Annotated in this window: 210 protein-coding genes, 2 tRNA genes and 1 pseudogene (1 of these 213 running past the window's edge); 61 read left to right on the plus strand and 152 right to left on the minus strand. The window is 70.8% G+C overall.

Going from position 1 to position 229,880, the window contains the following annotated elements:
- Together RWH44_RS00005 and RWH44_RS00010 are read right to left on the minus strand one after the other, a co-directional pair.
- A partial coding sequence (locus RWH44_RS00005; protein ID WP_316003012.1) for an ArnT family glycosyltransferase occupies positions 1-1,611 on the minus strand: 1,611 nt, incomplete at its 3' end.
- A gap of 161 nt (positions 1,612-1,772) precedes the next feature.
- Positions 1,773-3,500: a cellulase family glycosylhydrolase gene (locus tag RWH44_RS00010; RefSeq protein ID WP_316003013.1), complete on the minus strand. Its 1,728-nt coding sequence runs from the start codon at positions 3,498-3,500 to the stop codon at positions 1,773-1,775.
- 169 nt (positions 3,501-3,669) lie between these two features.
- Between RWH44_RS00010 and RWH44_RS00015 the strand changes: the two genes are divergently transcribed.
- From RWH44_RS00015 to RWH44_RS00030, 4 genes and pseudogenes are all read left to right on the plus strand, one after another.
- Entirely contained in the window at positions 3,670-4,140 is a 471-nt protein-coding gene (locus RWH44_RS00015) for an Lrp/AsnC family transcriptional regulator (protein WP_298875403.1), read from the plus strand.
- A complete protein-coding gene (locus tag RWH44_RS00020) occupies positions 4,137-5,531 on the plus strand; it encodes an aspartate aminotransferase family protein (RefSeq protein ID WP_316003014.1) in 1,395 nt (464 codons plus the stop codon). The genes RWH44_RS00015 and RWH44_RS00020 overlap by 4 nt, the downstream gene beginning before the upstream one ends.
- Before the next feature lie 267 nt (positions 5,532-5,798).
- Positions 5,799-7,154 (plus strand): annotated as a pseudogene (locus RWH44_RS00025) (APC family permease); the annotation flags it as partial.
- 178 nt (positions 7,155-7,332) lie between these two features.
- Positions 7,333-9,357, plus strand: a complete 2,025-nt coding sequence (locus RWH44_RS00030) for a glycosyltransferase family 39 protein (protein WP_316003015.1) — start codon at positions 7,333-7,335, stop codon at positions 9,355-9,357.
- Between the two features lie 49 nt (positions 9,358-9,406).
- Here the strand turns inward: RWH44_RS00030 and RWH44_RS00035 are convergent, their stop codons facing one another.
- Together RWH44_RS00035 and RWH44_RS00040 are read right to left on the minus strand one after the other, a co-directional pair.
- Entirely contained in the window at positions 9,407-10,960 is a 1,554-nt protein-coding gene (locus tag RWH44_RS00035; RefSeq protein WP_316003016.1) for a S8 family peptidase, read from the minus strand.
- 22 nt (positions 10,961-10,982) lie between these two features.
- Positions 10,983-12,350, minus strand: a complete 1,368-nt coding sequence (locus RWH44_RS00040; RefSeq protein ID WP_316003017.1) for a hypothetical protein — start codon at positions 12,348-12,350, stop codon at positions 10,983-10,985.
- A gap of 223 nt (positions 12,351-12,573) precedes the next feature.
- On the opposite strand from RWH44_RS00040, the gene RWH44_RS00045 reads away from it, so the two are divergent.
- From RWH44_RS00045 to RWH44_RS00055, 3 genes are read left to right on the plus strand one after another with little or no spacing between them, the layout of a single operon-like run.
- On the plus strand, positions 12,574-14,055 hold the full coding sequence (locus tag RWH44_RS00045; RefSeq protein ID WP_316003018.1) for a DUF3375 domain-containing protein: 1,482 nt from the start codon (positions 12,574-12,576) through the stop codon (positions 14,053-14,055).
- Positions 14,048-14,788 carry a DUF4194 domain-containing protein gene (locus tag RWH44_RS00050; protein WP_316003019.1) on the plus strand — a complete coding sequence of 247 codons (741 nt, stop codon included), beginning with the start codon at positions 14,048-14,050 and terminating at the stop codon, positions 14,786-14,788. Before RWH44_RS00045 ends, RWH44_RS00050 begins: the two co-directional genes overlap by 8 nt.
- On the plus strand, positions 14,785-18,129 hold the full coding sequence (locus RWH44_RS00055; protein ID WP_316003020.1) for an ATP-binding protein: 3,345 nt from the start codon (positions 14,785-14,787) through the stop codon (positions 18,127-18,129). The genes RWH44_RS00050 and RWH44_RS00055 overlap by 4 nt, the downstream gene beginning before the upstream one ends.
- A 182-nt stretch (positions 18,130-18,311) precedes the next feature.
- Here the strand turns inward: RWH44_RS00055 and RWH44_RS00060 are convergent, their stop codons facing one another.
- Complete coding sequence (locus RWH44_RS00060; protein WP_316003021.1) at positions 18,312-19,076, minus strand: hypothetical protein; 765 nt, start codon at positions 19,074-19,076, stop codon at positions 18,312-18,314.
- A 223-nt stretch (positions 19,077-19,299) separates the two neighbouring features.
- Between RWH44_RS00060 and RWH44_RS00065 the strand changes: the two genes are divergently transcribed.
- Positions 19,300-21,075, plus strand: coding sequence for a Na+/H+ antiporter (locus RWH44_RS00065; RefSeq protein ID WP_316003022.1), 1,776 nt, complete (start codon positions 19,300-19,302; stop codon positions 21,073-21,075).
- A gap of 113 nt (positions 21,076-21,188) precedes the next feature.
- On the opposite strand, the gene RWH44_RS00070 is transcribed toward RWH44_RS00065, so the two are convergent.
- The 3 genes from RWH44_RS00070 to RWH44_RS00080 all read right to left on the minus strand — a co-directional run bounded on the left by RWH44_RS00070 (position 21,189) and on the right by RWH44_RS00080 (position 23,667).
- Positions 21,189-21,674, minus strand: a complete 486-nt coding sequence (locus RWH44_RS00070; protein ID WP_316003023.1) for a hypothetical protein — start codon at positions 21,672-21,674, stop codon at positions 21,189-21,191.
- Between the two features lie 122 nt (positions 21,675-21,796).
- Entirely contained in the window at positions 21,797-22,465 is a 669-nt protein-coding gene (locus RWH44_RS00075) for a response regulator transcription factor (protein WP_316003024.1), read from the minus strand.
- The gene (locus RWH44_RS00080) at positions 22,462-23,667 is read right to left on the minus strand and encodes a sensor histidine kinase (RefSeq protein ID WP_316003025.1); all 1,206 of its coding nucleotides are present in this window, start codon (positions 23,665-23,667) and stop codon (positions 22,462-22,464) included. Before RWH44_RS00080 ends, RWH44_RS00075 begins: the two co-directional genes overlap by 4 nt.
- A gap of 133 nt (positions 23,668-23,800) precedes the next feature.
- On the opposite strand from RWH44_RS00080, the gene RWH44_RS00085 reads away from it, so the two are divergent.
- Positions 23,801-24,508, plus strand: coding sequence for an ABC transporter ATP-binding protein (locus RWH44_RS00085; protein WP_316003026.1), 708 nt, complete (start codon positions 23,801-23,803; stop codon positions 24,506-24,508).
- Positions 24,505-25,806: an ABC transporter permease gene (locus tag RWH44_RS00090; RefSeq protein WP_316003027.1), complete on the plus strand. Its 1,302-nt coding sequence runs from the start codon at positions 24,505-24,507 to the stop codon at positions 25,804-25,806. The genes RWH44_RS00085 and RWH44_RS00090 overlap by 4 nt, the downstream gene beginning before the upstream one ends.
- Positions 25,807-26,213: 407 nt before the next feature.
- On the opposite strand, the gene RWH44_RS00095 is transcribed toward RWH44_RS00090, so the two are convergent.
- Positions 26,214-26,561, minus strand: a complete 348-nt coding sequence (locus RWH44_RS00095; RefSeq protein WP_298875364.1) for a YnfA family protein — start codon at positions 26,559-26,561, stop codon at positions 26,214-26,216.
- Positions 26,562-26,739: 178 nt separating this feature from the next.
- Here RWH44_RS00095 and RWH44_RS00100 point away from each other — a divergent pair, with 178 nt between their 5' ends.
- The 5 genes from RWH44_RS00100 (at position 26,740) to RWH44_RS00120 (ending at position 28,857) form a co-directional block, all read left to right on the plus strand.
- Positions 26,740-26,910: an alternative tryptophan synthase beta-subunit gene (locus RWH44_RS00100; RefSeq protein ID WP_298875362.1), complete on the plus strand. Its 171-nt coding sequence runs from the start codon at positions 26,740-26,742 to the stop codon at positions 26,908-26,910.
- Between the two features lie 102 nt (positions 26,911-27,012).
- Positions 27,013-27,258, plus strand: coding sequence for an alternative tryptophan synthase beta-subunit (locus tag RWH44_RS00105; protein WP_316003028.1), 246 nt, complete (start codon positions 27,013-27,015; stop codon positions 27,256-27,258).
- Between the two features lie 180 nt (positions 27,259-27,438).
- Complete coding sequence (locus tag RWH44_RS00110; RefSeq protein ID WP_298875358.1) at positions 27,439-27,789, plus strand: hypothetical protein; 351 nt, start codon at positions 27,439-27,441, stop codon at positions 27,787-27,789.
- Between the two features lie 117 nt (positions 27,790-27,906).
- Positions 27,907-28,281 carry a hypothetical protein gene (locus tag RWH44_RS00115; protein WP_316003029.1) on the plus strand — a complete coding sequence of 125 codons (375 nt, stop codon included), beginning with the start codon at positions 27,907-27,909 and terminating at the stop codon, positions 28,279-28,281.
- A 216-nt stretch (positions 28,282-28,497) separates the two neighbouring features.
- Positions 28,498-28,857 carry a hypothetical protein gene (locus RWH44_RS00120; RefSeq protein WP_316003030.1) on the plus strand — a complete coding sequence of 120 codons (360 nt, stop codon included), beginning with the start codon at positions 28,498-28,500 and terminating at the stop codon, positions 28,855-28,857.
- Positions 28,858-28,878: 21 nt separating this feature from the next.
- Here RWH44_RS00120 and RWH44_RS00125 read toward each other — a convergent pair whose 3' ends face one another.
- Positions 28,879-29,064, minus strand: a complete 186-nt coding sequence (locus RWH44_RS00125; protein ID WP_298875350.1) for a hypothetical protein — start codon at positions 29,062-29,064, stop codon at positions 28,879-28,881.
- Between the two features lie 259 nt (positions 29,065-29,323).
- On the opposite strand from RWH44_RS00125, the gene RWH44_RS00130 reads away from it, so the two are divergent.
- From RWH44_RS00130 to RWH44_RS00150, 5 genes are all read left to right on the plus strand, one after another.
- Entirely contained in the window at positions 29,324-29,488 is a 165-nt protein-coding gene (locus tag RWH44_RS00130) for a hypothetical protein (RefSeq protein ID WP_316003031.1), read from the plus strand.
- A gap of 81 nt (positions 29,489-29,569) precedes the next feature.
- Positions 29,570-30,028, plus strand: coding sequence for a hypothetical protein (locus RWH44_RS00135; protein ID WP_316003032.1), 459 nt, complete (start codon positions 29,570-29,572; stop codon positions 30,026-30,028).
- 1,380 nt (positions 30,029-31,408) lie between these two features.
- Entirely contained in the window at positions 31,409-31,570 is a 162-nt protein-coding gene (locus RWH44_RS00140; protein ID WP_316003033.1) for a hypothetical protein, read from the plus strand.
- Positions 31,571-31,865: 295 nt separating this feature from the next.
- Positions 31,866-32,564, plus strand: a complete 699-nt coding sequence (locus tag RWH44_RS00145) for a DUF2510 domain-containing protein (RefSeq protein WP_316003034.1) — start codon at positions 31,866-31,868, stop codon at positions 32,562-32,564.
- A gap of 101 nt (positions 32,565-32,665) precedes the next feature.
- Complete coding sequence (locus RWH44_RS00150) at positions 32,666-33,262, plus strand: PASTA domain-containing protein (protein WP_316003035.1); 597 nt, start codon at positions 32,666-32,668, stop codon at positions 33,260-33,262.
- 576 nt (positions 33,263-33,838) lie between these two features.
- Here the strand turns inward: RWH44_RS00150 and RWH44_RS00155 are convergent.
- Both RWH44_RS00155 and RWH44_RS00160 read right to left on the minus strand, forming a co-directional pair.
- Complete coding sequence (locus RWH44_RS00155; RefSeq protein ID WP_316003036.1) at positions 33,839-34,051, minus strand: hypothetical protein; 213 nt, start codon at positions 34,049-34,051, stop codon at positions 33,839-33,841.
- Positions 34,052-34,474: 423 nt separating this feature from the next.
- Positions 34,475-34,927: a hypothetical protein gene (locus RWH44_RS00160; protein ID WP_316003037.1), complete on the minus strand. Its 453-nt coding sequence runs from the start codon at positions 34,925-34,927 to the stop codon at positions 34,475-34,477.
- A 51-nt stretch (positions 34,928-34,978) separates the two neighbouring features.
- On the opposite strand from RWH44_RS00160, the gene RWH44_RS00165 reads away from it, so the two are divergent.
- Entirely contained in the window at positions 34,979-35,233 is a 255-nt protein-coding gene (locus RWH44_RS00165; protein WP_316003038.1) for a hypothetical protein, read from the plus strand.
- 84 nt (positions 35,234-35,317) lie between these two features.
- Here the strand turns inward: RWH44_RS00165 and RWH44_RS00170 are convergent.
- A tRNA-Pro gene (locus RWH44_RS00170) sits at positions 35,318-35,391 on the minus strand.
- Between the two features lie 142 nt (positions 35,392-35,533).
- Here RWH44_RS00170 and RWH44_RS00175 point away from each other — a divergent pair.
- Both RWH44_RS00175 and RWH44_RS00180 read left to right on the plus strand, forming a co-directional pair.
- Positions 35,534-36,112: a GNAT family N-acetyltransferase gene (locus tag RWH44_RS00175; RefSeq protein WP_316003039.1), complete on the plus strand. Its 579-nt coding sequence runs from the start codon at positions 35,534-35,536 to the stop codon at positions 36,110-36,112.
- Between the two features lie 42 nt (positions 36,113-36,154).
- Positions 36,155-36,544, plus strand: a complete 390-nt coding sequence (locus RWH44_RS00180; RefSeq protein ID WP_316003040.1) for an RNA-binding S4 domain-containing protein — start codon at positions 36,155-36,157, stop codon at positions 36,542-36,544.
- A 251-nt stretch (positions 36,545-36,795) separates the two neighbouring features.
- Here the strand turns inward: RWH44_RS00180 and RWH44_RS00185 are convergent, their stop codons facing one another.
- The gene (locus tag RWH44_RS00185) at positions 36,796-37,698 is read right to left on the minus strand and encodes an NUDIX domain-containing protein (protein ID WP_316003041.1); all 903 of its coding nucleotides are present in this window, start codon (positions 37,696-37,698) and stop codon (positions 36,796-36,798) included.
- An 80-nt stretch (positions 37,699-37,778) separates the two neighbouring features.
- On the opposite strand from RWH44_RS00185, the gene RWH44_RS00190 reads away from it, so the two are divergent.
- On the plus strand, positions 37,779-38,192 hold the full coding sequence (locus RWH44_RS00190; protein ID WP_316003042.1) for a GNAT family N-acetyltransferase: 414 nt from the start codon (positions 37,779-37,781) through the stop codon (positions 38,190-38,192).
- 204 nt (positions 38,193-38,396) lie between these two features.
- On the opposite strand, the gene RWH44_RS00195 is transcribed toward RWH44_RS00190, so the two are convergent.
- The 30 genes from RWH44_RS00195 to infC all read right to left on the minus strand — a co-directional run bounded on the left by RWH44_RS00195 (position 38,397) and on the right by infC (position 67,968).
- On the minus strand, positions 38,397-38,843 hold the full coding sequence (locus RWH44_RS00195) for a DUF805 domain-containing protein (RefSeq protein WP_316003043.1): 447 nt from the start codon (positions 38,841-38,843) through the stop codon (positions 38,397-38,399).
- Between the two features lie 116 nt (positions 38,844-38,959).
- A complete protein-coding gene (locus RWH44_RS00200; protein ID WP_316003044.1) occupies positions 38,960-39,397 on the minus strand; it encodes a DUF805 domain-containing protein in 438 nt (145 codons plus the stop codon).
- A 173-nt stretch (positions 39,398-39,570) separates the two neighbouring features.
- Entirely contained in the window at positions 39,571-41,097 is a 1,527-nt protein-coding gene (gene der / locus RWH44_RS00205; RefSeq protein WP_298875298.1) for a ribosome biogenesis GTPase Der, read from the minus strand.
- Positions 41,087-41,821: a (d)CMP kinase gene (gene cmk / locus RWH44_RS00210; RefSeq protein WP_316003045.1), complete on the minus strand. Its 735-nt coding sequence runs from the start codon at positions 41,819-41,821 to the stop codon at positions 41,087-41,089. Before cmk ends, der begins: the two co-directional genes overlap by 11 nt.
- Positions 41,814-42,947: a prephenate dehydrogenase gene (locus RWH44_RS00215; RefSeq protein ID WP_298875294.1), complete on the minus strand. Its 1,134-nt coding sequence runs from the start codon at positions 42,945-42,947 to the stop codon at positions 41,814-41,816. The genes cmk and RWH44_RS00215 overlap by 8 nt, the downstream gene beginning before the upstream one ends.
- Before the next feature lie 53 nt (positions 42,948-43,000).
- A complete protein-coding gene (locus RWH44_RS00220; RefSeq protein WP_316003046.1) occupies positions 43,001-43,792 on the minus strand; it encodes a pseudouridine synthase in 792 nt (263 codons plus the stop codon).
- Complete coding sequence (scpB, locus tag RWH44_RS00225; RefSeq protein ID WP_316003047.1) at positions 43,789-44,415, minus strand: SMC-Scp complex subunit ScpB; 627 nt, start codon at positions 44,413-44,415, stop codon at positions 43,789-43,791. The genes RWH44_RS00220 and scpB overlap by 4 nt, the downstream gene beginning before the upstream one ends.
- Positions 44,405-45,478, minus strand: coding sequence for a segregation and condensation protein A (locus tag RWH44_RS00230; protein ID WP_316003048.1), 1,074 nt, complete (start codon positions 45,476-45,478; stop codon positions 44,405-44,407). Before RWH44_RS00230 ends, scpB begins: the two co-directional genes overlap by 11 nt.
- The gene (locus RWH44_RS00235) at positions 45,462-46,364 is read right to left on the minus strand and encodes a ParA family protein (protein WP_298875289.1); all 903 of its coding nucleotides are present in this window, start codon (positions 46,362-46,364) and stop codon (positions 45,462-45,464) included. The genes RWH44_RS00230 and RWH44_RS00235 overlap by 17 nt, the downstream gene beginning before the upstream one ends.
- Before the next feature lie 307 nt (positions 46,365-46,671).
- Complete coding sequence (locus RWH44_RS00240; protein WP_316003049.1) at positions 46,672-47,472, minus strand: DUF4184 family protein; 801 nt, start codon at positions 47,470-47,472, stop codon at positions 46,672-46,674.
- Between the two features lies 1 nt (position 47,473).
- Positions 47,474-48,787 (minus strand): tyrosine--tRNA ligase, encoded by a 1,314-nt coding sequence (gene tyrS / locus RWH44_RS00245; protein WP_316003050.1) that lies wholly within the window; start codon positions 48,785-48,787, stop codon positions 47,474-47,476.
- Positions 48,788-48,880: 93 nt separating this feature from the next.
- A complete protein-coding gene (locus RWH44_RS00250) occupies positions 48,881-49,588 on the minus strand; it encodes a hypothetical protein (protein ID WP_316003051.1) in 708 nt (235 codons plus the stop codon).
- Positions 49,585-50,232, minus strand: a complete 648-nt coding sequence (locus RWH44_RS00255) for a SatD family protein (RefSeq protein ID WP_298875279.1) — start codon at positions 50,230-50,232, stop codon at positions 49,585-49,587. The genes RWH44_RS00250 and RWH44_RS00255 overlap by 4 nt, the downstream gene beginning before the upstream one ends.
- A 51-nt stretch (positions 50,233-50,283) precedes the next feature.
- Complete coding sequence (gene argH / locus RWH44_RS00260) at positions 50,284-51,714, minus strand: argininosuccinate lyase (RefSeq protein ID WP_316003052.1); 1,431 nt, start codon at positions 51,712-51,714, stop codon at positions 50,284-50,286.
- A 67-nt stretch (positions 51,715-51,781) separates the two neighbouring features.
- The gene (locus RWH44_RS00265; protein WP_316003053.1) at positions 51,782-52,909 is read right to left on the minus strand and encodes a heparan-alpha-glucosaminide N-acetyltransferase domain-containing protein; all 1,128 of its coding nucleotides are present in this window, start codon (positions 52,907-52,909) and stop codon (positions 51,782-51,784) included.
- The gene (argF, locus tag RWH44_RS00270) at positions 52,888-53,811 is read right to left on the minus strand and encodes an ornithine carbamoyltransferase (protein ID WP_298875270.1); all 924 of its coding nucleotides are present in this window, start codon (positions 53,809-53,811) and stop codon (positions 52,888-52,890) included. The genes RWH44_RS00265 and argF overlap by 22 nt, the downstream gene beginning before the upstream one ends.
- Complete coding sequence (locus RWH44_RS00275; protein ID WP_316003608.1) at positions 53,808-54,959, minus strand: acetylornithine transaminase; 1,152 nt, start codon at positions 54,957-54,959, stop codon at positions 53,808-53,810. The genes argF and RWH44_RS00275 overlap by 4 nt, the downstream gene beginning before the upstream one ends.
- A gap of 89 nt (positions 54,960-55,048) precedes the next feature.
- Entirely contained in the window at positions 55,049-55,951 is a 903-nt protein-coding gene (argB, locus tag RWH44_RS00280) for an acetylglutamate kinase (RefSeq protein ID WP_298875267.1), read from the minus strand.
- Positions 55,948-57,105, minus strand: a complete 1,158-nt coding sequence (argJ, locus tag RWH44_RS00285) for a bifunctional glutamate N-acetyltransferase/amino-acid acetyltransferase ArgJ (protein ID WP_316003054.1) — start codon at positions 57,103-57,105, stop codon at positions 55,948-55,950. The genes argB and argJ overlap by 4 nt, the downstream gene beginning before the upstream one ends.
- Complete coding sequence (gene argC / locus RWH44_RS00290) at positions 57,102-58,151, minus strand: N-acetyl-gamma-glutamyl-phosphate reductase (protein WP_316003055.1); 1,050 nt, start codon at positions 58,149-58,151, stop codon at positions 57,102-57,104. Before argC ends, argJ begins: the two co-directional genes overlap by 4 nt.
- A 476-nt stretch (positions 58,152-58,627) precedes the next feature.
- Entirely contained in the window at positions 58,628-61,138 is a 2,511-nt protein-coding gene (gene pheT / locus RWH44_RS00295; protein ID WP_316003056.1) for a phenylalanine--tRNA ligase subunit beta, read from the minus strand.
- Positions 61,138-62,178, minus strand: a complete 1,041-nt coding sequence (pheS, locus tag RWH44_RS00300) for a phenylalanine--tRNA ligase subunit alpha (RefSeq protein WP_316003057.1) — start codon at positions 62,176-62,178, stop codon at positions 61,138-61,140. Before pheS ends, pheT begins: the two co-directional genes overlap by 1 nt.
- A gap of 50 nt (positions 62,179-62,228) precedes the next feature.
- The gene (locus RWH44_RS00305) at positions 62,229-63,140 is read right to left on the minus strand and encodes an amino acid ABC transporter permease (RefSeq protein WP_298875250.1); all 912 of its coding nucleotides are present in this window, start codon (positions 63,138-63,140) and stop codon (positions 62,229-62,231) included.
- Positions 63,137-63,793: an amino acid ABC transporter permease gene (locus RWH44_RS00310; RefSeq protein WP_298875247.1), complete on the minus strand. Its 657-nt coding sequence runs from the start codon at positions 63,791-63,793 to the stop codon at positions 63,137-63,139. Before RWH44_RS00310 ends, RWH44_RS00305 begins: the two co-directional genes overlap by 4 nt.
- Positions 63,794-63,856: 63 nt before the next feature.
- Positions 63,857-64,756: a glutamate ABC transporter substrate-binding protein gene (locus RWH44_RS00315; RefSeq protein WP_298875244.1), complete on the minus strand. Its 900-nt coding sequence runs from the start codon at positions 64,754-64,756 to the stop codon at positions 63,857-63,859.
- A 132-nt stretch (positions 64,757-64,888) separates the two neighbouring features.
- Entirely contained in the window at positions 64,889-65,650 is a 762-nt protein-coding gene (locus tag RWH44_RS00320) for an amino acid ABC transporter ATP-binding protein (RefSeq protein ID WP_437127250.1), read from the minus strand.
- Positions 65,651-65,747: 97 nt separating this feature from the next.
- Complete coding sequence (locus RWH44_RS00325; RefSeq protein ID WP_298875241.1) at positions 65,748-66,545, minus strand: TrmH family RNA methyltransferase; 798 nt, start codon at positions 66,543-66,545, stop codon at positions 65,748-65,750.
- A 102-nt stretch (positions 66,546-66,647) separates the two neighbouring features.
- On the minus strand, positions 66,648-67,031 hold the full coding sequence (gene rplT / locus RWH44_RS00330; protein WP_298875239.1) for a 50S ribosomal protein L20: 384 nt from the start codon (positions 67,029-67,031) through the stop codon (positions 66,648-66,650).
- A 29-nt stretch (positions 67,032-67,060) separates the two neighbouring features.
- A complete protein-coding gene (gene rpmI, locus RWH44_RS00335) occupies positions 67,061-67,255 on the minus strand; it encodes a 50S ribosomal protein L35 (protein ID WP_013583375.1) in 195 nt (64 codons plus the stop codon).
- 47 nt (positions 67,256-67,302) lie between these two features.
- Positions 67,303-67,968, minus strand: coding sequence for a translation initiation factor IF-3 (gene infC, locus RWH44_RS00340; RefSeq protein WP_400368213.1), 666 nt, complete (start codon positions 67,966-67,968; stop codon positions 67,303-67,305).
- 207 nt (positions 67,969-68,175) lie between these two features.
- On the opposite strand from infC, the gene RWH44_RS00345 reads away from it, so the two are divergent.
- Positions 68,176-68,601 (plus strand): DUF1844 domain-containing protein, encoded by a 426-nt coding sequence (locus tag RWH44_RS00345; protein WP_437127251.1) that lies wholly within the window; start codon positions 68,176-68,178, stop codon positions 68,599-68,601.
- 388 nt (positions 68,602-68,989) lie between these two features.
- Here RWH44_RS00345 and RWH44_RS00350 read toward each other — a convergent pair whose 3' ends face one another.
- From RWH44_RS00350 to RWH44_RS00375, 6 genes are all read right to left on the minus strand, one after another.
- On the minus strand, positions 68,990-69,829 hold the full coding sequence (locus RWH44_RS00350; RefSeq protein ID WP_316003058.1) for an SseB family protein: 840 nt from the start codon (positions 69,827-69,829) through the stop codon (positions 68,990-68,992).
- Complete coding sequence (priA, locus tag RWH44_RS00355) at positions 69,813-70,559, minus strand: bifunctional 1-(5-phosphoribosyl)-5-((5-phosphoribosylamino)methylideneamino)imidazole-4-carboxamide isomerase/phosphoribosylanthranilate isomerase PriA (RefSeq protein WP_298875230.1); 747 nt, start codon at positions 70,557-70,559, stop codon at positions 69,813-69,815. Before priA ends, RWH44_RS00350 begins: the two co-directional genes overlap by 17 nt.
- 46 nt (positions 70,560-70,605) lie before the next feature.
- Positions 70,606-71,256: an imidazole glycerol phosphate synthase subunit HisH gene (gene hisH / locus RWH44_RS00360; protein WP_298875228.1), complete on the minus strand. Its 651-nt coding sequence runs from the start codon at positions 71,254-71,256 to the stop codon at positions 70,606-70,608.
- The gene (hisB, locus tag RWH44_RS00365; protein WP_298875225.1) at positions 71,253-71,867 is read right to left on the minus strand and encodes an imidazoleglycerol-phosphate dehydratase HisB; all 615 of its coding nucleotides are present in this window, start codon (positions 71,865-71,867) and stop codon (positions 71,253-71,255) included. The genes hisH and hisB overlap by 4 nt, the downstream gene beginning before the upstream one ends.
- Positions 71,864-72,958 carry a histidinol-phosphate transaminase gene (locus RWH44_RS00370; RefSeq protein ID WP_316003059.1) on the minus strand — a complete coding sequence of 365 codons (1,095 nt, stop codon included), beginning with the start codon at positions 72,956-72,958 and terminating at the stop codon, positions 71,864-71,866. Before RWH44_RS00370 ends, hisB begins: the two co-directional genes overlap by 4 nt.
- A gap of 83 nt (positions 72,959-73,041) precedes the next feature.
- Positions 73,042-73,392, minus strand: a complete 351-nt coding sequence (locus RWH44_RS00375) for a LysM peptidoglycan-binding domain-containing protein (protein WP_298875219.1) — start codon at positions 73,390-73,392, stop codon at positions 73,042-73,044.
- 258 nt (positions 73,393-73,650) lie between these two features.
- Here RWH44_RS00375 and lexA point away from each other — a divergent pair, with 258 nt between their 5' ends.
- Positions 73,651-74,340, plus strand: coding sequence for a transcriptional repressor LexA (lexA, locus tag RWH44_RS00380; protein WP_298875216.1), 690 nt, complete (start codon positions 73,651-73,653; stop codon positions 74,338-74,340).
- 226 nt (positions 74,341-74,566) lie between these two features.
- Entirely contained in the window at positions 74,567-76,453 is a 1,887-nt protein-coding gene (locus RWH44_RS00385) for a S9 family peptidase (protein ID WP_316003060.1), read from the plus strand.
- A 109-nt stretch (positions 76,454-76,562) separates the two neighbouring features.
- Here RWH44_RS00385 and hflX read toward each other — a convergent pair whose 3' ends face one another.
- On the minus strand, positions 76,563-78,080 hold the full coding sequence (gene hflX / locus RWH44_RS00390; protein ID WP_298875208.1) for a GTPase HflX: 1,518 nt from the start codon (positions 78,078-78,080) through the stop codon (positions 76,563-76,565).
- A gap of 97 nt (positions 78,081-78,177) precedes the next feature.
- Here hflX and RWH44_RS00395 point away from each other — a divergent pair, with 97 nt between their 5' ends.
- Positions 78,178-78,822, plus strand: a complete 645-nt coding sequence (locus RWH44_RS00395) for a class I SAM-dependent methyltransferase (RefSeq protein ID WP_316003061.1) — start codon at positions 78,178-78,180, stop codon at positions 78,820-78,822.
- A gap of 111 nt (positions 78,823-78,933) precedes the next feature.
- On the opposite strand, the gene dapF is transcribed toward RWH44_RS00395, so the two are convergent.
- The 4 genes from dapF to miaB form a co-directional block, all read right to left on the minus strand.
- Positions 78,934-79,788, minus strand: a complete 855-nt coding sequence (dapF, locus tag RWH44_RS00400) for a diaminopimelate epimerase (RefSeq protein ID WP_316003062.1) — start codon at positions 79,786-79,788, stop codon at positions 78,934-78,936.
- Positions 79,789-79,894: 106 nt separating this feature from the next.
- On the minus strand, positions 79,895-80,335 hold the full coding sequence (locus RWH44_RS00405; protein WP_316003063.1) for a GNAT family acetyltransferase: 441 nt from the start codon (positions 80,333-80,335) through the stop codon (positions 79,895-79,897).
- Positions 80,332-81,264 (minus strand): tRNA (adenosine(37)-N6)-dimethylallyltransferase MiaA, encoded by a 933-nt coding sequence (gene miaA, locus RWH44_RS00410; RefSeq protein ID WP_316003064.1) that lies wholly within the window; start codon positions 81,262-81,264, stop codon positions 80,332-80,334. The genes RWH44_RS00405 and miaA overlap by 4 nt, the downstream gene beginning before the upstream one ends.
- Entirely contained in the window at positions 81,261-82,808 is a 1,548-nt protein-coding gene (gene miaB / locus RWH44_RS00415; protein ID WP_316003065.1) for a tRNA (N6-isopentenyl adenosine(37)-C2)-methylthiotransferase MiaB, read from the minus strand. The genes miaA and miaB overlap by 4 nt, the downstream gene beginning before the upstream one ends.
- 149 nt (positions 82,809-82,957) lie before the next feature.
- On the opposite strand from miaB, the gene RWH44_RS00420 reads away from it, so the two are divergent.
- The gene (locus tag RWH44_RS00420; RefSeq protein WP_316003066.1) at positions 82,958-85,552 is read left to right on the plus strand and encodes a LuxR C-terminal-related transcriptional regulator; all 2,595 of its coding nucleotides are present in this window, start codon (positions 82,958-82,960) and stop codon (positions 85,550-85,552) included.
- Here the strand turns inward: RWH44_RS00420 and RWH44_RS00425 are convergent.
- From RWH44_RS00425 to dapA, 10 genes are all read right to left on the minus strand, one after another.
- A complete protein-coding gene (locus RWH44_RS00425; RefSeq protein WP_316003067.1) occupies positions 85,536-86,186 on the minus strand; it encodes a regulatory protein RecX in 651 nt (216 codons plus the stop codon). The two genes, RWH44_RS00420 and RWH44_RS00425, sit on opposite strands and share 17 nt — an antisense overlap.
- Positions 86,187-86,569: 383 nt before the next feature.
- On the minus strand, positions 86,570-87,622 hold the full coding sequence (gene recA / locus RWH44_RS00430) for a recombinase RecA (protein ID WP_316003068.1): 1,053 nt from the start codon (positions 87,620-87,622) through the stop codon (positions 86,570-86,572).
- 318 nt (positions 87,623-87,940) lie between these two features.
- A complete protein-coding gene (locus tag RWH44_RS00435) occupies positions 87,941-88,165 on the minus strand; it encodes a DUF3046 domain-containing protein (protein ID WP_076674742.1) in 225 nt (74 codons plus the stop codon).
- Positions 88,166-88,177: 12 nt separating this feature from the next.
- The gene (locus RWH44_RS00440; protein ID WP_298875173.1) at positions 88,178-88,486 is read right to left on the minus strand and encodes a helix-turn-helix domain-containing protein; all 309 of its coding nucleotides are present in this window, start codon (positions 88,484-88,486) and stop codon (positions 88,178-88,180) included.
- 173 nt (positions 88,487-88,659) lie between these two features.
- Entirely contained in the window at positions 88,660-89,187 is a 528-nt protein-coding gene (locus tag RWH44_RS00445; RefSeq protein ID WP_316003069.1) for a CinA family protein, read from the minus strand.
- On the minus strand, positions 89,184-89,771 hold the full coding sequence (pgsA, locus tag RWH44_RS00450; protein ID WP_298875166.1) for a CDP-diacylglycerol--glycerol-3-phosphate 3-phosphatidyltransferase: 588 nt from the start codon (positions 89,769-89,771) through the stop codon (positions 89,184-89,186). Before pgsA ends, RWH44_RS00445 begins: the two co-directional genes overlap by 4 nt.
- On the minus strand, positions 89,771-92,485 hold the full coding sequence (locus tag RWH44_RS00455; protein ID WP_316003070.1) for a DNA translocase FtsK: 2,715 nt from the start codon (positions 92,483-92,485) through the stop codon (positions 89,771-89,773). Before RWH44_RS00455 ends, pgsA begins: the two co-directional genes overlap by 1 nt.
- A gap of 50 nt (positions 92,486-92,535) precedes the next feature.
- On the minus strand, positions 92,536-93,027 hold the full coding sequence (locus tag RWH44_RS00460) for a GNAT family N-acetyltransferase (RefSeq protein WP_316003071.1): 492 nt from the start codon (positions 93,025-93,027) through the stop codon (positions 92,536-92,538).
- A gap of 213 nt (positions 93,028-93,240) precedes the next feature.
- Complete coding sequence (locus RWH44_RS00465) at positions 93,241-94,917, minus strand: ribonuclease J (protein ID WP_298875156.1); 1,677 nt, start codon at positions 94,915-94,917, stop codon at positions 93,241-93,243.
- A 106-nt stretch (positions 94,918-95,023) separates the two neighbouring features.
- A complete protein-coding gene (gene dapA / locus RWH44_RS00470; protein ID WP_058232286.1) occupies positions 95,024-96,001 on the minus strand; it encodes a 4-hydroxy-tetrahydrodipicolinate synthase in 978 nt (325 codons plus the stop codon).
- A 95-nt stretch (positions 96,002-96,096) separates the two neighbouring features.
- Between dapA and RWH44_RS00475 the strand changes: the two genes are divergently transcribed.
- The gene (locus RWH44_RS00475) at positions 96,097-96,633 is read left to right on the plus strand and encodes an NUDIX domain-containing protein (protein WP_316003072.1); all 537 of its coding nucleotides are present in this window, start codon (positions 96,097-96,099) and stop codon (positions 96,631-96,633) included.
- Positions 96,634-96,706: 73 nt separating this feature from the next.
- Here the strand turns inward: RWH44_RS00475 and RWH44_RS00480 are convergent, their stop codons facing one another.
- Genes RWH44_RS00480 through RWH44_RS00490 form a run of 3 tightly spaced genes read right to left on the minus strand, consistent with a single transcriptional unit; the run spans position 96,707 to position 98,770 of the window.
- Entirely contained in the window at positions 96,707-97,465 is a 759-nt protein-coding gene (locus RWH44_RS00480; protein ID WP_316003073.1) for an SDR family NAD(P)-dependent oxidoreductase, read from the minus strand.
- 1 nt (position 97,466) lies between these two features.
- The gene (locus tag RWH44_RS00485; RefSeq protein WP_316003074.1) at positions 97,467-97,964 is read right to left on the minus strand and encodes a dihydrofolate reductase; all 498 of its coding nucleotides are present in this window, start codon (positions 97,962-97,964) and stop codon (positions 97,467-97,469) included.
- On the minus strand, positions 97,961-98,770 hold the full coding sequence (locus tag RWH44_RS00490) for a thymidylate synthase (protein ID WP_437127252.1): 810 nt from the start codon (positions 98,768-98,770) through the stop codon (positions 97,961-97,963). Before RWH44_RS00490 ends, RWH44_RS00485 begins: the two co-directional genes overlap by 4 nt.
- A gap of 201 nt (positions 98,771-98,971) precedes the next feature.
- On the opposite strand from RWH44_RS00490, the gene RWH44_RS00495 reads away from it, so the two are divergent.
- From RWH44_RS00495 to RWH44_RS00510, 4 genes are all read left to right on the plus strand, one after another.
- Positions 98,972-99,409: a TlpA family protein disulfide reductase gene (locus tag RWH44_RS00495; RefSeq protein ID WP_316003075.1), complete on the plus strand. Its 438-nt coding sequence runs from the start codon at positions 98,972-98,974 to the stop codon at positions 99,407-99,409.
- A complete protein-coding gene (locus tag RWH44_RS00500) occupies positions 99,402-99,971 on the plus strand; it encodes a DUF4395 domain-containing protein (protein WP_316003076.1) in 570 nt (189 codons plus the stop codon). The genes RWH44_RS00495 and RWH44_RS00500 overlap by 8 nt, the downstream gene beginning before the upstream one ends.
- A gap of 107 nt (positions 99,972-100,078) precedes the next feature.
- On the plus strand, positions 100,079-100,504 hold the full coding sequence (locus tag RWH44_RS00505) for an OsmC family peroxiredoxin (protein ID WP_298875133.1): 426 nt from the start codon (positions 100,079-100,081) through the stop codon (positions 100,502-100,504).
- Positions 100,497-101,411: a TIGR01777 family oxidoreductase gene (locus RWH44_RS00510; RefSeq protein ID WP_316003077.1), complete on the plus strand. Its 915-nt coding sequence runs from the start codon at positions 100,497-100,499 to the stop codon at positions 101,409-101,411. Before RWH44_RS00505 ends, RWH44_RS00510 begins: the two co-directional genes overlap by 8 nt.
- A 32-nt stretch (positions 101,412-101,443) precedes the next feature.
- On the opposite strand, the gene RWH44_RS00515 is transcribed toward RWH44_RS00510, so the two are convergent.
- The 5 genes from RWH44_RS00515 to RWH44_RS00535 all read right to left on the minus strand — a co-directional run bounded on the left by RWH44_RS00515 (position 101,444) and on the right by RWH44_RS00535 (position 107,053).
- Complete coding sequence (locus tag RWH44_RS00515; protein ID WP_316003078.1) at positions 101,444-101,896, minus strand: hypothetical protein; 453 nt, start codon at positions 101,894-101,896, stop codon at positions 101,444-101,446.
- Entirely contained in the window at positions 101,893-102,705 is an 813-nt protein-coding gene (gene dapB / locus RWH44_RS00520; RefSeq protein WP_316003079.1) for a 4-hydroxy-tetrahydrodipicolinate reductase, read from the minus strand. The genes RWH44_RS00515 and dapB overlap by 4 nt, the downstream gene beginning before the upstream one ends.
- A gap of 108 nt (positions 102,706-102,813) precedes the next feature.
- Complete coding sequence (locus RWH44_RS00525) at positions 102,814-103,416, minus strand: histidine phosphatase family protein (protein WP_298875122.1); 603 nt, start codon at positions 103,414-103,416, stop codon at positions 102,814-102,816.
- A gap of 78 nt (positions 103,417-103,494) precedes the next feature.
- The gene (locus RWH44_RS00530; RefSeq protein ID WP_298875120.1) at positions 103,495-104,520 is read right to left on the minus strand and encodes an aldo/keto reductase; all 1,026 of its coding nucleotides are present in this window, start codon (positions 104,518-104,520) and stop codon (positions 103,495-103,497) included.
- 235 nt (positions 104,521-104,755) lie between these two features.
- Positions 104,756-107,053, minus strand: a complete 2,298-nt coding sequence (locus RWH44_RS00535) for a polyribonucleotide nucleotidyltransferase (protein ID WP_298875118.1) — start codon at positions 107,051-107,053, stop codon at positions 104,756-104,758.
- Between the two features lie 305 nt (positions 107,054-107,358).
- On the opposite strand from RWH44_RS00535, the gene RWH44_RS00540 reads away from it, so the two are divergent.
- The gene (locus RWH44_RS00540) at positions 107,359-108,684 is read left to right on the plus strand and encodes an aggregation-promoting factor C-terminal-like domain-containing protein (RefSeq protein ID WP_316003080.1); all 1,326 of its coding nucleotides are present in this window, start codon (positions 107,359-107,361) and stop codon (positions 108,682-108,684) included.
- A 185-nt stretch (positions 108,685-108,869) separates the two neighbouring features.
- Here RWH44_RS00540 and RWH44_RS00545 read toward each other — a convergent pair whose 3' ends face one another.
- Entirely contained in the window at positions 108,870-110,834 is a 1,965-nt protein-coding gene (locus tag RWH44_RS00545) for a GDSL-type esterase/lipase family protein (RefSeq protein ID WP_316003081.1), read from the minus strand.
- A gap of 133 nt (positions 110,835-110,967) precedes the next feature.
- Between RWH44_RS00545 and RWH44_RS00550 the strand changes: the two genes are divergently transcribed.
- Positions 110,968-111,579, plus strand: coding sequence for a DedA family protein (locus RWH44_RS00550; RefSeq protein WP_316003082.1), 612 nt, complete (start codon positions 110,968-110,970; stop codon positions 111,577-111,579).
- Between the two features lie 184 nt (positions 111,580-111,763).
- On the opposite strand, the gene RWH44_RS00555 is transcribed toward RWH44_RS00550, so the two are convergent.
- Positions 111,764-112,525, minus strand: coding sequence for a fructosamine kinase family protein (locus RWH44_RS00555; RefSeq protein WP_316003083.1), 762 nt, complete (start codon positions 112,523-112,525; stop codon positions 111,764-111,766).
- A gap of 46 nt (positions 112,526-112,571) precedes the next feature.
- Between RWH44_RS00555 and RWH44_RS00560 the strand changes: the two genes are divergently transcribed.
- On the plus strand, positions 112,572-113,354 hold the full coding sequence (locus RWH44_RS00560; RefSeq protein WP_316003084.1) for a DNA/RNA non-specific endonuclease: 783 nt from the start codon (positions 112,572-112,574) through the stop codon (positions 113,352-113,354).
- 76 nt (positions 113,355-113,430) lie between these two features.
- On the opposite strand, the gene RWH44_RS00565 is transcribed toward RWH44_RS00560, so the two are convergent.
- The 3 genes from RWH44_RS00565 to RWH44_RS00575 form a co-directional block, all read right to left on the minus strand.
- Positions 113,431-114,033, minus strand: a complete 603-nt coding sequence (locus RWH44_RS00565; protein ID WP_316003085.1) for a methyltransferase domain-containing protein — start codon at positions 114,031-114,033, stop codon at positions 113,431-113,433.
- A 539-nt stretch (positions 114,034-114,572) separates the two neighbouring features.
- On the minus strand, positions 114,573-115,217 hold the full coding sequence (locus RWH44_RS00570) for a CE1759 family FMN reductase (RefSeq protein ID WP_316003611.1): 645 nt from the start codon (positions 115,215-115,217) through the stop codon (positions 114,573-114,575).
- 1 nt (position 115,218) lies between these two features.
- The gene (locus RWH44_RS00575) at positions 115,219-116,451 is read right to left on the minus strand and encodes an LLM class flavin-dependent oxidoreductase (RefSeq protein ID WP_298875094.1); all 1,233 of its coding nucleotides are present in this window, start codon (positions 116,449-116,451) and stop codon (positions 115,219-115,221) included.
- Positions 116,452-116,588: 137 nt separating this feature from the next.
- Between RWH44_RS00575 and RWH44_RS00580 the strand changes: the two genes are divergently transcribed.
- Positions 116,589-117,710 (plus strand): acyltransferase family protein, encoded by a 1,122-nt coding sequence (locus tag RWH44_RS00580; protein WP_316003086.1) that lies wholly within the window; start codon positions 116,589-116,591, stop codon positions 117,708-117,710.
- A gap of 141 nt (positions 117,711-117,851) precedes the next feature.
- On the opposite strand, the gene efeB is transcribed toward RWH44_RS00580, so the two are convergent.
- From efeB to efeU, 3 genes are read right to left on the minus strand one after another with little or no spacing between them, the layout of a single operon-like run.
- Positions 117,852-119,216 (minus strand): iron uptake transporter deferrochelatase/peroxidase subunit, encoded by a 1,365-nt coding sequence (gene efeB / locus RWH44_RS00585; RefSeq protein WP_437127253.1) that lies wholly within the window; start codon positions 119,214-119,216, stop codon positions 117,852-117,854.
- Positions 119,213-120,442 (minus strand): iron uptake system protein EfeO, encoded by a 1,230-nt coding sequence (efeO, locus tag RWH44_RS00590; protein WP_316003087.1) that lies wholly within the window; start codon positions 120,440-120,442, stop codon positions 119,213-119,215. Before efeO ends, efeB begins: the two co-directional genes overlap by 4 nt.
- Before the next feature lie 59 nt (positions 120,443-120,501).
- A complete protein-coding gene (efeU, locus tag RWH44_RS00595; protein ID WP_316003088.1) occupies positions 120,502-121,479 on the minus strand; it encodes an iron uptake transporter permease EfeU in 978 nt (325 codons plus the stop codon).
- A 203-nt stretch (positions 121,480-121,682) separates the two neighbouring features.
- Between efeU and RWH44_RS00600 the strand changes: the two genes are divergently transcribed.
- Complete coding sequence (locus RWH44_RS00600) at positions 121,683-122,699, plus strand: isopenicillin N synthase family dioxygenase (RefSeq protein ID WP_316003089.1); 1,017 nt, start codon at positions 121,683-121,685, stop codon at positions 122,697-122,699.
- A 469-nt stretch (positions 122,700-123,168) separates the two neighbouring features.
- Here RWH44_RS00600 and rpsO read toward each other — a convergent pair whose 3' ends face one another.
- Positions 123,169-123,438 carry a 30S ribosomal protein S15 gene (gene rpsO, locus RWH44_RS00605; RefSeq protein WP_013583433.1) on the minus strand — a complete coding sequence of 90 codons (270 nt, stop codon included), beginning with the start codon at positions 123,436-123,438 and terminating at the stop codon, positions 123,169-123,171.
- A gap of 201 nt (positions 123,439-123,639) precedes the next feature.
- Here rpsO and RWH44_RS00610 point away from each other — a divergent pair, with 201 nt between their 5' ends.
- The 3 genes from RWH44_RS00610 (at position 123,640) to RWH44_RS00620 (ending at position 126,180) form a co-directional block, all read left to right on the plus strand.
- Positions 123,640-123,861 (plus strand): DUF167 domain-containing protein, encoded by a 222-nt coding sequence (locus tag RWH44_RS00610; RefSeq protein WP_298875081.1) that lies wholly within the window; start codon positions 123,640-123,642, stop codon positions 123,859-123,861.
- A complete protein-coding gene (locus tag RWH44_RS00615; protein ID WP_316003090.1) occupies positions 123,858-125,162 on the plus strand; it encodes an MFS transporter in 1,305 nt (434 codons plus the stop codon). The genes RWH44_RS00610 and RWH44_RS00615 overlap by 4 nt, the downstream gene beginning before the upstream one ends.
- Before the next feature lie 100 nt (positions 125,163-125,262).
- Complete coding sequence (locus RWH44_RS00620; RefSeq protein WP_316003091.1) at positions 125,263-126,180, plus strand: DMT family transporter; 918 nt, start codon at positions 125,263-125,265, stop codon at positions 126,178-126,180.
- 147 nt (positions 126,181-126,327) lie between these two features.
- Here RWH44_RS00620 and RWH44_RS00625 read toward each other — a convergent pair whose 3' ends face one another.
- The 3 genes from RWH44_RS00625 to RWH44_RS00635 all read right to left on the minus strand — a co-directional run bounded on the left by RWH44_RS00625 (position 126,328) and on the right by RWH44_RS00635 (position 128,848).
- Positions 126,328-126,888, minus strand: a complete 561-nt coding sequence (locus RWH44_RS00625) for a YceI family protein (protein WP_298875071.1) — start codon at positions 126,886-126,888, stop codon at positions 126,328-126,330.
- A 150-nt stretch (positions 126,889-127,038) separates the two neighbouring features.
- Positions 127,039-127,404, minus strand: coding sequence for an FKBP-type peptidyl-prolyl cis-trans isomerase (locus RWH44_RS00630; protein WP_013583439.1), 366 nt, complete (start codon positions 127,402-127,404; stop codon positions 127,039-127,041).
- Positions 127,405-127,687: 283 nt separating this feature from the next.
- Complete coding sequence (locus RWH44_RS00635) at positions 127,688-128,848, minus strand: PrsW family intramembrane metalloprotease (RefSeq protein WP_316003092.1); 1,161 nt, start codon at positions 128,846-128,848, stop codon at positions 127,688-127,690.
- An 83-nt stretch (positions 128,849-128,931) separates the two neighbouring features.
- On the opposite strand from RWH44_RS00635, the gene RWH44_RS00640 reads away from it, so the two are divergent.
- On the plus strand, positions 128,932-129,798 hold the full coding sequence (locus tag RWH44_RS00640) for a fumarylacetoacetate hydrolase family protein (protein ID WP_298875065.1): 867 nt from the start codon (positions 128,932-128,934) through the stop codon (positions 129,796-129,798).
- Between the two features lie 71 nt (positions 129,799-129,869).
- Here RWH44_RS00640 and RWH44_RS00645 read toward each other — a convergent pair whose 3' ends face one another.
- The 4 genes from RWH44_RS00645 to RWH44_RS00660 form a co-directional block, all read right to left on the minus strand.
- Entirely contained in the window at positions 129,870-131,333 is a 1,464-nt protein-coding gene (locus RWH44_RS00645) for an aspartate ammonia-lyase (RefSeq protein ID WP_316003093.1), read from the minus strand.
- 115 nt (positions 131,334-131,448) lie between these two features.
- Positions 131,449-132,360, minus strand: coding sequence for a phosphodiesterase (locus RWH44_RS00650; RefSeq protein ID WP_316003094.1), 912 nt, complete (start codon positions 132,358-132,360; stop codon positions 131,449-131,451).
- A 161-nt stretch (positions 132,361-132,521) separates the two neighbouring features.
- Entirely contained in the window at positions 132,522-132,851 is a 330-nt protein-coding gene (locus RWH44_RS00655) for a peptidase (protein WP_298875058.1), read from the minus strand.
- On the minus strand, positions 132,851-134,068 hold the full coding sequence (locus tag RWH44_RS00660; RefSeq protein WP_316003095.1) for an inorganic phosphate transporter: 1,218 nt from the start codon (positions 134,066-134,068) through the stop codon (positions 132,851-132,853). The genes RWH44_RS00655 and RWH44_RS00660 overlap by 1 nt, the downstream gene beginning before the upstream one ends.
- A 210-nt stretch (positions 134,069-134,278) precedes the next feature.
- Here RWH44_RS00660 and RWH44_RS00665 point away from each other — a divergent pair, with 210 nt between their 5' ends.
- Positions 134,279-136,393 (plus strand): S9 family peptidase, encoded by a 2,115-nt coding sequence (locus RWH44_RS00665; RefSeq protein WP_316003096.1) that lies wholly within the window; start codon positions 134,279-134,281, stop codon positions 136,391-136,393.
- A gap of 511 nt (positions 136,394-136,904) precedes the next feature.
- On the opposite strand, the gene RWH44_RS00670 is transcribed toward RWH44_RS00665, so the two are convergent.
- The 4 genes from RWH44_RS00670 to RWH44_RS00685 all read right to left on the minus strand — a co-directional run bounded on the left by RWH44_RS00670 (position 136,905) and on the right by RWH44_RS00685 (position 144,470).
- Complete coding sequence (locus RWH44_RS00670; RefSeq protein ID WP_316003097.1) at positions 136,905-137,819, minus strand: putative endonuclease domain-containing protein; 915 nt, start codon at positions 137,817-137,819, stop codon at positions 136,905-136,907.
- A 452-nt stretch (positions 137,820-138,271) separates the two neighbouring features.
- The gene (locus RWH44_RS00675; RefSeq protein WP_298875050.1) at positions 138,272-139,300 is read right to left on the minus strand and encodes a 6-phosphofructokinase; all 1,029 of its coding nucleotides are present in this window, start codon (positions 139,298-139,300) and stop codon (positions 138,272-138,274) included.
- Positions 139,301-139,605: 305 nt separating this feature from the next.
- Positions 139,606-141,765: a DEAD/DEAH box helicase gene (locus tag RWH44_RS00680; RefSeq protein ID WP_298875047.1), complete on the minus strand. Its 2,160-nt coding sequence runs from the start codon at positions 141,763-141,765 to the stop codon at positions 139,606-139,608.
- A 254-nt stretch (positions 141,766-142,019) separates the two neighbouring features.
- Positions 142,020-144,470, minus strand: coding sequence for a heavy metal translocating P-type ATPase (locus tag RWH44_RS00685; protein WP_316003098.1), 2,451 nt, complete (start codon positions 144,468-144,470; stop codon positions 142,020-142,022).
- A gap of 167 nt (positions 144,471-144,637) precedes the next feature.
- Between RWH44_RS00685 and RWH44_RS00690 the strand changes: the two genes are divergently transcribed.
- Positions 144,638-146,005: an MFS transporter gene (locus RWH44_RS00690; protein WP_316003099.1), complete on the plus strand. Its 1,368-nt coding sequence runs from the start codon at positions 144,638-144,640 to the stop codon at positions 146,003-146,005.
- A gap of 42 nt (positions 146,006-146,047) precedes the next feature.
- Here RWH44_RS00690 and RWH44_RS00695 read toward each other — a convergent pair whose 3' ends face one another.
- The 5 genes from RWH44_RS00695 to RWH44_RS00715 form a co-directional block, all read right to left on the minus strand.
- Positions 146,048-146,992, minus strand: a complete 945-nt coding sequence (locus tag RWH44_RS00695; protein WP_316003100.1) for a bifunctional riboflavin kinase/FAD synthetase — start codon at positions 146,990-146,992, stop codon at positions 146,048-146,050.
- On the minus strand, positions 146,989-147,408 hold the full coding sequence (locus RWH44_RS00700; protein WP_298875035.1) for a hypothetical protein: 420 nt from the start codon (positions 147,406-147,408) through the stop codon (positions 146,989-146,991). Before RWH44_RS00700 ends, RWH44_RS00695 begins: the two co-directional genes overlap by 4 nt.
- A 215-nt stretch (positions 147,409-147,623) precedes the next feature.
- The gene (locus RWH44_RS00705) at positions 147,624-147,992 is read right to left on the minus strand and encodes a hypothetical protein (RefSeq protein ID WP_136587889.1); all 369 of its coding nucleotides are present in this window, start codon (positions 147,990-147,992) and stop codon (positions 147,624-147,626) included.
- Positions 147,989-148,882, minus strand: a complete 894-nt coding sequence (gene truB, locus RWH44_RS00710) for a tRNA pseudouridine(55) synthase TruB (protein WP_316003101.1) — start codon at positions 148,880-148,882, stop codon at positions 147,989-147,991. The genes RWH44_RS00705 and truB overlap by 4 nt, the downstream gene beginning before the upstream one ends.
- Positions 148,882-149,388 carry a nucleoside/nucleotide kinase family protein gene (locus tag RWH44_RS00715; RefSeq protein WP_316003102.1) on the minus strand — a complete coding sequence of 169 codons (507 nt, stop codon included), beginning with the start codon at positions 149,386-149,388 and terminating at the stop codon, positions 148,882-148,884. Before RWH44_RS00715 ends, truB begins: the two co-directional genes overlap by 1 nt.
- A gap of 149 nt (positions 149,389-149,537) precedes the next feature.
- On the opposite strand from RWH44_RS00715, the gene RWH44_RS00720 reads away from it, so the two are divergent.
- Positions 149,538-150,416 (plus strand): HhH-GPD family protein, encoded by an 879-nt coding sequence (locus RWH44_RS00720; RefSeq protein ID WP_316003103.1) that lies wholly within the window; start codon positions 149,538-149,540, stop codon positions 150,414-150,416.
- A gap of 255 nt (positions 150,417-150,671) precedes the next feature.
- Here RWH44_RS00720 and rbfA read toward each other — a convergent pair whose 3' ends face one another.
- The 7 genes from rbfA to RWH44_RS00755 form a co-directional block, all read right to left on the minus strand.
- Positions 150,672-151,151, minus strand: coding sequence for a 30S ribosome-binding factor RbfA (gene rbfA, locus RWH44_RS00725; protein ID WP_316003104.1), 480 nt, complete (start codon positions 151,149-151,151; stop codon positions 150,672-150,674).
- Between the two features lie 216 nt (positions 151,152-151,367).
- Complete coding sequence (infB, locus tag RWH44_RS00730; RefSeq protein WP_316003105.1) at positions 151,368-154,175, minus strand: translation initiation factor IF-2; 2,808 nt, start codon at positions 154,173-154,175, stop codon at positions 151,368-151,370.
- A 93-nt stretch (positions 154,176-154,268) separates the two neighbouring features.
- Complete coding sequence (locus RWH44_RS00735) at positions 154,269-154,520, minus strand: YlxR family protein (RefSeq protein ID WP_298875015.1); 252 nt, start codon at positions 154,518-154,520, stop codon at positions 154,269-154,271.
- A 33-nt stretch (positions 154,521-154,553) separates the two neighbouring features.
- Positions 154,554-155,543 (minus strand): transcription termination factor NusA, encoded by a 990-nt coding sequence (gene nusA, locus RWH44_RS00740; protein ID WP_298875012.1) that lies wholly within the window; start codon positions 155,541-155,543, stop codon positions 154,554-154,556.
- 245 nt (positions 155,544-155,788) lie between these two features.
- Positions 155,789-156,430 (minus strand): HD domain-containing protein, encoded by a 642-nt coding sequence (locus tag RWH44_RS00745; RefSeq protein WP_316003613.1) that lies wholly within the window; start codon positions 156,428-156,430, stop codon positions 155,789-155,791.
- A gap of 250 nt (positions 156,431-156,680) precedes the next feature.
- A complete protein-coding gene (locus tag RWH44_RS00750; RefSeq protein WP_298875006.1) occupies positions 156,681-159,176 on the minus strand; it encodes a glycogen/starch/alpha-glucan phosphorylase in 2,496 nt (831 codons plus the stop codon).
- Positions 159,177-159,270: 94 nt separating this feature from the next.
- Positions 159,271-161,109, minus strand: coding sequence for a lipase family protein (locus RWH44_RS00755; protein ID WP_316003106.1), 1,839 nt, complete (start codon positions 161,107-161,109; stop codon positions 159,271-159,273).
- A gap of 75 nt (positions 161,110-161,184) precedes the next feature.
- On the opposite strand from RWH44_RS00755, the gene RWH44_RS00760 reads away from it, so the two are divergent.
- Positions 161,185-161,994, plus strand: a complete 810-nt coding sequence (locus RWH44_RS00760; protein WP_316003107.1) for a DUF1206 domain-containing protein — start codon at positions 161,185-161,187, stop codon at positions 161,992-161,994.
- A 90-nt stretch (positions 161,995-162,084) separates the two neighbouring features.
- On the opposite strand, the gene RWH44_RS00765 is transcribed toward RWH44_RS00760, so the two are convergent.
- The 4 genes from RWH44_RS00765 to ispG form a co-directional block, all read right to left on the minus strand.
- Positions 162,085-162,906: an aldo/keto reductase gene (locus RWH44_RS00765; RefSeq protein ID WP_316003108.1), complete on the minus strand. Its 822-nt coding sequence runs from the start codon at positions 162,904-162,906 to the stop codon at positions 162,085-162,087.
- A 165-nt stretch (positions 162,907-163,071) separates the two neighbouring features.
- On the minus strand, positions 163,072-164,868 hold the full coding sequence (locus RWH44_RS00770) for a proline--tRNA ligase (protein ID WP_316003109.1): 1,797 nt from the start codon (positions 164,866-164,868) through the stop codon (positions 163,072-163,074).
- Between the two features lie 49 nt (positions 164,869-164,917).
- Positions 164,918-166,102 (minus strand): benzoate/H(+) symporter BenE family transporter, encoded by a 1,185-nt coding sequence (locus RWH44_RS00775; protein WP_316003110.1) that lies wholly within the window; start codon positions 166,100-166,102, stop codon positions 164,918-164,920.
- A gap of 74 nt (positions 166,103-166,176) precedes the next feature.
- Positions 166,177-167,328, minus strand: coding sequence for a flavodoxin-dependent (E)-4-hydroxy-3-methylbut-2-enyl-diphosphate synthase (gene ispG / locus RWH44_RS00780; RefSeq protein ID WP_316003111.1), 1,152 nt, complete (start codon positions 167,326-167,328; stop codon positions 166,177-166,179).
- A gap of 214 nt (positions 167,329-167,542) precedes the next feature.
- Between ispG and RWH44_RS00785 the strand changes: the two genes are divergently transcribed.
- Complete coding sequence (locus RWH44_RS00785; protein WP_316003112.1) at positions 167,543-169,492, plus strand: anthranilate synthase family protein; 1,950 nt, start codon at positions 167,543-167,545, stop codon at positions 169,490-169,492.
- A 199-nt stretch (positions 169,493-169,691) separates the two neighbouring features.
- Here the strand turns inward: RWH44_RS00785 and RWH44_RS00790 are convergent, their stop codons facing one another.
- Positions 169,692-171,008 (minus strand): M50 family metallopeptidase, encoded by a 1,317-nt coding sequence (locus tag RWH44_RS00790; protein ID WP_316003113.1) that lies wholly within the window; start codon positions 171,006-171,008, stop codon positions 169,692-169,694.
- A gap of 87 nt (positions 171,009-171,095) precedes the next feature.
- Between RWH44_RS00790 and RWH44_RS00795 the strand changes: the two genes are divergently transcribed.
- Positions 171,096-172,760 carry a Mur ligase family protein gene (locus tag RWH44_RS00795; RefSeq protein ID WP_316003114.1) on the plus strand — a complete coding sequence of 555 codons (1,665 nt, stop codon included), beginning with the start codon at positions 171,096-171,098 and terminating at the stop codon, positions 172,758-172,760.
- A gap of 265 nt (positions 172,761-173,025) precedes the next feature.
- Here RWH44_RS00795 and dxr read toward each other — a convergent pair whose 3' ends face one another.
- Positions 173,026-174,108, minus strand: coding sequence for a 1-deoxy-D-xylulose-5-phosphate reductoisomerase (gene dxr / locus RWH44_RS00800; protein WP_316003115.1), 1,083 nt, complete (start codon positions 174,106-174,108; stop codon positions 173,026-173,028).
- Positions 174,109-174,179: 71 nt separating this feature from the next.
- Positions 174,180-175,139 (minus strand): FKBP-type peptidyl-prolyl cis-trans isomerase, encoded by a 960-nt coding sequence (locus RWH44_RS00805; protein WP_316003116.1) that lies wholly within the window; start codon positions 175,137-175,139, stop codon positions 174,180-174,182.
- Positions 175,140-175,333: 194 nt separating this feature from the next.
- Between RWH44_RS00805 and RWH44_RS00810 the strand changes: the two genes are divergently transcribed.
- The 4 genes from RWH44_RS00810 (at position 175,334) to dhaM (ending at position 178,517) form a co-directional block, all read left to right on the plus strand.
- Positions 175,334-176,035, plus strand: a complete 702-nt coding sequence (locus RWH44_RS00810) for a lysophospholipid acyltransferase family protein (RefSeq protein WP_298875762.1) — start codon at positions 175,334-175,336, stop codon at positions 176,033-176,035.
- A 105-nt stretch (positions 176,036-176,140) separates the two neighbouring features.
- Positions 176,141-177,136, plus strand: coding sequence for a dihydroxyacetone kinase subunit DhaK (gene dhaK, locus RWH44_RS00815; RefSeq protein WP_316003117.1), 996 nt, complete (start codon positions 176,141-176,143; stop codon positions 177,134-177,136).
- Positions 177,133-177,777: a dihydroxyacetone kinase subunit DhaL gene (gene dhaL, locus RWH44_RS00820; protein ID WP_316003118.1), complete on the plus strand. Its 645-nt coding sequence runs from the start codon at positions 177,133-177,135 to the stop codon at positions 177,775-177,777. Before dhaK ends, dhaL begins: the two co-directional genes overlap by 4 nt.
- Positions 177,774-178,517: a dihydroxyacetone kinase phosphoryl donor subunit DhaM gene (dhaM, locus tag RWH44_RS00825; RefSeq protein ID WP_316003119.1), complete on the plus strand. Its 744-nt coding sequence runs from the start codon at positions 177,774-177,776 to the stop codon at positions 178,515-178,517. Before dhaL ends, dhaM begins: the two co-directional genes overlap by 4 nt.
- Before the next feature lie 37 nt (positions 178,518-178,554).
- Here dhaM and RWH44_RS00830 read toward each other — a convergent pair whose 3' ends face one another.
- The gene (locus RWH44_RS00830) at positions 178,555-179,520 is read right to left on the minus strand and encodes a sugar-binding transcriptional regulator (protein WP_298874964.1); all 966 of its coding nucleotides are present in this window, start codon (positions 179,518-179,520) and stop codon (positions 178,555-178,557) included.
- Between the two features lie 112 nt (positions 179,521-179,632).
- Here RWH44_RS00830 and RWH44_RS00835 point away from each other — a divergent pair, with 112 nt between their 5' ends.
- The 3 genes from RWH44_RS00835 (at position 179,633) to glpK (ending at position 183,838) form a co-directional block, all read left to right on the plus strand.
- A complete protein-coding gene (locus tag RWH44_RS00835; protein ID WP_298874962.1) occupies positions 179,633-181,351 on the plus strand; it encodes a glycerol-3-phosphate dehydrogenase/oxidase in 1,719 nt (572 codons plus the stop codon).
- Between the two features lie 121 nt (positions 181,352-181,472).
- Positions 181,473-182,228, plus strand: a complete 756-nt coding sequence (locus RWH44_RS00840) for an MIP/aquaporin family protein (protein WP_298874959.1) — start codon at positions 181,473-181,475, stop codon at positions 182,226-182,228.
- Between the two features lie 98 nt (positions 182,229-182,326).
- On the plus strand, positions 182,327-183,838 hold the full coding sequence (gene glpK / locus RWH44_RS00845; protein WP_298874957.1) for a glycerol kinase GlpK: 1,512 nt from the start codon (positions 182,327-182,329) through the stop codon (positions 183,836-183,838).
- Between the two features lie 258 nt (positions 183,839-184,096).
- Here the strand turns inward: glpK and RWH44_RS00850 are convergent, their stop codons facing one another.
- Positions 184,097-184,576: a hypothetical protein gene (locus tag RWH44_RS00850; RefSeq protein WP_316003120.1), complete on the minus strand. Its 480-nt coding sequence runs from the start codon at positions 184,574-184,576 to the stop codon at positions 184,097-184,099.
- A 46-nt stretch (positions 184,577-184,622) separates the two neighbouring features.
- Positions 184,623-185,093, minus strand: coding sequence for an OsmC family protein (locus tag RWH44_RS00855; RefSeq protein ID WP_316003121.1), 471 nt, complete (start codon positions 185,091-185,093; stop codon positions 184,623-184,625).
- Positions 185,094-185,229: 136 nt separating this feature from the next.
- Between RWH44_RS00855 and RWH44_RS00860 the strand changes: the two genes are divergently transcribed.
- The gene (locus RWH44_RS00860; protein WP_316003122.1) at positions 185,230-186,213 is read left to right on the plus strand and encodes an asparaginase; all 984 of its coding nucleotides are present in this window, start codon (positions 185,230-185,232) and stop codon (positions 186,211-186,213) included.
- A 79-nt stretch (positions 186,214-186,292) separates the two neighbouring features.
- Here the strand turns inward: RWH44_RS00860 and RWH44_RS00865 are convergent, their stop codons facing one another.
- The 17 genes from RWH44_RS00865 to prmC form a co-directional block, all read right to left on the minus strand.
- Positions 186,293-187,825: an APC family permease gene (locus tag RWH44_RS00865; protein WP_316003123.1), complete on the minus strand. Its 1,533-nt coding sequence runs from the start codon at positions 187,823-187,825 to the stop codon at positions 186,293-186,295.
- A 45-nt stretch (positions 187,826-187,870) separates the two neighbouring features.
- Positions 187,871-188,644, minus strand: coding sequence for a PP2C family protein-serine/threonine phosphatase (locus RWH44_RS00870; protein WP_316003124.1), 774 nt, complete (start codon positions 188,642-188,644; stop codon positions 187,871-187,873).
- Between the two features lie 118 nt (positions 188,645-188,762).
- A complete protein-coding gene (locus tag RWH44_RS00875) occupies positions 188,763-189,743 on the minus strand; it encodes an aldo/keto reductase (protein WP_316003125.1) in 981 nt (326 codons plus the stop codon).
- 76 nt (positions 189,744-189,819) lie between these two features.
- A complete protein-coding gene (locus RWH44_RS00880) occupies positions 189,820-190,509 on the minus strand; it encodes a DUF5684 domain-containing protein (protein WP_316003126.1) in 690 nt (229 codons plus the stop codon).
- A 110-nt stretch (positions 190,510-190,619) separates the two neighbouring features.
- Complete coding sequence (locus tag RWH44_RS00885) at positions 190,620-191,369, minus strand: YaaA family protein (protein ID WP_316003127.1); 750 nt, start codon at positions 191,367-191,369, stop codon at positions 190,620-190,622.
- Between the two features lie 68 nt (positions 191,370-191,437).
- The gene (locus RWH44_RS00890) at positions 191,438-191,698 is read right to left on the minus strand and encodes a F0F1 ATP synthase subunit epsilon (protein WP_058232213.1); all 261 of its coding nucleotides are present in this window, start codon (positions 191,696-191,698) and stop codon (positions 191,438-191,440) included.
- Between the two features lies 1 nt (position 191,699).
- A complete protein-coding gene (gene atpD / locus RWH44_RS00895) occupies positions 191,700-193,148 on the minus strand; it encodes a F0F1 ATP synthase subunit beta (protein WP_316003128.1) in 1,449 nt (482 codons plus the stop codon).
- Between the two features lie 22 nt (positions 193,149-193,170).
- Positions 193,171-194,073 carry a F0F1 ATP synthase subunit gamma gene (locus RWH44_RS00900; protein ID WP_298874924.1) on the minus strand — a complete coding sequence of 301 codons (903 nt, stop codon included), beginning with the start codon at positions 194,071-194,073 and terminating at the stop codon, positions 193,171-193,173.
- Positions 194,074-194,098: 25 nt separating this feature from the next.
- The gene (atpA, locus tag RWH44_RS00905) at positions 194,099-195,730 is read right to left on the minus strand and encodes a F0F1 ATP synthase subunit alpha (RefSeq protein ID WP_058232210.1); all 1,632 of its coding nucleotides are present in this window, start codon (positions 195,728-195,730) and stop codon (positions 194,099-194,101) included.
- A gap of 62 nt (positions 195,731-195,792) precedes the next feature.
- Positions 195,793-196,581: a F0F1 ATP synthase subunit delta gene (locus RWH44_RS00910; protein ID WP_298874919.1), complete on the minus strand. Its 789-nt coding sequence runs from the start codon at positions 196,579-196,581 to the stop codon at positions 195,793-195,795.
- A complete protein-coding gene (locus tag RWH44_RS00915) occupies positions 196,581-197,141 on the minus strand; it encodes a F0F1 ATP synthase subunit B (RefSeq protein ID WP_298874917.1) in 561 nt (186 codons plus the stop codon). The genes RWH44_RS00910 and RWH44_RS00915 overlap by 1 nt, the downstream gene beginning before the upstream one ends.
- 34 nt (positions 197,142-197,175) lie before the next feature.
- Positions 197,176-197,409 (minus strand): F0F1 ATP synthase subunit C, encoded by a 234-nt coding sequence (gene atpE / locus RWH44_RS00920; RefSeq protein ID WP_043360904.1) that lies wholly within the window; start codon positions 197,407-197,409, stop codon positions 197,176-197,178.
- 45 nt (positions 197,410-197,454) lie between these two features.
- Positions 197,455-198,285, minus strand: a complete 831-nt coding sequence (atpB, locus tag RWH44_RS00925; protein ID WP_437127263.1) for a F0F1 ATP synthase subunit A — start codon at positions 198,283-198,285, stop codon at positions 197,455-197,457.
- Positions 198,286-198,497: 212 nt separating this feature from the next.
- Positions 198,498-198,986: a Cg1360 family ATP-synthase-associated protein gene (locus RWH44_RS00930; protein WP_298874913.1), complete on the minus strand. Its 489-nt coding sequence runs from the start codon at positions 198,984-198,986 to the stop codon at positions 198,498-198,500.
- On the minus strand, positions 198,983-200,158 hold the full coding sequence (locus tag RWH44_RS00935; RefSeq protein ID WP_298874910.1) for an MraY family glycosyltransferase: 1,176 nt from the start codon (positions 200,156-200,158) through the stop codon (positions 198,983-198,985). Before RWH44_RS00935 ends, RWH44_RS00930 begins: the two co-directional genes overlap by 4 nt.
- On the minus strand, positions 200,155-200,898 hold the full coding sequence (locus tag RWH44_RS00940; RefSeq protein WP_316003129.1) for an L-threonylcarbamoyladenylate synthase: 744 nt from the start codon (positions 200,896-200,898) through the stop codon (positions 200,155-200,157). Before RWH44_RS00940 ends, RWH44_RS00935 begins: the two co-directional genes overlap by 4 nt.
- 51 nt (positions 200,899-200,949) lie before the next feature.
- Positions 200,950-201,843, minus strand: coding sequence for a peptide chain release factor N(5)-glutamine methyltransferase (prmC, locus tag RWH44_RS00945; protein WP_316003130.1), 894 nt, complete (start codon positions 201,841-201,843; stop codon positions 200,950-200,952).
- Positions 201,844-202,005: 162 nt separating this feature from the next.
- Here prmC and cysK point away from each other — a divergent pair, with 162 nt between their 5' ends.
- The 3 genes from cysK to RWH44_RS00960 are packed head-to-tail and all read left to right on the plus strand — an operon-like array spanning position 202,006 to position 204,966.
- Complete coding sequence (cysK, locus tag RWH44_RS00950) at positions 202,006-202,944, plus strand: cysteine synthase A (protein ID WP_316003131.1); 939 nt, start codon at positions 202,006-202,008, stop codon at positions 202,942-202,944.
- A gap of 1 nt (position 202,945) precedes the next feature.
- Positions 202,946-203,515, plus strand: coding sequence for a serine O-acetyltransferase EpsC (epsC, locus tag RWH44_RS00955; RefSeq protein ID WP_316003132.1), 570 nt, complete (start codon positions 202,946-202,948; stop codon positions 203,513-203,515).
- A 50-nt stretch (positions 203,516-203,565) separates the two neighbouring features.
- Positions 203,566-204,966, plus strand: coding sequence for an amidase (locus tag RWH44_RS00960; protein WP_316003133.1), 1,401 nt, complete (start codon positions 203,566-203,568; stop codon positions 204,964-204,966).
- A 120-nt stretch (positions 204,967-205,086) separates the two neighbouring features.
- Here RWH44_RS00960 and RWH44_RS00965 read toward each other — a convergent pair whose 3' ends face one another.
- The 20 genes from RWH44_RS00965 to RWH44_RS01060 all read right to left on the minus strand — a co-directional run bounded on the left by RWH44_RS00965 (position 205,087) and on the right by RWH44_RS01060 (position 229,606).
- Positions 205,087-205,680 (minus strand): GrpB family protein, encoded by a 594-nt coding sequence (locus RWH44_RS00965; protein WP_316003134.1) that lies wholly within the window; start codon positions 205,678-205,680, stop codon positions 205,087-205,089.
- A 9-nt stretch (positions 205,681-205,689) separates the two neighbouring features.
- A complete protein-coding gene (gene prfA / locus RWH44_RS00970; protein ID WP_316003614.1) occupies positions 205,690-206,766 on the minus strand; it encodes a peptide chain release factor 1 in 1,077 nt (358 codons plus the stop codon).
- 33 nt (positions 206,767-206,799) lie between these two features.
- Positions 206,800-208,956, minus strand: coding sequence for a transcription termination factor Rho (gene rho, locus RWH44_RS00975; protein ID WP_316003135.1), 2,157 nt, complete (start codon positions 208,954-208,956; stop codon positions 206,800-206,802).
- 150 nt (positions 208,957-209,106) lie between these two features.
- Positions 209,107-210,039 (minus strand): homoserine kinase, encoded by a 933-nt coding sequence (gene thrB / locus RWH44_RS00980; RefSeq protein WP_316003136.1) that lies wholly within the window; start codon positions 210,037-210,039, stop codon positions 209,107-209,109.
- Complete coding sequence (thrC, locus tag RWH44_RS00985) at positions 210,036-211,118, minus strand: threonine synthase (RefSeq protein WP_298874887.1); 1,083 nt, start codon at positions 211,116-211,118, stop codon at positions 210,036-210,038. The genes thrB and thrC overlap by 4 nt, the downstream gene beginning before the upstream one ends.
- Position 211,119: 1 nt before the next feature.
- The gene (locus tag RWH44_RS00990) at positions 211,120-212,445 is read right to left on the minus strand and encodes a homoserine dehydrogenase (RefSeq protein WP_316003137.1); all 1,326 of its coding nucleotides are present in this window, start codon (positions 212,443-212,445) and stop codon (positions 211,120-211,122) included.
- Entirely contained in the window at positions 212,442-213,872 is a 1,431-nt protein-coding gene (lysA, locus tag RWH44_RS00995; RefSeq protein ID WP_316003138.1) for a diaminopimelate decarboxylase, read from the minus strand. Before lysA ends, RWH44_RS00990 begins: the two co-directional genes overlap by 4 nt.
- Before the next feature lie 300 nt (positions 213,873-214,172).
- Complete coding sequence (locus RWH44_RS01000; protein ID WP_316003139.1) at positions 214,173-215,240, minus strand: hypothetical protein; 1,068 nt, start codon at positions 215,238-215,240, stop codon at positions 214,173-214,175.
- 228 nt (positions 215,241-215,468) lie between these two features.
- A complete protein-coding gene (locus RWH44_RS01005; protein WP_316003140.1) occupies positions 215,469-219,923 on the minus strand; it encodes an RCC1 domain-containing protein in 4,455 nt (1,484 codons plus the stop codon).
- Between the two features lie 203 nt (positions 219,924-220,126).
- Positions 220,127-222,424, minus strand: a complete 2,298-nt coding sequence (locus RWH44_RS01010; protein WP_316003141.1) for a M60 family metallopeptidase — start codon at positions 222,422-222,424, stop codon at positions 220,127-220,129.
- Positions 222,425-222,713: 289 nt separating this feature from the next.
- Positions 222,714-223,484, minus strand: a complete 771-nt coding sequence (locus RWH44_RS01015; RefSeq protein ID WP_316003142.1) for an LmeA family phospholipid-binding protein — start codon at positions 223,482-223,484, stop codon at positions 222,714-222,716.
- A gap of 2 nt (positions 223,485-223,486) precedes the next feature.
- Positions 223,487-225,151: an arginine--tRNA ligase gene (locus tag RWH44_RS01020; protein WP_316003143.1), complete on the minus strand. Its 1,665-nt coding sequence runs from the start codon at positions 225,149-225,151 to the stop codon at positions 223,487-223,489.
- A 130-nt stretch (positions 225,152-225,281) separates the two neighbouring features.
- Complete coding sequence (locus RWH44_RS01025; RefSeq protein ID WP_298874864.1) at positions 225,282-226,094, minus strand: transglutaminase-like domain-containing protein; 813 nt, start codon at positions 226,092-226,094, stop codon at positions 225,282-225,284.
- Between the two features lie 78 nt (positions 226,095-226,172).
- The gene (locus RWH44_RS01030; protein ID WP_316003144.1) at positions 226,173-226,655 is read right to left on the minus strand and encodes a hypothetical protein; all 483 of its coding nucleotides are present in this window, start codon (positions 226,653-226,655) and stop codon (positions 226,173-226,175) included.
- Positions 226,652-227,800 (minus strand): serine/threonine-protein kinase, encoded by a 1,149-nt coding sequence (locus tag RWH44_RS01035; RefSeq protein WP_316003145.1) that lies wholly within the window; start codon positions 227,798-227,800, stop codon positions 226,652-226,654. The genes RWH44_RS01030 and RWH44_RS01035 overlap by 4 nt, the downstream gene beginning before the upstream one ends.
- Positions 227,801-227,834: 34 nt before the next feature.
- Positions 227,835-228,089 carry a DUF6458 family protein gene (locus tag RWH44_RS01040; RefSeq protein WP_295836307.1) on the minus strand — a complete coding sequence of 85 codons (255 nt, stop codon included), beginning with the start codon at positions 228,087-228,089 and terminating at the stop codon, positions 227,835-227,837.
- 118 nt (positions 228,090-228,207) lie between these two features.
- Positions 228,208-228,462, minus strand: a complete 255-nt coding sequence (locus RWH44_RS01045; protein ID WP_298874857.1) for a hypothetical protein — start codon at positions 228,460-228,462, stop codon at positions 228,208-228,210.
- Positions 228,463-228,715: 253 nt separating this feature from the next.
- Positions 228,716-228,791, minus strand: a tRNA-Arg gene (locus RWH44_RS01050).
- A 114-nt stretch (positions 228,792-228,905) separates the two neighbouring features.
- Entirely contained in the window at positions 228,906-229,076 is a 171-nt protein-coding gene (locus RWH44_RS01055) for a hypothetical protein (protein ID WP_316003146.1), read from the minus strand.
- Positions 229,077-229,156: 80 nt separating this feature from the next.
- On the minus strand, positions 229,157-229,606 hold the full coding sequence (locus RWH44_RS01060; RefSeq protein WP_316003147.1) for a hypothetical protein: 450 nt from the start codon (positions 229,604-229,606) through the stop codon (positions 229,157-229,159).
- A 100-nt stretch (positions 229,607-229,706) separates the two neighbouring features.
- Between RWH44_RS01060 and RWH44_RS01065 the strand changes: the two genes are divergently transcribed.
- On the plus strand, positions 229,707-229,880 hold the start of the coding sequence (locus RWH44_RS01065) for a DUF5684 domain-containing protein (RefSeq protein WP_298874848.1). The gene runs 222 nt beyond the window's last position; the window shows 174 of its 396 coding nt (coding positions 1-174); the start codon lies at positions 229,707-229,709; its stop codon lies beyond the right edge, outside the window.

Genomic DNA, 229,880 nt, shown 5'->3' on the forward strand with positions numbered 1-229,880 from the left:
GGAGCCGCCCGCGGCGGCGCCCGGCCCGGAGCCGCCCGCCGCGCCGCCGCCCTGGGTGCCGCCGCCGGGGATCGTGCCCGCACCCGGCGCCGCCCCACCCGGTGCTCCACCACCCGGCGCCGCAGCTCCCCCGGCGAACGATCCCGCACCGCCCGTTCCGCGGCCGGCACCCGGCATCCCTCCGCCGAAGCCGCCGCCCGACATCTCCGACACGCCGCCGGCGACCGGATTGATCGAGTTGGGATGCGCGATGGTCACCGCCGACCACACCGCCGGGGTCAGCAGCAGGCCGACCAGCATCACGGCCGTGGCGAGGGTGCCCGAGCCTCTGCGCGCGATCAGCAGCACGATGGCCACCGCGGCCGCGACGGCCTGCGCGATCGAGACGGGGATGCTGTATCCGCCCGAGGCGAGCCCGATCCCCAGGGCCGTGACCGCGGCCGTGCCGACGATCGCCACCTGCGGCCACGTGCGCCCGGCGCGGTGCGCGACCGCCAGAGCCGTCGCCACGACGAGGCCGAGCGGCACGGCCAGCGCCGCGGTGTAGAACTGGTGCATCCCGGCCACCGCCGAGAACATCGCGACGAAAGTGGCCGTCCACACCGTCAGCAGCACGGTGAGCGGCCGCGGGAAGCGCAGCATCCACAGCACCGCGATCGCCACGACCGCGGCGGGGATCAGCCACGCGATCTGCCCGGCGAGCTGCGCGTTGAACAGACGCAGCACCCCCGGATCGCCCGAGAACGGCGGAGTGAACGATTCGTAGGCGCTGCTGTCGCTCGTCGCGGTGAACCGGCCCAAGCCGTTGTAGCCGAACACCATCTCCCACGGATCGTTCGACAGCGTGCTGCCGATGTAGGGGCGGCTGCCGGCGGGGATCAGCGCGACGATCGCCACCCACCACAGCGAGGCCGCGAGACTCACCGCCCCGGCGACCAGCAGATGCCCCACGCGGCGCGCCCACGACTGCCGCGTGAAGAGGTACGCGGCGGCGAGGGCGGGCCACACCGCCCACGCCTCGAGCATGTAGAACTGGAACGACAGCCCCACCAGCGCCCCCGCGGCGACCAGCCACCCGAAGCTGCGCTGCTGGACGGCGCGCACGGCGGCGTAGGCGGTGAGCGAGAGGCCGAGGACGAAGAACGCCTCGGGCTGATTCGACCGGGCCACCGCGACCAGGATCGGGGTGACCGCCACGATCGCGCCCGCGATCAATCCGGCACGCTCGCCCGCGAGCCGTCGCGCGGTGACGGCGGTGAGGAGGGCGGCGCCGACGGCGGCGAGGGAGTTCGGCAGGATCACCGCCCACGCCGAGTAGCCGAAGACGCGCACGAACAGCGCCGGGACCCAGAACGAACCGGGGATCTTGTCGAGCGTGACCGTGCCCGCCGGGTCGACGGCTCCGAAGAAGAAGTTCGACCACGATCTGCTCATCGACAGCGCGATCGAGGCGTAGTACTCGCTCGGCGCCCCCGCCCACACCTGCCACCCCGTCAGCACCAGGGCGAGCAGGCCGATCGCGGAGAGCCCCAGCGTCCACCCACCGGGACGTCGGAGCGCGCGCGCAGACGAGACGGCGGGTGTCGGTGCGGGTGTCAGAACGGCGGTCACCCGCGCAGCGTAGACAGCGCCACCCTCGGTCGACCCTCACGCTTGTTATGCGTGAGCGATGGATGCCGGCATCCCGGGCCCTCCGCCACCGTCGGCCCCGGCCGCGTCGTCACGCGCCGGTGAGACGCCCCGCCTCTGCGGCGGGCCGCCGAGCGGGATCCTCAGGATGCCGAGACGCGCAGCGCGGGCGCAGCGGGCGCCTTCGTCGCCGTGGCCTGGAATCCCACCCGCACGGTCTGTCCGGGGGCGAGGGCGGCTGCCCAGTCGCTTCCGGTGCACGTCACGGTGGTACCGCCGACGGTGCACGACATGCCCCAGGCATTGCTCACCGCCGTCGTGCCCGGGGCCTCGAACGACACCGACCAGCTCTTCACGCTCGCGCCGGCGGTGAGCGCGAGCTCGGCGACGTACCCCTCGCCCCACGCGCTCTGCGGCACCCACGCCGCCGAGAGACGGGGAGCGGACGACGGCGAGGCCGAGGGTTTCGGTGAGGCCGTCGCGCTCGGCTTCGGCGACGCCGTGGGGCTCGCGCTCGGCTTCGGCGACGCCGTGGGGCTCGCGCTCGGCTTCGGCGACGCCGACGGGCTCGCAGTCGGCCTCGGCGACGTCGTGGGCTTCGGCGACGTCGTGGGCTTCGGCGACGTCGTGGGCTTCGGCGACGTCGACGCGCTCGGCTTCGGCGAGGCCGTGGGGCTCGTCGTGGGCCGAGGAGCGGGAACGGTCACAGGCGTGAGGATCGGCTGCAGCGCCGCGAGCTTGGCCTTCTGCAGCGTGCGCCAGTCGTCGGCGACCAGGCCGCCGGTGTCTCCGCTGTTCGGGTTGAACGACCAGTACGCGTAGCTGATCTTCGTCTTGGCGAGATAGGCGACGAGCGTGCTCATCCACGCCTTGTCGCTCGCGGTCTCGAGCTTCGTCCCGAATTCGCCCAGCAGCACGGGCGCGATGTTCTTGCGCACGAGGTAGCCCCAGTTGGCATCCCACACCGCTTCGAGGTTCGCGGGGTAGTTCGGTGCCGAGAACCACGACTGCTGGTGCACGGTCGCCGGATAGTCGTGCGGCGAGTACACCACGCGGTTCTTGACCGACAGGGTCACGGGCGCCGCGCCGGCGTCGCGGAGGCCGCCGCCCCACCACGTGCTCGAGCCGTCGTTCTGACGCTCGACGCCCTCGACGATGATCAGCAGGTTGGGGTTGACCGACAGCACGGCATTGCCCGCGCGGGTGGCGGCCGCTCGCCAGTCGCGCGCGGGGTCGCCGCAGTTCCAGCAGGCCGGTCCGTGCGGTTCGTTGTGCAGGTCGACGCCGATCACCGCAGGTTCGTTCCGGTAGCGCTTCGCGAGCATCTTCCAGTCGTCGATCCACCGTTTCTCGCTGTAGGCGCCGGTATACCAGAGCTCGCTCTGCGCCGCGGAGTCGGGGCGGTGACGGTCGAGGATCACCGACAGGCCGTAGGTCTTCGCCCGGGCGATCACGGTGTCCATGAGCTTCAGCGGGCTGAGGGCGACGAGATCGGCGTTGACGGCGCCGTTGATGGAATTCGACGACGAGGCGGCGAGGCACTCGTTCGAGAAGGGGAGGCGGATCGTGTTGAAGCCCATTCCCGCGATCGCTCGCAGACCCTCGTCGAGCGAGATGGACCACAGCCCGTGCGGCGCGCAATTGGAGGTCTCCATGCCGAACCAGGCGACGGCCTTGATCGTGTACGGAGTGCCGGCGGAGGTGACGATGCTCGCCCCGCGCGTGGAGAGCCAGCCGGGCAGGGCCGTCGCCGCGGTCGCGCTCGGCGCGGAGACGGCGCCGGACACGGCGAGCGCGGCGACGGCGACCGCGGCCGCCGAGCGCAGGACGGTGCGGCGCGCAGACGACCACCGTTCGAGCCACCCCGACATCCGCACCTCCGCGGTCATCGTAGCGGCGCCGCGTGTCGGCGCGCGCACCGGAGGTGCCGCCGTGGGGAGCCGCTGAGGCCATTTACGACGGTTTCCGCGCTGTTTCGCCCTCGTAAATGTCGAGATCATCATTGATTCAGCGGATGATCCGCTGATACCGTCGCCCATCATGAGCCCCACCGCCGACCGCAGCACCGTTCTCGATCGCGTCTCCAAAGCGATCGTCGAACAGTTGCAGGAAGACGGCCGTCGCTCCTACGCCGAGATCGGCAAAGCCGTCGGTCTCAGCGAGACCGCGACGCGCCAGCGGGTGCAGAAGCTCCAGGATGCCGGCATCCTGCAGATCGTCGCGGTCACCGATCCGCTGCAGTTGGGCTTCGCGCGACAGGCCATGATCGGCGTCCGCGTCTCGGGTGACACCCGCGTCGCGGCCGCGCAGATGACCGAACTGCCGGGCGTGACCTACGTGGTCTCGACCGCGGGCTCGTTCGACCTGCTCGTCGAGGTGGTCTGCGAGAGCGACGACGACCTCATCGACCTGCTGAACGACCGCATCCGGTCTCTGCCCGACGTCGTCTCGACCGAGACGTTCGTCTATCTCAAGCTCCACCGTCAGCTCTACAACTGGGGAACGCGATGACCCTCATCGAAACCGATCAGCACGCCGACCTGCAATCCAAGGCCCGCGACCACCTCTGGATGCACTTCTCGCGCCAGTCGACCATGACCGACGGCCCGGGCGTCCCGATCATCGTCAAGGGCGAGGGCCACCACATCTTCGATGCCACCGGGAAGCGCTACATCGACGGCCTCGCGGGGCTCTTCGTGGTCAACGCCGGACACGGGCGGCGCCGCATCGCGCAGGCGGCGGCGAAGCAGGCCGAGGAGCTGGCGTTCTTCCCCCTGTGGTCGTACGCCCACCCCGCGGCGATCGAACTCGCCGACCGGCTCGCCGATCTCGCCCCCGGCGATCTGAATCACGTCTTCTTCTCCACCGGCGGAGGCGAAGCCGTCGAGACGGCGTTCAAGCTGGCCAAGCAGTACTGGAAGACGCAGGGCCAGCCCACCAAGCACAAGGTCATCTCCCGGGCGATCGCCTATCACGGCACCACGCAGGGCGCTCTGGCCATCACGGGGCTGCCCGTCATGAAGCACATGTTCGAGCCGGTCACCCCGGGAGGCTTCCGGGTCCCCAACACGAACTACTACCGCGCCGAGGAGAGCGGATTCGGGGGCGGCACCCCCGAGGAGTTCGGGCTGTGGGCCGCCGACCGCATCGAGCAGATGATCCAGTTCGAGGGCCCCGAGACGGTCGCGGCGGTGTTCCTCGAGCCCGTGCAGAACGCCGGCGGCTGCTTCCCCGCACCCGCGGGATACTTCCAGCGCGTGCGCGAGATCTGCGACAAGTACGACGTGCTGCTCGTCTCCGACGAGGTCATCTGCGCCTTTGGCCGTCTCGGCCACTACTTCGGCGCCTCGGCGTACGACTACCAGCCCGACATGATCACCTTCGCCAAGGGCGTGACCAGCGGCTATTCGCCGTTGGGCGGCACGATCATCAGCGACCGCATCTACGAACCCTTCGCGCACGGCGACGCCACCTTCCCCCACGGCTACACCTTCGGCGGACACCCGGTCTCGGCTGCCGTGGCGCTAGAGAACCTCGACGTGTTCGAGGAGGAGCGGCTGCTCGAGAACGTGCGGACGAACTCCCCCGTGTTCCGATCCACCCTCGAGAGTTTGCTCGACCTGCCGATCGTGGGCGACGTCCGCGGCGACGGCTACTTCTTCGGCATCGAACTCGTCAAGGACAAGGCGACGAAGGAGACCTTCGACGACGACGAGTCGGAGCGGCTGCTGCGCGGCTTCCTGTCGAAGGCGCTTTTCGACGCGGGCCTGTACTGCCGCGCCGACGACCGGGGCGACCCCGTCATCCAGCTCGCCCCGCCCCTGACCATCGGCCCGTCCGAATTCACCGAGATCGAGCAGATCCTGCGCTCGACCCTCACCGAAGCCTGGACCCGCCTCTGATCACGGGGGATGCCGACACCACGAGGGTCGGCATCCCTCCCCGCCCGCCGGTCGCCCCGATCGGTCGACGACCCCCATCCGGCATCACCCCGCCGACCTCCCCGCTCCCCACCCCGAGCGGTGCTCCGATCGCTGTACCCCCGACATCAGCCCACGGACGCGACACCCGATCGCGCACCGCACCCTTTAGGAGGAGCCACGAACGAGAACCTCGCCGCCGACGCGGCCACGTCACGCTCGGGAGCCAAACTCGCCCGCACCCTCGGTCTCTGGTCGATCGTCGGCCTGGGCCTCGGGTATATGACCCCGACCGTCGTGTTCGACACCTTCGGCCTCGTCGCCGACAAGACGAACAACGTCGTCCCCGCGGCCTACGCCGTGGCTCTCGTCGTGCTCGTCTTCACCGCCATCAGCTACGGCAAGATGGTGCGCGTCATCCCGAGCGCCGGCTCGGCGTACACCTACGCGCGCGAGTCGATCCACCCCGGGGTCGGATTCGTCGTGGGGTGGACCGCGCTGATCGACTACATGCTCCTGCCGATGGTCAACGCCCTGATCCTGCGCAGCTACATGGAGGCCCTGTTCCCCGACGTGCCCGGCTGGATCTGGGTGGTCGTCTTCACCGCCGGCGTCACCGGCGTCATCTACCTGACGATGCGCGGCACCTCGAACGTCAACATGGTGCTGCTGGTGTTCTCGATCCTCGTGATGACGGTCTTCGTCGTCATGGTCGTCGTGCAGCTGGTCGGCGGCGCGGGAGCCGGCACCGCCGTGTCGCTGGCCCCCTTCGCCCACAGCGACGTGCAGTTCGGCGCCGTGCTGGCGGGGGCGACGGTCGTGTGCTTCTCGTTCATCGGGTTCGACGCGGTGTCGATGTACTCGGAAGAGGCCAAGACCCCGAAGATCATGCCCCGGGCGATCGTGCTGACCCTCATCGTGGGCGGTCTCATCTTCCTCATCGCCTCGTACGTGACGCAGTTGCGCTTCCCCGACGCCACGGCGTTCCCGCAGGAGGCCATCGAAGACAGCACCCTCCCCGAGATCGGCGTGCAGGTCGGCGGGCCGGTGCTGCAGGCCGTGCTCACCGCCGCGGGCTTCGCGGCGACCCTGGCGTCGTGGCTCGCCTCGCACGCCTCGGTGTCGCGCATGCTCATGGTGATGGGCCGCAACAACGTGCTGCCGCGTCGCATCTTCGGTTTCATCAACCCGAAGACCCACACCCCGACGTTCTCGATCGTCATCGTGGGGCTCGTGAGCCTGTTCGCGATCTCGTTCACCCTCGAGCAGATCGCGGCGTACATCAACTACGGCGCCCTGGTCGCGTTCACCTTCGTCAACATCTCGGTGATCGCGTGGTTCGCGGTGCGCAAGGGGCTCCGCAAGACCCCCGGCGACATCGCGCGCTACATCGTCATGCCCGCGATCGGCATGGTGCTGACGGGCCTGCTGTGGGTCAACCTCGACATGCACGCCCTCGTCGGCGGTCTGATCTGGACCGGCCTCGGCGTCGTCTACCTGGTGATCCTCACGCGCGGCTTCCGTCGCCCGATCGCGTCGTTCGACGAGAACCAACCGGTCACCGGCGTCAACAAGGTGGCCCCGGGCCCGCGCTCGGAGGTCTGACTCCGCACCACCCGATCGCTGCGTTTCGGCCGCGGCATCCGACACCGGATGCCGCGGCCGTCGCGTGAACGCCCCCTCCCGCGTTCCGCACACCGGCGCGGGCCACTCGGGTGCAGTCACAGCGGGCTGATAGCGGAGCCATACGCACCGCCGTTGCGCGCGGAGCACTCTTCTCGTCGTGATCTCTCGCGTCGTCCTCGCGCGCTGGTGGCGCGAACCCTGGTGGGCCCGCCTCTCGCTGACGCTCATCGTCGCCGCGTTCGTCGTGCTGACCTGCTGGAACCTCGCGCGCGGCGGCGACTTCTCGTTCTACGAGGCCTCGGCGCGATCGATGGCGTCGTCGTGGCACGCGATGCTGTTCGGCGCGTTCGACCCCGCGGCCACCGTCACCCTCGACAAGCTCAGCGGGTTCGCGGTCCCCCAGGCGCTCGGCATCCGTCTCTTCGGGATGTCGACCTCGGCGATCGCGCTCCCCCAGGTGATCGAGGGCGTCGTGACGATCCTCGCGTGCGCGCTCATCGGGCTGCGCTTCGGCGGGCGAGGGGTGGGGCTGGTGGCCGCGGCGGCCGCGGCCTCGACGCCGATCTTCGTGTCGATGTTCGCTCATCCGATGGAGGACGGGCTGCTCACGATGGCGCTGGCCGTCGCGGTGGTGTGGTGGCAGCGGGCCGTGCTCACCGACCGGTGGTGGCCGTTGCTGCTGTGCGCGCTGTTCATCGGCGTGGGCTTCCAGGCCAAGATGATGTCGGCCTGGTTCGTGCTACCCGCTCTCGCCGTCGGCACCCTTCTCGCCACGGGCGGTCGTCGCCGCGCGCTGGCGCGAGCGGGTGTGATGACGGGGGCCGCGGTGGTCGCCTCCGTCGCCTGGATCACCGCGATCGCGCTCGTCCCCGCCGGCGCACGCCCCTACATCGACGGCTCCACCGACGACGACGTGTTCGCGATGGTGTTCGGCTATAACGGCCTCGACCGCTTCGCTCCGGGCGCCGTGCCCGGCTCGGTCGGCGCGACGGCGTCGACGGGCGGCTGGGGCGCGACGCTGAGCGCGATCGTGCACGCGCTCGCGCAGCACGGCTCCGCCTCGGGCGGGTCGTCGTCGATCACGAAGCTCCTCGAGCTGCCGCTCGTGACGCAGATCGGCTGGCTCTACCCCGCGGCGATCGCCGGCGTCGTGCTGGGCCTGTGGCGATGGGGGCGGCGCATCGGCGGCTCGCCGGTGTTCCGGCGCTCGCGGACCGCGGACCCCGACGGGCCCGGCGCGGTGGCGGACCCCGGCGGTGCGGCCGGAGCCCGCGCCCGATTCGCCCTCGTCGCCGTCGCGGCGGTCTGGCTCGTCACCTCGGCGGCCGTGCTGTCGTTCACGCGGGTTCCGCACACCGCCTACGTCGCTGCGCTGGGCGTACCGCTCGTGCTGCTGACGGCCGTGGCCTGGGGCGAGGGCGTGCGCCTGCTGCGCTCGGCCTCCCGGGGGCGGCGACTCGTGCTCCCCGGCATCGTCATCGTGCAGGCGGTCTGGTGGGCGGTGCTCGGCTCCGAAGCCCGGCTCCCCGTCGTGCTGCTGATCCCGGCGATCGCGGCGGGAGTCGCCGGAGCGGGGATCGGGATCGTCGCGGCGATCTCGGGCGCGCACCTGCGACGCGTCGCCCCCGCCGCTCTCGCCGTGGCCCTGCTGTGCCTGCCGATCGCCACGAGCCTCCAGGTGCTCGACGACGCACGCGACGGCAGCGGAGGCGACGCGTACGTGGGCGTCACCGCGCAGAAAGGCGATCCGAACGAGGCCTTCGCGATCTCGAGTCCGGCCCCGTGGGGCGGCCGAGCGGGATTGACGCCCGCGCTCTCGCAGCTCGTCGACACCGCGCGCGCCCACGGCGGCGGCAGCGACGGGCGTGCACTGATGGTCACCGACTCCTGGGCGATCTCGGCGCAGATCATCGACGCGACGGGCGACGACGTGCTCACCGACGGCGGCTATTCGGGCCACGTCAGCGTTTTCACGGTGAAGGCGCTCGAGCAGATGGTGCATTCCGGTCGGGCGCGTCTGCTGGCCGTCGCCCAGGGCGCTCCTGAGTCTGATCCCGTCCGCCACGTCGCGACGGAACCCGGATGCCGACAGGTGGGTGCGTGGTCCTTCTCCGCGGCGCACGAAGGGGGCGACGTTCAGAAGGTGTCGGGCGTCACCCTCTACGCCTGCGGCGGCGCGTGAGGCGTGCCGGTGCGCGCCGCGAAGAATCGGCGCGGCCGGCTCCCCCGCGTCATGACGGCGCGGTGAACGCGGCCGTCACCGGATCGCTCGTGACGGCGACACCCGTCGGGAGCGTGCCGCTCGCCCCGACGCTCACGGTGTAGGAGTGCCCGGGCAGCACGTCGAGGAAGTCGGTCGACCGGGTCGCACCCGCCACGTCGACGCGGTAGACGCGCCCTGTCGTGGTGTCGGTCACGGTGATCGCGAACGAGGTGAGGGTGCCGATGTCGTTGACGGTCCACGACAGGGTCTCTCCGCCCGTGGCACGGGTGGCCGTGACGGTGAGCACGCGCGGGACACCGCGGATCGCGGCGAAGATGTTCGCGGTGCCGTCGGGGAGGCCGGTGAGGTTCCCGCTCGCACCGGGTGTCGAGGTGAGAGCGGCCTTGACCTGCGCCGGCTTCCAGGTCGGATGCTCCTGCAGCAGGCGAGCGGCGAGACCGGCGACGTGCGGCGTGGCCATCGAGGTGCCGCTGATGGTGTTCGTCGTCGAGCCGATCCAGGTCGAGGTGATGTCGGAGCCCGGCGCGAAGAGCGTCACGCACGAGCCGACGTTGGAGTACCAGGCGATCTTGCGGGGACGCTCGATCGCTCCGACCGTGATCCCGTTCGGTGCGTGCGCCGGTGAGGATGTGCAGGCGTCGACGGCGTCATTGCCCGCCGCGGAGGTCATCACGTACCCCCGGTCCACGCCCCGCTGGATGTATTTGTCGATGGTCGCGTTCACCGACGTGCTCAGACTCATGGTGACGACCGACTTCGTGCCCGAGTGATTGTTGTAGATCCAGATCAGACCGTAGAGGAAACCCAGACCGGTTCCCTTGCCGTCGCAGCCGAGCACTCGCACGGGAACGAGGCGAGTGGCCTTGGCGACACCGTAGGTCGTGCTCCCGACCGTCCCGGCGACGTGCGTGCCGTGGCCGTTGCAGTCCTCGGTGCCGTTGCCATCGTCGACCTCGGTGTGCCCGTTCACGGCATCCACGCGCCCGCCGAAATCGGGGTGCGTCGACTGGATGCCGCTGTCGACGACGTAGACGGTGGTCCCCGCGCCGGTGGTGTCGGACAGGTAGTGCTGGTCCTGCGACGCGTCGGGGCTGTCGACGGCGTCGAGACCCCACGACGGCGTCGGAGTCTGGTCCGCGGTGGTCGTGACCTCTTGGTTGGGCGTGATGGGGCTGTCGGGGAAGGCCGTGCGCACGGCGTCCACCTGGTCGGCCGGGACGGCGACGAGGGTCGTCCCCTCGATCGACTGCGCACCGATGGCCCCGGCCGCCACCGCGCGGAGGTCGGCGAGGCGGTCGTCGGGGATCTCCACGAGCGAATACGTCAGCTCGATGCGGTGCCGCTCCTCAGGACTCGCTCCCGGCGGCACGGGGAGCTGCTCGGCGAAGGTCGGGGCGTCGGGGGCTGCGGGCGTGGACGGCTGCTCCGCGGGCGCGGCGCTCGGTCGCTCGGGCGCGGGAGTCGGCGGGAGGGGCAGCTGGGCGGCGCCGACGAGACCGAGCACGACCGCGACGGCGGCGAGGGAGGCGAGCAGCCAGCGGCGGCGGGGAGGGATCGACATGGGGTGCATCCGTGGGTCGGGGTCAGCAGGTCGGAACGGGGGCGACGACGGGAACGGCCACGCGCGAGCCGCCCGCCGCGACCGGTACCGGCTGCCCGAACCGCCCGACGTCGAACGCGACGGCGCCGACGTCGGCTTGATGGACGGTGCTCGCCGACAGGAAGAGATCGGCCCCGATGGGCACTGCCCCCGGCGGAACCTGCGCGACGGTGCGGACATGCCCCGCGGCCACGTCGAGGAGGGCGGCCGCGCCAGCGGCGGTGCGCAGCGGCAGGAGCCGTTGACCCGAGAAGTACGGGTTCGGCGTCAATGCGCCCCACGCGTCGATCTGAGAGGCGAGGGCCCCCGTCCCGAGGGGGTTGGCCCCGTCGGCGCTGACCCGGTACAGCGTGCCGTCGGCGATGAAGAGGTCGCCGGCGACGGGGGTCGCGCCCGACGGAGGCCCTCCGGCCTGCCCGAACTCGTGCGCGGTGCGCACCTCGTCGGCCGGAGAGCGGTACAGGCGCGGCGAGCCGTCGACCGCGCGGAACGGCAGCTCGAACTGCCCGGTGGGGCCGCTCCCCTGGTCGTGCTCGACGAGCTGTCCGTAGGCGGCGACCCCGGATGCCACGGCCACGCCGCCGCGGTACAGCGTCGTGCCGGACAGGAAGAGGTCGGCCGCCACCGGCGTGGCACCCGCGGGGGTGCCGACGGCCGGAGTCGACGTGTTGCCGACGGTGTCGAACACCACCGCGGAGCCGTCGACGAGCAGCAGCGGCAGGAGGAAGGAGCCGTTCTTCGCGGGACTCTCGACGAGCGACCCCGCCGCGGCGACCTCGCGCTGCACGACGCCCACCCCGTGGCGGTAGAGCACGTGGTCGCGGAGGAACAGGTCGCCCGCCACCGGGGTGGCTCCCGCGGGCACCTCGGTGGCGGCGACGCTGCCGCGCGGGACGAACAGCACGCGACCGTCGGGCGTCGCCGACAGCGCCGCCGTCGCCGATGCCGCACCGGCCGCCGATGCGGTGATCGTGCCGACCGACCCGCCCGACGGAACATGGATGTCGCCGCACGCCGCCGTTCCGTCGGATCCGGTGACGACCGTCGTCGAGGCGGACCCGCCATCGAAGGCGAAGCCGCCGCTCATCTGGAGGGTCACCGCGACCCCCGGAGCGCCGGAGCCCCGTGCATCGGCTCGCACGGTCGCGCCGATGATGCTCGCGCACGCCGGCGCCTGGTAGGCGGTCGCCGAGAACGACAGCGCAGCGCCCGAGGCGGCGACGGCCGGTACGGTGGCGGCGACCGCCACGACCGGCAGGGCCCACGCCGCCGCCCCGATGAGCGCGCGACGCGAGGGAACCGCCCGCAGACGGGTCGGCGACACGAGCGGGGTCTCACGATGGGCGCTCACGGAGGTCCTTCCGGCACGGGGCACGCTCGGGATCGGCGGCAGACAGGTCACCCGGCACTCTGCCCCGCTCCTGGAGTGCCGCGGACCACGCCCTCCGGCCTCCTGCCGAGGTGATCCCGGTGCCGCCCTGCCCGGGCCGCTCCCCCGGCGCGGCGGCTGAGCGCGGTTCACCCGCTCCGTCATCCGCATGGCGGCCCGGGCCCGCGCCGGTAGACTCGAGCCAGTGACCCGCACCCGAGCCGAAGCCGCGTACCTGCGCTCGGCGGCGGCGTTCAAGAACCCCACGCTCGACCTGCTGCATGGGCGCTTCGCCCCCTTCGTCGTCGCCGTGCTGTCGGTGGTGTTCACGCCCGACCGCCCCGCCGTCGCGGTCGCCGACGCGCACGTGGAGGTCGCCGAGGCGATCGAGGAGCTGCGCGCCGCCGGGATCGACGCCGACGACGACCGCCGCATCCCCGCCGGCTCCGCGCGCGAGATCTGCCGCGGCTGGGTGCGCGTGGGCTGGCTGGGCCTGCAGATCGAGGACGACGTCGAGGTGTACCGGCTCTCGGCGCACGCGGTCGGGGCCCTCGAGATCGCGGGCCGCGCCGGCGGAGGACGGGCGCGCGTGTCCCGCTCGCGCGTGCGCACGCTGCTCGACGCGGTCGAGCGACTCGCCCGCGACGCCGAGAGCGACCCCGCGCGGCGCCGCGAGGCGCTCCTCGCCGAACGCGCGGCACTGGATGCCGAGATCGCCGCCCTCGACGAGGGCATCGTCGAGCCGCTCGACGACGATCACCTGCTCGAAGAGGCCGAGAACGTCATCCATCTCGCCCGCGAGCTTCCCGCCGACTTCTCGCGCGTGGCGGAGTCGATCACGGCGATGCAGCGCGACGTCGTGGCGGAGCTGCGCCGCGACGTGCGTCCGACGGGCGACGTGCTGCGCGAATACCTCGAGCGGGGGCGCCAGGTGATGCAGGCGACCCCCGAGGGCCGAGCGTTCCAGGGGGCCCTGCGCCTCATCGGCGATCCCGAGCACATCGACGACCTCACCGAGCAGCTGCACGCCGTGCTCACCCAGCCGTTCTCCCGCCTCATGACCGCCGAGCAGCGTTCGGAGCTGGATGCGATCGCGCGCCGCGTCGAAGCGGGGGTGCAAGAGGTGCTGACCGCCCAACGGAGGGCGTCGCACGTCATCACCGCCCAGGTGCGCACGCACGATCCGATCCGCGACCGCCAGGTCGACGATCTGCTGCGCGGCGTCATGGCGGGGCTGCACCGCTGGAGCCAGACCCGGGCTCCCGGCCGCGTCGAGCCCGTGCGCACCCTCCCGCTCGCCGACATCGGGCACCTGCGCCGCTCGCTCAGCGACGTGCGTCCGCCCGGAGCGCCCGAGCCCCTGGCATCCACCCCCGACGGCGCCGACGTCGAGTTCGACACGGTCGACACGCGCGCGTGGGGCGGCCCGCACTATCCCGAGCTCGAGGCGTACGTCGCGGGGCTCGGCGACTCCTTCGACCTCGCGACGGCCTTCGCGGGCGCCGATGCGCAGACCCGGCGCCCCGTCGACCTCGTCGGCCTGCTCGAGATCGTGCACCGGAGCGGTCTGGTCGAGACCGACGAGGTCTCGATCGTGGAGGCCGTGCGACCCGACGGCACGACCCGGCGCTTCGCGTTCGGCGCGGTGCGCGCCCAGAGCCCCACAGAAACGGATGCCGATGACTGACATCGCCCTGTCCGCCGATGCCGACGCCCCCGGCGACGACACCCCCGCGTTCATCGCCCCGGTCGCGATGGAGAACGACCCCGACGCGCTCTTCGCCGGCGACCGCGGCGTGCTCGACGCCGACGTGCGCCGCGTGCTGGTGCGGATCCTCCAGCGTCGCTTCCTGCTGGCCGAGTCCTCCCCCGCCGAGTGGAAGCTGCTGCTGGAGCACCAGCAGATGATCGAGTCGCGCCTGAACGACCTGTTCGTGCGGCTCGTCGTCGACCACTCGCGGGGCGTCGCCTACAAGGAGCAGGTGCGCAGCGACGAGCTCGACGTGCCGATCCTGCTCAAGGACGAGGCGTACTCGCGTGCGGAAACCCTGGTGCTCGTCTACCTGCGCACGGTCTTCCAGCGCGAGATCACCGCGGGCACCGGCTCGGCCCGCGTCGACGTCGAAGAGGTCGAGCAGACCGTGCTGACCTACTTCTCCGAAAGCGACGGCACGCGCGCGAGCCAGCAGCGCGCCGTGCGCACCGCGATCGCGCGCCTCGACCGCGAGGGCATCATCGAGGAGGAGTCCGAGGGCCGCTACCGCATCGGTCCGCTCATCGAGATCGTCCTGAGCGCCGAGACGCTGCGCGAGCTGCAGCGCTGGCTGGACGAGCAGACGACGGATGCCGGGGCGCCCACCGCGCGTGCAACCGAGGCGGAGCTCGTGGCATCCGGAACGACCGAGGGAGAGCTCGCATGACCATGCTCGAGACCCTCTTCGGGCTCATCCCCGCCGCCTCCCGCGGGCAGCAGTGGGTGGCCGAAGACCTGCAGCTGATCAACTGGGGCGGCTACGACGGGACGCACCGCGTGCGCTTCGCCCCCACCGCGACCCTGCTGTGCGGCGGGTCGGGCTCGGGCAAGTCGACGCTCATGGACGCCTACGTCGCGCTCATGATGCCGCACACGACCCCCTTCAACGGCGCCTCGAACGGTGCGGTCGTGGGGCGGCCCCGCGGGCAGGAGCAGCGCAACATCCTCTCGTACGGACGCGGCAAGCTCGACGAGTCCCGCACCGACGAGGGCACGAAGGTGCGGGTGCTGCGCGGCGACGGTGTCGACACGTGGACCGCGATCGCGATGACCTGGGCCGACCACGACGGCGCCCGCTTCACCGCCGTGCGGGCCTGGTACATCCCGGCGGCGGCGCGCACCCTCGACGACGCGGTCAAGGTGCGCGCGACCGTGCACGGCGCGTTCGACCTGCGCGACCTCGAGAAGGCGGCTCGGAGCCACCTGTCCGACGGCGCCGTGCGGGCCACGGGGCTCGACACCCTCGCCACCGACCGCGAGTTCTCGGCGCGCCTGCACGCGGTGCTCGGGATCGGCGCCGCGGGGTCCGGGGCGAAGGCGATGAGCCTTCTCGCGCGCATCCAGGCCGGTCAGCAGATCACCACCGTCGACGACCTCTACAAGCGCATGGTGCTCGAGGAGCCCGAGACCCTCGCCGTCGCCGACGCCGTCGTGTCGCACTTCGACGGCCTCGAGGGCACGCGCACGCGCATGCTCGAGGCGCGCCAGCAGGTGCGGGCCCTCCAGCCCATCCGCGCGATGAAGACCCGCATCGACGAGGCCGCCGAGCGGCTGCGCCTCATCGACGCTCTCGGGCGCTTCGGCGACCCCGAATCGCGCGCCTCCCTCTGGCGCGCGCAGCGCCGCGTCGACCTGCTCACCGCGGTCGAGACCGAGCTGCGCGAGCGCACGCACGCCACCGACGCCCTCGTGCGCGAGCGGCAGGCGCTGGCGGATGCCGCGGAGGCCGAGCGGGAGGGACTGGGCGACGTGCTCCGCGCGGCCGGAGGCGACCAGCTCGACGCCGCGCAGCGCGAGCTCCGCGCTCTCGAGCGGCGCCTCGCCGGGATGCAGCGCGACCGGGAGCGGTTCGACGCCGCCCTCGCCGTGCTGTCGACCGACGTCTCGTCGGCGAAGCAGTTCACCGCGATCGCCGACGAGGCGCGACGCACGCTGGGCGATGCCGATGCCAAGACCGCCGTACGCGACGCCTTCGTCGCCGCGAGCAGCCGGCACACCGAGCTGCGCCGGCAGCTCTCGGCGCTGGAGGCCGAGCACCGGCGCACCCAGACCCGCGACGACAACATCCCTCCCCGCCTGCACGAGGCGCGCGAGGCCCTCGCGGAGGCCGCGGGACTCACCGCCGCCGAGCTGCCCTTCGTCGCCGAGCTCGTCGACGTGCGCACGGAGTTCGAGCCGTGGCGCGGGGCGTTCACGCTGGCCCTCGGCGGTTTCGCGACGACCCTCCTCGTGGATGCCGCGCACCTGGCATCCTTCCGCTCCGCGATCGACGGCGTGCGCCTGTCGGAGCGCCTGCGGTTCGAGGGCGTGTCGACCGACCTGCCCGAGCGCACGGGACTCGACCCCGCGACGCTCCCCGGACGCCTGGAGTACCGCCGCTCCCCCTTCACCGGATGGCTGCAGGACCGGCTCGAGCAGCAGTTCGCCTTCGTCTGCGTGGATGCCGCAGCCGAGCTGTCGCAGCACCGGATGGCGCTCACGATCTCGGGGCAGACCAGTCAGGGCTCCCGCGGCGCGCACGGCGGATCGGCCCGACAGAGCGTGCTGGGCTTCTCCTCCCGCGTGCGACTGACCGAGCTCGGCGAGCAGATCGTCGCGGTGCGCCGCGACCTCGCCACCGCGAAGTCCGCGGTCGACGACGCCGCCGCGGCCCTCGACGCGTTCGACGAACGGCGCAGCGCCCTCGAGAAGATCGCCGATCTGTCGTGGGACCAGGTCGACACGGCATCCGTCGAGCGCGACCTCGAACGCTGGAACGAGACGATCGTCGAGGTCACTGCCGGCAACCCCCGCATCGCGGAGCTGCAGGAGCAGATCTCCGGCACGCGCGCCCGCGCGGCGCGGTTGCGCGAGGAGATCGGTGCCGCCAAGACCGAGCAGCAGGCGCTCGCCGCGCGCTGGGCCGAGGTCACCGACGAGGTGGATGCCGCGAACGAGCGGCTGGAACGCGCCGACGACGCCGGGATGACGCTCACCGCCGACGAAGCGGCCTACCTCGACGCTCTGTTCGTCGCGCCCGCCGACGACGCCTCTCCCTCGCAGCTGCTCTCGCGCTTCGACGCCGCTCTGGAGTCCGCCTCCAAGCGCCTGCTCGAGGAGCAGCGCTCGGCGCAGGAGACGTGGAGCGACCAGCGCGAGAGCCTGCGCCGCACGCTGACGGCCTTCACCGACCGGTGGCCGAGCCCGAACCTGCTCGCCGACCCCGACGAGTCGCTCGGGGACTTCGAGCGCATCCTCGCCGACCTCGAGGCCAGCGGCCTGCACGAGCTCGAGGCGGAGTGGCGTGACTCGCTGCTGCAGCTGTCGGGGAACGACCTCACGAACCTCGACTCGGCGCTCACGCGGGCGCTGCGCGAGATCCGCGAGCGCATCGCGCCGATCAACGACATCATGCAGGACCTGCCGTTCTACGACGACGAGCACCGCCTGCAGATCGTTCCGCGCGAGAACCAGTCCGAGGTGCGGCGCCGCTTCCGCCGCGAGCTGCGCGACGTGCGCGCGGCGATCGACGCGGCCTCCTCCGACGAGGAGCGCGAGGCCGTCTACGGACGCATGGCGCGGCTCATCGGGCGCATCCGGCCCACCGCGCCCGACTTCGCCGACCTCGTCGACGTGCGCAACCACGTGCGCGTCAGCGCCGAGCGCTTCCGCGCCGACACGGGCGAACACGTCGCGCTGTACGACCACATCGGCGAGAAGTCCGGCGGCGAGTCGCAGGAGCTCATCGCCTTCATCGTCGGCGCGGCCCTGCGCTATCAGCTCGGGGATGCCGGATCGGAGCGTCCCCGCTACGCCCCGGTGTTCCTCGACGAGGCCCTGATCAAGGCCGACGCGCACTTCACCAAGCGAGCGATCGGCGCGTGGCGGGGCCTGGGCTTCCAGCTCGTCATCGGCGCCCCGAACGACAAGTACACCGCCATCGAACCGCACGTCGACGTGGAGTACGACATCCTCAAGGACACCCGCGGGCGCTCGTGGGCGAAGGCGAAGGTGGGCGTCGCGGGCTGACGGTGGTGCACGCGGCCCCGTCCGCGCGCGCATAACCTCAGCGATTCGCACAACCTCCGTTCCATGCGGGCCCACGCGACGGAGGTTGTGCGCGTCACGGAGGTTGTGACGCGGCATCCTGAGCGGAGTCGCGTGCGATCTCCTCGGAAGCGTCCACGCGCTCCCTCACGGGGACGACGCGCTCAGCCCTCGCGAGCCCGAAGCGCGTCGTCGACCCCGCGCAGGACGACGGGTCCGGGGCCGTCCAGCTCGGTGCGCGCCGCGGGGACGTCGCGGAAATAGCGGACCACCGTGGCGACCTGATTCGGATCCGACCCCAGCGCCAGCATGGGCGCCTCGACGCGTGGCCCGGCTCCATCGGCGATGAGGTGAAGCGTGGCGACGGGACCTGCGCCGACCCCCACCTCGGCGAGCTCGTCCCACGTCCAATCGACGCGGCCGCGACCCCGGATGCCGGTGAGTCCTCTGGACGTCAGATGCAGCCCGGCCGGCTGTCGCAGACGCACGGCGCTCATGACGACGACCCCCAGGCCGAGAAGACCGAGAGCATACGGCGCACGGGTGAGCAGGAACGACGGCATGGTCGGCAGGCTCAACGCATCGACGAAGATCTGGGCCACGGCGGGGAGAAGCAGCAGGATCCCCAGCACGAAAGGCACAGCGGTCGCTGCCGGGGCGGGGCGGAACCAGACCCCGGATGCCGACGGGTCGATGCGCAGCAGCCGTTCCTGGATCGTGCCGAAAAGCACGTTCAGGCAGACCGCGGCCCCGAGGATGGTGAGGGTCGATGCTCCCATGACGAGGCGCAGACCGATTCGGTCATCGGCAACCGCCATGAGGGCGGGCACCACCGCGAAGAGGACGACGACGGCGACGAGCCAGGTGGGGCGCCGGCCGTTCGGGAAGACGGGGATACGCGGCTCGGTGGACGGAAGTCTGGGCGACATCGTGCGGAGGGACACGGTCGCGTCTCTCCGTGTGCCTCCCTTTCTCCCGCCGAGCGACATCGTGGATCCCCCTGTCCGAACCGTTCGGATAGCCTACGGCGGCCGGGGAACGCCCGCCCACCGGTTGCGCGCGGACACCCCGTGCACCGAACGCGTCAGGGGTCGGGAATGTCCGAGCCCCTCTCTACGCTGAGTGCTGAGGGCACGGCGAAAGGCGGCACGCATGCAGGGACTCGAGATCACGGTTCTGCTCGGCCTCGCGATGCTCGTGGGCACGGTCCTGGCGCCCCGACTGCGCGTCGCGACACCGCTGGTGCTGCTCGTCATCGGCCTCGCGCTCGGCTTCATCCCCGAGCTCCGTCAGATCGAACTGCCGCCCGAGACGGTGCTGCTGCTGTTCCTTCCGATCATGCTGTTCCGCGAGGCATGGACGACGTCGCTCCGGTCGGTGCGGCGGTCGCTGCGCTACATCATCCCGATGAGCACGCTGCTGGTCGTGGCGTCCGCCTTCGCCGTCGCCGGGGTCGCCACGCTCCTCGGTGTGCCCTGGGAGGCCGCTCTCGTGCTCGGCGCGGCCGTCGCGCCACCCGACGCCACCGCGGTCGCGGCCCTGGGTCGCCTGCTGCCGGCGAAGACCTTCATGAAGCTCAAGGCCGAGAGCCTGACGAACGACGGCACGGCCCTCGTCCTCTACGCGATCGCCGTCGCGCTGCTGCTGGGCGACCAGATCACTCCGCTGCAGATCACCGGCATGGTGCTGCTGTCGTACCTGGGCGGAGCGGCCGCGGGGATCGCGGTGGCCGCAGCGGCGTTCTTCGCCCTGCGACGGATGCAGTCGACCCTGACGATCAACCTCACCTTGGCGCTCGTGCCGTTCGTGTCGTTCCTGATCGCCGAGCTCATCGACGCGTCCGGCGTGCTCGCGGTCGTCTTCGCCGGCCTCATCATGGCCTGGGTGTCGCCGCGGATCACGACCGCGATGTCGCGGAGGGCGGCGGATGCCACCTGGCCCTTCGGCGTCTACCTCCTCAACGGTGCGCTCTTCGTGCTGATCGGCCTCGAGGTGCAGCTCGTGCTGCACGAGATCTCGGGGTCGGAGATCGGCATCCTGCTGCTCGTCACCGTGGCGGCCTGGATCGCCCTCTTCGTGGTGCGGTACCTGTTCCAGTGGATGTTCTCGCCCTTCTCGCGCCCCGCTGCGGGCTCGTCGCGTTCGCTCCGGCATCGGTCGCGGATCGTGAGCACCGTGGCGGGGTTCCGCGGGGCCGTGTCGCTCGCCATCGCCCTGTCGGTGCCGGTCACGACGGCTGCGGGCGACCCCGTGGCGGGCCGCGACGCGATCGTGTTCGTCACGGCGGGCGTCATCTTGCTCACCCTGCTGGTGCAGGGGCCGCTGCTCCCGGCGGTCATCAAGTGGGCGAAGCTCCCCAACGACGACGCGGCGATCGAGGAGTACGAGCTCGCCGAACGCGCGATCTCGGGAGCCGCTCTTGCGGCCCTCGACGACCTCGCGGTCGAACACGGCATCAGCGATCGCGTGCGCGACCGCGCCCGGCGAGAGGGATACGAGCGTCTCGAGCTCGCCAACGCGCGGGCCGTCGCCCGCCAGCGCGCAATCGAGGAGCGCGACCTCGCCGAACTCGACGCCTCGCTCGACGACGACAGCGCCGCGACCGGACCCGTTCCGCCCGACGCTCCCGACACCGACCGGCGTAGCGGCGACCGCGCCGTCGCCGGCGACGACGTCGAGGGCGCGGCCTTCACCGGCCCCCTTCAGATGATCGCGGTCAGCGAAGACATCGACGTCACCCAGCGTTCCCCCCTGCTGCGTCACAAGGAGGCGCAGCGTCTGCGGCTCGCGGTCCTCGACCGCAAGCGCGAGGTGCTGCTCCGGCTGCGCCGCGAGGGCACGATCGACGACCTCGTCGCCCGCAAGATCCTGGCGGGTCTCGATCTCGAGGAGATCCGCACGAGGGGCCTCGAGAAGGCGGGCGACTAGCGCCGGCACCTCGGCTCTGCCACCGGCGGGTCCCGGCGCGAACCGCCGGCCGGAGGCGTTCGCCGCGGAGCGAGCGGCGGGGTCGGCGCGACGGCCGTCCCGAGCCGTGCGGTTCAGCGCCGCGCGACCCCGCCCGGCCGGACCGTCGATGCCGTGCCCTCCCGCGTCAAGAGGGCGTCGCCGCCGCGCTCGCGAGACGCCCGCGCCGCCAGCCCCGCCTCGCTCAGCCGCCGGCGGAGACCGGACGGCAGCGCGGGCAGACTCGCCGCCATCCCCGCGGGTCGGCGCGCCAGGCCGAACAGCAGCACGAGCCCGGGTCCGACCGTCGGCCGCAGTTCGAGGCGGGTCGGCGTCTCGAGCGCCGCCCACCGGATCGCCCGGAGCTCCGAGAGTGCGAGGTCGGCGATGGGCGCGTCATCCGGCATCCGTTCGACTCTGATCCGGTCGACCCCGACGCGCACCACGACCTCGACGGTGCGCGAGCGCGCGCTCAGCACCAGGCCGCCGTAGACGGGGAGGCCGACGAGCCAGCCGAGGACGACGACGATCGCCAACGGGCTCATGGCCATCGCCAGGTCGGGGCCCCGCACACCGGCCACGGCAGTGAGCTCGCCCCGATCGCGAAACGAACCGCAGGCCGCGTCGGGTTCCGCACCCGCGGCCCGCAGCGGCCCCTCCGCTCAGGCCCGGCGACGGTTGCTCACCCCCGCCCGGGTCACCGTCACTCCCCCGGGACCAGGAGTCCGCTCTCGTACGCCGCGATCACCAACTGCGCGCGGTCGTGTGCGCCGAGCTTGAGCATCGAGTTCTTCACGTGCGTCTTCGCCGTATGCGGAGAGATGAACAGGGATGCCGCGATCTCGTCGTTCGATCGACCGCGGGCGATGTGGCGCAGCACCTCCCGCTCCCGTTCGGTCAGCATGTCGAGCGAGGGCGCCTCCCCCGCGACCGGCGCGCCGCGCCGCACGTACTTCTCGATGAGCCCGCGGGTCGCCGTCGGCGACAGGAGCGCGCCGCCCTCGTCGACCGCGAGCACGGCGTGGACGATCTCTTCGGGCTCGGCACCCTTGCCGATGAAGCCGCTGGCTCCCGCGCGCAGGGCGGCGACGACGTAGTCGTCCTCCTCGAACGTGGTGAGGATCAGTACGCGGGTGTCGGCCAGGGTCGGGTCGGTGCAGATGCGGCGGGTGGCTTCGATGCCGTCCATCCGCGGCATCCGGATGTCGCACACGACGACGTCGGGGCGGAGAGTGGCGGCGAGCGCGACCGCCTGCTCGCCGTCGGCGGCGTCGCCGATCACTTCGATGCCGTCGGCCGCGTCGAGGAGGTCGCGCACCGCGGCACGGATGAGCGCCTGGTCGTCGACGACGAGCACGCGTGTCGGGCTCATGCGGATCCTCCGGGTCGGGTGGTCGGGCGGGCGGCGGGCACGGGGAGGCGCGCGGCGAGGCGATAGCCGCCGGGAGCGGGTCCCGCGTCGAGGCGACCCCCCGCCGACTCGACGCGTTCTCGCAGACCGATCAGGCCGAAGCCTGATGGAGAGGGCTCGGCGGCGGTCTCCGCGGGGTGGAAGGGGTTGGTGACGACGACCTCCAGATCGTCGCCGTCGCGACGCAGCAGCACGTGCACGCGACGGGCCGTGCCGTGCTTGAGGGCGTTGGTCAGCCCCTCCTGCACGACGCGGTAGGCCACGATGTCGACGCCGAGGGGCAGGACTTCCGCGGGGTCGCGCTCATCGCGCACGGCCACGTCCCACCCGGCCACGCGTACCGACTCCACGACGGCCCCGAGGCGCGCGAGTCCCGGTTGGTCGCGGGCGTCGACGTCATCGGGGGTGCGCAGGACGGCGAGCATCGAACCGATCTCGGCGAGCACGTCGCGAGAAGCGGTGCGGATCGTGGCGAGGGCCTCGCGCGCTTTCTCCGGGCGGGTGTCGAGCGCCGAGCTGGCCACTCCCGCGTTCAGGCTGATGACCGAGATCTGGTGGGCGACGGCGTCGTGCAGGTCGCGGGCGATGCGCAGGCGCTCCTCGCTCACGCGGCGACGTGCCTCGGCCTCGCGCGTCTGCTCCGCGCGGCGGGCGCGCTCGAGAACGGCGGAGACGTATGCCCGGCGCGAGCGCGAGGCGTCGCCCAGCGCCCCGGCGAGCGCGACGGCGAGACCGACCTGCAGGAACCGTGTGTCGAGCCCCGTCATGAGGGTCACCACGATGCTGGCGCCCACGAGCCCCACGACCCCCGCGATCGCCACCGGCGCGGCTTCCCGGCGCCCGACGCGGTCGGCCATTCCGTAGGCGGCCAGGGCCGTCGCGAGGGCGGCCCCGGGTGCGAGGGTGCCGAGCGCGAGGGCGCTGACGAAGAGCGCGATGCAGGCGACGAAGACGATCCGCGGCCATCGGCGGCGCAGCGGCAGCAGCAGCGCGGGCAGCACGATCAGCACGTGGACGAGCGGACTCGACGGGCGCAGTTCGGGGAACGGGACGGGCGCGAACGACGGCACGACGACGAGGATCGCGATGACCAGGTCGACGAGCCAGGCGCGTCCCGGCGGCACCAGGCGCGGCGGGGTGTCCGTGGCCGGGTCGGGTCGCATCCTCCCAGTCTGGACTGCGCGCTCCCGCGCGGGTATCGCCCGCACGGGGCATTCGAGGAATACCCCCGCGGGGGGAGGCCGGCCCCCCGCCCGAGCGACGCGGAGCCCCGGCCTCGCGGGCGACAGTGAGGTCATGGCATCCGAACCTCCTCCCCCACTGCTCTCCGTCACCGATCTGCACAAGTCGTACGGCCGCGGATCCGCGCGCTTCGATGCGCTGCGCGGCGTGAGCCTCGACATCCACCGCGGCGAGAGCATCGCCATCGTCGGCAAGAGCGGCTCCGGCAAATCGACCCTCATGCATCTGCTGGCCCTCATGGACGCTCCCTCCAGCGGCACCGTGCGTCTGGAGGGGAAGGATGCCGCGACCCTGCGCGGCCGCCACCTCAACCGCACGCGCAACAAGACCTTCGGCTTCGTGTTCCAGCAGTTCTTCCTCACCCCCAGCGCACCGGTGCTGGAGAACGTCATCCTGCCGTTGAAGATCGCCGGTGTCGGACGCGCGGAACGCCGTCGGCGCGGCCTCGCGGCGCTGGCCGAGCTCGACATGCAGGACAAGGCGAAGAACAGGGCCACGGCCCTCTCGGGCGGTCAGAAGCAGCGCGCTGTGATCGCCCGCGCCCTCGTGAACGACCCGCGGGTGATCTTCGCCGACGAGCCCACCGGCAACCTCGACTCCGCGACCGGCGCGGTGGTGGAGGACATCCTCTTCCGCCTCAATCGTGAGCACGGCATCACCCTCATCGTGGTCACGCACGACGACGAGCTGGCGGCGCGGTGCGACCGTCGAGTGCAGATCCGCGACGGCGTGATCGTCGCCGAAGAGCGGAGCGCCGCATGAACACCGTCGATCTGGTCGCCACGGCGGCCGCGAACACGTTCCGCTCCAAGACCCGCACGATCCTCACGGTGCTCGCGATCTTCGTCGGCGCCTTCACGCTGACGCTCACGAACGGTCTCGGAACCGGCATCAACCGCTTCATCGACGACACCGTGTCGTCCATCGGCTCAGCCGACGTGCTCACGGTGACGAAGACGGGCACCGGGGCCGCGGCATCCGGAGATCCGCAGAAGTACGACCCCGACGCCGTCGCGTCGGCGAACACGAACCCCGGACGACCCGGTGCCACCGCGACCGTGTCGGCGCTGACGGATGCCGATATCCAGACGCTCGAAGCCCTCCCGGGGGTCGCGGCGGTGACCCCGACGAAGTCCGTGCAGATCGACTACGTCCAGGTCGACGGCGGTGAGCGCTACGTGGCGAGCGCAGGGTCGCTCATCGGCGGGCAGACCCCGCAGCTGGCGGCGGGCACCGCCCCCGACGCCTCCGCCGAGGCGCTCCAGACGGCGATCCCCGAGTCGCTCGTGACACCCCTCGGCTTCTCCGATGCCGCGGATGCCGTCGGATCGACCCTCACGATCGCCGTCTCCGACCCGGTGCGCACGCAGCACGTGGTCTCGGCGACCATCACGGGTGTGACCGAGGGCGCCTTCGCCTCCGCGACGGCCCTGACCACCAACCCCGCGCTGGAGGACGCGCTGTTCACCGCGCAGAACACGGGAGTGCCGTCCGATCAGCTCGACCGGTACGCGAGCGCGAGCCTGGCCCTGTCGTCGGCGACGGCGCAAGACGTCGACGCCGTCAAGACGGCCCTGACGGATGCCGGATACTCGGGCCAGACCGTCTCGGACCAGCTGGGCACGTTCAAGGCGGTCATCGACGGGATCGTGCTCGTGCTCAACGCCTTCGCGATCATCGCCCTCCTGGCGGCGAGTTTCGGCATCGTCAACACGCTGCTGATGTCGGTGCAGGAGCGCACGCGCGAGATCGGCCTGATGAAGGCGATGGGGATGGGCAGCGGCCGGGTGTTCTCGCTGTTCAGCCTCGAGGCGGTGATGCTGGGGCTGTTGGGCAGCCTGATCGGCGCGGTCGTCGCGATCGGCGTCGGAACGGCCGTCAGCGCGCAGCTCGGGCAATCGCTGTTCAGCGACCTCCCCGGACTGCAGCTGATCGCGTTCGATCCCCTGTCGATCCTCACCACGACGGTGGCGATCATGGGCATCGCGTTCCTCGCGGGCAGCCTGCCCGCCGCGCGGGCGGCGCGGGCCGATCCCGTGGAGTCGCTGCGGTACGAGTGACGGCCGAGCGGGCTCGGGGCCACCGCCCCGGGCCCGCTCAGGCGGTGAGGCCGCGATGCGAGACGAGGCGAGGAACGGGCGGCTCGATCGCCAGGCCGCGGCGCTCGCACGACGAAGGACCGGAGCCGATCGGCATCCGGTCCTGTCGTGAGAGGCCCTCGAGGGCCCGCGGGACGCTCAGTCTCCGCCGTTGATCACCGAAAGATACGACCCGAAGGGGCGCGCGGTCTCGGAGGCGGAGAAGTCGTCGGCGATGCCCTCGTGGGGCGTGTTGTCGAACTGCATGCTTCGAGTGTGCCCGCGCGGGCACGTCACCGCGGGGCGGTTGACAAGTCGCCGATATCTCTTCTAGCTAACTACTCGCCGATCTAACTGATCGATACGCATCTCTTGAACACAGGATGCCGTCACTCCGGCGCCGCGGCAGCGGATGGCGCCACGACGATGATCCCCGCTCCCACCAGCGCGACGGCCGAGCCGACGTAGTCCCACACCGTCGGGCGGAAGCCGTCGACGACGATCCCCCAGGCCAGCGAGCCGGCGACGAACACCCCACCGTAGGCGGCGAGCACGCGCCCGAAATTCGCATCCGGCTGCAAGGCGGCGACGAAACCGTACGCTCCGAGCGCGACGATTCCGAGCAGAGCCAGCCACCAGCCCCGGTTCTCGCGCACCGCCTGCCAGATGAGCCACGCGCCGCCGATCTCGGCGAGCGCGGCGAGGGCGAAGAGCACGACGATGCGGACGGTGACCATCGGGCCATTATCCCTACGAGGCCCCGCGACACGGTGCCGGGTCGCCCCGGGAGACGACGCGGAGACGCCCCGGTTACGGTCATCGACGCACACATTACGGAGAGGGAAAATCTCGGCCGGCGCTTATCTCGAAGGACTAGATTTCCCGCAGGGAGTGATGATGACTCGACCTCGCACCGTGACACACATCTACACACTCGCGGGTGGCTGGCAGAAGGCCCCCCACGAACCCCTCACGCCAGAACGAGCCGCCGCGCTGCGCGAACAGGGGATCACGCTGGTCCGCGCGCGTCGCGGCTTCTTCGACACGCGTGAGATCTCGCTGCGGCAATACCCGCCGACACGCTGACCCTCCGAAGAGGGGACAGACACCTCGACCGACGACGCGTAACGTCGTCCTCCTCCGCTCCAATGGTGCAGCACCCTCGAAAGCCCGTTCTTTGGAGTGGAAATGACTCGCCCTCGCACCGTGACCCACGCCTACCGCATGCCCGGCGGATGGGAAGCACTCGCCCACCGCCCCCTCACCACCGAGACCGCCCACGCGCTGCGTGGCGAGGGCTACACCCTCGTCCGCGCCCGCCGCGGGTGGGGAAGCTCGAGAGAGCTCTCGCTCTCGATGTACACCCAGCAGCCCGCCGTAAACGCGCCCTGGTCCGACGCCGACATCCGGCCGTCGGGGTCGACCGCGGCCTGACCCACCCGCGCTCCGAACCCGTTCCTCCCGCGGAGGAGGCGCGGATGCCGTCGGCGGTCTCGGGCAGGTGCTCGCTCCGCGCGGCGGCCTAGCGCGCGGCATCCATGTGTCGCCCGCGCGGACCGACGGTCGGCCACCTCTGATCTGGGTCGCGTGTCGTGTTCCGGATAGCCTTAGCGCATGACGTGCACTCGCCCTCCCTTCGCCGACATCGCCCAGTGGGTGGACGACTACGAGAAGCACGACCGCGTCGCTCACGCGACCGTCCACGTCCTCCCCCAGGACGACCCGGAGCACAGCGACTCGGGCATCGTCGCCGTCCACCTCAATCACGGTCCGGCGTCCATCTACCTCAATGTGGACTGCGAGCGCACCTGGACCGCGACGCTCACCGAACGCTCCGGCGAGTTCCCGCTCACCGGGACGCACCTGATCGCCCTCGGCGAGGAGCTGCTGACCACGGGCAAGCTTTGTGAATATCTGCAGAAGCGGACGGATGCCGCCACGCGCGGCACGACAGAGAACGTCTGACGCGCCCCGGGCGTCGGCGCATCGATCGGACGCGCTCGTCGACGGTCCGACCGCGAAGCTCGCGACGCCGGGCACAAGGGTCCCCCGCGGCTCGGCGTCGGATGCCAGACTGCCGGTATGGAATCGCTCGAGGACTCACCGCCCCGCCGCTCCCGCGCACAACTCGAGGCCTGGGTCGCGGAGTTCGAGAACGAAGAGCACTGCATCGCCGGCTCGATCTCGATCGCGCCGCAGGAGGACGACGGCCACGACGACACGGGCCTGGTCATCCTGAGGCTGCGCAACGCATCGGCGTCCATCTACATGCGGCCGCGTAGCTACGACGATCCCCTGTGGGAACTCACCCTCAGCGAGCAGCCCCAGAACCTCTCGATGTCGATCCACGACATCACGAGCCTCGCGGCCGAATACGTGATCGCGAGCAACCTCTGCACGTTCCTGCAGTGGAAGTCGCTCGAATGGGACCGCGAGAGCGGGCACCGAGCCGACTGAGGTCCTGCCTGCGCGGAGCGTCGTTCTCGCGCACCGCGAGAGCGGGCACCGAGCCGACTGAGGTTCCGTCCGCGCGGTGCGCCGTTCTCGCGCACCGACGCGCTCAGAGAGCCGGCGATCGCGAGTTGGGCGCCCCAGGGTGGGGCATGAGCGGACGATATACAACCCACCCCCCGAAATCGCCCGCCCCAGCGGTCGAGGCGCACACTGGGGAAGATGCGACAGGTCAGCTATGCGGGTGGACGGTTCGTCACCACCGACGAGATCGCTGACGCGCTGCTCCACCTCGTCGTGGGGATCGCTTCGACAGGCGTCCCCCAGCTCGTGGAAGTTCCCATTGTGGTCGTCGGCGCAGGTCAGGACGTGGCGTGGATGACCGTCGGGCCCTCATCGTCGATCCTCAGCATGCCGTTCTCCTGGATCGACGAGGTTCCCGATTTCTCCGATCAAGTCACCATGATGCGGATGCAGGCGTCGTATCCGAGGAGCACCAACATCACCGCGGGCTCCCCCTCCCAGGCCTGGGAATCGACCCGCGCCGCCCCCTGGGATGACGACGACTACTACGGACTGTGACAGCGCGCCCGACGGCACCGCTCAATTCGTGACGCCGACCGCCTCCAGGTGCAGAGCGGTACGTTCGTGCACCTCGCAGCTCACGTCCACGCCCCCCGGCCAGCAGACCCGGATCACGCTCTTCATGGTGTCGGTTCCCAGCCCGAATCGACGCACCTCGAACTCGACCTCGACCCTGCCCACACCCGGTACGACGAAGGTCTCCATTCGCGCAGAATACGCCTGCGTGTGACGCGCGCACATTCAACGTCGTCTCGACGATGACACGAGCCCAATATGCGAAAAGATTCCCGCGCTTTCCGCTTCGAAAGTCAGGGGCATTGACACGGATTGTTCAAGGTGCATAAATTCTTGAAAACCCCGCTTTTCCGGGGTTTTGAGATTTTTTTGCGCTCTTCGAACGCCACTCAACCGACCTCATTCAAGAAAATGACGGCAAATAAATATTGCGCGTACAGTCGAAGATATGTGGCGCACTCTTGTAATTCTGCTCGTCGTCTGGGCTGTGCTGGCCGTCGTGGGGTTCGCCTTCGAAGGACTCCTGTGGCTCGCCATCATCGGCATCATCCTGTTCGTGGGCACTCTCCTGTTCGGTCTGATCCGATCGCGCTCAGGACGTCGAGCCTCCTGACCCCGCCGCGATCGAGCCCCTCGACGCGAAAACCCACCCGCCCGGCTCATCCCGTGGCACCTATCGAGGAGTCCAGATCCCATGACCACTTCCGCATCGACCACATCAGACCGCTCGGACCCGCTCGGTCTCACGAACGTCCTGCCCGGCTCTCTTCCGCGCACTCTGGGCACTGCCGAAACGCCCGACTCCTATGAAGTCGACGCGGTCTTCTCCCGTCGGCCCTCCCCCGAAGAGGTGGTGGCCATCCACTCCGCCGCGACGAAGCAGGCTCTCGTGAGCGCCGGATATCCCTCCGTGACGCTGCGGGTCTCCGACCGACGCCTCGAAATCCACGGGACGACCCTGGAACAGCTCGAGATGGGTCTGGCCACCCTGCTCGCCGACCAGCTCGCGTTGATCACCTCCCAGATCCGAGACGAGCAGGCCACCGCCCGAAAGCTCATCGAAGAGGCGGCCGGCGCGGAAACCACCAGAGCCGACTCCGTCGCGACCCGCGCAGCGGCCGTCCGATTCCAACGGTCCGACGATCGCGGGTGAGTCCGTCCGCCCCGAGTGCGCAGTGCGTTGGCGTATGCGTCGGGAGTAGACGAGACGGACCCCTGGCTCGGACCCTGATGTCGGATGTCGCTGAGGACGTCGAGCACATGCCAGGTGAGTGCGGTAGGGCTGCCCTGGCCTCATCGCAGGAATGCCTTGGCCGCTTTTCTCGGGTCGTGATGCAAAAAAGTGCTGAACATCGCCTCGGTGACTACCCGACTAAGCCCGGGATTTATTTCCGGGTATCTTCGACGGTTGCGGTTCGAACATCACGACCCCCACGGTTTCCGCTGATAGCCCTTCGCGTGAGACACGGGATTTCACGGGTTGAGCCCGGATAACATCGGCGTCGATTGGCTTATCGTCATTCCCGTGGGGACGAGGAGATATCGCGCACCCGAGCCCGAATGGTGCCACCAGCGATTCGCCGCCAACGATATCTGTCGTCGTGCGAAGACCTGCCAGTGATGGGCCCGGGCAGTCGGCGAAAGCCTCGATACGTTCTCGCCCATGAGCCGGCGTTCACACCGACCGGGCCGAACGACGACGAAGGGCTGGAATCCCTCACGATTCCGGCCCTAATGTCGGGAAGACAGGATTTGAACCTGCGACCCCTCACCGGTCGCGACGCTCAAGGACACGGACGCACATTGGCCCGCAGTTACCCAGGCTGAACAGGCATAATCCGCCACATCGGACCGACATAGGACGACACCGTGACACTCTGACGCGGTCCGACATGTGAGACGAATATGAGACGGTCAGCCCGCGCGGAGGCTGTGTGTCGGCTCCGCGTTCGCAGCGTCCCGAACGCGGCGCAGGCGACGCACGAGCATGGGCCGCGCCTCGAGCGCGGCAGCCGCGGAGGACCGCAGGACATCCATGTCAATCAGTCGCGCTGCAGCCCATGACGGGGCATCCTGCCAGGGTGTGGAACAACGAGAGCGCGCTGCGCCGGGCGGCCTTCGCAATGCTGGGCCTGTGGCTCATCGGCATGGGCATCACCGCCCTCGCAGACGGACCAGCACGTTGGGTCGGGATGACAGCCTGGGGCCTCGGGTTCGTCCTCTTCTTCGTCGCCTTTTGGCGGGCGACCGAGCTGCGCGCGCGAAGCAACCACAGGGCGCTGACACCGAGTCGCGCCCCCGTTCGGAGTAACGAGGGCGATTCACGGCGCGCTGTGGTCCGCCCTATTGAGTGCCGACCACTGCGCCGGTGCCGTCGTCACCATCGTGGTGTTCGTCCTCATCGCCACGTGACACCGTATTAGTCCGCCTGACACACGAAACGCCCCTCGCAGCACACGCAGAGCGGTAGGGGCGTTCTCGTTGTCACGGGTGGTGCGTAGCATTCCTCACGGCCGGGGAAGGGGACCGGTCTATGGGTTCGACGAAGGTCAGCGACGAGATGCTGTCGCGCACGCTCGCATCCGTGCCGCCGATCACGCTGCCGATGCAGGCGTTCGGATCGCAATCAGTCGAGTGGTTCCGGGACAAGCGCGCGGTGTGGGCATGGGTGCAGTGGCCGGACCGCGCCGCCTAACGCGTCGAAGCGTGGGCGATGGGCGCGAACGACCGTATCGTCGTGCTCGAGGTGCCCTGCGAAGGCGGCCACTGGCAGCCTGTGGTGTGGCAAAACGCCGTTACCGTTCGTCGGATGTAGCGCCCCGCGCACCCCGGCTCGATCCGCCCGCACCGCACGCACACTCCACGCTGCCCCGCCGAACCTGACTGCCACCTACGGCCACGACGTCCGGGGGCTCGCGAATGACATTCGCCGAGGCGCGATGACCATAGGCTGACCAGACTGGGGCTCGCCGAGGTGGGCACGCTCCTCGATGGAAGGCAGCACGATGTCGACACCGCCCGGTTGGTACCCCGAGGCATCATCTCCGACCGGCCAGCGCTATTGGGACGGTGCCACGTGGACGACACACACCACCCCCGCAGCGCCGGTCACCGCGCCCCCGCCCCTACCCGTCACGGTGTCGCCCTCCTACGATTCCGTCCCGTTGTTGGAGGCGCCGGACGGGTACACCGCCCTCACTCCTAACGAGCGAAAGGCCCTCCCACGAAACCCGCTCGCCACCACCGGCATGTGGCTGGCGATCGCGTCCGGTGTCATCTCCGTCACCCTGCTCCTGCAGCTCGGTGCTCTCGTGCTGAGCATCATCGGTCTCATTCGCTCGCGCCGAATTCGTGAGGTCACCGGCGTCGCCGTCGGACGCACCAAAGCCATCCTCGGAATCTGCATCTCAGCGCTGGCGACACTTTGGTTCTTCGTCGTGGTCGTGCCCGCCATTGCAACATGGTTCGCTCCCGCGCCGTTCGATGAGGCAGGCACCGAACAGGCCATCCTCACCTGGTCCAATCAGCAAGGTCTCGCGTTCGTCAACATCGACTGCCCGGCCGCGCCATCCATGAACGAAGGCAACACCTTCACCTGCGTAGGGGGTCTCGAGGACGGGGTGCAATACGCCATCGAAGTGAACGTGAAGGAAGCCGGCTACCTGACCTGGCAGCTCGCACGCGGCTGATCGGCCCTCGAGGCGCAGCGCCCTCCCGGTTTCAGCCCCGCGTACGTACCCTCTGGGGTAGCACCTGCGAGCATCGACAGTCGACCCCTACGCTGATGCTCATGCGCTTCACCCGTCCGACTGCCGTAATTGCGGCCGCCCTCATTGCTGTCCTCGCGTTCACTGGCTGCTCATCTGCCAGCAAGACGCGCGCTGGCGCCGACACCTCCACATCCACGAGCGCGCGGGCCGACACCATCGTTCAGGACGTCGTCGGCATGGACGGCGCTCAAGCGAAGGACGCGCTCGAGCTCCTCGGCCTCGAAGTCGAGTACGACGGTGGCGAAGACACCGTCATCATCAAGAAGAACTGGACCGTCACAGAGACCGATCCCGCCGCAGACACCGTCCTCCCCGTCGGCAGCACCGTCACCCTGAAGGTGCGAAAGGTCGACGCGAACGCGACCCTCGACGGCCTCACCAGCGGCGAAGCGATGACCTTCTGCAAGAGACTCGGCGCAGAACAGTACCCCTACGGGTTCGACGTCAAGTCATTCACCGGCGACGGCGACATCGTCGTCGACGACCACAGCGTCCGCGTCAGCATCGACGTCGAGGTCACAAACGAGGCAAACGCGACGAAGCGTGAGCGGATGCGCTGCGAAATTGGCGGCACCCGAGACGAACCGGAAGTTGTCTCCTTCACGGTGGGTGAGTGACCGTGCTGATCGGAACCATCCGCCCCGTCGAAACCCGCACCCTCGAGGTCGAAGCCCACTCCCTCGCCGAAGCGCACGAGCTGCCCGAAGTGTTGAACGGGTGCGCATCGCGGCCACCCTGTGCTCAACATCGACATTCGAGACGAGCACGACGCGCCCCTTCTGGTGGTCAAAGAGGGTGAGCTTCGGGTCTCACCCGCGAACTGGGACGTTGACTTTGTAGGCCCAAGGCTTACGTTGCGATCAGCTCTCCGCAAGACCGTGCTCGACGTCGTTCTCGACGCCCCCGGGGGCACGGTCGAGGTGATCTCCGCAAACTTCTACCTTCACGGCATACAGATGCTTGCCGGCAAACAGGCGCAGGAGGGGGGATTCGAGCTCCCTCACTCGAGGAGCTGGTGGGCGCAGCTCACCCTCGAAGGTGCGGGCATCGCTTTAGGACCGCCTACGCCTCCCGGTTCGTGGTTCCGCGTATCTGGTCGTCCAGCTTTCCTGGGAACTTGAGCTCCATACACGAGCTCGGCCGCGAAACGCCCCGGCGTTCACTCCGAAGAGGAAAACCGGGGGCGTTCCATGTCAGGTCCATCCTGCGCGACGGTGGGCGTGCGCGTCGGTCTCGCGGTAGACCTTCCCGGCGCGGATGTCGGGGATGCGTTCATCCCCCACTTTCGCGTCGATCAGGGTGAGGGTCCGGAGATCTGCGCCGCAGAACAGCATCTCTCCGAGCTCCCGTTCCCGGTCCGTCAGGCCGGGAATGTTCTGCCATGTGATGGGTTTCGGATTGGGCACGACATTGCTTCTTCCTAGCCCCCCGTGGGCGAGTATCCACCGACGTCCCGTTCGGCACAAGGGGTGGATGGACGCACAAAACGCCCCAGCGCATCCTCACGGAGAGGAGCGCTGGGGCGTCATGCTGTGGGGTCAGGCGATGATCGCCTGACGTACCTCGAAGTTGTCGAACGACGCGGACGACGTCGAACCGTTGCGTGGTGATCGGAGACCCACGTACAGAGTCGCCGCGCCGCTGACCGCAGCGAGGAACTCGTCGGACAGGGTGTAGGCGAAAACCGGTCTGCCCGATGACGTCGAGCTCGCCCGCGAGTGGGCGTACGCGGCGAACGCATGGCTGTCCGACGCCGTCGAGCACATCGAGTCGCGGGACGACCTCGACGCGCTGCAGGACACCGTGCCTGCATGACCGGCCAGAATCGCTTATCGACCGGCGGCCCGCTGAACGTTCACTTCGACTTGCTGGCGATAGGTGCTGACCAATTCGGCAGCAGCGAGGTCGCCGCCAGCCCACGCCGACAACACCGACTGAAACGCACGGACTCGCGGGCCGGTGTCTTCGACGCCGACGGAGGCTACGTCAATGAGTTCCGCGACAGCGGACCTTTCCGCCGCCTCCACCTCGAGGAGTACTCGGGCGGCCGCTCTCGACCGGTCGGTGTAGGCCACGCTAAAGGCATCATCGTCATCGAGCGTCATCGCTGCCCCCTGCGCTGCATTCGCGGCAAGCAGGTCAATAACCGCCTCGCGCATACGAGTGTTGCGCGCTCGGCGCTCCAGAGACTTCGACGCCAGGGCCTCTCTCAGCCAAGGGATGAGCGAAGAACCTGACAGAGCGACGACAGCACCCAGCACGACAGCGAGCCCCTGATCCATAGCTCGAACGATAGCGTTCTCGACCGCGCCGCCTGTTGGGGGTCGTGACCGGTGGCCACCCTGACGTACCACGAAGCGGCGCGCAAGGTGCGCCGCTCCGTGCGCACGATCAAGCGGTGGCGACGCGCCGGCATGACCATGACGTGGGAGCAGCGCGACGGCCAGCGGGTACGCGTCGTCGACGAGGATCTCCTGTTTACGACGCTCCGTGACCGCCTCGACGCGTGGCCCTCGCACCAGTACCGACTGCGCCGCCTCCAGGCCGCAGCGGCCGCCCCCGAACCGCGTCGCCCCGATGCCATGTGAGACGCATGTGAGACGCACGCCCGCCCCCGGAAACGACAAGAGGCCCGAACCCCCGCAATCCTGCGGAAGTTCGGGCCTCATCTGTCGGGATGACAGGATTTGAACCTGCGACCCCTTGACCCCCAGTCAAGTGCGCTACCAAGCTGCGCCACATCCCGTTCCCCGCGAGCGGGCAACTCCCCTATATTAGCCCCTCCCCGGCACTGCCGCGAACCAGTGCCCACCCCGGGCGTGTGGCGCCGCAGCCGCCGACGACGGAGCTTCCTTGTCGATGTCGGAACCCCTCGCTAGCGTCGCGACATGACGATCGAGATCCTGCCCGCCACCGGCGACCGCTTCGACGACGCCGAGACGGCGCTCGACAGCGGTGACGGTCCCGGATGCCAATGCCAGTGGTGGCTCCTCACCAACGCGCAGTTCCAAGAGAGTTCGCGTGAGGAGCTCACCGCGCGCTTCCGCTCTGAGATGCAGGAGGAACGACCACCCGGACTCATCGCCTACGTCGACGGCGAACCAGCCGGATGGGTGCGCGTCGGTCCCCGCACCGCACAGGCGCGCCTGCTCCGTACACGCGACGTCAAAACCGCCACCGCCGAACCTCTCGACGCCGAAGACGTCTGGGCGGTGTCGTGCTTCGTCGTGCGCACGAGGCACCGCGGCCGGGGCCTCACCCGCAGACTGCTGGATGCCGCCGTCGCCACCGCACGCGACGCCGGCGCCCGTGTCGTCGAGGCGTATCCCCTCGATCCGACCGTCTCGAAACGCTCGGCCAACCAGCTCTACCGCGGCACGGTCTCGATCTTCGAAGACGCCGGCTTCGACATCGTCGACCGCCCCAAGCCCGACCGGGCTCTGGTCTCCCTCACGCTGCGCGACTGAGCGCCCGTCTTACGATGGAGGTTCGCCGACGAAAGATCTGACATGACGGATGCCACGACCACCGCGCGCGTCGACGCGTGGCTGTGGGCGGTACGCGTCTACAAGACGCGGTCGGCCGCGACCACGGCGTGCCGAGCCGGGCACGTGCGGGTCAACGGCGAACGGGCGAAGGCGGCCCAGCCGGTGCGGCCCGGCGACGAGCTCCGGGTGCGCATCCAGGGGTTCGATCGCATCCTCGTGGTGAAGAAGACCATCGCGAAGCGCGTGGGCGCGGCGCTGGTGGCCGAGTCGGTCGACGATCGCACTCCCCCGCCCCCGTCGAAGGAGAGCATGCCGTTCGTGCCCGTGCGCGACCGCGGCGCAGGACGCCCCACGAAGCGCGACCGCCGCGAGATCGAGAAGCTGCGCGGGCGCGGGCGCGAGATCGACTGAGCGTCGCTGTCACCGCGCGCAGATCCCGGAGCTCGCGGGAGGGGCCGGTGGCTTCGACAGGCTCAGCCACCTCACGCTGCGCCAGGTCGACAGCCCACTGCACGCGGCCGGTGGCTTCGACAGGCTCAGCCACCTCACGCCCCACCACGTCGACAGCCCACTGCACGGGGCCGGTGGCTTCGACAGGCTCAGCCACCTCACGCCCCACCAGGTCCCTGAGCTTGTCGAAGGGACCGACTGCCGCGGCGGCGTCAGCTCAACTGATCCAGCAGCCAGCTCGCGCCGCGCACGGTCGCGCCGAGAGCCTCGACGCGGGCCGAGAGCTCCCGGTCGCCGGTCACCACCACGACGGGCGCGAACGCCCCCGCGAGATCCCGGACGGCCGCGACGATCTCGTCGTCGCCCTCACCCGGGGCCCGGCGCACCTCGAGGGCGGGTGCCGGAGGCTCCGCCGCCTTGGCCTGCCCTTCGAGCACGGCGATCACCCGCGGGAACCAGCGCGTGGCGGAGAGGCCGAGGAGGTCGGCATCCACTCCGCGCTCGACGAGACGAGAGGTCTTCGTCACGAGGCGGGTCGCGGCTCCCGCGCGGTCCTTCCACCAGCCGTCGGGGACCGACCCCATGACGTTGGCCACGTCGACCACGATCGCCGGACGTGCGTCCAGCGCGGTGCGCAGCGCGGGCCACGACGCGGCAAACCCCGGATGGAGGGGAAGCTGGGTCACCCGGTCGACCGCGACCCATTCGAGGGCCACGCTCTCGGGGTCGCTGATGACCGGCGCGAACGGGGTCGTGACGTCGGCGACGAGGGTGGAGTACGACCAGATGCCCAGGTCGAGGACGCTCTCGAACCGCGCGCGCACGGCATCCACCGGTACGCCCGCCTCCTCACCCGACTCGCGCAGGGCGCCGTCGCGCGCGGACTCCCCCTCGTGACGCGCTCCGCCGGGGAGCGCCCACGTGCCGCCGAAGTGGCTCCACGAGACCCGGTGCTGCAGCAGCACTCCGCGCTCGGGGTCGAGGGCGAGCAGTCCCGCGGCGCCGAAGCGTCCCCAGTACTTCTCCCCCGTGGGCGCGACGACCCACGCGTCGCCGGGGTCGCGCGGCCCGTGCGGACGCCGCGGTTCACCCGGGGCGGGAGGCTCGATGGTCATCCCGTCCAGCCTGGCACACCCCTCGCGTGAGGGCGCCGTCGCGCGTCATATGCCGCCGCCGAACGCGCCAGACTTGTCGGGTGGAGTACGAATTCGACGACGACCCGCAGCGCATCGACCGCGACGCGGTGTGGCAGTGGCTGAGCACCGAGGCGTACTGGGCTCGCTGGCGCACGCGCGCCGACGTCGAGGCCCAGCTCGACAGCGCGTGGCGCGTGGTGGCCGCCTACCGCCGCGACACCGGCGAACTCGTCGGCTTCGCGCGGGCGATCTCCGACGGCGTCGCGTTCGGCTACCTCGCCGACGTGTTCGTCATGGACGCGCATCGCGGTCACGGCCTGGGGAAGGGTCTCGTGTCGCTGATGATCGACGAGGGGCCGGGGCCGCACTTCCGCTGGACGCTCTTCACCAGCGATGCGCACGGGCTGTACCGGCGGTTCGGCTTCGCCGAGCCCGACCACACCGCCCTCGTCCGCCCGGCATCCACCGTCTGAGCACCCTCTCGCGGAGCCTCCGGTCCCTGCGTGGCTGCGGGTTCTGGTGTCGCGACGCGTCAGGTCACCCGTGCCGTCCGCCCGGCTCCACTGCGGCACCCGGGTGGACGCCCCTTCACACGCCTAAGCCCCGGCATCCGTGATCCCTGTGGATGGCCGAACGCCCCGACCCTGCGAGGGGGCCGGGGCGTTCGGGCGTCGACGTCAAGCGTCGAAACGTGCCCCCCGGGGATCGCTCGGCAGCACCTCGAAGACGAAGAGGATGATGCCGCCGACGAACGGCACGAAGGCGATGAAGATCCAGAACCCGCTGCGGTTGGTGTCGTGCAGGCGACGGACCACGAGCGCCAGGTGCGGCACGAAGGTGGCGAGACCCCACACGAAGAGCAGGACGAGGAACACCACGCCGAGACCGCTCGGCGGGAGCGGGCTACCGGAGGCGTCGACGCCCCCGCCGCCGCCCGTGATCAGCGCCAGGAGGCTGAGCACGAACGAGACGATCGCGTTCGCGAGGATCCACCACCAGAACTCACTGCGGCTGGCGCGACCGCTGAAGGTCGCGTACTTCTTGAAGAAACGCTGCACGGCGGCGCCGAACGAGGCGCCGTAGAGCGGCTGAGACAGCGGAGCGGTGCTCTGCGTGTACGACATGTGTGTCCCCCTGACACGATGACGGATGATGCCCGAAGCGGCGGCTGATCGGCCCCCGCTCGTGCACTGTATCGACACCGCACGCCCGCCATGGCAGAACGACGCTCCGTGTCGCCTCAGGCGTCGAAGCGCGCGCCTTCGGGCCGCGGCCCCTGCACCGTGAAGACGAATAGGACCAGGATGCCGATCAGGGGCACGATCCCGATGAGAACCCACAGGCCGCTGCGCCCGGTGTCGTGCAGGCGGCGCACCAGCACAGCCAGTGTCGGCACGAGCGTGCCGAGGGCCCAGACGATCCAGATCAGCGACAGGATCACGCCGTGCGGCCCGGTGATGGTCGTGGAGCCGTCGGCCTCGATCCGCACACCGTCGGTCAGGGTCGGCAGCGCGTTCAGCACGGTACCCACGACGGTGCCGGTCAGCACCCACCACCAGTATTCGCTGCGACTCGCGCGCCCCCGGAAGGTCGCGTACTTCGCGAAGAACCGCCGGACCGCCGCTCCGAGGGGTGCGCCGTAGTACGGCTGGTCGAGCGGTGGTGCGATCGCGGTCATGGCGTGCCTCCCGGAAGGATCGTGGATGCCACGGCCCCCGCCGTCGCCCGTGCACTGTATCGACACCCGACGCCCGGCCGCGGGCCCTTGCATCCACGCACGCGACTCGCCACCCCGGACACAACGCGAACGCCCCGGCCCAACGCGGGGACCGGGGCGCGCGACGAGCAGCCTCAGCGCTGGCGCTTCTCGCGGATGCGCATGTTCAGCACGATCGGGGTGCCCTCGAAGCCGTAGATCTCGCGCAGGCGCCGCTGGATGAACCGGCGATAGCCCGGGTCGAGGAACCCGGTCGTGAACAGCACGAATGTCGGCGGACGCGTCGCCGCCTGGGTGCCGAACAGGATGCGCGGCTGCTTCCCGCCGCGCAGCGGGTGCGGGTGCTCGGCGACGAGCTCCGACAGGAAGGCGTTGAACTTGCCGGTGGGGATGCGGGTGTCCCACGACTCCAGCGCCGTCTCCAGAGCCGGGACGAGCTTGTCGAGGTGACGGCCGGTGCGCGCCGAGATGTTCACGCGCGGGGCCCACGCGACGTGCGCGAGGTCCTGCTCGATCTCGCGCTCGAGGTAGCGGCGACGGTCCTGGTTCTCCATGTCGTCGTCGTTGAGGCGGTCCCACTTGTTGAACGCCAGCACGAGCGCACGACCGGACTCGAGCACGAGGTCGATGATGTTCAGGTCCTGCACGCTGATCGGCTGCGACACATCGAGCACGACGACCGCGACCTCGCTCTTCTCCAGCGCGGTCGAGGTGCGCAGCGAGGCGTAGAAGTCGGCGCCCTGCGACAGGTGCACGCGACGACGGATGCCGGCGGTGTCCACCAGCGTCCAGAGCTTGCCGCCGAGCTCGACGACCTCGTCGACGGGGTCGCGGGTGGTCCCCGCGAGCTCGTTGACGACGACGCGCTCCTCGCCGGCGGCCTTGTTCAGCAACGACGACTTGCCGACGTTGGGCCGGCCGAGGATCGCGACGCGGCGCGGTCCGCCGATCTCGTACTTCGCGACCGCCGAGACGTCCGGCAGCACCTTCATGAGCTCGTCGAGCAGGTCGGCGACGCCGCGTCCGTGGATGGCCGACACGGGGTGCGGCTCGCCCAGACCCAGGTTCCACAGGGCCGTGGCCTCGGGCTCCTGTCGGGCGTCGTCGACCTTGTTGGCGATGAGGAAGACGGGCTTCTTGCTCTTGCGCAGCAGCTTCACGACGTGCTCGTCGGTCGAGGTCGCACCCACCGTGGCATCCACCACGAACAGCACGACGTCGGCGAGGTCGATCGCGACCTCGGCTTGAGCGGCGACGGAGCGGTCGATGCCCTTCGCGTCGGGCTCCCACCCGCCGGTGTCGACCAGCGAGAAGCGGCGGTCGAGCCACTCGGCCTTGTACGTGACGCGATCGCGCGTGACACCCGGGGTGTCCTCGACGACGGCCTCACGACGGCCGAGGATGCGGTTCACCAGCGCGGACTTGCCGACGTTGGGGCGACCGACGATCGCGACCACCGGCAGCGCCGGCAGGAACTCGATCTCGCCGTCGCCCGAGGCCAGGCCCGCGAGCAGCTCGGCGTCGTCCTCGTCGAGGTCGAAGTCGGCCAGGCCGGCGCGCAGCGCCTCGGCCCGCTGTTCGGCGAGGACCTCGTCGAGGTTCTGCATCTTCTCGGCGAGCTGATCGGGCCCGCCCTCGTACTCTTCTTCTTCAACGCCCATCGCGGGCTCCCATCGTGTTGTCGACGACGCTCAGTACGGCGTCGACGGTCTGTTCGAAATCGAGGTGGGTCGAGTCGACGACCTCGACGCCGGGGGCGGCGGTGAGGAAGTCGACGACCGTGGAATCGGCGGCGTCGCGCTGGTGGAGCGCGGCGGCCACCTTGGCGGCGTCATGGTCGGTGAGCTCGGCGCTGCGGCGGGCGGCGCGCACCTCCGGAGCCGCCGTGAGCAGGATCCGCACGGGCGCGTCGGGGAACACCACCGTCGTGATGTCGCGCCCCTCGACGACGACGCCCGGCAGAGCAGCGGATGCCACGAGCCGGCGGAACAGCTCGTTCACCGCGTGCCGCACCGAGGCGACGCGGGCCACACCGCTCACGGCATCCGTCACGCGGGGCTCGCGGATCGCGGCCGTGACGTCGACCTCGCCGACGCGCACCCAGCGATCGCGCGCGTCGAGCGAGATCGCGTAGTCGAAGTCGCCGAAGACCTCGAGCACCGCGGTGGCGTCGGAGGTGTCGGCGCCGTGCGCGAGGGCGTGCCAGGCGAGGGCGCGATAGGCGGCGCCGGTGTCGAGGAAGCCGTAGCCGAGCCGCAGGGCCGCGGCCTTCGAGACGCTCGACTTGCCGCTGCCGGCGGGGCCGTCGATCGCGACGACGACGGGCGCGGTGCCCGACGCCGAGGGAGTCGAGCCCGCGGCGGGCTTGGTGAGGGGCTCAGTCATGGGTGGTGCTCGCAATCCGCCATCCGCGCTGCTGGAGCCCGTCCACGGCTCGGCGGACCGCGTCGGGCACGACGCTGATCTCGGCGAGGCCGAAGGGGGCGCCCGGCGAGTGCTCGAGGCGCAGGTCTTCGACGTTGACGTCGAGGTCTCCGAGCTCGCCGAAGAGGCGGCCCAGCTGTCCGGAGGTGTCGTCGACCATGACGACGAAGGTATCGAAGCGTCGGTTCTGGCCGTGCTTGCCGGGCAGGCGTTCGACGCCCTCGTTGCCCCGGCGGATGGTGTCGGCCACGGCGCGGCGGGCACCGGGAACGTCGGGGTCGCGCAGCGCGTCGGCGACGCCGGCGAGATCGGCGGCCAGCCGGTCGAGCACCTCGACCACGGGGGCGGCGTTCGCTCCCAGGATCTGCACCCACAGCTCCGGAGCGGATGCCGCGATGCGCGTCGTGTCGCGCACGCCCTGTCCGGCGAGCCGGAGGGAACCGTCGGGCGCCTCGACGAAGCGTCCGGCCAGCAGGCTCGCGACGAGCTGCGGCACGTGGGACATGAGAGCGACGGACTCGTCGTGTTCTTCCGGGGTCATCTCGATGAGCGTGGCTCCCAGGTCGAGGGCCAGGCCCTCCACCAGCGAGAGGTCGTGCGCCGAGGTCTCACCGTCGCGGCAGACGACCCACGGGCGCCCGACGAAGATGTCGGCGCGCGCCGAGATCGCCCCGCCGCGCTCACGACCGGCCATGGGGTGGGAGCCGATGTAGTGCCGAAGGTCGACCCCGCGCTCGCGCAGCGTGCGCAGCGGCTCGAGCTTGACGCTCGCCACGTCGGTGACCACGGCATCCGGGTACAGGGCCAGCTCGCGCTGGACCACGTCGGCCGTGACGTCAGGCGGGACCGCCACGACGATCAGCGAGGGGGTGTCGTCGGGGCGCTCGGCGCGCCCGGCGCCGTAGTCGATCGCCAGTCGCAGCTGCGAGGGTGACGCGTCGACGAGCACCACGTCGACGCCGCGCGCGGTGAGCGCGTGGCCGATGCTCGCGCCGAGCAGGCCCGAGCCCACGACGCGCACCGTCCCGCTCGTGCGGGTCGCCAAAGGCCCCGCCGCGCGCGCGGACGCCTCGTTCGATTCGCTCATCGGGTCTCCTGCTGCCCTGGGCGACGCTTCCCGCGCCGCGGGCGCCCGGAGGCTCACTCCGCCGGATCGGCCGAAGGATCGCCGTCTTTCCGGGACAGCGTGAGAAGAGCGCCGCGTTCTACTGTAGTCAACTCGCGCGCCTTGCCCACCGGGAGTGTTCCCAGGTGCAGCGGTCCGAACTGCCGACGCACGAGCTCGACCACCGGGTGACCCACCTCGGCCATCATGCGGCGCACGATGCGGTTCTTCCCCGAGTGCAGGGTGAGCTCCACGAGGCTCTCGCCCCGCGAGGAGTCCAGCAGCCGCGCCTTGTCGGCCGCGATGCGTCCGTCTTCGAGCTCGACGCCCTTGATCAGACGCTGGATCGTCTGCGGCAGCACCTGCCCGTCGACCTTGGCGATGTAGACCTTCGTCACCCCGAACGACGGGTGGGCGAGCACGTGGGCGAGGTCGCCGTCGTTGGTCAGCACGAGCAGTCCGCTCGTGTCGGCGTCCAGGCGGCCCACGTTGAACAGGCGCTCGTCCCAGTCGGCGGTGAAGCGACGCAGGTCGGGGCGACCGCGGTCGTCGCTCATCGAGCTGACCACCCCGGTCGGCTTGTTCAGGATGACGTACCGCTTGGACGCATCCAGCTGGATCGCCGTCCCGTCGACGTCGACCAGGTCGGTGTCGGGGTGGATCCGCGACCCGAGCTCGGTCACGGTCTCGCCGTTCACCCGCACGCGTCCCTCGACGATCATCTGCTCGGCCACGCGCCGCGAGGCCACGCCCGCGTTGGCGAGCACCTTCTGCAGGCGTACGCCCTCTTCGCCCCCGGTGGCCGAGCCTGTCGAACCGTCGCTCATTTCAGTACCTCTCCGTCGAATCCGTCTGCGCCGTCGTCGAGCAACGGCGAGATGTGCGGCAGCTCGTCGAGCGAGTTGATGCCGAGGTTGACCAGCAGCTGGTCGGTCGTTCCGTAGTGGATGGCCCCCGTGTCGGGGTCGGTGAACACCTCGGTGATGAGACCCCTCGCCAGGAGGGTTCGCACCACCGAGTCGACGTTCACGGCACGGATGGATGCCACCTGCCCGCGCGTCACGGGCTGCTTGTACGCGATCACGGCCAGGGTCTCGAGCGCGGCCTGCGACAGCCGCGAGGGAGCCTGCGTGTTGACGAACTCGCCCACGACGTCGTCGTACTCCTCGCGGACGTACAGACGCCACCCTCCCCCGACCTCGCGCAGCTCGAAACCGCGGCGGGGGCCCCCGCTCTCGCCGTCGTAGTCGGCGACGAGAGCCTCGACCGCCTGACGCACGGCCGGCACCGGGGCGGCGACCGCGGCGGCCAGGCTCACGAGGCTCTGGGGTTCTTCGAGCACGAGCAGGATCGCCTCGAGGCGGCGGGCGACGGATGCCGGGTCGACGGCGCGGGGCGCGGGTGTCGGCGCCTCCGTGGCGGCGGCGGGCGGCGAGGGGTCAACGGTCATAGTCGGCTCCGAGGGCGGCGAGGTTCTCTTCGGACCACCGTTCGGCGGTCCAGCGCAGGGTCAGCTCCCCCAGCGGCTCGAGCTGCTCGAACGAGAGGGCGGCATGGCGGTAGAGCTCGAGGATCGACAGGAACCGCGCGACGACGACCCCCGTCTCGGTGACCCCGGCGACGAGGTCGCGGAAGTTCAGCGTCCCCGCCGACCGCAGGAGCGTGACCACGATCGCGGCCTGCTCGCGGATGCTGACGAGCGGCGCGTGCAGGTGATCGAGGCCCACGGTCGGGACCTGCTTCGGGGCCATGGCCACGACGGCGAGCGCCGCGAAATCCTCCACGCTGAGCGTCCACTTCAGTTCGGGCACGGCGCTGCGGTACTTCTCGTCGAGGCGCACGGCACGCGTGTGACGCTTGTCCTCGCGCTGCAGGCAGCGGGCGAACCACGCGGACACCTCCTTGAACGCGCGATACTGCAGCAAGCGCGCGAAGAGCAGGTCGCGAGCTTCCAGCAGCGCCACCGACTCGGCATCCACCAGTTCGCCCTGCGGGAGGAGTCCGGCGATCTTCATGTCGAGCAGGGTCGCGGCGACCACGAGGAACTCCGAGGCCTCGTCGAGATCGGCGTCGGGCCCGAGGGCGCGCAGGTAGGCGATGAACTCGTCGGTCACGCGGCTCAGCGCCACCTCGGTCACGTCGAGCTCGGCGCGCGAGATGAGCGTGAGGAGCAGGTCGAAGGGGCCGTCGAAGTCGGGGAGCGAGACGCGGAAGCGGGGTCCGTCCGTGCCGGTCCCTTCGACAAGCTCAGGGACCTGCGTTGCGAGCTCGGGGACCTCGGACCCCAGGTGGCTGAGCCTGTCGAAGCCACCGGACGCATCGGTCCCGGTCCCTTCGACAAGCTCAGGGACCTGCGTTGCGAGCTCAGGGACCTGCGCGGCGGGCTCAGGGACCTGCGTCGCGGGCTCAGGGACCTGCGTCGCGAGGGAGCCTCGCGCGGAGAGGTGGCTGAGCCCGTCGAAGCCACCGGACCCGGCGGGGTCGGCGAGGGTGTCGTCAGGCGACGGCGCCACGGGCGACCAGCTCCCGCGCGAGCCGCAGGTAGGCCTGTGCGGCGGCGTGCTCGGGGGCGAACTCCGTGATGGGCATACCCGACACCGAGGCGTCGGGGAACTTCACCGTGCGGCCGATCACCGTCTCGAGCACGTCGTCGCCGAACGCCTCGACCACGCGCTCGAGCACTTCGCGCGAGTGGAGCGTGCGCGGGTCGTACATCGTGGCGAGCACCCCGTCGAGCTCGATTGCCGGGTTGAGGCGGTCGCGCACCTTGTCGATCGTCTCGACGAGCAGCGCCACACCGCGCAGGGCGAAGAATTCGCACTCGAGCGGGATGAGCACGCCGTGCGCGGCGGTGAGCGCGTTCACGGTGAGCAGGCCCAGCGAGGGCTGGCAGTCGACGAGGATGACGTCGTAGTCGGCGGCGACCTTGCGCAGCACGCGCGCCAGGATCGTCTCGCGCGCGACCTCGTTGACCAGGTGCACCTCGGCCGCCGACAGGTCGATGTTGGCCGGGATGATGTCGAGGCCCTCGACGCGCGTGTGCACGATGATCTCGTGCGGGTCGCGCTTGGTGTCGAGCAGCAGGTCGTAGATCGTCGCCACGTCGTGCGTCTGGATGCCGAGACCCGCCGACAGCGCGCCCTGCGGGTCGAAGTCGATCGCGAGCACGCGCCGACCGTACTTGGCGAGCGAGGCGGCCAGGTTGATGGTCGTCGTGGTCTTGCCGACGCCGCCCTTCTGGTTGCACAGGGCGATGATGCGGGCGGGACCGTGACCGTCGAGCGGCTTCGGGGTGGGGAACCCCTGGTAGGGGCGTCCGGTGGGCCCGAGGATGACCTCGTCCACGCCCGTCTTCGTGCCCTTCGTGCTCGCCGACACCGAGTCTCCCGCCTTCGTCATAACGTCCCCGAGTCTAGCCGCCGCCCGCTCCGCGGCCTGCGTGACCCGCGGGTGCGGGCGAGGTCCGCCTCCCGTGCGCACCCGAACGCCGGCCCCCGGCGTTCTGGTCCGTCGGACGGGGCGCGGACGCGCGACCGGCGTGCGCACAACCTCCGCGATGCGCACGACCTCAGCCCGAAACGACCCGCACCGGCTGACTTTGCGCACATGACCGACTTCGCACACGCGTCAGACCACCGGCTCACACTCCCGAACCCGCCGCGACAAACGCCGCGATGCGCACGACCTCAGCCCGAGACGGCGACCTTCAGCGGGCTTTGCGCGCGTCGCCGACTCTGCGCGCGCGCCGCAGCTGCACGAGAACCGCGAGAGCCAGCGTCACCGCACCCCACGCCGCGGCGACCTTCACCAGCACGCCGTAGATCAGGTGGGTCGGGGTGTAGTCGGCGTCGAAGCCTCCCGCGATCACGATGGCGACGAGGGATGCCACGACCAGCGCCAGAGGGAGCGAGAGCCACCACGCCACGCGCACGGCATCCGGAACAACCCGGTCCACCGGCTGCGGCCGCTGCCGCGACAGCCACCACACCCCGAACACCGCGAGTCCGGCCAGTCCCAGGACACCCGAGCCGTACTGCAGCCACTTCACGCCCGGCAGGGGCCCCCACGGCTGCTCCAGCGCCGGGAACAGCGCGTCGCCCGCTCGCCCCTCGTGCGTGAAGAAGTCCCACGCGATATGAGACGCCACCCCGAGCGCGAGCGACAGCACGAGCCACAGGATGCCGACGACTCCCCCGCTCACGCTCTCGCGCGCCGCGGCGCGGGCTCCGGCATCCCACCCCGCGGGAAGGCGCCGTGCGATGCAGCGCGGCACCAGCTCGCGCGTCGCGGGGCGCAGCACGCACCGCCACACGAGCAGCAGCACGAACGCCACGACCACCGTGAGCGGCAACCACGCGGGATCGTGCGTCATGCCGTAGTCGGGGACCATCCCGCGCAGGAACAGCGGCAGGTCGGGGGTCATCGACCCGATCGCGATCGCCGCCGGAACCAGCCGCGTGCGCAGGAACGGAAGCGCGACGACGGCGTGGCTCGGCGTGAACGGCACGTCAGCTCAGGAACAGGCCGGCGAGGGTCTTCTTGCCGCGGCGCAGCACCGAGACCCCGCCGGGGAGGGTCCCCTCGACGATCGCGTCGTCGGCGGCGACCTTGACACCGTCGAGAGAGACGCCGCCCTGCGCGATCGCACGGCGCGCGTCGCTGAGGCTCGACGACAGGCCGGTGGCCGTGAGCGCTTCGACGACCGAGGAGCCGGGGGCGAGGGTGGCGTGCGGAAGCTCCTGCAGCGCCGTGCGCAGCACCGTGGCATCCAGTCCGGTCAGGTCGCCCTGGCCGAACAGGGCCTCGGTCGCGGCGATCACGTTCTCGGTCGTCTCGGCGCCGTGGACGGTCGTGACGACCTCGCGGGCCAGACGCTTCTGCGCGGCACGGCGGAAGGGCTCGTCCTCGACCAGCCGGGCGTACTCCTCGATCTCGGCGCGAGAGAGGAACGTGAACACCTTGAGACGCTCGACGACGTCGCGGTCGTCGGTGTTGAGCCAGAACTGGTACATGACCCACGGGCTGCACATCTCGGCATCCAGCCAGATCGCGTTGCCCTCGCTCTTGCCGAACTTCGTGCCGTCGCTGTTGGTGATCAGCGGCGTGCCGATCGCGTGCACCGACGCGCCCTCGACCTTGCGCACGAGGTCGGTGCCGCTGGTGAGGTTGCCCCACTGGTCGCTGCCGCCGGTCTGCAGCACGCAGCCGTACTGGCGGTGCAGTTCGAGGTAGTCCAGGCCCTGAAGGATCTGGTAGCTGAATTCGGTGTAGCTGATGCCCGCCTCGGAGTTCAGGCGCGCGCTCACGGCATCCTTCTTCAGCATCGCTCCGACCCGGAAGTGCTTGCCGATCTCCCGCAGGAAGTCGATCGCGCTGAGGGGGGCGGTCCAGTCGAGGTTGTTGACGATGCGCGCGGCGCTGTCGCCCTCGAAGCTCAGGAAGCGCTCCACCTGGGCGCGGAGCTTTCCGACCCACTCCTCGACGGTCTCGCGCGTGTTGAGCGTGCGCTCGGCCGTGGGGCGCGGGTCGCCCACGAGCCCGGTCGACCCGCCGACGAGTCCGAGCGGACGGTGACCGGCCAGCTGGAGACGGCGCATGGTGAGCAGCTGCACGAGGTTGCCCAGGTGCAGGCTCGGCGCGGTCGGGTCGAACCCGCAGTAGAACGTGATCGGATCTCCGCCGAGCAGCTCGCGGAGCTCGCCCTGGTCGGTCGACACGTGCACCAGCCCGCGATAGACCAGCTCGTCCCAGACGTTGTCGAAGGTCGGGTCGTTGGCGGGTGCGAGGGCGCTCACGGGCGCCGCATCGGTGGAGGCAGACACCGGTTCAGGCTACCAGCGGGCTCGAGAGCCTCCGGATGCCGGGGGTGGCACGTCCTCACCACACCGCGGTCCGTCATCCGCGCGAGGAACTGCTCAGCCCGCGTTCACGCCCCACCAGACGAGGAAGGCCGCGGCGAGCGAGGTCACCCAGCTGACCAGGCTGCCGATGAGGAAGTACTCGGCCCGGTCGCCGTCGTCGCGATCACGCGAGATCTCGGGGAATCGCACGATGCCCTTCGCCGCGAGCACGGCGGCCAGCAGGGTGTAGGCGCCGGCCAGGGTGAGCACGAACACGAGGATGCGCTCGAGAGGGCCGATGAGCCGCCCGCCCTTGAGGGTGGGCGCGGACTCCTCGTCACCGGGCGCCCCGCCCATCTCCGAACGCAGGGCGATGCGCACGACGGCGTTGCCCGACTCGAGCAGGAAGACGAGGCAGCCCACCACCAGCAGCACCACGTCGATCGAGACCGCGTCGCCGGGTCGGTAGGCGGCCCAGGCCGCGCCGATGAGTCCCGGGCGCGCGCGGCCGGGGGCGATCACCACGCACGCGGCAGCCGCCAGCGCCAGCAACGCCACCGGCCAGAGACCCGCGCGCGCCGGTCCCTGCTCGGGGATCACCCGGGTCCAGATCGCAGCGACCGCGACCGCCAGCACCCCGGCGATCACGGCGTCGAGACCGGCCGAGACGACGATGAGCAGCACGGCGGCGACGGCGAACGCGATCCACCGGCGGGAACGGATCATCTGCCGCAGCAGATCGACCCCGCCCACCGCGAGCAGCAGGAGTCCCGCGGCGATCACGCGCGCACCCCCGCGACCAGCACGTCGTACCCCTCGACGATCGCGGCCGAACCGGCCGAGGCGAGCGCCTGCGACACCGCGGATTGGCTGATGCCCTCCTGCTCGGCGAGCTCGCGCTGCGACCGGCCGAGACAACGCCCGAAGGTGAGGCGGCGGGCGCGCTCGCTCATCGCGGAGACGGACTGATCACGACTCAAGGCGTAGGCGGTGGCCAGGGCGATGGTCTCGGTCATGGCGGCATCCTCTCCCTCCGCCAGCTCGATCCACGTGCGCGCGAGCGGCGCGGCGCGCTGCTGGAGGCGCTCGACCTGTTCGATCGCGGCCCGGGCCGCCCACCAGGCCGGCCCCTCGGGCAGCTCCCGCCCCTCGAGCGCGATCGGGCGCACCTCGCCGACGCCGACCCCGAAACGGCAGTCGACGCCCTCGGGCAGGGCGAGGCGCAGCAGGAGGAGCGATGCGAGGGCCGTCGACAACGACGGGTACTCCCCCTGCAGCTCGTCGCCGACCACCGCCGTGAGCGGCGCCGTCGCGACCGGCAGCGCATTCTCGACCCCCGCGACGGCGTCGGCGATGGCGCGCTGCGCTCCGGCGCGGTCGGGCAGGCGCCGCGAGGCGACGATATCGGCTATGACGGCGACGCTCATGCGATAAGCCTAACGCTTATAAACCCCGTTTGATAAGCGAAAGACTGATAATCACGCCACGAGGGAACGGGCGGCCGCCTGCGCACGGGTGACCAGCTCTTCGCGTTGCTCACTCACACGAACCGGAGAGGTGCCGCCGACGCCGGTCCGGCTGGCCACCGACCCCTCGATCGTCAGCACCTCGCGTACGGCCGGAGTCAGGGCCGGGGACACCGAGGCCAGCAGTGCGTCATCGGCGTCTTCGAGGCCGATCTCGCGCTCCTCGCACGCGCGGACGAGAGCGCCCGAGATCTCGTGGGCGTCGCGGAAGGCCACGCCCTGACGCACCAGCCATTCGGCGACATCGGTCGCGAGCGAGAACCCCTGCGGGGCGAGCTCGGCCATGCGGTCGGCGTGGAAACGCAGCGTCGCGATCATGCCCGAGAACGCGGGGAGCACGAGCTCGAGGGTGCGCACCGAGTCGAAGACGGGCTCCTTGTCTTCCTGCAGGTCGCGGTTGTAGGCCAGCGGGAGGCCCTTCAGGGTCGCGAGCAGGCCCGACAGGTTGCCGATGAGGCGCCCCGCCTTGCCGCGCGCGAGCTCGGCGATGTCGGGGTTCTTCTTCTGCGGCATGATGCTCGACCCGGTCGAGTACGCGTCGTCGAGCGTGACGAAGCCGAACTCCCGCGTGTTCCACAGGATGACGTCTTCCGACAGGCGCGAGAGGTCGACGCCGATCATCGCGGTGATGAACGCGAACTCGGCCACGACGTCACGCGATGCGGTGCCGTCGAGCGAATTCTCCGACGGGCGCGCGAGACCCAGGCGATCCGCGACGAGCTGCGGGTCGAGGCCCAGGGTCGCTCCGGCGAGCGCCCCTCCGCCGTAGGGAGAGACCGACGCGCGCACCGACCAGTCGCGCAGGCGCTCGATGCCGCGCACGAAGGCCCAGCCGTAGGCCTGCAGGTGGTGGGCGAGAAGCACGGGCTGAGCGTGCTGCAGGTGCGTTCGTCCGGGCATGATCGCCGAGTCGTTGGCCTCGGCCTGCGCGACGAGGGCGTCGATGAGGCGCAGCAGCTCGCGGGTCAGGGTGCGGGAGTGGTCGAGCAGGTAGAGCCGCACGAGGGTGGCGATCTGGTCGTTGCGACTGCGACCGGCGCGCAGCTTGCCGCCCAGGGCGGGTCCGACGGTCTCGATGAGCACCCGCTCGAGCGCGCCATGCACGTCTTCGTCACCGGGCGATGCCACGAGAGAACCGTCTTTCACGCGTGCGGCGAGGGCGTCGAGGCCCTCGTGCATCGCCCGCGCCTCGTCGGCGTCGAGGTACCCCGCCGCTTCGAGGGCCGCGGTGTGGGCGTGCGACCCCTGGATGTCGTAGAGGGCGAGGTCCCAGTCGAAGTGGGTGGAGCGGCTCAGCGCCGCGAGTTCGGGAGACGGTCCGCCCGAGAAACGGGCGCCCCACAGGGCCCCCTCGTTCGTCGCCTGGCCGGTCTCGCTGCTCATCCCCCCAGCCTACCGAGGGCGGCCGACATCCCCCGAGCCGAGCCGCCGTCGCGACGGCGCCGAGGGCTCAGCGCGGCTGCGCCGCCGGGCTCTCGGCATCCCGGCCGACGACCGCCCGAACGACCCGGTCGATGAGGGTCTCGAGCGGCCCCCGCCCGATCACGAGCACCCAGACCGTGCAGAAGACCACGAGACCCGCCACGAGCGGCGCGAACAGCCCCACCTCGCGGATGCCGTACAGATCCGACGTGTCGCCCAGGAGCGCGAGAGCGACGATCGCCCACACCACCAGCTGGAGCACGTACGCGGTGAGCGGCATCGATCCCACGGCGCGCAGCGGCACCGCCACCCACCGCAGCGGCGTGCGGCACAGCAGCAGACACGCGCCGATGACCGCGATCGCGAACCCGCCCGAGCCGATGACCTCCCACAATCCCGCCGAATGGTCCTCGGCGGTCAGAACGGTCGAGAGGTAGGCGCTGCCCTGCACCGCGGGGGCCGTGAGCAGTGCCGCGCCGTACCCGGCGAGCGCGAGGGCCCCGCCCGCGGTGACGAGCAGGCCTTGGTGGGGCAGCGCCCGCAGATCGAGGCGTCCCACCCCCATGCCCGCCAGCAGGAAGGCGATCCAGGTCGTGAACGGGTAGTTCCACCCCACCAGCGCCGCGAGCTCGTCGCCGCCGGGTCCCGCCCAGATCGGCGCCGCGTCGAGGACGGGCTGCACCCACGGCATGACCAGGGCGAAGACCGCGGCCGCCGTGAACAGCCCGCGCGATCGCATGCCGAGGAACGGCAGCGCGAGCACGAACAGCAGCGCGTACGCGGGAAGGATGACGTAGACGGGCACGCCGGTCATGACCAGGAGCAGTCCGATGACCCACAGCATCGCCCCGCGCATCGCCAGGCGCGCGGACGCGCGGGGGCGACGCGAGGGAGGCAGAGGACGCGTCCCACCGGTGACCAGGGCGATCGACACCCCCGCGAGCACCGCGAAGAGGATCGATGACCGGCCGTTGACCAGGGTGATCCACGACGCGGGGTCGGGGGTGAGCACCCGCTCGGTGTCGAGCAGGTGCGCGGCCAGCATGCCCAGCACCGCGAGTCCGCGGGCCAGGTCCACGCCGGCCAGCCGGCCCGGCCCGTCGAAACGGGTCCAGAGCCGGCTGGAACGCGAGGTCAGTCCTGGCGCAGAAGCCACACCAGCAACGCCTTCTGGGCGTGGAGACGGTTCTCGGCCTCGTCCCACACGACGCTCTGCGGGCCGTCGATGACCTCGGCGTCGACCTCGTAGCCGCGGTCGGCGGGCAGGCAGTGGATGAAGATCGCGTCGGCGTCGGCACGGGTCATGAGCTCGCTCGTGACCTTGAAGCCGCCGAGGTCGCGGATGCGCGCGATCTTCTCCTCCTCCTTGCCCATCGACACCCACGTGTCGGTGACGACGACGTCGGCCCCGGATGCCGCGGCCTCGGGGTCGGTGAGCAGCGTCACCGATCCGCCGGTCTCGGCGGCGATGCGCTCGGCATCCGCGATCACATCGGCGCGGGGGGCGTAGTCCTCGGGAGCGGCGACGCGCACGTGCATCCCCGCGGTGACGCCGGCGAGCACGTAGGAGTGCGCCATGTTGCTCCGACCGTCTCCGAAGAACGACAGGGTGAGACCCTTCAGCTCGCCCTTGTGCTCTCGGATGGTGAGCAGGTCGGCGAGCAGCTGACAGGGGTGGAAGTCGTCGCTGAGGGCGTTGACGACCGGCACGCGGGTTCCGCGCGCCATCTCCTCCAGGCCCGCCTGCGCGTACGTGCGCCACACGATCGCGGCGACCTGACGTTCGAGCACGCGAGCGGTGTCGGAGGGGGTCTCCTTGCCGCCGAGCTGACTGTTGGCGGTCGAGATGATCAGCGGCGAGCCGCCCAGGTCGGCGATTCCGACCGCGAACGACACGCGGGTGCGCGTGGAGGACTTGTCGAAGATGACGGCGACCGTTTGCGGACCCTCGAGCGGCTTCTGCGCCCAGCGGTCCTTCTTCAGCTCGATCGCGAGGTCGAGGATCTCGGCCTGCTCGGCCGGAGTGAGGTCGTCGTCGCGCAGCAGGTGGCGGGTCATGCGGGTACTCCTACGATGAGGGCGTCGTCCACGGTGGCGAGCGCGGCGGCGAAGAGGTCGAGGAACTCGGCGACCTCGGCATCCCCGATCGTCAGTGGCGGCGCGATGCGGATCGTGTCGTCGTTCGCGGCGTTCACCACGAGCCCGTGCTGCTGGGCGGCGGCCACGACGGCCTTGGCGACGGGGCTGGTGAGGCCGATCCCGAGGAGGAGACCCTTTCCGCGCACGCCGGCGACGAGCGGCGAGCCGAGCGCGGCGATGCCCTCGCGCAGCTGCGTCTCGCGCCGAGCGGCGTTGTCGACCAGACCGGCCGATTCGATCTCCTGCAGCACGGCTCCCCCGACGGCGGTGCCCAGGGCGTTGCCGCCGAAGGTCGACCCGTGGGTGCCCGGGAAGAAGAGCTCGCTGGCGGCGCCGAAGGTGATCAGCGCCCCGATCGGGAAGCCGCCGCCGATGCCCTTGGCCACCGTGATGGCGTCGGGGACGATTCCGGAGTGCTGGAAGCCGAACCAGGCACCGGTGCGACCCGCGCCGGTCTGGATCTCGTCGACGATGAGCAGGGCGCCGTGGCGCTCGGTGATCTCCCGCGCCGCCTGGAGGTACCCCTCGGGCAGCTCGACGACACCCGCCTCGCCCTGGATGGGCTCGACGAGGAGGGCGGCGACGCGGTCGTCCATCGCGGCCTCGAGGGCCTCCACCGTCGCGTCGATGTGCTCGACGCCGGGAACCATCGGCAGGAAGTCGGCCTGCAGCGCGGGCTTGCCGGTGAGCGCCAGCGCACCCATCGTGCGCCCGTGGAAGCCGCCCTTGAGGGTCAGGATCCGCGTGCGGTCGGTGCCGCGGCCGTGCAGACGAGCGAGCTTGAGGGCTGCCTCGTTGGCTTCGGCTCCGGAGTTGCCGAAGTACACCCGGCCCGACTCCCCCGTGCCGGCGAGGCGCTTGAGCCGCGCGGCCATGGCCAGCTGGGGCGGCGTGGCGAAGTAGTTGGAGACGTGCGACAGGGTCGAGGCCTGCGCGGTGATCGCCTCGACGAACACCGGGTGGGCGTGACCCAGGGCGTTCACGGCGATCCCGGCGAGGAAATCGAGGTACTTCTTGCCGTCGCCGTCCCACACGTACGCGCCTTCACCGCGCACGAACAGCGCCATGCGGTCGCCGAAGCTGCGCACGAGGTCGCGCCCGGCGTCGTCCTGCCAGGCGGCGCGGGGCGTCGCGGGTTCCTGAGTCGTGTCCGCGTTCACGCGACCACCTCCGTTCCGATTCCTTTGTTGGTGAAGAGTTCGACGAGCACCGAGTGCGGGACACGCCCGTCGATGATGGCGGCGGTGGGCACTCCCCCGTCGACCGCGTCGAGGCACGCCTGCATCTTCGGGATCATCCCCGACTCGAGCTTCGGCACCATCGCGCGCAGCTCCGTCGAGGTCAGGTGCGACACCAGCGAGTCGCGGTTGGGCCAGTCGGCGTACAGACCCGGCACATCGGTCAGCACGACGAGCTTCTTCGCGTTGAGCGCGATCGCCAGGGCCGCCGCCGCGGCATCCGCGTTGACGTTCAGCGACGATCCGGGGTGGTCGAGGTCGGGAGCGATGCTCGAGACGATCGGCACGCGTCCGGCGGCGAGGTGGTCGAGCACCGGCTGCGGGTCGACGGTGACGACGTCGCCCACACGCCCGAGGTCGTGCTCGACGCCGTCGACCACGACGCCGCGCCGGCGTCCGCCGAACAAGCCGGCGTCCTCTCCGCTCAGGCCCGTCGCGAGCGGTCCGTGCGCGTTGACCTTCGCGACCAGCTGCGGGTTGATCTGACCGGTCAGCACCATGCGCACCACCCCGATCGCCTCGGTCGAGGTCACGCGGTATCCGCCGCGGAACTCGCTGGGGATGTCGAGGCGGTCGAGCATCGACGAGATCTGCGGACCGCCGCCGTGCACGACGACGGGCTTGACCCCGACGTAGCGCAGGTACGCGATGTCGGCGGCGAACGCGTTCTGCAGCTCGTCGCTGACCATGGCGTTGCCGCCGTACTTCACCACCACGACCTGGTCGCGGTACTTGCGGACCCACGGCAGCGATTCGACGAGCGTGACCGCCCGCTCGCTGGCTTCGGCGGGATCGGTGTCTTGGAGGTCGACGTGGGTCATGAGGAGTAGGCGCTGTTCTCGTGGACGTAATCGTGCGTGAGGTCGTTGGTGCGGATCGTCGCCGCGGCGTCGCCGACGCGGAGATCGACGACGAGGTCGGTGGCGCGCGGCGCGAGGTCGACGTCTTCGCGGGGGCGGTCGGGGCCGCCCGCCGTGCACACGCGCACCCCGTTCATCCACACGTCGACGTCGTAGGGGTCGAAGGCGGCGTCGGTCGTGCCGATCGCGGCGAGCACGCGGCCCCAGTTCGGGTCGTTCCCGAAGATCGCGGCCTTGAAGAGGTTGTTGCGGGCGATCGAGCGGCCCACCTCGACGGCGTCGTCCTCGTTCGCGGCGTTGACGACCCGGATGGTGATGTCGTGACTCGCGCCCTCGGCGTCGCCCTGCAGCTGGGCGGCGAGGTCGTCGCACACCTCGGCGAGAGCGGCGGCGAACTCCTCGGCATCCACCCGGATGCCGCTGGCCCCGCTCGACAGCAGCGTCACCTGGTCGTTGGTCGACATGCAGCCGTCGGAGTCGAGGCGGTCGAAGCTCACGCGCGTCGCCGCGCGCAGCGCCGCGTCGGCCTCGGCGGCGTCGAGCACGACGTCGGTGGTCAGCACGACGAGCATGGTCGCAAGACCCGGGGCGAGCATCCCCGCGCCCTTCGCCATGCCGCCGATGCTCCAGCCCGCGCCGCGGTGCGCGGCGCGCTTCGGCTTCGAGTCGGTGGTCATGATGGCGAGCGAGGCGTCCTCTCCGCCATCGGCCGAGAGCGCGGCGACGCCCTTGTCGACGCCGTCGAGCACCTTGGCGCGGAACACCTCGTCGCCCGTGCCGATCAGGCCGGTGGAACACACGACGACGTCGCCCGCCCCCACGCCCAACAGCTCCGCCGCGCGCTCCGCGGTCTGGTGCGTGGTCTGGAACCCGAACGATCCGGTGAAGCAGTTCGCCCCGCCGGAGTTGAGCACGACCGCCTCGACGACGCCGTCCTTCACGACCTGCTCCGACCACAGGATCGGGTTGGCCTTCGCGCGGTTGGAGGTGAACACGGCCGCGCCCACCTTGAGCGGACCGCGGTTCACGACGACGGCGACGTCTCGCGCGCCGGTGGACTTGAGCCCGACGGCGACGCCCGCCGCTTCGAATCCAGAGGGGACCGTCACACTCACGGGGCGACTCCGTTCACGGGAAGGGCGGTGGTCTCGGCGAGGCCCAGCGCGATGTTGAGGGACTGCACGGCGGCTCCCGCCGTGCCCTTGACGAGATTGTCGACCGCGGCCACGACGGTCACGCGGTTCGCCGCGCGATCGATCGCGAGACCCATCGACGCGATGTTGGCGCCGAGCACATCGGCCGTGCGCGGGAACACGCCCGCGGGCAGCAGTTCGACGAAGGTCTCGTCGGCGTAGGCGCTCTCCCACGCGGCGCGGATCTCGGCATCCGTGGCGCCCTCGATGATCGGCGCGGAGGAGGTGGCCAGGATGCCGCGCGCCATCGGCACGAGCACGGGGGTGAACGACAGGCGGATGCCGTCGCGCGGCGCGCCCGCTGCCGCCAGCGCCTGACGGATCTCGGGGATGTGACGATGTGTACCGCCGACGGCATATGGATTCGCCGTGCCGAGGATCTCGCTGGCGAGGAGGTTCGTCTTGGCGGACTTCCCGGCGCCGCTCGGGCCCACGGCGAGGACCGAGACGATGTCGCCCGGATCGATCACGCCCGCGGCCACCCCCGGCGCGAGCGAGAGCGCGACGGTGGACGCGTTGCAGCCGGGGGCGGCGATCCGCGTGGCCCCGCGGAGGTGCTCGCGCTGCTTCACGCCGTCGACGAGCAGCTCGGGCACGCCGTAGGCCCACGGATCGGGGTGGTCTCCCCCGTAGAACGCCGCCCAGTCCTCCGCCGACGTCAGGCGGTGATCGGCCCCCGCGTCGATGACCAGCGGGGTGTCGGCGAGGGCGTCGGTGTACTGCGCGGACTGCCCGTGCGGCAGGGCGAGCACGACGACGTCGTGACCGGCGAGCACGTCGGGCGTGGTCGGCTGCAGCTCGAGATGCGCGAGCGAGCGCAGGTGCGGTTGATGGGCGACGAGCCGCTGGCCGGCGCTGGAGTGCGCGGTGACCGTGCGGATCTCGACGTCGGGATGGTCGGCGAGGAGGCGGAGGATCTCGCCACCCGCGTAGCCGGAAGCGCCGGAGACGGCGACCGAGAGGGTCATGTATCCACCTTACGAGTCGGGGCTGATGCTGCACGCAGCGTGAAGCGGGGCGGCGACGCCCGTATGCCCGACCGGTGGCGGGTTACGAGGTCGCCGAGAATCGGCGCGCGACCCGACGTCGACGCTCGTCACCGGTGCTCACGAAGAGCTCCTCGGTGCGCGCGACGGTCGACGACATGTGGCGAGGGTATCCGCCGCGGGGCGGACGGGGCAAATCGGGGACTCTGTGGTCCGCCCGGCGGTGCTGACGGGGGCATCGACCGGGCAGCATCTGTCATGTCCCCCAAATGGGGGACAAAAGGGGGATATGCTGTGACCCTGCCCTCATCGCCGGCACTTCCGACTGCCCCCTTTCCGGCGATGAGGGCAGCCCTGCGCCTCCCCGGTCCGCGACCGGGGGAACGATCGGCCCCTCGCCCGGACGCACCGGAGCGCCGCGCGGCGTGAGCCGGGCGGCGCTCCAGGGAGAACGGCCGTCAGTCGCGGATCGCCGCACCGAACCGCTCGGCGGCCACCGCGACGCCGGCGAGCTTGGCATCCGTCGCCTCCGCCGCCGTCAGCGTGCGGTCGGCGGCGCGGAAGCGCAGCGCGAACGTCAGGCTCTTCGTGCCCTCGGCGAGTCCGGGACCGCGGTAGTCGTCGACGAGGCGGGCGCCCTCGAGCAGGGGCGCTCCCCCCTCGATGAGCGCGGCGCGCACCTCTCCCGCCGCGACGTCGAGGGGAACGGTCAACGACACGTCCTGGGTCGCCGCCGGGAATCCCGACAGGGATGCCGCGACCACCCGCGACTGCGCCAGCTCGAGCATCGCGTCGAGGTCGAGCTCGGCCACGAGCACGCGTCCGGGCAGGTCGGCCGCGGCCGACACCGCGGGCAGCAGCTCGCCGACGTAGCCGACGTCCTGCCCCGAGGCGAGAACGCGGGCGGTGCGGCCCGGGTGCAGGGCGGCGCGCTGCGCCTGCACGAGCTCGATGTCGAGCCCCGCGGCCGCGGCGAGCAGGCGCACCGCGTCGACGGCATCCGCGAGGTCGGCGGCCAGGGCGGGCTGCCCGGGCTGCTTGGCGACGGAGTGCCCAGTCAGCAGGATCGCGACGTGGCGGCGCTGCGGCGGGATCGACGCGTCGAGCGCGGCCAGGGTGGCGGCGTCGGGCCGCACGGCGAGCGGCGGCACCGAGGGCGTGCCGTACTGCACGCCGGGCTTCGGGAGGAACACCGTCCCCGCTTCGAAGAGCGCCAGATCGACGATGCCGCGCGAGACGTTGCGGTGCGCCACCTGCAGCAGCGCCGGGATCAGCGAGCGGCGCAGGAACGGCGCGAGGCCGTCGAGCGGATTCGCGAGCTTGACGCTGGGCAGCGGGTCTCCGGAGGGCGAGCCGTGCAGCGCGTTCTGCTCTTCGGTGGTGAACGGGAACGACGGCGTCTCGACGAACCCGGCCGCGGCCAGGGCGTTCGCCACGCGGCGGCGGCCCTGCTGCGCCGAGGTGAGGCCCCGACCCGAGGGGGGCGTGGGGAGCACGGAGGGGATGCGGTCGTACCCCTCGATGCGGGCGACCTCTTCGGCCAGCGTCCACTTGTCGGTCAGATCGTGACGCCACGACGGCGCCGTCACCACCCACCCGCCGTCGCGCTCGTCGACGGTGCATCCGATCAGCCGGAGAGCGGCGACGGTCTCGTCGTCGGTGTAGTCCACCCCGATCAGCCCCGACACGAATCCGGCGGGCAGGGTGAGGGGCTCACGGCGGTGCGTCGAGGCGAGGGAGCCGCCGAGATCGGTGTCGAGCGTGCCGCCCGCGAGCTCCACCATCAGCGAGGCCACGCGCTCGGCCGCCACGTACGGCACCAGCGGGTCGACTCCGCGCTCGAAGCGGCGCGACGCCTCCGACGGCAGCTTGTGGCGGCGCGCGGTGCGCGCGATCGTGACCTGGTCGAAGGTCGCGGCCTCGATGAGGACGTTGCGCGTCGCATCGCTCATCTCGGTCGGTCCGCCGCCCATGACGCCGGCGAGACCGATCGGCCCTGACTCGTCGGTGATGAGCAGATCCTCGGCGTTCAGGGTGCGCACTTGGCCGTCGAGGGTCTCGAGCTTCTCGCCCTGCTCCGCGCGGCGCACGGTGATGCCGCCCTGCAGGCGGTCGAGGTCGTAGCCGTGGATCGGCTGGCCGAGCTCGAGCATGACGTAGTTGGTGATGTCGATGAGCACACCGAGCGAGCGGATGCCGGCCAGCGACAGGCGCGTGATCATCCACGGCGGCGTCGGGCGTGACGGATCGACGTCGCGCACGATCCGCGCGACGAACTCGCTCGCCCCGGCGCGGCCGCGGATGGGCGCGCGGTCGTCGACGGCGATCGGGAAGCCCGAGGGCGTGCGCGAGACGGCCGCGTCGTGGCCCGTGCCGGGATCGCGGAACGCCGCGCCCGTCGCGTGCGAGTACTCGCGCGCCACCCCGCGCAGCGACAGGGCGTAGCCGCGGTCGGGGGTGACGTTGATCTCGACGGCGACGTCGTCGAGGCCGAGCAGCGCGATGGCATCCGTGCCCACCGGGGCATCGATCCCGAGGTCGACCAGACGCAGGATGCCGCCGTGCTCGCTGCCGAGGCCGAGCTCCTTGGCCGAGGCGATCATGCCGTCGGACACGTGGCCGTAGGTCTTGCGCGCCGCGATCGGGAAGGGACCGGGCAGCACCGAACCGGGCAGGGTCACCACGACCTTGTCGCCGGGGAAGAAGTTGCCCGCGCCGCACACGATGCCGCGCACGCCCCCGTGCGCCTCGCCCACGTCGACCTGGCACCAGCGGATCGTCTTGCCGTTGGACTGCGGCTCGGGGGTGAACTCGACGACCTGACCGACGACGATCGGGCCAGACAGCTCGAAGCGGTGCACGTCTTCTTCTTCGAAGCCGACCGACACGAGCGCCGCGAGGACGTCGTCGGGCGTGGCCTCGGCGGGCACGTCGACGTACTCGCGCAACCAGGAGAGCGGGACGCGCATCAGACCACCATTCCGAACTGCTCGCTGAAGCGCACATCGCCCTCGGCCATGTCGCGCATGTCTTGCACGTCGCTGCGGAACATGAGCGTGCGCTCGATGCCCATGCCGAAGGCGAAGCCCGAGTACTCCTCGGGATCGATGCCCGCGGCGCGCAGGACGTTGGGGTTCACCATTCCGCAGCCGCCCCACTCGATCCATCGCGCCCCGCCCTTGAAGGTGGGATGCCACAGGTCGAGCTCGGCGCTCGGCTCGGTGAAGGGGAAGAAGTTGGCGCGGAAGCGCGTCTTGGCCTCGGGTCCGAACAGCACGCGCGCGGCGTGGTCGAGGGTGCCCTTGAGGTGGGCCATGGTGATGCCCTTGTCGACGACGAGCCCCTCGAACTGCGTGAACACCGGCAGGTGCGTCGCGTCGAACTCGTCGGTGCGGTACACCCGACCCGGGCACAGCACGTAGATCGGCAGGTCGCGCTCGAGCATCGACCGCACCTGCACGGGGCTGGTGTGCGTGCGCAGCACGAGGTGGCGGGCCACCGGGTCGACGAAGAAGGTGTCCTGCATCTGTCGGGCCGGGTGGTCGACGTCGAAGTTCAGGGCGTCGAAGTTGAACCACTCGTGCTCGAGCTCCGGCCCCTCGGCGATCTCCCATCCCATGCCGACGAAGATGTCGGACACCTGCTCTTGCAGCAGCGAGATCGGATGCCGCGCCCCGACGCGCGCGCGCTGCGGCAGCGCCGTGACGTCGATGCGTTCGGCCTCGAGCTGCGCAGCCGTCTCGGCCTCGGCCAGCTCGGTCTCACGGGCGGCGAGCGCCTGGTTGACCTGCCCGCGCGCCTGGCCGACGAGCTTGCCGGCCGCGGCCTTCTGGTCGGGGGCCACGTGGCGCATCTGGGCGTTCAGGCGCGCGAGGGGGGATTGCTCCCCGGTGTGCGCGGAACGGGCGGCTTTCAGGTCGGCCGTGGTCGCGGCCGCCGCGATGGCCGCAAGGGCGGCATCCACGGCGGAGGCGACGGCCTCGGGGGTGATCTCGGGTGCGTCGGACACGAGATGAGAGTCTACCGACGGGCGGGGACACTCCCCCGCCCGTCGGCCGTTCAGATGCTGGTCGCGTCGTGCTTGCCGAGCCCGCGCTGGGCCACGATGAGCGAGGTGTCGGTCGTCCCCTGCGCCAGCGGCGGCACCGGACCCGCGACGGCACCGCGCGGCGAACGGCGCAGGCGCTTCTCCACGACGGTCGCCACGAGCGAGAGCAGCAGGCACAGCGCGATGTAGATCGCACCGACCACGATGGTCGCGGGGATGATGGGCGAGCCGACGGTCGGCTGCGCGCCGATGTACTTGGCGTAGAACAGCAACTCGGGGTAGGTAATGATGAACCCGAGCGCGGTGTCTTTGAGCGTGACGACGAGCTGCGCGATGATCACCGGCATCATGGCCCGGATCGCCTGCGGCAGCAGCACGAGGCGCATGACCCCGGCCTTGCGCAGGCCGATCGCGTAGCCGGCTTCGGCCTGACCGCTGGGCAGCGACTCGACACCGGCGCGGATGACCTCCGCGAGCACGGAGCCGTTGTAGCAGACCAGGGCGATCACGACGGCCCAGTACGGCTCCATGCGGATGCCGATGACGGGGAAGCCGTAGTACAGCAGGAACATGAACACCAGCACCGGGATGGCGCGGAACACCTCGATGACCGCCGTGAACGGCCAGCGCACCCAGGCGTGATCGGAGAGGCGCCCGATCGCGAGCACGAAGCCGAGGGCGAGAGCCCCGACGGCGGCCACCACGAAGGCGGCGATCGTGCGGAGAGTGGCCTCGCCGATCTGCACCCACACGTTGGTGTAGGTGAAGGCCGACCACTTCTTGGCCGTGAACTGACCGGTGTCGGCGAGACGCCAGACGAAGAAGCCCAGGATCGCCAGCACGACGAGGACCGTGAGGACGCCGAGGATGCGGTTGCGGATGATGGCCTTCGGGCCGGGGACGTCGTACAGGACGCTGCTCATCGTGCGACCCTCCATCGGTTCTCGAGCGTTCGCTGCAGCCACGACAGCAGCAGCACCAGCGCCACGAAGACGACCATCACCCACAGGATGACGATGAACGCGTTCTCACCGCGCTCGCTGAGGTAGTTGCGCACCGAGCCCAGGTTGATGATCGAGAAGCCGGCGGCCACGGTGGTGTTCTTCAGCAGGGCGATCAGCACGCTCATCATCGGCGGGATGACCGAACGGAACGCCTGCGGCAGGACCACGAGCGTCATCACCTGCCCGAAACCCAGGCCGAGAGCACGAGCGGCTTCGGCCTGGCCCACCGGGACCGTGTTGACGCCGGAGCGGATGGCCTCGGCGACGTAGGTGGCGGTGTAGATGCCGAGCGCGCAGATGCCGAGGGTCAGCGAGACGTCACCGGTGAGCCGCAGGCCCAGCAGCGGAGGCAGGGCGAAGACGAAGGCGAAGAACACCAGGGTCAGCGGGGTGTTGCGGATGACGCTCACGTAGAAAGTGCCCACGCCGCGCGCGATGGGCACCGGGGAGACGCGCATCGCGCCGACGATGATGCCCAGCACCAGCGCGAGGGCTCCGCCGGCGAAGAACAGCACCAGCGTGCCGACGAGCGCCTGGCTCCAGATGTCGAGGTTGTCGGTGATGACACCCATGCGTGGTCCTTAGATCGGAGAACGGGATTCGGGGGCGGCGCGATCGCACCGCCCCCGAACGGATCACTCGTCGGCGGTGGGCTGCTCGCCCTTGATGCCGGAGGGAGCGAGGTTCTTGTCGAACAGGGCCGTCCAGACGTCGCCACCGTCGTTGAAGAGGGTGTTGATGTGGTCCTTCAGGACCGTGTCACCCTTGGGCAGGCCGACGCCGTAGCGCTCCTCGCTGAAGGTGTCTCCGGCGATCTTGAACGCCTCGGGCTCCTGCGCCACGTACCCGGCGAGGATCGCCTGGTCGGTGGTCACCGCGTCGACCGAGCCGGCGCGCAGCTGCTCGAGGCACTGCGTGTAGGTGTCGTACTCGACGGTGTCGCCCGGGGAGTACTCGTCGCGGATGCGCTGCAGCGGGGTCGAGCCGGTCACCGAGCAGACGATCTTGCCGGCGAGGTCGTCGGGACCGCTGATGTCCTCGTTGTCGGCGGCGACGAGCAGGCCCTGACCGGTGATCAGGTAGGGACCGGCGAAGTCGATCGACTCCTTGCGCTTGTCGGTGATCGAGTAGGTGCCGACGTAGTAGTCGATGTTGCCGTTCACGAGCTCCTGCTCGCGGTTGGCCGAGGGGATCGTCTTGTACTCGATCTTGTCGGCGTCGAAGCCGAGGGACGCCGCGATCCACTGAGCGATCTCGACGTCAAAACCGCCGCGCTCGTTGCTGACCGGGTCCTTGAAGCCCAGGCCGGGCTGGTCTTCCTTGACGCCGACGACGACCTTGTCGGCCGAGACCATGCGCTCGTAGGTGGGGCTGCCGTCGAGCGAGACGTCGGAGGCGACCTCCCACAGCTGCGTGGTGTCGGTGCCGTCGCCCTCGGCGGGAGCGGCGCCGGGGGTGCCGCTGTTGCAGGCCGTCAGGGCCAGCAGGCCGGCGGCGACGATGCTCGCGCCGGCGAGAAAACGTGTCTTACGCATGTGATGTCTCCTTGGTTACGTGTGCTGTGCGGATAAGGGTCGATGACGACGGCGCGCGAGAAGGACCGGGGGGAACGGTCGAGATGCGGTCGGCGGGAGAACCTCCTCGTTCATCGCCGTCGAAGAGGAGCGTCAGTGGGTGATGAGCTTCGAGAGGAAGTCCTTCGCCCGGTCGGACTCGGGGTGGGTGAAGAACTGCTCCGGGGCCGCCTGCTCCACGATCTGGCCGTCGGCCATGAAGACGACGCGGTTGGCGGCCTTCCGGGCGAAGCCCATCTCGTGCGTGACGACGATCATCGTCATCCCGTCTGCGGCGAGGCCGACCATCACGTCGAGGACCTCGTTGATCATCTCGGGGTCGAGGGCGGAGGTCGGCTCGTCGAAGAGCATGACCTTCGGCTTCATGGCCAGGGCCCGTGCGATCGCGACACGCTGCTGCTGGCCGCCCGAGAGCTGGGCCGGGAGCTTGTCGGCCTGGTGCCCGACGCCCACGCGGTCCAGGAGAGAGCGCGCCTCCTTCTCGGCATCCGCCTTCTTGAGCTTGCGGACCTTGATCGGCCCGAGGGTGACGTTCTCGAGGATCGTCAGGTGCGCGAAGAGGTTGAACGACTGGAACACCATGCCGACGTCGGCACGCAGCTCGGCCAGGCCCTTCCCCTCTTTGGGAAGCTCCTTGCCGTCGATGGTGATCGAGCCGCTCGTGATGGTCTCGAGACGGTTGATGGTGCGGCAGAGCGTGGACTTCCCCGACCCCGAGGGGCCGATCACCACGACGACCTCGCCGCGGTCGACGGTCAGGTCGATGTCTTTCAGGGCCTGGAACTGGCCGTAGTGCTTCTGCACATCGGACACGACGACCAGGGGCTCGGAACTCGCCGGGGGAACGGATGCCATGCCTTCACCCTATGAGGATGTTGTGCAAGCGACCACATTCCTGAGCGCGCCTTAACCGTTCTGTAACAGCCGGGGTCGCGGCGGGGTGCCGCCTCGATCAGCGCGCCCGCTGGGCGAACGCGGTCTCGTACAGGCAGACGCTGGCCGCGGTCGCGAGGTTCAACGACTCCGCGCGACCGTAGATCGGCAGGCGCAGGGCAAGGTCGGCGTGCGCCAGCGCGTCGCCGTCGAGACCCCGCGCCTCGTTGCCGAACAGCCACGCTGTCGGCTCGGCGAGACGGTCGCGGGATGCCAGGAAGTCATCGCCGTCGACATCGGCCGCGACGACGCGCAGCCCCGCCTCGTGCATGCGGGCGACGACGTCGGCGAGCTCGAGGTCGACGGCCACCGGGACGTGGAACAACGACCCCGTCGTGGAACGGACGACCTTGGGGTTGTAGGGATCGACGGTGCGGCCGGTGAGGATGACGGCGTCGGCGCCGGCGGCGTCGGCGGCGCGGATGATCGTGCCGAGGTTGCCGGGATCGCGCACCTCCTCGCAGATCGCGACGAGGCGGGGGCCGGCCGCGAGCACGTCCTTCAACGCCGTGGGCGACTGGCGGGCGACCGCGACGATGCCCTGGGGCGTGACCGTGTCGGCCATGGCATCCAGCACCGCTTCGGTCGTGTACTGCACCTCGACGTCGGCGCGTTCCGCCGCTTCTCGCACGTCGGGGTGCTTCTCCATGGCGGTGGGCGTCGCGTACAGCTCGAGCACCGTCTCGGGCGCGTAGGCGAGCGCCTCTCGCGCGGCCTGCGGTCCCTCGAGCAGGAACAGACCGGTCTCCTGACGGGCAGCGCGTTTGCTGAGCTTGGCCACGGCGCGCACCCGCGGCGAACGGGGGTTCTCCAGCACGTGACCAGTGTATGGCGCTGGCGGCATGAGGCCCGGGATGCCGCGCGTGGACGACGAAACGGGCGCCCTCCGAGGAGGACGCCCGTTTCGGGAAGACGAGTCTCAGACGGTCTTCGGAGCGTTGACGTCGCTGGGCAGCGCAGCCTTGGCGGTCTGCACGAGCGAGGCGAACACGGCGGGCTCGTTGACCGCGAGCTCGGCGAGCATACGACGGTCGACCTGCACACCCGCGAGGCCGAGGCCCTGGATGAAGCGGTTGTACGTGAGGCCGTTCTGACGCGACGCCGCGTTGATGCGCTGGATCCACAGGCGGCGGAAGTCGCCCTTGCGCTTGCGACGGTCACGGTACGCGTAGACCAGGGAGTGGGTGACCTGCTCCTTGGCCTTGCGGTACAGGCGCGAACGCTGTCCGCGGTAACCGGAGGCGCGCTCGAGGATGACGCGACGCTTCTTGTGGGCGTTTACTGCCCGCTTGACTCTAGCCATTTCTGTTTCTTCCTAACGTGCGTCGGCGCTCAGAGACCGAGGAGCTTCTTGGCGACCTTCGAGTCACCCTTGGCCAGGACCTGCTCCTGGTTCAGGCGGCGGGTGCGCTTCGAGGCCTTGCCTTCGAGGTTGTGGCGCATACCGGCCTGCTGCTTCATGAGCTTGCCGCTACCGGTGAGCTTGAAGCGCTTCTTGGCACCCGAGTGGGTCTTCTGCTTCGGCATCTGTCTTCCTTCGTTGGTGTTCCCGGCGGAGCGGGAGTCTGGGGGCTTTACTCGGCGGGGGCCGAGGTCGGCGTTTCTTCCGAGGCCGAGTCGCCACGGGCTGCGCTGCGCGCCGCCTCGCGGTTCGCCGCGCGCTGCGCGTTCTGCTCGGTCTTGACCTCGGACTTGTTCTTGTGAGGAGCGACGACCATCACCATGTTGCGGCCATCGATCGTGGGGTTCGACTCGACCGTGCCGAACTCGGCGACGTCTTCGGCGAACTTGCGGAGCAGGCGCACACCCTGCTCGGGACGCGACTGCTCACGACCACGGAACAGGATCATGGCCTTCACCTTGTCGCCCGCCTGGAGGAAGCCCTCGGCGCGCTTGAGCTTGGTGATGTAGTCGTGGGCCTCGATCTTCAGACGGAACCGGACCTCTTTCAGGACCGTGTTCGCCTGGTTACGACGCGTTTCCTTGGCCTTCTGAGCGGCCTCGTACTTGAACTTGCCGTAATCCATGATCTTGACCACGGGCGGCTTCGAGCTCGGCGCAACCTCGACCAGGTCGAGGTCCGCTTCCTGGGCCAGGCGCAGCGCAGCTTCGATTCGGACGATGCCGACCTGCTCGCCGTTGGGTCCGACGAGACGGACCTCCGGGACTCGGATGCGCTCGTTGGTGCGGGGATCGCTGATGCGGAACTCCTCTTGTGTGCGGGTGGTGGCCGCCGCGATCCGATCGAATCGCGGGCGAAGAGGAGTACACACGCCACCCGGCACGGTGCTGTCAGCACCGGCTTCTGCACCCAGACGACCCCGTGCGAAACGGAGCGGAGTGCGGGAACCCGGTAGCCTGGAGCGGCAAGCGCGGGTGGGATGTGATCCTCTTTCGTACGGAGTGAAACACTCCGAAGCCCGCCATAGTCTAGCAGAGAGATTCACGTGGACACGATCCCCTCCGACCAGCCCTCCGACGACCAGGCCGCGCACCGTCACGGCGGAGAAGACGAGCGGCTCGCCCGCTGGGAAGAGCAGGAGCGCGCCTCGGCCTCCGCGACGCGCGACATCGCCGACGTCCCCGCCGTCGAGGTGATCACCACCGCCGCCGTCCACCTCATGAGCGCCGCCGCCGTCAAGACGGGTCTGGCCGACAACCCCGCCGAGCAGCTCGACCTCGACGAGGCCCGCAAGCTCATCAACTCCCTCGCGGGCCTCATCACGGCCGGCGCTCCGGAGATCAGCGACATGCACGCCCGTTCGCTGCGCGACGGGCTGCGCTCGTTGCAGCTCGCGTTCCGCGAGGCATCCGTCATCCCCGACCCGATCGGTAAGGGGCCGGGCGAGAAGTGGACGGGTCCGGTTACGTAGGTCGTTCGTTCTGGGGTACCGGGCTCCGTGATGCCCCCTTCCCTAGGCAAGAGCGGGGCCCCTCCCCCGATTGCCCAGGGAAGGGGGCATCACTGCGCCCTGTGCCGCAGGCCGACTCCACCGTGACACCGTGGGGGTATGGATGGGGCCCTTCCCCGATTGCCTCCGAAGAGGGGCACCCCTTCACCTGTGCCGCAGGCCGACTCCACCGTGACACCCGCGGGAGTGTGAACCGCGACTCGGTCTGGACGACGGAGCCGTGGCATCCGGCCCCACCCCGCGCCGGAACAGGGGATGTCAGGAGCACAGGACACACGCGCCGGGCGCGGGCCTGCTCCCGAACGATCGGCTGTCGCGGAGCGGTCGCGTGCGAGGTGCGCGGGGCGGGTCAGGCGTCGGTGCTGCGGTGCAGCTTCACCGTGAGCGAGTCGACCAGCACCGCGATGCGGTCGTCGGCCGACCACCGGCGTGCGAGGCGCGCGAGCACGGCATCCAATTCCTCCTGCTCGAGGCCCGACATCAGCTGGAGGTGCACGACGAGCTCCGGACCGCGCAGACGACCGGTGGGGTCGCCCGACTCGACGGCGAGGTCGAGCACAGCGAGTTCGCCGGAGATGCTCTCCTGCAGGCCGGTGAAGATCGCGGGCGAGATGTGCGCGGGCTCCCACGCCTCCCCCTGCGCGATGGCCCAGACGGCGGGGCGACGGATGACGAACTCCGTCTCCGACGCGGGGTCGATGACGATGAGCTCGGTGTCTTCGGACGCCGCGGCCAAGGCCGTGCGACGGCCGTCCGCGGGGACGGGGCGGGCCGTGGCATCCCAGGTCTGGAGGGAGGTCACCGACGTGAAGACGGGGAGCACCTTGCGACCGTCGGGGGCGGCCACCGTCACGATGGACAGTTCCTGCGTCTTGTCGACCTCGAGGCCGTGCGCCCCGATGCCGTGGTCGCCCTTCTCGGCGACCAGGGGGATCAGCAGTCGGGCGTCTCGATAGGCGTCGACGACCGCACGCGCATCGCCGTCGCCGGCGCGGAACTCCACGAGAGCGGCCAGCAGCGCGGGGTCGGCCGAACCGTCGTCGCCGGAGTGCGGGTTCGACTCGAACCGGCGTCCCTCCCACGGGACACCCGCCGAATCGGCGCGGTGCGCGTGGTCGTGGGGACCACCGGCGTCGGGACCGCCGGAAGAGGGATCGCCGGCGTCGCGACCGTCAGTGTCCGGCGACATCCAGAGCCTCGGCGAGGGTGAACTGCCCCGCATACAGTGCCTTGCCGACGATCGCGCCTTCGACTCCCAGCGGCACGAGCTCGCGCAGGGCGGCGATGTCGTCGAGGCTGGACACGCCGCCCGAGGCGACGATCGGCTTCGGGGTGCGCTGGGTCATCTCGCGCAGCAGTTCGATGTTGGGCCCGCGCAGGGTGCCGTCTTTGGTGACGTCGGTGACGACGTACCGGCTGCAGCCCGCATCCTCCAGGCGCTGCAGGACGGTCCACAGGTCGCCGCCGTCGCGCGTCCAGCCGCGGGCGGCGAGCGTCGTGCCGCGCACGTCGAGACCGACGGCGATCGCCTCGCCGTAGCGGTTGATGACGTCGGCGGCCCACTCGGGGTTCTCGAGCGCAGCCGTGCCGAGGTTGATGCGGCTCGCGCCGCTCTCGAGGGCCGCTTCGAGGGAGCGGTCGTCGCGGATGCCGCCCGACAGCTCGACCTGAACGCCCTTGACCTGCTTGATGACCTTGCGCATGACGTTCGCGTTGCTCCCGCGCCCGAAGGCGGCGTCGAGGTCGACGAGGTGGATCCACTGCGCACCCTGGCGGGCGAAGTCCGCCGCGGCGTCGACGGGGTCGCCGTAGCTGGTCTCGGTGCCGGCCTCCCCCTGGGTCAGGCGGACGGCCTTTCCGTCGGCCACGTCGACCGCGGGAAGAAGGACAAGCTCGGGCGTGGACGCGAAATCGTTCATGGCTCCTCGTGCCGGCAGGCGCCTCTCGCCAGCCCCGGGCACGAGGTCACACAGTAGTCGTGCGCAGCCCGTCGATCCAATTGGCCAGCAGACGGATGCCGGCTTCGCCCGACTTCTCGGGGTGGAACTGCGTCGCCGCCAGCGGGCCGTTCTCCACCGCCGCGATGAACGGGGCACCGTAGGTGCACCACGTCACGGCGGGCTGCGGGAAGGGCGGCGTCACCTCGAGCGACCACTCCTGCGCCGCGTACGAGTGCACGAAGTAGAAGCGCTCCCGCTCGATCCCCTCGAACAGACGCGAGCCCTCGCCCGCGGTGACGGTGTTCCAGCCCATGTGCGGCAGGACGGGCGCCGCGAGCTCGTCGACCGTGCCCGGCCACTCGCCGAGTCCGGGCGTGTCGGTGCCGCGCTCGATCCCGCGCTCGAACATGACCTGCATGCCGACGCAGATGCCGAGGACCGGACGCCCGCCCGCGAGACGGCGATCGATGATCTCCCCACCCCGACTGGCGTTCAACGCCCCCATGACGGCGCTGAACGCCCCCACGCCGGGAACGAGGAGCCCGTCGGCATCCATCAGCAACGACCGGTCGGACGTCAACCGCGCGTCTGCCCCGGCTTCGACCAGAGCCTTGACCGCGGAGTGGACGTTGCCCGAGCCGTAGTCGAGGACGGCGACGACGGGCTTCGCCGTCACAGCGCGCCCTTGGTGCTCGGGATGCCGTCGACGAGCGGGTCGAGGGCCTTCGCCTGGCGGAAGGCGCGCGCGAGCGCCTTGTACTCGGCCTCGGCGATGTGGTGGGGGTCGCGCCCGCCGACCACGCGGACGTGGACGGTGAGACCGGCGTGGATCGAGATGGCCTCGAACGAGTGACGCACGAGCGAGCCGGTGAAGTGCCCGCCGATGAGGTGGTGCTCGAACCCGGCGGGCTCACCGGTGTGCACGAGGTAGGGCCGTCCGCTGATGTCGACGACGGCCTGCGCGAGCGCCTCGTCGAGCGGGACGAGCGCGTCACCGTAGCGCGCGATGCCGGACTTGTCGCCGAGGGCCTGCCGGATGGCCTGGCCGAGCACGATCGAGGTGTCCTCGACCGTGTGGTGGGCGTCGATGTGGGTGTCACCCGTCGCGCGCACGCGCAGGTCGGTGAGCGAGTGCTTCGCGAACGCCGTCAGCATGTGGTCGAAGAACGGCACGCTCGTGGAGATGTCGCTGACGCCGCGACCGTCGAGGTCGAGCTCGAGCTCGACGCGGGATTCGCTCGTCTCGCGGGTGATCGAGGCGGTGCGGGGGGTGGCGGGGGCGGTCATGCTCGGGATCCTATCGAGGCGAGGGCGTCGAGAAAGGCGGTGGTCTCGTCGGCCGTCCCGGCCGAGACGCGGAGGTGGTGTGCGATGCCGACGTCGCGGATCAGCACGCCGCGGTCGTAGAGGGCCTTCCACGTCGCGGCGGGATCGTCGACCCCGCCGAACAGGACGAAGTTGGTCCACGACTCGTGCGCCGTGTAGCCCAGAGCGGAGACGGTCGCCGAGATGCGGTCGCGCTGCGCGACGATCTCGTCGACCATCGACAGCATCGTGTCGGCGTGGGCGAGGGCCGCGGTCGCGGCCGCCTGTGTGAGGGCGCTGAGGTGGTACGGCAGGCGCACCAGACGGAGCGCGTCGACGAACACCGGATCGGCGGCGAGGTACCCCACGCGGGCTCCCGCGAACGCGAACGCCTTGCTCATCGTGCGAGAGACGACCAGGCGCGGGCGACCGGGCAGGAGCGAGATCGCCGAGGGCTCGTCGCGCGGGGCGAACTCCTCGTACGCCTCGTCGACGATGACGACGCCGTCGAAGGCGTCGTAGACGGCCTCGACGACGTCGAGGCGCAGGGGCGTACCCGTGGGGTTGTTGGGGGCGCAGAGGAAGACGATGTCGGGGCGCTGCTCACGGACCTGCGCCGCCGCGGACTCGGCGGAGAGCGTGAAGTCGTGCTCCCGCTCCCCCGCGATCCACCGCGCGCCGGTGGCGCGGGTGAGGATCGGGTACATGGAGTACGTGGGCGCGAAGCCCATGGCGCTGCGGCCGGGCCCTCCGAAAGCCTGGAGGATGTGCTGCAGGACCTCGTTCGATCCGTTGGCCGCCCAGATCTGGTCGGGATTCAGGCCGTGGCCGAGGTACTGCGCGAAAGCCTCGCGGAGGGTGGTGAACTCGCGGTCGGGATACCGGTTGACGTCGCGAAGGGCTCGAGCCACGGCATCCAGGATGTCGTCGGCGACCTCGGACGGAACGGGATGCGTGTTCTCGTTCACGTTCAGTGCAACGGGCAGCGCGGCCTGCGGTGCCCCGTAGGGCGTCATGCCCCGGAGATCGTCGCGAAGCGGGAGGTCGTCGAGGCGTACGTTCACCTCACCCATCGTAGGCGGCGACGACCTCGGCGGCTCACGCTCACGCCTCGGGCCGACGACGCCGACCGCCGACATCGATCGCTTTCGGGCGGTCAGTTCGTCGGCGCGTATTCGGCCGGGATCGCGATGCGCTGACCGGCCGTGACGGACCCGCCCGACAGGGCGTTGAGGCGCGTGATCTGGGCGATCACGTCGCGCGGGTCGGCCGCGGGCGCGAGCTCTTCGGCGATCGACCACAGGGTCTCGCCGCTCATCACGGTGATCTCGGTGAACGACCCCGCGGGTGCTCCCGCCTCGTTCGATGCGAGCGCGGCTCCCCCGCCGACGACGGCGAACCCCAGGGCGATGGCGAGGGGAAGGGCGACCAGGAACGCGAGGACGCGGCGGCCGCGAGCGGTGATGCGCAGGCGGGTGGTCGGTGCGGTGATGGCGATGCTGCTCATGATGTGCTCCTCGGTGGGGAGAGATTCGCACCCCGCCCTCGGCCGGGAGGGCGGGAGTGCGAATCTATATTCCGAATCTATCTTCGATACTTTCGATGTGTCAAGACCGCGGATGTCGCAGACGGATCGAACGCGACACGCGCGCCGTTCCGTGTGTTTCGGCTCGTTGACCGGATACGGTTTCGACACGGAGACCTCATCACCAACCTCCGACATTCGAATTTCCGCCGCATCGACCGCGGCGCGAGGGGAGCACAGATGACCGACGCGACGACCGCCGCCGGCCGCGAACGTCCGCAGACTCGGCGACGCAAGAACCTCAGCGACAAGCAGCTCGCCATCCTCGAGGTCATCCAGCGGTCGATCGCGCGGCACGGCTACCCGCCGAGCATGCGCGAGATCGGCGACGCCGTCGGCTTGAAGTCGCTGTCGAGCGTGACCCACCAGCTCAACCAGCTCGAGCTGAGCGGCTACCTGCGGCGCGATCCCGGCAAGACGCGGGCGATGGAGGTCTTGATCGACCTCCCCGGAGCCGCGGCCGAGAACCCCGCCGACACGGCCCCCGCGCTGGGCGATGCCGCCCTCGTGCCCCTCGTCGGCCGCATCGCCGCGGGCGTGCCCATCACCGCCGATCAGCAGGTGGAGGAGATCTTCCCCCTCCCCCGCCAGCTGGTGGGCAAGGGCGAGCTGTTCATGCTCAAGGTGTCGGGCGACTCGATGATCGACGCCGCGATCTGCGACGGCGATTGGGTGGTCGTGCGCTCCCAGGCCACGGCCGAGAACGGCGAGATCGTCGCCGCGATGCTCGACGGCGAGGCGACCGTGAAGACGTTCCGCCGCCGCGACGGCCACACGTGGCTGCTGCCCCGCAATAGCGCATTCGAGCCGATCCTGGGCGACGAGGCCGTCGTGCTCGGCCGCATCGTCGCCGTGCTGCGCGCGGTCTGATCCGCCGCACCGTCGCACGGGAGGTGCGCCTCGGCTACGGCTACACGTGCGACGACGGCCAACGGCAGGTCATCAGGGACTGGCTGAGCGCTCTCGGCGTGCAGAAGCGGATCGTCGGGGCCTGACCCCGCCCGCGCGACCTCGCGCGGGTGCGGGGTCCGCCTGTCGCACCGCTGCACCGACGCCGCCGCCCGCCGGTGTCGGGGGCTGTCCCTAGGCTGGACTCATGGCTGACACCCTCCCGTACGGTTCCTGGCCCTCGCCCATCACCCCCGAGTCGGTCGCGCAGGCCTCGCCCCGCGTCGACGGGGCCCGACTCGTCGGCGACGAGGTGTGGTGGGGCGAGTCCGTCCCCCACGAGGCCGGCCGCGTCGCGGTGAAGCGTCGCCGCGGCGACGGCTCCGTCGAGACGGTGCTCCCCGCCCCCGCGAACGCGCGATCGGCCGTGCACGAGTACGGCGGCGGCGCCTGGACGGCGTCCGACGACGGGGAGCTCTACTACGTCGAGAAGACCGACCAGCGCGTCTACGCGCTCCGCCCGGGCGAGACCGCACGGCCCCTCACTTCGGCCGACGACGCCGTACGCCACGGCGGCCTGCGCTGGGAGCACGGCGCGCTCCTCGCCGTCCGCGAGACCCACGGCTCGTCGCGCGTGCCCGACCGGGCGATCGTGCGCATCCCGCTCGACGGACCGGCCGAGGTCCTCGCCGAGGGCAGCGACTTCCTCGCCCAACCGGCCCTCTCCCCCGACGGGCGCCGCCTGGCCTGGGTCGCGTGGGATCACCCCGACATGCCGTGGGATGCCACGGTGCTGCGCGTCGTCGACCTCGAGACGGGTTCCGTCCACGACGTCGCGGGCGGCTCGCACCGCGCACCTCTGCAACCCGTGTGGATCGCGGACGACGAGCTGCTCTACGCCGATGACCCGGACGGGCGGTGGAACCTCTTCCGCCGACCGCTCGACGGCGATGCGCAGCCCCTCGCGCCCGCCGACGCCGACACCGGCGGCGGCCTGTGGGTTCTCGGAACCCGGTGGTTCGGGGCGGCCGACGACGGGCGCGTCGTCGCCGTGCGCACGAACGGCGCCGACGAGATCGTCGAGATCGCCCCGAGCGGCATCCGCCCCCTCGACGTCCCGGTCGTGGCCGGCGCCGCCGTCGACGACGTGCGGGGCGCGCGCGTGCTCGTCTCGGGTTCCGATGCCGGCGGACGGTCGGGCCTCTGGCTCGTCGACCTCGATTCCGGCCTGGTCGACCTGGTGACGGGCGGCGCCGCATCGTGGGGTGACGAGTGGATGCCGACCGCCCGCGCGCTCTCCACCGACGGCCCGCACGGCCCGGTGCACGCCTTCGCCTACGCCCCCACCAACCCCGACGTCGCTCCGGTCGCGGGCGAGCGCCCCCCGTACGTCGTGCTCGTCCACGGCGGACCCACCTCGCACGTCGGTCCCGCCCCCTCGGCCAAGACGGCGTTCTTCACCAGCCGCGGAATCGGCGTCCTCGACGTCAACTACGGCGGTTCGACGGGCTACGGTCGCGCCTATCGGGACCGCCTGAAGGGCCAGTGGGGCGTGGTCGACGTCGACGACGTGGCCGCGGCGGCATCCGCCCTGGCCGAGGCGGGACTCGCCGACCCCGATCGTCTCGCCATCGCGGGCGGCTCGGCCGGCGGCTGGACGGTGCTCGCCGCCGTCACCCGCACCGACGTCTTCTCGGCGGGTATCTCGCGCTACGGCGTCGGGGACGCCCGTGCTCTCGCCGAAGACACCCACGATTTCGAGGCGCGCTATCTCGACGGGCTCATCGGCCCCCTGCCCGAGGCCGAGGCGATATACGTCGAGCGCTCACCCCTGGGGCGCCTCGAGCTCTTCCGCGTGCCGCTGCTGATCCTGCAGGGGTCGGAAGACCGCGTGGTCCCCCCGTCGCAAGCGGAGGCCATCCGCGACGCCCTCACGGCGCACGGTGTCCCGCACGCGTACGTCCTGTACGAGGGCGAAGGGCACGGGTTCCGCCGGTCGGAGACGGTGATCGACTCGCTCGAGCGCGAACTCGGTTTCCTCGGCGCGGTGTTCGGCTTCGAGACCCCGGGTGTCCCCGCGCTCGAACTCGACTGACGTCATCCGGAGCCGCGGCGCGCCCCTCTCCCGCGGGAGGAGCAGACGTGCCGCCCCCGGGCAAAGTCATGGGCCCCCGCGCACGCGCGGGGGCCCATGACGGCCCGGCTCAGACCTCGAACGCCGCCAGCTCGGCGGCCAGTCGTGCGCCGACGTGCGCGTGCAGGAACGTCCCGCTCTCACGGTGCTCCTGCGCGACGATGAGGCCGCTCTCGTGCACCGCCGAGACGAGGTCGCCACGGTCGTACGGCACGACCGCCTGCACCTCCACGGCGGGAAGGGGCAGCGCGTCCTCGATGGCGGCACGCAGCTCCTCGATGCCCTCGCCCGTCCGCGACGAGACGAACTTCGCGTTCGGAGCCAGTCCCCGCAGCACGAGCCGGTCGTCCTCGCTCACGAGGTCGGCCTTGTTGAAGACGACGATCTCCTGGCCGAAGTTCGCGTCGACGTCGCCCATCACGTCGCGCACCGTCATGAGCTGCGCGGCCGGATCGGGGTGCGAGGCGTCGACAACGTGCAGGATGACATCGGCGTCACCGACCTCCTCGAGCGTCGACCGGAACGCCTCGACCAGCTGGTGCGGCAGGTTGCGCACGAAGCCCACGGTGTCGGTCAGCGTGTAGACGCGTCCGTCACTGGTCTCGGAGCGGCGGACCGTGGCATCCAGCGTCGCGAACAGGGCGTTCTCGACCAGGACACCGGCACTGGTGAGGCGATTGAGCAGGCTGGACTTGCCGGCGTTCGTGTAGCCCGCGATCGCGACCGAGGGGATCGTGTGACGCTTGCGCTCGGCGCGCTTGGCCTCGCGCGCGGGGGCGAAGTCGCGCAGCTGCTTGCGCAGCAGGGCCATCTTCGTGCGGATGCGACGACGGTCGAGCTCGATCTTCGTCTCACCCGGACCGCGCGAACCCATCCCGGCGCCACCGGCGCCGACCTGTCCACCGGCCTGACGCGACATCGAGTCACCCCATCCACGCAGCCGCGGGAGGAGGTACTCGAGCTGCGCGAGCTCCACCTGCGCCTTGCCCTCGCGACTCTTGGCGTGCTGGCTGAAGATGTCGAGGATCACCGTCGTGCGGTCGATCACCTTCACCTTGACGACGTCTTCGAGCGCGCGCCGCTGGCTGGGGGCGAGCTCGGTGTCGGCGATCACGGTGTCGGCGCCCACTGCGGCGACGATGTCACGCAACTCGGCGGCCTTTCCGCGACCGACGTACGTCGCCGGATCGGGGTGGGGTCGACGCTGCAGCACGCCGTCGAGCACGACCGCGCCGGCCGTCTCGGCCAGAGCCGACAGCTCGCGCAGCGAGTTCTCGGCATCCGTCTGCTCCCCCTGGGGGTGCACGCCGACGAGGACGACGTTCTCGAGGCGCAGCTGGCGGTACTCGACCTCGGTGACGTCTTCGAGCTCGGTCGAGAGCCCGGCGACGCGGCGCAGCGCCGCGCGTTCCTCGCGGTCCCACTGGTCGCCGTCGCTGTCGCCGCCGTACGCGGTGGTGCTGTCCTGCAGGGCCTGAGCGGCACCGAAGACCCGGACCCCGCGGTGCGCATCGGCGCGCGCGAGCACACGGTCGACCGGGTCCACGGCAGACGCGTCGATGCTCGGGGGCGTGGTCTGTTCGGTCATGTGTTCCTTTCGTCGCGGGCCCGGCCCGCGGTGGTACTGATGTTCTGGCACTTTATCCGGCCCGGCGGTCGAAGCCGCGGTCGGATATCCTGGGCGGATGGGGAGCGAGCACTACTTCAGCGCGTCGCCGTCGAGTCCCGAGCAGCTCCGCCGCATCCGCGTGACGTTGGCCGGCCGAGAGCTCGAGCTCGTCACGGCGGGCGGCGTCTTCAGTCCCGATCACGTGGATGCCGGGACCTCGGTGCTGCTCGCCAACACGCCTCCCCCTCCCGCCGGTGGGAACTTCCTCGACCTGGGATGCGGCTGGGGTCCGATCTCGATCTCGCTGGCGCTCGCGTCACCGCACGCGACCGTGTGGGCGGTCGACGTCAACGAACGGGCTCTCGATCTCGTGAGGCGCAATGCCGAGTCGCTCGGCCTCACCAACATCAACGCCGTTCGACCCGAGGATGTTCCCGACGACGTGACGTTCCGCACCATCCGGTCGAACCCGCCGATCCGCGTGGGCAAGAACGAACTTCACGGGATGCTCCAGCACTGGATCCCCCGTCTCGCCGAGCGAAGCGACGGCTGGTTCGTCGTCCAGCGCAACCTCGGATCCGACTCCCTGCAGCGCTGGCTCGCCGCGACGTTCCCCGACGGCTACAGCGTCCAGCGTGCCGCCACCGGACGCGGCTTCCGCGTGCTGCGCGTGCGTCGCCACGGTTCGCCGCCGAGCGAGCTGATCGACGTCATCCGCTGACCCGACGACACCCGTTCGCGGACTCCCGCCGCGTGCGGCGAGAGGGCAGGTCCATCGCCCGCCGAGCGGCATCCGGATGCCACGGGCCGGGGCCGACGAGTCGACGGCTGCTCAGGCGAGAGCGACCTCGCCCGTGAACACCAGCGAGGCGGGGCCGGACAGGAACACGTGCCCGTCGGCCACACGGACCCCCAGCGTCCCGCCCGGGGTGTCGACGACCCAGTGGTCGGGAGCGGCAGCGCCGGCCCAGTGGCGAACGGCGAGCGCCGCGGCGGCGACGCCCGTTCCGCAGCTCAGGGTCTCACCGACGCCGCGCTCGAACACGCGCAGGCGGATCGCCCCGACGCCGTCGCGCACGAGCGGGTCGGCCGGGACGACGAACTCGACGTTGGCGCCGTGCCGCGGCGCGGGGTCGAGCACGGGCTGGAAGGTCAGGTCGAGCCCCTCGAGCTCGGCATCCGACGACAGGGCGACGACCACGTGCGGGTTGCCGACATCGATCCCCACTCCCGGGCGCGCGACGCTCAATCCCTTCGCGCGCACGAGGGTCTCGTCGGCCTCCACGACGTAGGCACCCAGGTCGACCTCGAAGCCGCGGTCGCTGCGCGTGAGGGTCTTCACCCCCGCCCGCGTGCCGATGCGCAATCCGTCGTCGATCGACGCGAGGCCGGTGTCGGTGAGGTACCGGGCGAAGACGCGCGTGCCGTTGCCGCACATCTCGGCCTTGGACCCGTCGGCGTTCCGGTAATCCATGAACCACTCGGCCCCGGATGCCGCAGCCTCGGCGCCCTCGAGGATCGCCGCCGAGCGGACGACGCGCAGCAGTCCGTCGGCGCCGATGCCGAAGTGGCGGTCGCACAGCGCGGCGACCTGCGCGTCGGAGAGATCGATCTCGCCGTCGGGATCGGCGATCACCACGAAGTCGTTGCCGGTGCCGTGACCCTTGGTGAAAGCGAGAGAGGACATGGGACCAGTCTACGGACGACCCGCGGTCGGCCGTCCTGGTGAGAAGGCCCGGCGATCTGCGGCGGGTCGTGAGGCGCGTTGACGCCGGCGAGCGGGCCCGACGGTCTCAGGCGGGTCGACCGGGCCCGTCGACGATCAGCCGCCGGCCGGTCGCCCAGGTCTCGAACGGTTCGTAACCCAGCGCGTCGTAGAAGCCCCGCGCTCCGGTGTTGTCGGGGCGCACCATGAGCTGCACCTTCGGGCAACCCATCGCCTCGAGCAGACGCTCCGCCTCGGCCACGAGCGCACGCCCCACTCCCCGCCCGCGGTGCGAGGCCGCAGCGGCGAGGTAGTAGAGCCACCCGCGATGCCCGTCGTAACCCGCCATCACGCTGCCGACGATCGCCTCGTCGTCGACGGCGACGAGGAAGAGCTCGGGCTGCACGGTGAGCTTCCGACGGATGTCGGCGCGCGGGTCGTTCCACGGGCGGGTCAGTCCCGCCTCCTCCCACAGCGCGACGACCGCGTCCTCGTCGGTGGGCGCGAACGCGCGGATCGCGATGGTCATCGATCGTCCCTCTCCGCCGCGCGCACGAGCTGCGCGGCATCCGTCGTCCGGGCATCGACGATGCGGGCGTCGGCGTAGCGGCGGAACCACGACACCTGCCGGCGCGCGTACCGCCGGGTCAAGGCCTGCGTCTGCGCGATGGCGTCTTCGCGCGTCAGGTCTCCGCGCAGCTGCGCGAGCGCCTGCGCGTACCCGATCGCGCGCGACGCCGTGACGCCCCGCTCGAGCCCCTCGTCGCGGAGCCGCTCCACCTCGTCGACGAGACCCTCGGCCCACATGCCCTCGACGCGCGCGTCCAGCATCGCCACCAGCTGCTCGCGGTCCACGTGCGTCGTCACGATGCGCGTCGACGGATGCCACTGCTCCGGCGCGTGCGGAAGAGCGCCGCCGTGGGTCTCGCCGCCCTGCTCCAACACCTCGAGCGCGCGCACCACGCGTCGGCCGTTGCGCGGGTCGATGCGGGCCGCCGCGTCGCGATCGGCCTCGCGCAGCCGCGCGAACAGCGCGCCGGCCCCCTCGCGCTCGAACTCCGCCTCGAGGCGGGCGCGCAATGCCTCGTCGCGCGGGGGGAAGCGGAAGTCCCACAGCACGCTCGAGACGTACAACCCGGATCCGCCGACGAGGATCGCCTCAGCGCCCCGGCCGTGGATCGCGGAGATCGCCGCGCGGGCGGCATCCTGATACCAGGCCACCGCGGCCTCGTCGGTCACCGCGAGCGCATCGAAGAGGTGGTGCGGGATGCCGCGTCGCTGGGGCACCGGGATCTTCGCGGTGCCGATGTCCATGCCGCGGTACAGCTGCATCGCGTCGGCGTTCACGATCTCCGCCGGGCGCCCCGTGGCCGCGAGAGCCTCGGCGAGGTCGAGGGAGAGTCCGGTCTTGCCGGTGCCGGTGGCTCCGACGACGCTCCAGAGGGCGGGCCTCGTCACACGCCGACGCGGAGCGTGGGGAGTCCGAGCGACACGGCGCGGGGAGCGCCGTCGTCACCCGCGGGGGCGGGCACGCCGCACGACTCGGCCTGCGAGCGGTCCCACGCGTCGCCGGCACGTGTACGTCGGATGCGCAGGGGCGCACCGTCGACGGCGTCGGCGAGCAGGTGGAACGGCGCCGCGTGGGTCACCGTGACCGACACGACATCGCCCGGACGCGGCACGGCCGAGCCCGCCGGCAGCTCGAAGTGCACGAGGCGGTTGTCTTCGGCGCGGCCGGTGAGACGGTGGGTCTCGGCATCCTTCTTGCCCTCGCCGGTGGAGACGAGCACCTCGAGCGTGCGGCCCAGCTGCTTCCGGTTCTCCTCCGCCGAGATCCGGTCCTGCAGCGCGATGAGGCGCTCGAACCGTTCCTGCACGACGGCCTTCGGCACCTGATCGGCCATGGTGGCCGCCGGCGTGCCCTCGCGGATGGAGTACTGGAACGTGAAGGCGCTCGAGAACCGCGACGCCTCGACCACGCGCATCGTCTCTTCGAAGTCCTCGTCGGTCTCACCGGGGAAGCCGACGATGATGTCGGTCGTGATCGCCGCGTCGGGGATCTGCGCGCGGACCCGGTCGAGAATGCCGAGGAACTTCTCGCTGCGGTACGACCTGCGCATCGCCTTGAGGATGCGGTCGGAACCCGACTGCAGCGGCATGTGCAGCTGCGGCATGACGGCCGGGGTCTCCGCCATCGCAGCGATGACGTCGTCGGTGAAGGCGGCCGGGTGGGGGCTCGTGAAGCGGATGCGCTCGAGGCCCTCGATCTCGCCCGCGGCGCGGAGCAGTTTGCCGAACGCGAGTCGGTCGCCGAACTCGACGCCGTACGAGTTGACGTTCTGGCCGAGCAGGGTGACCTCGATCGCGCCGTCGTCGACGAGCAGGCGGATCTCGTTGAGGATGTCGCCGGGACGGCGGTCTTTCTCCTTGCCGCGCAGGCTCGGCACGATGCAGAAGGTGCAGGTGTTGTTGCAGCCGACCGAGATCGAGACCCATCCGCTGTGGACCGAATCGCGCTTGGTGGGCAGCGTCGACGGGAAGATCTCCAGCGACTCGAGGATCTCCAGCTCCGCCTCGCCGTTGTGGCGCGCGCGCTCGAGCATCCCGGGGAGCGAGCCCATGTTGTGGGTGCCGAACACGACGTCGACCCACGGAGCCTTCTGCTGGACCGCGTCCTTGTCCATCTGCGCGAGGCAGCCGCCGACGGCGATCTGCATGCCCGCGTGCGCGTCTTTGCGCGACTTCAGATGGCCCAGCGTGCCGTAGAGCTTGCCCGCCGCGTTGTCGCGCACGGCGCACGTGTTGATGACGACGACGTCGGCCTCGGTGCCCGCCTCGGCGCGCACGTAACCGGCGCTCTCGAGCGACCCGCTCAGACGCTCGGAGTCGTGCACGTTCATCTGGCATCCGAAGGTGCGGACTTCGTAGGTACGCGCGCCGGCGTCGCCCTGGGCGGCGGAGGAGGGCGCGATGAGCGTCGGGGTCGAGACAGGGGTGGTCATGATGCGAGCAATTCTAAAGCCCGCCCCTGGAGACGACGTCGTCGTGCCCCAGGTCACGGTTTGCGGCACCGCCCTGGCGGCACGCATAGGGAATGGATAGTGTGTGCCCACGCTCACCCGTCCGCCTGCGGGTTTCCGGGGGGAGAAGTATGCGGACAACACAGGCGACCTCGTGGTCGCGCGCCCTGATCGGTTCCGACCGGGATGCCATCGAGCTCGCATCCCGTGTGCATTCCGGCGTCTCGATGGTGGTGGCAGGACCTCGCGGCAGCGGTCGCAGCTACGTCATCCGCACCATCTCCGCCGAGGTGGAGAGCCTCGGACGCGAGGTCATCGTCGTCCGGCCGGCGTCGGCGCTGACGTCCGTCCCCTTCGGTGCGCTGACGGCAGCCGGCCACCCCGCCCTGCGGAACCTGATCGAGGGCGCGCCGACACCCATCGACGGCGTGATCGTCATCGACGACGTCGACACCCTCGATCCCGCCTCGGCCCGTGCGATCGCCCACGGGGTGGCGACGCGCCGGGCGACCGCCGTCCTCGGGCTGCGTACCGCCCGCGCGCGGTCGCTGCACCATCCCGACGACGCCGACGAGGTGCGGCGGACGTTCCTCGACCTCTGGATGGACGGATTCGCCCGACGCATCGATCTGTCGGAGCTCACCGACGACGACGCCCGACGCATGATCGCCCTGTTCCCGGACGCCGACCTGTTGGATGTGCCCACGCGCGCGGGTCTCATCTGGCGCGCGGACGGCTCGCGGACGCTGCTGCGGCAGCTCGTCCTGGAAGCGCTCCGAGCCGTCCGCGACGGCCGTGATCCGCTGCGGGCGATCCGCTCGGTCGCCCCCGGCAGCCGACTCGCCGTCGCCCTGGAACGTCACGTGGCGGGTTTCCTGCGACAGGACCTGGAGTGCCTGGCCGGGGTGCGCCGCCTCGCCCACCTCGAATTCGCGGTCGCCACACGCCTCTTCGACCCCGAGGCTGTCGACGCCCTCATCGGCAGCGGCCTCCTCCACGCCGATTCCTCGCCCGAGCGACGTCTCACCGCCAATGACCTCTTCGCACTGGAGGCGCACCGTCAGCTCGGCGACGACACCGTCGACGCGATGATCGATCGCGCCGGGAGGCGCATGCTCGCCGAGGCCGATCACTGGTGGAGTTCGACCATCGCGGTCTCGGTCTCCGAACGATGGCACCGGCTCGGAGCCGACGCATCGGGCGAATCGGCCTACGCTCCGGCCCTCCGTGGGCGCGTGGCGCTCGACGCCGCGCGAGAGGCGAATGATCGCGGCGACAGCGCGCATGCCGCCGCCCACGCCTCGCGCGGCCTCGCCGCCGTGGACGATCCGGCGCTGCGCGTCGAACTCGACCTCGCTCGCCGCTGCGCCGGCGAACCCGACGACATCGTCGCCGACGGATCCGCGCGCCATCGGATCGCGCGCCTGCAGGCCCGCAGAGCCGCCGCCGGGATGCCGTCATCGTCCGATCCGGGGCAGATCTCCGCCGAGCAGGCCGAGGCGGACGCGCACGTGGAACGTCTGCTGGCCGAGGCGACGCGGGCCGGCAACCGTCTCGACGCCGCGAAGGCCTGCGAACTCACCGATCTCGCCGTATCCCTCCCCGGCGCCTCCCCGTTGGGGCGCTTGCGAGCCCTCGTCGCAGCCGGCACGTCGCAGACCATTCGCGGTCGATGGGCGGTCGCGAACACGCACTACCGCGACGCACAGCGGCTCCTGGATGCGATCCCGCGTCCGCAGGGGATCTCCACCCGCGAGCGCCTCTCGGCCCTGATGTTCCTCCTCATCGGGCATCAGATCGCCGGAGCCGACGGCTCCGCGGTCGAGCAGCGTCTGGAACGGGAACTCGGCCCGGCCGCCCGGGAGGGCGGGGTGTCGGAGCTCACCACCGCGGGAATCGCGGCAGCGATCGCTTTCGCCGCCTCGGGTCGGCCGGAACAGTCGCACCGCGAATGGACGTCCGCGATGCAGCGCGACCCGTCCGCGCTGGGCGATCCGGAGACGGCGATGATGGAGCTGAGCGTCGCGGAGGAACTGGCCCTCGCGGAGCGCCTCGATGAGGCGCGGTCGATCCTCGCCCGGGTCGAGACCGACGGGCCGATCCTCGTCCGCCGCAGCCGCCTCTACGTGGAGACGACCGTGCTGGTGGCCGAGCGACTCCTCGACGACGCGCGAGCCGCCGCTCGCGCAACCGCCGACCTGAGCCGCGGCAGCACCTCGGCGGCTTTGCGGATCCGCGACCTCTACCGACTCGTCAGTCTCGACATCGCCGACGCGGACGAGATCGACGAACTCGTGCAGCTGGCGGCCACCACGGATCTCCCCCTCGCCGCAGACGCCGTGCGCCGGGCATCCGCCCGGTCGGCGGGGAGCGAAGAAGATCGCCCCGTCGACGATCTGCGTCTGCACGCCCTGTGGTCAGCGCGCGAGGCCGATCCGACACCGTCCGACCCCGCCCCGTCTGCTGCTGCCGCGACCGCTCCCCTCCCGGAGGACCTCACGGCGCGCGAGCGCGAGATCGCCCTCCTCGCGCACGAGGGACTGACGAATCGGGCGATCGCCACGCGCCTGTTCCTGTCGGTTCGCACCGTGGAATCCCACGTGTATCAAGCCCGGTTGAAAGTCGGGGCGGCATCGAGACGCGAGCTCGCCCGCATGGTGGCGCAGGGCGAGGTGGCGAGTCCTCCCCCGTCGCCTGACGCCGACAGGGTCAGTCGTCGGGCGTGAAACGCACTCCCGACGCCGGTCGGCCGAAGGATCGACTCCGCCCCATGCCCGCCTCGCTGAGCGCCGTCTTCGCTGCCGACAAAGCCACCGACGACGGGTATCCCCGCCGAGCCAGCTGACCGGCCAGCCGCCGGAGGGACGCCTCGTAATCCTTGCCCTCGACGCCGCGCACTTTGGACCGGGCGAACTCGAGGGCACGCTCTGCGTCGTCGTCGGGGAGCTCGGCGAGGGCCGCCTCGGCGATGTCCCGCGGGATTCCGCGCTTGCGCAGCGTCTCGGCGACGGCGCGCCGACCTTCGCCGCGCTTCTCGACCGCCGACATCGCGAGTTGTTCCGCGAACGCCGCATCATCGAGATAGCCCAGATCGACGAAACGCGCGATCAGGTCTTCGACGACGGTCTCGTCCACCCCGTCGACGCCGCGGACGGCCGTCCGCGCTTCGGACAGCGACAGCGAGCGCGAACGGAGTTTGCGGAGCAGAAGGGCTTCCGCGCGGGCAGGCGCGTCGTCGACACCGGCGTCGTCGGAGCGTGAGTCCGTCGGGCGGTCGCCGCGCGGATGGCCCCCGGGGATGTTCCACGCCGACGGGACGGAATCGTGTCCGGACTCCCCCGAGGAGGCGTCGCTTCTCAACGCCCTCAGTCGCGGGCGCGTCACCGGCGCGGGCACGGCGTCATCCGCCGCCCCGGCGCCGACAGAAGCACGGCCGCGCGACGGGTGCGTATCGTCGGAGCCACGGCCGGAACGCGTCGCCGCCGAACCCCCGAAGAGCGGGATGACCGGCGCGAGATCCGCGTCGACGGCGCGCAACGGGGCCGTCCGGGCCGCGCGCGCATCGCCTGCGCCGTTCGAAGCAGCGCTGCCTGTGCGCTCCTCCCCCTCGTCGGCTCTGGACACGTGCCGTCCGCCGGTGTCACGGGCCCGTGGCGATTCCGCGGACTCCGACGCCGAGGGCACCCGTCCGTCGTCGTCGCCTGATCGAGGCGGACGAACGGGGCCCCGTGCGTCGTCGCTCATCAGGCCGGGCGGCGCTGGGTCAGCTCGTCGTCGGCGGGTGCGGCCACCGGAGGTGCTCCACCGATACCGAGCTTGGACTTGATCTTCGACTCGATCTCGGCCGCGACATCGGGGTTCTTGATGAGGAAGTTGCGGGCGTTCTCCTTGCCCTGCCCGAGCTGCTCGCCCTCGTAGGTGTACCACGCGCCGGACTTCTTCACGATGGCGTGCTCGACGCCGAAATCGATCAGGCTGCCCTCTCGCGAAATGCCCACGCCGTAGAGGATGTCGAACTCGGCCTGCTTGAACGGCGGGGCCATCTTGTTCTTGACGACCTTCACGCGGGTGCGGTTACCGACCGCCTCGGTGCCGTCTTTCAACGTTTCGATACGACGGATGTCGAGGCGCACGGAGGCGTAGAACTTCAGCGCCTTTCCACCCGCCGTCGTCTCGGGAGAACCGAAGAAGACACCGATCTTCTCGCGCAGCTGGTTGATGAAGATCGCCGTCGTCTTGGTGGTGTTCAGACCACCCGTCAGCTTGCGGAGCGCCTGCGACATGAGGCGCGCCTGGAGACCGACGTGAGAGTCGCCCATCTCGCCCTTGATCTCGGCCTCGGGCACGAGGGCGGCGACGGAGTCGATGACGACGAGGTCGATCGCCCCGGAACGGATCAGCATGTCGGCGATCTCGAGCGCCTGCTCACCCGTGTCGGGCTGCGACACGAGCAGGGCGTCGATGTCGACGCCGAGCTTCTTGGCGTACTCGGGGTCGAGCGCGTGCTCGGCGTCGATGAATGCGGCGATGCCACCGGCACGCTGCGCATTGGCGATGGCGTGGAGCGTCAGCGTCGTCTTACCCGACGACTCCGGTCCGTAGATCTCGATGATGCGGCCACGAGGCAGGCCGCCGATGCCGAGGGCCACGTCGAGGGCGACGGAGCCGGTGGGGATGGTCTCGATCGGGGCGCGATCGTCGCTGCCCAGTCGCATGACCGAGCCCTTTCCGAACTGCCGGTCGATCTGCGCCAGGGCCGATTCGAGGGCCTTTTCGCGCTCTGCGGGTGAGGGCATGACGTCTTCTTTCTGCTCGCGTTCCGGTCGCCTATAGGCTGTCGCGTCTCCCACCGACGATGGGGGTACCCGACAAGGCGTTCAGAGTGTCGTTCGACGTTCACCACGTTAGAGAGGGCCTCCGACATTGGAGTCGGAAGATGGTCCTTCTGTGGATGAACGGTCCACGAACATCGTTGTGCAGGAGCCTACGCCCGAATCGAACGTAAATTCGATGACACGCCGTGAATTCGACCGCGAGAGCCGAAGACGAAACGACTCGCCGCCCGGATCGCCCGCGTCACGCTCGAGACCGCGCGCGGCGCTCCTCGACCCGCGTCAGGACCGACGCGGTTCGAGGCGGCCGACGCCGTAACGACGGTTCTCGGGCACGTCGGTCTCGGCGCAGAGCGCCAGCCACACCTCGCGGGGGTCGACGCCGGCCGCGAGTGCATCGACGCTCGTGCGTCCACCCACGGCCGACAACACGAGGTCGGTCAGGAGAGACCCGCCACGAGCGCCGAACTCATCGGCGACGGCGCGATCGAATTCACTGCGACGCATGCGGACGCGTCGTCAGCGCAAAGACAGCTCGGGCTCGACCGCGGCGACCAGGTCGTCGGGAACGACGTCGGGGAAGGACTGCAGGCCCTCGAGCACGGACAGCCGATCGCCCACCTGACGCATGATGGTCGAGATGGGCACGTCGAGCGCTTCGGCCACCGACGCGAGGATCTCGCTCGAGGCTTCCTTCTGACCGCGCTCGACCTCGCTGAGATAGCCGAGCGCGACGCTTGCGCGACTGGCGACCTGGCGGAGGGTACGGCCCTTCTGCTGGCGGAGGTCACGCAGGACTTCGCCGATCTCTTGACGAACCAGGATCATTTTGGGGCCCTCCTCACTGCTGATTCCGTCGCTGCCCGGATGAGCAACTGTAGAACACCATCTGTGGTCACCCTAATGCCGCGCGCTGTGCACCGGATGGGAATCGCTGGACGAAACCGGAGTGTGCGATCATTTGTTCCCGCACTCGGCGTCGATGCTCCACGGCCGAGGAATCACAGAGCGGCGAGGACGCGCCGGATGGCCAGATGAGTGGTCTCCCGGCGGATGCGATCGCGATCTCCCGCGATCACGAGCGAGTCGACCCGGGTGCCCAGCGGCGTGGACACCGCGATGTGCACCGTGCCGACGGGCTGCCCGTCTTGCTCGTCGGGACCGGCGACTCCGGTCGTCGCGACACCGACGTCGGCCGGAACGCCGTCCGCTCCCAGGGCATCCCGCACTCCACGCGCCATCTGGCGGGCGACGCGGGGATGGACGGCACCGTGCGCGTCGAGCAGAGTCTGATCGACCCCGAGCACGCTGTGCTTGAGATCGGTCGCGTAGGCGACCACTCCCCCGCGCACCACGCGCGACGCACCCGGAACGTCGACCAGCGAAGCGACGACGAGACCCCCGGTGAGCGACTCCGCGACGGCGATGGTCCACCCCAGTTCGGCGAGCCTGTCCAGCAGCACCGCTGCACTCTCGCGAGGATCGCGGACGAGCGTCTCGTCGAGGTCGTCGGGCACGCCGTCGATCATCGACGGCCCCGACTCCGGCGCGCGGCACGGACTTCGGTCACGACGTAGTCGATGCCGGAAGCGATCGTCAGGATGACGGCGATCGTCATGGTGATGACCGAGACCCACCAGACGGTGCTCTGCCAGGCGCCCGCATCCGACAGACCGGCGAACGGGATGAGGGCGATCGAGAGGGCGACGGCCTGGAAGACGGTCTTGAGCTTGCCCATCCACGCCGCGGCGAGCACGTGGTTGCTCACGACGATGAACCGGTAGATCGTGATGCCGATCTCGCGGACCAGCACGACGATCGTCACCCACCAGGGCAGTTCACCGAGGATCGACAGCCCGACGAACGCCACGCCCGTGAGGGCTTTGTCGGCGATCGGATCGAGGAGCTTGCCGAGGTCGCTGACGATCTCGTACCGCCGGGCGATGTACCCGTCGACGCCGTCCGTGGCGATGGCGACGATGAACAGGACGGCGGCGGTCCAGCGGAGCGCACCGCCCTGACCCTCGTCGGCCAGCAGCAACCACAGGAACACCGGCGCGCACAGGATGCGCACGATCGTGATCGCGTTGGGGAGCTGCGGGTGCACGGCCATCAGTCGCGTCCCGTCAGCTGCCAGGCGTCTTCGGAGCCCTCGTCGTCTTCGACGACGGGGAGCCCTTCGTACTGCGCCTCGATCGGATCCTCGCCGTACCGATCATCGTCGGCCGGGGCCGCCGGCGCCTCGGGCGCCTCGTCACCGCGCAGGCGCGCGAGGACGGCGGGCAGCTGCTCGTTCGTGACCAGGACGTCGCGGGCCTTGGACCCCTCGGAGGGGCCGACGATCTCGCGCGACTCCAGCAGGTCCATGAGGCGACCCGCCTTCGCGAATCCGACGCGGAGCTTGCGCTGCAACATGGAGGTCGATCCGAACTGCGTCGACACCACGAGCTCTGCCGCGGCCAGGAGGAGCTCGAGATCGTCGCCGATGTCGGCGTCGATCTCCTTCTTCTCCGCGGCCGCCTGCACATCGGCGCGGTACTCGGGACGAGCCTGCTGGGTGACGTGCGCGACGACCTTCTCGATCTCCTGCTCGCTCACCCACGCGCCCTGGACGCGCACCGCCTTCGATGCCCCCATGGGCAGGAAGAGGCCGTCGCCCTGGCCGATGAGCCGGTCGGCCCCCGGCTGGTCGAGGATGACGCGGGAGTCCGTGACGCTCGTCACGGCGAAGGCGAGTCGCGACGGGACGTTCGCCTTGATCAGACCCGTCACGACGTCGACCGACGGGCGCTGCGTCGCCAGGACGAGGTGGATGCCGCTCGCGCGGGCGAGCTGGGTGATGCGGACGATCGAGTCCTCCACGTCGCGGGGAGCGACCATCATGAGGTCGGCGAGCTCGTCGACGACCACCAGCAGGTAGGGGTAGGGCTTGAGCACCCGTTCACTGCCGGCCGGCAGCTGAATCTCCCCCGCGACGACGGCCCTGTTGAAGTCGTCGATGTGACGGAACCCGAACGACGCGAGGTCGTCGTAGCGCATGTCCATCTCTTTCACTACCCACTGCAGCGCCTCGGCGGCCTTCTTGGGGTTCGTGATGATCGGGGTGATGAGGTGAGGCACGCCCGCGTAGGACGTGAGCTCGACGCGCTTGGGGTCGATGAGCACCATGCGCACATCGGACGGCTTGGCACGCATCAGCAGGCTGGTGATCATCGAGTTGACGAAGCTCGACTTACCGGACCCCGTCGAACCGGCGACGAGCAGGTGGGGCATCTTCGCCAGGTTGGCGACGACGAAGCCGCCACCGACGTCTTTGCCCACTCCGATGGTCATGGGATGCGTCGACGAGGTCGCGGCATCCGATCGGAGGATGTCGCCGAGGGTCACGATCTCGCGGTCGGCGTTCGGGATCTCGACACCGATCGCGCTCTTCCCGGGGATCGGGGCGAGGATGCGCACCTCGTTGGAGGCGACGGCGTAGGCGATGTTGTTGGTCAGGGCGGTGATGCGCTCGACCTTTACACCGGGCCCGACCTCGATCTCGTACTGCGTCACGGTCGGGCCGCGCGAGAACCCGGTCACGCGCGCGTCGACCTTGAACTGCTCCATCACGCTCTCGATGGCGGCGACCACCGCGTCGTTCGCCGCGGAGCGGGCCTTGGGGGGCGTCCCGGTCGCGAGTGCCGTGACGGCGGGGAGGCGATAGTTCGCGGCGGGCGGGGCGCCCGCGCTGTCGCCGCCGAGCCCCGAGATGCCCGGCAGGTCGTCGTCGCCGCCCAGATCGATCGGCGAGTCGTCGTGCAGGCCTCGGCCCGAGACGGCACCGGCGAGCGCGCTCGCATCGAACACCTCGGTGAGGGCGTCGGGTGCGGGCGGGAGCGGTGGCGGGGTCGGCGCCTTGGTACGAGGGGCGACGGGCTCGGGTTCGACCACCGCCGACTCGAAACCGCCCTGCGTCGTGCCGGGCGAGAGCAGCGTCGTGAGGTCGTCGGAGCCGAGGGAGCCGTCGGTGTCTTCTTCGCGGCCCGACTTGTTGCGTCGCCACCAGGGCAACGACTTCTCCGCGGGCTCGTCGCCGGCGTCGTCGACGGGGAGGACCTTCGTGGTCGCATCGGACTGCTCCGCCCGCTCGACCCCGAACATCCAGGCGTAGAGATCGCCGAGTCGGCGTCCGATGCGGTTGGGGGGCGTTTTGGTGAGGATCAGCACGCTGAGCACGGCCAGGAGCGACAACGCGATGTACGCCCCCACGTCGGTGAGCGCGATGGCCAGGGGTTCCCCCACGATCCAGCCGGCGATACCGCCGGCCGGGCTGATGGCGGGCAGACCGCCCTCGCTGGGGACCGGGCGCCCGCCGGCGACGTGGCAGAACCCGGCGAGCGTCACGATGAACAACCCGAATCCGATGCCGACGCGTCCGTTGTCGTGCACCGAGGCGGGATGCCGGAAGAGCCAGCCCGCCAGCAGGAGGAGCAGGACGGGGAGCACGAAGGCGACGCGGCCGAAGAGGGCGCCGAAGCTGTAGGCGCTGATCAGCGCGGCCGCTTCGGTGCCGATGAAGAACCACTCCACGACCGCGCCGAGGACGGCCAGCACGACCAGGAAGAACGGGAAGCCGTCGCGACGCTGATCGCGTTCGAGGTTCTCGGGGCCGAATGCCCGGAACATGCCACCGACGCCGTGGGCCACCGCCATCCACGCGCGCGCGGGGACGGGAGGCTTCTCGGGCTCGTCGACGTAGCGCTTCGGCGCGGGCGCCGATGCTTTCGATCGCGACGACCCCTTCGCGGGGGCGCGACCGCCGGACGGGGACGAGGTGCGGGCCATGCCTCCACGGTAGGCGCGACCTCCGACATTCGCAGGTACCGACGCGGGGTTCAGCGCAGGCGCTTGACCATGACGTCGCGGCCGATGCCCCGACGCACGACGGCGAAACCCTCGGATCGGTACAGCGACACGGCGAAGTTGTCGCGCTCCACGCTGAGGCTGATGCGGGCGTACCCCTCGCCGCGCGCGTGGTCGACGAGCCGTTGCAGCAGGGCACGCCCCGTTCCGTGCGAGCGCCAGACGGGCCGTACGCCGATGATGAGCTCCGGCACGCCCGTCCCGATCCACCCGAACCCGGGCTCGTCGCGCGGCAGCATGCGGTACCAGGCGGCGCCGACCGCCTCACCCGTCGGCGATTCGGCCACGAAACCCGCATCCCCCGGGCGCTGCCACCCGGCGATGTAACGGCGATGGTCGGGACTGCTCAGCACCTCGTGGCGGGGGCGGGCTCCGCCGGCGCGCCAGTTGGCGGCCTCGACGGTCATGTCGGCGAGGAAGGCGCCGTCGGAACGGACAGCCGCACGGATCGGGAGACCGGGCATGCCCGCATGATAGCGAGCGAGCGACCTCGCCGTGCGATCGTGACGACCGCCCCGGCGCCCCGCGACCGGCATCCACGCCCCGGTGGACGGCACCACCGCGGACGGCACCCCGCCCAGGAGCCCGCACCCGCACCCCGAAGGACCCGCCGCCGCCGAGGGCACCCTGGGAACGGCGGAGCGCCGCCGGGCGATCCCCGCGGCGCTCCCCGATGCTCAGGCCTCGATGACCATCGGCACGATCATGGGCCGACGACGCAGCGACTGGTTGACCCAGCGTCCGATCGTGCGACGCACGACCTGCGACAGGGCGTGGTTGTCGCGCACCCCCGACTTCGCCGCCTCGGCGAGTGCCGCGGCGATCTTCGGCTTAACACTGTCGAAGACCTTGTCGTCCTCCGCGACGCCGCGCGCGTGGATCTCGGGTCCGGACACGATCCTGCCCGTCGCCGAATCGACGACGACGATGACCGAGATGAAGCCCTCCTCGCCGAGGATGCGACGATCCTTGAGGTCGGCATCCGTGATCTCGCCCACCGACGAGCCGTCGACGTACACGAAGCCGATGTCGACCTGGCCGACGACCTCGGCGACGCCGTCGCGCAGATCGACGACCGTGCCGTTCTCGCCGAGGATGGTGTTCTTCTCCGGGATGCCGGTCTCGCGGGCGAGCTTGGCGTTCGCCATGAGGTGGCGGTACTCGCCGTGCACGGGCAGTACGTTCTTCGGCTTCAGGATGTTGTAGCAGTACAGCAACTCGCCCGCCGCGGCGTGGCCCGAGACGTGCACCTTCGCGTTGCCCTTGTGCACCACGGTCGCACCGAGCTTGGTGAGCCCGTCGATCACGCGGTAGATGGCGTTCTCGTTCCCGGGGATCTGGCTGGATGCCAGGATGATCGTGTCGCCCTCGCCCGGCTCGATCGCGTGGTCGAGGTTGGCCATGCGGCTGAGCACGGCCATCGGCTCGCCCTGCGAGCCGGTCGACATGTAGACGATCTTGTCGTCGGGCAGATCGCGCGCCTTCTTGTAGTCGATGAGCACACCGTCGGGCACGTTCAGGTAGCCGAGGTCGGCGGCGATGCCCATGTTGCGCACCATGCTGCGCCCGAGCAGGGCCACGCGGCGACCGTTGGCGTGCGCGGCGTCGAGCACCTGCTGCACGCGGTGCACGTGGCTGGAGAAGCTCGCGACCACGACGCGACGCGGCGCCTTGGCGATCACCTGGTCGAGCACCGGCCCGATGCCCCGCTCGGTGGGCGTGAACCCGGGCACGTCCGCGTTGGTGGAGTCCACCAGGAACAGGTCGACGCCCTCTTCACCGAGCCGCGCGAAGGCGCGGAGGTCGGTGATGCGGCCGTCGAGCGGCAGCTGGTCCATCTTGAAGTCGCCGGTGGCGAGAACCAGACCCGCGGGCGTGCGGATGGCGACGGCGAGGGCATCAGGGATCGAGTGGTTGACCGCGACGAACTCGAGGTCGAAGGGGCCGACCTGCTCGCGCTGGCCCTCCTTCACCGTGAGCGTGTAGGGCCGGATGCGGTGCTCCTTGAGCTTCGCCTCGATGAGGGCGAGCGTGAGACCCGAACCGATGAGGGGGATGTCGCCCTTGAGCTTGAGCAGATACGGGACGGCGCCGATGTGGTCCTCGTGGCCGTGCGTCAGCACGACGCCGACGATGTCGTCGAGCCGGTGTCTGATCGGCTCGAAGTCGGGCAGGATCAGGTCGACGCCGGGCTGGTGCTCCTCGGGGAAGAGGACGCCGCAGTCGACGACGAGCAGCTTGCCGTCGTACTCGAAGACGGTCATGTTGCGACCGACCTCGCCGAGGCCGCCGAGCGGGATGACGCGGAGGGTGCCCGCGGCGAGCGCGGGCGGGTCGAACGGGGTAGTGGGCATGTGAGCCTCCTCGGATGCCGCCTCGCGGCATCCATCTTCGTGTCGGATGCCGTTTCGCGGCATCCTTCTCGTGGCGCCCAGGCCGCGGTTCGGCGGACGCCGATGCTTATCTCGTCGTGCCGTGCACCTTCGGCAGCGCGCCGCCGGCGGCCGCGTTGCGGTCGGGGCGGAAGTTGGAGAAGTCGGCGCCGGCCACGTTCTTCACGAGGGCCAGTTCGTCTTCGATGACGGCGGCTTCCCACTCCTCCGGCCCGACGAGGGGCAGGCGGACGCGGGGGCTGCCGATGCGGCCGAGGCCGTGCAGGATGTACTTCGCCGCGACGGTGCCGGGGACGTGCGTCATGACCGCCCGCACGAGCGGCTCGAGGCCCTTGTGCGCGGCGGTGGCCGACGCCAGATCGCCCGCGTTCACGGCATCCACGATGGTGCGGTAGGGCGCGGCGGCGATGTTCGCCGTCACGCCGATGAGTCCCGAGGCGCCGATCGACAGGTGGGGCAGGACGTTGGCGTCGTCACCGGAGAAGTACATGAGGTCGGTCTGGTTGAGCACGCGGCTGACCTCGCTGAAGTCGCCCTTGGCGTCTTTGATGGCGAGGATGTTGGGGTGCTTCGCGAGGCGCAGGATGGTCTCGTACTTGATGGGCACGCCGGTGCGACCGGGGATGTCGTAGAGGATCACCGGCAGGTCGGTGGCGTCGGCGACGAGACGGAAATGGGTCAGGATGCCGGCCTGCGTGGGCTTGTTGTAGTAGGGCGTGACGATCATGATGCCGTCGGCGCCGGCCTTCTCGCTCGCCTTGTAGAGCTCGATCGCGTGCGCGGTCTCGTTCGAGCCACCGCCCGTGATGATCTTGGCGCGACCGGCGGAGACGCTTTTGCCGACTTCGACGAGCCGGAGCTTCTCGGGGTCGGTCAGGGTCGAGGTCTCGCCCGTGGTGCCCGTGACGACGATGCCGTCGGCTCCCGCGGTGATGACGTCGTCGATGTGCTTCTCGGTGGCGGGCCAATCGACTTCGCCGTCGGCGGTCATCGGAGTGATGAGCGCGACGAGCACCTGACCGAAGGGATTGCCGGAGTGCGTCATGCTCCCAGGTTATCGGTTCGAGGGCCCCCTCCCCCGGCGTCCACCGCGGTCGGTGTGAACAATGCGTGACGGCGGGGGCGTCCTAGGGTGAGCGCATGGCCTGGACGACCCGCGCGACGCGCACCGTGTACGAGAATCCCTGGATCCACGTTCGGGAGGACGAGGTGACCGGGCCGCACGGCGACGGCATCTACGGAGTCGTGCGCATGCAGAACCCCGCGGTCTTCGTCGTCGCTCTCGACGACGACGAGCGCGTCTGCTTCGTGGAGCTCGAGCGGTACACGACCGGGCGTTCGATCGAGATCCCCGCGGGCGGGTCCGACGGGGAGGATCCTCTCGTCGCGGCGCAGCGCGAGCTCCTCGAGGAGGCCGGGGTGACGGCATCCGAGTGGCACGACCTCGGAACGATGAACGCCCTCAACGGCATCGCCGACGCCCCCGAGCACGTCTTCCTCGCCCGCGGCCTGTCGATGACGGATGCCACGCACTCGCAGCACGAGGAGGGGATCGACGCCGTGCGATGGCTCCCGTTCGCCGACGCTCTCGCGTCGATCGCTGCGGGCGGGATCACCGACGGAGAGACGATCGCCGCCCTCGCCTTCGCTGGGATCCGGCTCGGGCGGTTCCGCTGAGGCGGATGCACGTGGAGCCCCCGCGCGGCGTCCTACCCGCGGCGGTCGCGCCGTCGCCTCCGGCCTGGTCGGGTCAGCGCCCGCGCGACGCCGCGCGCACGACGACCGCGTCGGGCAGCAGGCGCGAGCCGGCGACCAGCAGCTTGTACCGCCACGACGGCACCGACACCGAGCGACCCCGCGCGGCGTCGCGCAGACCCTCGCGCACGACGGTGGCCGCGTCGAGCCACAGGCGGTCGGGAACGCCCTCCTGCCCGGGCGGGAGGCCGAGTCGCGCATGGAAGTCGGTGTGCACGAAGCCCGGGCACACGGCCGTCACGGTCACCCCGCGCGGCCCGTACACGACGTTCGCCCACCGGCTGAACGAGATGAGCCACCCCTTCGCGGCGCCGTAGGTCCCCCGCGGGACGAACCCGGCGACGGAGGCGACGTTGACGATGCGGCCGCTCCCCCGCGACAGCATGGGGGTCAGGGCCGCGTGCGTGAGCCGCATCGCGGCCTCCACGTGCAGTCGCAGGTGGCGCACCTCGGCATCGACGTCGTTCTTCTCGAAGGCGAGGTCGAGCCCGAACCCCGCGTTGTTGACGAGCACGTCGATGTCGCCGGCGCCGAGGCGCTCCTCGACGCGGGCGAGGGCGTCGGGCTCGAGGAGGTCGGCGACGACCACCTCGGCCGTGACGCCGTGACGTTCGCGCACCTCGGCGGCGATGGCCTCGAGCGCCGCCGCGTCGCGGGCGACGAGAACGACGTCGGCTCCGCGCGCGGCGAGCTGTCGGACGAACTCGGCTCCGAGGCCCGAGCTCGCGCCCGTGATCACCGCGGTCCGCGCCATGTCAGTCTCCTCGCCGGTACGTCTCGAAGCGGTACCGGATGCCGCTGCGCGACGTGCGCCACCCCTCGACGGGGTCGGCGGCGACCTGCCGCCACCCCCGGGTGGAGGGCGCTCGGGTGTCGCCGTCGACGGCGAGGTCGAGACGCGTCACCTCGAGGACGTCGGCGCGGTCCACCGCCTCGGCGTAGAGCATGCCGCCCCCGATGACCCAGACCTCACCATCGCCGGCCAGCTCGAGAGCCTCGTCGAGCGACCCGGCGCGCTCCGCCCCCTCGGCGGCCCACGCGTCGGATCGCGTCACCACGATGTTCCGCCGCCCCGGGAGCGGACGGAACCGCGGGGGCAGCGACTCCCAGGTGCGCCGGCCCATGATCACGTCGTGCGACCCCGTGATCTCGCGGAAGTGCGCCATGTCTTCGGGCACGTGCCACGGCATCCCGCCGTCCGCCCCGATGACGCCCTCGCGGGCCTCGGCCCAGACCAGACCGACCGAGGTCATACGGCGACGGCCGCGCGGATGGCGGGGTGGTGCTGATAGCCCTCGACGACGATGTCGTCGTAGGTGTAGTCGAAGATCGAGTCGGGGGTGCGAGCGAACCGCAGCACGGGAGCGGGGTACGCCTCTCGCGTGAGCTGCTCGACCACCTGCTCGCGGTGGTTGTCGTAGATGTGGCAGTCGCCGCCGGTCCAGACGAACTCGCCTGGCTCGAGGCCCGTCTGCTGCGCGATCATCATCGTCAGCAGAGCGTAGGACGCGATATTGAAGGGGACGCCGAGGAACATGTCGGCGCTGCGCTGGTAGAGCTGGCACGACAGCTTGCCGTCGGCCACGTAGAACTGGAAGAGCGCGTGGCACGGGGCGAGGGCCATGTCGGGGATGTCGGCCGGGTTCCACGCCGACACGATCAGCCGCCGCGAGTCGGGATCGCGACGGATCTGCTCGACGACCTGGGCGATCTGGTCGATGGTGCCGCCGTCCGCCGTCGGCCAGGAGCGCCACTGCACCCCGTAGACCGGGCCCAGCTCGCCGTCGGCGTCGGCCCACTCGTCCCAGATCGAGACGCCGTTCTGCTGCAGCCACGAGACGTTGGACTCGCCGCGCAGGAACCACAGCAGTTCGTACACGATCGACTTGAGGTGAACGCGCTTGGTCGTCACCAGGGGGAAGCCCTCGGCGAGGTCGAACCGGATCTGCCGGCCGAACACGCTCGTGGTGCCCGTACCGGTGCGATCGGACTTGTGCACGCCCCGCTCGAGGACGTCGCGGAGCAGGTCTTCGTAGGGCGTCGGGGTGTCGGCGATCACGCGCTTCACGATACCCGCGTGGACCCCCGCTCCGCCGCTCGTCCACACTCTCCCCGTAGAGGTCGCCCCCGGGGAGGAGGTCCCCGCTCCTCCCGGGCCGACCGGATGCCGCTGAGCCCCGCCCGTGAGAACGCTGAGCGGGAGCGTCATGCGAGGACTCATCGGCCCGCGGCCCCTCACGGCGCACTACCGTTGACCGTCGTGAACCTGACCATCGCCCTCCTCTCGATCGCGGCTCTCGTCGTGGTGGCGACGGCCGCGGGCCTCCTCCTGCGCCGCCGCGACGGCCGCGCGCGCACCGTCGATTCGGCCGAGGTCGTCGATCCGCGCCGTCTGGGCGCCGACGCTCTGGGCGAGGAAGCGACTCTGCTGCAGTTCAGCACCGAGATGTGCACGCGCTGCCCGGGTGTGCACCGCATGCTCGGCGAGGTCGCCGACAACCGTGACGGCGTGCGTCATCTCGACGTCGACCTCACGCACCGCCCCGACATCGCTCAGCACTTCCGCGTGCTGCAGACGCCCACCACCCTCGTTCTCGATCGCCGTGGCGTCGTGCGCACGCGCTTCGGTGGAACGCCCGGACGTGCAGTCATCGAACTCGAACTGGACACCCTTCAGAAGGAGGCCGCCCGTGCCTGACGTCTCGCGCATCGACGCCCGCGGCCCCCGGTTCGCGGCATCCATCACCGCCGCTCTGCTGCTCGTCGCGACGCTGCTGAGCCTGATCGGCCTCTCGACGCGCACCGAGGTGGCGTTCTCCGCCACCCAGCCGGCATCGGGTCGGACGTTCGTCGGGACGACCTCGGCGCTCGCCCAGGCCTCGCTCGCGGAGCGCGCGGCCGATCCGGGCTTCCTGCTGCTCCTCGTCGTCGCGCTGCTGTTCGTCTGGGGCGTCGTCGCTCCTCGCACCGCGCCGTGGAGCGTGCTCTACCGCCGGGTCGTGCAGCCTCGGCTGGCTCCGCCGACCGACTTCGAGGATCCGCGCCCGCCGCGCTTCGCGCAGGGCGTGGGGCTGTTCGTCTCCGCCGTGGGGCTGCTCCTGCACCTCGCCGGTGTGCCCTGGGCCCTGCCGATCGCGGCAGCGATGGCCTTCGTCGCCGCGTTCCTGAACGCCGTCTTCGGGCTGTGCCTCGGGTGCCAGCTGTACCTCGTCCTCCAGCGCGCGGGGCTGCTCGGCCGCCGCGGGCCCGCCACCGCCTGAGCGGTTCGTGAGACGGGGCTGTCAAGTCCCGCGCGTCGTCGGAACGCCTCGTTAGGCTGGCCGCGTCGCGGTCACCACCGACCGCGCCGGATCAACGGAGGTTCCCCATGGCCGTCACGAGCGAAGCCAACACCGCCTGGAAGGGCAGCCTGTTCGAGGGATCGGGCGAGGTGACGTTCACCTCGTCGGGCATCGGCACGTTCGACGTCAACTGGAAGGCTCGCAGCGAGGGCTCGAGCTCGGTCACCACGCCCGAGGAGCTGCTCGCGGGCGCCCACTCGGCGTGCTTCAGCATGGCGCTGTCGAACGCCCTCGCCGACAACGGCACCCCGCCCACGTCGGTCGACACGACCGCGTCGATCACCTTCAAGCCCGGCACCGGCATCACCGGCAGCCACCTCAACGTCAACGCCGTCGTCCCCGATCTCGACGACGCCACCTTCCAGAAGATCGCCGCCGACGCCAAGGCGAACTGCCCCGTGTCGCAGGCGCTCGCCGGTATCGACATCACCCTCGAGGCGACGCTTGCCTGAGACCCCGGCCCGACGCGTCGTCATCGCCGGCGCGTCGGGCCTCATCGGCTCGGCGCTCGCGGACTCCCTGCGCAACGACGGCGTCGAGGTCGTCTCGCTCGTCCGTCACGCCCCCTCGGCACCGCACGAGCGGCAGTGGCTGCAGGATGCCGCTCCTCTCGACCCCGACGTCATCGCCGGGGCCGACGCGGTGGTGTGCCTCAACGGCGCCTCGATCGGCCACTTCCCGTGGACCCCGTCGTACAAGTCGACGCTGCTGTGGTCGCGGGTGACGCCGACGCGTACGCTGGCCGCCGCCGTCCGCGCTCTCGGCGACGACGCTCCGGCGCTCGTCAACGCGAGCGCGACCGGCTTCTACGGCTCTCAGCCGGGCGTCGAGCTCACCGAGTCCTCACCGCGCGGAAGAGGCCTGCTCGTCGACATCTGCGTGGACTGGGAAGCGGCCGCCCGCGATGCCGGCGACAAAGCCCGCGTCGCCCTCCTGCGCACCGCTCCCGTCGTGCACGAACAGGGCGTGCTCAAACCGCTCCTGCTCCTCACCAAGCTCGGCATCTCGGGGCCCATCGGACGCGGGACCCAGGTGTGGCCGTGGATCTCGCTCGACGACGAGGTGCGTGCGATCCGTCACGTGATCGACTCCCACATCGACGGTCCCGTCAACCTGACCGGTCCGACCCGCGCGACGGCGAACGACCTCGGCTTCGCCCTGGCGCGGCGCATGAACCGTCCCTTTGTTCTGCGCGCGCCGATCTGGGGCGTCAAGCTCGCCCTCGGAACGGATGCCACCGAGGCACTGCTCACCTCCGACGCCGATGTGAAGCCGACGGTCCTGAACGAGACCGGCTTCTCCTTCACCCACCGCACGGTCGAAGACGCGGTCGTGTCGGCCGTGCCCGCAGCCGGCTGACGACGAGGCGGCGGGGCGACGACGGCGCGGAGTCAGCGCCCGCGTCGCTCCGCCGCCTCGAGACGTATCGCGGTGCGCACCGCGTCACGCGCGCGTCGCCGGTCGCCCGCGGCGTCGTAGGCCAGCGCGAGACGGTAACGGGCCCGCCAATCGGCGGGGTCCGCCTCGACCTCGGCCCGATAGCGCGGGAACAGCGCGGCGCCGTCGGCGCGTTCGATGCGACCGCTCGGCCGCACGGGGAGGTCTTCGTCGGGCAGACCGCCCTCGGCGTCGAGTCTCTCGCCGATCTGCTGCGCCCGAACCCCGAACCACAGCTCGCGGCCGATCGCCCAGAGGGCCAGGAGGGGAAGGACGAGCAGCGCGACGCCCATCACGACGCCGACGGCCTCTCCGCTGGAGAGCAGGACGAGCGCCCGCTGCCCGGCGAGAACGACGTAGAGCAGCAGCAGCACCGTCATGACGGCGACGGCGATGCGGACCCTCATGCGCTCGTCGCGCTCGCGACCTGACCCGAGACGTCTCCGTCGGAGACGGGCGCGCCGGTCTCGACCGGCCGCGTGCGCACGCCGATGTCGATGAAGCTGTCGAGACCGATGGTGACGCCCCGTGCCGCGCGCGCCGCCGCGAGGGCGATGCGGATCCCGGGCGCGTACGCCGTGGTCGGGTCGATCGTGTCGTGCACGATGGTCAGCGATTCCCCCGCGCCCGAGAGCACGGTCTCCTGGCGGGCGACGACGCCCGGACGACGCAGCGAGTGGATGGGGACGGATGCCACGCGCTGTCCGCGAGCGCGCTGATCGACGTGCGGCGACTCGACGGGCCCGACTTCGGCGCGGGCCGCGGCGATGAGCTCGGCCGTGCGCACCGCGGTGCCGCTGGGCGAGTCGACCTTCGTGTCGCGGTGGGCCTCGACGATCTCGATCGACGGGAAGAACGGGGCCGCAGCGGCCGCCAGCGCGCTGCCGATCACCGACCCGAGCGAGAAGTTGGGGATGAACACGACGCCCGTGCCGGCCGCCTCGGCGAGCGGACGCACGAGGGCGATGCGCTCGTTGGACCACCCCGACGTGCCGACGAGCACGTTGACGCCCCGATCGATCGCGGCGCGGACGACGTCGATGGACACCGCCGGCGTCGAGGCGTCGACCACGAGGTCGGCCCCGTCGAGCTCGGCGAGGTCGGACTGCGAGCCGAGCACGGCGGCGACCTCGTATCCGTCTTCGGCCTCGACGACCTCGCGGATCACTCCGCCGAGCTTGCCGGTTCCGCCCACGATGGCAACGCGTGTGGTCATGCCACCAGCCTAGGCGTCGGCGGCCCCGCCGGTCCGGCGCCGTCCACAGACGCGCCGCGCGGGCGGCATCCGGATCAGACGGGCAGCGGCATCACGCGGGTAGCGGCATCACACGGGCAGCGGGTCGACCAGTCCGGTGCGCAGCTCGACCGGCAGGTGCGCGAGGTCGTTGTGCGACAACAGCGTCCAGGGGCGACCCTTCTTCTGCGCGATGACCGTGAGTCCGCAGTACGCCTGGTTGATCGTCATCCAGCGCCAGTCGGGAGCCTGCAGCACCTCGCGCACGAACCACGAGATGACGAAGTTGTGGGTGATGACCAGCTCGTGCACCTCCCCCGCCTTGCGGGCGAGGAACTCGGCGGTCGCGTCGGCCATCTGCGCGCGTCCCGCGTCGATCTCGGCCTCGGTCACCGAGCCGAAGAAGGGCTCATAGGCGGCAGGCGTCTCGGGCGTCATCCCGGTCGGGACGCAGTCGAACAGCAGCGCCGACGACTCCGGCGCCACCGACGGAAGGCGGTCGGCGACGGCGCGCGCCGTCTGCGCGGCCCGTTCGAGGGGCGAATGCCACACCGCGTCGAGGGGAAGACCCGACAGACGGTCGGCGAGCAACGCGGCCTGGCGCTGACCCCGCGGCGACAGCGGGCCGTCGGTGAGTCCATGCTCGGCATCCTGGTGCTCGCCATGGCGCACCAGGTAGATGTAGTGCGTCACGTCAGCTCACCCCGTTGTCGATCTGCCGTCCCCCGGCCGGTCCTCCCAGCCTACGTCACGCTCCGCAGGGGGCGGCCCTCACTCGGCCGCGCGGGCGATGTCCGACAGCTGCGAGCGGCTGAGCCGCACGCCCACGGCCCGCATGCACTCCATCACGTGACGCGGGGCGAAGGCGTTGACGATGGGCGCCGTGATGATCTTCTGCGCGAGCAGCCACGCGACCGCCACCGCGGCATCCGGGATGCCGAGTTCGTTGCCGACGGCGTCGAGGGCGCGCAGGACGCGCGAACCGCGCCGGTTCAGGTGGGCCGCGACCTGGAAGCCGCGCACCGACTGCGTCGACTGGCCGCGCGTGCGCGTCTCGCCCGCGAGGAATCCGTGGGCGAGAGGATGCGACGGGGTCACCGCCATGTTCTGGGCCGACGCGATCAGACGCACGTCGCCGTCGAACTCCGAGCGCCGCAGCACGTTGTAGGGCACGTCGAGCACGGTGATCCGGGGGTACCCGGCCGAGGACAGGATGCGCGCCTCCACGAGCTGGGCGGCGGTGTAGCCATGGGCGCCGATCGCGCGCACTTTGCCGGAATCGACGAGCCACTCGCTCGTCGCGAGGGTGTCCTCCAGCATCGCCGTGTCGCCGCGTGCCGCGTCGAGCGAGAGCACGTCGATGCGGTCGGTGCCCAGGCGCGTGAGCGACGCCTCGACCGCGCGGACGAGGTTCACCGAGTCGAGGCCGGGATTGTCGGGGTGCCCGCCGATGCGCACGGTCAGGACCGTGTCGTCGCGCACGCGTCGGGAACGCATCCACGCCCCGATGATGTATTCGCTGCGGCCGGCTGCGTAGCTGTCGGCGGTGTGCACGGCGTTGCCGCCGAGTTCGGCGTACGCGTCGAGGATCTCGTGGCTCGCGGCGGCATCGACGTTCCACCCGAACTCGCCGCCGCCGAGGAAGAGCGGGAAGACGTCGAAACCCGTCTCGCCGAGCGGAACGCGCACGTGCGAGCCGAGGCCCGGTCCCTGGAGCGTGATGGGGGCGGACGGATGCGGGGCGCGATCCCGACGCAGGCGCGGCGAGGCCGTCTCGTCGACGCCCGAGCCGCTCATGGTGGGCTCCCCTCTCGCGCCGGGAATCGGTGCGGATGTGCCGCACACCCTCGCCCCCCGACGTACTTCGAGGGTATGCGTTCCCCCGGACGGGGCCGCAGTTTCACCCGGCACGGCGATAAACATTGCGTAACGCTTGAGCGGGGCGCAGCCCCATCAGCCTCGCAGGCCACTCCTGTCACACGACGGATGCCCGCCCCGCACGAGGCGGGACGGGCATCCGAGGAGGAAAGGATCAGCCTTCGGCGGGAGCCTCGGGGCCCTCGCTCGCGGCGGCCGAGCTCTGCGTGTCCGCGGGCTCGGGCGTGGTCGCCTCCTCGTCGAGCACGGGCTCGAGCGACAGCTTGCCGCGGTCGTCGATCTTCGTGATGCGCACGAGGATCTTGCGACCGACCGAGAGCACGTCTTCGACGTTCTCGACGCGCTTGCCACCGGCGAGCTTGCGGACCTCGCTGACGTGCAGCAGGCCGTCCTTGCCGGGAAGCAGCGAGACGAACGCACCGAAGGTCGCGATCTTGACGACCGTGCCGAGGAACTGCTCGCCGACCTCGGGGTTGGTCGGGTTGGCGATCGCGTTCACCTGGGCGCGGGCGGCCTCGGCCGAGGGGCCGTCGGTCGCACCGATGTAGACGGTGCCGTCGTCCTCGATCGAGATCTGGGCGCCGGTCTCGTCCTGGATGGAGTTGATCGTCTTGCCCTTGGGTCCGATGAGCTCACCGATCTTGTCGACCGGGATCTGCACGCTGATGACGCGAGGCGCGGTGGGCGCCATCTCGTCGGGAGCGTCGATCGCGGCGTTCAGGACGTTGAGGATCGTCAGACGAGCCTCCTTGGCCTGGGTGAGGGCTGCGGCCAGCACCGACGACGGGATGCCGTCGAGCTTCGTGTCGAGCTGGATCGCCGTGATGAACTCCGACGTGCCCGCGACCTTGAAGTCCATGTCGCCGAGGGCGTCTTCGGCGCCGAGGATGTCGGTCAGTGCGGCGTAGCGCGTCTGGCCGTCGACCTCGTCCGTGACCAGGCCCATGGCGATACCGGCGACGGGGGCGCGAAGGGGCACACCCGCGTTCAGCAGCGACAGGGTCGAGGCGCAGACGGAGCCCATCGAGGTGGAGCCGTTGGAGCCGAGGGCCTCGGAGACCTGACGGATCGCGTAGGGGAACTCCTCGCGGCTGGGGAGCACCGGAACGAGCGCGCGCTCGGCCAGGAAGCCGTGACCGATCTCGCGACGCTTCGGGCTGCCGACACGGCCGGTCTCACCGGTCGAGTAGGGCGGGAAGTTGTAGTGGTGCAGGTAGCGCTTGCTCGTGATGGGCGACAGCGAGTCGATCTGCTGCTCCATCTTGAGCATGTTCAGCGTGGTGACGCCCAGGATCTGGGTCTCGCCGCGCTGGAAGATCGCCGAACCGTGCACGCGCGGGATGACCTGCACCTCGGCGTCGAGCGGACGGATGTCGGCCAGGCCGCGGCCGTCCATGCGCACGCCCTCGGCGAGGATGCGACCGCGCACGATCGTCTTGGTGACCGACTTGTAGGCGGCGCTGAACTCCAGCGTCGCGACGGCGGGCAGTTCGCCCGACTCGACGGCGGCGAGCAGCTGCTCCTTGACCGAGGACTTGACCTCGTCATCGGCGTTCTGGCGCTCCTGCTTGTCGGCGATCTGGTACACCGGCACGAGGCGGTCGTACGCGCGGCCGGCGACGAAGTCGTAGGTCTCCTGGCTGTAGGCCGGGAAGACGGGGAACGACTGGATCTCCTTCGAGGCGCTGCGGGCGACCTCGTTCTGCGCGTCGACGAGCTGACGCAGGAAGGGCTTGGCGGCCTCGAGGCCCTCGGCGACGACCTGCTCGTTGGGCTTGGTCGCGCCGCCCTTGATGAGGTTCCAGCTGCCCTCGGTGGCCTCGGCCTCCACCATCATGATGGCGACGTCGCCGTCGTCGAGCACGCGGCCCGCGACGATCAGGTCGAAGACGGCATCCTCGAGCTGCTCGGCCTTGGGGAACGCGACCCACTGGTCGGCGTGCTCGCCCTGACCGGGGATGAGCGCGAGGCGGACACCCGCGATCGGACCCGAGAACGGCAGACCCGAGATCTGGGTCGACATCGACGCGGCGTTGATCGCGAGGGCGTCGTAGAACTCGCCGGGCGCGATCGAGAGCACGGTCACGACGATCTGGACCTCGTTGCGCAGACCCTCGACGAACGAGGGGCGCAGCGGACGGTCGATGAGGCGGCACACGAGGATGGCCTCGGTGGAGGGGCGACCCTCGCGACGGAAGAACGAGCCGGGGATCTTGCCCGCGGCGTACGAGCGCTCCTCGACGTCGACGGTCAGCGGGAAGAAGTCGAAGCCTTCACGCGGGTGCTTGCCGGCGCTGGTGGCCGACAGGAGCATGGTCTCTTCGTCGAGGTAGGCGGCGACAGCGCCCTGGGCCTGCTGAGCGAGGCGACCGGTCTCGAAGCGGACGGTACGGGTGCCGAAACGGCCGTTGTCGAGAACGGCTTCAGCGGCGGTGATTTCTGGACCTTCCAAGAGGTCCCTCCTTCTTTGTTTAGGCTCGCCGCCCCGTGTGGGCGACGAGCTGACATGCGAAGGAGCAGGAACAGGCAGAAAGGGCGCGCCGACGAATCGACCCGGAAATCCCGGCGACTGGCCACCAGTAGACGACCACCCGGCGTTCCGACGGGGAGTCCACCACAGGGGACCAGCGTCTGCCGGCCTGCTCCGTGAGCTCATATGTATTTGAGCGGATGCCAACACGGCATTCGGGCTCCACCCTACCAGCGACGACTCCCCCGGGGTGGTCGCGCCACGCTTTCGTGCTCTAGCGTGACCACATGGGTCTCACGCGTCTCACCAGTCACACGCTCGCGGCGTGCCTGGTCGTGGGCGCCGCCCTCGTGCCGTTCCCGGCGTCCGCCGCCGTCACCTCGGCCGTGGCGAGCCCGCGTTCCGCCGCCGTCGACGAGTCGGCCGTGGCGGCGCTGAAAGACCAACTGGATGCCGCCGAGGCCGAGGCCGCCTCCGCCTCCCGGCGCGCGCTGGATGCATCGGCCGCCGCCGAACGCACGCGTCGGCTCGCGGAGGCGACCGCCGCTCGCGCCCAGACCCTGACCCAGCAGAGCACGGCCGCCGACGCCGCCCTGTCGCAGGCGAGCAGCCGAGCCGGAGCGAGCGCGGCACGGCTCTATCGCACGATCGGTTCGGGCCCCCTGGTGGCGCAGCTGCTCACCGAGGCCGATCCCGATTCGCTGCTGCAGCGGCTCGGTCTGCTCGACCACGTCACCGCGGTCAGCGCGCGCACCGCGGGCGACGCCCGCTCGGCCGCGGATGTCGCGACCTCGCTGCGCACGCAGGCCGAGGTGGCGCGCACCGAGGCGACCCGACTGGCGACCGAGGCGCAGACCACCGCCGCCGCAGCCCGGACCGAGGCGGATGCCGAGGCGGCCGACGTCGCGGCGGCGCAGTCGCGACTGGACGAGCTCTATGCGCAACTCGCGGCCCTGCGCGAGACCACCGCCGCCCAGGAGCGCGCGGCCCGCGAGCGGCAGAAGGCCGCGCGCGACGCCGCCGAAGCCGGCGGCGCGACCGGGGGCGGCGCGGGGTCGAGCGGCTCCGGCGGCACCGGTCCCGGCAACACCGGCTCCGGGAACGGCGGCTCCGGGAACGGGTCGGGAGGATCCGGCGGTGGGTCCGGGAACGCCGGCGGGGGTGCGGCCGACGGCAGCGGCTCGGGCGCCGGATCGGGAGGGTCGGGAGGCAGCGGCGGCGGATCGGGCGGCGGCGGCTCCGGCGGAGGCGGTTCGAACAGCGGTGGCTCCGGCGGCGGCTCGACGGCACCCGCCGGCCCGATCATGAGCCCCGGCGAGGCCCGCGATCACGCGCGGGGCGCGATCCGCTCCTACGGGTGGGGCGACGACCAGTTCTCCTGCCTGGTGTCGCTGTGGAACCGCGAATCGGGGTGGCGAGCCGACGCCCTGAATCCCTGGAGCGGCGCCTACGGGATCCCCCAGGCCCTTCCGGGCGAGAAGATGGCATCCGCCGGTCTGGACTGGCGCACCAATGCGGCGACGCAGATCTCGTGGGGTCTGTCGTACATCAGCGCGCGCTACGGCTCCCCGTGCGGTGCGTGGGCGCACTCGGAGCAGACCGGCTGGTACTGAACGGCTGAGCCGGGCGAGCCGCCCCCGGACCCTTCGACGAGCTCAGGGTCCTCCCTTCGAGCGGGGCGACGCCGCCGGGTCCCGCCACGAGCTCAGGGGCCTCCCTTCACGAGGGGCGACGCCGCCGGAGCCCGCGATCAGCTCAGGGGCCTCCCGTGCGGGCAGCCCCGGGGCACCGGCGGGCGTCACGACGTGCGGGTGCGCTCCCGGTCGCCGCGGGTGGGCAGTTCGACGTACGCCTCGTGCTTCGCGCGGACGCCGTCGCCCGCGGTGCGCCCGCGCAGGCGGCGCCACACCCACGGCAACGCGTCGCGGGTCAGCCAGCCGCCGCGCGGTGCGTCGTCGTCGGCGTGCAGCGCCTCGTCGAGGCCCAGCAGGGCGCGCGCATCGGGCACGCCGAGCGCCTCCGCCGCGCGGTAGGCGACGAGCCGGTGCCCCGAGGAGCGCAGGTGCACCAGGTCGTCGGCCCACAGCGGCAGCTCACCGATCTCGGCGGCGGCCTCCAGGTCGAGCAGGATCGCTCCCTGCTCCGCCGCGATGCGTCGCAGATGCACGTTGTAGGCCGCGAAACGGCGGGCGAAGATGCGGGCCGCGGGCCGGCGCGGCAGGAAGGTCGTCACCAACAGCACGTCGGCGCCCGTGCGCCGCACCGCGCGCACCGCCGACTCCACCTCCGCCACGATCGCCGGCAGGATCGGGGCGGGCCCGACCAGGTCGTTGGCGCCGATGAGGATCGACACGAGATCGGGCTGCAGGGCGAGGGCGGCGGGGATCTGCTCGTCGATCAGGTGCCGCACCCGGCGACTGCGCACGGCGAGGTTGGCGTAGCGGAAGGGCCCGTCGTCGCTGGTGTGGGCGAGCAGCTCCGCGAGGCGGTCCGCCCACCCGCGGAACTGGCCCGAGGGCATGCGCGACGCATCGCACAGGCCCTCGGTCAGCGAGTCGCCGAGCGCCACGAAGCGGGTCCAGCGGCCCCGCGTACGCGTGGCTTCGACAGCCGCCGGGCGTGGCCCGCCCCGCAGCAACAGGTTGTCGTCGATGCGGCGCAGGGCGATGGCATCCGCGTAGTGTCCGACGAGGTCGCCCGTGAGGGCCGCCCACGTGCGCCCCTGCACGGCGTCGCGCGCGGCGCGGGCGAACGCGCGACGCTTCGCGTCGTCGCCGACGAGATCCGCGACGCGGGCGCGCAGGTCGTCGAGGTCGCCGGGCTTGTACAGCCAGCCGTCGACGCTCGAGCGCACGAGATCGAGCGGACCGCCGACCCCCGTCGCGACCACCGGGACGCCGCTGGCCAGGGCTTCCTGGATGGTCTGCCCGAACGTCTCGCTCTCACCCGGGTGCACGAACACGTCGAAGCCGGCCATGACCGACGACAGCGCCGCGCCGGACAGGTGCCCGGTGAAGAGGGCGTCCGGGAGGGCCTTCTCGAGCGACGGGCGCGAGGGCCCGTCGCCCACGATCACCACTCGGGTCTCGGGCAGCCCGGCGAGGACGCGGAGGTCGTCGACCTGCTTCTCGGGCGCGAGCCGCCCGACGTAACCGACGATGCGCTCGCCGCGCGGGGCCACCTCGGCACGCCACGCGTCGTCGCGGTGCTCGGGGGCGAAGCGCACGGCATCCACTCCCCGACCCCAGCGACGGATGCGATCCACGCCGAGCTCCTCGAGCTGACGCATCGACGCCGACGAGGGCGCGAGGGTGAGCGTCGCGCGACGGTGCAAGCGGGCGACGTGGGCGGCGACGAGCGCCGTGGCGTGCGGCAGGCCGTACTTCTGCGAATACGCGACGACGTCGGTCTGGTAGACGGCGACGGAGGGGATCTTGAGGGCGTCCGCCGCCGCGAGTCCCTGCCACCCGAGCACGAAGGGGGATGCCAGGTGCACGACGTCGGGATCGAAGTCGCGCAGCAGGGCGCCCAGGCGCGCCGCGCGGGCGAACACCACCCGCACCTCGGGGTACGACGGCAGCGGCACGGAGCGCAGGAGCTCGGTGCGGGCGCCGTGCAGGTCGGCGGTGACGTCTCCGGACTTGGGGGCGATCACGAGCGTCTCGTGCCCCGCCTCCGCCAAGTGGCGGAGGACATGGAGAACGGAACCGGTGACCCCGTTCATGTGCGGGAGGAAGGATTCGGCCAGCAGCGCGACTCTCACGAGTCCAGGGTGCGACCTCGCGCGCTCTCGCGGGGCGCGGAGAGGGCCCACGTTCGCGATGTTCACCGGATGCTCCGCGGGGCGTCACCGCCGCGTGGGCGGGGCGTCTCGATCGGCGGCGGAGAGTGACGGGATGGACGGCGTCGACGCATGGCTGCAGGCGATCGCGGCAAGCCCCTGGGCCCTGCTCGCGATGGCGGTGCTGGTGTTCGCCGATGCGTTCCTCGTCGTCATCCCGGGCGAGGCGGCGGTGACGGCGTTCGGCGCCCTCGCGGTCGCGCACGGCACTCCGTCGCTGGGCGCAGTGATCCTCGTCGCGGGAGCGGCGGCCTTCGCGGGCGACCTGTGCTGCTACCTGGTGGGGCGCGCGGTCGGCGTCGAGCGATGGGCCTGGATGCGTGGGCCCCGCGTGTCGGCCGCGTTGGAGTGGGCGCGCCGACGCCTGGAACGCAACGCCGCGCTGGTGCTGTTCACGGCGCGGTTCGTGCCGTTCGCCCGGCTCGCGGTGAACCTCGCCGCCGGAGCCTCGCGCGTGCAGCCGGCGCGGTACCTCGGCGTCGCCGCCCTGGCGGCTCTGGCGTGGGCCGCCTACCAGGCGGTGATCGGCGCGGTGGTCGCCGCCGTCGTGCCCGGGGGTCCGGTGGTGGCGGTGGTGGTGTCGATCGTCGTCGCGGTGGGGATCGGCGTGGGCATCGACCTGCTGCTCGCGCGGCGCGCGAAACGGCGGGCCGCCGCGCGGGGCTGACCCCGTCGGCTCCGGAGCGCGCAGATCGGCCGACTCCGCCCGGGAACGTGCGAGCTTCGCGCGGGGTGCGGGCGCCGCGGCCCGACGCGGCGGCTCGCAGATCGGCGCGCTCCTCGCATCCCCTACCCGGGAAGGTGCGAGCTCCGCGCGCGTCTGCGGCCCTCGGATGCCGGGAGCCGGCGCCTCAGGCCAACGCGAGCGTCTGCTCGGCGGCATCCACGAGGGCCCGGCCGTACGACGGTCCGTGACCGGCCGCGTGCACGGCGAGGGGGTGCAGCTGGTGCAGCGGCACGCGCTCGCGCCACCCGGCGCGCAGCGGCCGCGCGCGGTCGTAGGCGGCGAGGATGCGCTCGAGGAACGGGCAGCCGAAGAGCGCGAGCATCGCGAGGTCGGTCTCGCGATGCCCTCCGTGGGCCGCGGGATCGATGAGCACGACCCCCTCGGGAGTCCACAGCACGTTGCCCGCCCACAGGTCGCCGTGCAGCCGCGCGGGCGGCTCGTCGTCGTCGAACGCCCCGTCGGCGACGAGCCGGCAGGCGCGGCTCACGAGCTCGGCACCGGATGCCGACAGGTTCCCCGCCGCGACGACGATCGGCAGGAAGGGCTCGACGCGCTGAGCCGCGTAGAAGGCGCCCCAGGTCGCGGTGGGACGCGCGGGCTGCGGTCGGCGGCCGATGAAGATGTGGCCCTCCCCGCCGGGAGGGGCCGCGCCGAAGGCCGTGGCTCCGGCGGCGTGGGTCGCGGCGAGCGCGGCACCGAACGCCTCGGCCGACGCCGCGGTCGGGGGCGTCTCGGCGACGCGCTCCAGCACGATGCGCTCCTCGGTCGCCTCGACGACGCCGACGGTGCGTGCTCCGTGGGCGTCGGCGAGCCACCGCAGGCCCGCGGCCTCGGCGGCGAAGAAGCCGGCGGGCGCGTCGGCCCGGGTCTTCACGTGCTGTTCCATCGGTCCAGTCTGTCGCGATGTCGGGGGTCCGCGGCAGCATGGGGGCATGAGCGACGGCTACGACCCGGATTTCCTCGGCATCCCCCTCCTCCTGCCCGCGCCCGCCGCACCGACGACGCGGCTCGACTACGCCCGGTTCTCGGTGCTGCTGCGGGAGGATCGCCGATTCGCCGCGGTCACCGCCGTCGTGATCGACGGGGCGACCCTGCGCGACCTCCCCCGCTCGGGCGAATGGCGCCTCGACCCGCGGGTGCCCGCCGATGCGCAGGCCGGTCCCGAGGTCTACAGCCGCAACGATCTCGATCGGGGCCATCTGGTACGTCGTCGCGATCCGGGCTGGGGAGACGTCGACGAGGCTCGGGATGCCACCGAGGCCACGTTCTTCTACACGAACGCCGCCCCGCAGGCGGCCGGATTCAACCAGTCGAAGGAGCTGTGGCTCGGTCTCGAGGACCACGTCCTCGCCTACGCCGAGACGACCGATCAGCGGCTCGCGGTGTTCACGGCGCCGGTGCTCGACGACGGCGATCCGCCGTACCGCGGCATCCGGGTGCCCCTGCGGTTCTGGAAGATCGCGGCCTGGAGACGGGGCGAGACCCTCGCCGCGGCCGGCTTCGTGCTCGATCAGAGCGAGCTCGTCGACACGCGGCAGGGGCTCACGGTGCCGCCCCTCGGGGCCTTCCGCACGTTCCAGGCACCGATCGCCGACATCGCCGCCGAAGCGGGCGTCGACGTCGGGCCGCTCGTGGCCGCCGACACCTTCGCGCGTCTCGGACTGCGCCCGGTCACCCCGCGGGAGCTGAGGGGCCCCGACGACATCGTGCTGTGAGAGGCGCGCACCGGCCGGCCGGTGCGCGCCCCGGCCGGCGCGGTCGCGCCGTCCGGAGGGACGGACCGTGCGCCCGTCAGCGCACCCGGACCGCGTGCAGAACGGTGTCGATCGCGGGGTGCGCGTGACCGCCGCGCAGCTCGGCATCCGCACTCGTTCGCGTGACGCGTTCGCACCTCTCGATGCGGAAGCGATCGTCGAGCGCACCGCGCAGGAGGTCGGGCGTGTAGAGGATGGCGGGATCGGAGGGTCCGTGACCTCCCGCGGCGATGTTCTCGACGTCGTGGCCGACGACGAGGAGCGTGCCTCCGGGCGCCACCCACTGCGCGATGCGCGCAACGACCGCCGCGGCATCGGGTAGGTGGAGGTAGCACGAGACGACGAGGTCGACGGGCGACTCCGGCGCCCAGTCGTGCACGTCGCCCTGGACCCATCGCACCGCATCGCCCCCGGGTCGGGCCGCGGCGAGCGCGAGCCCCGCGCCCGAGAAGTCGAGGCCGGTGCACGACCAGCCCCTCTCGGCGAGCCACAGCGCTGTGCGTCCGTCGCCGGTCGCGATGTCGATAGCGGTCGTCGGCGCCAAGGGCGTGGCGATCTCCCGCACGACGGCGGGCGGTTGGGTGGCCCACACTCCCCCGGCGGAGGCGCGGTAGCGCTCGTCCCACTGCGTGGCATCCATCCCGACTCCTTCTGCTCGCCCCCACCCTAGGCGGAGCGCCCACGGCCGCGGGACTCGCCGACACAAGGTGCGGCCGTCCAGGGCCGCTTCGTGCGCACATCCTCCGCGATGCGCACAACCTCAGCCCGAACCGCGCGCCCGCAACGGAGTTTGCGCACATGACTGAGCCTGCGACCCGCCCACCGACCCCCACGCACGACGACGCCCCGGCGCGCGCCCGCGCGCACAACCTCCGCGATTCGCACAACCTCAGCCCGAACCGCGCGCCCGCAACGGAGTTTGTGCACATGACTGAGCCTGCGCCCCGCCCACCCACCCCCACGCACGGCGATGCCCCGGCCCGCGCCCGCGCGCACAACCTCCGCGATTCGCACAACCTCAGCCCAGAACACCCACTCGCAACGGAGTTTGCGCACATGACTGAGCCTGCGACCCGCCCCCACGCACGACGACCCACCCACCCCCACGCACGACGACCCGCCCGTCCCCACGCACGACGACGCCCCGCCGCCACACGGGCGACGGGGCGTCGAGGCGGGTTACTCCCCCGACAGACCGCCCAGCAGGTGGCCGAACGACCGGCCCTCGCCGAGGTACGACGAGGGGTCGAAGGGGTCCGCGTCGCGCACGGGCTCGCGCGCGGCGATCGCCTCGGCGAACTCCCGCGCGCCGCGGTCGACCCGCGAACCGAGCGGTGCCACCTCGTCGGCGTTCGCGCCCCAGTCGCTCGAGGCGGCGAACACCCCGGTCGGCACCGGGTTGGCGTGCAGGTAGGTGAACAGCGGGCGGATCGCGTAGTCGATGGCGAGCGAGTGGCGGGCGGTGCCGGCGTTCGCCCCGATCAGCACCGGTGTGCCGCTCAGCGCCTGCGGGTCGAGCACGTCGATGAACGACTTGAACAGGCCCGAGTAGCTCGTGGAGAAGATCGGCGTGACGGCGATGATGCCGTCGGCCGAGACGACCGTGTTGATCATCTGCTCGAGCGCCGGCGGGGCGAAGCCCGTGAGCAGGTTGTCGGTGAGGTCGTGCGCGTAATCGCGCAGTTCGAACACGTCGGCCGTGGCCTCGATCCCCCGCTCGCGCAGCTCGGCGAGAGCGGCGTGCGCGAGTCGATCGCCGAGCATGCGGGTCGACGAGGGCGTCGAGAGTCCCGCGGTGATCACCGCGATGCGGCGGGCGGCCATCTCAGGCACCCACCTTCGTCGCGGCGGCACCGAACGCGCTGCCCGTGCGAGGCGCGGCATCCTGGTACGGGCTTCCCGAGACCATGTTGTCGCCGCGGTTGGCACCGGGCACCGCCTGACGCGGGGCCGCGCCGGCGTAGATTTTCTCGACGAGGTTGGCGTGCGTGGGCGCGTCGGGAACCTCGACCGGGCGGTTTTTCTGCAGCTCCTTGCGCAGCACCGGAACGACCTCGCCGCCGAGGATGTCGAGCTGCTCGAGCACCGTCTTGGTCGGAAGGCCCGCGTGGTCGATGAGGAACAGCTGGCGCTGGTAGTCGCCGAACGTCTCGCGCATCGCCGCGTACCGGTCGATGATCTGCTGCGGCGAGCCGACGGTCAGCGGGGTCATCTCACTGAAGTCCTCGAGGCTCGGACCGTGGCCGTAGACGGGCGCGTTGTCGAAGTACGGACGGAACTCCCGCACCGCGTCCTGCGAGTTGGCGCGCATGAACACCTGGCCGCCGAGGCCGACGATCGCCTGCTGGGGTGTGCCGTGTCCGTAGTGGGCGTAGCGCTCGCGGTACAGCGTGATGAGGCGCTGGTAATGCTCCTTGGGCCAGAAGATGTTGTTCGCGAAGAACCCGTTGCCGTAGTACGCGGCCTGCTCGGCGATCTCGGGCGTGCGGATCGAGCCGTGCCACACGAACGGGGGCACGCCGTCCAGCGGTCGCGGGGTCGAGGTGAAGCCCTGCAGCGGCGTGCGGAACTTCCCCTCCCAGTCCACGACGTCCTCCCGCCACAACTTGTGCAGCAGGTCGTAGTTCTCGATGGTGAGCGGGAGGCCCTGACGGATGTCCTTTCCGAACCAGGGGTACACGGGGCCGGTGTTGCCGCGGCCGAGCATGAGGTCGGCGCGACCGCCCGACACGTGCTGGAGCATCGCGAAGTCCTCGGCGATCTTCACCGGGTCGTTCGTGGTGATGAGCGTGGTCGAGGTCGTGAGGATGAGGCGCTCGGTCTGCGCGGCGATATAGGCCAGCGTGGTCGTGGGCGACGACGACCAGAAGGGCGGGTTGTGGTGCTCGCCGAGGGCGAAGACGTCGAGGCCGACCTCTTCGGTGTGCTTCGCGATCGTGAGCGTGTCTTTGATGCGCTGGGCTTCGCTCGGGGTCTTCCCCGTGGTGGGGTCCTGGGTGATGTCGCTCACCGTCATGACACCGAACTGCATGCCCGGCCAGTTGTTCGTCTCGCTCATGATGCGACCTCCGTTTGTATGCATCTGAATATACATGTCAGAACGCACGACGCCGATCTTTATTCCGCCGTACCCCATCGGCATCCGGGATCCACCCCCATGGACCCTCGCTCGCGTCGCGATTATCGTCGCCCGGGATGACGGATGCCACCACCTCGCCCCGCACGACGACCCGCACCCCGTTCTGGGACAACGCGCGCTTCGCCGCGATCGTGCTCGTCGTCTTCGGCCACGCCATCCAGCGGCTCACTTACGACTCGGATGCCGCGCAGGCGCTGTACCTGCTCGTGTACGCGTTCCACATGCCCCTGTTCGCGCTGGTGTCGGGGTATTTCTCCTCGGGAGCCGAACCCACCCGTCGCCGGATGGCCCGCGTCGTCACCGACCTGATCGCGCCGTACCTCATCTTCGAGACCCTGTGGACGATCACGCAGTTCCTGGTGACGGGGAGGACGAATCTCGACCCCGCTCAGCCGTCGTGGACGCTGTGGTTCCTCCTCGCGCTCGCGCTGTTCCGACTCGTTCTGCCGTATCTCGCGCTGGTGCGCGGACCCGTCCTGTGGGCGCTGGCGATCTCGGTGATCGCCGGGTACCTGCCGAGCATCGACTCGACGTTCTCGGTGTCGCGGCTGCTCGGGCTGCTGCCGTTCTTCACCCTGGGGTGGTGGCTCCGCGAGCACGACGTCGTCGCGCGCCTCGGGCTGCTCGAGCGCCGTCCGGTGTGGCTGCGGGCCGTCGCCGGCGCGGTGCTCGCGGGCGCCGGGATCCTCGCCTACGCCTTCGTCGACACCTGGAACGAGGTGCGTCTGGGCACGTGGTTCTTCTTCGTCGACGCCTACGTCGATCTCGACGCCCCGCAGTGGTGGGCGGGAGCCGTGCGCCTGTCGATCATCGCCCTCGCGCTCGTGCTCATGTCGGCGTTCCTGCTTCTCATCCCCCGGCGGGAGACGCGCTGGAGCGTCCTGGGCCGGTACACGATGTACGTCTACCTGCTCCACACGTTCGTGCTCTACCCGTTCCGCCAGTCGGGCGTCCTTCGGGGCCTCGAGCCGATGTGGCTGTGGATCCCCGTCGTGATCGTCGCGAGCGTCCTCATCGCCGTGGCCCTGTCGAGCCGCCCCGTGCGACGCCTCACCCGCCCTCTGGTGGAGCCCCGGATGCCGTGGCTCTTCCGCGATCGCGAGCTCGGCGCCGGCCGCGCGTCCGCGGCATCCGGGACCGCGACGCGCCAGGCTCAACCGCCCCGAGGGGCGCCGTAGCGAGGTCCCTGAGCTCGTCGAAGGGACCCGGACCCGCGACACCCGGTGGCCTCGACGAGCTCAGCCACCTCCGCCGCTCGACCGACAGCCGCCACGCTCGGTGGCCCCGACAGGCTCCGCCGCCTCGGGCCGCGCCGTCGGCTACGCCCCGAGCAGCCCCGCCCCGATCGACGTGCCGGTGGGAGCCGCCGGCGGCACGGCCCAGAGACCGGAGCCGACGTGCCGCAGGTACTCGCCCATGGCATCCGTCGCGAGGGCCCTCTGCACGGTGATGTAGCGCTCGGGACTCTTCTGGAACGACAGGAAGAAGAGTCCCGCGTTCAAGCGGCCGAGATCGGTCGTGCCGTCGACGAAGTTGTAGCCACGGCGGAGCAGGCGGATGCCACCGTTCATGTCGGGGTGCGCGAGCCGCACGTGACTGCGGGGGTCGATCGCCGGCTTCCCCCCGGCGCCGACGGCGTCGAAGTCGGGAGCGGCGAACTCGTCGCCGCCCGAGAGCGGAGCACCGTTCGCCTTGTCGCGACCGACGACCCGGTCCTGCTCCGCGAGGCGCGTGCGGTCCCACGTCTCGATGAGCATCGCGATGCGCCGCGCGACGAGGTACGACCCGCCCGCGAGCCACGCCGGACCCTCGGATGCCGAGACCCACACGTTCTCGTCGAGGGCGGCGGTGTCGTCGGCGAGGATGTTTGCCGTGCCGTCCTTGTAGCCGAACAGGTTGCGCGGGGTCGCCTGGTCGGAGGTGGTCTTCGAGGTGCGGCCGAAACCGAGCTGCGACCAGCGGATCGTCGCGCGGCCGAACGCGATGCGGCTGAGGTTGCGGATCGCGTGCACCGCGACCTGCGGATCGTCGGCGCAGGCCTGGATGCACAGGTCGCCGTCGGAGCGGAGCGGATCCAGGTCGTCGCCCAGGAAAGCCGGGAGTCGCTCGAGCCCCGCGGGCTTCTGCCCCTCGAGCCCGAAGCGCTGGTCGAACAGCGTGGGCCCGAAGCCGAACGTGATGGTGAGGTTGCTCGCGGGAAGGCCCAGGGCCTCGCCGGTGTCGTCGGGCGGCGCCTCCGGAGAGCCGCCGACGGCACCGGAGGCACTGACGTCGAGGCCCTGCATCATGCGGGTCGCCGCATACGTCCAGTCGGCGAGCATCTCGGCGAGGTCGTCGCGGGTCGTGCGCGCCATCATGTCGTAGGCCGCGAAGTGCAGGTGGTCCTGCACCGGGGTGGTGATCCCGGGCTGGTGGATGCCGGCGGCCGGGGCCACGGCATCCATCACCGCTCGTTCCTGCTCGCGGCCGTACGCCGCTCCGCCCACGAGACCGAGGCCCGATCCCACCACGAGGCCGGTGGCGCTCGCGCCGAGCGCGAGGCCCATGAGCCCGCGCCGGGACAGCCCGGCGGCCCCGGAGCCGGCGGACGCGGCGCCGGCGGACGCGGCGCCGGCGGACGCGGCGACCGCCGGGTCCGAAGACCCGGCGGTGCCGGGGGTGAGCCGTTCGTCGTCCACGGTCATTCCAGGATCGTCACCGTCAGCTGCGACAGCGGCTCGGCGAGGGCGTTGATGAGGTCGGTGAGCTGACGCTTGTCGGCCTCGGTGAGCTGGGAGTAGGGCACGAAGCCGGCCTCGGCGGATCCGTGCGCGGCGAGGGCTGCCTCGAGATCGGTGTACCCCGCGTCGATGCGACCGACCAGGCTCGCGCCCTTGTCGCCCTTGGACTCCGCGAAGTCGCGCACGAGCGAGAACGCCATCTTGGACCCCTCGACGTTGGCCGCGAAGTCGTACAGGTCGGTTCCCGACCACCAGTCCTCTTCGCCGCTGATCTTGCCCGTGGCCACCTCGTCGAGCAGCGCGATCGCGCCGTTCGAGATACCCGCGACCCCCTGGGCGTCGAGGGCCTCGGTGAAGGCGTCGGAGTGCACGTAGTCGTACAGCTCCTGCGTGTCGGCGATGAGCTTGTCGCCGTAGGTGGCGCGCTCGGCCGGCGTCGAGGGCGCCCAGTCCTGCCACGCCGGCGTCTCGCCGTCGGCGTTCAGCGCGTCCTGCGCGGGGACCCAGAGGTCCTTCTCGATGCGGTGGAACCCGGTCCAGTCCAGACCCTCGGCCACGGCGTCGACCTCGCGGTAGTCGATGCGGGGGTCGAGGTCGCCCAGCGCCTCCGCGATCGGCTCGATGCGCTCGTAGAACGCGCGGACGCGCGGGAACTGCTCGCGCGCCGCGGCATCGTCACCGCTCTCGTACACGGCGGCGAAGGTCTGCACCGCGGGGAGGAGCTGGCCGACCTGGTCCTTCACGAATGCGGCGTACAGGTCGACGGCCTGCTGCTTCTGCTCGGCATCCGGTCCGTCGACGGCCACGGCGTCGCCGGTGACGGTGAACGCCGCCTTGCCGACGCCGTCTCCCACCATTCCCGGCTTGCACAGGGTGTAGTAGTCACCCGGCTGCGCGACCACGGTGAGGCTGCGCGAGGCGCCCGGGGCGATGTTCTCGACCTCGCCGACGATGCGGAGGCCGTCGGAGGCCAACAGGTAGAACTCCGTGGTCTGCTCGCTCTTGTTGTCGACCGTGAAGGCGACGGTGCCGCTGGGGGCGCTCCCGGCCGAGACGGCGCAGCCGTCGGCCGTGGAGGTCACCGTGAGGGCGCCGGAGGCCGCGGCGTCGGTCTTGGCGACGCAGCCGGAGAGGAGGAGGACGGCTGCGCCGGCCGCGGCGCCGGCCGCGAGGAGGCGTGTCGAATTCATGGTGCTCCGTTCGAGGGAAGGATGCCGCGGCGTCGGGTGCGCGCGGGAGGAGGAAGGTCTCAGGGGGCGGTGGAGGTGCCGGCCGTCGCCGGGGCGGCCGCGAGCCGGGGCTCCGCCGGCACGGTGGACGGCGAGGTCGCGGCGGAGCGCGGACGACGACCCGCCCGCACGCCCCGGACGAAGAGCGGGACGACGACGGCGACGTAGACGACCCACGCGATGACCTGCAGCCACGTCATCTGGGGCATGAAGCCCACGGTCGCCTGCAGCAGCACCGCGAGCGCGCTGTCGGGGGCCACGGCGGTCGAGACGTCGAAGGCCCACCCGAAGGGGAAGCCGGCCCAGCCGGTGGCGACCAGACCCGTGGCGGGGTCGATCGGCGCACCGGCGCCGAACGGGCCGGGAAGCGCCCCGGCCTCCTGCAGGTCGTGGAAGGCGTACGCGAGCACGCCCGCCGCCACGATGATGAGGAAACCGCCCGTCCAGGTGAAGAAACGGCCGAGGTTGAGGCGCAGCATGCCGCGCGCGATGAACCAGCCGAGGACGACGGCGGTGGCGAGGCCCAGGAGCGCTCCGAGCAGGGCCACGGGGGACTCGCCGAACGACTGCACCATCGACCACAGCAGCAGGGTCGTCTCCACGCCCTCGCGGGCCACCGACACGAACCCGATCGCCACGAGCGCCCATACGCCGCCGCGCAGCGCCTTGTCGACTCCGCCCTCGAGGCCCGCCTTGAGGGTGCGGCCGGCCTTCTGCATCCAAAAGATCATCCAGGTGACCATCGCGACCGCGAGCAGCGAAAGCCCGCCGCCGAGAAGCTCCTGGGCCTCGAACGTGAGCATGTAGGCGCCGAACGTGAAGATCGCGCCGACGCCGAGCGCGAGGGCCACGGCGAGTCCGACACCGGTCCAGAGCTTGGGCAGGGCGTCGCGGCGGTCGACGCGCGTGAGGTAGGCGACGAGGATGCCGACGACGAGCGCGGCCTCGAGGCCTTCACGGAGGCCGATGAGGAAGGTGGCGAAGAAGCTGGCAAGCACGGGCGGGAGTTCCGACTTTCACGAGGAGGAAGGACCGCGACGTTGCGGACCAGGTAAGGACAGCCTCACCTGACTGTGACAGATTACGCACTTTCGCCGCTTCGCGCATCCCCGATGTCGGCGGAAAGCGGATGCCGCGCGCGTGCGCGGTAACGGTCGGCAACATTCGCGCGCGCGACGAAGGCCCGACCTAGCCTCGATCCATGTCCGAGTTGAACCTCCCGATCCTCGACCTCTCGCTGCTCGATCAGGGGCCCGAGGCCGCGTCCCGCTTCCGCGACGACCTGCGCGCCGCCACCCATGACGTCGGCTTCTTCTACCTGACCGGAACCGGGGTCACACCCGAGCTCGAGGGTCGACTGCTGCAGGCCGCCCACGACTTCTTCGCCCTCCCCGAGGCCGAGAAGCTCGCGATCGAGAACGTCACGAGCCCCCACTTCCGCGGCTACACCCGCGTCGGCGGCGAGCGCACGCAGGGGCGAGTGGATTGGCGCGAGCAGATCGACATCGGTCCCGAGCGCGACGCGATCCAGGATGCCGACGGCCCCGGCTACAACCGGCTCGTGGGGCCGAACCTGTGGCCGGCCACCCAGCCCGAGCTCCGCGAGGTCGTCACCGAGTGGCACGACCACCTCACCGGCGTCGCCCGCAAGCTGCTACGTGCGTGGGCCCTCGCCCTCGGCGCCGAGGAGCAGTACTTCGACCGCCACTTCGGCGACCCCCAGACGCTCATCAAGATCGTGCGTTACCCGGGCAAAGACGACCCGACCCCTCAGCAGGGTGTCGGTGCGCACAAGGACTCGGGGGTTCTCACCCTGCTCTGGGTCGAGCCCGGCAAGGGCGGTCTGCAGGTCGAGCGCGACGGCGAGTGGGTCGACGCTCCCCCGGTGCCGGGCGCCTTCGTCGTCAACATCGGCGAGCTGCTCGAGTACGCGACGCAGGGGTATCTGACCGCGACGAACCACCGCGTGATCTCGCCCTCGTTCCCCGACGAGCGCATCTCGGTGCCGTTCTTCTTCAACCCGGCCCTCGACGCGCGGCTGCCGATCATCGAGCTGCCCGCGGAGCTCGCCGCCGAGGCCCGCGGCGTCTCGCAGGATCCGTCGAACCCGATCCACGCGACCTACGGCGAGAACGCGCTGAAGTCGCGCCTGCGGGCGCACCCCGACGTCGCGGAACGGTGGCACGCCGATCTGCTGGCCGCGCGCACGGCATCCTGACCCGTTCGTCGAACGCCCGCTGCCCGGTCGCCCCGGCGGCGGGCGTTCGGCGTTCGCGAGCCCGGGTGGCTGAGCCTGTCGAAGCCACCGCTCCCTCGCGGCCCAGGTGGCTGAGCGTGTCGAAGCCACCGGTCCCTCGCGGCCCAGGTGGCTGAGCCTGTCGAAGCCACCGGTCCCTCGCGGCCCAGGTGGTTGAGCCCGTCGAACCCACCGGTCCCTCGCGGCCCAGGTGGCTGAGCCCGTCGAACCCACCGGTCCCTCGCGGCCCAGGTGGCTGAGCCTGTCGAAGCCACCGGTCCCTTCGACAGGCTCAGGGACCTCCCAAGGACTCAGGGACCTCCCACGGACTCAGGGACCACTCGAGACCACGGGGGCACGCGCCCGTCGCCCCGTCCGGGAATGACGAAGGCCGCCCCACACCGTGGGGCGGCCTTCCAAGAATGTTTTGCGCGATAGAACGCTGGTGCGATTAGCGACGCAGACCGAGACGCTCGATGAGCGAGCGGTAACGGTTGATGTCGACGTCCTGCAGGTAACCCAGCAGGCGGCGGCGCTGACCGACGAGCAGGAAGAGTCCACGGCGCGAGTGGTGGTCGTGCTTGTGGATCTTGAGGTGCTCGGTGAGGTCCTTGATGCGCTGCGTCATCATCGCGACCTGCACCTCGGGGGATCCGGTGTCACCGGGGTGCGTCGCGTACTCTTCGATGATCGCCTTCTTGACGTCTGCTTCGAGTGCCATAGATGGGATCCCCTTCCTTCTCATTGCGCGGCGCCCGTCACACGATGTGCGAGCTCTCTTTATCCGCGGCCGATCGAACGGCAACCGCATGAGTCTACCAGCATCCGGATGCCGTGAACGAACCGCTGCGCACCGGCGCCCCCTCGAGCCCCGGGGCCTCCCGCGTGCCGGGGTGTCGGAGGCCTGGCGTAGCCTCGATCCGTGCAGCTCACCGTTCGCGTCAAGCCCGGCAGCCGACGCGGCCCCCTCGTCGAAGACACCGCCGACGGCCTGATCGTGCACGTGCGCGAACGCGCGGTCGACGGGGCGGCCAACGGCGGAGTGGTGAAGGCGCTCGCCGCGCACTTCGGCGTCGCCCCCCGCGACGTCGAGATCGTCCGCGGGCACACGGCCCGCGTGAAGCGCGTGGACGTCGACGCATGAGCACCCGCGAGAGCGCCCTCATCGACCTGCGCCCGTTCACCGCCTCCCCCGCCTTCGCGCGCCTGTGGATCGGATCGACGCTCGCGGGCCTCGGCGGCCAGCTCACGGTCGTCGCGGTCATGCTGCACGTGTTCGAGCTCACGCAGAGCACGTTCGCGGTGTCGATGATCGCCGTCGCAGGACTCCTTCCGATGGTGGCCGCGGGACTGTACGGCGGCATGCTCGCCGACGCCTTCGACCGCCGCACCGTCGCGCTCCTGGCGGCCGTGGTCACCTTCGCCTCCACCGCCCTGCTGGCGACGCTCGCGTGGACGGGCCTCGAGACGGTCGGGTGGCTCTTCGTCCTCAGCGTCGTGAACTCGGCGGCGAACTCCATCGTGATGGCGACGAAATCGGCCATCACTCCCCGCCTCCTCCCCCGTGATCTGCTGCCCGCGGCCGCCGCGCTCCAGGGGGTCACCGTCGGCATCATGGTCATGGCGGGCCCCGCTCTCGCCGGCGTGCTCGTCGCGTTCGCGGGTTACGCCTGGACCTACTCGCTCGACGTCCTCCTCATGACCTCTCTGTTCCTGGGACTGTGGTCGCTGCCGAAGCTGCGCCCCGAGGGCGAGGTCGTGCGCCCGGGGCTCGCGTCGCTCCGCGACGGCGCCCGGTTCCTCCGACGCGCCCCGAACATCCGGCTGCAGTACATCCTCGACATCGTCGCGATGACCTTCGGCCAGCCGGTCGCCCTGTTCCCCGCGATCGGCGCCGTGCTCCTCGGCGGCGGCGCGATCACGACCGGTGTCCTCACGGCCGCGGTGGCGGCGGGGGCGTTCCTGTCGAGCCTGTTCTCCGGTCCGATCGGACGAGTGCGCCGCCAGGGGCTGGGCATCGAACGGTCGATCCAGGTCTACGGCCTGTCGATCGGACTCTTCGGCCTCGTCCTGCTGGCCGCCGCCCTGGGCTGGGGCCGCCCCGCCGACACGGGCGAAGACCGGGGCGCCGTGCTGCTCATCGTGCTCGCCGCCCTGACGCTGGCCGTCTCGGGCGCCGCCGACAACGTCAGCGCCACCTACCGTTCCACGATGATGCAGGCGGCGGTCCCGGATGCCATGCGGGGCCGCCTCCAGGGCATCTTCATCGTCGTGGTGGCCGGCGGCCCTCGCGTCGGGGCGCTGTACGCCGGCACCCTCGCCACCATCGCGGCGCTGTGGGTCCCACCCCTGCTCGGCGGGATCGTGATCCTGGCGCTGGTGGGCTTCCTCGTGCGCCTGTCCCCGCGCTTCCGCGACTACGACGCGCTCGACCCGCAGCCCTGACCGCGCGGTGACGTCGACCGGCTGCCGATCGTCGGCGGATTCCGGACGTCGCATCCTCGCGACCCGACCGATGTCGGCGCTTCGCCCTATCGTCGGGAGCGTGGCATCCGCTCCCTCCCCCTCCCCCGTCTCGATCGCCGTGCAGTTCGTGCTCACCGGCATCGTGTGGGGGTCGAGCTTCCTCTTCATCGCGATCGCGCTCACGGGCATGACGCCGGCGCAGGTCGCGGGCGGCCGGCTGCTGTTCGGAGCCCTCGCCCTGGGCGCCATCGTCGCGATCCGGCGAGAGCGCCTGCCCCGCGACCGGCGCGCGTGGGGCCACCTGTGCGTGCTGGGGTTCAGCTTCTGCGTCGTGCCGTTCCTGCTGTTCGCGTGGGCCGAGCAGCACGTGTCGTCGGGACTGGCCAGCATCTTCAACGCCACCACGCCGATCATGACCGCGATCATGGCGTGGGCGGTGTTCCGCGTGGAGCGCCTCGAGCTCGGTCAGCTGCTCGGCATCGCCGTGGGCATCGCCGGCGTCGTCGTGATCATCGCCCCCGGCGCCGTGGCCGACGTCGGCGACAGCACGATCGCCCAGCTCGCGCTTCTCGGCGCGACGGCCTGCTACGGCTTCAGCCTCGCGTACATGCGTCGCTTCCTGGGCGACACCGGCCTGTCGGGCATCGCCTTCGCGTTCGGGTACATCGGTCCGGCCGCGGCATTCATGGTGCTGCTGTCGCCGGTCATCCTCGCGGAGCCGATGCGCCTCGACCTCCCCGTCGTCGCGAGCATCGTCGCCCTCGGCGTTCTGGGCACCGGCATCGCGTACGTCTGGAACCAGAACACCCTGCGCGCCTGGGGACCGACCCGCGCCTCCACCGTCACGTACATCACCCCGGTCGTGGGGGTGGCGCTCGGCATCCTGATCCTCGGCGAACGCATCTCCTGGAACGAGCCGGTGGGGGCCGCGGTGGTGTTCCTCGGCATCCTGCTCGTGCAGCAGCGCCTGCGCCTGCCGCGCCGCGCGCACGCCTGAGTCGTCCCGACGGGCCGCGCATCGGGACCGGACTCCTCGGTCGATCCGACGAATCCCGTACCGCGCCCGGACGCACGAAGACCCCGGATGCGGACGGCATCCGGGGTCTTCGCGACGATCACGACTGCAGCGAGCGCTGCGGGGCGATCACGCCTGGTGCGCGAACTGCAGGTCGAGCTCGATGGTGACGTCCTTACCGACGAGGACGCCGCCGGTCTCGAGGGCGGCGTTCCAGGTGAGGCCGAAGTCTTCGCGGTTGATGACCGTCTTCGCGGTGGCGCCGACCTTGTAGTTGCCCCACGGGTCGGTGCCGAAGCCGCCGAAGTCGATCGAGAAGGTGGCGGGCTTGCTGACGCCGCGGATGGTCAGCTCGCCGTCGACGAGGTAGTCGCCGTCCTCGACGCGGGCCCCGGTCGAACGGAAGTCCATCGTGGGGTAGGTCTCGACGTCGAAGAATTCGGCCGAACGCAGGTGCTGGTCGCGACCCTCGTCCTTCGTGTCGACGGAGGTGACGTCGACGGAGGCCTCGACGGTGGCCTCGAGGGGGTTCTCCGGGGCGACGAGCGTGGCGCTCTTCATGCCGAAGGTGCCGCGCACCTTGGAGATCATCATGTGGCGGACGGTGAAGGTCACCTCGCTGTGCGAGGGGTCGAGGACCCAGGTGCCCGCCTTGTAGCCGGGGATGTCGAGGGTGGTGGTGTCGGTCATGTCACTCCTAGAGGTCTGGGGAGCCGTGTCGGCGTCCTGCGGGAGTCCAACTCCCATTCACACGAATGTATTCCACGATCGAGGGAAAAGACGAACCCGAGGGAGCCGGAGCCCCCTCGGGTTCGTGAACGTCTCGTGAAGAACGCCCGGTCAGCCGACCTTGAGCAGGTCGATGATGAAGATGAGGGTCTTCCCGCCGAGGAAGTGACCGCCGGCCGGACCGTAGGCCAGGTGCGGCGGGATGACGAGCTCGCGTCGGCCGCCGACCTTCATGCCCGGGATGCCGTCCTGCCAGCCCTGGATGAGGCCGCGGAGGGGGAACTGGATGCTCTCGCCCCGGCCCCACGACGAGTCGAACTCTTCGCCCGACTCGTACTCGACACCGGCGTAGTGCACGGTGACGGTGTCACCGGGCTTGGCCTCGTCGCCGTCGCCGACGATGATGTCGCGGATGACGAGGTCGGAGGGGGCGGGGCCGCTGGGAGCGTCGAACTCCGGCTTGGTGCGATCAGTCATGCATCCATCCAAGCACGCCCGCGCGCCGGATGACGCCCCTGGACAAAGACTCAGCGCCCGGTGCCGCGGCGATGCCTGCGTGTCTCCCGGGCGCTGAGTTGGCCTACATCGATGGTGCTCCGACCTCCCCGTCGTGTCAAGACCCCGGGCCGCGGCGACGCCAGGCGCCGAGGCCGCGCTCGATCACCGACACCGCGAGGCAGGGTTAACAGGCGCGTACGGTCTCGGGACCCGCGTGCAGTTTCGGCGACACGTGGATGGTGCGGACGGCGCACGAGGTGCGTCAGTGCGACAGCAGAGCCGCCCGCGCGGCGGTGGTGCGCTCCAGGAGGTACCGCTCGGTCGCGGGAGCCTGGGGGTCGCGGCCCGACAGCGTGCGCTGGCGCGCGGCGGCGAGCGCGGTGGCATCCACGATGAACGCCTTCATGACGGCCGATCGATCGCCGGGCAGCGTACGCGCCCAGGCGACCGCCGAGCGACGCCCCGGCCCCGTGGCGAGCATGTCGACCTCCTGCGGGGTGAACCACCCGGCGGCGGCGTATTCGCCCAGGCGGGCGCGGGTCAGGCGGGACTCCTCGCGACGCAGGGCCAGGATGCCGAGGATGAACAGTACGAACAGCGGGACCTGCAGCGCCGCGTAGACCTCGAAGAAGTTCGCGAACGTGGCCGATCCGTTCCAGAGGCCGTGCAGCACGATCGCCCCGATGAGGCCCGGGATGCCGTAGGCCAGGGCCGCGCCCGTGCGCAGGCCGCGACGTGCGGCGAGGCCGAACGCGAAGCCGGTGAGACTGGTGAACATCACGTGGGCGAAGGGCGAGAGCACGGCGCGCAGGAAGAACGTGCTCGCGACCTGCGCCGGTCCGCCCTCGAGGTAGCTGATGGCGAAGTACTGCACGTTCTCGGTGAGCGCGAAGCCCGCCCCGATGAGCGCGCCGTAGACGATACCGTCGACGGGCCCGTCGAAGGCTCGGCGGGCGAAGGCGAAGATGAGCAGGACGCCGAGGCCCTTCGCGATCTCCTCGACGATGGGCGCCTGCACGACGGCGCTGAAGGCGGCGGGGAGCTGCCCGAGGGCGAGGGTCAGCAGCAGATCGACGCCCAGGGCGATGACCACCGACGCGATCGCTCCCCAGGCCACCGCGAAGACGAGCAGTCGGCGCGGCTCGGGCTCCCAACGGTCGATGTAGCGCACGGCGAACCACACGATCACGAACGGGATGGCGGCCAGCACGAGCCCGAGGAACGTCGCGGCGGTGCCCAGGAACCCGGTGAAATACCGCACGAGGAGGGCCAGGAGCGGCACGAGCAGCACGGCGACCACCCACAGCGCCACTCCCCGACCGCCCGACCGCGGCGGAGCGGCCGACACCGCCGTCTGCGGAGCCGTGGTGATGCGGGTCGCTTCGACCGAACCGGGCCGGGAGAGCGGCGAGGGTGAGCTCATGCGCTCAGCCTAGAGCGGGCCCGGGACACGGCATCCGGGGCTTGCGGCCTCCGTCGCGCGGCGCGGGCCGGTAGCGTGGTGGCATGCGTTTCGCCCACGTCCGGTCTCAGGAAGGGGCGGAAGCCCCCCGTCTCGTCAGCGTCCACGGGGAGGAGTTCTCGTTCGTCGATGCGCTCTTCGACGGTGCCCCCACCACGCTCGAGCAGCTCATCGCCGGCGGCGACGCCCTGCTCGATCGCGTGCGCGACGCAGCCGCGACGGCTCCGCGGGAGTCCCTCACCGGCATCCGCTTCGCCTCGGCCGTGCTCGCTCCCCCGTCGATTCTCGCTGTCGGCCTGAACTACGCCGCGCACTCGGGCGAGCTGGGGCTGAAGACCGACGCGGGCCCGACCGTGTTCGTGCTGTGGCCGAACTCCCTCACCGCGCACGAGGCCACCACGTCGTGGCCGCGGGCGCTGAGCGAGGCCGTCGACTACGAGGCCGAGCTCGGGGTGATCATCGGCCGTCCCGGTCGCGACATCGCGGAGGCCGACGCCCTCGACCACGTGTGGGGCTACACCGTCGTCAACGACATCACCGCGCGCAACATCCAGTTCTCCGAGGCGCAGTGGTCGCGCTGCAAGTCGTTCGACGGCTTCACCCCGACCGGTCCGTTCGTGGTCACGGCCGACGAGATCCCCGATCCGCAGGACCTGCACATCTGGACCGTCGTCGACGGACACACCGTGCAGGATGCCAGCACCGGCCAGATGGTCCGTTCGGTGAAGACGCTCATCAACAAGCTCTCAGAATCGGCGACCCTGCTGCCGGGCACCCTCATCTCCACCGGAAGCCCGGGCGGTGCCGGGTACTCGCGCGATCCGCAGATCTTCCTCCGTGACCGCTCGACCGTGACCGTCGGCATCGACGGCATCGGCGAGCTGACCACGCACTGCCGCATCCTCGACTGACGCGGCATCCACGACGAAGGGCCGGGGCGACGCGCCCCGGCCCTTCGTGATGTCGGCGTGGACGCCGCGGGTCAGTCCTCCACGACGCTGTCGGCCGCGCGCACGATGGGGATCGCCGCCGTCACGGCCTGCAGGCCCGAGAGGCGCGCGGGCGAGATCTGCTTCATGACCTCGTCGCGCGTCATGAGCCCGGCCTCGACCACGAGGTCGGCGACGTTGCGGTGCGTCAGCAGTGCGGTCTTGGCCAGCGCGGCGGCGGCGGCGTAGCCGATGAACGGCGTGAGGGCCGTGACGACGCCGACCGAGGAACCCACCATCGCGCCCAGGCGCTCCCGGTTGGCCGTGATGCCGTCGACGCAGTTGACGCGCAGGGTCCACATCGCCTGTCGCATCCAGGTGATCGACTGGTAGATCGAGTGGGCGATGACCGGCTCGAAGGCATTGAGCTGCAGCTGGCCGCCCTCGACCGCCATCGTCACGGTCATGTCGGCGCCGACCACCGAGAAGGCGACCTGGTTGACGACCTCGGGGATGACCGGGTTGACCTTGCCGGGCATGATGCTGGAACCGGCCTGGCGCGGCGGCAGGTTGATCTCGCCGAGTCCCGCCTGCGGGCCGGACGACAGAAGCCGCAGATCGTTGCAGATCTTCGACAGCTTCACGGCGTTGCGCTTGAGCGACGACGAGAACGACATGAAGGCGCCCGTGTCGCTCGTCGACTCGACGAGGTCGGTGGCCGTCTCGAGGTCGAGGCCCGTGATGGCGCGCAGATGCCGCAGCACCGCTCCCCCGTAGCCGGCGTGCGCGGTGATGCCCGTGCCGATCGCGGTCGCGCCCATGTTGATCTCGTAGAGCAGGTAGGCGTTCTCGGTCAGGCGGTTGTAGTCCTCGCCGAGGGTGGTGGCGAAACCGTGGAACTCCTGCCCGAGCGTCATGGGCACGGCATCCTGCAGCTGCGTGCGTCCGACCTTGAGCACGTCGTGGAACTCCTCCGACTTGCTGAGGAACGACTGGCGCAGCAGCGCGAGCTCCTCCAGCAGGCTCTGGAGCGTGAGCGACAGGCCGATCTTGATCGCCGTCGGGTACACGTCGTTGGTCGATTGACTGCGGTTGGTGTCGTCGATGGGCGAGAGGAACGCGTAGTCGCCCTTCTCGCGGCCCGCCATCTCGAGCGCGATGTTGGTGATGACCTCGTTGGCGTTCATGTTCGTCGAGGTGCCGGCCCCGCCCTGGATGACGCCGACGGTGAACTCGTCGTGGAACTCGCCGTCGATCACGCGCTGCGCGGCGCGGTCGATGAGGTCGGCCTTGCGCTCGTCGAGCACGCCGATCTCGCGGTTGGCGCGCGCCGACGCCTGCTTCACCATCGCGAGGGCCCGCACGAGGTCGGGGTACACCGAGATCGGTCGCTTCGCGATCGGGAAGTTCTCGAGGGCCCGGGCCGTGTGGATCCCCCAATACGCGTCAGCGGGGATCTCGAGGGATCCCAGGGAATCGGTCTCGGTACGGGTACGCGTCATCGCGTCCAAAGCCATGGGTACGTCCTTGTGGGTTGTCACGGCGAGCAGGGATGCATCGAGCCTAACCACGGCGAGCGGGGCGGTCGCTGGACACGGCGGCCGGTCGTCGGATCGACACCGTCCGCGGCGTCTATTGTCCCGTCGGGCGCTTGCGCGAGAACGCCTCGAGGCGCTCCTCCGGGCTGAGGGCGGCCATACGCGCCGTCCACTCGGGGGTGAAGTACCCCGTCGCCTCCGCCTCGACCACCGGGACGACCGCATGGGTGATCGTGTCGTCCCAGATGTGGACGAGGTGGAACGATCGCCCCGCGTCCATGCCGTTGACCTCGTCGGCGGGGCGCGCGAGGTCCATCGTGTAGCAGGATGCCGACGCGACACTGACCGGAACCCCCGCGAACGTTCCGGAGGTGGAGTAGTGCAGGTGCCCCGCGAGGATCGCCCGCACGTCGCTCCCCGCGATCGCCTCGGCCAGGCCCGCTTGGTCGCGCAGCTCGAGGATGTCGAAGAAGGGGATGTGCGTGGGCAGGGGCGGGTGGTGCAGGGCCAGGATCGTGCCCAGAGGGGCGGGTGTCGCCAGCTCCGACCGCAGCCACTCGAGCTGGGACCGGTCGAGGTCGCCGTGATGCCAGCCGGGCACGGTCGAATCCAGCGCGATGAGGCGCAGGCCGCCCAGATCGTGCACGCTCGTCACCGGCTCCACGGAGGCCTCCGCGTCGAGGAGCGCGGCGCGCATCGCGGGGCGCTCGTCATGATTGCCGGCCACCCACACCACGGGCGCGCCGAGACGCTCGGCCCAGGGCTCGACCGCCTCGCGCAGGGCGCGGTAGGCCTCGGGCTCGCCGAGATCGGTGAGGTCGCCGGTGAAGACCACCGCATCCGGCCGCACCCCGGTCGCCTCGGCCGCGGCGAGCGTGCGGCGCAGGTGCACGGCCGTGTCGTAGCGGCCCCCGAGGAGGCGATCGCCCCCGAGCAGGTGAGTGTCGCTGAGGTGGAGGATGACGCGCGCGGCGGGCGCGTGCTGACCGAACTGCACGGATGCCATGTGCCCAGCCTAGGAGGGGGGTCCGACACCGGGAGCCCGACGACGACGACCGTCCTCGATCCGCAGGCGGAGCGGTTCCCGTGCCCGCGAGCTCCGCGAGAACGCCGAGGCGTCGGCATCCGGAACCGACGTCGCCACACGGCGACGGCCGGGATCCGACGTCAGTGGTTGAAGAGGATCAGCAGCAGCGCGCCGAGCACCGCGGCCGCGCACACCGCGAAGCACGCGTAGGCGCCCACGAGCGACAGGCGCTTCTGTCCGTCGCTGAGCGGGTTCTTCTTCGCGGCCTTGGCCACCGCCTTCTCGGCGCGCCGACGCTGCTTGTCGGTGAGCACCGTGATGGCGTCGGTGAACTCCGCGGGCGCGACCAGCGGCGGACGACCACCGCGCACGAGCAGGCGCAGCCCGAGGGCGTAGAAGGTGACGACGACCGACGCGCCCAGGAGGGCGGCGACGAAGACCTGCAGGAAGGCTCCCCAGTTGATGAGCATCAGGCGTCCTTCCCGACCTTGTCGCGCTCGAGGCGGCGCTGGCGGCGCGTGGGACCGGGCTTGCGCGGCACCTTGACCGCCGCGCCGGAGTCGGCGACCTCGCTCATCGCGTTCGCCGAGGTGACCGAGTCGCGACGCGAGCGCAGGAACAGCCCCAGCACGATCGCGACCGCGATCACGGCGTCGACGGCGACGCCCCAGCCACCCAGCCACACGACGATGAGGGCGGCCGCGGCGCCCACCGCACCGGCGGCCGGGAGCGTCAGGACCCAGCCGATCATGATGCGACCGACGGTGTTCCAGCGGACGGTCGACCCGCGACGCCCCAGGCCCGATCCGATGACCGAGCCGGAGGCCACCTGCGTCGTCGACAGCGCGAAGCCGAGGGCGCTCGAGGCGAGGATCGTGGCCGCGGTCGAGGTCTCGGCCGAGAAGCCCTGGGCGGGCTTGACGTCGGTCAGGCCCTTGCCGAGCGTGCGGATGATGCGCCACCCGCCCATGTAGGTGCCGAGGGCGATCGTGATCGCGCACGCGAAGACGACCCAGAGCTGCGGGTCGGGGTTGGCGGTGGACTGCCAGCCGACGGTGATGAGCGCGAGGGTGATGACGCCCATCGTCTTCTGCGCGTCGTTGGTGCCGTGCGCCAGCGCCACGAGCGACGAGGTGAAGATCTGCCCCCAGCGGAAGCCGTCGCGGCCGTCGGCCTTCGCGTCGTACCGGCGCGTCACCCCGTACGCGATCTTCGTCACGACGAAGGCGATGATGCCCGCGGTCAGCGGCGCGATGAGGGCCGGCAGGATCACCTTGCTCAGCACGACGCCGGTGTCGATCGCCGAGGCGCCGACGCCCACGAGCGTGGCCCCGATGAGGCCGCCGAAGAGCGCGTGCGAGGAGCTCGAGGGCAGGCCCAGCAGCCACGTGAGCATGTTCCACGTGATCGCGCCGATGAGGCCGGCGAAGATGATCGGCGGGAAGATGTCGGGACTCAACTGGTCTTCGCGGATCATGCCGCCCGAGATCGTCTTCGCGACCTCGGTCGAGAGGAAGGCGCCGACCAGATTGAGGCTCGCCGCCAGCAGGACCGCGACCTTCGGCTTCAGCGCACCGGTGGCGATGGGCGTGGCCATCGCGTTCGCGGTGTCGTGGAATCCGTTGGTGAAATCGAAGAACAGTGCCAGCACGATGACCAGCACGATGATGAGGGCTGCGCTCTCCACCGTTCGCTTTCCGTGAGAAGGAGGAAGGGATGCCGACGGGATCGGCGCGACGAACGAAGAGTTCACCTGGCGTTGATCTTTCGTTCACCGAAAGACGCGACGACATCCTTTCACCCGGACCTGTGAGGGTCAAACGCGCGGGTTCGCGAGCCGTCGGCATCCACCGGTGTCGCCGGGCCGGATGCCGCGGCGGCGCACTACCGTGGAACGGTGACCGACCTCGACCCGCAGCCCGTCCCTCCCGTCGCCGACCGCCGTCCCGTCGCCCGCACCCACCACGGTGACACCTTCGACGATCCCTACGAATGGCTGCGCGCGAAAGACGACGCCGAGGTCGTCGCCCACCTCGAGGCCGAGAACGCCTACACCTCCGCGCGCACCGCCCACCTGACGCGCCTGCGCGACACCATCTTCGGCGAGATCAAGGGCCGTACCCTCGAGACCGATCTCTCCGTCCCCGCCCGCCGCGGCGACTGGTGGTACTACGGACGCACCGTCGCCGGCGCGCAGTACGGCATCCAGTGCCGCGCACCCCTCGGCTCCCCCGACGATTGGACGCCGCCGACCCTCTCCCCCGACCGCGCGGTCCCCGGCGAGCAGGTGCTGTTCGACGGCAACGTCGAGGCCGAGGGCACCGACTTCTTCTCGCTCGGGAGCTTCGAGATCTCGAACGACGGCACGCGCATGCTGTACGGCATCGACGTCGCCGGCGACGAGCGCTACACGGTCCGCGTGCGCGACCTCACGACCGGTGAGACCCTTCCCGACGAGATCCCCGGAACGTTCTCGGGCGCGACCTTCTCCCCCGACGGACGCTTCATCGTCTACACCACCGTCGACGACGCGTGGCGCCCCGACACCGTGTGGCTCCACGAGATCGGAACGGGCGTGGATGCCGACGTGAAGCTGTTCCACGAGCCCGACGACCGCTACTGGGTCGGGGCCGACTTCACCCGCAGCGACAAGTACCTCGTGATCGAGATGGGTTCCTCCATCACGAGCGAGGAGTGGCTGCTCGACGCCGACGACCTGCGCGGCGAGCCGCGCGTGGTCTGGCCGCGGAAGGAGGGCGTGGAGTACTCCAGCTCGCACGCCGTGGTCGACGGCGAGGACGTCCTCTACATCCTCCACAACGACGGCGCCCTCGACTTCGAGCTGGTGCGGGTCTCGGCATCCACTCCCCAGGGTGCCCGCGAGACCGTCATCGCGCACCGCACCGGGCAACGACTGCTGGGCGTCGACACGTTCCGCGACTGGGGGGTCGTCGCCTACCGCCGCGACGGACTGGCACGCCTGGGCATGCTGTCGTACGCCGACGCAGCCGTGACCGAGATCGCGTTCGACGAGCCGCTCTACAGCGTCGGCACGGGCGGCAACCCCGAGTACGCTCCCCCGGTGCTGCGCCTGGGCTACGGCTCGTTCGTGACGCCCGGGACCGTCTACGACTACGTCGTCGACACCGGGGAGCTACTCCTGCGCAAGCGCCAGCCCGTGCTCGGCGGCTTCGACCCCGCCGACTACGGCCAGGCCCGCGTGTGGGCCCCCGCCGACGACGGCACCCGGGTGCCGGTGTCGCTGGTGTGGAAGCGCTCGTTCGGCGAGCCCGGATCCGCTCCCCGCCCGGTGCACCTCTACGGCTACGGCTCCTACGAGCACTCGATCGAACCCGGCTTCTCGGTGCCCCGGTTGTCGCTGCTCGACCGCGGCGTGGTGTTCGCCGTGGCGCACGTGCGCGGCGGCGGCGAAATGGGCCGGCAGTGGTACGAAGACGGCAAGCTGCAGTCCAAGCGCAACACCTTCACCGACTTCGTCGCCGCCGCCCGTCACCTCGTGGATGCCGGGTACACCACGCCCGACCGCATCGTCGCCGAGGGCGGCAGCGCCGGTGGCCTGCTCATGGGCGCGGTGGCCAACCTCGCACCCGAGATGTTCGCCGGCATCCTGGCCGACGTGCCGTTCGTCGATGCGCTGACCACGATCCTGGATCCGTCGCTCCCGCTCACGGTGATCGAGTGGGACGAGTGGGGCGACCCGCTGCACGACGCGGACGTGTACGCCTACATGAAGTCGTACTCGCCGTACGAGAACGTGCGCGACGGCGTCGAGTACCCCCGCATCCTCGCGGTCACCTCGCTCAACGACACGCGCGTGCTGTACGTCGAGCCGGCCAAGTGGGTGCAGCGCCTGCGCGAGGTGGGTGCCGACGCGATGCTCAAGTGCGAGATGGTCGCCGGACACGGCGGTGTGAGCGGCCGGTACAACGCCTGGCGCGAGCGCGCGTTCGAGCTCGCGTGGCTGCTCGACGTGTTGGGGCTGGCGGAGTAGGGCGGCTGCTGCGGCGGCTCGCGGCTGCGGGTGCGGCTGCTACGGCGGCTGTGGCTTACGGCTGCTGCTCAGGCTGCGGCTGCGGCTCCTACGGCTGCGGCTTGCGGCTGCATGTCCCACATATGGCGGTGCTTGTCCCACTTATGGCCAGTTGCGACCCCCTCAACCAGCCATAACCGGGACAAGGAGACACTGACCGGGGCGTCAGCGCGCCCTGAGCAACGCAGCGCGCACGAGGGATGCCGCCGCTGTGCGGTCGCAGCGGCTGCAGCATGTCCCACTCACGGCGGTGCTTGTCCCACTTATGGCCAGTTACGACCTCCTCAACCAGCCATAAGTGGGACAAGGAGTCACTGACCGGGGCGCCAGCCCGCCCTGAGCAACGCAGCGCGCACGAGGGATGCCGCGGCTGTGCGGTCGCAGCGGCTGCGGCATGTCCCACTCAAGACGGTGCTTGTCCCTCTTATGGCCAGTTACGACCTCCTCAACCAGCCATAAGTGGGACAAGGAGTCACTGACCGGGTCGCCAGCCCGCCCTGAGCAACGCAGCGCGAACGAGGGATGCCGCCGGGGCGCCGTCTCCGCGGAGGTGGTGGCTCAGGATACGGACGTGGTCCCACCCCGCATCGCGGATCGCGGCCCAGCGGTCCGCGTCGCGAGCGAACTGCCGCGGATCCTCCGCGTGCACGCGCCCGTCGTATTCGACGGCGACGCGCCACGCCTCGAAGGTGAGGTCGATCTCTGCGACGAACTCTCCTCGAGCAGAGAAGATGTCCTCATTCACGCCCGGCTCCGGCAACCCGTGGCGCGTGAGGAGGAGTCGCAGGTGGGTCTCCCGCGGTGACCTCACGCCCGGGCGGGCAAGAGCGAGCGCCCTCCGGAGGATGCCACCCCGGACGTCCCCCATGAGGGTGATCTCGGCATCCAGGTCAGTGGCGGCGGCGAGCGGCCTCCGGCCGCCCAGGATCGCGTCGGCGCCCGCGACCAGGTCGTCGAGACGCCACAGCCGGCCGCACTGCCGCCAGGCACGGACGGCGTTCTCGATCGGCATCCCCTCGGGTCCGGCCTCGATGGCCGGCTCCCGGGTCTGCAATCGGTGACCGACGACTCCACGGGTGCGGGGCTCGCGGGCGGGGCGGTGCGCCGACACGTGCAGGCGCGGCGTGTACGGCCACTCCGGTGTGCTGAGACCACGCAGCGCGAACACCGTCTCATGACTGAAGAACTGGCCCTCGGCGAGTCGTGGTGCGTAGGCCCGGCACCTTTCGAGGATGCTCTCGTCGCAGGTCGAGCGAGAACGCACGCCGTGGAAGGGCGTCACGAGGTCGGAGGCGCGGAGGCGAGTCCTGCTCGCGCCTCGTCGGAGGGCTTCCGCTACGTGGAATCGCTCGGGCAGGTCGTCCGGCAGGGGATGGCGGCGAGTCATGCTCCAGGATCCCGACCGCTGACCCCTGCGCCGGCGTTCTCCACAGCCCCTGGACCCGGTCAAGGCCTGTGGAGGAGCCTCCCCATCTTCCGCCGCCCCGAGCATGTCCCACTTATGGCCGGTGCGGGGCGCCCCGACCGGCCATAAGTGGGACATGCACCGAAATAAGTGGGACGAGGTTGCAGGGACGCGGCGCACGCTCGCGACGCCTCCACCCGCATCCCGCCCTGCGCGCGCACAGCCTGCGCCGCGCGCACAGCCTTCGCCCATCGCCCGCCTGCGCCGCTCGCACAGACCACGCCGCTCGCCCAGCCTGCGCCGCCCGCCCAGCCTGCGCCGCTCGCGCAGCCTGCGCCGCTCGCCCAGCCTGCGCCGCTCGCCGCCCACGCCCGCCCCGCACACACCGACGCCCCGCCCCGCACGAAGCGGGACGGAGCGTCGGTGCAGCAGACTCAGCCGAAGAGGGCGGCGGCCTCCTCGTAGCGGTACAGCGGGACGCTGTTCAGCTCGCCGAGGGCGTCGGCGAAGGGGACGCGCACGATGTCGGTGCCGCGCATCGCGACCATCTGGCCCCACGCACCCTCGTTGAGCGCGTCGGCGGCGTGCAGGCCGAGGCGCGTGGCGAGCACGCGGTCGAACGCGGAGGGCGAACCGCCGCGCTGGATGTGACCGAGCACGGTGGCGCGGGTCTCGATGCCGGTGAGGCGCTCGATCTCGGGAGCGAGCAGTTCGCCGATGCCGCCCAGGCGGGGGCGGTTGAAGGCGTCGAGGCCCTTGTCGCTGAAGGCCTCGTCCATGCCCTTGAGCTTGAAGCCCTCCGACACGACGACCAGCGGAGCGCGACCACGGTCGTGGGCGCGCGTGACCTGCTCGACGATCTCGTCGATCGACATCGGCACCTCGGGGATGCAGATGACGTGGGCGCCCGCGGCGATACCCGCGTGCAGAGCGATCCAGCCGACGTGACGACCCATGACCTCGGCGACCATGCAGCGCTGGTGCGAGTCACCGGTGGTGCGGAGGCGGTCCATGGCATCCGTCGCGATGTTGACGGCGGTGTCGAAGCCGAAGGAGTAGTCGGTCGCGCGGAGGTCGTTGTCGATCGTCTTCGGCACGCCGAGCACGTTGATGCCGTCCTTCGACAGGCGGTCGGCCGCCGCGAGGGTGCCCTCGCCGCCGATCGCGAGGATGCCGTCGAGCCGGTGCCCGTACATCGTCTTGGAGATGTTCTCGGCACCGCCGCGCACGCCCTCGTAGGGGTTGGTGCGGCTGGTGCCGAGGATGGTGCCGCCGACCTTGGACAGCCCCTTCACCTCGTGACGCGTCAGGGGGAAGAAGTCGCCGTCGACGACCCCGCGCCAGCCGTCGCGGATGCCGACGAACTCGATGTCGTAGTTGGTCGTGCCCTTCAGCACGACGCCACGGATGACCGCGTTGAGACCGGGGCAGTCGCCGCCGCTGGTCAGGATGCCGATCTTCATGGGCAGAGTCCTCTGGTGCTGTGGTTCGGGTGAAGGGTCGGCGCCGTTGCCGTCTTCGACCCTATCGCCGCGGATGGAGGCGCTGCTACACGTGACGCCGGGGGTGGATGCCGGGCCCCGGCGCAGAGATACTCGCCGGCGCCGCGGCGCAGCCCGGACCGACGGCACGGCCCGGCTAGGCGGCGCAGTCCGGACCGACGGCCCAGCCCCGCGGCTCCGGTCCCGAGCGCCGCGCCCCGACCCACCCCGCGGATACGCCGAACGCCCCGGCGCCGAAGCAGCCGGGGCGTTCGTGGAGGTGCGGATCAGGCTTTGCCGAGCGCCTGACGCAGCAGGTGCATGAGCGCGGAGAGCTGCACGGAGTCGCTCGAGCCGGGCTCGACCGCCTGGCCGTCGAGGGCGCGCTGGGCGAGACCCTCCTTGGAGTCGATCAGCTCGGCGATCTTCGTGTCGATCGTGTGCGCGGCGATGATGCGCCACGCGGTCACGGGCTCCTCCTGGCCGATGCGGTGCACGCGGTCGATCGCCTGCGTCTGCTCGGCGGCGGTCCACGACAGCTCGGCGAGCACGACGTTGGAGGCGGCCTGCATGTTCAGGCCCACGCCGGCTGCGGTGAGCGAACACACCGCGATCCCCACACCGGGGTCGCTGTTGAACGCATCGATCGCGGCCTGGCGGGCGGTCGAGGTCTGCTCGCCGCGCACCGACACCGACTTCAGACCCGAGGCCTTGAAGTGGGCCTCGGCGGCATCCATCACGTCGATGTGCTTCGCGAAGAACACGACCTTGCCCACCGAGCGCTGCAGCTGCACGGCGTAGTCGGCCGCGAGGTGCGCCTTCGCCTGACCGATGCGGCGCACCATCGTGAAGACGTTCTCGCTGCCCGAACCCGCGGCCTTGCTCTCTTCGAGCTCGCCGTGGGCGACCAGGCGCACGATGTCCTCGTCGATCTCGCCGGCGGCGAGGCCGCGGTCGCCGCGCGCCTCGATGATGCGGCGGTACTTGGCGGCGAGGCGGGCGCCGAGTTCGCGCTCGGCCTGGCGGATCGAGCGGCCGTACTCGTCGTCGAGCTCGACGGGCAGGTCGGCGACCAGCTTGTCGGGCAGGTCCGCCGCGACGTCCTTCTTCTTGCGTCGCACGATGCCCATCGAGATGACGGCCTCGCGCGCCTCGGGGTAGAACGCCTTGTCGGCGGGAGTGAGGCCCGTGGCATCCAGTTTCTGCATGAGCTCGGGGCCGGGCTTCTCGCCGTTGGTCCATCCGAGGAAGCGCCAGATCGCGTCGAAGTCCTCGACGTCGTTGATCAGCGGGGTTCCGGTGAGGGCGAGCATCAGGGGGTTGCGCGTCTGTTCGCGCACCCGGGATGCCAGCGCGAGCACGTTCTGCGACCGCTGCGACGTGAGGTTCTTGATGAAGTGCGCCTCGTCGACGACGACGCCTTTGAGGCCGATCGACGACAGCCACGACAGGTGGCGGTCGAGGATCTCGTAGTTGACGATGAACACGTCGGCGAAGGCGTCGATGTCGGCGCCGCCACCGGAGATGACGGTCGCGCGGCGCTGCGGGGTCCACCGCTGCACCTCGCGCGCCCAGTTCATCTTCACGACGTTGGGCACGACGACCAGCAGCGGATACGCGTCGGCGACGGATGCCGCGAGCACCGACTCCGCGGTCTTGCCGAGGCCCGGCTCGTCGGCCAGGAGGAACTCGCGGTGACCGAGGCGCACGGCCTCGAGGAAGCGCGACTGGTGCGGCATGACCTCGAGTCCGCGCGGCGACAGCCGGTCGAACTCGGGCACGGGCGGCAGCTCCATGCTCGCGGCGGACCCGCCGGCGCCGGTCTCGAACGCCTTGTAGAGCGGGCCCATGAGCTCCCAGCCGTCGAGGCGGCGACGCGGGGCGTCACCGCTGGGGCGCGGCGTGAGGTCGGGCGCGCGGAACGGGTTCGCCATCTGGCGCGCCTCGATGGATGCCGGCACGACCTGCTTCTCGGCGAGAGCCGCGGAGACGACCGGTGTGATCTTGGGCGTGTTGTCGGTGATGATCAGCTCGTCGGGCGGCAGCTCGGCGCCCGACTCGAGCAGCCAGTCGCGGCGCATGCGGCGGGCCACGGGAGACGTGGCCTGGTCGACCTCGAGCAGCTGGATCAGCGAGGTGTCGCGCGCGGCGGTCTTCGCGAGGATCGTCGCCACGCCGTCGAGGCGCTTGAGCAGCTCGGCGCGGGCGGCGTCGGTGATCTCGGTGTCGGCCTTGACCCGCGCGCGCTCCTCGCGCACGAGGAACGCGATGACCTGGAACTTGACGCGATTGGTGGGCCCGAGCTTGCCGCGCTGCGCCTTCGCCTCGACCTCGCGCACCTTGCGGGCGAGGATCGGGATGACGGGTGCTTCGTCGTCGCGTCGGGATGACGTGGTCTTCCTGCGCCGCTGGCTCGAGCTACGGGCGGCGGTTGCCGTGGTCGGCATGCTCCTCCTGAGCGTGTCGTCCGGAAAGGGTCCGGAACGTTCCGGCGCGAAGCCGGTGGATCAGTGACCCCGGGGAACGTCACCCGGCACGCCGCCGAAGCGGCGGTGCCTGCTACCCGAGAGCGCGTCGACCGGAACGGTTCGCGACAGGGGCGGATGGCGGGATCACCTCTACTGTAGCGGCTTTCGGCCCCGAACCGACGGCGAAGACGCGCTGTCGCGGACGATCCGCGCACTTCACCGGTCGGCGCCGCTCAGGCCGCGCGCCTCAGCCGCAGGCTGTTGAGCACGACGAAGACGCTCGAGAACGCCATCGCGGCTCCGGCGAGCATCGGGTTCAGCAGCCCGAGGGCCGCGAGCGGCAGGGCCGCCACGTTGTACGCGAACGCCCAGAAGAGGTTCCCGCGGATCACGCGCATCGTGCGCCGGCTCAGCGCCACCGCCGTGACGATACCCCGCGGGTCGTCGCGCATCAGAGCCACGTCGCTCGCGTGGAGCGCGGCATCCGTCCCTCCTCCCATGGCGAGGCCGAGGTCGGCGGATGCCAGGGCGGCGGCGTCGTTGACCCCGTCGCCGACCATGGCGACCGTGCGCCCCTCGGCGCGGAGCGCGGCGATCTCCGCGACCTTGCCCTCGGGCAGGACCCCGGCGCTCACCTTTTCGATGCCGAGCTCGGCCGCGACGGCGCGGGCGACGTGCGGGTTGTCGCCGGTGAGCAGCACCGGTTCGAGTCCCATCGCGCGCAGGCGGGCGACGGTGGCGGCGCTCTCCGGACGCACGGTGTCGGCGACCTCGACGACGACGCGCGCGCGCATGGCGCCCTCGTCGTCGGGCCATCCCGCCACCACGACGGTGCCGCGCCGCTCCCCCTCGGCGACGGCCGCGGCGAGCGCGTCCGGCAGAGGCGCGCCCAGATCGGCGGCGAGCGCGGGGCGCCCCGCGAACACGCGGACGCCGTCGACGACACCGACGATGCCGCGGCCGGGAAGGGCCTCGACGTCCTCGGCGACCGGACCCTCGCCCCCCGCGACCACGATCGCGTGGGCCACGGGGTGCTCCGACGCGCGCTCGAGCGCGGCCAGCAGACGCAGCGCGTGGTCGGCATCCTGGTCGGGGGCGGTGGTGACGTTCACGACGCTCATGCGCCCCGCGGTCAGGGTGCCGGTCTTGTCGAGCACGATCGTGTCGATGCGCTCGGCGGATTCCAGGGCCGCGGGGCCCGTGACCAGGATGCCGAGCTGGGCGGCGCGGCCGGTCCCGACGAGGATCGCGATGGGGGTGGCCAGGCCCAGCGCGCACGGGCAGGCGATGATGAGCACCGCGACGGCCGCGGTGAAGCCCGCCGGCAGCGGCTGACCGGCGACGAGCCACCCGACGAGGGTGAGCGCGGCGAGCACGATCACGGTGGGGACGAACACCCCGGAGATGCGATCCGCGAGGCGCTGCACACGGCTCTTGCCGAGCTGCGCGTCTTCGACGAGACGGGCGATGCGGGCCAGACGCGTCTGCTCGCCGACGCCGGTCGCACGGACGACGAGGCGCCCGCCCGAGGCGATGGTGCCGCCGGTCACCGTCGATCCGGGACCCACGTCGACCGGGAGCGACTCCCCGGTGAGCATGCTCTCGTCCACGGAGGCGCGCCCCTCGAGCACCTCGCCGTCGGTCGCGACGGTCGCCCCGGGGCGCACGACGAACACGTCGCCGACGGCCAGGCGGTCGATGTCGATGCGGCGCCCGTCGGCGAGTTCCGCCTCGCGCGCGCCGAGGTCGAGCAGCGAGCGCAGCGCGGCTCCGGCACGGCGGGTGGAGCGCTGCTCGACCACGCGTCCGAGCAGCAGGAACACCGTCACCGCCGCGGCGACCTCGAAGTAGACCACCGAGGTGGCGTCGTGCACGGGCCCGAACAGCATCACCTCATGACGGATGCCGATCCGCCCGGCCGTGCCGAACACGAGCGCCCAGACGCTCCACAGGTAGGCGGCGAAGGTGCCCAGGGTGATGAGGGTGTCCATCGTGGCGGCGCCGTGACGCGCGTTGCGCAGCGTGGCGCGGTGGAACGGCCATCCGCCCCAGAGCACGATCGGAGTGGCCAGCACCAGCGAGACCCACTGCCACGCGGGGAACTGCCACGCCGGGACCATGCCGAGCGCCACGACGGGGACGGCCAGGGCCAGCGACACCCACAGGCGTGTCCGCAGCGGGGTCGACCCGGGCGCGTCGGCTGTGTCGTGCACGTGCCCCGACGACGCATCCTCGGCCTCGACGTGCGTGTCGGCGGCGTGCGTGTCGGCGACGTGCGCGGACGCGGGGGGGGCTTCGGAGCCGTGCTCGTGCGAGCCGGCGGCGTCCGGAGCGGCGGAAGAGCCGCCCTCGAGCTGCGCGGCGGTCGCGGTGAGATCGCGCCCGGTCACGGCATCCACCGCTCCTCCGGGGGCGGGCACGGGTACCGGGGGCGGCTCCGTCGAGGCGCGGGTGCGGACGCGGGCGTCGTAGCCGGCGGCCCGCACGGCATCGACCAGGGCGGCGGTGTCGAGGTCGGCGGGGTAGCGCACCCGCGCGGTCTCGGTCGCGAGGTTCACCGCCGCGTGTACGCCCTCGACCCGCCCGAGGCGCTTTTCGACGCGCGCGACGCAGCTCGCGCACGTCATGCCGTCGATGTCGAGCACCGCCTCGGCGGTTGCTGCGGCATCCAAGTGGTCGCTCATGGCTCCTCCTCCGCTCCCCCGGTCAGCAACAGGATACCCCCTGGGGGTATTCCCGGGGCGAGGTTCCAGGATTCGCTCGGCGCCCGCCCGGCCCTTCGCACGCGCTCGCCTCGCTCTCGGCTGCGCAACCCGGCCCGCCGCGGATCGACCGACCCTACGCTGGGGGAATGGCCGAGGCGATGACACGGGAACAACGCACGGTCCTCACCGTCGCGGTCCTGGCCTCGTTCGTGTCGTTCCTCGACGGAACGGTCGTCAACGTCGCCCTGCCCGCCATCGCGGGCGACCTGGGCGGGGGCCTGAGCACGCAGCAGTGGGTCGTCGACGCCTACCTCGTCACTCTCGGGGCGTTCATCCTGGTTGCGGGCTCCCTCAGCGACGTGCTGGGGCGGGTCGTCGTCCTGCGCATCGGCCTCATCGGCTTCGGCGTCACCTCGCTCGCCATCGCCGCCGCTCCCACCGCGGAATTCCTCATCGTGGCTCGCGCCCTCCAGGGCGTCGCCGGCGCCCTGCTCGTGCCGAGCTCCCTGGCCCTCATCACGTCGACGTTCCGCGGCGCGGCACAGGCTCGCGCGATCGGCATCTGGACGGGAGCGACCACCGTCGCCATGCTCGCGGGCCCCCTGATCGGCGGCGTCTTCGTCGACACCCTGTCATGGCGGCTGGTGTTCCTCGTCAACGTGCTCCCCATCGGCGTCACGATGTGGCTGCTCACCCGCCTGGGCCATCGCGATCACCGCCGCCCCGGCGCGCGCGTCGACATCCTCGGCGCGGTCCTGTGCGCGGCGGGTCTCGGCGGCATCGTGTTCGCCCTCATCGAGCAGCCGAACCTCGGCTGGGCCTCCCCCGTCATCTGGATGCCGGGGATCATCGGCATCCTGGCCTTCTCGGGGTTCCTCGTGCGGCAGAAGACGGCGCGCGAACCCATGATGCCGCTCGACCTCTTCCGGGCGCGCAACTTCTGGGCGGGCAACCTCGCGACCGTCTTCGTCTACGCGGCGCTGTCGTTGAACGGCTTCGTGCTCAGCGTGTACCTGCAGCAGGGGGCGGGGCTTCCCGCGACCCTCGCGGGACTCGCGTCGTTGCCGAGCACCGTGCTCATGATCGTCCTGAGCTCGCGCATGGGCGCTCTGTCGGGACGTCTCGGGCCGCGCCTGTTCATGACCGTCGGCCCCCTCGTGATGGCGGCCGGCGCCCTGCTGCTGCTCCGGGTCGGCGACGACTTCGATTACTGGACGCAAGTGCTGCCCGGGGTCATCGTGTTCGGCCTGGGTCTGACCGCGACCGTGTCGCCCTTGACGGCCGCGGTGCTCGGCGCCATCGACTCCGAGCGCTCGGGCATCGCCTCCGCCGTCAACAACGCCGTCTCGCGCGTCGCCGGCCTGCTCGCCATCGCCGCCGTGTCCGCCGTGGTCGGCGGATCGCTGGACCTCGACGGATTCCACCGGGCGGCGCTGTTCACCGCCGTGCTCATGGTGCTCGGAGCGGCAGCTTCGTTCCTCGGCATCCGGAATCACCTGTCGCGGCAGGACTGACCCGAGCGCCGTTCCACCACCGGTGCGCGACCCGCCCGCGACTCAGCGCAGGATCGCGCGCGAGCGCTCCACGTCGTCGGCCATCTGCGCGATGAGCGCGTCGATCCCGTCGAACGCCGTCATCCCGCGCACCCGCTCGACGAAGCGCACCTCGACGTGATGCCCGTACAGGTCGAGTCCGGTCTCATCGATCACGTACGCCTCGACCTGCCGCGCGTTCACATCGTCGAACGTGGGGTTCGTTCCGACGCTGATCGCGGCGGGATAGCTCGTGCGTCGCGCCCCGTCGACGTCGACGAGCCATCCGGCGTAGACGCCGTCGGCGGGCACGAAGCCCTCGAGATCGGGCGAGAGATTGGCGGTCGGGTACCCCAGCTCGCGTCCGCGCTTCAGGCCGTGCACGACCTCGCCCCAGACCGAGGGCGCCCGGCCCAGCAGACGCGCGGCCGTGGCGATGTCGCCGGCCGAGAGGGCCTCGCGGATCCACGTGGACGACACGCGCCGATCGGCGTGCACCGCGCGGACGTCGTCGACGACGTCGACACGGAAACCGTGTTCGGCCCCCATGCGCTCCAGCAGAGCGGGGTCACCCGCTCCCCCGGCGCCGAAGCGGAAGTCGCGTCCCACGAGAACGGTGCGGGCGTCGAGGGCGTCGACCAGGATGCCGCGCACGAACTCCTCCGCGGGGATCGCGGCCAGGGCCTCGTCGAAGGTCAGCAGCAGGGTGGCATCCACTCCGGCTCGCTCGAGCAGGTCGAGCTTCTGATGCGGGCCGATGACGTCGGCCGGGCACTTCTCGGGCCGGAGGACGCTCAACGGGTTGCGGTCGAAAGTCACCGCGACCACGCGCGCGCCGTCGGACGCGTCGACCCGGGCGCGGTCGATCACCGCGCGATGGCCGGTGTGCACGCCGTCGAACTTGCCGATCGCCACCACCGTCGGACCGAAGCCGGCGGGGACCTCGGCGGGGTCCCGGAAGACGATCACGACGCCGCCCGGCGGTGCCGCACGAGCCACCAGAGACCGAGGAAGGGCAGCACGAGCGGGATGAACAGGTAGCCGTAGCCGTACACCGACCACACGGTCGGGTGCTGAAACAGCGCCGGCAGCACCAGACTCAGCGTCCCGACCACCAGGACGCCGACCAGCTCGAACCCGATCGCGATCCAGGCGACGCGGTACCACGCAGGGCGCGCGGAGAAGATCAGCGCGAGGGTCGCGAGGATGTATACGACCGCGGCGAGGGCGGACAGCGAATACGCCAGCGGGGCGTCGTCGAACTCGCGCACGATCTGCACGAAGGAGCGGCCCGTGGCGGCGAGCGCCATGATGCCGTAGACGACGACGAGGACACGGCCGATGCCGGTCATCCCCCGGGAGCGGGTGGGAGTGGTGGATGCCATGACCTCACGATTCTAGTTCGACCGGCCGCGACCGAGCAGCGCGGCCTCCGCCGGGCACGCCGACGGTCGGTCCGGTCGCTTCGACAGGCTCAGCCACCTCCCCACCGAGGTCCCCGAGCCCCCCACTCAGGTCCCTGAGCTCCCCACCCAGGTCCCTGAGCCCGTCGAAGGGACCGGACCCACCGCGGCCGCCTGGGCCACGGCATCCTGATCCCTCAGGCGATCTGCACCGTCCAGATCACGTGCATTCGCCACACCATCACGGCGACCGCGAGGGCGGCGACCCCCATCACGACGGTGCTCCACCGGCTGCGCTCGAGCAGCGCCCACGCGACGCCCGCGATCGGCACGAGGGCCGCCGACACGAGGTAGGTCCAGAACTCGAGCAGGCTGCCCGAGGGCGGATTGCCGGCGAACGGCGCGATGATCGCGACCACGATCTGCACGATGAGCAGCAGCTCGATGAGCGCGAGCGAGCCCACGGTGACGTCTCCGGGGCGTCGGCCGATCAGCCCCGCGCCGACCGCGACGAGACCCGCGAGAACGGCGAGCCCCACCTGCACGAGGGTGAACCACAGGATCATCTGACGACCTCCTCGGGCATGTTCATGACGCTCTTGAGCTGGGCGCCGCGCTTCTCGACGACGCCGACCAGACGGCCATCGGGGTCGATGGCGGCGGCGACCGGGCCGGTCAATCGCCCGCCCCCGTCGATGCGCTTGCCGTGGCGCAGATCGCGCGCCTCGTCGGCTCCCACCGCGAGCGCCCCCATCACGACCGCCGCTGCCGTCGCCGGGGCGAGCAGCGCGTCTTCGGAGAGGTCGTCGACGGATGCCGCGGCCGCGACGTCGAACGCCCCGATGCGGGTGCGCCGGAGCGCCGTCAGATGCCCGCCCACGCCGAGAGCGCGGCCGAGATCACGGGCGAGCGCGCGGATGTAGGTGCCGCTCGTGCAGTCCACGACGACGTCGAGCTCGATGGTGTCGTTTCCCCGGCGCCTGGCGCGCACGTCGAAGCCCGAGACCGTGACCCGTCGGGACGTCAGTTCGACCTGCTCCCCCGCGCGCGCGAGGTCGTACGCCCGCCGCCCGGCGACCTTGATCGCCGACACCGTGCTCGGAACCTGGTCGATCTCGCCGGTGAGGGCGGCGATGCCCGCCGAGATCGCCTCATCGGCGACGGCCTCGATCGCGTCGGCATCCGCCCGCGCGGTCTCGACCCCGTCGGCGTCGTCGCTGTCGGTCGACACCCCGAGAAGGATGGTGGCCTCGTACGTCTTGTCGGCGCCGACGATGTAGGTGAGGAGCCGGGTCGCGCCCTCGACGCCGAGCACGAGAAGGCCCGTCGCCATGGGGTCGAGGGTGCCCGCGTGGCCGATCTTGCGCGTCCCGAGGGCCTTGCGCGCGCGGGACACCACGTCGTGACTGGTGATCCCTCCCGGCTTGTCGACCAGGAGGATGCCGGGACGCACCATCAGCAGAAGTCTCCGAACACCTGCACGGGGTGGGCGGGGTCGGAGTTCTCGACGATGACCGACGCGGCCGCCTTCGGCCGTGCCGTGGCGAGGTATTGCTTCTCGGCATCCGGACGCTCCGGGCGCGGAGCACCGAGGGGAGGGTTGCTCTCGAGCCAGATCGAGAAGTTCCACAGCCCGCGCACGTCGGGATTGTGCAGGAACCGGCCCGACACCACGAGGACCGCATCAGCGGGCGCGACGTCCCCCGGGCCGAAGGGCTCACCCGCGCGGAAGGGGCCGATCACCCCCTCGCGGACCTGCGGGGCCCCGTCGGCGACGGAGACGTGGAACACCGCCGTGCCCTCTTCGACGATCGCCTTCTCGAATTCGCCGGCGAAGTCCATCGCCGCGCCGAGATCGAGCGCGTCGACCGCCACGACCACGCGCCCCGCGCGGTTGTTCTGCCGCATCAGGTCGCGCAGGCTCCGCTGCAGATCGGGGACGGTGTTCTCGGTCGACGCCATGCCTCCAGCCTACTTTCGCCCACCGACACCCGCCCTCCCCGGCGTCGCTCTCCCTTCGGATGCCCCTCGGCGCCGCAAGGAGAAATCCGCGCACGAACGGGCCCTCCGCGGAGGGCACCGCCGCGTGTCCGCGACCGTAGGCTGGACGGATGCCAGGACTCGCCGCTCCGCTCATCGACTGGTATCGCGACGCAGCGCGCGACCTGCCATGGCGGCGTCCCGGGTTCGGAGCGTGGGGCACACTGGTGAGCGAGTTCATGCTGCAGCAGACCCCCGTCGCCCGCGTCATCCCTCACCTCGAGGCCTGGCTGACCCGCTGGCCCGCCCCGGCCGACCTCGCCGCCTCTCCCCCGGGCGACGCCGTGACCCAGTGGGCGAACCTCGGATACCCACGCCGTGCCCTCTGGCTGCACCGGGCGGCGGTGGAGATCCGCGACCGCCACGACGGCGTCGTCCCCCGCGACGTCGACGCCCTGCTCGCCCTCACCGGCATCGGCGACTACACCGCGCGCGCGGTGGCGGTCTTCGCGTACGGCGACCGGCATCCCGTCGTCGACACGAACACCCGGCGCGTGCTCGCCCGAGCCGTCGCGGGTCGAGCGCAGCCCGGCCCCCCGCACCGTCGCGACCTGGAACGGATGGATGCCGAACTCCCCGCCGACATCGCGGCCGCCGCGGTCGTGAACGCCGCCGCCATGGAGCTCGGCGCCCTCGTGTGCACGGCGCGATCGCCGCGGTGCGACGCGTGCCCCCTGGCCGCGCAGTGCGCCTGGCGGGCGGCCGGGTACCCGGCATCCGAGGACCGGCGCCGCAAGCAGGCGACCTACGAGGGCAGCGATCGGCAGGCGCGCGGCGCCGTTCTCAAGACCCTCCGCGACGCCGCCCCGGCCTCCGTGCCGCTGTTCGCCGTCCTCCCGACCTGGCCGGATGCCGCGCAGCGCGACCGCGCGATCGACTCGCTCATCGCCGACGGCCTCGCCGAAGCGATCGAGGATCACCTGCGCCTGCCGGGGCACCCGGCATCCTGATCACCGCCGTCCGGCCGCAATCCCCCGCGTCGCGAGCGCACCGTCGCCCGGATCCCGCTTCGCCCGTGCCCGCGTCGCGAGCGCACCGTCCTGCGGATCCCACGGCCGACGCGCCGCCCGGCCCGCCTCCCCCACGGCGAGCCGCCGACGAACTCCGCCCGACGGCACGCCCCACACCTCGGCACCGCCGGGGAGAACGACGAACGGCCGGATGCCACGCCCTCGGGGCGGCATTCGGCCGTGCGAACCGTGGGCTCAGGCCCGGGCGGCCTCGTCGTCGTCGTCCTGATCGTCGTCGAGGTCGTCCTCTTCGTCTTCATCGCGCGGCTTGACGTACGGGTCGGCGTCGCCCGCGTACGCGGCCGAAGCGGCGAGACCCGCGACCGACTCATCGCGCTCGCGCGCCTCGCGCAGCAGCGCCGAGATGTGGTCGGCGTTCTCGGGGATGCCGTCGAGGATGAACTCCAGCGACGGCGTCAGACGGGTGTTGAGGTTCTTGCCCACCTCGCTGCGCAGCATGCCGGTCGCGGACTTCAACGCCGCGGCGGTGTCGGCACGGTGCGCCTCGTCACCCATGACGGTGTAGAACACCGAGGCGTGCTGGAGGTCACCCGTGACCCGCACGTCGGTGATGGTCACGAACCCGAGCCGCGGGTCGCGCAGCCCTTTCTCGAGCCGCTCGGCGAGCACCACGCGAATCCGGTCCGCCACCCGTGCCTGTCGTTCCCCTGCCATCGCCTTCTCCTTCTTCCAATACCGCCGCGAGTCGAGTGCCCCGCGGCTCATCGCCGGGTGAGGGCCCCGTTGGGCGACGCTGCACCCAGCGTAGGCCGGAGGGGGTGTGCATTCCTCCGAGCATCGGGGTAGGGGCCCCCGCTCTGCTCGGGGGAATGCACACCCCCGCAGGCCGAAGCGGGAGCCGCGCCGATCAGCGCGACCCCCGCTTGACGATCAGCCTCGCGGCTTCTCGACCATTTCCGTCGTTTCGATCTCGTCACCGATCTGGATGTCGTTGAACTTGCCGAGACCGATACCGGCCTCGAAGTCCGTCCGCACCTCGGTGACGTCGTCCTTGAAGCGGCGCAGCGACTCGATGGCGAGGCCATCGGCCAGCACGACACCGTCGCGGATGACGCGAGCCTTGGCGTTTCGCGTGATCGTTCCCGATCGCACGATGACACCGGCGATGTTGCCGAACTTCGAGGAACGGAACACCTCGCGGATCTCGGCGACACCCGACTGCACCTCTTCGAACTCCGGCTTGAGCAGGCCCTTGAGCGACTGCTCGACGTCGTCGATCGCGTTGTAGATGACCGAGTAGAACCGCACGTCGACACCCTCGCGGGCGGCCCGCTCGCGGGCCTTCGTGTCGGGACGGACGTTGAAGCCGATCACGATCGCGTTGTCGATCGTGGCCAGGTTGATGTCCGACTCGGTGATCGCACCCACACCGCGGTGGATGATGCGCAGCTGGACGCTGTCGTCGACCTCGATCTTGAGCAGCGACTCCTCGAGCGCCTCGACGGCACCCGACACGTCGCCCTTGATGATGAGGTTGAGCGACTCGACCTTGCCCTCTTCGAGAGCACGGGTGAAGTCCTCGAGCGAGATGCGCTTGCGGGCCTTGGCCAGCTGGGCGTTGCGCTCGGCGGCTTCGCGCTTCTCGGCGATCTGACGCGCGGTGCGGTCCTCCTCGGTGACGATGAAGACGTCACCGGCGCGGGGCACGGAGTTCAGACCCTGCACCTGCACGGGACGCGACGGGTAGGCCTCTTCGACCGCTTCGCCGTTCTCGTCCATCATCGCGCGGACACGGCCGTACGCCGTGCCTGCGACGATCGCGTCGCCGACGCGCAGGGTTCCGGACTGGATGAGCACCGTGGCGACCGAACCGCGACCCTTGTCGAGCTTCGCTTCGATCGCGACACCGCGAGCCGCCTTGTTCGGGTTGGCCGTGAGGTCCAGACCCGCGTCGGCGGTGAGCAGCACGGCATCCAGCAGAGCCTGGATGTTGAGGTTCTGACGAGCCGACACGTCGACGAACATGACGTCTCCGCCGTACTCCTCGGCGACCAGACCGTACTCGGTGAGCTGCTGGCGCACCTTGGCCGGGTTGGCGTCGGGCTTGTCGACCTTGTTGACCGCGACCACGATCGGCACGTTCGCCGCCTGGGCGTGGTTCAGCGCCTCGACCGTCTGGGGCATGATGCCGTCGTCGGCCGCGACCACGAGGATCGCGATGTCGGTCACCTGCGCACCACGGGCACGCATGGCGGTGAACGCCTCGTGACCCGGGGTGTCGATGAAGGTGATCGCGCGCTCGATGCCCTCGTGCTCGGTCCAGATCTGGTACGCACCGATGTGCTGCGTGATGCCGCCGGCCTCGCCCGCGACCACGTTGGTCTGGCGGATGGCGTCGAGCAGTCGCGTCTTACCGTGGTCGACGTGACCCATGACGGTGACCACGGGAGGACGGATCTCGAGATCGTCCTCGCTCTCGGCCTCGAGCTCGGCATCGAGGTCGAGACCGAAGCCCTCGAGGAGCTCCTTGTCTTCGTCCTCGGGCGAGACCATCTGGATCTTGTAGCCGAGCTCGGCACCGAGCACCTCGAAGGTGGCCTCGTCGAGCGATTCGGTCGCGGTGGCCATCTCACCCAGGTTGAACAGGATGGTCACGAGCGTGCCGGGCTGCACGGTGTAGCCGCGCAGCGCCTCGAGCTTGTCGGCGAAGTCGGCGATGGAGGCACCGCGGCGCAGGCGGATGATCTCGCCGTTGCCCTTCGAGACGTTGACGCCGCCGACGACCGGCGCCGACCGCATCTCGAATTCCTGCCGCTTCGCCCGACGCGACTTGCGCTGCTTCGACTTGCCGCCGCCCTTACCGAAGGCACCCGCGGTACCACCGCCGGGACCACGGCCACGGCCACCGCCGCCACCGGGACGACCGGCGAAACCGCCACCGGGAGCGCCGCCACCGGGGCGCTGGAAGCCGCCGCCGGCACCGCCGGGACGACCGGGACCGCCGGGACGCTGCTGGAACGGGGCGCCGGGACGACCGCCGCCGCCGGGACGACCGGCACCACCGGGGCGCGGAGCACCGGGACGCGGGGCGCCGGGGCGCGGAGCCTGGGGACGCGGGATGTTGCCGGGCGTCGGGCGCTGGCCCATGCCCTGCGCCGAGGCGAAGGGGTTGTTGCCAGGACGGGGACCGGCGGGACGCTGGCCCATGCCCTGCGACGAGGCGAAGGGGTTGTTGCCAGGACGCGCGCCACCGGGGCGCGGGGGCGAGCTGGGGCCGGGCTTGGGCGCACCGGCACCGGGAGTGGGAGCCGCCGACGGAGCCGCGGGCTTCGCGCCGGGCTTGGCCGGTGCAGCGGGAGCGGGGGTCGACGCCGCGGGAGCCGAGGCAGCCGGGGCGGATGCCGCGGGAGCCGGGGCGGCCTCGGGAGCCGCCGGAGCGGCGGGCTTGGCGGGGCCGGGGGTCGGGCCGGAGGGACGGGCGCCGGGGGTCGCCGCGGGACGCGCGGGACCGGGACGGGCACCCGATGCCGGGCGCGCCGACGGGGCGGCGGGCTTGGCATCCGAGGATCCCGACGAGCCTTCGGCCGCGAGGGCGGCGCGGAGCTTACGGGCCACCGGGGGTTCGATGGTGGATGAGGGGCTCTTGACGAATTCGCCGAGCTCCTTCAGCTTCGCAAGCGCGACCTTGCTGTCGACGCCGAGCTCGGAAGCGATCTCGTGCACGCGTGGTTTTGCCACAATTCTCCTGTCTGAGGGCCTACCCCGGACAGGGCAGACCGCTAGTTGCGGACGGGTCTCATTTCGAGCCGTTCACTTCGTGTCCATAGCCGTTCAGCCTTTTCGCTGGAGGGTTGATTCGAAGGTCTGCGTGTCAAGCGGGCCTGACACACGCAATGCTCGTACGAAGGCGCGACGCGCGAGAGCTTTTCTCACGCACGCGTCCGTCTCGTGCACCCACGCTCCCCGTCCCGGCAGAACCGCTCGCTCGTCAGCGACGAGGATCGATCCCTGGGCGACCACACGCAGAAGCGAGGACCGGGGGGCGCGTGCGCGGCATCCGACGCACGTTCGTACTGGTTCCATCGTACACCTCGCCGTCGGCTCAGCGACGGACGCTCAGTTGTCTTCGAGGATGCTGTCCGGCTGGATGTCGATCTTCGCGCCGGTCAGCTTGGCGGCGAGGCGGGCGTTCTGGCCCTCCTTGCCGATCGCCAGCGACAGCTGGTAGTCGGGCACCAGTGCGCGGACGGCCTTGGTCGAGGCGTCGAGCACGAAGGACGACGTGACCTTCGCCGGAGACAGCGCGTTGGCGACGAAGCGCGGCAGCTCCGCGTCGTAGTCGATGATGTCGATCTTCTCGCCGGCGAGCTCCTCGGTGACCGCGCGCACGCGGCGACCGAGCTCTCCGATGCAGGCGCCCTTGGCGTTCACCGTCGGATCGTTGGCCTTGACGGCGATCTTGGAACGGTGGCCGGCCTCGCGGGCGAGCGAGACGATCTCGACCAGGCCCGCGGCGATCTCGGGCACCTCGAGGGCGAACAGCTTGCGCACGAGACCCGGGTGCGTGCGCGACACGGTGATCTGCGGGCCCTTGTTGCCCTTCGCGACGCTCGTGACGTACACACGCAGGCGCGAGCCGTGCGAATAGGTCTCGCCCGGAACCTGCTCCTCTGGCGGGAGGATCGCCTCGACCGTGCCGAGGTCGACGTGCACCATGCGGGGGTTGGGGCCCTGCTGCACGACTCCGGCGACGATGTCGCCCTCCTTGCCGCGGAACTCCCCGAGCACCGCGTCGTCGGCGATGTCGCGCAGACGCTGGCTGATGACCTGCTTGGCGGCGAAGGCGGCGATGCGACCGAAGTCGTCGGGAGCCTGCTCCTCTTCGCCGATGACGGCGCCCTCGTCGTCGGTGACGGGGGTGAAGATGCCCACGTGACCGGTCTTGCGGTCGAGCGAGGCCCGCGCACCGGCCGGGATCTCGCCGGACGGCGAGATGTGCTTGGCGTAGGCGGTCAGGATCGCCTGCTCGATGATGCGCGCGAGTTCGTCGAAGGGGATCTCCTTCTCGCGCTCGATCGTCTTCAGAAGTGCGAGATCGATGTCCACAAGGCCCTCCGTTGTTCAGCTTTCGTCGACGCGACCGGCGCCGACAACCCTCCTACGATACCCGGGATGCCACCCCGCTCGCGACCTGCGGAGCGATAGCCGACACCGTCGCGCAGCGGATCTCCGGGGCTGCTCCGTCGCGCTCGGCGACACGACGCAGGAGAGCGCTGGAGGAATGGCGCGTCGCGCGGCCACCGGTGGTCTCGCCGATCCTCCCGCATCGTGTCGGTTCGACTCCGCCGCCGTCAGAGCCGCTCGAGCGGATTCACGGCGAGCTTGGCCACCACTCCCCCGTCGACCAGGCGCCGCGCGGCGGTGTCGGGCTTGCGCGCGGCCTGGTCGCGAACGCATGCGCCGAACTCCTCGGCGAGGGCTCCGCGCGGGTGAGCGGCGAGCACCTCGCGGCGGAAGTCCTCGGGCAGCGCGTCGGGGCGGGCCCCCGAGATGTCGAGACCGGTCGCGATCTCGAGCAGGTGGCCCTCGGCATCCCTCTTCACGTCGACGTGCGGCCAGTTGTGCCGCACGATCACCTCGAGCACCCGTGCGCGACGCTCCGCGGGCCACCCGGCTCCGGCGGTGAGGGCCACGCCGACGTGTCCACCCGCGTGCTCGTAGGAGATCGTGTGGTTGTCGAACTCCGTGACCGTGCCGATGTCGTGCAGCACGGCGGCGACGTAGAGCAGCTCGTGGTCGATCCCGGTGATGCCGTCGACGCGGGCGAAGGCCTCCGCCCACAGCCACGACCGCAGCCCGTGCGCCGTGATCGCGGGCGACTGGTACTGCCGGGCGAGCGCGAGGGCACCGCGGGCGGCGAGGGTGTCGGGTGCGGGGAAGTCGCTGATGCGGACGGGGCCTCCGGGATCGAGTGGACTCCCACTCTCGCCCAGGTCGGCCCCTCGACGCCGTCGCCCGTCGGCCAGCCTTCGCAGCCTTCCCGCCAGCGTGCGTGCACGACCCGGGAAAAGCGGCGCCGCGCGCCGCGACGCCTGCGCGTTTCCGCGGTGCGCATGCCGCGCGGCATCCGAAATTCCGGGGTCGTGCACGCACCGCGCCCGTCACCGACCCGCGTTCCGGCGGCAGGACGACGGATGCCGCGACCCCGGGCGAGCGCCCGGGTCGCGGCATCCGGAGACCGCGTCAGCTCACCGGGGTGGCGTGCCAGATGCGGTCGAGGTAGTCGCGCATCGCGCGGTCGGAGGAGAAGTAGCCGCTGCGCGCGACGTTGAGGATCGCCGAACGCACCCACCCGTCCTGGTCCGCATAGGCGGCGTCGACGCGCTCCTGTGCGTCGAGGTAGGACGAGAAGTCGGCGAGCGCCATGAACCGGTCCTCGTAGAGGAGGTTCGACACCAGCGGCTCGAAGACCGTTCGGTCGCCGTCGGAAAAGGCTCCCGAGGCGATGAGATCGATGGCGCTGCGCAGCCGCTCGTCGCGCTGGTAGAACTCGGCGGGACGGTATCCGTCGGCCCAGAGTGCCTCGACCTCGGGCTCGCTCATCCCGAACAGGAAGAAGTTGTCGTCGCCGACGAGCTTCCGGATCTCGACGTTCGCGCCGTCGTCCGTGCCGATGGTCAGGGCGCCGTTGAGGGCGAGCTTCATGTTGCCGGTGCCCGACGCCTCCTTGCCGGCGAGCGAGATCTGCTCCGACAGGTCGGCCGCGGGGATGATGCTCTCGGCGAGGGTGACGTTGTAGTTCGCCGGGTAGAGGACCTTGAGCTTGCCCTGCACGCGCTCGTCGGCGCTGACGACCTCGCCGACGGCGTTGATGAGGTGGATGATGCGCTTGGCCATGCCGTAGCCCGGAGCGGCCTTCGCGCCGAAGAGGAAGGTGCGGGGCTGCACGGCATCCACGTCGAGCCGGCCGGTGACGATGCCCTCGTAGGTGCTGACGATGTGCAGCACCTTGAGCGTCTGCCGCTTGTACTCGTGCAGGCGCTTGATCATGACGTCGATGAGGTGGTCGTCCGACAGCGGGGTCTCTCCGCGCGCCTCGAGCACGCGACTGAGCCGACGCTTGTTCGACGCCTTCACGGCCGCGAACCGCTCGCGGAAGTCGGCGTCGTCGGCCAGGGCCTCCAGACCCCGCAGGCGCTCGAGGTCGACGGTCCACCCGGCGCCGAGAGCCTCGGTGATGAGGGCCGAGAGGTCGGGGTTCGCCAGGCGCAGGAAGCGACGGGGCGTGACGCCGTTGGTGACGTTGGTGAACTTGTCGGGCCACATCGTGGCGAAGTCCTTCAGCACGTTGTCGCGCAGCAGCTGCGAGTGCAGTTCGGCGACGCCGTTGACCTTCGAGCCGGCGACCGTGGCGAGGTAGGCCATGCGCACGGAACGGGAGGGGTGCTCCCCGATGATCGACATGTTGCGGATGAGCATCTCGTCGTCGCCGAAGCGCTCGCGCACCTCGAGCAGGAACTCGTCGTTGATGCGGTAGATGATCTCGAGGTGTCGCGGCAGCAGGCGGCCCAGGAGATCGACCGACCACACCTCGAGAGCCTCGGGCAGCAGCGTGTGGCACGTGTAGGCGAAGCACTTCTGCGTGATCGCCCATGCGGCATCCCACTCGAGCTTCTTCTCGTCGACGAGCACGCGCATGAGCTCGGGTACGCCGATGACGGGGTGCGTGTCGTTGAGCTGGAAGATCACGCGCTCGGGCAGGTTCTCGAGATCGAAGTCCTCGGGCAGGACGTTCTCGATGAAGTCGGCGATGGATGCCGCGACGAAGAAGTACTGCTGCTGCAGGCGCAGCTCCTTGCCCTGGGGCGTGGAGTCCTCGGGGTAGAGCACCTTGGAGATGTTCTCGGCGAAGGTCTGCGCGCGCACCGACTCGACGTAGTCGCCGGAGTTGAAGGTGTGCAGGTCGAACGCGTTCGTGGCGACCGCGCGCCACAGGCGCAGGGTGTTGACGCGGCCGTTGTGATAGCCGGGGACCATCATGTTGTAGGGCACCGCGAGCACGTTCCACTCGGGGACCCACCGGGTGCGCTCGACGCCCTCGTCGTCGTAGGTCTCGGTGGTGCCCGCGAAGGAGATGGTCTGCGCCGCCTCGGGGTGGGCGAAGTCCCACGGCGATCCCATGCGCAGCCAGGCGTCGGGCTGCTCGATCTGCTGACCGTCGGCGAAGGCCTGGCGGAAGATGCCGTACTCGTATCGGATGCCGTAGCCGATGGCGGGGATGCTCATGGTCGCGAGCGAGTCCACGAAGCACGCGGCGAGACGGCCCAGGCCGCCGTTGCCCAGGCCCGGTTCGATCTCGACTTGGCGCAGGTCGTCGATGTCGATGCCGCACTGCGCGAGCGCCTCGGTGGCGATGTCGGTCAGACGCGCCGCGAGGAGGTTGTTGTCGAGCTGACGACCCAGCAGGTATTCGGCCGAGAGGTAGCAGACGGTCTTGTTCTGCTGCGCCTTCTGCTGCGCGCGGTCGTCGAACCATCGCGCCATGAGGTAGTCGCGCACCGTGTACGCGAGGGCCAGGTACTGATCGTTGACGTCGGAGGTCGACAGCGTCACGCCCTGGTCGAAGTTGAGGTTCTGCAGGAACTGTTTCGCGAAGCCGTCGACGGATGCCGCCGGGGCGACGACGGGCGCGAGGGCCAGGGGGTGAGTCGGACGCAGCTCAGGGGTGTTGTCGGGCACGTTCCGACCGTACGCAGGTCGACCCCGCCCTGCCAAGGCGGATCGGAATCGACACACGATCTTCACCCGAACGCCGCACGTCTCCCGCCGGGGATCAGCGCAGCCCGCACCCGTCGACGACCTGGTCGCGACCCTCGATGAGGTTCTTCGTCCAGCTGTACAGCACGGGCAGGAAGCGCGACTTGGGCAGGATCGGGCGCAGATGGTCGTAGCCGGCGTAGGTCGCCCACCGCACCGCCTGCCCTTCGGCGCACAGCTCCTGCACGTAGTCGCGCTGCAGCTTGGGCGGGATGACCTCGTCATCCGCGCCCCACGCGACGAGCATCGGGGTGCCGAGCGGCTCGGTCATCGCGTTCTCGGCGAGGCGGCGGCCGAGCGCGCCGTCGGTGAGGTCGGCGTTGTAGAGCGGGCGGTCCTCGCTCACCCCGAGGGCGGTGAGCACCGAGACGACCACGCCCGGCTCGCTGGGGCACCGCTGGGTCATCTCGAGCACGATCGAGCGGGATCCTTCGGCGATGTAGTCGTCGAGGTGCACGTCGGCGTAGGTCTCGGAGTACGGCACGAGCACCCACGACGTGATGACCGACAGCATCGCGTTCGGGGGTCCCGACAGCAGCTCGCGCGCCAGCGCGGGCGGGTCGGCGACGGGGGCCACCACCGCGGTGCCCAGCACGTCGATGCCGGGCGCGTAGTCCTCGGCGATCGCGGTGGTCCACAGGGCCGCGTGGCCGCCCTGCGAATGCCCCCACACCACGGTGTCGGGCGAGAGGGTGAGATCGGTGCGCAGTTCGCTCGCGGCCAGGACGGCGTCGAGCGACGACCGGGCCTCTCCCTTCCCGATCAGGTACGGATACGCGCCGGGGGCGCCCTGGCCCGAGAAGTCCGAGGCGACCACGACCCACCCGGCCTTGAGCGCCTGCTCGAGCGCGGGGATCGACCACTTCGTCGCAGACGCGTCGCGCAGGCTCGGTGCGCACCCCTGGGCCACACCCGTCGTGCCGTGGTTCCAGACGATGACGGGGCGCGGCCCCGGCGGCAGATCCTTCGGCACGATGACGAGCGCGCTGGCCACGGCGGGGCGGTTCGCGGCATCCCGGGTCGTGTAGAGCATCCGCGTGACGTCGCCGTTCTCGGGGAGGCGCCCGAGGTAGGCGTCGGAGCGGATGAGACGACCGTGTCCGCTCGGCACCTCGGCCGGCGGGTCGTAGAACGCGTCGACCACGGGGGCGCCCGCATCGAGCCAGTCGTTGAGCCACCACCCTCCGGCCGCGGTTGCCACGAGCACGAGGGACAAGGCGTAGCGCCCGGCCGCCGCCCAGCGGGCGCGCACGCGCCGACGCCGCACGGCGCGCTGCGCGTCGAACGGCTCCGCGCGATCGCGCGGGCGACGGATGCCGACCGCCCCGCGCCAGAACACGCCCAGGCCGAACACGATCGTGCGCACACCGAACACGACGGCCAGCACGAGCACCGTCACGTCGGGCCAGGTGAAGGAGAGGACGCCGAAGGCGATCTGCGCGACGCCCCAAGAGAGCGCGAGGATCCGTGCGCTCGCTCCCCCGCGACTGACGGCCCGGCCGATCGAGGCGAGGCCACCGATCACCAGCAGCACCGCGAGCACCGGCGGCAGCAGCTCGAGGCTGCGTCCGAGCCACACGAGCACCGCCAGGCCCGCGAGGATCCACGCGGCCGACACCGATCGCGCCCACCAGCTCGCCGGGCGTCCGACGAGCTCGACGATCCCCATGACGACCGCGCTCGCCCCCACGTAGACGCCCAGCAGAACGAGCGAGGTGAGGGGGCGCGAGACGATCAGCACACCGAGCGCCACCACGACCGCACCGATCACGAGCAGCACGCGCGGAGGGGCGTTGCGCACGAGGGCGGGGAGGGCGTTCCACCGTCGCGCGTGCGGTCGGCGGGTGGCGGGCATCAGGCCATGATAGGCATCGCCGGCACGCGCCTCGGGCCCGTCGCCTCCTCCCCCGCGACGGCATACGGTGGCGGGATGCCGACCTCCGCCCGCACCGCCGCCCGTGACGCCGCGGCGAACCCCGCGCTCCGGGTCGCCGCGCGCGCGGGCTACGGCGCTAACGGCATCCTCCACCTGCTCATCGGCGCGCTCGTGATCGCGGTGGGCCTCGGCGCCCAGGAGGACAGCGATCAGACCGGGGCGTTCCGCGCCCTCGCGGCGGCGCCGCTGGGCGCGGCAGCGCTGTGGGCCCTGGCGGTGGGGCTCGTCGCCCTCGGCGGGTGGCACCTGCTGCAGGCGTTCGCGCCACGCCGCCTTACGGTGTGGCGCCGGATCGGCCGCATCCTCACCGAGGCGCCGCAGGGCGTGGTCTTCGTCGCGGTCGGGCTCGTCTCGGCATCCGTCGCTCTCGGCTCGCGCCCTCACGCCGAGCAGGCCGCGGAGAACCTCAGCGAGGGGGTGCTGACGTGGTCGGTGGGCGGATTCGTGCTCGGCACCGTGGGAGCGGTGGTGGCCGCCGTCGGCGTCGGCTTCGCGTGGATGGGGGTGCGCCGCTCGTTCCACTCCAAGGTGCGCACGCCCGACGGCCCCCTCGGCTTCGCCCTCACGGCGCTCGGGGTGGTGGGATTCGTGACGAAGGGGCTGGCGCTGCTGATCATCGGGGCCCTGCTCGTCGTCGCCGCCATCACCGTCGAGCCCGACACGGCGGGGGGACTCGACGGTGCCGTTTCCGCTGTGATCGCGCTGCCCGCCGGCCCCGTTCTGGCATGCCTGGTCGGCCTCGGCTTCCTCGCGTACGGCGTGTTCACGATCTTCCGCGCGCGCTACGCCCGTCTCGACGCCTGAGAGCCGGCCCTCGCCTCTCGCGGCGGCCGAGCCCCCCGCGCGGTTCTCGCACGCGACGCCCGACGGACGAGGACGCCGACGTGGCCCGCCTCAGTCGAGGTCGGGGTTGCGGCCGGTACGCTCCGCCGTGTCCAGCGTCGCGATCTGCGCGTGGTCGTCGGCGTCGAGGGTGAAGTCGAACACGTCGCCGTTCTCGCGGATGCGATCCAGCGACACCGACTTCGGGAACACGACGAGGTCGCGATCGAGGTGCCAGCGGATGACGACCTGCGCCGGCGTCTTGCCGTACTTCTCGGCGATGCGGGCCAGGACCGGCTCGTCGAGCAGCCCCCCGCGCGCGAGGGGCGCCCACGCCTCGGTGACGATGCCGTGGGCGGCGTGCCACGCCACGAGCTCGTTCTGCGGGAAGCGGGGGTGCAGCTCGACCTGATTGACCGCCGGGAGAACCCCGGTCTCGTCGCGCAGGCGCTCGAGGTGCGGCACCGAGAAGTTGCTCACCCCGATCGAGGTGGCGCGCCCCTCCTGCTGCAGCCGCAGCAGAGCCCTCCATGTGTCGACATATCGGTCCGCGCTCGGGATCGGCCAGTGGATGAGGTACAGGTCAACCCGCTCGAGCCCGAGCTTCTCCGCGCTCGCGTCGAATGCGCGCAGCGTCTGATCGAAGCCCTGGTCGTCGTTCCAGACCTTCGTCGTGACAAACACCTCGTCGCGGGCGACACCCGACGCCCGCAGCCCCTCGCCCACCTCGGCCTCGTTGCCGTAGAGGGCCGCGGTGTCGATGTGGCGGTAGCCCGCGACGATCGCTCCCTCGACGAGGTCGGCGGTGACCTCGGCGGGCACCTTGTAGGTGCCGACGCCGAGCTGGGGGATCGTGGAACCGTCGCTGAGCGACAGGCGGGGCGCGGAGATCATGGCATCCACGCTATCGACCCGGAGGGCGCCCCGCGGCCTCTTGACCGCCCACCCCCGACACCCTCCGGACACGGCGAGACGGCATCTCGCCGACACGTCGGGTGCAGCCTGCAACCGTTCCATCGGCGGGATGCCGTCTCGCGATGAGGGGACGGGCGTGGGAGTTCAGCGCGTCAGAGCCGCCAGAGCGTCGTCGACCGACACGGTCTCGCGCTCGCCCGTGCGGCGGTCCCACAGCTCCACCTGTCCCTCGGCCGCGCCGCGGCCGACGATGAGGATGCGTGGGATGCCGACGAGCTCGGCGTCGCCGAACTTCACACCCGGCGAGACCTTGGGACGGTCGTCGTACAGCACGTCGAGACCGGCGGCCTCGAGCTGCGCGGACACGGAGGCGGCGAGGTCGAAGGCCACGGCATCCCGACCCGTCGCGACGACGTGCACGTCGAAGGGGGCGACCGAGGCGGGCCAGATGAGGCCCTTGGCGTCGTTGTTAAGCTCGGCGATGATCGCGAGGATGCGGGTGACCCCGATGCCGTACGAGCCCATCGTGACGGTGGCGAGCTTGCCGTTCTCGTCGAGCACCTTCAGGCCCAGAGCCTCGGCGTACTTGCGACCGAGCTGGAAGACGTGACCGATCTCCATGCCGCGCGCCAGCTCCACGGGGCCCGAGCCGTCGGGGGCCGGGTCGCCGGGGCGCACGGTGGCGACCTCGACGAAACCGTCGCCGACGAAGTCGCGGCCCGCCACGAGGGAGTGCACGTGCTTCTGATCGACGTTCGCGCCGGTGATCCACGCGGTGCCGTCGACGACGCGGGGGTCGAGCACGTAGCGGATCTTCGTCGCCGACTCCTCGCCCAGCACGGGGCCGGTGGGCGACCAGGGGCCGATGTAGCCCTTGACCAGCAGCGGGTTCTTCGCGAAGTCCTCGTCGGTCGCGGCTTCGACCTCGGCCGGGGCGAACGCCACCTCGACGCGCTTGTCGTCGACGTCGCGATCGCCGGGAAGGCCCACGACGACGAGCTCGCGCGTGCCGTCGAGGTGGGTGAGCGCGAGCACCACGTTCTTGAGCGTGTGCGCGGCCGTCCACTGCGTCGCCTCGGCGGTGGCGGGGCCTGCGATGCCGGCGGCGGGGGCCTCGAGGTGCGCGTTGGCGTGATCGACGAGGGTCGTGATCGTGGGGGTGTTCGGGGAGTCGAAGATCACGGCGTCCGGCTGTCCGTCGATCGGGAGCGACTCAGGCGCGACCGTCGTGAAGGCCTCGACGTTGGCGGCGTACCCGCCGGCGGAGCGCACGAACGTGTCCTCGCCGATGGGGGTCGGGTGCAGGAACTCCTCCGACTTCGAGCCGCCCATCGCGCCCGCGTCGGCGGCGACGATGACGTACTCGAGGCCCAGGCGCGTGAAGATGCGCTCGTAGGCGTCGCGCTGCGCCTGGTACGACGCGTCGAGGCCGGCATCCGTCGCGTCGAACGAGTAGGCGTCCTTCATCGTGAACTCGCGGCCGCGCAGGAGGCCGGCGCGGGGACGCGCCTCGTCGCGGTACTTGTCCTGGATCTGGTAGATCGTCAGCGGCAGGTCCTTGTACGACGAGTAGAGATCCTTCACCAGGAGGGTGAACATCTCCTCGTGCGTGGGAGCGAGCAGGTAGTCGGCGCCCTTGCGGTCCTGCAGGCGGAACAGCGCGTCGCCGTACTCCTCCCAGCGGCCGGTGACCTCGTAGGGCTCACGCGGCAGCAGCGCCGGGAAGTGCACCTCGAACGCGCCGGCGTTCGCCATCTCCTCCCGCACGACCGTCTCGATCTTGGCCTTGACCTTCAGACCGAGTGGCAGCCACGCGAAGATGCCCGGGGCGTTGCGACGGATGTATCCGGCGCGCACGAGCAGGCGGTGGCTCGTGACCTCGGCATCCGAGGGGTCTTCGCGGAGCGTGCGGAGGAAGTAGTTCGACAGACGGGTGACCACGAGAGTCGAGTCTAGAGCGGCGGATGCCGCGCCCCGACCGAACGCCCCGTCAGCGACCCCGCCGCCCGAGGTGCAGCACCGTGCGCACCACGAGTCCGGCCAGCAGCGCCCAGAACGCCGCGCTCACCCCGAGCACCGCGATCCCGGATGCCGCGACGAGGAACGTCACGACGGCCGGGAGGCGCTCGCCCGGGTCGTCGATCGCCTGCTGCACCGCCGATCCGAACGCGCCGAAGAGCGCGACCCCGGCGACGGCGGGGATGACGCCCGCGGGGGCCAGGAGCACGATCGCGGCGAAGGCGGCCGACAGGGCGCCCAGCACGAGGTACGTGGCCCCGGCCGACACGCCCGCCACCCAGCGGCGGCGCGGATCGGGGTGCGCGTCCGGCCCCGCGGCGATGGCCGCGCTGATCGCGCCGAGGTTCATCGCGTGCCCGCCGAAGCCGGCCGCCGCCGCCGACCCGAGACCGGTGACGAGCATCGCGGGACGCCACGGGATCGTGTAGCCGAGGCTCTTCATCACCGCCAACCCCGGCACGTTCTGCGACGCCATCGTCACCACGAACAGCGGCAGCGCGACACCCACCACCGCGCCGACGGTGAGCGTCGGCACGGTGACCTCCAGGCGCGGCAGCAGGGAGGCGGCATCCGCCTGCACTCCCCTGCTCGACAGCGACACCGCCACCACGACGATCGCCGCCACGAAGGCTAGCGGCACCGCCCAGCGCGGCAGCAGTCGGGATGCCACCAGCCACACGATCAGCACGGGGGCCACGCCCCACGGGTCGTCGACGAGGCCGACGAACGGCGCGACGCAAAGGGGAAGAAGCACACCGGCGAGCATCGCCTGCGCGATCGAGGGAGGGATGCGGGCGATGAGTGCACCCAAGGGCGGGAACAGCGCCGTGCACAGGATGAGCGCAGCGCACACGAGGAACCCGCCCACGACCGCGGACCAGCCGCCGTCGACCGCGCCCGTCGCCGCGAGCAGCGCGACACCCGGCGTGGACCACGCGACCGTGATCGGGATGCGATACCGCGACGCGAGCACGACGCACCCGATGCCCACGACGAGCGTGATGGCGAGCAGCCCGCTCGCCGCCTGCGCGGGGGATGCGCCGACCGCGCGCAGACCCGTCAGAACCACGGCGAACGTGCTCGTGAAGCCGACGAGGGCGGTGACGACCCCGGCGATGAGCGGGCGGACGAGCGAGGGCGCGGGAGTCTCGGTCATGGGACTCCCGACGCTATCGGACCCTCGAGGGCCGACATCGACGCTCCGGCGCGCGGAGGCCGGGTGAGGCCGGCTCAGGCCGTGATGACCTGCGCCGTCCCGGTGGCTGCGTCGGGGCCCATCTCGTCGGCGAGGCGGTTGGCCTCGGCGATGAGCGTCTGCACGATCTCCGACTCGGGCACGGTCTTGACGACCTCTCCCTTGACGAAGATCTGCCCCTTGCCGTTGCCCGAGGCGACGCCGAGGTCGGCGTCGCGGGCCTCTCCCGGTCCGTTGACGACGCAGCCCATGACGGCCACGCGCAGCGGCACGGTCATGTCTTTCAGGCCCTCGGTGACGCTGTCGGCGAGCGAGTAGACGTCGACCTGGGCGCGTCCGCACGAGGGGCACGACACGATCTCGAGCTTGCGCTCGCGCAGGTTCAGCGACTGCAGGATCTGGTGGCCGACCTTGACCTCTTCGGCCGGTGGGGCCGACAGCGAGACGCGGATCGTGTCGCCGATGCCCTCCGAGAGCAGGATGCCGAACGCCGTGGCGCTCTTGATGGTGCCCTGGAACGCGGGCCCGGCTTCGGTCACACCGAGGTGCAGAGGCCAGTCGCCGCGCTCGGCGAGCAGGCGGTAGGCCTTGACCATGACGATCGGGTCGTTGTGCTTGACCGAGATCTTGAAGTCGTGGAAGTCGTGCTCCTCGAACAGCGAGGCCTCCCACACGGCGCTCTCCACGAGCGCCTCGGGCGTGGCCTTGCCGTACTTCTCGAGGAGGCGGCGGTCGAGCGATCCGGCGTTGACGCCGATGCGCAGCGAGACACCGGCGTCTTTGGCCGCCTTGGCGATCGCGCCGACCTGGTCGTCGAACTTGCGGATGTTGCCCGGGTTCACGCGCACCGCGCCGCAGCCGGCGTCGATCGCCTGGAAGACGTACTTGGGCTGGAAGTGGATGTCGGCGATGACCGGGATCTGACTCTTCTTCGCGATGATGTGCAGCACGTCGGCGTCGTCCTGCGACGGCACCGCGACACGCACGATCTCGCACCCGGATGCCGTGAGCTCGGCGATCTGCTGAAGGGTGGCGTTGATGTTCGTCGTCGGCGTCGTGGTCATCGACTGGACGCTCACGGGGGCGTCGCCGCCGACGAGCACCTTGCCGACCCGGATCTGACGGGTCTTACGACGGGGAGCGAGGGTCTCCGGCACGCGGGGCATTCCGAGATTCACAGCAGGCACGGGCTCAGCCTACGCCGCCGTCGCTGGACGGAGCCGGAACAGGCTGCGAATGCTCCCTGTGGTAGGTTCGGCGCCATGCGCGCGCATTTCAGCTGGTGGCCCACCGTCTAGGCGGTGAGCACGCGTGCGACAGACCGCCCTCCCTCGGGATCCGGGCGGTCTTCGTGTTTTCGGCGGCCGCGTAGGACCCTCGCTCACAGACGGAAGTACTTCGATGACCGGGCCCGACCCCTCCTCCCTGATCCACGACCTCCTCGCCGGCTCCGCGCCGTTCGCGCTGATCGCGCGAGGCCCCGCCGCGGGTGAAGACGCCACCGTCGAGGTGCTCACCGGCGACGTCGTCGACGTGGACCTGCTCGCCGACATCCCCCTGATGGATGCCGCCGGCGTCGCCCGCGAGGTCCTCGCCCTCGTGCCGTACCGCCAGGTGCGCGAACGCGGCTTCGTCTGCCACGACGACGGCGCCCCGCTGCGATGCCTCGTCATCGGCGAGCGCGTCGTGCTCCCCCGCGCCGGGGTCATGGCATCCCTCCCCTCCGCCCCGATCGCCCTGGAGGGCGCGGGATTCGACATCGCCGACGAGGAATACGCCGACATCGTCCGGCGGGTGATCGCGGAGGAGATCGGCCGCGGAGAGGGCGCGAACTTCGTCATCCGCCGCGACTTCGTGGCCGGGGTCGACGCCGATCCGCGTGCCGCGGCGCTCACCTGGTTCCGGGCGCTGCTCGAGCACGAGAAGGGCGCGTACTGGACCTTCGCGATCGTGACCGACGGACACGTCGCCGTCGGCGCCAGCCCCGAGGCGCACGTGAGCGCCCGCAACGGCGTCGTCACGATGAACCCGATCTCGGGCACCTTCCGCCACCCCGCGGGCGGGGCGACCGCCGACACGCTCGCGGAGTTCCTGCGCTCGACCAAGGAGACCGAAGAGCTCTTCATGGTCGTCGACGAGGAGCTGAAGATGATGAGCGCCGTGTGCAGCGACGGCGGGCGCATCACGGGTCCCCATCTCAAAGAGATGTCGCGCCTCACGCACACCGAGTACATGCTGCGCGGGCGCAGCGACCTCGACCCGCGCGACATCCTGCGCGAGACGATGTTCGCGCCCACGGTCACCGGCTCCCCCATGCAGAACGCCTGCACCGTGATCGCCCGCCATGAGACGACCCCGCGCGGGTACTACTCCGGCGTCGCCGCACTGTTCACGCCCAACGGCAACGCCGAGGGCCCGACGCACGACCTCGACGCACCCATCCTGATCCGCACGGCGTACCTCGTCGACGGCCGCCTGCGCGTGCCCGTGGGCGCCACCCTCGTGCGCCACTCCGACCCGTACGGCGAGGTCGGCGAGACCCACGGCAAGGCCGCGGGCGTGCTCGGTGCGATCGGCGCGATCCCCCGCGACGTGCCGGTGCTCCCCGCCGACGCCGACCCCGACGCGCCCGTCGCCGAGCGACGGCCGCTCGCCGAGGATCCCGCGATCGCCGAGCTCCTGGCATCCCGCAACGACCGCCTCGCGCCGTTCTGGATGAACCCGCAGGACCCCGACGGATCGGGCCCGTTCGCGGGTCGCACGGCCCTGGTCGTGGATGCCGAGGACCGCTTCACCACGATGCTCGCGCACCAGCTGCGCCACCTCGGCCTCGACACCCGCATCGTGCACTGGGCCGATGTCTCCGACACCGACCTGGATGCCGCCGACCTGGTCGTGTCGGGACCGGGACCCGGCGACCCGCGTGACGACACTGCGCGCATGGAGGCCATGCGCCACGTCGTCGGGCGCCGGACCGCTCGGCGCGATCCTCTGCTCGCCGTGTGCCTGAGCCATCAGATCCTCGCCGACTCGCTCGGCATCGAGCTCATGCCGCTCGATCGCCCCCATCAGGGCCTGCAGAAGAGCGTCGACGTGTTCGGCGAGGACGCCTCGATCGGGTTCTACAACACCTTCACCGCGCGCGTGAACCCGGGAAACCGCCGGGGCCTCAGCGTCGCCCGGGGCGACGTCGTCACCCACGTCGACCTCGAGGTCGCCGCCGACCCCGAGACCGGCGATGTCTACGCCCTGCGCGGCCCCGGCTTCGCGAGCGTGCAGGGGCACCTGGAGTCGATCCTCTCTCGCGACGGAATGCGCACGCTGGAGCGGCTCATCGCGCACGCGCTCTGACGCCGGCCCGCCGCCCTTCCGGGTGGGGGCGCCCGTCGAGACACCGTACCCGCGCGGGGGCCCCGACCCTTCGACAGGCTCAGGGTCCTCTGTCGAGGTGGCGGAGAGCGTCGGCGGCGGTGCACCCGGCGGGGGCCCGGACCCTTCGACAGGCTCAGGGTCCTCCCGGTCCAGGTTGCTGGAGCCGCCGAGCCCTGCGCTACAGCAGCTGCACCGGGTTGAACACGTCGGCGAGGAAGAGCACGCCCCCCATGCCCACCAGCAGGACGACCACGACGAAGGTCACGGGCACGAGCTTCGTGGCATCCACCGGGCGGGCGACCTTGCCGCGCAGTCGCGCGATCCAGCGCTTGAGACCGTCCCAGAGCGCCACCACGACGTGGCCGCCGTCGAGGGGCAGGAGCGGGATGAGGTTGAAGACGAACAGCGCGATGTTCAGGGCGGCGAGCAGACCGATGATCGACTGCACGCGCGCGGCGATCGGTGCGTCGACCGCGGCGTACTCCCCCGCGAGGCGTCCGGCGCCGACGACGCTGAGGGGGCCGTTCGGGTCGCGCGGCTGACCGGTGACGAGGTCGACCGCCGTGTCGTACACGCGGACCGGCAGCTGCGTCATGATCTGCGCGACCGCACCCACCTGCTGGATGGTCGCCTCGGGCCCGGCCCAGATCGGCTGGGGGACGAGCGCCGACTGCGGGCTGAGTCCCGCGAAGCCGACGCTCTGGAACTCGGGCTGGCCGGCGTCATCGAGCACGGGACGCCCGTCGGCGCCGGTGACCGCGCGGTCGGTCTGCACGGGGGTGATCGTGAGGGTCTGCTCGGCGCCGTCACGCTGGATCACCACGGGCAGGGCCTGGCCCGGCGAGCGCTGGATGATGGCCGCGGCCTCGTCGAAGGTCGACACGGCGGTGCCGTCGATCGAGACGATGGTGTCGCCCGGCAGCAGACCTGCGGCGGCCGCGGGGGCAACGGGGTCGCTCGCCTCGCACGCCGAGCGATCGGCGCTCGCCGGGATCACGCACTGCGACACGGAGGCGACCGTGGTCGTCCCCTGCGCGACGCCGATCCCGCTCACGGCGACGGCCGACAGAACGAACGCCAGCAGCAGGTTCATGATCGGGCCGCCGAGCATGACGATGATGCGCTTGTAGACGGGCAGTTTGTAGAACACGCGGTCGTCGGCGGCGATGAGCGTCTCGGCGTTGGCGTCGCGGGCGTCCTGCACCATGGTGGCGAAGAACCGCGAGCGCTTGGTGCCGGCCTCCGCGTCGTCGGGGGCGGGCGGATACATGCCCGCCATGGAGATGAATCCGCCGAGCGGGAGCAGCTTGAAGCCGTACTCCGTCTCGCCGATCCGCTTGGACCACAGGGTGGGTCCGAAGCCGATCATGTACTGCCCGACGCGCACGCCGAAGAGCTTGGCGGGCAGCAGGTGCCCGATCTCGTGCAGCGCGATCGAGATCGCGAGACCGATCACGAGCACGAGCACGCCGATGAGGAAGGCGATCGCGGTCACCCGGCGACGATACCGCCGACAGCCTTTGAACGGCCCGTGCGGCCGCGATGCGGTGTCTGTGCGACCCCGGATGCGACAATGGATCCGATGCCCAGCGACGCCCCCTCGAATCTGCCCCCCGTCCTCCGCCCGGAGCGCCCGCCCCGCCGCGACCTCGCGGAACTGGCCCGCCGATGGGGTGTGCGCACGGTCGGCGACGTCGACGGGACCGTCGTGACCGGCATCACGCTGGCCACCGCCGACCTGCGAGCCGGTGAGGCGTTCGTCGCCATCCGCGGAGTGAACCGGCACGGCGCCGAGTTCGCCGCCACGGCCGCCGAACGAGGTGCGGTCGCCGTCATCACCGACGAAGCGGGCGCCGACATCGCGGCATCCACGGGTCTTCCGATCGTGGTCGTCGACGATCCCCGCGCGCTGCTGGGCGACCTGTCGGCCTGGGTGTACGGCACCGGACCCGACGACGACCTGCCCCGCCTGCTCGCGACCACCGGCACCAACGGCAAGACGAGCGTGTCGCACCTGCTCGAGGGCATCCTCGGGCAGCTCGGCGTCGTCACCGGACTGTCGTCGACGGCCGAACGCCACATCGCGGGCGAGGTCATCGTCTCGCGCCTCACGACGCCCGAGGCGAGCGAGTTCCACGCCCTCCTCGCGCTCATGCGCGAGCGCGGCGTCGAAGCCGTGGCCGTGGAGGTGAGCGCCCAGGCGCTCACCAGGCACCGCGTCGACGGGCTCGTCTTCGACGTCGCCGGCTTCACCAACCTCACCCACGATCACCTCGACGACTACGCCGATATGCGCGAGTACTTCGAGGCCAAGCTCCCGCTGTTCCGTCCCGACCGCGCCCGTCGCGGCGTGGTCTGCCTCGACTCCCCCGCGGGCGCCGAGATCGCCGCGCGCGCGGAGATCCCGGTCGTGACCATCGCCACGCCCGCGATCGCGCACGATGCCGCGGCCGCGGCATCCGCCGACTGGACCGTCGACATCGTCGACGAGCGCCAGGAGGGCACCGAGTTCACGCTGTCGGACGGCAAGGGACGCTCCCTCACCACCGTCGTGCCCGTGATCGGACGCCACATGGCCGCGAACGCGGGACTCGCGATCGTCATGCTGCTCGAGACCGGCTACACGTGGGAGCACCTGTTCAGCACCCTCGACGGCGAGCGCATCGACGCCTCGCTCCCGGGCCGCACGCAGCTCGTGTCGGGCTCGCGGGGCCCCGCCGTGTACGTCGACTTCGGGCACTCCCCCGACGCGTTCGAGAAGACGCTCGCGGCCGTTCGGCGCGTCACGCCCGGCAAGGTCGTCATGCTCTTCGGCGCCGACGGCGACCGCGACGCCACCAAGCGCCACGACATGGGACGCACGGCGGTCGAGGGCAGCGACATCCTCGTCGTCACCGACCACCACCCGCGTCATGAGGATCCGGATGCCATCCGCGCGGTGCTCGTCGAGGGTGCGCGTCGCGCCCGACCCGACGCCGAGATCCACGAGTTCACCCCTCCCGAGCGAGCGATCCTCGAGGCCGTGCGGCTCGTCGGCGAGGGCGACGCGATCCTGTGGGCCGGACCCGGACACCAGGACTACCGCGACATCCGCGGCGTCCGCACGCCGTACTCCGCCCGTGAGCTGTCGCGGCGCGCGTTGCGGGCGGCGGGCTGGGACGTCCCCGACCCGCAGTGGCCCGTCCCCTACCCGGCCGACAGCACGCCGTCGTCCGATCCCGAGCGCCCGGTCGACTTCCCGGCCTGACCCGGCGTCGCGGCCCCGGTCTCAGCGATCACCGCGGGCGTGCCTGCGCTCCGCCAGGTGACTGAGCCCGTCGAAGCCACCGGGACGCCCGCGCATCCGGTCCCTTCGACAAGCTCAGGGACCTGCGTATGGGCATCCGGGACCTGCGAGTCGGCATCCGGGAGCAGCGAGCCGGCGTCCGGGATCGCCCGAGGGGCTCAGCGACCTCCGGACGACTCGCGAACCACCGCTCGTCCCGGCGCGCTGGCGCCCGAGACGACCACCGTCACCGTGCCGCGATGATCTCGTCGGCGGTGCGGCGTGCCCAGGCCTCGGCCTCGGCGAGCGACTCGCGGGTGAGGGCGGCGGGCGGCTCGTGCCGATCGACCACCCGCTCGATCAGCTCGACGATGCCGAGGAAACCCAGGCGCCCCTCGTGGAAGGCGTCGACGGCCTGCTCGTTGGCGGCATTGAACACCGCGGGGAACGTCGCTCCCGCGCGCCCGACGCGCTTGGCGAGCGCCACCGAGCCGAAGGCCTCCTCGTCGAGGGGCTCGAACGTCCACTGCGACGCGGTAGTCCAGTCCAGCGGCGCGCCCACTCCGCCCACGCGGTGCGGCCAATCGAGGCCGAGCGAGATCGGCAGGCGCATGTCGGGCGGCGATGCCTGGGCGATCGTGGAGCCGTCGACGAACTCCACCATCGAGTGCACGATCGACTGCGGGTGCACGGTCACCGCGATGCGGTCGTAGGCGACGTCGAAGAGCAGGTGCGCCTCGATCACCTCGAGGCCCTTGTTGACGAGGGTGGCCGAGTTCGTGGTCACCACGCGTCCCATGTCCCACGTGGGGTGCGCGAGCGCCTCGGCGGGTGTCACGCCGATGAGGTCCGCGCGCGAGCGCCCGCGGAACGGCCCCCCGGATGCCGTGAGCACGAGCCGGCGCACCTCGCTCGCAGCTCCCGCGCGCAGTGCCTGGGCGATGGCCGAGTGCTCCGAGTCGACCGGCACGATCTGTCCCGGGGCGGCGAGCGCGGTGACGAGTTCCCCACCGACGATCAGCGACTCCTTGTTCGCCAGTGCGAGAGTACGGCCCTCCTCCAGTGCGGCGAGCGTGGGCCCGAGGCCGACCGATCCCGTGATGCCGTTGAGCACGACATCGGCGTCGACGTCACGGACGAGCTGCTCGGCTTCGACGGCGCCGAGGGCGATGTGCTCGACGCCGAAGGCCTCCGCCTGCGCCTCGACGCCGGCGCGGTCGGTTCCCGCGGCGAGACCGACGACCTCGAAGCGGTCGCTGTTGGCGCGGATGACGTCGAGCGCCTGCGTGCCGATCGAACCGGTGGAACCGAGGATGAGAACGCGGCGCATCCCGTCAGCCTACTGAGCCCCGGCCGCCGCGGGCCACGCCGCACGGGCGGGCCCGCGACGCGTCGGACGGGTTACTGGGCCGCGGGCGCGTGCTGCACGCCGAGGATGTCGACGACGAACACGAGCGTCGAGTTCGCCGGGATCGAGCCCTGAGCCTGGTCCCCGTAGCCGTCGGCGGGCGGGATGACGGCGACGACCTGCGAACCGACCGTCTGACCCTCGAGCGCCTTCTTGAATCCCGGGACGACGGCGGTGGTCGCGAACTGCGTCGGCGCCCCCTTGTCCCAGCTCGAGTCGAAGACGGTCCCGCCGTCGTAGAGCACGCCGGTGTACTGCACGATCACGGTGTCGCCGGGGTTGACCACGTCGCCCGAGCCCTGGCGCAGGTTCTCCACGCGGGTCTCGGTCGGGGCGGGGGTGCTCGGCACGGTGATCGTGGGCGCACCGTTGTCGGCGAAGGTCACGGTGGGCATGCCGTCGGCCGGGGCGACCTCCGTGCCGTCGGCGCGCGTCGGCAGCTCCGCGATCGCGTCGGCCACGAGCACGTAGGCGGGCGAGCCCTCACCCAGGATGCCGGCGGGGAAGGTCGACACGGTGCGCGAGCCGACGGGCACGCACGACACGGCCGCGCCGAAGATCTGCTGGGAGTTGACGATCATGTCCATCCCGGAGGGGTCGGACGACAGCGAGTCCAGTACGACGTCTCCGGTGCTGGCGTCGATCACCGTGTAGTTGGCCTTGACGATGTCGCCGGCCTGGATCTCGTCGCCACTGCCCTCGATGAGGGTGCTGCGCTGAATGTCGCCGGGCGCGAAGCCGTCGGGGCGCGTCACGGTGACGGGGCCCTGGAAGTCGCCCGACACCTCGAGGCCGGCGGGGACGTCGCCGGTGAACGGCGTCTGGCAGGCTCCGGCATCCGGGGTCGCCGTGGCGTCGGGCGTCTGCGCGTCGGTGGACGAGCCGGAGCAGCCGGCCAGCAGCAGCACCGCGACGGCGGCGGCGGACAGGGAAGCGATCGGGCGGAAGCGCACGGGAGACCTCTCGGAGAAGACGGGAAGCCCCCATCCTCGCGCATCCGGCTTTGGTGCGGCTGGGAGAGCGCGGCGCGCGAGCCGTACGGGAGGCGCGCCGCCCCATGCACGCCCGGGCATGCGGCGGCTAGTAGCCTCGACGGGTGAGTTCCGACCTGCCCGCCGAGACCCCCGCCGCCGCTCCGCCGCAGCAGATGGGCGCGGCCTATGGACTCGGACGATTCCTCATCGCCCCCCTTGCCCGCGCCGTCTACCGTCCGCGTATCGAGGGGCGGGAGAACGTCCCGCGCACCGGTCCGGTCATCTTCGCGAGCAACCACCTGTCGTTCATCGACTCCATCGCCATCCCGGTCGCCGCGCCCCGCCCCGTGCACTTCATGGCGAAATCGGCGTACTTCGAGAAGTGGGCCTCCCGGCAGTTCTTCACCGCCATCGGCGCGATCGCCGTCGAGCGCGGCGCGGGCCAGAAGGCGCTCGACGCGCTCGACCAGCAGCGGGTGCTCCTGGAAGACGGTCGCGCCGTCGCGCTCTACCCCGAGGGCACGCGCTCCCTCGACGGCCGGCTCTACAAGGGCCGCACCGGAGTGGCGTTCCTCGCGCTGCAGACCGGCGCCCCGGTGGTTCCGGTGGGGCTCATCGGCACCGACAAGGCGATGCCGGTGGGCGCGAAGTTCCCCAGCACGAGCGAGCGCATCACGGTGCGTTTCGGCGAGCCCCTCGACCTCTCCCCGCACGGACCGGCCACCTCGGGGCGCGCCCGTCGCGGAGCCACCGACGAGATCATGGCCGCGATCCACGCCCTGAGCGGCCAGGAACTCGCGAACGCCTACAACGAGGCCCCCGCGCAGAACCCGATCGAGCGCATCAAGCAGGTCCTTCCGCACGAACGCCTCTGAGGCACCGCCTCGCACCCGCCCCCTCGCACTCTTGACGTGGCGTCGCCCGACGAGCATGGTCGTGGGAGACGGCCCGAACCGTCGAAGCCACAACGAGGAGGCATCGTGAAGAAGTTCGTCAACGACCCGGCCGATGTGCTGGCCGAGGCCCTGCGCGGTATCCAGGCGGCTCACCCCGATCTCCGCGTGGATGCCGAGAACCGCGTCATCCTGAGAGCGGAACCGACCCGCGCGGGCAAGGTGGCCCTGGTCTCCGGCGGGGGCTCCGGTCACGAGCCGATGCACGGTGGCTTCGTCGGCCGCGGCATGCTCGACGCGGCCGCGGCGGGCGAGGTCTTCACCTCCCCCACGCCCGATCAGGTGCTCGCCGCCACGCAGGCGGCCGACTCCGGCGCGGGCGTGCTGCACATCGTGAAGAACTACACCGGCGACGTGCTCAACTTCGAGATGGCCGCCGAACTCGCCGCCGCCGAGGGCGTGCAGGTGGAGTCCGTCGTCGTCGCCGACGACGTCGCCGTCCAGGACTCGACGTGGACCGCCGGCCGCCGGGGAACCGGAACCACCGTCATCCTCGAGAAGATCGTCGGCGCCCTGGCCGAGGAGGGGGCCGATCTCTCCGCCGTCGCCGAGCTCGCGCGCCGCGTCTCCGCCGCCGGACGCTCGATGGGCGTGGCGCTCACCAGCTGCACCGTTCCCGCGGCCGGTCGACCCACCTTCGATCTCCCCGACGACGAGATGGAGGTCGGTGTCGGCATCCACGGCGAACCCGGCCGCTCGCGCGTGAAGCTGGCATCCGCTCACGAGATCGCGAAGCTCATGGTCGACCCGATCGTGCACGACTTCGGCGACGCGGTGGGTCCCGCGATCGTCCTGCTGTCGGGCCTCGGAGGCACGCCGCTCATCGAGCAGTACCTGCTCTACGGCGAGATCGCGCCGCTGCTGGCCGACGCGGGCGTCGACGTGCAGCGCGTGCTCATCGGCGACTACATCACGAGCCTCGACATGGCCGGTGCCTCGCTCACGGTCGTCAAGGCCGACGACGAGATGCTGCGCCTGTGGGACGCGCCCGTCGTCACCCCCGGCCTGCGGTGGGGCGCATGAGCGGCGCCTCCGTCACGACAGAAGACCTCGTCGCGTGGATCCACGCGTTCCGTGACGCGGTCCAGCAGCACAAAGACGAGTTGACGCGCCTCGACTCCGAGATCGGCGACGCCGATCACGGCTCGAACATGGCGCGCGGTCTCGAGGCGGTCGTGGCCAAGCTCGACCCCGCGCCGAGCAGTCCGACCGACCTGTTCAAGACGGTGGGAATGACGCTCGTCTCCACTGTCGGCGGGGCCAGCGGCCCGCTCTACGGCACCCTCTTCCTGCGCATGGGCCCCGCCCTCGCCGATGCGGACCCCGTGGATGCCGCGGCCCTCGGCGTCGCGCTCCGGGCCGGCGTCGAGGGCGTCATCGCCCGCGGCAAGGCCGAGGTCGGTGACAAGACCATGATCGACGCCCTCTCCCCCGCCCTCGAGGCGTGGGATTCCGCGGCCGAGGGGGGCGCGACGCCAGCCGACGCCGCGCGTGCCGCAGCAGAGGCCGCCGCGCGCGGCCGCGACGCGACGGAGCCCCTCGTCGCGCGGAAGGGGCGTGCGAGCTACCTCGGCGAACGCAGCGCCGGACACCTCGACCCGGGAGCGGCCTCGGCGACGCTCCTGCTCGAAGCCCTGCGCGACGCCCTGGCGGCCGACGCGTGATCGGCATCGTCGCGGTCTCGCACAGTCGCGCCCTGGCGGAGGCGGCCATGGAGCTCGCCCTGCAGATGGGCGGGGCCGAGCCCCCGGTCGTACGCGTGGCCGCGGGCGGTCCCGACGGCGACCTCGGGACGGATGCCGTCGCCATCGCCGCCGCGATCGACGAGGCCGACTCGGGCGAGGGCGTGCTCGTGCTGATGGACCTGGGCTCGGCCCTCCTCAGCGCCGAGACGGCTCTCGAGTTCGTCTCGGGTCCCGAGCGCGTGCGGCTCAGCCCGGCACCCTTCGTCGAGGGACTGGTCGCCGCGGTGGTCACGGCCGCCGGCGGGGCGGATCTCGACGCGGTGGCCGCGGAGGTGCGCGGAGCGGGCGAGGCGAAGCGGCGTCAGCTCGGCGACGACGACGCGCCGGCATCCGTCGGGCCCACGGAGGACGCGGCGCCGTCAGGGGATGCCGCGTCCGCCGACGAGAGGTCGTTCGAGGCGCGGATCGTCAATCCCTCGGGACTGCACGCCCGCCCCGCGGCGACCTTCGTCAAGGCGGCATCGCGGTACGACGCCGACGTGCGCATCGTCGACCTCGACGCCGGCGGCGACGAGGTCTCGGGGCGCAGCCTGCTGGCCCTCATGGCGCTGGGCGTGCGGCAGGGGGCTCGGGTACGCGTGAGCGCGTCCGGTCCGCAGGCGCAGCAGGCGCTCGACGAGCTCCGCACGCTCATCGACGACGGGTTCGGCGAGCGCTGAGGTCGGGCGACCGCCGCACCCCGGGCGGCGAGCGCGATCAGCGCGTGACGCTGAGCAGGCGTCGCGCGAGGGCCTCCTCGACGACGAGCTCGGTGACCAGCCCCGCCGCCAGCGCGCCGCGCAGCCCGTCGAGCTTCGACAGGCTCGACACGACGCAGAACCGCCGCGGGATGCGACGGACCGTGTCGAGGTCGGGTCCGCTGGAGCGCGCGTTGAGCTCGGGGATGTCGCTCGAGCCGTCGGCGCGGTAGAACACCGTCGCGCAGTCGCCGACGACTCCCTCGCGTTCGATGACGGACCGGTCGCGCTCGTCGAAGTAGTCGCCGCTGTAGACGTGCGAGGGCACGTCGGCGTGCGGCGAGCCGAGGCCGAAGACGAATAGTCCCACGCGCTGCTGGATCTCCAGCACCGAGCGCACGGAACGCTCCCGCCACATCGCCTGCTTCGTGCGCGGATCGTCGAACAGCGCGGGCACCGGGAATTGGTGCACCGACGACGACCACGCCGCCCCGAACTTCGACAGGATCTCCCCGGCATACGGGATGCCGGAGGTGCGGACGTTCGCGGCACCGTTCATCTGCACGATGTGGGTGTCGTGCACGTCCTTCAGCGGCACGTGACGCGCCATGGCCGAGAGGGTGGATCCCCACGCGACGCCGACGGTCATCGACGACTCGACCCGTTCGGCGAGGATCCGCGCCGCCGTCAGGGCGGTCCGCTCCAGGCGCTCGGCCTCGGAGGTGCGCGCCGGCGTGGGCACGATGTGCGCCGTGATGCCGAAGCGGTCCGCGATGCGCTGCGCCATCTGCCCGCGCGCGTCGTCGGGCGGGCTGATCGAGATCGTCACCAGTCCCACGTCGCGCGCGTGCTGCAGCAGGCGCGACACCGAGGAGCGCGAGACGCGCATCTCGTGCGCGATGGCGTCCATGGTGAGGTCCTGCATGTAGTAGAGCTGCGCGGCGCGAAGCGCGTCGCGGGAGCGCTCCTCCGCCTGTGTCGTCACCGTCCGGCCACCTTCATGGATACCATTCTGCACGTTTGTTCAAGGGGCTTGCAACAACGTGCAGACGGGCGCATCCTGATCGTCGTACCAACAACGAAAGGTCGCAGTCGACATGTCGTCCCCTACTTCTTCGCTCCGCGCCGACGTCCAGGCGCTCCGTGACGCCGAGGACCTCGACGTCCTGATCATCGGCGGGGGCATCAACGGCCTCGCCACTCTGCGCGACCTGGCCCTCCAGGGTGTCAGCGTCGCCCTCGTCGAGCGCGGCGACTTCGTGTCCGGCGCCTCCTCGGCTTCCAGCCACATGGTGCACGGCGGCATCCGCTACCTCGAGAACGGCGAGTTCCGTCTCGTGAAGGAGGCGGTCACCGAGCGCAACGACCTGCTCAAGACGGCCCCCCACTACGTCAAGCCGCTCGAGACCACCATCCCGATCTACAAGACGTTCTCCGGCATCCTGTCCGCCCCGTTCCGCCTGCTGGTGACGCACGGTCGCGGAAAGCCCAACGAGCGCGGCGCCCTGCTGATCAAGGTCGGCCTCATCATGTACGACACCTTCTCCCGCGACGGCGGCAGCGTCCCCCGTCACAAGTTCCTGGGCAAGAAGAAGTCGCTCGCGGAGCTGCCGAAGCTCAACAACGACCTCGCCTACACCGCGACGTACTTCGACGCGTCGATGCACGACCCCGAGCGCATCGCGCTCGACGTGCTGCGCGACGGCATCGAGGCCGGCGGCGGGCGCACCCAGGCGGTCAACTACGTCTCGGCGGTCGGCGCCGACGCCAACGGCGTGCGCGTGCGCGACGAGGTCTCCGGCGAGGAGTTCAGCGTCAAGGCCAAGGTCATCCTGAACACCGCCGGTCCCTGGACCGACCTGGCGAACGAGGCCATGGGTCTCAAGACCCAGTTCATGGGCGGCACCAAGGGCTCGCACATCGTGCTCGACAACCCCGAGCTGCTGGCCGCGACCGGTGGGCGCGAGATCTTCTTCGAGCACTCCGACGGCCGCATCGTCCTCATCTACCCGCTCAAGGACCGCGTCCTGGTCGGCACCACCGACATCGACGCCGACCCCTCGAAGCCGGTCGTGTGCACCGACGACGAAATCGCGTACTTCTTCGACCTCATCGGCCACGTCTTCCCCACCGTCGGCGTCGACCGCTCGCAGATCGTCTACACGTTCTCGGGCATCCGGCCGCTCCCCCGCCACGACGACACCGCTCCCGGCTTCGTCTCGCGCGACTACCGCATCGTCGAAGACGAGATCGCCGGCGTCCCCGCGATGAGCCTCGTCGGCGGCAAGTGGACCACCTTCCGCGCGCTCGCCGAGCACCTCAGCATGAAGACGCTGCAGAAGCTGCGCCGCCCCCACCGCGTCAGCACGCAGGGACTGTCGATCGGCGGCGGAGCGGGCTTCCCCGCGACGCCCGAACAGCGTCGGCGCTGGGTCTCCGCGCGCACGAATGCTCACCCCGCCGAGCTCGTGGATGCCATGCTCGAGCGCTACGGCACGCGTGCCGACGCGGTCCTCGCCGCGCTGCCGAGCGAGCCGACCCCGGTGCCCGACGCCGAGGGCTACTACCGCGAAGAGCTGGAGTTCATCGCGCAGAACGAGCAGGTCGTGCACCTCATCGACGTGCTGCTGCGCCGCACGCACCTCGCCTTCGTCGGCGGCATGACCGAGCGGACGCTCCGCGAGGTCGCCGAGGCCGTCGCCGGTCCTCTGGGCTGGGATGCCGAGCGCGTCGACGACGAGATCGCCCGTACCACCGAGATCCTGCGCTCCGCGCACCGGGTCGACCTGGCGCAGGCCGGAGTCGCGCGAATCTGAGAGAACGTGCGGGCGTGCCGTCTGTCGCACGCCCGCACCTCGCGCATAGGTTCGGAACACCGAGCCGCATCACCACCCGAGCCGAAGGTGTCCGGGTGACAGAAGAAAGGTCGATGACGACATGCAAGAAGTGAACCTGGGGCTGTACTTCCTCTCGGAGGTGGTCGGCACCGCGATGCTCATCCTGCTGGGCTGTGGCGTGGTCGCCAACGTGGCCCTGGCCAAGACCAAGGGCAACGCCGGTGGCTTCCTGATGGTGAACTGGGGGTGGGGCCTCGCCGTGTTCGCCGGTGTGATCGTCTCCGCCTACTCCGGTGCGCAGCTGAACCCCGCCGTCTCGATCGGTCTGCTCGTCGCGGGCAAGATCGGTTTCGTCCAGTTCCTCGTGGCCGTGGCCGCCCAGCTCGTCGGTGCCATCATCGGTGCGGTGCTCGCGTGGGCGTCGTACAAGCAGCACTTCGACGACGAGCCCGACCCCGCCAACAAGCTGGGCGTGTTCTCGACCGGCCCCGCGATCCGCTCCTACGGCTTCAACTTCCTCACCGAGGTCATCGCGACCTTCGTGCTGGTCTTCGTCATCTTCGGCTTCAGCGATTACGGCGTGGCCGACATCGGCGTCCCCGGTGGCATCGGCGGTCTCGCCGCGGTCCCGGTGGCCCTGCTCGTGGTCGGTATCGGCGCCTCGCTCGGTGGTCCCACCGGCTACGCGATCAACCCGGCCCGTGACCTCGGCCCCCGCATCGCCCACGCCATCCTGCCCATCAAGGGCAAGGGCTCCAGCGACTGGGGCTATGCGTGGGTCCCGGTCGCCGGCCCGCTCGTCGGTGGTCTGCTCGCGGGCCTGCTGGCCCCCGTGCTCCTCAGCCTCGGCAACTGAGCCCGTCGCGGGGGCGTCCTCCGACGCCCCCGCCTCCTCTTCCCTCTTCACCCGTTCACCGAACAAGACATTCACCGAACCAGACAAAGGAGTCCTCCATGGCCGACTACGTCCTCGCCATCGACCAGGGCACGACCTCGACGCGCGCGATGATCTTCGACAAGTCCGGGAGCGTCGTCTCCGTCGGACAGAAGGAGCACGAGCAGATCTTCCCCCGCGCGGGGTGGGTCGAGCACGACCCGCTCGAGATCTGGCGCAACACCCAGGAGGTGATCGGCCTGGCCCTCAGCCGCGCCGACATCACCCGCCACGACATCGCCGCCGTCGGCATCACCAACCAGCGCGAGACCGCGGTGGTTTGGGACAAGAACACGGGCAAGCCCGTCTACAACGCGATCGTGTGGCAGGACACCCGCACGCAGTCGATCGTCGACCGCCTCGCCGACGGTGACCCCGAGCGCTACAAGAGCATCGTGGGCCTGCCGCTGGCGACCTACTTCTCGGGCACGAAGATCGTCTGGATCCTCGAGAACGTCGACGGAGCCCGCGAGAAGGCCGACGCCGGCGACCTCATCTTCGGCACGACCGACACCTGGGTGCTGTGGAACCTGACCGGCGGCATCGACGGCGGCGTGCACGCGACCGACGTCACCAACGCCAGCCGCACGCTGTTCATGGACCTCGAGACCCTCGAGTGGCGCGACGACATCCTCTCCGACTTCGGCGTGCCGCGCTCGATGATGCCCGAGATCCGCTCCTCGTCCGAGGTCTACGGCGCCGTCGAGTCGTCGTCGCTGCTGCGCGAGACCCCGATCGCCGGCATCCTGGGCGACCAGCAGGCCGCGACCTTCGGCCAGGCCGCCTTCGACCCGGGCGAGAGCAAGAACACCTACGGCACCGGCAACTTCCTCATCTTCCAGACGGGCGAGGAGATCGTCCGCTCGAAGAACGGTCTGCTCACCACGCTCGGGTACAAGCTCGGCGACCAGCCCGCGCACTACGCGCTCGAGGGATCGATCGCCGTGACCGGCTCGCTCATCCAGTGGCTGCGCGACCAGCTCGGCATCATCTCCTCGGCCCCCGAGGTCGAGGCCCTGGCCCGCACGGTCGACGACAACGGCGGGGTGTACTTCGTCCCCGCGTTCTCGGGTCTGTTCGCGCCGTACTGGCGTCCCGACGCCCGCGGTGCGATCGTCGGCATGACGCGCTTCGTCAACAAGGGCCACATCGCCCGCGCGGCGCTGGAGGCCACGGCCTTCCAGACCCGCGAGGTGCTTGAGGCCGTCAACGCCGACTCCGGCGTCGACCTGACCGAGCTCAAGGTCGACGGCGGCATGACCGCCAACGACGAGCTCATGCAGTTCCAGGCCGACATCCTGGGCGTCCCGGTCGTCCGCCCGGTCGTCGCCGAGACGACCGCGCTCGGCGCCGCGTACGCCGCGGGCCTGGCGGTCGGATTCTGGGACAACCTCGACGACCTGCGCGCCAACTGGCAGGAAGACAAGCGCTGGGAGCCCGACATGGACTCCGACGAGCGCGAGCGCGAACTGCGCCTGTGGAAGAAGGCCGTCACCAAGTCGATGGACTGGATCGACGACGACGTGCGCTGATCCTACGCCTCACGAACGGAACCCCGTCGGCCCCGCGCCGGCGGGGTTCCGTCATCCCCGCCCGCACCCCGCAGCACCCCGAGCCCACACCCCGCCGCCCCCGAGCGCACACCCGCAGATCCCCGAACGCACACCCCGCAGGTCCCCGAGCCCACACCCCGCAGGTCCCCGAGCCCACAGCCCGCAGGTCCCTGAGCTTGTCGAAGGGACCGGTCCCCCTCACGCCGGCCGGGCCACCGGCATCCGGATGCCGAGCGCTCAGCGCCGGGGCTTGGGATACGCCGCGCGCATCGCGTCGGACTGCAGGTAGTCCGACACCCCGATGAGCAGCAGGGCGAAGAGGATCTGCTCCGTGACCACCCAGAACGGGTACAGCCCGGGGATAGCCGCGAGGACGAGGGCCACCACGGGGAAGATGCGGCTGAACAGCTGCAGGCGCCGGAAGGCCCAGTACCACCCCGCGTGAGCACGCCACAGGAAGTAGAAGAGGGTCGTGGTGATGCCCAGCACGACCAGACACCGCATCCACACCGCGAATCCGACGTCCTGGCCGGTCGCGCTCATCCACAGGGCGACGACGACCGTCGCGACCCCGAGCACGAATCCGACGGCGAGCAGCACCGTCATCGCGCGGAACGCCCGCCGGACTTTCGGATCGTCGGAGGCCGCGACACGGTGATCGGCCTGGCGACCTCCCGCGATCCGGTCGAGTCGGCGCAGGGCGGGTTCGAGCTGCATGCGCTCACTGTACGACGAGACGCCGGGCCCCCGTCCGCGTCGCCGCTCAGCCGACGGTGACCACCGGTTCGTGCCGCACGGGGAAATTGACCGAGTTGGCGATGAAGCACCACTCGCGCGCCTGTCGATGGGCGGCGGTGGCGGCTTCGATCATCGCCTCCTCGGCGACCGTCACGCGCGGTCGCAGCACCACCTCGGTGAACGCGCCCCCGCTGTTGCCGTCCTCCTTCATCGTCCCCGCGGCGTCGTCCTCGTACGAGGTGACGACCACCCCGGTCGTGACGCACGCGTGCAGGTACGACAGCAGGTGGCATTCGCTGAGCGCGGCCAGCAGCAGCTCCTCGGGGTTCCACTTCGCCGGGTCGCCTCGGAAGGGGGTGTCGGCGGATGCCGCGATCGCGGGCTTGCCGTCGACCTCGACGGTGACGGACCGGTCGTAATCGCGGTAACCGCTCGTGCCGGTTCCCCGGTCTCCGGTCCAGGTCGAGCGCAGGCGGTAGTGGTGCTCTCCGTACATGCCCCCAGTCTGCCCCGTCCCTACGCGTGAGTCGCCGAAATCCGTCGCTTCGGGAGCTCCGTGAGCGACGAATCCTGGCGACTCGCACGGGCCGCCCGCCCGGGGCGGGGCGAGGGTGGCGGGATACGATGAAGGGATGCCCACCACGCCTCCCGCCTCCGTCGAACTCGCCGTCGTCGACCGCAACGGCTTCGTCGAATCACGCCACGTCGGCGTCGCCGTCGTCCTCGCTCCCGACGGCACCGAGAAGCTCACCCTGGGCGACGCGTCGGCGGCGTTCCTCCCCCGCTCGAGCATGAAGCCCCTGCAGGCCCTCGCGTGCCTGTCAGCCGGAGCGGACCTCGCGGGCGAGCGCCTCGCGATCTCCATGGCGAGCCACTGCGGCACCGACCGTCACGCCGAGCTGGCACGCGACATCCTGCAGTCCGCCGGGCTCACCGAAGACGACCTGGGCTGCCCCGCCGCCTGGCCCACCGACACCGCGTCACGCGACGAGCTCGTGCGCGATCACGGTGCCCCCTCCCCGCTGCGCATGAACTGCTCGGGCAAGCACGCGGCGATGCTGCTCACGTGCGTGGCCAACGGCTGGTCGACGGCCGACTACCTCGACCCGCAGCACCCCCTGCAGGTGCACATCCGCGAGGTGCTCGAGCGTCTCGTCGGCGAGCGCATGACGACGACGGCGATCGACGGCTGCGGCGCCCCCGTCTACGCGATGAGCCTGGTCGGTCTCGCGCGGGCCATCCAGCGCATCGCCACCTCGTCGGAGCGTTCGCCCTTCGCCCTCCACCGCAGCGCGGGTGCTCTCGTCCGTGCCGTCAAGGAGCACCCGTGGACCATCGACGGCCCCGGCCGTCCCGACACGATCGTGATCGAACGCCTCGGCGTCTTCTCGAAGATGGGCGCCGAGGGCGTTCAGGTCATGACGGCACCCGACGGCACGACCGTGGCCCTGAAAATGCTCGACGGCTCCAACCGCGCAGGGTGGGCGGTCGCCCTGCGCCTGCTCGAGCGTGCCGGGGCCCTCACCGCCGAGGCCGTCGACGACACGCTCGCCCTGCTGCCCCTCACGGTGTCGGGTGGCGGAGCCGTCGTCGGCTCGATCCGCGCCGTGGTTTGACCGTCGGCGCACCCGACGTCCTCGGCGCGATCCTCGCCTGCGCGGGCCTCGCGTTGCCCGTACGACCGGGTGCCGTGCCTCAGATGCCGCCGTCGACCGACCGCGGGTAGGCGATCGGCTCGTCGGGCACGAGCACCTCGGTCTCGCGGTTCAGGCTCTCGCCGCGGAAGAACGGCTTCGAGCCCGGGAACGCGAACCACACCACCATGAGCACCACGCCGACGGCGAGGGCTCCGATGCCCACGACGAACGTGCCGCCGACGCCCAGCAGCACCGTGTAGCCGTACTCGGGGTCGTACATGTCGATGGCCGACTGGACGAAGGCGTACGTCAGCATGAGCGCCCCGAGTAGCGGCAGGATGCCGCGGTATACGAGGTTCTTCCCCGACGAGAACAGCTCACGGCGGTAGTACCAGACGCAGGCGTACCCCGTCATGGCGTAGTAGAACGCGATCGCCAGACCCAGCGACAGGATCGAGTCCTGCAGGATGTTGTCGCTGATGAGCGTCATCCCCACGTAGTAGACGCTCGCGACGATCCCCATCACCAGTGTCGAGAACGACGGCGTCTTGTAGCGGGGGTGCACGGAGCGGAACCGCGCCGGCAGTGCCTTGTAGGCCGCCATCGCGAGCGTGCCGCGGGCGGTGGGCAGGATGGTCGTCTGCGTCGACGACACCGCCGAGATGAGCACGGCGACGATGAGCACCCACCCGAACGGCCCGAACAGGCCGTCCTTCAACGCCAGGAAGACGTCATCCGCGTTCTCGGGGTTGGCCAGGCCCGCGCCGTCCTCCCCCACTCCGGCGTACATCATCGCGGCGACGGTCACCGTCACGTAGGTGCCGAGCAGGATGACGGTGGTCAGCAGCGCGGCGCGACCGGGGATGCGCTTGGGGTCCTTCGTCTCCTCGTTGAGCGCGAGGCAGGTGTCCCAGCCCCAGTAGATGAACAGCGCCAGCAGCACCGCCTCGGTGAATCCGCTCCAGTCGGTGAAGCCGAGCGGGTTGAACCACGCGAAATCGAAGGGGGTGGGGTTCGGCGCCGTGCCGTCGAAGAACTTCCACAGGGCGAGCACCACGAACAGCACGAGCACGAGGTACTGCACGCCCAACAGAATGTTCTGGATCCGCTCGCCGATCTCGACGCCCCGGTAGCTGATGTAGGTCATCGCGGCGATGAAGGCGACACCCGTCGCGGTCACGAGCGGCACGTTCTCGGCGAGCGAGCCGTCGCCGATGAGCGACCACAGGTAGATGCCGGCGATCTGCGAGAGGTTGGCGAGCACGACCATGCCGGCCACGGCCACGCCCCAGCCGCCCATCCACCCGATCCACGGGCCGAAGGCCTTGGTCCCCCACGTGAAGGTGGTTCCGCAGTCCGGGATCTCGTTGTTCAGCTCGCGGTACGCGAAGGCGATGAACAGCATCGGCACGAACGCGATGACGAAAGCGATGGGCGCTTGCGCGCCGACCGCCAGGACGACGAAACCGAGGGTGGCGACGAGGGAATAGACGGGGGCGGTGGATGCCAGACCGATGACGGTCGAGCCCCACAGGCCCAGCGTTCCAGAGGCGAGGCCCTTACCGGCCGTCCGTTCGGGTGCGGAGGTCATATGCCGAACGTAGAATCCGCGTCAGCCGCGGTCAAGAGGAGATTCTCAGGCGATGCGGCGCGCGACGTCGAGCACGACGATGGTGACGTTGTCGCGCCCACCGTTCTCGAGCGCCGCCGCCATCATCGCGTCCACCGCCGCAGCGGGGTCGGGATTCGCGGCCAGGAAGTGCCGGATGCCGAAATCGGTGAGTTCTTTCGTCAGCCCGTCGGAGCACACGACGAACCGGTCGCCGTCGAGCACGTCGAGGCGCAGGTAGTCGGGCTTGACACTGTCGCTGGGTCCGACGGCGCGCGTGATGACGTTTCCGTACGGGTGGTTCTCCGCCTCTTCGGGGCTGAGGCGCCCCGCGGCGATGAGCTCCTGGACCACGGAGTGATCGGTCGTCACCTGCACGATCTCCTCGTCGCGCAGCAGATACACGCGGGAGTCCCCGATGTTGAGGGTGACCCAGTGCGGCTCCTCGGTGTGCGTCTCGAGGTAGAGCCCGGTGAGGGTGGTTCCCGTGCCCTCGTCGGTCGTCTCGGGGTGCGCGATGATGTCCTTCACCGCGCGCGACAGGGCCTTCTCGATGTTCTTCGTCGACACGGAGCCCGAGTCGACGACGGTGCGCAGACGGTCGACGGTGCTCGCGCTGGCGATCTCGCCGCCGAGGTGACCGCCCATGCCGTCGGCGACGACGAAGAGGGGGTATTCGGCGAGGAACGCGTCTTGATTGACCTCGCGGCGGCGTCCCGTGTCGGTGCTCGCCGCCCACCGCAGATCGAGGGATCCGTCGCCGAGCGGGACGGTACGCGTGTGGGTGGTCACCTCGGGCACGAACGATCCTCCGGTTGGCCGACAGCTGCGCCGGCGGAACCGCGCGGCCCTGTCATCCTAGTCGACACGCGCATGCCGTCCGCGGACGCGCCGCAGCGACGGCACGGATGCGCCGCGTTCATCCCGCCGCCGGGTCGGCCGGCAACCCCAGGATGCCGTCGATCTCGGCGAGATCGTCGGCACTCGGCGACCACGCCGTGGCAGCGGCGGCGTTCGATCGCACCTGGGCCGCGCTCGTGGCTCCGGCGATCACGCTGGAGACGAGCGGGTTCGCCAGGAACCATCCGAAGGTGGCCTCGAGCATCGAGATGCCGCGCTCGTCGCAGAAGCCCTGGTATCGCTCGAGGGCGTCCCACGGCGCATCGCGCCAGAGGTGCGGGCGCTGGCGCATGATGCGGCTGTCGTCGGGGCCGCCCTCGCGCGTGAACTTCCCGGTGAGCAGGCCGTTGTGCAGGGGGAAGAAGGGGAGGAAGCCGAGGCCGAAGCGTTCGGCGGCCGGCAGGACCTCCCGCTCCGCGGCGCGCGCGAGGAGGCTGTACTGGTTCTGCGCCGACACGAACCGTACGCCGGAGGCCGCGGCATCCGCTTCGGCGATCTGCCACCCCGAGAAGTTCGAGTGCCCGATGTAGCGGACCTTGCCCTCGCGGACGAGGTCCGCGAGCGCATCGAGCGTCTCGTCGATGGGGGTCTCGGCGTCGGGCGTGTGCAGCTGGTACAGGTCGATCCAGTCGGTGCGCAGACGTCGGAGCGACTCCTCGACCGCCCGCCGGATGTGGGCTCGCGAGCCCTTCGCGCCCCCGACCACGGCCGGGGCGAAGTCGGAATGACCGAACTTGGTCGCGAGCACGACCCGTTCCCGGCGGCCCTCGAGGGCTTCACCCATGAGCGTTTCCGACATCCCGAAGGAGCGGCCGTAGATGTCGGCCGTGTCGAGGAACGTCACCCCCGCGTCGAGGGCGGCGTCGAGGACCTGTCGCGTTCCCTCGAGCGTCTCGGTCGGCGTGCCCGCGCGACCGAAGTTGTTGCACCCGAGACCGACGGCGGACACCCGCAGTCCCGAGCGGCCGACGGGACGAAGGGGCAGATCTGTGGGGGTCATACTCCCACGCTATCCCCGCGACGCAAGAGGGGCTCCCCGCTCGAAGCGGAGAGCCCCTCGACGATCCCGTCGGAGATCAGACCTGCGGACCGGCCGGGGGCGCCGGCGGCGGCGGCGTGCTGCCCGAAGCGGGCGGCGTCTGCGGCGGGGTGTACCCGGGAGCCGCCGGCGGGGCGTAACCCTGCGCGGGCGGGGCGACGGGAGCACCGTATCCGCCGCCGTTCTGGCCCTGCACGTTCTGCGCGGGCTGCGCGGGGATGCCGTTCCAGAACGTCTTGTCGGCGAGGAACGACGAGCCCCACGGCGACGGCGAGGCGGCTGCGGGGTTCCAGCGGTTGCTGCTGAAGCCCAGGATGCCGAGGAAGATCCACTGACCGAGGGGGCCGAGGATGAACAGCAGCAGGATGGGCCAGTCGCGTCCGAACTTGGCGGCCACGCGGTACGAGATCATGATCAGCGCGACGACGATCGCGATACCGGCGAGGAAGTTCAGGATCGGAATGGCCGAGGCCACGGCGAGACCGAGCAGAACCCACGGCGAGAAGTCGCCCAGCTTGGCGTAGACGAGGTAGTTGTAGACCGGGACCCACGCGCGCCACTTGCCCTGCACGCCGGCCTTTTCGAAGACCTTCATCAGCAGGAAGGAGCTGATGAGGTATCCGGCGATGGCGAACAGGAAGATGAAGAGGTAGGCGACGGCCAGGAACGCCGCCTCGCCGGCACTGGTCGTCCCGTAGTCGGAGTAAGCGAGATTGATGATGTTCACGTCGATCCTCTCGAGCGGCTCACGCGATCACGCGAACCGGCGGGTGTCTCCCGCGGGAGTCATGGTAGCGAACCTGAGTGTTCGCTGACATCCCCCGCTCGCGGAACGTCTCACACTGCTAGGAACAGCTCGCTTTCGCCCGAGGGGCGGACCACCCATCCCTTGCCGTTCGCCCAGCGCAGGAACTCCTCCGCACCGGACACCTCGGCACCGCTCGTCGCCATCGCGCGCACCAGCTCGCCCTTGGCGTGCTTGTTGAAATGGTTGAGCGCGCGAACGGCCCCTCCCTCCCCCTCGGTGACCACTCGCACGTACGCCGACGACACCGTGGCGGGGACGGGCCCGAGCGCCACATAGGCCTCCGAGCGCAGATCGAGGACGAACGATGCCCCAGTGCCCGCCAGTGCCTCGGTGACCGCGTCGGCCCACACGCGACGGAGCGCCGGCAGCGCGGGAATCGACGTGCCCGCCGCCAGACGATAGGCCGGGATGCCATCGAGCGCCGCCACCGGACCGAGAGGTGCCGAATGGATAACGACGTGCTCCGCGAGCCAGCCGCGGGCGTCGTCGTCGAGGCTGCCCCCATCCAGGGCGTCGTAGAGGACGCCGGTATAGCGGTCGACAGCGGGCATGGTCGGGGCGGACCGCAGAGCGGCGTTGTCGGCGATCTCGTGCCGGCGCTTCGCGCTCAGCTTGAGCACGCGTGCCGCCGTCTCCTCGTCGGCGCTCAGCGCGACGAGCGCGTCGACCACGGCCTCGCGCTGCGGGAGGAGCGACGGCGCCCACAGCGATGCGAGTGACAACGGGGCACCGTCACCGCCCGGCTTCTTGGTCTCGGATGGCGGCAGCAGGACGAGCATGGGTTCTCCGGGAAAAGGCGACGCGCGCCGCCCGGAATCGGGCGACGCGCGTCAGCGATGAAGCGGTGTCAGGAGACGAGGGCTGCGTTCCCGGCGACGATCGTGAGCTCGTCGTTCGCCATCGAGAGGAAGCCGTCCTCGGCGTTGGCCAGGATCTTCGTGCCGTCGGTTCGGGTGATGCGAACCTCGCCCTGGGCGAGGATCGCGAGCACCGGCTCATGCCCCTGCATGAAACCGATCTCACCCTCGACGGTCTTGGCCACGACGAGCGAGGCCTCCCCCGTCCACACCTCGGCGTCCGCCGACACCAGGCTCACGCGCAACGACATGTCAGCCGTTCTCCTTCTGGATCTGCGCCCACTTGGCCTCGACGTCGGAGATGCCGCCGACGTTGAAGAACGCCTGCTCGGCGACGTGGTCGAAGTCACCCTTGACGATCGCGTCGAACGACTCGATGGTCTCCTTGATCGGGACCGTGGAGCCCTCGACACCGGTGAACTTCTTGGCCATGTAGGTGTTCTGCGAGAGGAACTGCTGGATGCGGCGTGCGCGCGACACGACGATCTTGTCTTCCTCGGAGAGCTCGTCGACACCGAGGATGGCGATGATCTCCTGCAGTTCCTTGTTCTTCTGGAGGATCTGCTTGACGTTGGTGGCGACGCGGTAGTGGTCGGCACCGATGTAGCGCGGGTCGAGGATACGGCTGGTCGACGTCAGCGGGTCGATGGCCGGGTAGAGACCCTTCGACGCGATCTCACGCGAGAGCTCGGTCGTGGCGTCGAGGTGCGCGAACGTCGTCGCGGGAGCCGGGTCGGTGTAGTCGTCGGCGGGCACGTAGATGGCCTGGAGCGACGTGATCGAGTGACCGCGGGTCGAGGTGATGCGCTCCTGGAGCACACCCATCTCGTCGGCGAGGTTCGGCTGGTATCCCACGGCCGAGGGCATGCGGCCCAGCAGCGTCGAGACCTCGGAACCGGCCTGCGTGAAGCGGAAGATGTTGTCGATGAACAACAGCACGTCCTGCTTCTGCACGTCGCGGAAGTACTCCGCCATCGTCAGGGCCGACAGGGCGACGCGAAGACGCGTCCCCGGCGGCTCGTCCATCTGGCCGAACACGAGGGCGGTCTTGTCGAAGACGCCCGCCTCCTCCATCTCGCCGATGAGGTCGTTGCCCTCACGGGTGCGCTCGCCGACACCGGCGAACACCGACACACCACCGTGGTCCTGCGCCACGCGCTGGATCATCTCCTGGATGAGGACCGTCTTGCCGACGCCCGCGCCACCGAAGAGGCCGATCTTCCCGCCCTGCACGTAGGGGGTCAGGAGGTCGATCGACTTGATGCCGGTCTCGAACATCTCGGTCTTGGACTCGAGCTGGTCGAAGCTGGGCGCCTTGCGGTGGATGCCCCAGCGCTCGGTGACCTCGATGGTCTCGCCGGGAGCGGCGTTCAGCACCTCACCGGTGACGTCGAACACCTTGCCCTTGGTCACGTCGCCGACGGGCACCGAGATGGGGCCGCCGGTGTCGCGCACGTCCTGACCGCGGACGATGCCGTCGGTGGGCTTGAGGGCGATGGCGCGGACGAGGTCGTCACCGAGGTGCTGAGCGACCTCGAGGGTGATCTCGGTCGACTCGTCATCGATGGTGATCGTGGTCTTCAGCGCGTTGTAGATCTCGGGGATCGCGTCATGCGGGAACTCGATGTCGACGACCGGGCCGGTGACGCGCGCGACGCGTCCGACGACGGCCGCGTCGGTCTTCTCGGCGGTGAGGCTCATGGCTTCTTCTCTCCTTGGGGACTTACTTGCCGGATGCCAGGGCATCGGCGCCGCCGACGATCTCGGCGATCTGCTGCGTGATCTCCGCCTGGCGCGCGTTGTTGCGCAGGCGGGTGTAGTCGGTGATGAGCTTGTCGGCGTTGTCGCTGGCCGACTTCATGGCCTTCTGGGTCGCGGCGTGCTTGGCGGCCGACGACTGCAGCAGGGCGTTGAAGATGCGGCTCTGGACGTACGTCGGCAGGAGCGCGTCGAGAACGGTCTCGGCGTCCGGCTCGAACTCGTAGAGCGGGTAGACCTCGGACTGCGCGGGTGCCTCGTCGGCCTCGAGCACTTCGAGCGGGAGCAGGCGCACGGACTCCGGCGACTGCGTCATCATGCTGACGAAACGGTTGTACACGAGGTGGATCTCGTCGACGCCGCCCTCGTTTTCGCCGCCCGCGCGGTACGCCTCGATCACGGCATCCGAGATCTCCTCCGCGGTGGAGAACTGCGGGGTGTCGGTGTCGCCCACCCACTGCGCGACGCTCGGCATGCGACGGAACTGGAAGTATCCGACGGCCTTGCGCCCGACCAGGTAGTAGACGACCTCCTTGCCCTGCGATCGCAGGAGCTCGGCCAGCTCGAGACCCTCACGGAGGATCTGCGAGTTGAACGCGCCCGCGAGACCGCGGTCGGACGTGAAGATGACGACGGCCGACCGACGGATGTTCTCGCGCTCGGTCGTCAGAGGATGGTCGACGGAGGAGTGCGTGGCGACCGCCGAGACGGCGCTCGTGACGGCCCGCGCGAAGGGAGACGCCGCGCGCACACGCGCCATCGCCTTCTGGATGCGCGAGGCCGCGATGAGCTCCATCGCCTTGGTGATCTTCTTGGTCGTCTGAGCAGAACTGATCTTCTGCTTGTAGACCCGCAGTTGTGCGCCCATGATTTACGTTCTCGTGTCGTCGCTGTCAGCGACGGCCCTTGACGATCCGCTCCTGGTTGACGTCTTCCGCCTCGGCCGCGTCGACCTTCTCGGCGCCGACGACGCTCTGGTCCTTTCCGGGCTGGAATTCCTTCGCGAACGCGTCGATCTTCTGCTCGAGCTCGGCGAGCGTGTCGTCACCGAGCACGTTCGTCTCGCGCAGCGTGTCGAGCACGGTCGAGTTGCGGCGCAGGTAGTCGAGCAGTTCGCGCTCGAAACGCAGCACATCGGAGACCTCGACCGTGTCGAGCTTGCCGTTGGTACCGGCCCAGATCGAGACGACCTGCTCCTCGACGGGGTACGGCGAGTACTGCGGCTGCTTGAGCAGCTCGGTCAGGCGCGCACCACGGGCGAGCTGACGACGCGAGGCCGCGTCGAGGTCGCTCGCGAACATGGCGAACGCTTCGAGCGAACGGTACTGCGCGAGCTCGAGCTTCAGCGTTCCGGAGACCTTCTTGATCGACTTGACCTGAGCGTCACCACCGACGCGCGAGACCGAGATACCCACGTCGACCGCGGGGCGCTGGTTGGCGTTGAAGAGATCGGACTGCAGGAAGATCTGGCCGTCGGTGATGGAGATCACGTTGGTCGGGATGTACGCCGAGACGTCGTTGGCCTTGGTCTCGATGATCGGCAGGCCCGTCATCGATCCGGCGCCGAGCTCGTCGGACAGCTTCGCGCAACGCTCGAGCAGACGCGAGTGCAGGTAGAACACGTCACCGGGGTACGCCTCGCGGCCCGGCGGGCGACGCAGGAGGAGCGACACGGCGCGGTAGGCCTCGGCCTGCTTCGACAGGTCGTCGAAGATGATCAGGACGTGCTTGCCGCCGTACATCCAGTGCTGGCCGATGGCCGAACCGGTGTAAGGGGCGAGGTACTTGAAGCCGGCGGGGTCGGACGCGGGGGCCGCGACGATGGTGGTGTACTCCATCGCACCGGCGTCCTCGAGGGCGCCCTTCACCGAAGCGATGGTCGAGCCCTTCTGACCGATGGCGACGTAGATGCAACGCACCTGCTTGTTGACGTCGCCGGACTCCCAGTTGGCCTTCTGGTTGATGATCGTGTCGATCGCGATGGCCGTCTTACCGGTCTGGCGGTCGCCGATGATGAGCTGGCGCTGGCCGCGGCCGACGGGGATCATGGCGTCGATGGCCTTGATGCCGGTCTGCAGGGGCTCGTGCACGCTCTTGCGCTGCATGACGCCGGGCGCCTGCAGCTCGAGCGCGCGGCGACCCTCGGTCGCGATCTCGCCGAGACCGTCGATCGGGTTTCCGAGCGGGTCGACGACGCGACCCAGGTAGCCGTCGCCGACGCCGACCGAGAGCACCTCGCCCGTACGGGTGACGCTCTGGCCCTCTTCGATGCCGGAGAACTCGCCGAGCACGACGACACCGACCTCGTTCTCGTCGAGGTTCTGGGCGAGGCCGAGCGTGCCGTCCGCGAAGCGGATGAGCTCGTTGGCCATGACGCCGGGAAGGCCCTCGACGTGAGCGATGCCATCGGCCGCGTCGACGACGGCGCCGACCTCGGTCGCCGCGGCGCCGGTGGGCTCGTAGGCGGTGACGAAGTCCTTCAGCGCGTCACGAATGACGTCGGGGCTGATAGAGAGATCTGCCATTGTCTTCCTTCGTTCGTGGGGCCCTCGGCCCCCAAGATCACGCCCGCTCGGGCGGAAAGTCTTCAGCCGGCGATCCGCTGGCGGAGGTCGGCGAGACGTGCGGACACGCTCGCGTCGATGACATCGTCGGCGACCTGCACGCGCAGACCACCGAGAACGGTGGGGTCGATCACGGTGTTCAGCGTGACAGCCGAGCCGTAACGTGCGCTGAGAGCGTTCTGCAGACGGGTCTGCTGGTCGGCGCTCAGCGGTGCCGCGGCGGAGACGGTGGCCACGATGCGCGAGCGCTGGTCGGCCACGATGCTCTCCGCGCGGCGGAGCAGGGCGCGCACCCGACGACCGCGTGCGTGCTCGACGAGCGACGACACGATCAACGCGGTACCGGCGCTCGCACGCCCGTCGAGAAGGGTCGAGACGAGCGTGCCCTTCGCCGACGCGTCGCCGAGGCGACCGCCCAGCGCGAGTTCGAGCTCGCCGTTCGAGGCGACCGTCCGCGAGAACGAGAAGAGCTCGGCCTCGATGTCACCGGTCTCGGCGACAGCGGTGGCCCGCACCGCGAGCTCCTCGAGTCCCTCGACGAACTGCGCGGCGCTGGACCAGCGCTGCTGGGAGGCGCTCGAGAGCAGCCCCACCGTGGCAGGCCGGTACGACGGACCGAACACGGCGGAGACGAGTCCCGCCCGAGCGTCCGCTGGCACCGACGAGTCGGACAGCGCGCCGCTCAGCTGCGCCGATCCGCTCACGGCGGCCACGGCAGCGAACAGCTCGCGCGCGACGTCGAGATCGACACCCGACGCGGAGGCCAGGGCCTCCGACGTCGCGGTCCGGGCCTGAGTGGTCGCGCTGCCCATTACTTGGCCGCCTTCTCGGAAGCTTCGAGCTCGGCGAGGAAGCGGTCGACGACGGCGTTGGCGCGCGCGTCGTCCGACAGGGTCTCACCGATCACGTTGCCGGCGAGGTCGACCGCGAGGGTACCGACCTCGGAGCGCAGCTGCACGAGGGCCGTCTGACGCTCGGCCTCGATCTGGGCGTGGGCGCTGGCGGTGATGCGAGCTGCCTCCGACGCGGCCGTCTCCTTGGCCTCGGCGACGATCTTGCGACCGTCCTGGGTGGCGGACTCGCGGATCTCACCGGCTTCGCGGCGCGCCTCGGCGAGCTGCGCGGTGTACTCCTCGAGAGCGGCCTCGGCCTGTCGCTGGGCCTCGTCGGCCTTGGCGATGTTGCCCTCGATGGCAGCACTGCGCTCGTCGAGCAGCTTCGCCATGCGAGGCAGAGCGACGCGCCACACCACGACGGCGATGATGATGAAGCACACCAACGACCAGACGATGTCGTACGTAGCCGGAAGCAGCGGGTTCTGCGCTTCCTCCCCCGCGGGCTCCGCGGCGAGTGTGACAAGAGCGTTCAGCATCCTGTCTCCTTACAGTGAGTCGAGAGCGGCCGGATCAGGTGAAGATGAAGCCGGTCGCGATACCGATGAAGGCGAGCGCCTCGGTGAAGGCGATACCGATGAACATCAGGACCTGCAGGCGGCCCGCGAGCTCGGGCTGACGGGCGACGCCCTCGATCGTCTTGCCGACGACGATGCCCACGCCGATGGCGGGGCCGATGGCCGCGAGGCCGTAGCCGATCGTGGCGACGTTACCGGTGACCTGGGCGAGAACCGTAGTTGCGTCCACGGGTTTTTTCCTTTCGGTTGGGTGGCTCGGCGTGCGCCGGGCCGCTCAGTGCTCTTCTGCGACCGCGAGCTGGATGTAGACCGCGGTGAGGATCGCGAAGACGTACGCCTGGAGGAAGGCGACGAAGATTTCGAACAGGGTGAAGGCGAGGCCGAAGGCGAGCGAGCCGGCGCCGAGGGCGATCCATCCGCCGCTCAGGCCGAACACGAAGAACTGCGTCGCCGAGAAGAACAGCACCAGCATGAGGTGCCCGACGACCATGTTCATCAGAAGTCGCAGCGTCAGGGTGACGGGGCGGATGATGAAGGTCGAGAGGAACTCGAGCGGGACGATGATGATGTACAGCGGCCACGGCACGCCCGAGGGCAGCAGCGCGTTCTTGAAGAAGCCGCCGGGGCTCTTCTTGATGCCCGCGTAGATGAAGGTCACGTAGGCGACGATCGCGAGCAGCATGGGCACGGCGATGACGCTCGTTCCGGCGATGTTCAGACCGGGGATGACACCCGTGATGTTCATGAACAGCACCATGAAGAAGATCGTGGTGAGGATCGGCAGGAACCGCTTGCCGTCCTTGCGACCCAGGATGTCTTCCGCGATGTTCACGCGGACGAAGTCCAGGCCCATCTCCACGACGCTCTGGAAGCGGCCGGGAACGACCTTCATGCGACGGGTGCCGACGATCAGCAGGATCACGAGGACCGCGGTCGCGAGGAACTGGACCAGGTTGATCCGGGTGATCTCGAACGGCGCGCCGAAGATGTACAGCCCCGGGAAGGTGATGACCGCGTCGGGGAAGAACTCGGAGATCGAGGGCGGGTGGAATTCCGCACCCGCGGACGCGAAGTTCGTGATCAGGGTCGCAGCTTGAGTAGTCAGCGCTGGCTCCAGCTTCGGGGCATCGGTGTGAACCGTTGCGACGATGGTCGGTGATCGTACCCGAAGTGCGAACGTGGAGAAGAGTTCTCGTCGCGGGTGGGTACTTATGTAACCCTATCAAACTCCCGGCGGATCCATGAGTCCGGGGCGGGTGAACCTCTCGCCGCCGGAGTATCGCGCGCGAAGCGGCGGCCGGGTGGGTTATGGGTCCGTCAGGCCCGACGATCGCCCGCGTCGGGGTCGGTCGGCAGGGTCACGTCGCTCACGCTGGGGATGCGCAGGCGCAGCAGGACCACGACGTCGACCGCGAGCGACGCGATGACGCTCACCACGAGTGCGACGTAGAACACGACCGGATCGACCCATCCCTGTCCGCGCAGCACGACGATCGCGACGATGAAGAGCACGAGCTTCAGCAGCCACCCGCCCAGCACGATGCCGAAGAAGATGGGCACGTAGAGCGGGTCGCCGTACCACCGGTTGGCCACCAGGATGCTGATCGCCGTCACCGCCAGGAAGAACGCGCTCACCGCGACGCCCGAGAGGGCGCTGCCCAGTCCGCCGGCTCCCCCGACCGCGAAGCCCGCCACCGCGCCGATCACCAGGAGCACGGCGGTGACGATGCCGCCCCACACCAATGCGGTGCGCAGCACCGGGGTACTGGACAGGGGGCTGCGGGGGGCGGGAGAGACGCTGCTCATGAGGGGGACTCCGGTCGGGTGGGGCGGACGCGACGGGAGAGCCGTCGCAGACGGTGCGATGAGGGAAGGAGGGTCAGGACGGCGCAGGCGATGACACCGGTCACGCCGAAGGCGATCCCGATGGCGTAGTCGCCGGGCCAGCTCTGCTGGGTGCCGATGTACATGAGCAGGAACGCGAGGCTCACCACCGCGGTCCAGCTGTAGAAGATCAGGACGGCATCCCGGTCGGTGTGGCCCATGTCGAGCATGCGGTGGTGCAGGTGCTTGCGGTCGGGAGAGAAGGGCGACCGGCCGGCCCACTGCCGCCGCGCGACCGCGAGACCGAAGTCCAGCAGCGGCAGCAGAACGATGACGACGGGCAGGAGGATCGGGATGAACGCACCCAGGAGCTGCGAGCGACCGATCTTCTCGGGGTCGAGCACCGCCGGGTCGAGCTGTCCCGTGATGGCGACGGCCGAGCTCGCCATCAGCAGGCCGAGCATGAGGGCACCGGCGTCGCCCATGAAGAGCTTGGCGGGCGTCCAGTTCATCGGCAGGAAGCCGAGGCAGGCGCCGACCAGGACCGCCGCGATGAACGAGGCGAGGTTGAAGTACGTGCTGGCTCCGGTGTCGCGCACCAGCAGATAGGAGTAGGCGAAGAAGACGCCGTTGGCGATGAGGCAGACCCCGGCGACGAGGCCGTTGAGCCCGTCGATGAAGTTCACGGCGTTCATCACGACGACGAGCGCGAACACGGTGAGCAGGAAGCTCACCCAGCTCGAGCCGACCGTCAACGCACCGATGGGGAGCGAGAGGATCTGCAGCTGCCCGAACCAGGCGATGATCCCCGCAGCGACGAACTGCGCGCCGAGCTTGATCATCCAGTCGAGGTCCCACAGGTCGTCGGCCACTCCGACCAGCACGATGAGCAGGACCGCACCCAGGAGCGAGAGCACCGGGACCGGATCGGTCCAGAAGATCGAGAAGTAGGGATTCCGGCTCGACAGCGCGAAGGCCGCGACCACCCCGAGGAACATCGCCACTCCGCCCAAGCGGGGCGTCGGCGTCTTGTGCACATCGCGATCCCGGATGCCGGGATACAGCTTGAAGCGCAGGGCGAGCTTCCACACCACCCACGACAGCGCGAGCGTGACCGCCGCCGTGAAGAGGATGGTGAGGAGGTACTGGGTCACGGACCCGGAGCCTCGTCATCCGGGGCTGCGCCGGAGGGCGCGTCCGCCGGGGTCGGGGCGTCGCGGTCGTCGACCGGGTCGGGCTCGAGCAGATCGCCGAGCACCTCGCGCAGGCGTTCGCGCGAGACGGCACCCTCACGGAGGACGCGCACCACGGGCTCGGCCCCGCCGACGAGCAGTGTGGCGTCGACGATGGTCGAGGCGACCCCCGTCTCGCTGACTCCGGCGTCGAGGTAGGCCGAGACGCTGTCGCCGAGCATGTCGCGCGCGGCGTCGATGTCGACGGCGGCGGGCATCCCGGTCAGGTTGGCGCTCGACACCGCGAGGGGGCCGGTCTCCTCGAGCAGTTCGAGGGTGAGCTTCTGCGCCGGCATGCGCACCGCGACCGTGCCGTGCGTGTCGCCGAGGTCCCACGAGAGCGAGGGCTGCGCGGGAAGCACGATCGTGAGCCCGCCGGGCCAGAATTCGCGGACCAGGTCGTCGACCGCGGGAGGGATCTCCGCGACCAGGGCGCGCAGCGTGCTCACGCCCGCGACCAGGACGGGCGGCGGCTGCTGGCGCCCGCGCCCCTTCGCTTCGAGGAGCCCCGCGACGGCGCGCGTGTTGAACGCGTCGGCGGCGATTCCGTAGACGGTGTCGGTGGGGAGCACGACGAGTTCGCCTCGGCCGATCGCCTGACGCGCGTGGCGCATCCCGGACAGCAGCTGCGACTCGTCACGGCAGTCGTAGACGGGTGACATGTCGCGCGCCAGTCTAGTCGCGCCGTGCGCGATGCGCTGTCACCCGGTGCGTCAGGGACGGATCGCGGTCGTGGCGCGGTCGCGCATCGTGAGGTCGGGATGGGTGGAGGCCGAGCGCCACCCGTCGGCGGTGAGAATCCCGCGGATCGCCTCCCCCTGCCACTCCCCGTGCTCGATCACGATCGTGCCGCCGGGATGGGCGAGTCGCAGGCCCACCCGGCTCAGCACCCGAACGGTGTCCAGGCCGTCGGGCCCGCCGTAGAGGGCGGCGGGCGGGTCGAACAGGCGCACCTCGGGATCGCGCGGGATGGCGTCGTCGGGCACGTAGGGCGGGTTGGATGCCACGACCGAGACCGTTCCATCCAGCTCGGGGAAGGCGTGGGCGAGGTCGATGAACGCGAGGGTGAGATTGTCGGCGCCGATGAGGGCGTGGTTCTGCTTCGTCCAGATGAAGGCGTCGACGCTGTTCTCCGCGGCGAAGACCCGCGCGTGCGGCACCTCGGTCGCCATCGAGAGCGCGATCGCACCGCTGCCCGTTCCGAGGTCGACGGCGATGGGGGCGTCGGCGACGACGGCCCGGAGAGCGTCGATCGCGAGCTGGGCGACCATCTCGGTCTCGGGGCGCGGGACGAAGACGCCGGGGCCGACGGCGAGTTCCATCGACCGGAAGGGGGCGCGTCCGGTGAGGTGTTGCAGGGGCTCGCGCGCGCAGCGGCGGTCGACGAGGGGCGCGAGGGCGAGGGATGTCGACTCGGGCATGCGGTCTCCGCGGATCGACGCGGCCTGCACACCGCCCCGCGAGGAATCCATCACGTGGGCGATGAGCAGTTCGGCATCCACCTGGGGGTCGGCGACGCCCGCGCCGCGGAGGCGGGCGACGGTCTCGCGGACGACGTCGGCGACCGAGGCGGCGAGGGGGGCGGGGGGCGTGACGGTCTCAGGCATGACGGGAGCCCAGCCTACTCGGGCGCGGTGCCCGCGCGGGGCGAGCGTGCGCCCGACGCACACGCCGGTGCGGGCCGTGTCGTCAAGCGGCGTCACACGGGCCGCCGTATCGGGGGGCTCGCCTAAAATGATCGCGTCCCGACCGACGGCGAAAGGCGAGCCATGCCCGGCATCCACTCCGACATCACCTCTGCATTCGGCGACACGCCGCTCGTGCGGCTGAACCGCGTGGCGGAGGGCGCCGGGGGGCAGATCCTCGCGAAGCTCGAGTTCTACAACCCCGCCTCCAGCGTCAAGGACCGCCTGGGCATCGCGATCGTCGACGCGGCGGAGGCGTCGGGCGAGTTGAAGCCCGGCGGGACGCTCGTCGAGTCGACGAGCGGCAATACCGGCATCGCTCTGGCGATGGTCGGCGCCGCGCGCGGCTATAAGGTCATCCTCACGATGCCCGCCTCGATGTCGAAGGAGCGCCGCATCCTGCTGAAGGCGTTCGGTGCCGAGCTCGTGCTGACCGACCCCACCAAGGGCATGTCGCACGCGGTCGACGAGGCCAAGCGCATCGTGGCCGAGACGCCGGGCGCGGTGTGGGCCCGCCAGTTCGAGAACGAGGCCAACCCGGCGATCCACCGCAAGACCACGGCGGAAGAGATCCTGCGCGACACCGACGGCAAGGTCGACTACTTCGTCGCCGGCATCGGCACGGGCGGAACGATCACGGGTGTCGGACAGGTGCTGAAGGAGCGCAACCCCGACGTCAAGATCGTCGCCGTCGAGCCGTCCGACTCCCCCGTGCTGACCAAGGGCCACCCGGGGCCCCACAAGATCCAGGGCATCGGTCCGAACTTCGTGCCCGCGATCCTCGATCGCGACATCATCGACGAGGTCATCGACGTCGAGTTCGACGACGCTATCCGCCTGGCGCGCGAGACGGCCGCGAAAGACGGCATCCTGGTCGGCATGTCGTCGGGTGCCGCCATCTGGGCGGCGCTCGAGGTCGCGCGGCGCCCCGAGGCCGCCGGCAGGAACATCGTCGTGATCATCCCCTCGTACGGCGAGCGCTACCTCTCGACCGCTCTCTACGAGCACCTGCGCGAAGACTGACGTGGGGGTCCTCTCCCGCCTCCGCGAAGACATCTCCTCGGCCAAGCTCCGCGATCCCGCGGCGCGCGGCGGTCTCGAGATCGCCCTCCTGTACCCCGGCCTTCACGCCGTGTGGTCGTACCGCATCGCGAACCGGCTCTGGCGACGGGGGCTGCGCTTCCCGGCGCGGGCCCTGTCTCAGGTGACCCGCTGGCTGACCGGCGTCGAGATCCATCCGGGAGCGACGATCGGTCGGCGCTTCTTCATCGACCACGGGATGGGTGTCGTCGTGGGCGAAACAGCGGAGGTGGGCGACGACGTCATGCTGTACCACGGCGTCACGCTCGGCGGTCGACAGCGCGAGGGCGGCAAGCGGCATCCGACGCTGCACGACGGGGTCGCCATCGGCGCGGGGGCCAAGATCCTGGGGCCCATCACCCTCGGTGCGCGCTCCGTCGTGGGGGCGAACGCCGTGGTCACCCGCGATGCCCCGGCCGACAGCGTGCTGGTCGGTGTCCCGGCCAAGGCGCGCACGCGCCGCAGCGGCGAAGACACCCGCGCGCTGTTGACCACGCCGGAGTACTGGATCTGACCGCTCCGGGGGCTCTCCCCCGCTCCGTCGCGGGGCCGTAGGCTCGGACGATGCCCCGTCTGCACGACCTCTCACTCGTGGCCCAGATCGACGGACTGCGCAGCGGCGACCTCTCGCCCCCTGATCTGACGACCCACTATCTCGACCGCATCCACCGCCACCGCGGTCTCGGCGCGTTCGTCGAGGTGACTCCGGATGCCGCGCTCCGGCGGGCCGCCGACCTCTCGCGACCGGCCGAGGGGGCGCTGTGGGGCGTTCCCCTGGCCGACAAAGACCTCGTCGCCCGGGCCGGAGTGCCCACGCGCTACGGCTCGCGCTCGCGGGCCGATCACGTGCCCACGGCATCCGATCCCCTCGCGGCGGCGCTCGACGCCGCCGGAGCGATCAACGTCGGCAAGACCAGTACGTCGGAATTCGGCCTCACGGGCTTCACCGAACCGCTGATCCACGACCCGGCGCGCGACCCGTGGCGCCCCACCGCGGGCGCGGGCGGATCGAGCGGTGGAGCGGCGGTGGCCGTCGCCGCGGGGCTCCTCCCCGCGGCCGTCGGTTCGGACGGCGGCGGCTCGATTCGCATCCCCTCCGCGACCGTGGGCGTGGTGGGGCTGAAACCCTCGCGCGGACGGCTGCCGATCGGCTCAGGTTTCGACTCCCCCGACGGCCTCTCGGTCACCGGACCGATCGCTCGCTCGGCGGAGGACGCGGGCCTCCTGCTCGACGCCCTCGTCGGCCTCGCTCCGTTCTCGTACGCGACCGCCGCGCCCGGATCGGGCCCCTTCGGCGACGCCGCGCGACGCGACCCCGGTCGGCTGCGCCTCGGCGCGACGACCGTCTCGCCGTGGGATGACGACGAGGACATCGTCCTCGACGCCGACGCGCGCGCCGCCTTCGACATGGCCATCGCCTGGCTCGACGACGCCGGTCACGCCGTGACGGATGCCGACTGGCATCCGTTCGGCTATCCGGAGCTCTTCCGCGTGCTCTGGCGTGCGAGCGCCGCGCGCATCCCGTTGAGCGGTGCCGACGCCGAGCTCGTCGAGCCGCTCACCGCGTGGCTCGTGGAGGAGGGGCGTCGCCTGTCTGCCCTCGAGCTGCTCGGCGGGCTCGCGGCCGCCCGGGCCTTCGAGCGGCGCACCATCGCCGACTTCTCGGCCTTCGACGCCGTGCTCACCCCGGCGCTCGCACAGTCTCCTCAACCGGTCGGGTCCTACGCCGGGCACGGCCCCGAGCGCACCTTCGCGATGCAGGTCGAGTACGCGCCGTACTCCAGCTTCGTCAACGTCGCGGGTCTGCCCGCGGTCACGATTCCGGTCACCACGGATGCCGAGGGGCACCCCGTATCGGTGCAGCTCGTCGGCCGGCCCGGGGGCGAAGCGACGCTGCTGTCGCTCGCCGCGCAGCTCGAGGACCGTCGCGGTCCCCTCCCCCACCCGCCCGCGTGGCACCGCTGACGCACGCGGCGTGACGCGACGCAGGAGATCTCGCGGAAATCGACCGGTGTCGCCGCTTCGCGTGGGTGAGGGCCAGGGGCTCCTGCACCGTGGCCGTCGCGATCCCGGACGCCCGGAGCGTCAGGGCAGAAGGCCGGCCGCGGCGAAGGCGCGCGCGTAGATCTCGCGGATCACGCCCTCCTTGCGGGCGTTGTAGGCGCTCATCAGACCGTCGGCCGCGACCGCGCGCTTGACCTCGGCGTAGCGCTCCCGATCCGTCTCGTCGACGCGCAGCCAGTCGCGGAAGATACGGTGCCGCGCGGCCTCCGGGCTGTCGGGAGGCCACACGTGCAGATTCACGGCGGGCTCCGCCGAGACCAGGCAGCGGTGACCGAGCCACCACGGCTCGCGTACGCGGAGCACGAAGCCGAGCGCCTCGAGGGCTGGGACGTAGGCGTCCTCGTCGTCGGTATCGGCGACAGTGAGGTCGATGTCGATCACGGGTTTGGCGGCCAAGCCGGGAACCGCCGTGGAGCCCACGTGGTCGACGACGAGGGCGCGTTCCCCCAGGACCGCGACGATGCGGTCGCGCACCGCGGCGAAGGTCGCCGGCCAGGCGGCATCCGGTTCGACGATCGCGATGGCGCGTGGCTGCTCCCGCTCCCCCACCCACGGGGAGAGGCCCGGCGGGGGCGGAGTGTCGTCGAACGTGGTGATCTGAGCGGGGGTGAGCACCACCCGAGCCTAGGAGTCGGCGAGGGCCGCGAGGCGCGCCTCTTCGTCGGCGCTGATCGCCGACTCGATGATCGGGCCGAGGGCGCCGTCCATCACCTGATCGAGGTTGTACGCCTTGTAGCCGGTGCGATGGTCGGCGATGCGGTTCTCGGGGAAGTTGTAGGTGCGGATGCGCTCCGAGCGGTCCATGCCGCGGATCTGCGACCGGCGGGCGTCGGCGGCGACGGCGTCGCGCTCCTCCTGCTGCTTCGCGAGCAGTCGGGCGCGGAGCACGCGCATTCCGGCTTCGCGGTTCTGCAGCTGCGACTTCTCGTTCTGCATCGACACGACGATGCCCGTGGGCACGTGCGTGATGCGCACCGCGGAGTCGGTGGTGTTCACCGACTGGCCGCCGGGCCCGGAGGAGCGGAACACGTCGATCTTCAGGTCGTTGGGATCGATCGCGACCTCTTCGGGCTCGTCGACCTCGGGGAAGACGAGCACACCCGTCGTCGAGGTGTGGATGCGCCCCTGCGACTCCGTCGCGGGCACGCGCTGCACCCGGTGCACGCCGCCCTCGTACTTCAGGTGCGCCCACACGCCCTGGGCCGGGTCGCTCGAAGAGCCCTTGATCGCGACCTGGACGTCTTTGTAGCCGCCGAGGTCGGATTCGGTGCGTTCGAGCAACTCCGTCTTCCACCCCATGGATGCCGCGTACTGCAGGTACATGCGCAGCAGATCGGCTGCGAAGAGGGCGCTCTCAGCGCCGCCCTCGCCGCCCTTGATCTCCATGATCACGTCGCGCGCGTCGTCGGGGTCGCGTGGGATGAGCAGGCGTCGCAGGCGCTCCTGCGTTTCGGAGACGCGCCCTTCGAGCGCGGGGACCTCTTCGGCGAAGGCGTCGTCTTCGCGGGCGAGCTCTCGCGCCGCCTCGAGATCATCGGATGCCGCCGTCCACGCGTCGTACGCGTGCACGATGCGGTTGAGTTCGGCGTACCGCCGATTCACCCGCTTCGCGCGCGCCGCATCCGCGTGGACGGCCGGGTCGTTGAGCTCGAGCTCGATCTGCCGGTGCTCATCGAGCAGCCCGCGGACGGACTCGAAGATGCCGGACGTCTCGGCAGGCTCAGCGGCCACGGGTCAGCGGATGCTGTTGTCGTCACCGCCGCGCGCGGGCGCCGGGATCGACTTCTGCATCTGCACGAGGAACTCGACGTTGGACTGCGTCTCCTTGAGCTTGCCGAGCACGACCTCGAGGGCCTGCTGGGGCTCGAGACCGGCCAGGGCCCGGCGCAGCTTCCAGGTGATCTTGACCTCGTCGGGCGACAGCAGCATCTCTTCGCGACGGGTGCTCGACGCGTTGACGTCGACGGCCGGGAAGATGCGCTTGTCGGCGAGCTGGCGGTTCAGGCGCAGCTCGCTATTGCCCGTGCCTTTGAACTCCTCGAAGATCACGTCATCCATCTTGGAGCCGGTCTCGACCAGCGCCGTGGCGAGGATGGTGAGCGATCCGCCGTTCTCGATGTTGCGCGCCGCGCCGAAGAAGCGCTTGGGCGGGTACAGCGCCGAGGCGTCGACACCGCCGGAGAGCACGCGACCCGAGGTGGGGGCGGCGAGGTTGTACGCGCGGCCGAGACGAGTGATCGAGTCGAGCAGCACGACGACGTCGCGACCGAGCTCCACGAGACGCTTCGCGCGCTCGATCGCCAGCTCGGCGACCGTCGTGTGGTCTTCCGCGGGGCGGTCGAACGTCGAGGCGATGACCTCGCCGCGGACGGTGCGCTGCATGTCGGTGACCTCTTCGGGGCGCTCGTCGACGAGCACGACCATGAGGTGGACCTCGGGGTTGTTCGTGGCGATCGCGTTGGCGATCTGCTGCAGCACGATCGTCTTGCCGGCCTTCGGGGGCGCGACGATGAGGCCGCGCTGGCCCTTGCCGACCGGGGCGACCAGGTCGATGATGCGCTGCGTGAGCTTCTCGGGGCCGGTCTCCAGGCGCAGGCGCTCCTGGGGGTACAGGGGGGTGAGGTTGTTGAACTCCACGCGGGCGGCGGCGTCGTCCACCGACAGGCCGTTGATGGAGTCGACCTGCACGAGCGCGTTGTACTTCTGGCGCCCCTGCTGCTCGCCCTCGCGGGGCTGCTTGATGGCGCCGACGACGGCGTCGCCCTTGCGCAGGTTGTACTTCTTCACCTGGCCGAGCGAGACGTACACGTCGCTCGGGCCGGGCAGGTAGCCGGTGGTGCGGACGAACGCGTAGTTGTCGAGCACGTCGAGCACACCGGCGATGGGGACGAGCACGTCGTCCTCGCCGATCTCGGTCTCGAACTCGTCGCCCGTCGTGTTCTGGCCGCGGCGCTTGTTGCGCTGACGGTTGCGGCTGTTGGCCGCACCGCCCTGCTGCTGCTGGGCCTGCTGGCCGTTCTGGCCGGCGTTGTCGCGCTGGCCGGAGTTGTCGCGCTGGGCGTTCTGCGCGGGGGCCTCGGCCTCGTCGGCGGAGCCGGTAGCCGTCGCCGCGTCGTTCTTCTCGGCGCCGTCGGCCTTGTTGCGGTTGCGGTTGCGCGACCGGCTCCGGCCACGGCCGCGGGCCGGGGTCTCGTCGGTCTGCTCAGCGGAGTCGTTCGCGTCGGCGGTCTGCTCGGACTGCTCGGTGGCGGTCTCGGCAGAGGCGTCTGCGGGGGCCTCGGGGGCGGCGTCGGCCGCGACGTCGGCCGCGGTGGTGACGGGGGTGGTGGGCTCCTCGGCCGTGACGTCGGCGGCCGGGGCGTCGGATGCCACGGCATCGGCGGCGTTCGCGTCGGAGGCCACGGCGTCGGCGGGGGCCTCCGCGGTCTCGGCGGAGGCAGCCTCGGCGGCAGCGGCCTCAGCGGCAGCGGCGTCGGCGGCGGCCTCCTCCTCGGCGGTGGCGCTCTTGGCACGACGCGGAGCGCGCTTGCGAGGAGCGCGAGCGGGCTTCTCGGCCGGGGCCGACTCCTCCGCGGCGGGCGCCTCGACGGCGTCGGCAGCCGGAGCTTCGGCAGCGGCCGGGGCCTCGGCGGCAGCGGCGGGCGCCGGCTCCTCGGCCGGCGTCTCGACGGCCTCGGCCGGGAACAGCGCCTCGGGCTGCGCCTCGGTGGCGGCCTCGGCGGCCGGGGCGTCAGTGCCCTCGCCGTCGGTGGCCTCCGCCTCAGTGTCGGCGGCGGACGTGGCGTCCGTCGCGGGGTCGGTACCCTCCGCCGCAGCCGTGGGCTGCTCTTCGGTGGGGTTCTCCGCGCTCTCGGGCGCGTCGACGGACTGGGTCTCGGAGATGGACTCCACGAGTGCTCCTCAGAAATGAAACGTGATCAGATCGCGCTTCGCCATGCAGAACGCAGACGAAGAGACACCAGCGGTTCGGGAGACTGCAGCCGATACCGGGTTCGCGATGTGTTGCGGATTTCGCAGGTGCAGAGGCTCAGATTCGCGAATTTACGCGGAACCCTCTGCGTTTTTCACTGTACCACCCTTGACGTCGACGGCGAGCATGAGCGCCTGCCACGGGGTGTCGACCACGGATGCCATAAGATCCGCCGCCGCCAGTCGCTGTCCCGGCCCGTCGGCGAGCACGAGCACGCTGGGGCCGGCGCCCGACACGACCGCCGCATATCCCTCGGCGCGAAGGGCGCGCACGAGCCGATCGGTCTCGGGCATGGCCTGGGCCCGGTAGTTCTGATGCAGTTTGTCTTCGGTCGCCGCCATCAGCAGCTCGGGGCTCTGCGTCATCGCCGCGATCAGCAACGCCGACCGCGACACGTTGAACACCGCGTCTTCACGGGGCACCTGGAGCGGCTGCAGGCTGCGCGCCACGGCGGTCGACATCGTGAAGCTCGGGACGAACACGAGAGGCGAGACACCGCGGTGCACGATGAGCTGCTTGTGCTGCGGGCCCTCGGCATCCATCCACGCGATCGTCAGTCCGCCGAACAGACCGGGGGCGACGTTGTCGGGGTGCCCTTCCATCTCGGTGGCCAGGCGCAGCAGATCGACGTCGCTGAAGACGACCTCGCCCTCGAGCAGGCCCTTCGCGGCCAGGATGCCGGCCACCACCGCCGCGCCCGACGAGCCCATGCCGCGCCCGTGCGGGATGACGTTGTGCGCGGTCAACCGCAACCCGGGAAGGGTGCGACCGACCGAGGCGTAGGTGTGCGCGATGGCGCGGACGACGAGGTGCGAGGCGTCGCGAGGGACGTCGGCCGTCCCCTCCCCCGCGACCTCGATCTCGAGGCGATCGCCGTCGAGCTGCTCGACGACGAGCTCGTCGTAGACGCTGAGGGCGAGACCCAGGGTGTCGAAGCCGGGACCGAGATTCGCGCTGGTGGCGGGAACGCGGACGGCGACCCGGCGACCGGGGCCTGAGCTCACGCGGTCACCGGCTGCAGGTCGAGCACGGAGGCGACCTCCGAGGTGGTGGCGTCGACGACGGTGGGCTCGACCGTCGTGCCGTCGGCCTTGCGCAGGGCCCACTGCGGGTCCTTCAGACCGTGACCGGTGACGGTCAGCACGACCTTCGCCCCGGCCGGGACGACGCCCGCCTCGGCGCGGCTGAGCAGACCCGCCACGCTGATCGCCGACGCGGGCTCGACGAAGACGCCGACCTCGCCCGCGAGGATCTTCTGCGCCTCGAGGATGCCCTCGTCGTCGATCGCGCCGAACCAGCCGTCGGTGGCCTCGCGCGCCTCGAGAGCGAGGTCCCACGACGCGGGGTTGCCGATGCGGATCGCGCTCGCGATCGTCTCGGGGTTCTTCACGACCTCGCCGCGCACGAGAGGCGCAGAGCCGGCCGCCTGCAGACCGAACATGCGGGGAACCTTCGTCGCGACCCCGCGCGCGGCCTCTTCGCGGTACCCGCGCGAGTAGGCGGTGTAGTTGCCGGCGTTGCCGACGGGGATGAAGTGGAAATCGGGGGCGTCGCCCAGCTGCTCGACGACCTCGTAGGCGGCGGTCTTCTGGCCCTCGATGCGGTCGGGGTTGACCGAGTTGACCAGGTGCACCGGATAGTGGTCGGCGAGCTCGCGCGCGATCTCGAGGCAGTCGTCGAAGTTGCCGCGGATCTGGATGAGGCGCCCGTTGTGCGCCACCGCCTGGCTCAGCTTGCCCATGGCGATCTTGCCCTCAGGAACGAGCACCGCGGCGGTGATGCCGGCGTGCGCGGCGTAGGCCGCGGCCGAGGCCGAGGTGTTGCCGGTGGAGGCGCAGATGACGGCCTTGGCGCCGTGCTCGACGGCGCGCGAGAGCGCCACCGTCATTCCGCGGTCCTTGAACGAACCGGTGGGGTTCATGCCCTCGAACTTCACCCACACGTCGGCGCCGGTGCGGCGCGAGAGTGCGGGCGCCGGGATGAGGGGCGTGCCTCCCTCGCCCAGGGTGACGACGGTGGAGGCGTCGGTGACACCCAGACGGTCGGCGTATTCGCGGAGGACTCCGCGCCAGAGGTGTGCCATGTCAGTTCCCTTCCACGCGCAGCACGGAGACCACGCGCTCGACGACGCCGCTCGCGGCGAGACGCTCGACGGTCTCGCTCAGGTCCTGCTCGCGGGCCTTGTGTGTTCCGATGACCAGGCGGGCGGAACCGCCGGTCCGGGTGTTCTCGTCCGCCTCGATGACGGTCTGCTCGACGGTCGCGATCGACACGCGGCCTTCGCTCAGGATGCCGGCGACCGTGGCCAGCACGCCCGGCTGGTCGTCGACCTCGAGCGTGATCTGGTAGCGCGTGATGACGCGTCCGATCGGCACCGCGGGCAGGTTGGCGCGCGTGGACTCACCCACGCCGACGCCTCCGGCGATGTGGCGGCGCGCGGCCGAGACGACGTCGCCGAGCACGGCGGAGGCCGTCTGCACGCCGCCGGCACCGGCGCCGTAGAACATGAGGTCACCCGCGGCCTCGGCCTGGACGAACACGGCGTTGTTCGCGCCGTGCACGCTGGCGAGCGGGTGCGTGCGCTCGACGAGCGCCGGGTAGACGCGGACCGAGATCGACTCGGTGCCGCCGTCTTCGGCCGCCAGGCGCTCGCACACGGCGAGCAGCTTGATGACGTACCCGGCGTGACGGGCGGACTCGATCATCGCGGCGTCGACCGAGGTGATGCCCTCGCGGTGCACGGCATCCAGCGGGACGGTCGTGTGGAAGGCGAGGCTCGCGAGGATCGCGGCCTTCTGCGCGGCGTCGTATCCCTCGACGTCGGCCGTCGGGTCGGCCTCGGCGTAGCCGAGGGCCTGCGCCTGGGCGAGCACGTCGGCGAAGTCGGCACCCTCGGTGTCCATGCGGTCGAGGATGTAGTTCGTCGTGCCGTTGACGATGCCCATGATCCGCACGACGCGGTCGCCGGCGAGCGAGTCGCGAAGCGGCCGGATGATCGGGATGGCGCCGGCAGCCGCGGCTTCGTAGTACACCTCGGCGCCGACCTGGTCGGCCGCCTCGAAGACCTCGGATCCGTGGGTGGCCAGCAGGGCCTTGTTGGCCGTGACGACGTCGGCACCCGACGCGATCGCGTGCAGCACCTGCGTGCGGGCCGGCTCGATACCGCCCATGAGTTCGATCACGATGTCGGAGCCGACGATGAGGGTCTCGGCATCCGTGGTGAACAGCTCGCGGGGCAGGTCGGCGTCGCGCTTGGCGTCGACGTCGCGCACGGCGATGCCGGCGAGTTCGAGCTTGGCGCCCGCGCGGTCGGCGAGCTCGTCGCCGTGCTTGAGCAGCAGGTCGGCGACCTGCGAGCCGACGGCGCCGGCGCCGAGGAGCGCCACGCGGAGCGTGCGGTAGTCGGTCATTCGGTGTCTCCGTGGGGTGTTGCGGTGGGGGCGGATGCCGGGATCCCGGCGTCGCGCAAGAGCAGATCGTCGATGGTCTCGCCGCGGACGATCACACGGGCCTGTCCGTCGCGCACGGCGACGACCGGCGGGCGCGGCGTGTAGTTGTAGTTGCTCGCGAGCGAGAAGCAGTAGGCGCCGGTCGCGGGAACGGCCAGCAGGTCGCCGGGCGTGACGTCGGCCGGGAGGTACTCGGCATCCACGACGATGTCGCCGGACTCGCAGTGATGACCCACCACGCGAGAGAGCGCCGGCGTCTCGGAGCTCGTGCGCGAGACGATGCGGGCCGAGAAGTCGGCGCCGTAGAGGGCGGGGCGGGCGTTGTCGCTCATTCCGCCGTCGACGCTGACGTAGGTGCGCTCGAGGCCCTCGGCCGCGGCGACCGTCTTGACCGTCCCGACCTCGTACAGCGTCACCCCGGCCTGACCGACGATGACGCGGCCGGGCTCGGTGGCGACGTCGGGCATCGGGATGCCGCGCACCGCGCACTCGTCGGCGATGGCATCCAAGATGCCGTCGGCGATCTCCTCGATCGGCTTCGGGTCGTCGACCGACGTGTAGGAGATGCCGAAGCCACCGCCCACGTTCATGAGCGGGATCTCTCCCCCGGCCAGCAGGTCGGCGTGCAGGTCGACCAGGCGCGCGGCCGACTCGCGGAAGCCCGAGGAGTCGAAGATCTGGGAGCCGATGTGCGCGTGCAGGCCGACGAAGCGCAAGCTGGGGAGCTCGCGGATGCGCGAGACCGCCTCGGCCGCCCCCTCGAGGGAGAAGCCGAACTTCTGGTCTTCATGAGCGGTTGCCAGGAACGCGTGGGTCTCGGCGTGCACGCCCGTACGCACGCGCACGAGCACGGACTGCACCGCCCCGCGGCGATCGGCGATCGCGGCGAGGCGCTCGATCTCGATCGGGCTGTCGACGACGACCGAGCCGATGCCCACCTCGACCGCGCGTTCGAGCTCGGACACGCTCTTGTTGTTGCCGTGGAACCCCAGACGCTCGGGCGCAGCGCCCGCAGCGAGGGCGACCTCGAGCTCACCGCGGGTGCAGACGTCGACGGCGAGCCCCTCGTCGGTCACCCAGCGCACGACCTCGGTCGACAGGAACGCCTTGCCCGCGTAGTACACCCGAGCCCGGATGCCGTGGCGCCCGGCAGCGGCCTCGAAGGCCTCCCGCGCTCGACGGGCGTGGGCCCGCACTTCGTCCTCGTCGAGGACGTATAGCGGGGTACCGAAGCGGTCGCGCAGGTCGAAGACGGAGACGCCGCCGATCTCGACGGACCCGTCGACCGCACGGCGGGTCGAGGTGGGCCACACGGCGGGGACGAGCTCGTTCGCTTCGGCCGGGGCGGTGAGCCACTCGGGCACGAGCGCGGAGTGCGAGGCGGACACAGGGGGACCAATCGGGTTTTGCGGCGACGCGACGGCCGCGGATCACGGCTCCCACCCCCGCGGAGAGTCACGCGGCGGGCAGTCCTTGCAGTCTAGGGCACCGCATATGCCGCTCCCGTCCCGCGCGCCCCGGGCGCCTGCGGCGGGGCTCCTCGGCCCCGTCGACGCGGGCTCGATCCGCCCCGCATCACCGGTATTCGCAAGACGGTCTCGTCCGGCGAACCGGCCTGTCATGGGGCTGTCCCGGAACCCCCGTGCGGGCGGCCCGTTATCTGGCCGCTCCATCGATGTCGATCGACCTCACTGTCGGACGAGGAGACCATGCTCGACGAGCTCGTCCGCCACCCGGCGCAGGGTCTCATCGTTGAGCGTCACCGCGTCGACTGCCGTCCGCCAGACGGCCGCCGCGTGGGGGGCGAGCACGAGCACCTGCGCGGGGTCCCCGTCGATCGCGCGCAGGAGGGCGATTTGACCGTTTTCGACGGTCACGGCGTCGACGAACGGCGATTGCGTGTAGGTCGGCCCCCGATCGTCGCGCTCGCTTCGGACAGGCTGCGGCGCGGCGAGGATCCCCGTCGAGTCGTGGTCCGTCTCCGCTTCCTCGGCACGTGGCGGATCGGACAGGAGGCGGGCGACCACGTCCGGAAGGTCTCCCGCGTCGTCGTACGAGAGGCGACGAACGCCGCCGACCCGCCGCAGGTGGGTGGACACCGTTCGAAGCGGCGACGGCATCGCGGTGAGAAAGCTGGACTGTTCCGCGAGCGTAGCGATCGCCACGCTGTCCGGCACCGGCGTCAGCGTGGGGTGACGAATCGGCCCTGCGGGGTCACGACGACGGTCCAGCACGATCAGAGAACTCACCGTCAGAGGCTTGTCGGGCAGGGGCTTCAGTCCCAGGTCCGACGGAGCCACCTGCTCCTTCACCGACTCCCCTGCGCGCACGATCGACAGCGGCTTGCGGTAGGCGAGCACCCCTCCGGATGCCGTGATCCCGATGCTCTCGTCGGATACGTAACCGAACTCCCGACCGAGAACCGCGGCAGCCGTCGTCTTGCCCGCCCCCGACGGCCCGACGAGCACCGCCACTCTCCCCTGTTCATCGGCGACGCCGCACGCGTGCAGCATCCAGACCTCGCCCCGCCGGGCGCCGAGCGCCGCGACCGTCACCCGAGTGGACAGGTCGGCTAGCACCGACGAGAACTCGAACGCGGTGCCGAGCTCGACCGGAACGACCGTGCCGCCCGATCGGGCGAGACCGACAGAAGCGTCCGCCCACAATGCGGCGACGGTGGAACGGTCCCCCGGGGGAAGGCCCGTCAGATCGATCGCCACGCGCGCGCCGATGGCGTCGACGACGACCTGGTTCATCGTCCCTCCTTCGTAGCTCTCTTCCCCGCGACGCCACCAGTTGCGCCAGAGCCGAGCCGCGGAGGTCGGCGCAGCGCGAGGCATCAGAGGGCAGCCGCATCGCCCTCGCGATATCGAAACCGATTGAGGTGGCACGCCTTTGGCTGTGCACGCAGCGAGTCGGCCGCCGACCCCAACCCTCCCCCGGGTCCGCCCTTGTGGCGGGCGGGCCCGGGGGTTGAGGCCCGCCTACTGCGTGATGATGTACATGCGGCTGGACGACGGCGAGTTCTGCATGAGATCCACCGGGGTCTGCTGTCCCCACGCGCGCGTCCCATTGGGGCGGTTGCCGACCGTCACAGGAACGAGCGCGTTCGTCGTAGTCCCGACTCCCAACTGCCCGTACTGGTTGTCGCCCCAGGCGTTCACCGAGTTGTCCGTCCGAAGCACGTACGCTGACGAACCGCTCGCCGCGATCTTGGCCACTCCCCCGGCCAAGTTCGAAACCGGGGTCGCGCTGGATCGCGAAGTCGTGGTGCCGTCACCCACCGCTCCCGCGGTGTTGTCCCCCCAGGCGCGCACGGAGCCGTCCGACAACAGGACCACGCCGCCAGCACGGTTACCCGCGACCTGCGTGACTCGGACGCCGCTCAGGCCCGCGACCTGGACGGGCGTGGAGTGCGCCGGCGTCGCTTGACCGGAAACCCACGGCCCCGGCACGGGGTTCGTCCCATCGCCGAGACGACCAAGGTCGTTCGCGCCCCAGGCCCACACGGTGCCGTCCGACTTCAATGCGTACCCGCACTGGTGTCCGCCCGCGATCTGAGTCACACCGGAGAGATTCGACACCGTCACGGGGGTCGCGGACTTCTCAACGGACGAGCCGTTGCCCAGTGCAGCCGAGAACGTGTTCCGCCCGATCGCGCGAACCGTCCCGTCCTTGAGCAGGAAGAATCCCTGCTGAGTTCCCGCGCTGATTTGGACGACGTTCGAGAGACCGGTGACGGTGACAGGCGTGGACGAGGCGTCTGCCGAGACCGCCGCGCCCAGCATGCCCGACGAGTTGTCGCCCCACGCCTTGACTGTGCCATCCGCCAGCAACGCGTACACGTGATAGTTGCCAGCGGAAAGTTGTGTCACACCCGCCAGCCCGGTGACTTGAGCCCACCTGCTCCGAGAATTGCCAGTCGTTCCCAACTGTCCGAAGCCGTTCCCGCCGACGGACCACACGGTGCCGTCTTTCAGCAAGACGATCGTCGTCTGGTTCGAGCCACCCCCGTCTCCCACGCCGCAGGAGACCACCTGCGCGATGGGCGACGGGAACACGCGAACGAATTGCGACGGTGTGCTCCGGAGAGATCCGGTCCCTTGGTTGTCGCCGCCGGGCGCCCCGTCATCGCCCATCTCGTACCAGGAGTTGTAACCGAAACCCAGGGCATTGGCGCCGAGAACCGTGAAGGTGTCGGATCCAGTGCTCGGACCACTCGATGCGCTCACTCGCACGATGGTGCCCGGCCGCGTCCATGCATCCGGCACGGAGACGGTCGTGAGGTACTCACCGTTTCCGTCTGTCTGTCCCGACGTGGCACCGAGGGTGGCCCCGGACGAGACGGACAGCGACACGGTCGCCCCCATTGCGGCCTTGGACCCCGCTCCGACACGGGCCTTCACCGTGGCGGATCCCATCGCCGCCGCGAGCTGCGATTCCACGACGTCGACCGAGACCGTCGTGTCGCCAGTGATGACGTACATCCGATCGCTGCTCGGCGAGAACGACGCCAGTCCGACCACGTTGAGCGAGCCGGGAACCCTGACCTGCACCGCCTGCGAGCGGTTGGTGGTGGATCCATCGGCGAGCTGACCGCCGGAGTTGTCGCCCCACCCGACGATGGCTCCGGTTCCCAGCAGTGCATAGGCGGCGTTTCCGCTCGCGGCGAGACGCGCCGCTCCGGTGACGCTGGTGACCGTCACGGGTGCCGTGCTGTTCGAGCCGGACCCGTTGCCCAACTGACCCGACGAGTTCCTCCCCCACGCGCGGATGGTCTTGTCCGCCAGCAACGCATACGCGGCATCGAGGTTCGCGACGACCTGTGTGACCCCGCTCAGACCCGACACCGACACGGGGACCGCGCTGGACGTCGTGGAGTTGTTGCCGAGCTGGCCCGAGGCGTTGTTCCCCCACGCCTTCACCGTGCCGTCCGAGAGCAAGGCGAAACCGCTCGCCGACCCCGCAGCGATCTGCGTCACGCCGGCCAGATTGGACACCGTCACCGGGGTCGCGGAGAGGTCACTGGTGGTGCTACCGGATCCCAACGCGCCCCGCCCGCCGGGGGTGGCTTCCGACCCCCAGGCGTTGCGGCCGATGGCTCGCACCGTTCCATCCGAGAGCAGGAAGAAGGCCTGCTGCGTCCCGGCGGCGATCTGGGTCACACCGGACACCCCCGGCACGGTGATCGGAGTGAAAGCCGCGCTCTGCAGGGCCACCCCCGTACCGATCTCTCCGAACCAGTTGTCACCCCACGCCTTGACCGTCCCATCCGAGAGCAGCGCGTAGACGGACTCCGCCCCGGCCGAGATCTGCGTCACACCGGACAGGCCGCTGACCTGAGCCCAGGTCGTGCGTGAATTGCCGCCCGTCCCGAGCTGCCCGAATCCATTGCCGCCGACCGACCAGACCGTTCCGTCCTTGAGCAGAACGATCGTCGCGTGATTCGACCCGCCCCCCGTGCCCGTTCCGCACGAAACCACCTGCACGATCGGAGAGGGGAACGACCGTAGGAACTGCGTCGGAATCGTCCGGGCAACGCCGGTCCCCGGGTTGTCGCCCCCACCCTGACCGCCATCCCCGAGCTCGTACCAGGAGTTATAGCCGAACCCGAGGGCGTTCGCCCCCAGCACGGTGAAAGAGTCGGAGGCCGCGTTCGTGTCCGTCGTGGCCTCGACCCGGACCACCGTACCCGGCTTGGTCCAGACGTCAGACGTCACGGTCGTCTGCACCTGACCGGAGGAATCCGTCTGGGCGGTCGTAGCGCCAAGGGCAGCGTTCGAGGTGGCGCTCAACGTCACGCTGATACCGGCGACACCCTTCGCGCCGGTCGCCACCTTGGCCTTCACGGTTGCGGCAGTACCCGCGGAAACCTGCGTTTCGACGACATCAACGGAGAGGGTGGTCTCCCCGGTAATGAGGAAGGAGCGCCCCTGACTCGAGGTCGAGGCGACGGCGAGGGATGTGACAGAGCGTCCTGCCGGTACCTGCACCGTCACCGGGGACAAACGTGTTGTCGTCGTGCCGTCGCCGAGCTGGCCGTAGGTGTTCTGCCCCCACGCCTTCACCGTGCCATCGGACAGAAGAGCGTATGCGGCCTTCTGCGCCGTCGAGATTTGGACGACGCCGGAGAGTCCGGAGACCGTCGTCGGAGTCAATCGCATCGTCGAGGTGCCGTCACCGACCATGCCCTCGTCATTGTTGCCCCACGCCTTGACCGACCCGTCGGTCAGAAGGGCGTATCCGGCGGTAGACCCCCCAGCGATGGCGGCGACGCCGGACAGGTTCGGGATCGCGGTCGGAGTGGCGCTATTCGTCTTCGTGCCGTTACCCAGCTGGCCGAGATTGTTCAAACCCCAACTGAGCACCGTGCCATTCGACAACAGCACCAGCGTGCTGGCATACGAGATCGAAGCGACATCCACGACATCCGAGACGTTCGGCACCGTGAACGGCGTCGTACGATTCGTCTGCGTCCCGTCGCCCAGCTGCCCCCACCCGTTGTCGCCCCACACCTTGAGCGTTCGATCCGACATCACGACGAAGACGTTGCTGTATCCGGCCACGAGCTTGGTGGCGCCGGAGCTGATCACCTTGACCGGCGCCGTGCGGTACGTCGTCGTCCCATCACCAATCTGCCCCGAGGAATTGTCTCCCCACGCCCACACTTCACCGGCCGTGGTCAGTGCGTATCCATTGACGTTGCCCATGCCGATCTGCTTCACGCCCGACAAACCGGGGACGATCTTCCACACATCGTGACCCGTGCTGTCGCCCGTACCATCACCCAACTGCCCGTACGCGTTACCGCCGATACCCCACACGGTTCCATCTCGCAGCAACGCCAGCGTGGCTCGCGCCGCGCCGCTGTCAGTCGCCCCGCCCGAGGCGATCTGCACCACGGGCGACGGAAACGCACGGTACGTCTGCGTGGGAGAAGACGCGGCGGCGCCAAGGCCCAACTCCGCCCAGACGTTGCGACCGAAGGCCAACACGTTGGACCCCAGCACCGTGAAAGGCTGGCTGGCCGACTGACCGCCGGACACCGCGGTGATGGAAATGGTGGATCCCGGGGTGGCCCAGGGCTTGCCGAGGTCGAATGACGTCGTATACGCGCCGGCACCGTCGGTGACGCCGTCCGCGCCCCCGAACGTGGAGCCCAGCGGGCCGCTGAGCGAGACGGGTGCGCCCGCGACGGGAGCGCCCTGCGCGTCGCGGACCACGGTGGTCAGCTGAACCGGACCCGACGAGGGGATGCCCGATGTCGGCACCGAAAGCGTGAGGGCCTGCTGCCCCGATGCTGCCGCGAAGGCCGGCGCCGAGGACGCCATCGCCAGGACAGGTGCGCTCCACAGGCCCGCACCGACCACGGTGCGGCGTGACAGACCCTGCGCGAGAGGCGGGGCGTCGGGGGCAGGCAAGACGGGCGTCGAAGACATGTGCACTCCAGGCGTCGAGAAACGGTCCAGACCTCCATCCGGGTGAGGATGGTGTGTCTGCTCGCGAGTAGACACCACCCCGACAACCCGCTCTACGGACGCGCACGTATTCCTGCGCTTCACGCCGACGGATTCATCCGCCGGGTCACTCCCATGTGAACCATGGGTCGCCAACGCCCCGCTGCGGCATGGCCTGAAGTGGCCTAAAGGACGAAACGCCCACCGCTGATCCGGACCGTCGTCGGATTGGACGTCAACGTCCCCACGCGGTTGCTGTCCTGATAGACCCGCACGCGCGTCGGCTCGGCTGCACGGATGACGAATTCGTCTCCCTCCCCGCACGGCACACCGTGAAGGGCGTCGGCGACCGCCTGCGCCGTATCCTCGCCTTTCACCGACACGGTTGTGCGCGTCACCCCCGCGGCATCCCGGAGCTCGACCTCGTAGTACACCTGGCCGGCGAAGTAGATCTGGTGCGCCTGGTTGCCGCTCGAGGTCGCGACGAGACGGCTGCCGTCGGCGCTGATCCCGATCGAGCCGATCATCACGTCGTAGAAACCGACGAACTCGAGCGCCGACACCACTGTGACCGAGACCGGCCGTTGCAGCACCTCCTGGGTACCCTCCTCGGATTCCAGCACCGCATACACGCGGCCCGTGCCCGAGCCCACCTGAACCGCGAGCGCGCCGCGAGCCACGACCACGCTCCGGGAGCCCCGCACGCTCCCGAGATCGCTCACCTCGGCAGTGCTGCCCGCGGTGTCACCCAGATAGACGGCATCCGTCGGGGTCCAGAGCGTGCCCGTCGGGGGGTTGTACGGGACCACCCGTTCGAGCGGAGCGTCGGCGGTCGTGATCGCCGTCCAGAACCCATGCTGGAGCGGTGGATGCTGCGCCATCACGGCGAGGACCTCTTCCGACACCGTGACGCCCCACGCGCGGAAGAACGGGCCGAGGTCACGATCGGCCACCTCCGAGGTGAGCAGCGCGAAGGAATCGATCTTCTGTCGGTCCGACCCCTCCGATGGACGTCCCAGCGCCCGCCGGACGCGGTACTTCTGGCTGAGCGCCGCGTAGAAGTCGTCTCCGAAAGAACGCCGGAGTTGGTCGAACAGGAAGAGGGGGTAGAACGGGCCCTCGTCCGTGAGGTTTTCGAAGTGGCGCTTGTCGACGGGATCGGCGAAGTACCTCGAGATCCTCTGCTGCAGTCCCGGAGAGTCGTCGAGCATGTTGCCGCCGGTGGTCCGCTTCTCGGCGGCCAGAGAGGAGATGTTGACGGTCACCTCCCCCAGGCCCGACCACGTGTACTGCGGGGTCTGATAGGTGTGCCCGATCTCGTGCCACATCGTCCACCAGTCGGTGCTCCTCGCCAAGGCGCGACTGGCCCCCGAACTCACATGGAACGAGAGCCATTGATAGGTCGCGAACGCGTAGGCGCCGCCGGAGTCGGGACCGGACACGTAGACGCGACCACCGTGCTTGCGTGCGACCCCGACCGCGTCGTAACTCAGCCCGTAGATCGCATCGGTGTGTTCCCGCGCCAGATCGAGGCGGGAGGTGACGAGGTCGGGGTCGTAGACGGTGGACACGTCGGGGGCGTCGATGACGGACCGCTGGATGTCGGCGAAGATGCGATCGCCCACGTGCGTCACGATCGGAGCATCGGAGAACGAGCGCATCTGGGCGTCGAAGTCATCCTTGGTCGACGCACCCTTCACCCAGACGGGTTGCGGGTGACCACCGCTGATGACGAGCGGCACGGCCGACCACTCGCTGTGATTGGTGACGAAGACGATGCCGCTGCGATCGGCCGTGATCGTGTTGGTGCCGCCCGTCAAGACCGTCGAGGCCATCCCCTCACTGCCGTCGGCGCCGAACACCTGCATCGGCCCGCGCGTGCCGATGTTCAGCTCGAGCCACCATGACGGGGAGCCGTCGACCTCGACGGTCAGCACTTCTCCCGACCGCACGTAACGGCCGGTCGGTTGCAGGTCGCTGTGCGGCATCCCCCGGTTCTCCGCCGCCGCCGACTCGTCCTGACTGCCGTGCGGGAGCGCGAGCACCCGAGTCGAGCGTCCATCCGCGTCGTGTTCGATCACCGCGGTCTTGCGGACGGTGAACGACGCACTCGAGCTGGATCCGCCGATCGACGCCGTCACCAAGCCGGCCGCGGACGACTGCAGGTCTCGAACGCGCAGGATGGTCGAGAACGTCCCCCAGGCGTCGGTCACCCCCGTCGAGCGCTCCAGGAACGCGCTCGCCCCGCTCACAGATAAGGCCACGGCGGCGCCCGCCACGCCTCTTCCGCTTTCGTCGCGCACCGTGACCTCCACAGCGGAGACCTCCCCCGGATGCAGCACGGGATGCCACACCGCGATCGCGACCGACTGCGTCGCGCTCACCGCGTAGGCCGGGCTCGTCGTGCTGAGCACGACGACGGGGGCGGCCCAGGCAGACGCCGTCAGGACGCGGCGCCGGGGTAGTTCGAAGGAGGAGAGCATGTCGGTCCGTTCGTCTGGCTGTCAGCGCGCGACCCGAGCAACACGATCACACACGGAGCCCACGAGCGGCATCACGGAGAGGCAGTTGCGACGGCCGCCCTCCGAGCACGGTAACCGCGACGGAAGAACCCTTCGCCCCGCACCCGCTGACACCCGGCCCGGAGGATGTGTCGGCTGCCCCGGGTGATTCAAAGGGTGAGGGACCGGCATCCCGTTTATGTGACGGGTCGGGGCCTTCGGAGAAGGTGCGAGTCCGGCGGAGCCCGACTGCACGACCGATGGAGGTCGCCTAGCCGCAGGAGCCGTCGGCCTGCAGGGCGGGGTCGACGAGCACTCCGCCGTCGATGTCGAAGGCGGCGACGAGACTCTGCCCCTGGATCGTGGCGGAGGTCAACGTCAGGGCGGCGGGGAGACGGTCGGCGATGCACAGGTTCCGCGTGCCAAGGACCGTGTCGGCGACTCCGCCGAGCTGGCTGCGCAGGGTGTCGGCATCCACCGCGTTGCCGCCGAGCTGGAAGGCGCTGGGGGTCAGCGTGAGGTCGCCGGCGGACGCCCCGGGGGTGACCGAGACTCCGACCGGGATAGCGACGCCGAACAGCGACAGCTCACTGGTGAAGGCGAGATCGGGCGCGGCGAGCGTCACGGTGCCGGAGGGGAAGTCGGGAATCTGCGAGAGGAGCGCACGGAGCTGCTCCTCGTCGAGCCGCACGGACGCGGTCCCCTCGTCGGCGGCCGCGTCGCCTGCCACGGGGACACCGCGCAGCTCCACTCGCACGTCGCCGGTGAGCGGGCCGAGGGTGACGTCGTCGGACGATGCGGTGACGTCGTCGAGACGGCCGGTCACCAGCTGAGGCAGGACGAGTCCCCCGACGGAGACATCCACCTTCTGGTCGTCGGGGAGACCGACGTTCTGCACGACGAGGGAGCGCACCGTGTTGGTGACCACGGAGCGCGCGATGAACTCGGCGGCGACCGCCAGCCCCGCGACGAGGACCACCGCGATCACCGCGACGGCGATCCAGCGGCCGGTGCGACGGCGGGGGCGGGCGGCATCCGTCATGACTACATCCGTTCCGGGGCGCTGACGCCGAGCAGAGCGAGGCCGTTGCGCAGCACCTGGCCGGTGGCGTCGTTGAGCCACAGGCGCGTGCGGTGCACCGGTTCGACGGGGGCGTCGCCGAGCGGGATGACGCGGCAGTTGTCGTACCAGCGGTGGTAGAGGCCGGCAAGCTCCTCGAGGTAGCGGGCGACGCGGTGGGGCTCGCGCACCTCGGCGGCGAACGCCACGACGCGGGGGTACTCCTGCAGAGCACCGAGCAGCGCCGACTCCGTCTCGTGGGCGAGCAGTTCGGGGGCGAATTCCGACCGGTCGACGCCGGAATCGGCGGCGTTGCGCGCGACGTTGAAGGTGCGCGCGTGCGCGTACTGCACGTAGAACACGGGGTTGTCGTTCGTGCGCTTCTGCAGGATCTCGGGATCGAGCGTCAGCGGCGAGTCGGCGGGGTACCGCGCAAGGGAGTAGCGCAGCGCGTCGGTGCCCAGCCACTGCTGCAGGTCGTCGAGCTCGATGATGTTGCCCGCGCGCTTGGACAGCTTGGCGCCGTTGATCGACACGAGCTGCCCGATGAGCACCTCGATGTCTTTCTCGGGGTCGTCTCCGGCGGCGCCCGCGAGGGCCTTGAGGCGGTGGACGTAGCCGTGGTGGTCCGCACCGAGGAGGTAGATCTTGTGCGCGAAGCCGCGGTCGCCCTTGTTCAGGTAGTAGGCGGCATCCGCGGCGAAGTACGTGTATTCGCCGTTCGAGCGGCGGATGACGCGGTCTTTGTCGTCGCCGAAGTCGGTGGTGCGCACCCAGACGGCGTCATCCTGGTCGAAGACGTGACCCTGTTCGCGCAGACGGTCGACGGCATCGTCGACGAGGCTCGGCTGTCCGTCGACGTGCGCGTGCAGGTCGCGCTCGGAGAACCACACGTCGAAGTGCACGTTGAAGCGCTCGAGCGACGCCTGGATCTCACCCAGCTGGAAGCGGTACGCGAGCTCGGTGGCGACGGCGATCTGCTCGTCGCGGTCGAGCTCGAGCAGATCGGGCCGCTCGGCCACGACGCGCTCGGCCAGGGCTGCGATGTACGCCCCGCCGTAGCCGTCGTCGGGGGTCGGCTCGCCGTGCGCCGCGGCCACGACGGAGCGACCGAAGCGCTCCATCTGGGCACCGGCGTCGTTGATGTAGAACTCGCGCACGAGCGTCGCGCCACTGGCGAGCAACACGCGGGCGATCGCATCGCCGAGGGCCGCCCACCGCGTGTGGCCGATGTGCAGCGGCCCCGTGGGGTTGGCGCTGACGAACTCGAGGTTGATGGTGTTGCCGCGCTGGGAGTCGTTCGTGCCGAAGGCTGCGCCCTGGTCGACGATCGTCTTCGCGAGGGCGCCTGCCGCCGCGGCATCCAGGCGGATGTTGATGAAGCCGGGACCGGCGACCTCGACACTGGCGATGCCCTCGACCGACTCGAGACCGGCCGCGATCTCGGCGGCGAACTCGCGCGGGTTGGCGCCGACCACCTTCGACAGCTTCATCGCCGCGTTGGATGCCCAGTCGCCGTGGTCACGGTTCTTGGGACGCTCCAGCGGGAGGTCGGCGGCGGTGATCCCCGCCGAAGAGCCCTCGCGTCGCGCCTCGGCGAGCGGGGCGATGACGGCGAGCAGGGCGGCGGAGAGGGCTGCGGGATCCATGACCCTGCAATTCTAGGCGGAGAGCGGTGAGCCACCCTGCGAGCCGGCGGAACGCGGGGTGACGGATGCCGCGGCGCCGGGCGGGTCGGCATCCGCTCGTCGTCGACTGGCGCACGGTGCGACGGCCGTCTCAGCCGATCTGCACCAGGGCTTCGTGGTCGTCGGGGGTCGCAGCCGCATCCGGAACCTCGCCGTCGAGCACCGCGTCGACGTGCATGCGCTCCAGCCCGACGTATCCCCCGTGGTAGCTGAGGAACGCGCAGTCGGCGGCGTCGCGCCCCGTGGCGATGCGCACGAGCGAGCGACGATCGGCGAGCCGCGTGGCGTCGACGACGTACCAGGCGCCGTCGATGTAGGCCTCGGCGACGGCGTGGAAATCCATCGGCTCGAGCCCGGGGGCGAAACACGCGGCGTAGCGCGCGGGCATGTCCATCGCGCGGAGGAGGGCGATGACCACGTGCGCGTAGTCGCGGCAGACGCCCTGCCCGGTCATGAGCGTCGTGACGGCACTGTCGGTGCCCAGGCTCAGGCCCGGCGTGTACGTCACTGTGGATGCCACGAACGACGACACCGCGGTCAGCAGCTCCTCGCCCGCGAGCCCACGGAACTGACGGCGCGCCTGTGCGAACACCTCGTCGGACTGGCAGTACCGGCTCGGGCGCAGGTACGTGATGGTCTCGAGGTCGCTCGTGCGCGGTGTCTGCGCCGACCCGGCGACGACCGCGTCGTAGCGCACCGCGAGGGGTCCCGGTTCGCCGAGGACCCGGTGCAGGCGGCTGCCGGACTGGTCCACGATCTCGGTGGGCGTGTAGACGCGATCACCCTGCGAGAACGTCAGATTCTCGCTCAGCAGGGGCACCCCCTGCGCGGCGGAGATCTGGAAGATGAGATCGACGGAAGCCCCGAGGTCGAGGTCCAGTTCGGCGGTCACGCGGCGCGGCACCGGGCAATCCTCGCACGGTGCGCGCGCACGAGGGCCATTGCCGGCCGCCCGATCCGCGACACGCCGTCGGGCGGGTGCTCAGCCGTCTTTCTTGCCCGGGCCCTTGCCGTTTCCCGGGCCCTTCTCGTCGTCGGGCTTCTTGTCGGACGGGCCCCCGCCGTTTCCGTTCCCGCCCGTGTCATCGCCTCCGTCGTCGACGACGTTCTGCTGATCGTCGGGCGCGGGCTCGGTGGTCTGGACGGGCTCGGTCGTCTGGACGGGTTCGGGAGTCGGGGTCGGCACGAGGCCGCTGAGGTCGGCGCGAACCGTCGCGATGCGGGTCAGGATGCCGTCGGCCTCCTCCGCCGTGATCTCCCCCGCGTCGCGGCGGGCGACGACCTCGGCCTCCAGAGCGTCGAGGCTCGACAGAGCGGAGGCGTAGTCGCCGGCCGACGCCTGCTCCGCGATGGTCTGCACGCTCTGCTGCCACGCCGTGGGCGAGGCGGCCGGCGGGGTGCAGCCGGCGAGCGAGAGGGAGAGGGCGACGGCGAGCGCGCCGACGAGGGCGGTGCGGCGGATCACTGACCGACCTCCTTCCACAGGTCGTCGACGTGCTGGTCGAGGGGCTGCGGCAACGAGGGCAGGTCGGGTTCGGCGACTCCCCCGCCGCCCGCGGCCACGGCGGCGGTGACCCCTCCCGCGGCGATGACCGCCGCGACGACGGATGCCACGATCACGGTGCGCCGCGACGGGCGTCGACGCGCGGTGGACGCCGGGGTCGGGTGCGCGCCGGACGCCCCGAGCACGCGGGTCGGCGCCGTGGAGGTGCGAGCAGACGGGAGCCGTGCCGTGGCCTCGGCTCCGGTTGCGGCGACGGGGACGTTGGACAGGGTGCGCATCGCGACGATCAGGCCCGTGGCATCCGGTCTCTCGGCGGGGTCGACGGCCGTCATCCGCTCGAGGACCTCGCGCCACGCGGCGGGGATGTGAGCGGGGATCTCGGGCGCCGACACGAGTCGTGCGGCGAGGGCCTCGTGCGGGGTGCGCGAGCCGAACGGGCGCGATCCGGTGAGGGCCTCCAGCAGCACGAGCCCGAGGGAGTAGACGTCGCTCGCCGGCGCGGCCGGCATGCCGCGGGCCTGCTCGGGACTGAGGTAGGCGGCGGTTCCGATGACGGTGTCGGCGCGCGTGACCCGGGTCGCTCCGACCAGAGAGGCGATGCCGAAGTCGGCGAGGGTCGCCCTCGAGGTCTCGCCGGTGTGGGCGGCGGGGCGCAGGAGGATGTTCGACGGCTTGACGTCGCGGTGCACGATCCCCCGCCCGTGGATGACGGCGAACGCCTCGGCGATCTCCCGGCCCACGCGCGCCGCCTCGGGGCCGGCGACGCGCCCGCGTGCGATCACGTCGGTCAACGTCGGCCCGGCGATGAGCTCCATCGCGAGGTACGCGGGCGTGGCGTCGAGGCGCGCGTCGTACAGGGTGACGAGTGAGGGATGCGAGAGCGAGGCGAGGAGGCGGATCTCCGACCGGACGCGGGCCACGTCGGAGGGGTCGGCACCGTCTCCGTCGATGACCTTGATCGCGAGGGTGCGCTCCAGGGCCGTGTCGACCGCCTCGTAGACGCGCGCGTAACCGCCCCGGCCGAGCAGTCGGCCGAGGCGGTAGCGGCCGTCGAACAGCTCGTCGGCGGACGAGTCGTAGGCGACGGTGGGCGTGGGTTCGGTCATGGGTGCACCTCCGGGGTGTCGACCCCGGGAGGACTCAGACGAGGTCGTCGTTGGACGAGCGCGTGGTCGAGCGGGTGACCTGGGCGCCCCCCACTCCTTCGGTGCGGGTGACCGTGTCGGTTTGCCGGCGACGCACGAGCAGCACGACGCCGATGAGGAACACGACGACGCCGGCTCCCATCATGATGTAGCCGATCATGCTCAGACTGACGTAGTCGTTGGGCAGGTTGACGGCGAAGGCGAGGATGGCGCCGATGACGAACAGCGCGATGCCGGCTCCGATGCTCATGGCAGGTCCTTTCGAGAGGGATTACAGCATCCCAACCGGACACCAAAAGGACCGATGGTCTTGACACGGGGACCCCGGGACGGATGATGTCGCCGTCGTCGCTCTGCTCGGGAAGGCTTCACCGCGCGTTTCTCGTCGAGCCCGTTTCATCGACCTCGTCCACCGAGCTCGGTTCGTGACGGAAGACAACTCGCGCGAGCATCGCGGCTCCACCGAGTACGCAGAGCCACGCGACTCCCCATGCCACGAAGCCGAGTGATGGATTCGGATCGATCCACGCTTGAACCGTGCTGGTTCCTTTCACAAGCATCCAGGCGAGAAAAAGCCCGATGAGAATGATGCCGCCGATGGCGAGTCCCAGCTTTTTTCCCATAACTCGAGGGTACCCGCACGGTCCCCCACTGCCCCGGAGAGATACGTCCTCATCGTCTGCTCATGCTCGGAGTCCGTTCTCGATGATGCGTGTGCACCCCAGGGAGAGGGACGCGACGAGTTGCTCGTCGCCGAGGATCTGCACGCCGTCGCAACCGCCCTCGATCAGGCACGCCGCTCGGCGAATGCTGCCCGTTCGTTGCAATGAAGAAAGGGACCGCGAGTCTCAATGACCCGCGATCCCTTGTCTCTTCTGGTGCCCCCGACAGGAATCGAACCTGCGACCTTTGGTACCGGAAACCAACGCTCTATCCCCTGAGCTACGGAGGCGGACCGGTCCAGGCTACCACCGGAGCGGCGGCCGACCCGACGGCCGGACCCGGCCGCCGGCGCCGCGCCACGGACCGACGGCGCAGGCTGCGGCGGCGGTCCGTGGCATCCGGATCACTCGTCGCCGATGACGCCGATGCCGCTCGCCTGGTGGTCGGCATTCGGGTCGTCTTTCGACGGCGCCTTCGAGGCCTCGTCGACCTCGTTCTCCTGGCTCGGCTTGACCGTGGGGTCGTCGGCCAGGTTGGAGCCCTCGTCGGACGAGGTGTTCTGCGGGTCGCTCATGGTGTTCCCTTCGTCGAGACCACCAGCGTCGCAACCCGCTCCGGCCCGACGCACCGGGTTGACCGGGATCGCAGCTCGACCTAATGGCGGAACATCCCCCGGACCCGTCGTGCGAGGGGAAGGTGCAGGAGCACCTCGCGTCCGTCGACGTCGACCGTGACCACCGACCCGCCGAGGCCGCGACCCGGCGCGGGGACGACGTCGGAGCGCACGTAGGCCTCCGCCACATCGACGTAGACGGCCAGCAGCTGCGCGCTCTGGTCTTTCGACGACGACGCGTCGACGAGCTGCATGCGATGACCCGTATCGGTCTCGACCGAGAACCAGCGCGAACCGGGGGTGGACACGAGCGCCCACCGCTCCCCGCGCGAGAAGCGGGCCCACGCGGCACCGTCGCGCAGCTCGGTCATGACGTCGAGATCCGCTTGCGCCACGACGAGCACCTCGAGCATGGCGAGCGCTTCGGCGGCCGTGACGTAGTCGGCGCGGTCGGCGCTCAGACCGCCCCACTCGAATTTGCGCTCGCCCATGTCGCGGCCTCCTCGTTGAGAGCGTAAACCCGGCCGCTCGAGAGGCGCCTCGTCGCGGCGTAACCTGAGCGTCGGCTGGGAGAACCCCTACGATGAGCGCATGCTGACCTCTTCGCCCTCGTCGATCACCGAGCAGACCTCGATCTTCGCGCTGAGCGCGACCAACTCGCTGATCGCCCTCGCGGTCTACGTGCTGATGGTCGTCGCCCTGTGGCGCGTGTTCACCAAGGCCGGACACGCCGGCTGGCTCGCGATCATCCCGATCGTCAACCTC

It is taken from the genome of Microbacterium phycohabitans, assembly GCF_032464935.1.
Lineage (GTDB): Bacteria > Actinomycetota > Actinomycetes > Actinomycetales > Microbacteriaceae > Microbacterium > Microbacterium phycohabitans.

Coding starts and splice junctions, on each gene's coding strand:
- RWH44_RS00915 (WP_298874917.1), bottom strand. CDS start 197,141: ATGCTGAACGCTCTTGTCACACTCGCCGCGGAGCCCGCGGGGGAGGAA.
- RWH44_RS00275 (WP_316003608.1), bottom strand. CDS start 54,959: ATGGCGCTGTTCGTGCGCGGTGAAGGCGCGTACGTGTGGGACGGCGAC.
- RWH44_RS00235 (WP_298875289.1), bottom strand. CDS start 46,364: ATGACGAAGGCGGGAGACTCGGTGTCGGCGAGCACGAAGGGCACGAAG.
- RWH44_RS00375 (WP_298875219.1), bottom strand. CDS start 73,392: ATGAGCAGCATCGCCATCACCGCACCGACCACCCGCCTGCGCATCACC.
- cmk (WP_316003045.1), bottom strand. CDS start 41,821: ATGACTGAGCCCCTCACCAAGCCCGCCGCGGGCTCGACTCCCTCGGCG.
- pgsA (WP_298875166.1), bottom strand. CDS start 89,771: ATGGCCGTGCACCCGCAGCTCCCCAACGCGATCACGATCGTGCGCATC.
- RWH44_RS00460 (WP_316003071.1), bottom strand. CDS start 93,027: ATGCCCGGTCTCCCGATCCGTGCGGCTGTCCGTTCCGACGGCGCCTTC.
- RWH44_RS00035 (WP_316003016.1), bottom strand. CDS start 10,960: ATGTCGATCCCTCCCCGCCGCCGCTGGCTGCTCGCCTCCCTCGCCGCC.
- RWH44_RS00090 (WP_316003027.1), top strand. CDS start 24,505: ATGAACACCGTCGATCTGGTCGCCACGGCGGCCGCGAACACGTTCCGC.
- RWH44_RS00885 (WP_316003127.1), bottom strand. CDS start 191,369: ATGCTCGTCCTGCTGCCGCCATCCGAGACCAAGAAGCCGGGCGGTGAC.
- RWH44_RS00625 (WP_298875071.1), bottom strand. CDS start 126,888: ATGACCGACACCACCACCCTCGACATCCCCGGCTACAAGGCGGGCACC.
- RWH44_RS00065 (WP_316003022.1), top strand. CDS start 19,300: ATGCAGGGACTCGAGATCACGGTTCTGCTCGGCCTCGCGATGCTCGTG.
- RWH44_RS00570 (WP_316003611.1), bottom strand. CDS start 115,217: ATGGCCGCCCGCCGCATCGCGGTGATCACCGCGGGACTCTCGACGCCC.
- RWH44_RS00705 (WP_136587889.1), bottom strand. CDS start 147,992: ATGATCCTGTGGTTCACCCTCGTGCAGGTGGGGCTCGCCGTTCTCGCG.
- RWH44_RS00055 (WP_316003020.1), top strand. CDS start 14,785: ATGACCATGCTCGAGACCCTCTTCGGGCTCATCCCCGCCGCCTCCCGC.
- RWH44_RS00110 (WP_298875358.1), top strand. CDS start 27,439: ATGACGTGCACTCGCCCTCCCTTCGCCGACATCGCCCAGTGGGTGGAC.
- RWH44_RS00735 (WP_298875015.1), bottom strand. CDS start 154,520: ATGGAACCAGTACGAACGTGCGTCGGATGCCGCGCACGCGCCCCCCGG.
- rpsO (WP_013583433.1), bottom strand. CDS start 123,438: ATGGCACTCGAAGCAGACGTCAAGAAGGCGATCATCGAAGAGTACGCG.
- RWH44_RS00220 (WP_316003046.1), bottom strand. CDS start 43,792: ATGAGCGACGGTTCGACAGGCTCGGCCACCGGGGGCGAAGAGGGCGTA.
- RWH44_RS01015 (WP_316003142.1), bottom strand. CDS start 223,484: ATGACGGATGCCGCCCGCCCCCGCCGTCGCACCGGCCGCTGGATCGCC.
- RWH44_RS00645 (WP_316003093.1), bottom strand. CDS start 131,333: ATGGCTTTGGACGCGATGACGCGTACCCGTACCGAGACCGATTCCCTG.
- dapA (WP_058232286.1), bottom strand. CDS start 96,001: ATGACGCACTCCGGCAATCCCTTCGGTCAGGTGCTCGTCGCGCTCATC.
- RWH44_RS01035 (WP_316003145.1), bottom strand. CDS start 227,800: ATGACCGAACCCACGCCCACCGTCGCCTACGACTCGTCCGCCGACGAG.
- RWH44_RS00350 (WP_316003058.1), bottom strand. CDS start 69,829: ATGTCGCCGGACACTGACGGTCGCGACGCCGGCGATCCCTCTTCCGGC.
- RWH44_RS01045 (WP_298874857.1), bottom strand. CDS start 228,462: ATGGGAAAAAAGCTGGGACTCGCCATCGGCGGCATCATTCTCATCGGG.
- lexA (WP_298875216.1), top strand. CDS start 73,651: ATGACCGACGCGACGACCGCCGCCGGCCGCGAACGTCCGCAGACTCGG.
- RWH44_RS00640 (WP_298875065.1), top strand. CDS start 128,932: ATGCGTTTCGCCCACGTCCGGTCTCAGGAAGGGGCGGAAGCCCCCCGT.
- RWH44_RS00130 (WP_316003031.1), top strand. CDS start 29,324: ATGTGGCGCACTCTTGTAATTCTGCTCGTCGTCTGGGCTGTGCTGGCC.
- argF (WP_298875270.1), bottom strand. CDS start 53,811: ATGACCCGCCACCTGCTGCGCGACGACGACCTCACTCCGGCCGAGCAG.
- RWH44_RS00010 (WP_316003013.1), bottom strand. CDS start 3,500: ATGTCGGGGTGGCTCGAACGGTGGTCGTCTGCGCGCCGCACCGTCCTG.
- RWH44_RS00020 (WP_316003014.1), top strand. CDS start 4,137: ATGACCCTCATCGAAACCGATCAGCACGCCGACCTGCAATCCAAGGCC.
- hisB (WP_298875225.1), bottom strand. CDS start 71,867: ATGACCGCCCCCGCCACCCCCCGCACCGCCTCGATCACCCGCGAGACG.
- atpD (WP_316003128.1), bottom strand. CDS start 193,148: ATGAGCCTCACCGCCGAGAAGACCGACGCGGCCGTCGTCGGACGCGTC.
- RWH44_RS00840 (WP_298874959.1), top strand. CDS start 181,473: ATGCAAGAAGTGAACCTGGGGCTGTACTTCCTCTCGGAGGTGGTCGGC.
- RWH44_RS00485 (WP_316003074.1), bottom strand. CDS start 97,964: ATGACCTCGGTCGGTCTGGTCTGGGCCGAGGCCCGCGAGGGCGTCATC.
- RWH44_RS00765 (WP_316003108.1), bottom strand. CDS start 162,906: ATGATCTCCGCGCCCCGCCTGTCGCTCAGCGACGGTTCCACGATCCCC.
- cysK (WP_316003131.1), top strand. CDS start 202,006: ATGCCCGGCATCCACTCCGACATCACCTCTGCATTCGGCGACACGCCG.
- RWH44_RS00135 (WP_316003032.1), top strand. CDS start 29,570: ATGACCACTTCCGCATCGACCACATCAGACCGCTCGGACCCGCTCGGT.
- RWH44_RS00385 (WP_316003060.1), top strand. CDS start 74,567: ATGGCTGACACCCTCCCGTACGGTTCCTGGCCCTCGCCCATCACCCCC.
- RWH44_RS00195 (WP_316003043.1), bottom strand. CDS start 38,843: ATGTCGTACACGCAGAGCACCGCTCCGCTGTCTCAGCCGCTCTACGGC.
- RWH44_RS00810 (WP_298875762.1), top strand. CDS start 175,334: ATGGGCGCGGCCTATGGACTCGGACGATTCCTCATCGCCCCCCTTGCC.
- RWH44_RS01060 (WP_316003147.1), bottom strand. CDS start 229,606: ATGGGCGAGCGCAAATTCGAGTGGGGCGGTCTGAGCGCCGACCGCGCC.
- RWH44_RS00435 (WP_076674742.1), bottom strand. CDS start 88,165: ATGCGTCGCAGTGAATTCGATCGCGCCGTCGCCGATGAGTTCGGCGCT.
- miaB (WP_316003065.1), bottom strand. CDS start 82,808: ATGACCACCCCTGTCTCGACCCCGACGCTCATCGCGCCCTCCTCCGCC.
- RWH44_RS00185 (WP_316003041.1), bottom strand. CDS start 37,698: ATGACCATCGAGCCTCCCGCCCCGGGTGAACCGCGGCGTCCGCACGGG.
- RWH44_RS00075 (WP_316003024.1), bottom strand. CDS start 22,465: ATGAGCCCGACACGCGTGCTCGTCGTCGACGACCAGGCGCTCATCCGT.
- RWH44_RS00120 (WP_316003030.1), top strand. CDS start 28,498: ATGCGACAGGTCAGCTATGCGGGTGGACGGTTCGTCACCACCGACGAG.
- RWH44_RS00315 (WP_298875244.1), bottom strand. CDS start 64,756: ATGCGTAAGACACGTTTTCTCGCCGGCGCGAGCATCGTCGCCGCCGGC.
- RWH44_RS00015 (WP_298875403.1), top strand. CDS start 3,670: ATGAGCCCCACCGCCGACCGCAGCACCGTTCTCGATCGCGTCTCCAAA.
- RWH44_RS00200 (WP_316003044.1), bottom strand. CDS start 39,397: ATGACCGCGATCGCACCACCGCTCGACCAGCCGTACTACGGCGCACCC.
- RWH44_RS00440 (WP_298875173.1), bottom strand. CDS start 88,486: ATGATCCTGGTTCGTCAAGAGATCGGCGAAGTCCTGCGTGACCTCCGC.
- RWH44_RS00795 (WP_316003114.1), top strand. CDS start 171,096: ATGCCCAGCGACGCCCCCTCGAATCTGCCCCCCGTCCTCCGCCCGGAG.
- RWH44_RS00600 (WP_316003089.1), top strand. CDS start 121,683: ATGTCCGAGTTGAACCTCCCGATCCTCGACCTCTCGCTGCTCGATCAG.
- RWH44_RS00420 (WP_316003066.1), top strand. CDS start 82,958: ATGCGGACAACACAGGCGACCTCGTGGTCGCGCGCCCTGATCGGTTCC.
- RWH44_RS01040 (WP_295836307.1), bottom strand. CDS start 228,089: ATGAGCATCGGAGCCGGCATCGCGCTGTTCGTCATCGGCGCCATCCTC.
- dxr (WP_316003115.1), bottom strand. CDS start 174,108: ATGCGCCGCGTTCTCATCCTCGGTTCCACCGGTTCGATCGGCACGCAG.
- RWH44_RS00635 (WP_316003092.1), bottom strand. CDS start 128,848: ATGAGCTCACCCTCGCCGCTCTCCCGGCCCGGTTCGGTCGAAGCGACC.
- RWH44_RS00140 (WP_316003033.1), top strand. CDS start 31,409: ATGGGTTCGACGAAGGTCAGCGACGAGATGCTGTCGCGCACGCTCGCA.
- RWH44_RS00475 (WP_316003072.1), top strand. CDS start 96,097: ATGGCCTGGACGACCCGCGCGACGCGCACCGTGTACGAGAATCCCTGG.
- truB (WP_316003101.1), bottom strand. CDS start 148,882: ATGGTGCGTCCCGGCATCCTCCTGGTCGACAAGCCGGGAGGGATCACC.
- scpB (WP_316003047.1), bottom strand. CDS start 44,415: ATGACCGTTGACCCCTCGCCGCCCGCCGCCGCCACGGAGGCGCCGACA.
- RWH44_RS00215 (WP_298875294.1), bottom strand. CDS start 42,947: ATGAGCGAATCGAACGAGGCGTCCGCGCGCGCGGCGGGGCCTTTGGCG.
- RWH44_RS00875 (WP_316003125.1), bottom strand. CDS start 189,743: ATGACCCCCACAGATCTGCCCCTTCGTCCCGTCGGCCGCTCGGGACTG.
- RWH44_RS00755 (WP_316003106.1), bottom strand. CDS start 161,109: ATGCCCGCCACCCGCCGACCGCACGCGCGACGGTGGAACGCCCTCCCC.
- RWH44_RS00890 (WP_058232213.1), bottom strand. CDS start 191,698: ATGTCGTTGCGCGTGAGCCTGGTGTCGGCGGACGCCGAGGTGTGGACG.
- RWH44_RS00050 (WP_316003019.1), top strand. CDS start 14,048: ATGACTGACATCGCCCTGTCCGCCGATGCCGACGCCCCCGGCGACGAC.
- RWH44_RS00180 (WP_316003040.1), top strand. CDS start 36,155: ATGACGGATGCCACGACCACCGCGCGCGTCGACGCGTGGCTGTGGGCG.
- der (WP_298875298.1), bottom strand. CDS start 41,097: ATGGGCGTTGAAGAAGAAGAGTACGAGGGCGGGCCCGATCAGCTCGCC.
- RWH44_RS00095 (WP_298875364.1), bottom strand. CDS start 26,561: ATGGTCACCGTCCGCATCGTCGTGCTCTTCGCCCTCGCCGCGCTCGCC.
- RWH44_RS00310 (WP_298875247.1), bottom strand. CDS start 63,793: ATGGGTGTCATCACCGACAACCTCGACATCTGGAGCCAGGCGCTCGTC.
- RWH44_RS00685 (WP_316003098.1), bottom strand. CDS start 144,470: ATGAGCGACCACTTGGATGCCGCAGCAACCGCCGAGGCGGTGCTCGAC.
- RWH44_RS00060 (WP_316003021.1), bottom strand. CDS start 19,076: ATGTCGCCCAGACTTCCGTCCACCGAGCCGCGTATCCCCGTCTTCCCG.
- RWH44_RS00630 (WP_013583439.1), bottom strand. CDS start 127,404: ATGACTGATCGCACCAAGCCGGAGTTCGACGCTCCCAGCGGCCCCGCC.
- RWH44_RS00540 (WP_316003080.1), top strand. CDS start 107,359: ATGGGTCTCACGCGTCTCACCAGTCACACGCTCGCGGCGTGCCTGGTC.
- RWH44_RS00940 (WP_316003129.1), bottom strand. CDS start 200,898: ATGTCACCCGTCTACGACTGCCGTGACGAGTCGCAGCTGCTGTCCGGG.
- rbfA (WP_316003104.1), bottom strand. CDS start 151,151: ATGGCAGGGGAACGACAGGCACGGGTGGCGGACCGGATTCGCGTGGTG.
- RWH44_RS00115 (WP_316003029.1), top strand. CDS start 27,907: ATGGAATCGCTCGAGGACTCACCGCCCCGCCGCTCCCGCGCACAACTC.
- RWH44_RS00255 (WP_298875279.1), bottom strand. CDS start 50,232: ATGAGCGTCGCCGTCATAGCCGATATCGTCGCCTCGCGGCGCCTGCCC.
- pheT (WP_316003056.1), bottom strand. CDS start 61,138: ATGCGCGTCCCGCTCTCCTGGTTGCGCGAGTACGTCGACGTGCCCGCC.
- RWH44_RS01020 (WP_316003143.1), bottom strand. CDS start 225,151: ATGGATCCCGCAGCCCTCTCCGCCGCCCTGCTCGCCGTCATCGCCCCG.
- RWH44_RS00715 (WP_316003102.1), bottom strand. CDS start 149,388: ATGGCGTCGACCGAGAACACCGTCCCCGATCTGCAGCGGAGCCTGCGC.
- RWH44_RS01010 (WP_316003141.1), bottom strand. CDS start 222,424: ATGCTCTCCTCCTTCGAACTACCCCGGCGCCGCGTCCTGACGGCGTCT.
- RWH44_RS00865 (WP_316003123.1), bottom strand. CDS start 187,825: ATGACCTCCGCACCCGAACGGACGGCCGGTAAGGGCCTCGCCTCTGGA.
- RWH44_RS00615 (WP_316003090.1), top strand. CDS start 123,858: ATGAGCACCCGCGAGAGCGCCCTCATCGACCTGCGCCCGTTCACCGCC.
- RWH44_RS00320 (WP_437127250.1), bottom strand. CDS start 65,650: ATGGCATCCGTTCCCCCGGCGAGTTCCGAGCCCCTGGTCGTCGTGTCC.
- RWH44_RS00855 (WP_316003121.1), bottom strand. CDS start 185,093: ATGTACGGAGAGCACCACTACCGCCTGCGCTCGACCTGGACCGGAGAC.
- rplT (WP_298875239.1), bottom strand. CDS start 67,031: ATGGCTAGAGTCAAGCGGGCAGTAAACGCCCACAAGAAGCGTCGCGTC.
- RWH44_RS01000 (WP_316003139.1), bottom strand. CDS start 215,240: ATGAACCAGGTCGTCGTCGACGCCATCGGCGCGCGCGTGGCGATCGAT.
- RWH44_RS00530 (WP_298875120.1), bottom strand. CDS start 104,520: ATGAGCGGCTCGGGCGTCGACGAGACGGCCTCGCCGCGCCTGCGTCGG.
- rpmI (WP_013583375.1), bottom strand. CDS start 67,255: ATGCCGAAGCAGAAGACCCACTCGGGTGCCAAGAAGCGCTTCAAGCTC.
- RWH44_RS00650 (WP_316003094.1), bottom strand. CDS start 132,360: ATGGCATCCGTGCAGTTCGGTCAGCACGCGCCCGCCGCGCGCGTCATC.
- RWH44_RS00480 (WP_316003073.1), bottom strand. CDS start 97,465: ATGGCGCGGACCGCGGTGATCACGGGCGCGAGCTCGGGCCTCGGAGCC.
- RWH44_RS00910 (WP_298874919.1), bottom strand. CDS start 196,581: ATGGGCAGCGCGACCACTCAGGCCCGGACCGCGACGTCGGAGGCCCTG.
- RWH44_RS00175 (WP_316003039.1), top strand. CDS start 35,534: ATGACGATCGAGATCCTGCCCGCCACCGGCGACCGCTTCGACGACGCC.
- RWH44_RS00560 (WP_316003084.1), top strand. CDS start 112,572: ATGAGCGACGGCTACGACCCGGATTTCCTCGGCATCCCCCTCCTCCTG.
- glpK (WP_298874957.1), top strand. CDS start 182,327: ATGGCCGACTACGTCCTCGCCATCGACCAGGGCACGACCTCGACGCGC.
- RWH44_RS00085 (WP_316003026.1), top strand. CDS start 23,801: ATGGCATCCGAACCTCCTCCCCCACTGCTCTCCGTCACCGATCTGCAC.
- efeO (WP_316003087.1), bottom strand. CDS start 120,442: ATGAATTCGACACGCCTCCTCGCGGCCGGCGCCGCGGCCGGCGCAGCC.
- RWH44_RS00775 (WP_316003110.1), bottom strand. CDS start 166,102: ATGACCGAGACTCCCGCGCCCTCGCTCGTCCGCCCGCTCATCGCCGGG.
- RWH44_RS00720 (WP_316003103.1), top strand. CDS start 149,538: ATGCCAGGACTCGCCGCTCCGCTCATCGACTGGTATCGCGACGCAGCG.
- priA (WP_298875230.1), bottom strand. CDS start 70,559: ATGAACGATTTCGCGTCCACGCCCGAGCTTGTCCTTCTTCCCGCGGTC.
- efeB (WP_437127253.1), bottom strand. CDS start 119,216: ATGACCGTGGACGACGAACGGCTCACCCCCGGCACCGCCGGGTCTTCG.
- RWH44_RS00145 (WP_316003034.1), top strand. CDS start 31,866: ATGGAAGGCAGCACGATGTCGACACCGCCCGGTTGGTACCCCGAGGCA.
- RWH44_RS00550 (WP_316003082.1), top strand. CDS start 110,968: ATGGACGGCGTCGACGCATGGCTGCAGGCGATCGCGGCAAGCCCCTGG.
- RWH44_RS00395 (WP_316003061.1), top strand. CDS start 78,178: ATGGGGAGCGAGCACTACTTCAGCGCGTCGCCGTCGAGTCCCGAGCAG.
- RWH44_RS00575 (WP_298875094.1), bottom strand. CDS start 116,451: ATGAGCGAGACGAACAACTGGCCGGGCATGCAGTTCGGTGTCATGACG.
- RWH44_RS00580 (WP_316003086.1), top strand. CDS start 116,589: ATGACGGATGCCACCACCTCGCCCCGCACGACGACCCGCACCCCGTTC.
- RWH44_RS00505 (WP_298875133.1), top strand. CDS start 100,079: ATGGCCGTCACGAGCGAAGCCAACACCGCCTGGAAGGGCAGCCTGTTC.
- dhaL (WP_316003118.1), top strand. CDS start 177,133: ATGAGCGGCGCCTCCGTCACGACAGAAGACCTCGTCGCGTGGATCCAC.
- thrC (WP_298874887.1), bottom strand. CDS start 211,118: ATGGCACACCTCTGGCGCGGAGTCCTCCGCGAATACGCCGACCGTCTG.
- argC (WP_316003055.1), bottom strand. CDS start 58,151: ATGACCCTCTCGGTCGCCGTCTCCGGCGCTTCCGGCTACGCGGGTGGC.
- argH (WP_316003052.1), bottom strand. CDS start 51,714: ATGAGCAGCGAGACCGGCCAGGCGACGAACGAGGGGGCCCTGTGGGGC.
- RWH44_RS00125 (WP_298875350.1), bottom strand. CDS start 29,064: ATGGAGACCTTCGTCGTACCGGGTGTGGGCAGGGTCGAGGTCGAGTTC.
- prmC (WP_316003130.1), bottom strand. CDS start 201,843: ATGCCTGAGACCGTCACGCCCCCCGCCCCCCTCGCCGCCTCGGTCGCC.
- RWH44_RS00675 (WP_298875050.1), bottom strand. CDS start 139,300: ATGAAGATCGGCATCCTGACCAGCGGCGGCGACTGCCCCGGTCTCAAC.
- RWH44_RS00370 (WP_316003059.1), bottom strand. CDS start 72,958: ATGGGTGAGGTGAACGTACGCCTCGACGACCTCCCGCTTCGCGACGAT.
- RWH44_RS00655 (WP_298875058.1), bottom strand. CDS start 132,851: ATGCTCATCAACTGGGGAGCCTTCCTGCAGGTCTTCGTCGCCGCCCTC.
- RWH44_RS00990 (WP_316003137.1), bottom strand. CDS start 212,445: ATGACCGACTACCGCACGCTCCGCGTGGCGCTCCTCGGCGCCGGCGCC.
- RWH44_RS00555 (WP_316003083.1), bottom strand. CDS start 112,525: ATGGAACAGCACGTGAAGACCCGGGCCGACGCGCCCGCCGGCTTCTTC.
- RWH44_RS00835 (WP_298874962.1), top strand. CDS start 179,633: ATGTCGTCCCCTACTTCTTCGCTCCGCGCCGACGTCCAGGCGCTCCGT.
- RWH44_RS00565 (WP_316003085.1), bottom strand. CDS start 114,033: ATGGATGCCACGCAGTGGGACGAGCGCTACCGCGCCTCCGCCGGGGGA.
- hflX (WP_298875208.1), bottom strand. CDS start 78,080: ATGACCGAACAGACCACGCCCCCGAGCATCGACGCGTCTGCCGTGGAC.
- RWH44_RS00105 (WP_316003028.1), top strand. CDS start 27,013: ATGACTCGCCCTCGCACCGTGACCCACGCCTACCGCATGCCCGGCGGA.
- RWH44_RS00760 (WP_316003107.1), top strand. CDS start 161,185: ATGCCGACCTCCGCCCGCACCGCCGCCCGTGACGCCGCGGCGAACCCC.
- RWH44_RS00465 (WP_298875156.1), bottom strand. CDS start 94,917: ATGCCCACTACCCCGTTCGACCCGCCCGCGCTCGCCGCGGGCACCCTC.
- RWH44_RS00680 (WP_298875047.1), bottom strand. CDS start 141,765: ATGCCGACCACGGCAACCGCCGCCCGTAGCTCGAGCCAGCGGCGCAGG.
- RWH44_RS00690 (WP_316003099.1), top strand. CDS start 144,638: ATGGCCGAGGCGATGACACGGGAACAACGCACGGTCCTCACCGTCGCG.
- RWH44_RS00785 (WP_316003112.1), top strand. CDS start 167,543: ATGACCGGGCCCGACCCCTCCTCCCTGATCCACGACCTCCTCGCCGGC.
- dapF (WP_316003062.1), bottom strand. CDS start 79,788: ATGTCCTCTCTCGCTTTCACCAAGGGTCACGGCACCGGCAACGACTTC.
- RWH44_RS00930 (WP_298874913.1), bottom strand. CDS start 198,986: ATGAGCAGCGTCTCTCCCGCCCCCCGCAGCCCCCTGTCCAGTACCCCG.
- RWH44_RS01005 (WP_316003140.1), bottom strand. CDS start 219,923: ATGTCTTCGACGCCCGTCTTGCCTGCCCCCGACGCCCCGCCTCTCGCG.
- argB (WP_298875267.1), bottom strand. CDS start 55,951: ATGACCCACGTCGACCTCCAAGACACCGATCCCGCCGAAGCCAGCGAG.
- RWH44_RS00445 (WP_316003069.1), bottom strand. CDS start 89,187: ATGATCGACGGCGTGCCCGACGACCTCGACGAGACGCTCGTCCGCGAT.
- recA (WP_316003068.1), bottom strand. CDS start 87,622: ATGCCCTCACCCGCAGAGCGCGAAAAGGCCCTCGAATCGGCCCTGGCG.
- RWH44_RS00700 (WP_298875035.1), bottom strand. CDS start 147,408: ATGGCATCCACCACTCCCACCCGCTCCCGGGGGATGACCGGCATCGGC.
- atpA (WP_058232210.1), bottom strand. CDS start 195,730: ATGGCAGATCTCTCTATCAGCCCCGACGTCATTCGTGACGCGCTGAAG.
- RWH44_RS00670 (WP_316003097.1), bottom strand. CDS start 137,819: ATGACTCGCCGCCATCCCCTGCCGGACGACCTGCCCGAGCGATTCCAC.
- RWH44_RS00850 (WP_316003120.1), bottom strand. CDS start 184,576: ATGCAGCTCGAACCCGCCCTGCGCCGACTCGACCGGATCGCGGGAGGT.
- dapB (WP_316003079.1), bottom strand. CDS start 102,705: ATGACCACACGCGTTGCCATCGTGGGCGGAACCGGCAAGCTCGGCGGA.
- RWH44_RS00150 (WP_316003035.1), top strand. CDS start 32,666: ATGCGCTTCACCCGTCCGACTGCCGTAATTGCGGCCGCCCTCATTGCT.
- RWH44_RS00405 (WP_316003063.1), bottom strand. CDS start 80,335: ATGACCATCGCGATCCGCGCGTTCGCGCCCACCGACGAGGACGCGGTC.
- RWH44_RS00515 (WP_316003078.1), bottom strand. CDS start 101,896: ATGAGGGTCCGCATCGCCGTCGCCGTCATGACGGTGCTGCTGCTGCTC.
- RWH44_RS00455 (WP_316003070.1), bottom strand. CDS start 92,485: ATGGCCCGCACCTCGTCCCCGTCCGGCGGTCGCGCCCCCGCGAAGGGG.
- RWH44_RS00305 (WP_298875250.1), bottom strand. CDS start 63,140: ATGAGCAGCGTCCTGTACGACGTCCCCGGCCCGAAGGCCATCATCCGC.
- RWH44_RS00900 (WP_298874924.1), bottom strand. CDS start 194,073: ATGGGCGCACAACTGCGGGTCTACAAGCAGAAGATCAGTTCTGCTCAG.
- RWH44_RS00080 (WP_316003025.1), bottom strand. CDS start 23,667: ATGCGACCCGACCCGGCCACGGACACCCCGCCGCGCCTGGTGCCGCCG.
- RWH44_RS01055 (WP_316003146.1), bottom strand. CDS start 229,076: ATGAGCGACCCGCAGAACACCTCGTCCGACGAGGGCTCCAACCTGGCC.
- RWH44_RS00860 (WP_316003122.1), top strand. CDS start 185,230: ATGCCCACCACGCCTCCCGCCTCCGTCGAACTCGCCGTCGTCGACCGC.
- RWH44_RS00960 (WP_316003133.1), top strand. CDS start 203,566: ATGCCCCGTCTGCACGACCTCTCACTCGTGGCCCAGATCGACGGACTG.
- RWH44_RS00160 (WP_316003037.1), bottom strand. CDS start 34,927: ATGGATCAGGGGCTCGCTGTCGTGCTGGGTGCTGTCGTCGCTCTGTCA.